Below are 228,378 nucleotides of genomic sequence, written 5' to 3' on the forward strand. Positions count from 1 at the left end.
CTGGCCGGTGCGCCGAACGACGAGGACGTGCTCGACCGAGGTGTCGGCGTGGTCGAGGGCAGCGTCGACGGCGGGCTTGAGCGCCGCCGGGGCGCCGCGACGGTAGCCGCCGTCGGCGGTGATGACGACCTTGGACTTGGCGTCGTTGATGCGCGTGTGCAGCGCTTCCGCGGAGAAGCCGCCGAAGACGACGGAGTGCGGGGCGCCGAGGCGGGCGCAGGCGAGCATCGCGACCGCGGCCTCGGGGATCATCGGCAGGTAGATCGCGACGGTGTCGCCCTTGGTGATGCCGAGGTCGGCGAGCGCGTTGGCGGCGCGCTGCACCTCCGCGTGCAGCTCGGCGTAGGTGATGTCGCGGGTGTCGCCCTCGGGCTCGCCGACGAAGTGGATCGCGACCTTGTCGCCGCGGCCCTCCTCGACATGCCGGTCGACGGCGTTGACGCACGCGTTGAGCTCACCGTCGGCGAACCACTTCGCGAAGGGCGGGTTGCTCCAGTCGAGCGACTGCGTGAAGGGCTTGCTCCACGTCAGGTAGGTCCGGGCCTGCTCGGCCCAGAAGCCCTCCGGATCCGCGGCCGCCTTGTCGTAGAGGTCGGCCGTGCCGTTCGCCTGTGCAGCGAACTCGGCGGGCGGGGGGAAGGTCTGTCCCTCGTGGACGAGGTTCTCGAGCGGCTTGTCGCTCACGTGTGTCACCCTTTCGCATCGACTCTGGTGCGGTCCCGCCGCCAGCGGGCGACGCGCCTCCTGCGGCACAACTCACGTTCAGGTTAGATCGCCGATCGCCCTGTGCGTGAGGTGGGTCCGTCGCTACCGACGAGTAGCCACCGCGCGCCATCCGAGAGGTCCGAATGCGCCGAAGATGGGGTGTGACCGATCGGACCTATCGCCTCGTCATCCGCGCCGCGCTCGGCCTCTTCGCCCTGCTCGGCCTGCGGATCGAGGTGCGCGGCGCGCAGCACCTGCCCCGGCATGGGGGAGCGGTCCTCGCCAGCAACCACACCGGCTTCCTCGACTTCCTCTTCGTGGGGCTCGTCGGGCGCCGGCGCGGCCGCTTCGTCCGCTTCCTCGCCAAGGAGGCGGTCTTCGACGCGCCCGTCGCCGGCGCCGCGATGCGGGCCATGCGGCACGTGCCCGTCGACCGGGGCCACGGCGAGATCGCCCTGCGCCACGCGGTCGCCGCGGCCCGCGCCGGTGAGGTCGTCGGTGTCTTCCCCGAGGCCACGATCTCCCGCTCCTGGGAGCTGCGGCCCTTCCGTCCCGGGGCGGCCGCCGTCGCGACGTGGTGCCAGGTGCCGCTGGTGCCGGTCGTCGTGTGGGGCGCCCAGCGCGTCTGGACGGTCGACGGCCGGTGGAGCCTGCGCCGTGGCGTGGCCATCAGTGTCGTCGTCGGGGAGCCGCTCCACCCGCTGTCCGACGCCGACCCGTATGCCGTCTCCGACGAGCTGCGCGACCGCATGGCCGCGCTGCTGGTGGAGGCCGTCGACGCGTACCCCGACCGGCCGCGCGACGACACCGACCGCTGGTGGGTCCCCGCCTCGCGGGGCGGCACGGCTCCCGGGATTGCCGAGGGGCTGCACCTCGACGAGGAGGGCATGCGACGGGCCGACGCCGCCGCGGCGGCGGCGCGGACGCTTCGCGCGTCCCAACGGCATACGCGAGGCGCCCGCCGCCAGAGTTCCCCGACGGCCGCTCAGTAGCTCATCCCCATCACCGCGCGGACGGTCGCGAGCGTCCGCTCGGCCACCTCGTTCGCGCGGGCGTTGCCCTCGTGCAGCACCGAGGTCAGGTATGCCGGGTCGCGGGCCAGGTCGGCCCGGCGCGCCCGGTGCCCGGCCAGGGAGTCGTTGACCGACTCTGTCACCACCTCCTTGAGCACCCGGGCGCCGCCGTCGCCGACCCGCTCCGCTACCGACTCGGGGGACTCGTCGAGGAAGAGCCCGGCGATGGTGAGGAGGTTCGCCACGGCGGGACGACCGTTGGGGTCGTAGGTGATCCGCCGCTCGGAGTCGGTGCGCGCGACGCGGATGCGGTCGGCCGTCTGGTCCGCGGTGTCGCGCAGGTTGATGACGTTGCCCTTGCTCTTGCTCATCTTCGTGCCGTCCGTGCCGAGCAGCAGCGGCACGTCGCTGAGCAGCGCCTCGGGCTCGGGGAACACGCTGTGCCCGGCGGCATACCTGCTGTTGAAGCGGCGCGCGATCGCCCGCGTCTGCTCCAGGTGCGGCAGCTGGTCGCGGCCGACCGGCACGATTCGGCTGTGGCAGAAGAGGATGTCGGCCGCCTGGTGCACCGGGTAGGTGAGTAGCAGGCCCGACAGCGGGCGCCCGGCCGAGAGAGCGAGCTCGTCCTTGACGGTGGGGTTGCGGCGCAGCTCCGAGTCGGTGACGAGCGACAGGAACGGCAGCATCAGCTGGTTGAGCGCCGGCACGGCACTGTGCGTGAAGATCGTCGTGCGGGCCGGGTCGAGACCGGCGGCGAGGTAGTCCAGGACGAGGCCCTGCACGTTGTCGCCCATCTCACCGACCGAGTCGCGGTCGGTGATGACCTGGTAGTCGGCGATGACGACGAACGTCTCGACTCCCTTGTCCTGCAGTCGGACCCGGTTGCGCAGGCTCGCCAGGTAGTGGCCGATGTGAAGCGGCCCCGTGGGTCGGTCGCCCGTCAGCATCCGGAAGCGGGCCGGGTCCTCGGCGGCGTGTCCGTCGATGAGCGCGTCGAGCACGGCGCTGCGGTCGCGCGCGGCGGCATACGTCCTGCTGTCGTCGGTCTCGACGGACGCATTTGAGGCGGTGGGCGCGGTGGGTGCGGTGGTGGTGGTCATGGTCTCTCCTTCTCGTGGTGCCCACGGGGAGAGGCCGGTGCCGGGAAGGTCCCGGACATGCGAAGAGCCGCCCGTGGGCGGCTCGGATCTCGGGTTGGTTCGATGGGCCGCCTCAGCTGGGCAGCCACCACGCGCGGGTCTGTGCGACGGTCGAACTCACGTCACTCAGGATACGCGAGGAGCACGCGCTCGGCGATCAGGGTGACCCAGCGGCTCGGCTGCCCCGCGGGATCGCCCAGCACGTGCGTCGCGCCGGGGTAGGCGCGGTTGACCACCCAGCGTCCGTCGACCCGGCGCCGGCTGTGCAGGACGCCCAATGCGTCGTCCATGCGCTCGTCGCGCGGAACTCCCGCTGCTGCAAGGGCATCCAGCCCGCGGAGGATGTCGAAGTGCCATCTTGCGGGGAAGTGCAGGCGCGTCAGCTCGGAGTCGATCGGCGCCCCGGTGCGCTCGCTGCGGAAGAGCCGATGGCGCAGGAGGAACTCCACCGCGGTGGACCGGGCCTGCTCGAGCTCGTCGCGGCGGTAGGCGAAGCCCGAGTGCAGGTAGGTGGTGATCCCCTCGATGACGCAGACGGTGGTGTGCACCGAGGAGTGGTGGACGGCGTCGTCGGGCTCGTGGTGCTTGCAGTTGAAGCCGCCGTCGGTCACGCGCTGGCGCAGCAGGTAGTCGACGACCGAGCGGAGGTCGTCGGCGTCGGCCCAGAACCAGCTCGCGTAGTTGAGGGCCATGCCGTTGACGCAGGCGTCGCTCGGCTCGTGCCGGGCCGACGGGTTCACCCCGCCGTCGTGGCCCTTCTCGGTGGCCAGGATGAGCTGCACGCTCTCGCGGACGGCGGGATGGGTGGGTGGGAAGGCGATCTCGCGCAGCTGCAGCAGCGTGTAGTGGCTCGAGGTCCACTTCGGCTGGTAGAAGCCGCGACCCCAGTGGCCGTCGGGGCCGCGCGCCGCAAGGAGGGTGGCGCCGAGGCCCTCGGTGGCGATGCGGCACTGTAGATCCCGGTCCTCGTGCCCCAGCAGGTCGCGCGTGGTGGAGTAGGCCACCGCGACGTCACCGCTCAGCAGCCAGTCGAGCACCTCCGACGTGGGCACGATCTCATCGTGGCAGGGCAGGAGCGGTTCTGGGGCGGACCTAGGCTGGACGCCGTGCCCGAACCGACGCCCTCCCGCGCCACCCCTGCCGCAGCCGATCCCCAGCCGGCGCGCGCCGAGCAGCCCGTCGTCACTGGGCGGCCGGCGGTCTCGGGGCAGTCGGGACCCCGGCAGGGTGGCACGCAGGCTGCCCTGGTCGAGCAGCTGGCCGCGCTCGTGGAGCTGCCCGGCGTGCGCGAGCGCGCCGACGCCGCCCGGGAGGCCTGCACCCGGCTGCGGTTCCACGAGGCGCTGCGGCGACGCATACCCGAGGCGTCGGCCGAGTCGCGGGTCCGCGGCGCCCAGGCCAGCGCGGCGCTCGACGGGGCGGAGTTCCCCGTCGACCTCGTGCGCGAGCTGATGAGCGGGGCCCGCGACTGGCCCGAGGACCTCGACCCGGGGCTGCGCACCCTCAAGGGCGCCGTCGCCGCGACGGCCGAGAGCGAGCGGGTCGCCTCACTCGTGCGCACCGCGCCGCTGCAGGCCCTGGCTCGCCTGCACGTCGCGGCCGCCGCCCCCTTCGTCGACGGGGAGGCGCTTGGGCGCCCGCGCGTCGGCGACGAGGGTTGCACCGAGCTCGTGGATCTCGGTCCGGCGCCCTCCCCGACGGTGGTGGCCGCGCGTCTCGCGTCCCTGTCCGACGTCGTCGTCGCGGCCGCGGGGAGCACCCGCGTGCCGGCGTCGGTGGTCGCCGCGCTCGTCCACGCCGAGATCGTCGCCCTCCGGCCCTTCGTGCACGGCAACGGGCTCGTGGCGCGCGCGATGGAGCGCGCCCTCGTCCAGGCCCTCGGCCTCGACCCCACCGGCGTGGCCGTCCCGGAAGCCGGCCACGTCGCGAGCGGTGGGCCGGCCTACCTGGGCGCGCTCACGGCATACGCGGAGGGTGGTTCCCGCGGGGTCGGGCTGTGGCTGACGCAGGCGGGCGACGCGCTGGTGCGCGGTGCCGTGGAGGGTGAGCGCATCAGCGACGCGGTGCGGGCCGGTCGGCTGCGGTGAGCGGGCGACGGCCGCGGCGGTTCTGAGGCGTGTCCACGTGGCTGGACAGTTTCTGGGCAGCGCGCCCCGCGGGGGGTGTCGCAAAACGGTCGCGAGGAGTAGACAGGAGCCAAGGAACCACATCGCCGAGAGGCGTAGGCCGGATCCCCTGCACGACGCAAGTCTGAGAAGACACCGAGTACCCACGCGAGAGCAGTTCACTTGGAACAGTCCACCTCCGGGCGCACAACCGGGGCGACACTACGAGAAATGCACGCCTGGTAGCACGGAGCTTCTCTGAAGGCCCCCGACCCACGGTCGGGGGCCTTCGCCTGCATTATTTCGGGTTCACAAATCGTTAAAAATCCGGTCTGGTGAGGACAAGTCGGTTTGCATTCGGAGGCCGCAAGCCTCACGATTGAAGAGGTGCTCCCCTTCGGGGTCGAGCATCGCGCGATCTGGCTCCTCCCCCCCCGGCGCCAGTCTCGTGAGGTGGCCTCCGTCTTCCCCCGGACGGGGGCCACCATTGCTTTCCCCGGCTCTCTCTTCGTGGGCCCAGGTGGCGGGCGGCCAGGTGTCCGGGTCGGGGTGTCGGCTCCCCGGTTGGTCTGGTTGTCCACACCCCCTCGGTGGGAGGGGCGGCTGTCCACCGGCCGCCGTATGCCGCTGGGCGGGCGCGGCCGGTCGCGCGAGCGTTGGCGCATGGGAGCAGTCATCGCGTTCGTGCCCGCCTCCGGGGGAGTCGGGTCCTCCACCCTCGCCGCCGCCGTCTCGGTCCGCGCGGCCGCCGCAGGCCGCTCGGTCGCGGCCGTCGACCTCGACCACTGGTCGGGCTGCCTCGACGTGATCTTCGGGCTCGAGCAGCAGCCCGGCTGGCGCTGGCCCGAGCTGGCGGAGGTCGCCGGCGTCGTCGACGGGCTCGGCCTGGCCGACGAGCTGCCGTACTCGTGCGGCGTGCCGGTGCTCTCGGGCGCCACCGGCGCCGGCTGGGCCTCCGCCGGGAAGGCCGCGGGGGAGGCGGCGGGGGAGGCCGGTGCAGGTCGGGCCTGGCTCGACACCGTCCCTGACGTCGTCGCAGGCCTGGCCGACGCCCACGCCGTGACCGTGCTCGACCTGCCCCGGGACCCGTCGGTCCTCGCCGCGGTCTCGTTGCTCGTCGACGCGGTGGTGGTCGTGATGGGCTCGCAGGTGCCGCAGCTGGCCTCGGCGTCGGCCGTCGTGTCCGGCATCCGTGGCCTGCTGCGCGGCGCCCGAGACAGTGACCGACCGTGGGACACCGAGCCGCTTCTGCCCATCGAGCCGTGGGTCGTGCTGCGCGGCAGCCGGGTGGAGCCGGACTTCCAGGACCTCGTCATCGACCAGCTCGACGTGCCGCTGGTCGCGACCGTGGCCGAGGACCGCCGCCTCATCGGCGAGGTGTCCGAAGGGCTGCCGCCAGGCGCGCGTGGCCGCGGTGACGTCGTCCGCGCTGCGGACGAGCTGCTCCTGCGCCTCACCGGGCAGGCGATCGCCGCATGAGCGCTTCGAGGAAGTGCCGGGGACAGGGCCGAGGCAACCGGCTGCACCGGATCGATGGGTGGCTGCGATGAGCCTGACACCCGCGATGTGGCAGCGAGTGCGCGAGGGCGTGGGTCCAGACGGGGACGCCGTCGCGGACGTCGCCAGCCAGGAGCGTGGCGCCCTCGGCGCCCACCGCGTCGCCGAGACCCGCTCGGCGCTCGCGGCCCGGGTGCTGGGCGCAGGGCCGCTCGACCCGTGGCTCGCCGAGCCGGGTGTCACCGACGTCGCGGTCAACGGCGACGGTCGCGTGTGGGTCGACCGCGGCCAGGGCATGGAGTGCGTCGACGAACGGCTGGACCTCGACGAGGCGCGCGGCCTCGCGGTGCGCCTCGCCGGGCTTGCCGGGCGCCGCCTCGACGAGGCGAGCCCGTGGGTCGACGGTCAGTTGCCCTCCGGCGCCCGGCTGCACGCGATGTTGCCGCCGCTCGTGGCCGGCGGCCCGCACATCACGATCCGGGTCCCGCCGAGCCGCCCGGTGTCCCTCGACGAGCTCTGCGTCAACAGCATGTTTCCGCCCGAGTGGGAGCCGGTGCTGCGCGCCGTCGTGGCCCAACGGCTCGCGTTCGTCGTCTCCGGCGGCACGGGAGCCGGCAAGACCACCCTGCTCTCGGCCCTGCTCGGCTGCATCGAGCCACTCGACCGGCTGCTGGTCGTCGAGGACGTCCGCGAGCTGAGCATCGACCACCCCCATGTGGTGCGCCTCGAGGCGCGTCCCGCCAACGTCGAGGGCGTCGGCGAGGTGACGCTGACCACCCTCGTCCGGCAGGCCCTGCGGATGCGCCCCGACCGCATCGTGGTCGGTGAGGTTCGCGGAGCCGAGGTCCGGGAGCTCCTGGCGGCCCTCAACACCGGCCATGAGGGCGGGTGCGGCACGGTCCATGCCAACGCACCGGACGACGTGCTGGCGCGCTTCGAGGCGCTCGGGGCGCTGGCCGGCATGGCGCCCGAGGCGGTGCGGGCGCAGGTGGCCGCCGCGGTGGACCTCGTGGTGCACGTGGCCCGCGGCGCGCGGGTGCGCCGGGTGGCCTCGGTGGCGGCAATCGTGCGCCGCGGTGGAGCGCCGCAGGTCGTCTGTGCCCTGCACTGGGAGGGGCCGGGGCACCTGCCGCAGGTGGGCCCGGGCTGGCCCGAGCTGTCCGCACGACTGGGTCTCGCCCCCGATCTCCTGGGCCGCCCGCGCGTGGTGGAGGCGTCATGAACATCCCCGGCTCCGCGGTGCTGGCGGCACTGCTGCTCGCCACCGCCGTCCTGCTCTGGCCGCGGCGACGCCCGGGGTCCTTCGCCTTCGCCGGCCCGGCACCGCACGCCACCGCCGGGCAGATGGCACGGTCGGGCGCCGACTCGGGGGACACCCGCAGTCTGTGGCAGGAGGATCCCGTCGAGCTCTTCCGACGATGGCGGCTGCGTCGCCGGCCGGGCGTGCTGGTGGATGACGTGCTCGAGCTGCTGCGCGGCATCGGGCCGGCGCTCGAGGCGGGCCTGACGCCCGCCCGCGCCATCGAGCTGTCGGCGACCTCCACCTTGGGAGCTGACCGCGTCGCACGCGGCCGCGAGGCGGTGGGCAGCTCCCGCGGGCGCAGGCGGGCACGTGGTGAGCGGCCCGCAGGGCCGCCGACGGCAGACATCGACCGACTCGTCGGGGCGCTCCTCGAGGGAAGCCACCGCGGCGAGCCGACGTCCCAGGTGTGGACCGAGTGGGCTCGGCGCAGCGCCTCGGCCGAGCTGGCCCTCGTCGCGGCCGCCTGGCGCCTCTCCGAGACGACGGGCGCTCCACTGGCCTCTGCGGTGCAACGCGCCGTGCGTGGACTCCTGGACGCGCGGGCCCGGCGGGGCAAGGTCGCCGTCGCGGTCGCCGGTCCCCGGGCCACCGTCACCGTGCTGACCCTGCTGCCCCTCTCCGGTCCGCTGTTCGGGCTCGCCTGCGGCGTGGGTCCTTCGCGGCTCTACCTCGGGTCACCCGTCGCCACCGCGTGCGCCGTCGGCGGCCTCGTCCTGGTGTGGACCGGGCGCGTGTGGTGCTCGCGCATGGTGCGTGGGGCGGTGACCCCGTGACCCGCGGCGGCGAGATGGTGCTGCTGGGCGAGGTCCACCTCCCCGAGGTCGTCGCTGCGCTGCTCGCCGCCGTGGCCGTCCTCGTGCTGCTGGGCGGGCCCGAGCGGTCCGGGGCAGGAGCAACCGGCGCTCGCAGACCTGAGGGCTGCCCTGACACCTCACCCCGAGCCACCCCTCGCTCCAAGCTCCGTCGCGTGTTCCGCCGCGGACGCACCGGCAAGCTCCCGGCCTCCGAGTCCGAGGTGTCGTCGGCGCTCGCACTGCTCGCCCTGGCCTACCGCTCCGGACTGCCCACCTGGGACGTCCTCGACGCGGTCGCTGACGGAGTCGGTGGTCCGGTGGCCGCCGACCTGCAGCAGGTCGCGAACGCCTTGCGGTGGGGTGCCGGCGAGGCCGAGGCCTGGGCGTCCGTAGGGCCTGCGTGGGCGCCTGCCTCTCGGGCGGTCGCGATCGCGCACCAGGCCGGCGTCCCACCCGGCTCGATGCTGTTGGCAGCCGCCGACGACCTGCGCACCGCCGAGCTCGAGCGGCTCGAGGTGTCCGCCGCGAAGGTCGGGGTGCGCCTCGTCGCGCCCCTCGGGCTCGTCCTGCTACCCGCGTTCTGCCTCACCACCGTCGCACCCCTCGTCATCGCCTTGGCCGGCGACCTGCTCCAGGGATGACCCGACGAGCCGTGTCGTGACTGTCCGGCGCTCGCGACGAGCTGCCGACACCACCAGACGTCCCGGGCACGCCGCCCGGACCGAGAGAAGGAGAATCCATGACCCACCGACTGAGCCGACGGCTCAACCGTCTTCGTGGCCGCCAGAGTGGGAGAAGACGACTCGCAGACGCTGGCATGACGACCGCCGAGTATGCCGTCGGCATCATGGCCGCCTGCACGTTCGCCCTCGTCCTGCTCGGCGTCGTGAAGTCCGATGCCGTGCGTGGGGCGCTGGGCGGCATCGTCCAGAGCGCACTGGGGCTCGCCGGGTGAGTCCCCGTCGAGGCTGGCTCCGCGCCCGTGGGGACCGCGGGATGGTGACGGCCGAGCTGGCCGTCGCCATCCCGTCCGTCGTCCTCGTCCTGGCCCTGTGCCTCGTCGGTGTGCGGGCCGGCATCGACCAGATCCGCTGTGTCGACGCAGCCTCGCTCGCGAGTCGCGCGGCCGCCCGCGGGGACGATCCGGCGAAGGTGGCCGCCCTGGCCCGTGAGGCGGCGCCCGACGGCGCGCGAGTGCAGGTGGGCGGCTCCGGCGGGCAGGTCCGGGTCACGGTCACGGCGCGGACCGGAGGATGGGGTGCTCTTCCGGGTTGGGACCTCACCGCGTCGGCCGTCACGCCGGTGGAGGCCGCTCCATGAATCTCCTTTCTCGCCAGAGGGCGAGGGGCCTAGAGGGGGGTGCGGCCACGGTCCTGGTCGTGTCGGTGGTCGGATTGGTGCTCGTGCTCACTCTCGCCGGCCTCGTGCTGGCATCGGTCGTCCTCGCCAGCCACCGTGCCCGACTGGCAGTCGACCTGGGGTCGCTGGCCGGTGCCGCCGCCATCCAGGACGGTCTTTCCCCCGCATCCGCCTGCGCCGTCGCCCAACGCGTCTCCGGTGCGAACGGTGCCGCGGCACAGGGTTGCTCGGTCAGCGGAGAGACTCTCGACCTCCGCGTCGCAGTGCGTGCAGCTCTGTGGCCGGAGCCCGCGTCTGCGCATGGCCGTGCGGGTCCGCAGCGATGACGCGGCGCGCACCGGTCAGCGGCTGTGCCAGGCGTCGGGTGCGGCTAGCAGCTGCCGCACTCGGTCCGGCAGGGTGCCGGTCCTGAGGTCGTCGAGCGACGTGTCGTCGAGCACCTCCCGGAGGCTAGCGCGTACCGCCACCCAGAGACTGGGCAGGTGGGCGGCGACACCCTGGTACTCCGTCTCGTGCGGGCGCAGGCCGCGGACCTCGGCCAGCGGGCCGTCCACGGCCCGGAAGACGTCGCCGACGCTGATCGCGGAGCTGGGCCGGCCGAGGACATAGCCGCCGCGTGACCCGCGCCGACTCATGACGAGCTCGGCGCGGCGCAGGTCGGCGAAGATCGCCTCGAGGAACTTGCGTGGCAGCTCCTGCCGCGTTGCGAGGGCATCGATGCTGACGGGCCCGGAGGCCTCGGCGTCCGCCTGCGCGAGGATGAGCATGGCGCGGACCGCGTAGTCGACCCGTGCCGAGATGTCCACTCCGGCAGTCTGCCGCACGGCGACGAAACCCATCGCATCACCTCCGCGCCGACGAGGAGCGACGTCGAGCCCGTCCCGAGTCGAGTGGGCACTTTCCGACGGAAAGTGCCCACTCGACTTTGGGGGAGGGGCTGGGCATGGACGTGGCCAGTCGGTGTCGGAAAGTGCCCACTCGACTTGGGGAGGCGGGGAGGGCCTGGTCGGTGTCGGAAAGTGCCCACTCGACTTGGGGGAGGGACGGGTCAGATGGCAAGGGCGGGGTCGATGTCGACGACGCTCGAGCGGCCGACCGCGCGCGCGTGGACCGTCTCGCCCTCGCGCAGGTGCAGCTGCGCGGCCTCCCGACGGGTGATCTGCGCGGCGAAGCGCTCTCCCGAGTCGGCGCGGAGGTCGACGCGCACCTCGAACCCCAGCGGAACCACCCGCTCGACGACGGCGGGCACCACGCCGGGGGAGTCGGTCACCTCGGCGTCCAGCGCCAGGGCGGTGGCGCGGTCGCGCTCGAGCGCGATGTCGTGCGGTCGCACCAGCTGGCCGCCCAGTCGGGCCACCGACCCGAGGAAGCCCATGACGAAGTCGTTGGCGGGCCGTTCGTAGAGCGTGACCGGGTCGCCGACCTGCTCGATGCGGCCCTTGGCGAGGACCGCGATCCGGTCGGCGACGTCGAGCGCCTCCTCCTGGTCGTGGGTGACGAGCACCGTGGTGACGTGGACCTCGTCGTGCAGCCGGCGCAGCCACTGCCGCAGGTCGGTCCGCACCTTCGCGTCCAGCGCACCGAAGGGCTCGTCGAGCAGCAGCACCTGCGGGTCGACCGCCAGCGCCCGGGCCAGCGCCATCCGCTGCCGCTGCCCACCGGAGAGCTGGGCGGGGTAGCGGCGGGCGAAGCCGTCGAGCCCGACGATCTCGAGGAGGTCGCTGACCTTGCGCTCGATCTCCTTCTTGGGCCGCTTGCGGATGGTCAGGCCGAACGCGACGTTGTCGCGCACTGTGAGGTGCTTGAACGCCGCGTAGTGCTGGAAGACGAAGCCGATGCCCCGCCGCTGCGGCGGTTCGCCCGTCACGTCACGCCCGTCGATCGTCACGCTCCCGGAGTCGAGGGTCTCGAGGCCGGCGATCGAGCGCAGCAGCGTGGACTTGCCCGAGCCGCTCGGCCCGAGCAGCGCCGTCAGGGAGCCGCGCGCGATGTCGATGCTGACGTCGTCGAGGGCGGCGAAGCTGCCGTAGCTCTTGCGGGCGTGCGTCACGGTGATCATCGGTGGCTCCTCTTGCGGTCGAGCACGGTCATGAGCAGCAGCACGACGAGGGCGATGCCCATGAGGAGGGTCGCGGCGGCATACGCGCCGTAGGTGTTGTGGTCGTCGATGTAGCGCGAGTGCACGAGCAGCGTCAGCGTCTGCGACACACCGGGGAAGCCGGAGCTGACCATGATCACGGCCCCGAACTCGCCGAGCGCCCGCGCCACGGTCAGCACGACGCCGTAGGTCAGCCCCCACCGGATCGCCGGCAGCGTGATGCGCCAGAAGGTCTGCCATCCGGTGGCGCCGAGCGTTGAGGCGGCCTGCTCCTGCTCGGTCCCGATCTCGTGGAGCACCGGCTCGACCTCGCGCACGACGAACGGCAGGGTGACGAAGATCGTCGCGAGCACCATGCCGGGCAGCCCGAAGATGACGTGGAAGCCGGACCGGTCGAGCGCGCCGAACCACCCGCCGGCGCCCCACAGGAGGATGAGGGCGACACCGACGACGATCGGCGAGACGGCGAACGGCAGGTCGACGACGGCCTGCAGCAGCCCACGCCCCCGGAACCGGCCGCGGACCAGCGCCAGGGCCGTCGCGACCCCGAAGACGACGTTCAGCGGCACGGTGATCGCCACGATGAGCAGCGAGAGGTTGATCGCCGAGCGCGCCGCAGGGGTCGAGACGGACTCGACGAACGCTGAGAGGCCGGGCTCGAAGGTCCGCCAGAGGATCACCGTGACGGGCACGGCCACGAGCACGAAGAGGTAGCCGAGGGCGACCGCCCGCAACGAGAGGCGGGTGGCCCGCGAGACCCTCACGCCGCACGCTCCTGGCGCCGCTGGGCGCGCCCCGAGACGACGCGCAGCGCGAAGAGCGTCACGAACGCGATCGCGAGCAGGGCCACCGACACCGCCGCCGCCGCCTGGGGGCTGTCGGTCTCGATCTGCTGCTGGATGTACTGCGATGCCACCTGCGTCTGGCGCGGGATGTTGCCGCCGATGAGCACGACGGAGCCGTACTCGCCGATGGCGCGGGCGAAGGACAGGCCCGCACCCCCGAGGACGGCCGGCGCCAGGGTCGGCAGCACGATGCGCCGGAACGTCGTCCAGCTCGAGGCACCGAGTGAGGCGGCGGCCTCCTCGACCTCTCTGTCCGCCTCGAGCAGTACCGGCTGGACCGAGCGCACGACGAACGGCAGCGTCACGAAGAGCAGCGCGACGATCAGCCCCCACCGGGTCGCGTTGAGCTCGATGCCGACGGGGCTCTCGGATCCGTAGAGCGAGAGCAGCACGATGCTCGCCACGATGGTCGGCAGGGCGAACGGCAGGTCGATGAGCGCGTTGACGACGCCTTTGCCCCGGAAGTCGTCGCGCACGAGCACCCAGGCGACGAGCGTCCCGAGGACCGCGTTCACCGCCGCTACCACCGCCGACACGAGCACGGTCACCCCCAGCGCCGCCAGGGCCGCCGGCTCCGTCACCGCCTCCCAAAGCCCGGACAGGCCGTCCCCGAACGCGGCCACGGTGAGCGCCGCGAGCGGCAGCAGCACGATGACGCTGAGCCACAGGGTGACCAGCCCGACGCCGAGCGGCCGCCGCGCCCGTCTCGCCGACCCCCACGCCTTCGACCTGTCGCCCGACCGATGGCGTATGCCGTCCGCCCCGGTCGCGCCGGTACGCGCCCCTCCCGTGTGGTCCGCACGCGTCGACGCCGGGGGGTGCTGGGTGCCGACGCGGCTCTGACGGGGGCCGGTCTCGACGGTGACGGCGTCCTCGACGGTCACTGGGTCGCCTGCTCGTAGATCTTGGCGATGTCGCCGACATCCTTCTTGAACAGCGTGCTGTCGACGCTCTTCCAGCCGCCGAGGTCCGCGATGGTCCACAGCTTGGCCGGGGCCGGGAACGTCGAGGCGAACTGCTTCGCGACGGCCTCGTCGACCGGGCGGAAACCCGCCCGGGCCAGCAGCGTCTGCGCCTCTGTGGAGTAGAGGAAGTCGTCGAACGCCGTGGCCGTCGCGAGGTTCTTGCTGCCCTTGAGCACGGCCGCTGGGTTCTCGATCTTGAAGGTCGCCGGTGGGGTGACGTGCTGGACCGGGTCGCCCTGGCGTTCGATGAACAGCGCCTCGTTCTCGTAGCTGAGCAGCGCGTCGCCGGTGCCCTGCAGGAAGGTCTCGGTCGCCTCGCGGCCCGACTTCGGCTGCACCTTGACGTGGTCCTTGACGAGCGCCGAGATGTACGAGAGGCCGGCCGCCTTGTCGGCGCCGCCGTCGCTCTTGGCGGCGTACGGCGCGAGGAGGTTCCACTTCGCCGAACCCGACGAGAAGGGGTTGGGCGTGACGACCTCGATGCCTGGCTTGAGCAGGTCGCCCCAGTCCTTGATGCCCTTCGGGTTGCCCTTGCGCACGACGATGGTCACGACCGAGCCGAACGGGATCCCCTTGTGCGCGTTGGCGTTCCAGCTCGGGTCGACGAGGCCGGCGTCGACCAGGCGCGTGACGTCGGGCTCGACCGAGAAGTTGACGAAGTCGGCCTGCGCGCCGGCGGCGACCTTGCGGCTCTGGTCGCCGGAGGCGCCGTAGCTCTGCCGGAACTGCACCCCCTTGCCCGCCGCCGTCCTCTGGAAGGCGGGGATGACGGCGTCGAAGCCGACCTTCGGGACGGCGTACGCGTAGAGGTTGATGGTGCTCGTCGCGGCACCTGCACCGCCGGCGGGGCCGTCGGCCGCCGCGACGGTGTCGCTGGCGCCACCGCCCGCGCAGGCCGTCAGGCCGAGGGCGGTGGCGACGGCGACAGCGGCGAGCGTGAGGCGGGGGTGACGCATGGTGGGCTCCTGGAAAGTGGAGGGCGCAAGCAGCGGGAGGGGGCAGTGACCGGGGTGACCGCATTCCCACTCGGGTGAGGGGAGTTTTGAATAGCATGTAGTTACCGGTCAAATAACGCGAGATTATGTCTCAGAGTGTGAGCGACCCAGCGCGCCGGAGCCGGAGGTTCAGTCGCCGCGAGACAGCGAGCGCACGCGGAGCACCGCACTCATCGCCGAGCCCGTCCCGGCCTCGTCGGCAGGGTCGCCGCTCACGGTGACCCGGGCGCCCGGCTCCGCATCGACCGACCAGCCCGGAGGCAGCAGCAGCTCCCACGTCGTGCCGTCGTCGGCGTCCAGGAACAGGGGCTGCGCCCCGGTGTCGCCCCGTCGCAGGGTGCCCCGCGCGACCACGGTGACGGGCGCGCGCTGGGCAGACAGCGCCGCCCGACGCAGCCGCTCGAGCCCGTCCGGCCCGGAGGGGGCGGCGCCCCCGCCGCGGCCACCGCCGGGGTGACCGTGCCGCTCCGGACCTGCGGGGCCGCGCCGGCCGGTCATGCCGGCGTCGCCTTCGCGGCGGGTGCGGCGGGAGCCGCACCCGCACACCGCAGCACGAGGTCGAGCAGGGCCACGGCGCCCGCCTTGTCGAGCGGCTCGTTGCCATTGCCGCACTTCGGCGACTGGATGCACGACGGGCAGCCGGTCGCGCACTCGCACGAGGCGATGGCGTCCCGCGTCGCGCCCAGCCAGGCGCGGACCCGGCGGTAGCCCCGCTCGGCGAAGCCCGCACCGCCCGGGTGGCCGTCGTAGATGAGGATCGTCGGCAGGCCGGTGTCAGGGTGCAGCGCGGTCGAGACCCCGCCGATGTCCCAGCGGTCCGCGGTGGCGAAGAGCGGCAGCATCCCGATCGCCGCGTGCTCGGCCGCGTGCGCAGCGCCGGGTATGCCGTCCTCCGCCACCCCGGCCGCCGCGAGCTCCTCGACGGGCATCGTCCACCAGACGGCCTTGGTGGCGAGCGAGCGCGGCGGCAGGTCGAGGGGGTGCTCGCCGAGCACCTCCCCGCCGGGAAGTCGCCGGAGGAAGGAGGTCACCTGGTTGCGCACGGTCACGTGGCCGAAGGAGCAGCGCAGCGGCCCCCAGTCCTCGTGCTCGACCTCGTGCACGATCTGGAAGTCGCTGACCGACTGCGCCTGCGTGGTCCAGCCGGGATCACCCCGGACCGCGAAGGCGGCGTGGTCGTCGAGGTCCAGCTCGGTCACAACCCACGTCTGGCCCTGGTGCAGGTGCACCGCGCCGGTGTGCACCTGCGAGTGGGCGGCGGCGTCGTCGACCGTGCCGACGACCCGCCCGGTGCGGGTCTCGATGATGCGCACCGGCTCGCCCGCGCCGCGCAGCGACAGGTGGTCGGCGGGCCGGTCCTCACGCCCCCAGAACCAGCCCCGGGGCCGCTTCTTGAGTATGCCGCGGGCCACCAGCGCGTCGAGCAGCACGCGGGTCTGCGCCCCGAAGATCGCCACGTCCGCCTCGGTGACGGGCAGCTCGGCGGCGGCCGCCGCGAGGTGCGGCGCGAGCACGTGCGGGTTCTCGGGGTCCACGACCGTCGCCTCGATGCCGCGGCCGAAGATCGCCTCGGGGTGGTGCACGACGAAGGTGTCGAGCGGGTCGTCGGCGGCGACCAACACCGCCAGCGACCGCGACCCCGACCGCCCGGCCCGGCCCGCCTGCTGCCACAGCGACGACAGCGTGCCAGGCCAGCCGGCCAGCAGCACCGCGTCGAGCCCGCTCACGTCCACTCCGAGCTCGAGCGCGTTGGTCGCCGCCAGTCCGAGCACCTCCTTGGCCCGCAGCGACTGCTCGAGCTCCCGCCGCTCCTCCGGCAGGTAGCCGCCGCGGTAGGCCGCGACCCGGCCCTCGTCGGTCACCGGCACCCGCTCCTTGGCGATGCGTGCGACCACCTCGACGCCGGCGCGCGACCGGGCGAAGGCGACCGTCTGCACCTGCTCGCGCACGCACCCGGCGAGCAGCTCGCCCGTCTCGGTGATGGTGCTGACGCGCTGCGGTTGCCCCGTCTCGTCGACGAGCAGCGGCGGCTCCCAGAGGGCGAAGGTCATCGACGCGCGAGGGGAGCCGTCCTGCGTCACCGGCGTCACCGGCATACCCAGGAGCCGTGAGGCGTGCTCCTCCGGCTCGGCGACGGTCGCGGACGCGAAGACGAAGGTCGGCTCCGAGCGGTAGCGGGCGGCGACCCGCCGCAGCCGCCGCAGCACCGCGGCCATGTGCGCCCCGAAGACGCCCTTGTAGACGTGGCACTCGTCGACGACGACGTAGCGCAGCGCCCGCAGGAACGAGCTCCACCGCTCGTGCCCGGGCAACAGGGAGTGGTGCAGCAGGTCCGGGTTGGTCAGCACGAGGTTGGCGTGGTCGCGGATCCAGCGCCGCTCGTCGGTCGGGGTGTCGCCGTCGTAGGTGGCCGGCCGCACCGAGGGCAGCGCCAGCCGGTCGATGCGGCTCAGCTGGTCGGCGGCCAGCGCCTTGGTGGGGGAGAGGTAGAGCGCCGTCGCGCCCCGGCCGTTGGGCGCGCCGGCGCCCGCGGCCAGGTCGGTGAGGATCGGCAGGTGGTAGCCGAGGCTCTTGCCCGACGCCGTGCCGGTGCTGACGACGACATGCCGCCCCGCGTGCGCGGCCTCGGCGACCTCCACCTGGTGCGACCACGGTGCCTCGATGCCCGAGGCGAGCAGGGCGCCGAGCAGCGTCGGGTCGACCCATCCGGGCCAGTCGGCGTGGACGGCCGCGCGGGCCGGGACCTCGTGGACGTGCACCAGGCGCTCGGGGCGGTCGCCGACGAGCGTGCGCAGCAGGTCCTCCGGCACGGTTCGCATGGGCGTGGGCTCCCCGTTCATGTGGAGCAACCGTATGTCGTCGGGGTACGGTTACCGACGAGCGGGGGCATGTTACTCCGCTGTCAGCCATGCAGGTGGAATCGTGGTTCGTGCAGTTCGCGGGGCACTGCCGGACCACAAATCGAAGCCACGTGCAGTCGTAACCATCTAGCCAGTGTGGGCACAGGAAGGGGCACAGGTGGATCTCTCGATCACCCGAGCCGACCATGGCGACCAGACCGTGGTGCACCTCGGCGGCGAGATCGACGTCTACACCGCGCCGGTCGTGCGCGAGAAGCTGGACGAGCAGATCCAGGCCGGTCGCACCCAGCTCGTCGTCGACCTCACCGACGTCACCTTCCTCGACTCCACCGGGCTCGGGGTGCTCGTGGGCCGGCTCAAGCTGACCCGCACCCGCGGCGGCTCCATGCGCCTCGTCGGCAAGGACGACCGGGTGCTCAAGGTCTTCTCCATCACCGGGCTCGACAAGGTCTTCGAGATCCACCCCGACCTCGAGTCGGCGCTCGCCGCCGGCCATGCGTCCGGCTCCAACGGCTCGGGCGAGGGGTTCTGAGCGACACGCCCGTCGTCGACGAGCGGCTCCTCGCGCTGCTGCGCGCGGACCTCACGGCGGCCGCGTTCACCGTCGACGGCGTCGCCGACCGGCTCGGCACCGTGGCCTCGGCCGCGCTGCACCGTGAGCAGCCGCTGCCGGCGCTTCTTGCCACCGACCCGTCAGGTGGCCCGTCGGCCGCCCGCCAGGACGCCTGTGGGGTGCTCATCCGGCTCTTCACGCTCGGCCGTCCCGTCGGCGCCGCAGCCCTCGCCGACGCCCTGCCCACGCTCGGCGTCGAGGGAGCGGTCGCGCTTGGTCTGGTGCGCCTCGAGGGCGGCCCGGCGGGCTTCGCCGCCGCCGGTGCGCCCCGCGACCGCACCGCGGTGGGCACCTGCGACCTGCGCCCCTACGGCGACGACGCCCACGACTGGTGGGTCGCCTCCGACCTGTCCGAGCTGGCGGTCGGCGGCCCGCTCCGCGCCGACCACGTGCTCGGCATCGGCGGGGCGTCGACCACCCTCGCGTCGTGGACCGTCCGTCGCAGCGTCGACCGGGCCCTCGACCTCGGCACCGGGTGCGGTGTGCAGGCCCTGCACCTGACCGGCCACGCGCGCTCCATCGTGGGCACCGACATCTCCCGGCGGGCGCTGGCGTATGCCGCCTTCAACCTCGCGCTGGCCGCCACCGACCAGCCGGGAGCGGTGCCGCCGGTCGACCTCCTCGCGGGGGACCTTCTCGATCCCGTGGCCGGGCAGCGCTTCTCGCTCGTCGTCAGCAACCCGCCCTTCGTCATCACGCCTCGCGACGACGACCTCACCCTCTACGAGTACCGCGACGGCGGCCGCTCCGGCGACACGCTCGTCCGGTCGCTCGTGCGGCAGGTCGGCTCGGTGCTCGAGCCCGGCGGCATCGCGCAGTTCCTCGGCAACTGGGAGGTCCCGGCCGGCCGCACCTGGCGCGAGGTCTGGTCCGAGTGGCTCGACGAGCAGGCCGCCGAGGGGGTGGCCCTCGACGCGTGGGTCGTGCAGCGCGAATCGCAGGACCCGGCCGAGTACGCCGAGCTGTGGGCCCGCGACGGCGGCGCCCAGCCCGGCAGCGAGGCCCACTCGAGGATGTATGCCGCGTGGCTGCGCGACTTCGCCGCGCGGGACGTCGAGCGTGTCGGCTTCGGCGTGGTGACCCTCCAGCGACCGGCGACCGACCGCGGCCCGTGGCGCTCGCTGGACGAGGTGTACGGCCCCGTCGCGGCGCCCATGGGGCCGACGATCGATGCATGCCTTCGCGCCCGCACGTGGCTGGCGGAGCACGACGACGACGAGGTCCTCCACGTCGCCTGGTCGTGCGCCGTCGACGTCACGGAGGAGCGCCACGGGCGTCCGGGCGCCGAGGATCCGAGCGTCATCCTCGTGCGGCAGGGCGGAGGGCTGGGACGGGTCGTGCGCGCCGGGACGCTGCTCGCCGCATACCTCGGCGTCGCCGACGGGGAGCTGACGGCGCGGGCCGCCCTCGACGCCATCGCGACCCTGCTGGACCTCGACCCCGCAGAGGTGCGCCGCGAGCTCGTGCCGCAGCTGCGCGACCTGGTTGCCGACGGCCTCCTCGTCTGAGAGTCGCCGCTCGAGCGAGCCGGCTGATAACGGCCGCCGCCCGGACGTCACAGCGTGCGCGGGAGCTGCCGTCTCGGCCGCTGGGCGTGGAGGTTGCCGCGCAGCCACCGCGTGCCGATACTGGCTTCGGCGCCGCCGGGCGCCCGTCTCGCGGGGGCAGGACGAAGAGCACGGGCGCGGCTGGGGATGGCAGGGGGGACAGGGGATGGTCGACGGGGTGCAACGCGGCCGTCGTGCCCACCTGCCCGAGGACGCCACGCCGTACGCCAGTTCCTACGTCGACGTCGGCGCCCGCGTCGCGTGGCTGCTGCGGATCAGCCGGCTGCTCTCCCCGCACCCGGGCACCTCGTCGCTGGCAGACTTCGCGCGCCGGCTCGCCGCGTTGGGGCTGCGGGCCGACCCGGCCCGCATCAGCCAGTGGGAGACCGCCGCGACCGCGCCGTCGGCCGAGGTCCTCACGGCGTACGAGGTGGCGCTCGGGCTGGCGCCGGGCCAGCTGCTCGCCGTCTGCGAAGGGCTCGGTCACTCGGTGCTGTCGAGCCACCGCCAATGGGTCACGCCGGGCACACCCGCCGGGGGTGGTCAGCGTCGGCTCGACGAGGCCTACGAGCGCATCGTCGACGGTGAGGGCAGCGGAGGCGACTGGCTCGGCTTCTCGGGGCTGCTGACCGCTCCGCAGCCGGCGCTCGTGCCCGGGCGGATCGTCCAGGACCTGACCAACCGGCTCGTCGACGAGATGACCCGGTCGGTGGGCATCGCCTACGTCACCCGTTTCGAGTCGCTGTGCCGGATGGCGGCGGCCCCGACCACCGCGGCCTCCGTCGTGCGCGGCGTGACGGCGTTCGTCCGGGCCGACGGCGCGCAGTCGATCCTCGACGCGATGACCGTCTACGGCGAGATCCCCCACGCGCAGGTGGTGGCGAGCCTGGTGAGGACCGCGAGCGCCGACGGCTCCCGGCTCCGGCTCGGAGCCGTCCACGCCCTGCTCAACATGGTGCTCCTCGGCACGCTGCCCGAACCGACGGTGCCGATGGTCGAGACCCTCGCCGTGCGCCTGCTCGACCCCAGGGGTGATGTGCCCGGGCAGCACCTCGGTCGCCTGCTGGCCGAGCGCCTCCGGGAGGACTCCCGACGGCGGGTGGGCCGCCGCAGCGGTGTGCCGGTCGGCACGCCCGCAGCCCCCTCCCGCCGCGGGCTGGGACTGCCGCCGGCGATGGGCATCTACGTGCAGGCGGCTGAGCGCGCGAGCGGCGTCGTCGCAGACCCGATGCTGGCCCGGCTGCTCCACGAACTGCTGGCCGGCGACTTCGTCGAGCGCCAGCACCAGGCAGCGCTCATGCTGCTGGCCAGCCCCTACCGGCAGGTGCTGGCCGACACGGCGCTGCTCGTCGCCGCCGACACCGATCGCGAGTCGGCGGCCGAGGCGGTGCACATGCTGACCTATCTCGCCTCCGCCGAGCACGTCCCCGCCCTGCGACGCCTGCTCCTGACGGTGGAGGTGCCGCTGCGCGGAGGAGTGCTGCGGGCCCTGGCCCACGCCGACGACGGGGCGCTGCACGGCATACGCCCCCTGCCGGCGGCAGGCGAGGACGGTGAGAACGCGGTCGGCGAAGGCGCGGTCGGCGAAGGCGCGCCCGACTCCGTCCCGCGCGCCTCCACCCTGCCCGTCCTCGCGGACCTCACCGCCGCGGGCATCGACGACGCCGCGGTCCTTTACGCGGCAGGGATGACGGGGCATGCGGGGCTGCGAGACCTCTTGGAGTCGCCCCTCGAGTCCAACGACCGCCGCCTGGCCGCCCGGTGGTGGCGCGACCACGGCCCCGCGGTGCGGTCCTGAGGGCGACGAACTGTCGAAAACCACTTGTGAGTGAGTGCTCACTCATTCACAATGAGCGGGTGCCCACCCCCCTGCAGGACTCGTCCGGCGCCCGCGCCACCGCACGGCGCGCGGCCCCGATGGATCCCGACGACCGGCGCGACGCCCTCATCGAGGTCTTCGTGCGGCTTGCCCACCGCGAGGGCCGCAAGCCCACGACGAGCGAGATCGCCCAGGAGGCCGGGGTGGCCGAGGGCACGATCTTCCGCGTCTTCCCGACCAAGGAGGTCCTCGAGAAGGAGGCCGTCCAGGCGGCCTTCTGCCCGGCGCCCGTGAGCCGGCGCATCGCCGCCATCGACCCGCAGGGCTCCCTGCGCGACCGGCTCGTCGACTTCGCCCGCATCATGCAACAGCGCTTCACCGAGGTGTTCGGCCTCATGGGGGCCCTCGGCCTGACCGAGCCGCCGCGGCGCGGCCCCCACCAGGCCTGCTACGAGGCCGGGCGCCACCTGCGCGGCCACGCCGACGAGGAGGAGGACGGCGCGGCCCACCAGCCGCTGCTCGACGCCATCCACGAGCTGCTCGTCCACGACGAGGGCCACCTCGTCGTGCCGGGGGCCGACGTCGTCCATCGCATCCGGCTGCTCACCTTCTCCGGCAGCCACCCCGGCATCGCCGACGGTCGCACACTCACTCCCGAGGAGATCGTCGACACCGTCCTATTCGGGGTGGTGTGCCGTCCGCGCGGCCAGGAGGTCAGCAGCGGGCTGTCGATCGCCGCGCTGCACGAGCGGCTCGGCGGCGACCCACGCCACCTCACCGACGCGTGGGACGGCCGGCCGTGACAAACCGGTTGACCCTCACCCGACGTCAGTCCCCAGCGTTCCCTCGGGACCCGCGCACCACCGCCACGACCACGCACCGAAAGGCACCCTCATGCTGATCCGACTGCTCCGCAGTCACCTGGCCCCCTATCGGGGCCAGATCGTGCTCATCGTGCTGGCGCAGCTGGTCAGCACGATGTCCTCGCTCTACCTGCCCAGCCTCAACGGCGAGATCATCGACCAGGGCGTGGCCAAGGGCGACACCGGCTTCATCCTCAGCCACGGCGCGCTCATGCTGGCGGTCAGCGTGGTCCAGATCGCCGCCGCCGTCAGCGCCACCTACCTCGCGGCCAAGGTCGCCATGGGCATGGGCCGCGACGTGCGCGGCAACGTCTTCGGCACCGTCGTCGGCTTCTCGGCCCAGGAGGTGACGCGCTTCGGCGCCCCCACCCTCATCTCCCGCAACACCAACGACGTCACGCAGGTGCAGATGGTCGTCTTCATGGCCTTCTCGCTGCTCGTGACGACCCCGATCATGATGGTCGGCGGCATCATCATGGCGCTGCGCGAGGACGTCGGCCTCTCGTGGCTGGTGGCGGTCGCCGTGCCGCTGCTCGGCCTCTTCGTCGGCCTCGTCATCTCGCGGATGCTCCCGTGGTTCGGTCGCATGCAGACCTCGCTCGACGGGGTCAACCGGGTGCTGCGTGAGCAGATCACCGGCATCCGCGTGGTGCGGGCCTTCGTGCGGGAGGAGCACGAGGAGGCGCGCTTCGCCGAGGCCAACGGCCTGCTCACCGACGCCGGCCTGCACGTCGGGCGCCTCATGGCGCTCGTCTTCCCGATCGTCATGTTCATCTTCAACGTCTCCACGGTCGCGGTCATGTGGTTCGGCGCGCACCGCATCGCCACCGGTGACATGCAGATCGGCGAGCTGACGGCGTTCCTGTCCTACCTCGTGCAGATCCTCATGGCGGTCATGATGGCGACCTTCATGGCCACGATGATCCCGCGTGCCTCGGTGTCGGCCACCCGCCTGCAGCAGGTGCTCGACACCGACTCGTCGGTCGTCGAGTCGGTGCAGCCGCTGACCCTGCCGACCGCCGCGGCCGGCGTCGAGATGGTCGGCGTCGACTTCCACTACCCGGGTGCCGAGGCCGCCGTCCTGCACGACGTCAGCTTCCGCGCCGAGCCGGGCCGCACCACAGCGATCATCGGCTCGACCGGGTCGGGCAAGACCACCCTGCTCGGGCTCGTGCCGCGGCTCTTCGACGCCTCGACGGGCAAGGTCCGCGTCGGTGGTGTCGACGTGCGCGACCTCGCGCTCGACGACCTCTGGAGCAAGATCGGTCTCGTCCCGCAGAAGCCGTACCTCTTCACCGGGACCGTCGCGAGCAACCTGCGCTACGGCAACCCGGAGGCCACCGACGACGAGCTGTGGGACGCCCTGCGCATCGCCCAGGCCCGCGACTTCGTCGAGGCCATGGGCGGCCTCGAGGCGCCGGTCGCCCAGGGCGGCACCAACGTCTCCGGCGGCCAGCGCCAGCGCCTCGCCATCGCCCGGGCGATCGTCAAGCGGCCCGACATCTACCTGTTCGACGACTCGTTCTCGGCCCTCGACCTGTCGACCGACGCGCGGCTGCGCCGGGCCCTGCGCCCGGCGACCGCCCGCAGCACGGTCGTCATCGTCGCCCAGCGTGTCTCGACGATCGTCGACGCCGACCTGATCATCGTCCTCGAGGACGGGCGCATCGTCGGCCAGGGCACCCACGACCAGCTCCTCGACTCCTGTGAGACCTACCGGGAGATCGTCGAGTCCCAGCGCAGCGCGGAGGAGGCGGCCTGATGGCCGAGGGAGTCAAGACGGCCGAGGAGAAGGCCGCAGAGAGCCGCCGGGGCCCGGCCCGCCGCGGTGGGCCGCCGCACATGGCGATGGGCCAGCCGGGCGAGAAGTCGCTCAACTTCGGCCCGTCGGCCAAGCGCCTCCTGGGACGGTTGCGCCCCCACCGGGTCAAGGTCACCGTCGTCCTGGCGCTTGCCGTCGTCAGCGTGGTGCTGAGCTCGGTCGGGCCCAAGATCCTCGGCCGGGCCACCGACATCATCTTCTCCGGTGTCGTCGGCCAGACCGTCAAGGCGCCGCCCGGCACCACCAAGGAGCAGGTGGTCGAGGCCATGCGGGCGCGAGGGATGTCGACCTACGCCGACCTGCTCTCCAACGTCGACTTCGTGCCGGGCCGGGGCATCGACTTCGACGCCCTCGCCCACGTGCTGCTGCTCGTCGTCGGGCTCTTCGTCTTCGCGTCGCTGTTCATGTGGATCCAGGGCTGGATCCTGCAGGGCGTCCTCCAGCGCACGATGTACGACCTGCGCCAGGAGGTCGAGGCCAAGCTCAACCGCCTCCCTCTGCCGTACTTCGACAAGCAGCCCCGAGGCGAGGTGCTGAGCAGGGTCACCAACGACATCGACAACGTCGGCCAGTCGCTGCAGCAGACCCTCTCGCAGCTGCTCAACTCGCTGTTGACGGTCGTTGCCGTGCTCATCCTGATGTTCTCGATCTCGTGGGTGCTGGCGCTCATCGCACTCGTGACGATCCCCGTCTCGGTGGTCGTCACCGGCCTGATCGCCAAGCGCTCGCAGAAGCTCTTCGTCCAGCAGTGGCGCAACACCGGCGAGCTCAACGGCATCGTCGAGGAGACCTTCACCGGCCACGGCCTCGTCAAGGTCTACGGCCGCCAGAAGGAGACCGAGGCGCACTTCAGGCGCAAGAACGACGAGCTGTTCGAGGCCTCGTTCGGCGCCCAGTTCATCAGCGGCATCATCATGCCGGTGATGATGTTCGTCGGGAACCTCAACTACGTCGTCATCGCCGTCGTCGGCGGCCTGCGGGTCGCCTCGGGCAGCATGAGCCTCGGTGACGTGCAGGCGTTCATCCAGTACTCCCGCCAGTTCACCCAGCCGCTGACGCAGGTCGCCTCCATGGCCAACGTGCTGCAGTCTGGCGTGGCCTCCGCCGAGCGCGTCTTCGAGGTGCTCGACGCCGAGGAGCAGCAGCCCGACGCCGCGTCGCCGGCGCGCATCGAGGACGCCCACGGCGCCGTCACGTTCGAGGACGTCGCGTTCTCGTACACGCCCGAGAAGCCGCTCATCGAGGACCTCGAACTGTCCGTGCAGCCGGGCCAGACGGTCGCGATCGTCGGGCCGACGGGCGCCGGCAAGACGACCCTCGTCAACCTCATCATGCGGTTCTACGAGCTCGACGGCGGCCGCATCACCCTCGACGGGGTCGACATCCGCGACCTGACGCGCCACGACTTGCGCTCGCGCATCGGCATGGTGCTGCAGGACACCTGGCTCTTCGGCGGCACGATCCGCGACAACATCGCCTACGGCCGGCCCGGCGCCACCGACGAGGAGGTCGTGGCAGCAGCCAGGGCCACGTTCGTCGACCGCTTCGTGCACTCGCTGCCCGACGGCTACGACACCGTGCTCGACGACGAGGCGTCCAACATCTCGGCCGGCGAGAAGCAGCTCGTCACGATCGCGCGCGCGTTCCTCTCCGACCCGTCGCTGCTCATCCTCGACGAGGCGACGAGCTCGGTCGACACGCGCACCGAGCTGCTCGTGCAGAAGGCCATGGCCGCGCTGCGGTCCGACCGCACGAGCTTCGTCATCGCGCACCGGCTCTCGACCATCCGTGACGCCGACCTCATCCTCGTCATGGAGGAGGGCCGCATCGTCGAGAAGGGCACCCACGCCGAGCTGCTCGCCGCCGGCGGCGCCTATGCGACCCTGTATGCCGCCCAGTTCGCAGGTGCCGCAGCCGACCTCGACGAGGGGGCGGGCGCTCCTGCCGCGGCGGACGGCATACCCGAGCTGGCGGGCGTGGGGGCGGCGACCCCCGGTCCCACCGGCGGCCCCGGCGTGCCGGCGCCCGACAACGCCGTCCCGTCGGACGTCACCGCCGACTGACACCCCGCCGCACCGGACCTTTCACAGGGGACGACCGGCCGGAACCAACCCGCAACTGAGCGCCTGAGGGCACGAAAGGCGGTTCGTTCCGGCCGGTCGACCCGTCCCGAGGCGTCGGAGGGGTCAGGGCTCGAGCAGGACGGCGCCCGGTCCGCGCTCCGCGAGCCGGTCGTCGGGGTTGTTGAGGGCGCAGGTGGTCAGGCTCAGGCAGCCGCACCCGATGCACGAGTCGAGCTGGTCGCGCAGCCGTTCCAGGCGGCCGATCTGCTCGTCGAGCCGGCCACGCCACGCGCGCGACAGCCGGGCCCAGTCACGCGCCGTCGGGGTGCGCTCCTCAGGCAGTCCGGCGAGGGCGGCGCCGATCTCCTCGAGCGTCAGCCCCACCCGCTGGGCCGCCCGGATGAAGGCGATGCGGCGGATCGTGGCCCGTTCGTAGCGGCGCTGGTTGCCGGCCGTGCGCACCGAGCGGATGAGCCCGAGCTCCTCCCAGTAGCGCAGCGCCGACGGTGCCGCGCCGGTGCGCGCGGCGACCTGCCCGATCGTCAGCGCGCTCATCTACGCGATCCTGGCCTCGGGCAGCCTCCGCGCGATCTCGTCGACCGTCTCGTCGGGGGTCTGCTGCGAGCTGTCGAGCCACAGCCCGATGTGGGGCGTCTCGGTGCGCACCTTGTGGTCGAAGTCGCGGATCGACCACAGGTCGCCGTAGCCGACCTTGGTGCGCTCGGCCTCGCGCTGCATGACGGTGCCGACGTCGGGCGCGAGCATGACGAGACTGAGCGGCCGGCTGCCCACCTGCTCGAGGAAGGGCGCCAGGGTGGCCCCGACGAAGAGGTCCTGCACGACGACGGTGAAGCCGGCCTGGGCGTAGGTGTCGGCGGTGCGGGCCGTGATGCGGTGGCGCAGGGCGAGCTGGCGCTCGGCCTCCGGGTCACCGTGCGGTGACATGTCCACCCGTCCGCGCACCACGACGCGGCGGAACTCGTCACCGCGCAGGTGCACGGCCCGGGTGAAGCGTTCGGCGAGCAGCTGCGAGACCGTCGACTTGCCCGCGGCCATGACCCCCGTCACGACGATGACCTGCGGCACGTCGAGCGGCGCGTCGGCGCCGCGGGGGAGGGGTCGCTCGCTCACGAGGCACACCCTAGGTGGCGGGTGGTGCAGCCGCCAGAGCTGACGTGTGCCGACAGCCCACCGGGCCGAGGGCGTATGCCGTGTGCCGCGGTCCCCGTGCACGGGCGCGGTGGGTGCCCACCCGGCGCCGGTGGAGGGGCCCGGGTCGGGTGGGCACGGGTGCCCCGCGGGGTCAGGCGTAGGCCTCGACCTCGTCGGGGGTGGCTCGCCGCACGACGACGCGCGTCCACGCGCCGACGTAGAGCCGGTCGTCGTCGCCCAGCTCGGTGCGCGGCCCGACCGCGATCGCCGTCTCGGGGAGCGGGCCCGAGGCCGGGCCGACGTAGGTGCCGTTCGAGCTGCCGAGGTCCTCGACGAACCAGCGGGTGCCGTCGGTCGTCAGCTGCGCGTGCCGGCGGCTCACCCCGGGGTCGGACGACAGGTCGATCTCGGGATGGGTGTTCCGGCTCGTCGACACGCGGCCGAGCAGGACGCTCCGGTGGCGCAGCGGCATGATCGTCGGCAGCCCGGGCGAGGGGCACGGATCCTCGGCCTCCTGGGTCTGGTACCAGTCCGGGTCGACCCACACCTCGGCGAGCCACTCGAAGGCGGCGGGCGACTCTCCGCCGGCCTCGCCCTCAGCCGCCCCGGCACCCGGCCCCGCCGCTGTCGCTGACGGGGCGCCGGCGCCCGCAGCGACAGAAGCGGCCGGGACCTCGCCGGAGTCGGCGAACTCGTGGGGCTCGGTGTCGACGAGCTCACCGGGCGTCACGGAGGGGTCGCGGGGCATGGCACCCGTCGTGAAGTCGTAGCCGCAGGCCTCGCAGAAGAGCGCGCCGTCGGGATTCTCGGTGTGGCAGTTGGGGCACTCGAGCGCAGCCGGCGCGCCCGTGGTCTGCGCGGCGCCCGTCGCCGTGCCCGTCTCCGTGCCCGTCGCCGTGCCGGTCGCGGCGCCCCGCTCGTCGGGCCCGAGGTCGAGCGACGACCCCGACGCCGCTGAGGAACCGGCCGGCGAGCCGGCAGCACCCTGACCGCCACCGGTGGCCGATGCGGCGGGGGCGGGCTGGGCGGCCAGGTCGATCGGCGAGCCGCAGGTGTCGCAGTAGTCCTCGGCCTCGGAGACGTGGCCGTTCGGACAGACGGCGCTCATCGGCGCACCCGGCTGGTCTTCGTCGAGGCCGTGTCGAGCGACATCTCGTCGATCTTCGAAGCACCCTTCTTGAGGCGGACGGTGCCGGTGTCGACGTCGTCGATGTCGACGACCTTGCGCAGGCGCGTGGTCATCTCCTCGTTGCCGGTCAGGCCCGCGAGCTGCACGGCCCGCCCGAGCTTGGCGGTGGCGATGTCGTCCTGGCCCGCGGCCTTGGCCGCGAGGCCCTCCTGGATGGTCGTGGCCAGCTCGGCCTGGCCCGTGTAGGCCGCGACGGCCGGGTCGATGCGGGTCGTCAGCGAGTCGTCGTTGCTCCACTTGGCCTTGACCAGGCCCTGGGCGACGGGGTCGCCGCCGAGGGAGAGCTGCACCCGGGCTGCGAGCTGTTCCTGGCCGAGCGTGCGCGCGGGCAGGCGCACGGCGACGTGGTAGTCGCGACTCTCGTCGGACCACGCACCCGTCGGGTAGGCGTTGGTCAGCGGGTTGATCGGCGTTCGCCGGGACGTGAGGTCCTCGAGGGTCGGGGAGACCTGCTTGACGAAGAGCAGCTCGGCGCCCTGCGGCACCCACACCCGAAGCTCGGAGCTCGCGACGCCACGCGACATGGACGCCCGCATCATGGCCTTGAACTCGGCGGCCATCTCCTCGGGGGCCGGGATGAGGTCGACGCTGCCGAGCAGCGTCGAGGCGATGCCGCGCACCTCGTCGACGCGCCACTGGTCACCGACGCCGCGGCAGTCGCACTGGAAGACCCCGACGCAGCTGCGCACCGCGGCCTGCAACGACTGCGGCGTCTCGCCCTCGTTGACGCCGTCGGTGAGCAGGATCGCGTGCCGCTTGGTGACGTGCGGCACCGTCTCGAAGATCTGTCGCGCGAGCGTCAGCCAGGTGCCCATCGCGGTGCCGCCGTTGGCCCGCAGCCCCTCGATGGCACGGTTGGCCTCGCCCCGCGTGTGCGACGACATCGGCACGAGCGCGCCCTGGTGGCTGTAGGGGTAGACGATCTGGGCCGTGCCGTTGCCGGCGACGATCGAGAAGAGGGTGCCGTCGACGATCTCCGCGAGGGCGGCCTTGGCGGCCTCGCCGGCGGCCGAGACGCCGCGGCGGCCCATCGACCCGGAGGTGTCGATGAGGATGACCTCGGCCGCGGAGCCCGGGTCGACGAGGGCGCCGGCCGCGCTCCCGGCGGAGGCGCCGCTCGAGGTGATGCGCACGATGGCGTGCACGTCGGTGCCCCCGTCGGGCAGGAACTCGTTCTGGAACACCTCGGCGGTGAAGTCAGCCATCGGCCCTGTCCCCTTCCACCGGCGCCGTCGTCGCGGCCGGCTCGCTCGTCGTGCTCGATCCTCGTCCAGCCAGTCTGGCGAGGGCAACCGTGATGTTGTCGCGTCCGCCCTGCTCGTTGGCGAAGTCGACGAGTGCCTGCGCCAGCGCGGAGGGGGTCGGGTCGCCGAGGCCGGCCGCGTGCTCGCGCAGCAGGGTGCGCAGCTCGTCGGCCTCCGAGCAGTAGTTCCAGAGACCGTCGGAGCACACGAGCAGCCAGCCGGCGCTCGCCGTCACCGTGGTCAGGTGGGGGGTGAGGTCGTCGGGCGCGTCGCGTCCGAGCCACCGGGTGATCGAGTGCGCGTGCGGGCCGTGCTCGGCCTCGAGCCGCGGGACACCGGCGGCCATCTGCTCCTGCGCGAACGAGTCGTCGCGCCCGAGCTGCAGCGCCGGCTCGTGGTCGGCGTCGGGCAGCCAGTAGATGCGGCTGTCGCCGACGTTGCCCGCGACGATGACGTCGTCCTCGACGACGGCGGCCGCGAAGGTGCACGACGGCGGGTTGGGCACGTCCTCGACCACCGCCGCCATGACGGCCTCGTTGGCGCGCGCGACCGCGGTGGTGAGCGCCCGACCGGCTGCGGCGGCCCAGGCGTCCGGCGTGCCGGCCCCGCGCGGGAACGGCTGGTCGAGCACGGCGCGTGCCTCGGTGGCGGCGGCGAGGGAGGCGATGTGCGAGTCGGAGGCCATCGAGACGCCGTCGCACACGACGAGCACGGCCCGCGAGCCCGGTGCCTCGGTCGCGCTGAGGGACATGGCGTCCTCGTTGCGCGAGTGGCGCCGACCGATGTCGCACACCCCGCCGACCCAGGGGGCCGGGGCCTGCACGAAGTGGTCGCGGGGGTCGGGCGGCGGCGTGCCGCAGTTGTCGCAGTAGCCGTCGACGATGTGGCCCTGGCCGCACGCGTGGCAGGTCGAGTCGTCCTCGGAGGCCGGTACAGCGGATGACGGCACCGCGCCGGTCCAGCCGACGTCGAGGGGCGACTCCTCGCCGGCGGGGGCCGTCTGCGGCGTCGCCGGGGCGACGACCGGCCCGTCGGCGGGGTCGTCAGGCGCCCCGGCGGCCGTCTGGCCCGGGAAGTCGGGGGAGGCGGCATACGCCCGGGTGGTGACGACGAGGTCGGCGCCGCACGCCTCGCAGAAGCTCGAGTCCGCCGGGTTGCCGGTGCCGCACACGGGACACTCCCGTGACGCGCCGTAGCCGCCGCCCGTGGCGGCGTCGTCGGCGTCCGGGGCGCCGGGAGCGTACGTGGAGACGGGAGCGACGGGCGGCTCTCCGGCTGTCGGGAAGTCGGTCACCAGAGGCTCCAGGGGCGGATGGCGTTCGCCTCGTCGACGAGGGGGACGCGGGCTGACAGGTCGGGGGTGCGCCGGGCCAGCTCCCGCAGGGCCTGCTCGAGACCGACGCGCAGGCCGTTGGGAGTGCCCTTGTGCTCGCCGATGCGGATGTCGGCCTTGTTGCCGCTCTTCTGCACCGTCGCGAGCGCCTCACGGTAGATCAGCGTGGTGAGCTCGGCCCTCCGCCGCGCCGACAGCGACGTGTCGTCGAGGGTGCGCAGCGCCTCGGCCAGGTCGGGCAGGCCGCGGTTCGCCCGGGCGAGCAGCTCGGCCAGTCCCGCTCGCGCGGTGCGGTAGGCGCTCGACTGCACCGGGACGAGGCGGTATGCCGCCACGGCGCCGTCGACGTCGGACCGTGCGGCCCGGATGCGGGCGAGTCCGAAGGCCGCCATCGGCACGTAGGTCGCGTCGGTGCGGGCGCACGCGACGTAGAGGTTCTCGGCGACCGCGTCGTCACCGGCCTGCTCGGAGGCGTGCGCGAGCGCCAGCTTGGGGGCCAGCTCGCCGGGGACCTGGCCGTAGACGGCGTTGAAGGCGGCCTGGGCGGCCCGGGCGTCGCCGCGCTCGAGGGCGATCAGGCCCTGGATCCACACGGCGCGCCACTCCCACGGGTCGGACGTCAGCAGGGCGCCCGCGGTCTTCTCGGCGACCTCGCGCCGTCCCGCGTCGAGCGCGGTGCGGGCCAGCTCGAGCAACACCTCGGTGGTGGGCACGGCCGAGCGCTCGAGCGTGGCCAGGCGCTCCTGCGGGGTGCCGGAGACCGTCGTGAGCCACCCGGTCTGCGGGTCGTGCGGGTCGCGGCGCAGCGAGGGCAGGTTGCGCCAGTCGTCCGGGGCAACCCCGGGGGTCGGCACGTCGAAGAGCAGCGAGCTGACCGTCGAGGTGGCCGCGCCGGTGCCGCGGTCGAGGGCCACGACCTCGCGCAGCACCCCGACCATCTGCGAGCGCAGCTCGTCCGCCGAGACGAACCGGTCGTCGCGGTTGGGCGCGCACGCCTTTGCCACGAGCCGGTAGAAGGAGTCGTAGCGCTGGAAGACCGGCACGGTGTCCTGCGCCGGCAGGGTGTTGAGGTAGGTGGTCTGGTAGCCGCGGAACTCCATCGTCAGCACGACGAGGCTGCGACCGATCGTGTAGATGTCGGAGGCGGGGGAGACACCGAGCTCGGCGACCTCGGGTGCCTGGTAGCCGACGGTGCCGAAGATCGCCGAGTCCTCGTCGTCGGCACGGCGCACGCCGCCGAGGTCGATGAGCTTGACCTCGTCGCCGACCTGGATGACGTTGTCGGGCTTGAAGTCACAGAAGACGAGCCCGAGGTCGTGGAGGTACTGGAAGGCCGGGAGGATCTCGAGGATGTAGGCGAGAGCCTGGTCGACGGGCAGCGGGTCGTACTTCCCGGCCGACTGCATGCGCTGTTTGAGGATCGACTTCAGCGACGTGCCGCCGACGTACTCCATGACGATGTAGCCGGCGTCCTCGTGCGTCACGAAGTTGTAGATCTCGACGATGCTCGGGTGCGAGACCTGGGCGAGGAAGCGCTGCTCGGCGATGGCTGCGGCCAGCGCGTCGGGGTCGGCGGAGTTGAGCAGGCCCTTGAGCACGACCCAGCGGTCGGAGACGTTCTTGTCGCGGGCGAGGTAGATCCAGCCCAAGCCGCCGTGGGCGAGGCAGCCGGCCACCTCGTACTGCCCGGCGACGAGGTCGCCCGCCTTGAGCTTGGGGTCGAACGAGAAGGGCTGGCGGCACTTCGGGCAGAAGCCGGTGGTGCGCCCCGGCCGGCCGTCGCGGCTGCGGCCGACCGGCTCGCCGCACTTCGGGCAGAAGCGCTTGCTCTCGGGCACCGTCGGGTTGGTCAGCAGCGCCTTCTCGGCGTCGATCTCCGGGGCGGGTCGCACGGTGGTGATGCCGCCGCCGAGCCGCGCCGCGCGCAGTCGCTGCGAACCCCCGGTGCGGCGCGTGGCGACCGATCCGGACTCGCGGGCCCGTTTGGAGCCCAAGGCCGCCGAGGCCACGTTGCTCGAGGCGGCGGAGCGGGTGGACATCTCGGGGCCGACCCCGGCCGGGGCGCTCGCGGCGCTGCCGTCGGGCGGGGCCTCGGAGGGTCCGGCTGCCTCGGCCGCAGCGGCGTAGGCGGCAGCGCTGAGCTGGTCGGCGGGGGTGCCGCACACGTTGCAGTAGCCGGCCTCGATCGTGCCCGTGCACCCGGGCTGCTGGCACGCGCCGCCCTCGGGGATCGAGGGGCCGGAGGGCGCCGCAGCCGACGGGGCGGCCGCCGAGCCGCCGCCGGCCGTCGCCATGGCCGGGGCCCGGGCCGGGGCCTGGGCCGTGGCCGGCACCGGGTTGGAGCCGGCGGCCATGCCGCACAGGTCGCAGTAGCCGTCGACGATGGTGCCGGTGCAGCCCGGCTGCGTGCAGTTCATGGACGGGGCCTCACGGGTCTGGTGGCGGGCGTGCGCGAGGCGCCGGGCTGGGGGCGCGTCGCGGTGTCGACGTAGGCGGAGAAGGCGGCCGCGAGCGCCCGGGCTCGCGCGATCGGCATCGGCCGGGCGCCCAGGGTCTCGTCGAGGCGGCGGCGCAGCTCGGCGAGGTCCGCCTCCGCCTCCGGGTCGAGCGTGGCCGACGCGGCCATCGCTCCGACGGCACCGACCAGCCCGACGACCTCGTCGCGCTCGGCCAGCCCTCCGGCATACGTCTCGTGGGCGAGGTCGAGCGCGCGGGAGACCCGCTCGAGCCGTGCGCGGTATGCCGTGAGCTCGGCTGCTGCCTGCGGCACCGGTCCCAGCGCCCGGACGTTGGGGATGGCCAGGTGCGGGGCGGGGGTGATGGCCTCGAGGCAGGCGCGCTCGAGGGCGCGGATCGCGGCGGCGCGGGCGTCGAGCTCCTCGACCTGCTGCTGGGTGCGCACCCGGCTGCGGGCGGCGGACGCCCGCTCGGCGGCGGCGACGATCAGGTCGCGCTCGAGCACGGCGACGTCGATCTCGAGGGGGCCGATGATGCCGCCGACGTCGGCGCCGCGGCGGGCGCGCTCGAGGAGGTCCTCCATGCGCCGGTCGAGCCGGGCCAGCTTCTCGGCGGCCTCGTCGCGCTGCGACCCCTCGGGGACCAGCGGCACCTGGTCGCGGGTGCGCTCGAGGCCGGCCCGCACCAGCGTGATGCGCTGGGTGGCCTCGGCCGCCCCCGGGGCGAGGGAGGCCCGGGCCTGGAGCGTGCGGGTCAGCGAGTCGAGCAGGCGGCAGGCCTCGGGCAGGCTGACCGCGAGCGAGCCGCTCGAGGGCAGCGACAGGTGCTCGGTCGTGTTGGAGTCGAGCCGGCCGTGGATGAGGGTGGAGAGGCGCTCGGCCTCCACGGGACCCACCCGGCCGCCGTCGAAGGTGGTCTCGAGCAGGGTGAGCCGGTCGCTGACCGCCTTCCAGAAGGTGAGCGCGACAGTCAGGTCGTTGGTGATCGCCACCTGCTCCGCGGGCGAGAGCTTGAGCACCGCGCGGTCGACCTCGCCGAGGTCCGCCCGGCGCTGCGCGACCCACTCGCGCAGCGCGAACAGGTAGGTCTGGGCCTCCGCCGCCTGGACCGGCACCCCGAGGCGGCCGGGGGCCGTCGGGGCGACGGTGCCCGGCTCGGGAAGGCCCTGGGCGACGGCGCTCATCGGCCGTAGACCGGGCTCGGCGGGGCCGGTGCCGGGCCCAGCTGGCCGGCCAGCCAGCGGTTGTAGATCGACTTCCACCCACCGCTGGACTCGAGGTCGGCGATGACCCGGTTGACGTAGCGGGCGAGGTAGACGTCGGCCTTGTTGAGGCCGAGCCCGTAGGGCTCCACGGTGATCGCCTTGGCGTTCGTCACCACGGTGTTGGGGTCCTGGGCGGCGAGGCCGGCCAGCACGGTGTCGTCGCCGGTGATGGCGTCGGCCTTGCCCTGCTGGAGCAGGACGAGGCAGGCGGTGTGCGTCGGCGCCGTGACGACGACCGGCCCCTTCACCTGCTCGAGCTTGGTCAGGGACGTGGTGGCGGTGGGCGCGCAGACGCGCTTGCCCTTGAGGTCGGCCAGCGTGAGGTTCGCGGCGTCGGGCAGGGCCTTGCTGACGAGGACCTTCTGGCCGGAGCGGTAGTACTCGGCCGAGAAGGCGATCTTCTGCCACCGGTCGCACGTCATCGACATGTTGCGGGCCACCATGTCGACGGCGCGCGACTCGAGCAGCGGCAGGCGGTCCTTGGCCGTGATGACCCGCAGCTGGACCTTGTTCGGGTCGCCGAAGATCGCCTTGGCCACGGCACGCGCCATGTCGATGTCGAAGCCGGTGATGCCGCCGGTGAAGGGGTCGCGGGCCCCGAAGAGGTAGGTGTCGGCCGAGACGCCGACGACGAGGTGGCCGCGCTTGATGATCTCGCGCATCGTCGGGTCGGTGATCTGGTCGCGGCTGGGCAGGCTCGACAGCGGCGTGTAGGACTGGGTGGCGTTGCTGCACGTCTCGGCCGGCGCCGGGGGCACGCTGGTGGACCCGGACGCCGACGAGCCGGAGGGCGTGGCTGGGAAGGGTGTCTCGGCATACGTCACGCCGGTGCACCCGGCCAGGGCAGCGAGGGCAGCCGCAGCGGCCAGGGCGCCCAGGCGCCGGCGCAGGGTTGCGGTGAGCGCGTTCATCGGTACTCCTCCAGGCGCTGGCCGATGCCCCGCACGATGAGCCAGGAGGCCACGAGCCCGGCCAGTCCGACCAGGACGGCCACGAGGGTGGCGCTGCCCCCGACGTCCTGCAGCGTCGTGACGGTGTCCTTGCGGGCGTCGTCACGGGCCTGCGTGACGGTGTCGTCGAAGGTGGTGAACGCCTCGGCGCCGCCGTCGGTGGTGCTGGTCGAGAGCTTGACCGCGTCGTCCCAGCGGCCGCTGTCGTCGAGCGAGCGCACCTTGACGTGCGCGTCGGTGTAGGCCTTCCACTGCTGCTGCAGGTCACTGGAGGCCCCGACACGGTCGAGGGCGTCGTCGACCGTGGCTCGGTCCGCGGACCACGCCTTCTCGTTGGCCGCGCCGGAACCGCGCTGGATCAGCGTCAGGCTCTCGTTGGCACGCGCGTCGTTGGCGGCCGTCGTGACGTCGGCGAGGGCGACCGCACGCTGGTAGGACCCCGACGACACCTGCGAGGTGGCCGACGCGATCCCGCTGATCTGGCTCGCGGCCACGAACAGCGCGACGAGCAGAAGCGCGATGGCGCCGGTCAGCGAGGCGTTGAGGTAGCGGTGCGTGCGCCGGGCCAGCCAGACCGCCAGGGCCACCAGGCCCGCGAGGCAGAGCACGCCGACGAGCAGCTGGAGCCTCGAGTTGCTGCGGTCGAACTCCGTGCTCGACCGCTCCTCGTTGGCCTGGACGATCTTCTCGACGATCGGGATGGCATCGGCGCGCAACCCTGCGCTGGCCTGGGTGAGGTACTGCGCGCCGACCGGCAGGCCGAGCCGGTTGTTGGCGCGGGCCTGCTCGACGAGGGCGGCATACGTCTGCACGCGGTCGGCGAGGGCCCCGAGTGCCTTGCCGTCGGCCGGCTGCGCGGCCGCGGCCTCGGCGATCCCCGACGCGACCCGGGCCATCGCGGCCTGGTAGCCGGCGCGCGACTCCGTGGTCTCGAGACCGCCCACGAGGAAGGCGTTGGTCGCGACCGCGTCGGCACGGAGCAGGTCGACGTGGATCGACTGCGCGCGGACGACCTGCTCGGTGTTGTTGGCGGCGCGCTCGACGGCGGCGTGCGAGGCCACGAGGGCGTTGGCGCTGATCGCGCCGAGCAGGACGGCGGCGATGACGCCGAGGAGGCCGAAGAGGCGCATCCGCCCCGGCGTGCCGTGCAGGAGCCGGTCCGCGACGCTGCGCACGGTGGGGATGCTGCCCGCGATGGTGCGCGGCGCCTGCCCCGCGGACTGGCCCGAGGCCTGACCGGACGGCTGGCCGGCCGGGCGCCCGGACGACCCGCGCGCCGGGACGGCGACCGGGATGTTGGTCGGTGCGCTCATGCGGGGTCCTCGGGCTCGGTCGGTCGGGTCTCGTGCTGCTCCTTCGAGACTCCCTCACCGGAGACCGCCCCACCATCGGGTTCGACCCTGACCGGTGCCGGATCTGCCCCGGTCAGGGCATCGGGGTCCGACTCGTCCCGGTGCCCCTGCTCGTCCTCCTGCGGTGAGTCGGGCTGCTCGACGAGGTCGTCTGCTGTCAGTAGACGCAGCTCGTCGCGGGTCGGCTCCTTCGCGTCGCGCAGGCGCCAGGCGTGACGGCCCACGGCCTGCTCGAAGAGGTTGCGCGCGAAGCGGCCGTTGCCGAACGACGGGCCCCGCGGCGTCGCCTCGAGCAGGTGGCCCACCCGCCGACGGGCGTCGTCGGTCAGCTCGTAGTCGCTGCCCTCGGCGATGGAGTCGAGGATGTGCAGCAGCTCCTCGTCGGAGTAGTCGTCGAACTCGATCGTGGTGGTGAACCGGCTCGCGAGGCCCGGGTTCTGCGCGATGAAGGCCACCATCGGCTCGGGGTAGCCGGCCACGATGACGACGAGGTCCTCGCGGTGGTCCTCCATCTCCTTGACGAGGGTGTTGACGGCCTCCTGGGCGTACTGGTCACCCATGAGCGCGTAGGCCTCGTCGATGAAGAGCACCCCGCCGGTCGCCTTGGCGCAGACCTCGGCCGTCTTCATCGCGGTCTGCCCGACGTAGCCGGCGACGAGCTCGCTCCGGTCGACCTCGACGAGCTGGCCCCGTGGCAGCAGCCCGAGCGCCCGGTAGATGCCGCCGACGAGACGGGCGACCGTGGTCTTGCCGGTGCCGGGGTTGCCGACGAAGATCAGGTGCCGGCTCATCTTGGGAGCCTTGAGCCCGGCCTCGGTGCGCAGCTTCTCGACGGTCAGCAGGGCCACCTGGCGGTGGATCTCCTTCTTGACCCGTTCGAGCCCGATCATCCCGTCGAGCTCGGCGAGCAGCTCCTCCACCGACCGCTCGGGCTCGGCCGGCGCCTCCGGCTGGGCCGGTGGCTGGGCAGCCGCGGCCGTGGCCGCAGCGCCACCGGCCGACCCGTCTGCCGGGGGGTGTTGCGGCGCAAAGTGATCCGCCGGGACGGGGGTCATCGGGCCGGGGATCGTGGGTCGCATCGTGTCGGGGGAGCCGAGCCCCAGGCCGGGTATGCCGGCGGGCGCGTCCCCGGGGTGGGCTGGGACGGCGCGCGACGGCATACGTGCTGCGGCGAGGTAGGCGCCCGAGGCGGCGGAGGCGTTCGCGATGACCCAGATCGGCGCCGTGCCGAGCATGACGGCGGAGGAAGCGACCTCGGTCAGGGCCTCGGCGTACTCGAGGGCCAGGGAGCTCTGCGCGTCGACGAGTGACTGCAGCAGGTCCGTCGGGGCGCCGCGCCACCGGCGGCCGCTGGAGGCGGCGTCGAAGAACGCCTCGTTGATGCGGCCGAGGTCGGTCAGCCCCGGGAGGGCGACCTCGGCCCACGCGGGTGCCGCTCCCGGCACCGCCTCGGCGAGCGCGGCCGCCACGCGCAGGCCTTCGTCACGGGCGGTGGCGGAGTCGAGGCCGGCCTCGGCGGCCACGTCGGTCAGCTGCTCGAGGCTCTCGGCGAGACGGGTCCCCACCGTGGTCATGCGTCTGCCTCCCAGCTCGTTCCGGCGCTCATTCCGGCGCTCATTCCGGCGGTGCCAGCGGTGCGGGCGAGGTGGAGCCGCCCGGGGCGGCACCCGTCGCGGGCGGCGGGGGCACGCGGACCGGGTCGGGGCCCAGGCCCAGCACCCCTCCGGCGGAGGCGGGCCCGAACTTCTCCTCGAGGAACGCGCCGTGCACGATGATCGCCTCGGCGTCGGCGCGGTTGACCGCGTCGTAGACCTTGTCCATCGTCGTGCCGAGCAGGTCGAGCTGGTCGACGAGGAGCATGACCGAGCTCTTGCCGGCCGCGATCGGGCGGGTGTCGGCCCAGTCGCGCGGCAGGCGCAGGTAGTTGCCGATCGCCACGGGCAGGTAGTCGGTCACGGTCGCCATGACGCTGTAGCCCTGGGTGCTGCCCAGGCCGAGGTTGGCCAGCCGCGGCAGGGTCTGACGCACGATCCGCGTCACCCGCAGCAGGCGCGAGAGGACGACGCCGGGCACCTTGCCGTCACGGGCCTGCTGCTCGATCGCGTCGAGCGCCCCCAGCAGCTGCTCGGTGGTGGGCGGTCCCGAGCGCACCGGCTCGGGTGCTTCGGGCCGGTCCAACCCGAACCACGACCGGATTCCCACTGCGTCTGTCCCCTTCGGTTCCTCGTGCTCCTCGTGCCTGCACCATCGCGAAGCGCTCCGCTCAGCGACCCGACCCGAGGTCGAGCAGGCCCGGCGCGACGTTGTCGGCGCGGCGCTCGTCCTGCTTGGCCACGCGGTCGAGGTAGGAGCGCGACTTCGCGACCTCGGTCTCGAGCGTGCCGATCGTCGCGGCCATGGTGTCCAGCGCCCGGACCTTGAACTGGTCGATCGCGTCCATCGTCTCGTAGATGTTGGCGAAGGCCTTCTGCAACGACTCGATCGAGAGGGTCGAGCTCGCCGACTGCTCCTGGATGCGGGCGGAGTTCTGCTTGAGGGCCTCGGAGGTGCGCTCGATGATGCCCGACGTCGTCGTGTTCAGGGCCGTGATCTGGTCGAGCACGAGCTGCTGGTTGTTCAGCGCCTGGGCGACGATGACGGCGGTGCGCAGGGCCGAGACCGTGGTGGTCGTCGCGCGGTCGACGCCCTTGATGAGCTCGATGTTGTTCTTGATGATGATGTCGATCGCGAGGTAGTTCTGGATCGACACGGCCAGCTGGGTCAGCAGGTCCTGGTGCTTCTGGCGCACGTAGAAGAGCACGTCCTCGCGCAGCGCCTTGGCCCGCTCCGGGTCGCTCACCTCGTACGTCGCGACCTGGGCGGCCAGACGCGCGTCGAGCCGCTCGGCGACGTAGACGTACTGGTTGAGCCGGCCCATCGACTGCCAGAGGTTCTTCTTCTCGAGGTTGAGCGCGACGTTGTCCTTGACGAGCTCGTCCTGGCCGGACTGCAGCGAGTGCAGGATGCCGTTGAGGTGGCTCTGGGCGGACTGGTACTTGCGGAAGTAGTCGGTGACGCGGTCGCCGAAGGGGATCATGCCGAGGAACTTCTTCGGCCCCTGGGCCTGGCCCGGGTCCAGGTCCTCGACGGTGCGGCGCAGGTCGAGGAGCGTCTGGCCGACCTTGGAGTTTCCCGACAGCCCGCCCTCGTTGAGCGCCTTGACGGGCATCTGGAGCATGCGGTTGGACGACTCGGCGGCGAAGCGCACCTCGTCGTTGCCCATGCTGCGCACGTCGGCGGCCTTGACCTCCCACTCGGGGGAGCGGGCGGCGACCTTGGTCAGCGAGTCGAGGTAGGTGTCGACCTTGGCGTCGAGGCCGGGCAGGGCGGCCTCGGGGACGGCCGGGGCCATCTTCGGGGCGGCCGTCTCGGCGACGGGGGACGTCGGCGCCGGCGCGGTGAGCACGAAGGCCTCGGCGGCCGGCGGCTCGAGGGGCGCGACCTGGGCCGGCGCGGCGGCCTGGGCGGCGGAGGTCGCCTGCTGGGCGGCGGGCTGGTCAGTCATGGTGGAGCGCGTCCTTCCCTCGCGTGCCGGCCGCGTCGGTGACGCGCCCGAAGTCCCTCGCCCGGCGGCGGGCCGAGGTGGTGGCGTGAGCGGAAGCCACCGCTGCACGACACGCACCGGCGGCGCGATCGTCGGGCGTACGGCCACTCTACGTGCCGCCCGCCTGCGACGGGTGGGCGTTGTCGGCGGTTCCGTCGTGCGGCCCGGGTGGGCCGGTGACCTCCTTCCGGACACCCGGTGGAAGGGGCGGCCGCGACTCGGAGTCAGGGGAGGATCCGAGCCGCGGCCGCGTTCGTGGGGCGCCCACACCCGGTCAACGGAGGGCGCCGCGGGCGGGTTCCCGCACCCGCTGGATTCTGGGCGGGCGTTCAGCCGAACTGCCAGGAACGCTTGCTCAGGCCGAACCAGAAGCCGTCGATGACGCTCTGGTTGTCGAGCCCGGCCGACTCGTAGGCGGCGCCGAGCGTGACGAACAGCGGGGCGAAGTGCTCGGTGCGCGGGTGCGCCTCGTGGGCGGCGGGGGCCTTGTCGAGGAAGTCGAGCAGGCTGTCGACGTCCTGGGCGCGCATCGCCTCCTGCGCCCAGTGGTCGAACTCGGCGCTCGCCCTCGGGGGCAGGGCGTCGGCGCCGGCGCGCGGGTTGAACCAGCGCAGGTTGTGCGTGGTGAAGCCCGAGCCGACGATCATCGTGCCCTGCTCGGGCAGCGGCGCGAGCTGCCGGCCGAGCTCGAAGAGGCCGCGCGGGTCGAGCGTCGGCATCGACATCTGCAGCACCGGCACGTCGGCCTCGGGGAACATCTCCTTGAGCGGCACGTAGGCGCCGTGGTCGAGCCCCCGGTTCTCGTCGCGGTGGACCGAGTGACCGGGCCGCGTGAGCAGCCGGGTCACCTCGTCGGCCAGAGCGGGCGCGGCGGGGGCGTCGTAGGTGACGTCGTAGTACTTCTGCGGGAAGCCCCAGAAGTCGTACGTCAGGGGCGCACCGGTCGTCGAGCCGAGCGTGGTGGGTGCGTCCTCCCAGTGGGCCGAGACGATGAGGACGTCCTTCGGCCGGGGCAGGGCGTCCGACCACTCGGCGAGCTGCGCCGTCCAGCGCTCGTCGTCCGCGAGGGGCGGGGCGCCGTGGCTGAGGTAGAGCACCGGGGCTGACATGACGGTTCCTTCCAATTTGTTGAACCTTAAACTATCAGAGGAACGTCGGCTTCACGTCGATCATTCCGGGAACGTATGCCTTCCGCTGCGTTTCGGGGTGCACCGGTCGGGGCGGCCGGGAGGGACCTCCGTCCCCCGCGCGGGCACGTGCGCGGGCCCTTCGGCCCTGTCCGCGCCTCGCCGACCGGACGGACGCTGGCCGGATGAAGGAGACGAACGAGATCCGCGTCGTCGAGGCCCAGGAGACGCCCACCGCCGTGCTGCACGCCGAGGTGCCGGTCACCGAGCTGCCCGCCTTCTTCCAGAAGGCCTTCACCGAGACGTGGAACGCCATGCGCACCCAGGGACTGACCCCGGTCGGGCCGCCCTTCGCCCTCTACCACGGCATGCCGGCGGCGACCGTCGACGTCGAGGTGGGCTTCCCCGTCACCTCGCCCGCCCACCCGGACGGCGAGGTCGAGCCGAGCACGCTGCCGGGGGGCCGCGCCGTCGAGGCCCTGCACGTCGGGCCCTACGACACCATGGGCGAGACCTACGGTCAGCTCGAGCAGTGGATGGTCGGGCAGCGCCTGCGCCCCGGGTCGGTGATGTGGGAGAGCTACCTCAGCGACCCGCAGCGCGAGCCCGACCCCGCCACCTGGCGCACCCTGATCCACTGGCCCGTCGGCTGAGCGGTCCGGGCGTCGGCACCTGCCGGGCGGGACGGCATACGGCCGCTCCGCGGGTGCCTGGCGAGCCCGGACGCCTCCTGCTGTTACGGTCGGTCCCGCGTCCACGTCGGGGCAGCGACGAATCCGCTGCACGTGAGATGCGGGAAGTTGAAGGTGCATCCATGGCCGCAGGCAAGGGCCGCAAGCTCGTCATCGTCGAGTCGCCCGCCAAGGCGAAGACCATCGCCGGCTACCTCGGCGGCGACTTCGAGGTCGAGGCCTCGGTCGGTCACATCCGTGACCTGCCCAACCCGTCGGAGCTGCCGGCGGACATGAAGAAGGGCCCGTACGGCAAGTTCGCCGTCGACGTCGAGAACGGCTTCGACCCCTACTACGTCGTCGACCCCGACAAGAAGAAGAAGGTCGCCGAGCTCAAGCGGCTGCTCAAGGACGCCAGCGAGCTCTACCTCGCCACCGATGAGGACCGCGAGGGCGAGGCCATCGCGTGGCACCTGCTCGAGGCGCTCAAGCCCCGGGTCCCGGTCAAGCGCATGGTGTTCCACGAGATCACCCGTGAGGCGATCCAGCGCGCTGTCAACGACACCCGCGAGATCGACACCGCGATGGTCGACGCGCAGGAGACCCGCCGCATCCTCGACCGCCTCTACGGCTACGAGGTCAGCCCCGTCCTGTGGCGCAAGGTCCGCCAGGGCCTCTCGGCCGGCCGCGTGCAGTCGGTCGCAACGCGCATGGTCGTCGAGCGCGAGCGCGAGCGCATGGCGTTCGTCCGCTCCTCGTACTGGGACGTCGAGGGCGAGTTCACCCCGGAGGGCGCCGCCCAGCAGTTCACCGCGCGGCTGTCCTCCGTCGACGGCGTGCGTGTGGCCTCGGGTCGCGACTTCGCCGATGACGGCCGCCTGACCGGCAAGGGCGTCGTGCACCTCGACGAGGCGCTCGCGACCCGCATCGCGTCGGCGTGCCTGCCGCTCACGGCGAGGGTCACCGACGTCCAGGAGAAGCCCTACACCCGTCGCCCGTCGGCGCCGTTCACCACCTCGACCCTCCAGCAGGAGGCCTCCCGCAAGCTGCGGATGTCGTCCAAGAACGCGATGCGCGTGGCACAGCGGCTCTACGAGAACGGCTACATCACCTATATGCGTACCGACAGCACGACGCTGTCGGACGCCGCGACGACCGCGGCCCGCAGCCAGGCGCGCGACATGTACGGCGCCGAGTACGTGCCGGACAGCCCGCGCCGCTACGAGAAGAAGGTCAAGAACGCGCAGGAGGCCCATGAGGCCATCCGCCCTGCCGGTGACCGCTTCCGCAGCCCGGCCCAGGTGGCCGGCGAGCTGCGCGGCGAGGAGTTCGCCCTCTACGAGCTGATCTGGAAGCGCACCGTCGCCTCGCAGATGGCCGACGCGCGCGGTTCGACGGCCACCGTCAAGCTCGCCGTCGACACGGCGATCGAGGGCGCGCAGTCGGTGGAGTTCAGCGCGAGCGGCACGGTCATCACCTTCAAGGGCTTCCTCGCGGCCTACGAGGAGGGCCGCGACGACGAGGCCACCGCTCGCGCCGACGCCGCCGCGGAGGAGCGCCGCCTGCCGAAGCTGTCCGCCGGGGTCGCGCTCGAAGTGGTGCGCGCCGAGGCCGACGGCCACGAGACGAGCCCGCCCGCCCGCTACACCGAGGCCACCCTCGTCAAGGCGATGGAGGAGCGCGGCATCGGCCGCCCGTCGACGTATGCCGCGACGATCGGCACGATCCAGGACCGCGGCTACGTGTTCAACAAGGGCCAGGCCCTCGTGCCGACATGGCTCGCCTTCGCCGTCACGCGGCTGCTCGAGGAGCACTTCGGCAACCTCGTCGACTACGAGTTCACCGCCTCGATGGAGGAGGACCTCGACCGCATCGCCAACGGCGACGAGCGGCGCATCGACTGGCTCAAGCGCTTCTACTTCGGCGAGGAGGCGACGACCGGCGAGGGCCTCAAGTCGCTCGTCGACGACCTCGGCGAGATCGACGCCAAGGAGATCTCGACCATTCCGATCGGCGACGGCATGGTCGTGCGCGTCGGCCGCTACGGCCCGTACGTCGAGGAGGTCGTGCCCGCGGGTGTGGACCTCGCGACCGGTGAGGTCGCCGACGGCGCCTCCGTGTCGGGCACGCCCCGGCGCGCGACGATCACCGACGACGTCGCCCCCGACGAGATGACCCCCGAGAAGGCGCGCGAGCTGCTCGAGGTCGCTGCCGACGACGGCAAGGTGCTCGGCCGCGACCCCGAGACAGGCCGCGAGATCGTTGCCAAGGCCGGGCGCTACGGGCCCTACGTCACCGAGGTCATCGAGGAGGACGAGGCGCCCGCGGCCGACAAGCCGAAGGCCCGCAAGGCCGCCAAGGCCAAGCCGCGCACCGCCTCGCTCTTCAAGGACATGGAGCTGTCGACCCTGACGCTCGACGACGCGCTCAAGCTGCTGTCGCTGCCGCGCGTCGTCGGCACCGACGCCGAGGGCGTCGAGATCACGGCGCAGAACGGCCGATACGGGCCCTACCTCAAGAAGGGCACCGACTCGCGCTCGCTCGCCTCCGAGTCGCAGCTGTTCGACATCACGCTCGACGAGGCGCTCGCGATCTATGCGCAGCCCAAGCAGCGCGGTCGCGCGGCCGCCGCGCCGCCGCTCAAGGAGCTCGGCGCCGACCCGGTCAGCGGCAAGCCCGTCGTCGTCAAGGACGGCCGGTTCGGTCCGTACGTCACCGACGGCGAGACGAACGCGACCCTGCGCAAGGACGACGACCCGGCCTCGATCACCCCGGAGCGCGGCTACGAGCTGCTCGCCGAGAAGCGCGCCAAGGGCCCGACGACCCGCAAGCGCGCCGTGAAGAAGACGGCCAAGAAGACCGCGAAGCGCACGACGAAGAAGACCGCCGCCAAGAAGGCCTGACCTCGCCCCCTCGAGTGCGCAGTTCGTCCCACGTCTCGTGTGGCGGAGTGCGCACTCGAGTGGAGCTACGTGCGCTCTCGAGTGGGGCTACGTGCGCTCTCGAGCGACGGGGGCGTATGCCGGGTCGTGGCCTCCCGGCATACGTGGCGGTCGCGCTAGCGTCGGCTCGTGATCGAGATCCGACGGCTCGAGCCCGCCGACCGTGAGCGGTGGGAGGAGCTCTTCAGGGCGTACATCCGGTTCTACGAGCGCGAGCTGGGCGACACGGCATACGACAGGGCCTGGCGCGAGCTCGCTTCCGACGCAAGGCTGCACGGGCGCGGTGCCTGGCTCGACGGCCGGCTGGTCGGGATCACGCACTTCCTCGTCCACCCCAGCACGAGCGAGCCGGACCTGTGCTACCTCGAGGATCTCTTCACCGATCCGGCCGTCCGGGGGCAAGGGGTGGCGACGGCGCTGGTGGAAGCCGTCCGCGACTGGGCTCGGGCGCAGGGCTGCGGCAGCGTCTACTGGCAGACGCACGAGTCGAATGCGGTGGCTCGGCGGCTCTACGACGAGCTGGCGACCTTCGAGGGCTTCGTCGTCTACACGCTGCCGGTCGGCGACGTGGCGTCGGACGTCGGTGGGCGGTGAGAGGCTGTACGCATGTCAACGCTCGTCTTCGTGCACGCCCATCCCGACGACGAGGCCTCGCAGTCGGCCGGCTCGATGGCGCGGGCCGTCAGTGAGGGCCACCGCGTCGTGCTCGTCGTGGCCACCAACGGCGACCACGGCGATGTGCCCCCCGACCTCGCAGAGGGCGAGACCGTCGTCGACCGGCGCCGCGCCGAGGCGGCGGCGTCCAACGCCCTGATCGGGACGCATCGGGTCGAGTTCCTCGGCTATGCCGACTCCGGCATGACGGGGTGGGCCCAGAACGACCACGAGGCCAGCTTCGCCCGCGCCGACACCGAGGAGGCGGCTGCCCGTCTCGCCGGGATCCTGCGGGAGGAGGCCGCCGACGTCGTCATCGGCTACGACTGGCACGGCGGCTACGGCCACCCCGACCACGTCAAGGTGCATGCGGTGACCAAGCGCGCCGCCGAGATCGCGGCGACGCCCCGCTACCTCGAGGGCTCGATGAACCGCGACGCCATGATCCGGTCGCACCAGGCGGCGCTCGCAGCCGGACTCGACGTGGGGGAGTGGGATCCGACGGTCCCGATGGACGACGGCAACCCCCTCGGCAGCCTCGAGAGCGAGCTGCACTGGGCCTGCGACGTCAGCGAGTTCCTCGAGGTCAAGCGGTCCGCGCTCAAGGCGCACGCCAGCCAGTCCGACGCCCAGGGCATGCTCCAGATGCCGATGGACATGTTCGCCGTCGCCTTCTCGTGGGAGCACTACATCGAGCCGGCCCGTCCCGCCGGGATGGTCACGGGCTGGTTCCTCGACGTGGAGTGAGGGCGCGGTGGGCGAGATCGACTTCCGGACCGCCACCCCTGAGCAGATCGCCGCTGTCGGGCCGGCGGAGTTCGTCCGCATCGTCGAGCGGATGTCCGACCGGCAGGTCGACGAGGTGATGGCGAGCGCGAACCGGGGCCTGATCATCGGCACCATCTTCCGGCGGATGCCGGGGCTGTTCCGCCCCGACCGGGCCGCCGGCGTGGAGGCCACGACCCACTGGAGCATCACCGGGCGACCCGACGGCGGGGCCGACGAGTGGACGGTGCGCTTCGCCGACGCGAGGTGCACCTGTCTCCCGGGTCACGAGGGGCAGGCGGCGCTGTCGCTCACGATGGCGCCGGTCGAGTTCACCAAGGTCGTCACGAAGCGCGGCAGGCCGGCGGTGATGTTCATGACCGGTCGGATCAAGGCCAAGGGCGACCTGCACCTGGCCAACCGCATTCCGAGCTTCTTCGACCTCCCCGAGGGCTGACTCTCGAATTCAACCGTCGAGAGGCCACGTCTGGCCCCTCCCCAACCGTCGAGAGGCCACGAGTGGCCCCTCCTGAACCGACGAGAGGCCACGAGTGGCCCCTCCTGAACCGACGAGGGGCCAGTTCTCGAACGAGAACTGACCCCTCGAGGCGTATGCCGTGTCGCGGGCTAGACGACGAGGTTCAGCAGCAGCACGAGGACGAGGCCGGTGACCGAGAGGACGGTCTCCATGAGCGACCAGGACTTGATGGTCTGGCCGACCTTGAGGCCGAAGAACTCCTTGACCAGCCAGAAGCCGGCGTCGTTGACGTGCGAGAAGAAGACCGAGCCGGCTCCGATGGCCAGGACCATGAGCGAGACCTCGTTGGTCGACATGCCCGCCGCCAGCGGGGCGAGGATCCCCGACGCGGTGACGGTGGCGACGGTGGCCGAGCCGGTGGCGAGGCGGATGAGCACCGCGACGAGCCAGGCGAGCAGGAGCACGGACAGCCCGCTGCCCGAGATCCAGTCGGCGACGAGCTGGCCGATGCCGGTGTCGACGAGGGTCTGCTTGAAGCCGCCGCCGGCGGCCACGATGAGGATGATGCCCGCGATCGGCCCCAGCGAGGACTCGAGCGAGGAGCTGACCTGCTTGATGCCCATCCCGGCACCGCGGCCCAGGGTGAACATGGCGAGCAGCACCGCGATGAGCAGGGCGATCAGGGGCGTGCCGACGAAGTCGAGGACGGTGCGGGCGGCCGTGCCCTTGCCGGCGAGGATGTCGGCCAGCGCCTTGCCCATCATCAGGACGACGGGCGTCAGCACGGTCAGCATCGTGACGCCGAACGACGGACGGGGGCCGTTGTCGTCGTCCGACTCGCGTCCCTCGAACAGGTCGGGGGCGGGGACGTCGACCCACCGGGCGGCGAAGCGGGCGAACCACGGACCGGCGAGGGCGATCGTCGGGATGGCCACGAGGATGCCGAAGCCGAGGGTCACGCCGAGGTTGGCCTTGAGGGCGTCGATGGCCACGAGCGGGCCCGGGTGCGGCGGCACGAGGCCGTGCATGGCCGACAAGCCGGCGAGGGCCGGGATGCCGACGCGGATCACCGACTGCTGCGAGCGCCGGGCGACCAAGAAGATCACTGGCATCAGCAGGACGAGGCCGATCTCGAAGAACATCGGCAGGCCGATGATCGCGCCGACGGCGGCCATCGCCCAGGGCAGCGAACGCGTACCGCTGCGGCCGATGATCGTGTCGACGATCTCGTCGGCACCGCCCGAGTCGGCGAGCAGCTTGCCGAACATCGCGCCGAGGGCGATGAGGATGCCGACGCTGGCGGCGGTGCTGCCGAAGCCCTTGGTGTAGCTGTCGAGCACGTCTGCCATCGAGACGCCCGCGACGGCGCCGACGGTGAGCGCGCCCAGTGTCAGCGAGAGGAACGGGTGCAGCTTGAAGCGCACGATGAGCACCACGAGCACGGCGATGCCGAGCAGGGCGGCGGGCACGAGGCGCCCGGCGGGGATGTCAGGTGCTGCGCCCGCGGCGAGTGCCGAGGTGGGCAGCAGGGAGAACAGGTCGGCGGTCATGGGCGGGTCGCCTCCGGGTCGTGGTGGTCGAGGGTGTGGTGGTCGAGGGTGTCGAGGGACTGGGTGACGATGTCGTCGACCGGCTGGTCGACGTCGAGGACGGCTCCGCGCTCGCCGGGCTCGAGCGGCTCGAGCGTCGCGAACTGCGACTCGACGAGGGCGGCGGGCATGAAGTGGCCGGGACGCCCGGCGACGCGCGCGGCGATGACGTCGGGGTCGCCGTGCAGGTGCACGAAGAAGACCTGGGGCGCGGCGGCCGCCAGCACGTCGCGGTAGGAGCGCTTCAGTGCCGAGCAGCTGGCGACACCGCCGCCGGCGGCGTTGTCCGTCAGCCAGGTGGCGATGGTCGCGAGCCACGGGCGGCGGTCGTCGTCGGTCAGCGGGATGCCCGCGGACATCTTGTCGATGTTGGCCCGGGGGTGGAAGTCGTCGGCGTCGGCGAAGGGCACCCGCAGCCGTTGGGCGAGCGCGGCGCCGACGGTGGTCTTGCCCGAGCCGGACACCCCCATGACGACGACGAGGGGAGGGGGGTGGTGATCCATGTCTTCCGTGACTCCTTCGTCCGGCTCGAACGACCTCTTCGTCGAGACGCCCGCCCAGAATGGTCCAACAAGGGCGTCTTATCAAGTCATCACGGGCTATAAAGCAGATTTGTTATCGGGATGCAGGGCACACGGCAGGCGTGTGCCACTCTTGACCCGTGTCCCTCGCCCCTCGTCCAGCCCTCCACGCGAGCGTCCTGGACGCCCTCGGGCGCCAGATCGTCGGCGGTGAGCTCCCGGCAGGCACCGTGCTGCGCATCGACCAGCTCGACGAGCGCTACGGCGTCTCACGCTCCGTCGTGCGCGAGGCCGTCCGGGTGCTCGACTCGATGGGGTTGGTCGAGGCGCGCAAGCGGCTCGGCGTGCGAGTCCTGCCCAGCGCTTCGTGGAACGTCTTCGACCCGCGCGTGATCCGGTGGCGCCTCGACGGTCCGGGACGCGACGAGCAGCTGCTCTCGCTCGGCGACCTGCGCCGGGGCATCGAGCCCGTCGCGGCCGAGCTCGCCGCCGCTCGGGCGACTCCCGAGCAGTGCGGAGCCCTCATGGGGGCCGTCATGCAGATGGCCGTGCACGCGAAGTCCGGCGATCTCGAGGCCTACCTCGAAGCCGACCAGCTCTTCCACGCGACGCTGCTGGCGGCGTCCGGCAACGAGATGCTCGCAGCCCTCTCCGGCGTCGTCGGCGAGGTCCTCGCCGGTCGCACGCACCACGACCTCATGCCGGCGACCCCCAACCCGGTCGCCGTACGCCTGCACGGCGACGTCGCGGAGGCGGTGCAGTCCGGCGACGGGGCCGCCGCTGCTGCCGCCATGGACGCGATCATCGCGGAGGCCAGGGACGCCCTGCGCGACGTCGAGGGCTAGCCAGCCCACCGCGTACGTATGCCGTCCGGCTCGCTCCCGGACGCGCGCGAAGGCGGTCTCCCGACGGTCGACAGGCGGTCGACGTGACCTCTCGTCGGTCAGGAGGGCGTGACGCGGTCAGGGGTGGACCAGCCGCAGCAGCTGCGCCGTGCCGCCGGCGCCCTCGTCCCGTGGCCCTCCCGCTGGTCGCTCGGCCACCAGCGCGTACGAGCCGCTGCGGATGAAGGGCTCGGCGGCGCCACCGCGGACCACCACCCACTCGGTGTGGTACTTCGCGAGCAGCTCGGCGCGGCGGGCCGAGGACGTCGCCGAGCGGAAGAACGTCTTGGTGTCGGCGATCCTGCGGTCCTCGGCCCGGCCCAGGAACGGGTCCGGCCAGGCCGGCTGGACGGTGAAGATCCCGTAGGCCGGCGCCATCGCCCGGGTGTCCCAGTCGGCGGTCATCACCGTCGATCCCGCCGGCACGTGCTCGGCCAGCCACTCGTAGTCGCCCTTGCTCAGCCGCGAGTGGAAGAGTCGGTCGAGCGTGGCGGGGTAGGAGCCCGGCGACAGCAGGTTCACGACCCCGCTCTGGAAGAGGCAGCCGGCGACGATCGCGAGGCTGGCCACTGCTGCGAACACCCGCTGGGGGCGCGTCTGCGTCTCCGCGACCGAGCGCCGCGGCCTGAGCCAGTCGGCGACGGCCACGCCCACAGCGACCTGGGACAGCAGGGCCACGGGCGGGAACACACGAGCCAGGGCCTCGTGTCCCGTCAGGCCACCCATCACGAAGACAGCCAGGCAGACCCCGACGGTCCATGCCAGCGGGTCGGCGCGGTCGCCCCTGAGGCGGTGCACCAGGACCGGCACGGCGACGAGGAGCAACAGGTAGCGGCCGGCCAGGTTCGTGTAGAGCACCTTGTGGACGGCGTCGAAGCCGTCGAGCCCGCCCGCGGCAGAGAAGACGCTGAAGAGCGGCCACGCCGCGAGGACGGCGAGGCCCAGCGCGGCGCCGACTCCCAGAGCCAGCCACACCCGGCGCGCGATCCGCCGGTGGTGACGCAGCACGAGCGCCACGGCGTAGATGCCGAACGCCAGGGCCGTGAACTGGTGCACGAGGACGGCGACGGCCGCCCCCACCGCAATGCCCAGGACGAGCGGGAAGAGGTGGCGCGACGGCGGATCGAGGACCACGCGCGTCAGCCCGGCGAGCAGCAGCAGCATGAGCCCGACGGCGAACGTCGACGGGTAGGCGATGCCGGCGACGAGCGTCGGCAGGGAGATGAAGCCGCTCCAGTAGAGCAGGTTGGTCCCCCAGAGGAAGCAGGCCGCGAGCAAGGAGGTGACCGGCGCCCAGGGGTTGCTGCTGACCGAGCGGACGAACGCGCGGAAGCCGACGAGGAGGAGCAGCAGGTTGACGACGCCCGAGAGCCGCAGCACGGCGAAGACGTCCCAGCCGGTGCCTCGCGCGACCAGGGCCCAGCCGACGGCCCACGGGGAGAAGTAGGGGTTGCCGAGGCCGTCGGTGCCGGTCATCGGGTCGCGCGGCGCGAGCAGGTGCAGTCGCAGCTGCTCGATCGTGCCGGCGTGGACGAAGAGGTCGCCCAGCGCCGGAAGGCGGACGAGCACCGGGACGAAGGCCAGCACGACGAGTGCGGAGAGCCACGTGTAGGGCTCCCGCACGAAGCTCGGCGTCGTCCGACGGGCTGGCACCGGGCAAGGATAGGAGAGCGAGGCGCGCTCAGGGCGTCACCACACGCGTACGTATGCCGTCCGGCTTGCTCGGGTGCGGGCCCACCCGTGGCCTCTCGACGGTTGGAGGGGTGACGCAAAGTGCCCACTCGACTTTCCCAAGTCGAGTGGGCACTTTGCGTCAGTGAGAGCCTCAGGCCAGGGCGTCGATGATCTCGTTGAAGGTCTTCGACGGGCGCATCACCGAGGCGACCTTCTCGGCGTCGGGGCGGTAGTAGCCGCCGATGTCGACCGGGTGGCCCTGGGCGTCGACGAGCTCCTGGGAGATCGTGTCGATGTTGTCGGCCAGGGCCTGGGCCACGGGGGCGAACGTCTCGGCCAGAGCGGCGTCCTCGGTCTGCTTCGCCAGCTCCTGCGCCCAGTAGAGCGCCAGCCACACGTGGCTGCCACGGTTGTCGATCTGGCCGACGCGGCGGGCCGGGCCCTTGTTCTCGTCGAGCAGCGTGCCGGTCGCGCGGTCGAGGGCCTCGCCGAGCACCTTGGCGCGCTCGTTGCCGGTGACACCCGCGAGGTGCTCGAAGCTGACGGCCAGGGCGAGGAACTCACCGAGGCTGTCCCAGCGCAGGTAGTTCTCCTGGACGAGCTGCTGCACGTGCTTCGGTGCGGAGCCACCGGCGCCGGTCTCGAAGAGGCCGCCGCCGTTGATGAGCGGCACGATCGAGAGCATCTTCGCCGAGGTGCCGAGCTCGAGGATCGGGAAGAGGTCGGTCAGGTAGTCGCGCAGCACGTTGCCGGTGACCGAGATCGTGTCCTCGCCCTTGCGGATGCGGCCCAGGGAGTAGGCGATCGCGTCGGTCGGCTTCATGATCTCGATCGTCAGGCCGTCGGTGTCGTGCTCGCCGAGGTACTCCTTGACCTTCGCGATGAGGTTCGCGTCGTGGGCGCGGTCCTCGTCGAGCCAGAAGACGGCCGGCGTGCCGGTGGCCCGGGCGCGGGTGACGGCCAGCTTGACCCAGTCGCGGATCGGCACGTCCTTGGTCTGGCAGGCGCGCCAGATGTCACCGGCCGAGACCGCGTGCTCGAGGACCGTGTTGCCCGAGCCGTCGACGACGCGCACGGTGCCGTCGGCCGGGATCTCGAAGGTCTTGTCGTGGCTGCCGTACTCCTCGGCCGCCTGGGCCATGAGCCCGACGTTGGAGACCGAGCCCATCGTCGCCGGGTCGTAGGCGCCGTTGGCGCGGCAGTCGTCGATGACGACCTGGTAGATGCCGGCATACGAGCTGTCGGGCAGCACGGCGAGCGTGTCCTGCTCGGCACCCTCGGCGTTCCACATGTGCCCGGAGGTGCGGATCATCGCCGGCATCGACGCGTCGACGATGACGTCGCTCGGGACGTGGAGGTTGGTGATGCCCTTGTCGGAGTTGACCATCGCGATGGCCGGGCCGTCCTCGAAGCCCTTGGCCACGGCGGCCTCGACCTCGGCACGCTCGTCGGCCGGCAGGCTCTCGACGGCCTTGAGCACGGCGCCGAGCCCGTCGTTGGGGGAGGCGCCGACGGAGGCCAGCGCGCCGGCATACGTCTCGAACACGTCGGGGAAGAAGGCGCGCACGACGTGGCCGAAGATGATCGGGTCGGAGACCTTCATCATCGTGGCCTTGAGGTGCACGGAGAAGAGGACGCCCTCCTCCTTGGCGCGCTTGACCTGCTCGGAGAGGAAGTCGCGCAGCTTCGCGACGTCCATGAAGGTGGCGTCGACGACCTCGCCGGCGAGGACGGGGATCGACTCCTTGAGCACCGTCGTGGAGCCGTCGTGGCCGACGAGCTCGATGCGCAGCGTGTCGTCGGCCGGCATGACGACGGACTTCTCGTTGTGCCGGAAGTCGCTCTCGCCCATCGTGGCGACGTTCGTCTTCGAGTCGGCGCTCCAGGCGCCCATCGAGTGCGGGTGCTTGCGCGCGTAGCTCTTGACCGACGCGGGAGCGCGGCGGTCCGAGTTGCCCTCGCGCAGAACGGGGTTGACGGCCGAGCCCTTGACCTTGTCGTATGCCGCCCGGGCCGCCTTCTCCTCGTCGGTGGACGGGTTGTCGGGGTAGTCGGGCAGGGCGTAGCCGGCCGCCTGCAGCTCGGCGATCGCGGCCTTGAGCTGCGGGATCGAGGCCGAGATGTTGGGCAGCTTGATGATGTTGGCCTCGGGCGTCTTGGCGAGGGCGCCGAGCTCGGCCAGCGCGTCGCCGATCTGCTGCTCGGGCCTCAGGGCCTCGGGGAAGCTGGCGATGATGCGCCCCGAGAGCGAGATGTCACGCGTCTCGACCTCGACGCCGGCCTGCTTGGCGAAGGCCGAGACGATCGGCAGCAGCGAGGCCGTCGCCAGGGCAGGTGCCTCGTCCGTGTGCGTGTAGATGATTCGCGAGTCCAACGCGGGTGCTCCGTTCGGGTTGCTGGTCGTGCCGAGATCCGAGAGGTGGGTCCCGAATAAATCTTGATGTCAAGATATCCGATGCGCCGCGGCCGTGGGAGGTCCGGCCGTCGCTCCATCCTGACGGGGTGGCCGCCCACCCCGCCACGGTCCTGCCTGCCTAGGCTGGCGCGGGTGATCAGCGATCCCCACACGCATACCCCCGTCGACGCGCCCACCGCGCGCCACCTGCACCACCTGCTGGCGACCGAGCAGCGGCGGGGCCGGCTGCCGTCGGTGACGGCGGCCATCGTCCGGGGCGGCGCTCTCGCGTGGTCCGATGCCATCGGCACCGTCGACGGCCGCGCCGACGGCCAGGCCGCCGACCCGGACACGCAGTACCGGATGGGGTCCATCACCAAGACGTTCGTGGCGGTGGCCGTGATGAGGCTGCGCGATGCCGGCCGCCTCGCCCTCGAGGACCGGTTCGAGGACCACGTGCCGGGCAGCCGCATCGGCGGCGCCACCATCGCCCAGCTGCTCTCGCACGGCGCAGGCGTGCAGGCCGAGACGAACGGTCCGTGGTGGGAGCGCACTCCAGGCGGGGACTGGGACGCCCTGGCCTCCTCACCGGTAACGCAGCGCTTCCGGGCCGGCCGGCGCTTCCACTACACCAACGTCGGCTTCGCGGCGCTCGGCGAGCTCGTGGCGCGGGCCCACGGCGCCGAGTGGTTCGAGGTCGTACGCCGGGGCCTGCTCGACCCGCTCGGCATGACCCGGACGACCACCCGACCGACCGGCAAGGCTGCCCAGGGCCTCGCCGTCCACCCCTTCGCCGACGTGCTGCTGCCCGAGCCGGAGCACGACGCCGGCGCCATGGCTCCTGCCGGCCAGCTCTGGACGACCGCCGAGGACCTGGCGCACTGGGCCGCCTTCGCCGGCGGCGACACCGGCGGGGTCCTCTCGCGCGACACGCTGGCCGAGATGTACGAGCCGCACACCCTCGTCGACGACCCGGGCCAGCCGTGGACGGCCGCCCACGGTCTGGGCTGGCAGCTCTGGAACGTCGACGGCAGGAGGTACGCCGGCCACGGCGGCTCGATGCCGGGCTTCCTCGCCGGCCTGCGGGTCGACGTCGAGACCGGCGACGGCGTTGTCGTGCTCACCAACACCACGAGCGGCCTGGGCCCGGTGGCCTCCGAGCTGCTCCGGGCCTTCGTCGAGCGCGAGCCGCTGGCGCCGGAGCCCTGGCACGCGGCAGGCGACCCGTCGGTCCTCGACCTCGTCGGGACCTGGCACTGGGGTCCGGCGGTCTCCACGGCGCGGGTCGTCGGCGAGCACCTCGTGCTCGGCGAGCCGGGCACGGCCCGCGGCTCGCGGTTCGCCCCAGCGGGCGCCGACGAGTGGGTCGGCCTGGACGGCTACTACACGGGTGAGCCGCTGCGCGTGCACCGCTCACCCGACGGCATACCGACCCACCTCGACCTCGCGTCGTTCCGCTTCACCCGCACGCCCTACGACCCGGCGGCGGACGTCCCCGGCGGTGTCGACGAGCAGGGGTGGCGCTAGTGGCGCAGCCCGACCTGTCTCGGCTCACGTGGCCACGCAGGACCGACCGGCTCGACCTGCGACCGGTGACCCTGGACGACCTCGACGCGGTGCTGGCCTACCGCAGCCGTCCCGAGGTCGTGGTGCACCTGAGCCACGACGAGCTCGACCGCGAGCAGGTGCGCGAGCGCATCACCTCGCGCATCGCGCGCGGCCGGCCGGGTGCCGCCGAGCCGTTGCTGGCGCTCGCCGTCGAGGAGCGCGCCGGCGGGCGGGTCGTCGGCGACGTCATGCTGCGCCTGGAGGTCAGCCACAGCATCGCGCGGACCCCGAGCGAGGAGTGGGAGGGCACCATCGGCTACGCCCTGCACCCCGACGTCCACGGCCGGGGCCTCGCCGCCGAGGCGGCCGCCGAGCTGCTCGTCCTGGGCTTCCGCGACCTCGGGTTGCGGCGGATCACCGCCGACGCCTACGCCGACAACATCGCCTCCAACCGGGTGCTGCGCCGGATCGGGATGCGGCACGAGGCGACGGTGCGCGCGAAGCCGCTCGGCAAGGACGGCACCTGGCTCGACGACAACACGTGGGCGTTGCTGCGCGAGGAGTGGCTCGACCTCGCTGCTCGGCGAAGCTGGCGCACCTGACGGCCCGTCGCCGGACCTCTGAGCGGGTCGCGGGCGCCCGGCGCGCCCTCACATCTGCGTCACGAGGTAGCGCTGCAGCCCTGCGACCGTGCGGGCGTTCCACGTCGTGGCGCCGTCGAGGTGGAGCCAGAGGTAGCGCTGGAGCGCCGCGACGGAGGCCGAGCCCCAGACGCCGGTGACGGGCGCACCGACCCGGGCCTGCAGGGCGCGGATCGTGGCGGTGTCGAAGACGCCGGTCTGGGCGATCCCGAGCCAGCGCTGCAGGGCCGTCTTCGTCTGGGTGCCGAAGTAGCCGGTCACCGGCAGCCGCGGTGCGAGCAGGCCGTACTGCGCCTTGACGGTCAGCACGCGCAGGACCGCCGCCTGCACCCGGCCGCGGAAGACGCTGTCCGACGCGGCGCGCGCGGTCACGGCGCTGACCATGGCAGGAATGACGGAGGGGTTGACGGTCAGCACGACGTCGCCGCCGGCGTCGACGAAGTCCACGGCGCGGGCGCCCGCCGACCAGGCGGCCACCTGCTTGGCGTTGCCGAGGTCGTCGCTGATGACGATGCCGCCGAAGCGGAGGTCGCCACGGATCATCCCCCGGATCACGGTGGGGGAGAAGGCTGCCGGGTGTGAGGCGTCGATGCGCGAGTAGTAGGCGGACGACACCATGAGCAGGTGCGCGCCGGCGCCGATGGCGGCCCGGAACGGCGTGATGTCGGCGGACGTGCGAGTCGTCACCGTGTCGGTGACCCGGGCGGTCGTGTCGGTGTTGCCGGCCACGCGCCCGAGGCCGGGGAAGTGCTTGCCCGTCATCGCGAGCCCGGAGGCCTGCATGCCCTTGAGGAAGGTCGTCCCCTTGTCGGCCACGACGGTCGGGGTGTAGCCGTACTCGCGCTGGTAGTAGCCGATGGGGGCGTTGTAGGGCGCGAAGCTCTTGGCGACGGTGTCCATCACCGGGGCGAGGTCGACGTCGACGCCCGAGCGCATCACCTGGGTGCCCCAGGTGCGGGCGTATGCGTTGAGCGTCGTGTCTGCCCACGTGCCCTGGGTCAGGGCGGTCGGCATGCGGGAGAAGCCGGGGCCCTGCAGGACCTGGACGTAGCCACCCTCCTGGTCGGCGGCGATGAACAGCGGGACGCCTGCAGTGGCCGCGGTGGTCGCCAGCGTGTCGGCGCGGCCGGCCAGGTAGCGCACGGGCGGGGCGCCGGCCGTCGTGCGGCCGGTGAGGATGAGGTTGCCCACGTGGTAGCTGCTGATCGCCGTCGTGGTGGCGGCGCCGAGGCCGGTCACGGGGCCTCCGACCATGAACAGCTGCCCGATCCGCTGCGCGGTCGTCATGCGGTTGTAGGTCGACTGGGCCAGCTGCGCCGGCGTCAGGGCGACGGCGGCCGGCGCTCCCATCGTGGTGGCCGCCGACGCGGGGGAGGGGCCGGATGCCTTGGCGCCGGCGGTGCCGGCGGCGGTCGCCGGTCCGGTGCCCTGCGCGGGCGTTGCCGTGGGGCTGCACCCGCAGACCGCGACGGCGACGAGCGCGGCGCCCAGGCCGGTGAGCGAGAGGTGATGGCGGCGCATGGGACCACCTGCGTTTCGAGGAGGCACGCGGCGACGTGCCCTCAGTCTAGGGCCGGGGCTGCGGCTGCGAGCGTGGTTCCCGGGCGGCCGCATCGCCGTCTCGCGCCGGCGGAGGAGGAGCCAACCGCAAGCCGCTCAGGGCGATTCCTCCGCGTCGCTCGGCCGCCCACAAAGGTGTGGGCCACACGCCGGAAGGGAGTCCGGCGCATGGCCCACGAGTGCCACGACCGGCAGGAGCGGGTCGGTCGGGCGTGGAGGGGTGAGAGGTGAGGTCCGGGGTGGAGGGAGGCCTCCGCACCATCCGCGAACGTGCCTTGCTCGAAAGGGTGCTGGATGGATTCAACGGCCGCACGGGAGCAGTGTCAAGGCTTTGTCCAACCCTGCGTGACCGGCTCCGGTCGGCGGGAGGCCCCGGGGGTCACCTCCGTGGACTCGAGAGCTGCCGGGTGGGGACGCCTCGGCCACCAGAAGCGGTCGCCGAGGGCGACGGCGATGGCAGGGACGAGCAGGGTGCGCACGACGAGCGTGTCGAGCAGGACGCCGACGCAGATGATGACGCCGATCTGGGCGAGCACGACGAGGGGCAGCACCCCGAGCACCGCGAAGACCGCGGCGAGCAGGATGCCGGCGCTCGTGATGACGCCGCCGGTGGCTGCGAGCCCGCGCAGCATGCCCGTGCGCGACCCGTGGGTGCGCGCCTCCTCGCGGGCCCGTGTCACCAGGAAGATGTTGTAGTCGACGCCCAGGGCCACGAGGAACACGAAGGCGAAGAGCGGGGCGCTGTCGTCCAGGGCCGAGAAGCCGAAGACCTTCGTGAAGATCCACCACGAGGCGCCGACGCTCGCGAGGTACGTGGCGACGACGGTGGCGACGAGGACGAGGGGCGCCACGACCGAGCGCAGCAGCAGCCCGAGGGCCAGGAGCACGAGGGCGAGCACGATGGGGAAGATCACGAGCCGGTCCCGTGACGACGCCTCCGCCTGGTCGAGCGCCACCGCCTCGGTGCCGCCGACGTGGGTCTCCGGGAAGCCGGCCAGGGCGGTGCGCAGCGCGCGGACGGTGCCGGCCGCGGCGTCGGAGCCGGGCGCTGCGTCGATGACGGCGTCGACCTCGGCGACCCCGCTGCCCTCCTTGACCGTCCGGGCTCCCACGATGCCCGGCACCTGCTGCGCGGCGGAGGCCACGGCGTCGGGGTCCGCGGTGGTGACGATGACGGCCGGATCGGCGCTGCCGGCAGGGAAGGAGCGGGCCAGCCGCTCGCTCGCCGCAATGGCCTCGGGCTTCTTGAGGAACTGGTCCGAGGACTTCAGGCCGGTCTCGATGGCCGCGAGTCCCGCTGCCATGACGGCCAGGACGACCAGGGTCACGCTGATGACGCGCCTCGGGTGGGCCGCCACGCGGTCGCCGACGCGCCGCCAGAGGCTGTGCCCGTCGGCCAGCGCCGCCTGGCCCTCGTGTGGGACGCGCGGCCAGAAGACCCACCGCCCGAAGGTCACGAGCAGGGCCGGCAGCACCAGCAGGACGAAGGCCGCGGCGACGACGACCCCCACCGCGCACGCCAGCCCGAGCCCGCGGGTGGCGGGGAAGAGCGAGAGCAGCAGGGTCAGCAGGCCGAGCACGACGGTCACCGCGCTGGAGAGGACCGCCTCTGCGGTGCGGCGCAGGGCGAGGGACATGGCCTCGCGCCGGTCCGCGTGCCGGCGCAGCTCGTCGCGGTAGCGGGAGATGAGCAGCAGGGCGTAGTCGGTGCCGGCGCCGAAGACGAGGACCGAGAGGATGCCGATGGTCGACTCGTCCCAGACGATGGAGAATGCCGCGAGCGTGTGGGTGGCGAGCACCGCGGCGAGTCGGTCGGCGACGCCGACGACGAGCAGCGGCAGGATCCACAGCAGGGGGCTGCGGTAGGTGAGCACGAGCAGGAGCGCGACGACGGAGGCGGTGGCGATGAGCAGGCGCGTGTTGGCGCCCTCGAAGACGGCGGCGAGGTCGGCCTGCACGGCGGCTGGCCCGGTCACCTGCGCGGAGACGCCGTCCGGCAGCTCGGCCTTGACCGCCGAGCGGATGTCGGCCACCTGCTTCGCCGTGTCGCCGGCGTCGGTGGCGTCGACGGGAACGACCGCGAGGGCCGCGGTGCCGTCCTCGCTGCGCTGCAGCGGTGCCTTGCCGGCCTCGGGCAGTGTGGCGACGCGCGCCTCGATCGCGGACACGTCGGCGGGCGAGAGGCTGCCGGACTCCTTGCTGAAGACGACGACGGCCGTCGAGCCCTCGCCCTGCGGCAGCCGGTCCCGCAGCGCCGTCGCCGCGGCGCTGTCGGAGCCGACGGGCAGGGCGTCGGTCGAGGCGGCCGTCCGCGAGGCCTCGCCTACCGCACCGACGACGCCGAGTGCCCCCGCGAGGGCCAGCACCACGATCGCCACGGCCCACCACTTGCGTGTGATCCTGTCGGTCAGAGCGTGCACGGGACACCTCCGGATACGATGAGTAAGTGGCTTACTCAGTAGATTGCTAAGTTGGTGAGTGACATTATCAGGAACAAGAGCGCGGGCAAACAGCCGGCACCCGGGGGCGTGCCCGGGGTGCCGCAGTGGCGTACGACCGGCACGCTGTCGGCCCTGCAGGAGCTCGTCGAGGTCTCCGAGAGCGTGCCCGCCGTCGTCGCACGCCGGGCCGGGCTCAGCACCTCCGAGCTGCACTCCCTGCGCCACCTCATGCGTGGCCCGCTCGGCCCCGTCGACCTGGCGCGCCTGCTCGGGGTGACCTCGGCCGCGTCCTCGGGTGTGGTCGACCGGCTGGTGGGCCACGGTCACGCCGAGCGGCGCTCGCACCCCGACGACGGGCGGCGCACCGAGGTCGTCATCACCGACAGCGGCCGCGCCGAGGTGCTCGCCCGGATGACGCCGATGTTCGAGAGCCTCGCTGCGCTCGACGCCACCCTGAGCGACAGCGAGCGTGAGGTGGTCGAGCGCTATCTGCGCGGCGCGACGGCGGCCATGCGGGATCTCCTGCGCTAGGCCGCCTGCCGGGTCAGAGTTGTGCGTGGACCGCCTCGGCGGCGCGCTGCCCGGAGACCAGTGCGCCCTGGATCGAGGCCGTGTCGCGGTGGTCGCCGCACACGAAGACGCCGTCACCGAGGGAGACCGGTGAGCGGGGGTCGAGCGGCGGCGGCGTCGCCGGGAGCGCCGCCGTGATGCGGTGTCGGGTGACCGTCCGCCAGCCAGAGGTGTCGGCGCCGTAGATGTCGCCGACGTGGCGCAGCACCACGGACTCAGGGGCGTCGCCGTCGGGTCGGTCGAGCAGGCAGGTGGCCTCCACGAGGTGACGCGTCGGCGGGGCGTAGCTCGGCGCGGCGGCGGTCATCACCGCCGTGTTCCACACCGGCCCCGGCGGCGTGGTGCCCTCCCGGCGCCCGTCGACCGCCACGAGGGGCAGGCGCGTCGGCGGCTCGGGCGCCTCGAACCACCAGGTGACCAGGCCCCTCGTCACCGGCTCGGGCAGCATTGTGAGGCCCGAGGCCCCCGCCGGGTCGGTGGCCACGACGACGCTGCGGGCGCGCACCCGCGCCCCGTTGACGCGTACGTCCACTCCACCGGGCGACGGCGTCACCGCCTCGACCCGGCTGCCGAGGCGTACCCGGTCACCGAGCGGGGCCGCGAGCTGCTCGGGCAGCGCCTGCATGCCCGTGGCGGGAACGGCAGGGCGTCCCAGCGCGAACATCCGCACGAGCAGCTTCGTGAAGTTCGCGGAGGTGCGGCCGTGGCTGTCGACGAGCACCCCGGCGAGGAAGGGCTCGAGCACCTCCCGGCGCAGCCGCCCGGTGACGCCCGCGGCGTCGAACGACTCGGCGAGCGTCGAGTCCGCCTGCCGCATCACGCCCTTCGGGTCGACGAGTACGCGTGCCGCCCAGCGCGCGAGCGCCGCGAGCTCACGGGGGGCGAGGTAGCCGCTGCGCAGGGTGCGGCCGAGCAGCGCCGGCTCACGCACCGGGTCGGCCACGACGCGCAGCCCCTCGGGGCGCCGCACGAGCACCCCGGCGCCGAACGGCTTGAGGTCCAGGGCGGCCACGTCCACCCACCGCCTCACCGCCGGGTAGGCGGGGCCCAGCACCTGGAAGCCGCGGTCGCAGCGGAAGCCGTCGACGACGTCGGTGCGCACCCGACCGCCGACCGAGTCGCCCTCCTCGAGGACGACCACCTCGTGGCCGAGCTCGGTCAGCCGCGCGGCGCACCGCAGCCCGGCAAGGCCCGCTCCGACGACGACGACGTCAGTGTCCATGCAGCTCCTGCCTCCGGTGGCGGCGCTGCGCCGCGACGAGGACCACCACGGCTGCCACCGCGGCGGCGATGCCCGTCGCGACCGAGCGCGGCTCGTCGCCCAGGCGGCCGATCGCGATCCAGGCCAGCCCCCAGGCCATGGCCGCAGTGACGGCCCAGCGGCCACCGAGCCGCGGGACCAGCACGCCGAGGGTCAGGGCGAGCGCGACGATGACCACGACGCTGGCCCAGATCGAGCCTTGCTGGGTGACGAGCAGCCACAGGGCGTTGAGCACCATCGACGCGGCGGCGAGCCAGCCTGTCGACCGGGCCCGGTCGCGGACGGCGTGGGCGGGCAGGAGCTGCCACACGGCATACCCGAGCAGTCCGAGGTAGATCGGCGTCCAGATGGAGAAGGCCGGGCCGGCGGGCGCGACGAGGGTGGCGGTCGCGGCGAGGGCGCCGCCCGAGGACTCCTCGACGCGGGTGCCGAGCACCCCGACGCCGACGAGCGTCCCGACGACGCAGAAGACCTCGGCGGCCACGACGACGAGCCGTCGCACCTGGTCGCCGGTCGTCAGCGGGCTCGGGGGACGGGTGGGGCGGGCGGTGGTCGCTGTCACGTCGGTCTCCTCGAGGGCGAGGTCGGTCGGACGATTGCTCACTCAGTTAGCGACCTTAACAGCCGGCCCGAGGGGGCACTAGCCGCGCAGGCGCACCGAGAGGCAGGTGACGCAGCCCTCGAGCTTCTCGAACTCGGAGATGTCGACGGTGACGACGTCGTGGCCGTGCTCGGCCAGCAGCTGCGCCGTGCGGGGTGCGGAGGCGGACATCAGCACCGACATGCCGCCGAGCAGCACGACGTGGGCGCCGGCCTCCTCGGGGACCGCGAGGAACCGCGGCCACACCGCCGGGTCGTCGACGAGCGGCGGGTAGCCGATCACCCTGCCGTCCGGGAGCGCGGTGACGGCCGACTTGAGGTGCAGCACCTTCGACACCGGCACCGGCACGACCTCGACGCGGTGTCCTGCGAGCGCTGCCCGCAGCTGCTCCACCCCGGCGAGGTTGGTCCTGCCACCGACCCCGACCCAGACCCGGTGGCCGTGCTTGAGCACGTCGCCGCCGTCCAGGGTCGCCGGTTCCTCGACCTGCACAACGTGGTAGCCGTACGTCTGTACGGCCTCCCGCACGCCGGCTCGCTCGCCCCGTCGCTCCGGTGCTCCCGAACGGCACAGCACCGCGAGGTCGCCGTGCACGACCACCTGGTCCTCGATGAAGACGCCGTCGGGGCAGTCGTCGACCGGCGGCGCCTCGACGACCGTCCAGTCGCGACGCCGCAGCACGTCGCAGTACTCCTGCCACTGGCGCAGCGCCAGGTCCGGGTCCACGGAGCCCGACCGCTCGATGTGCGTCACGAGCCCGTCCGCGAGGCGGGGCGACGGACGGCGGACGAGCGCGAGGCGACGGTGCACGCGATCACTCTAGGGGCGGCATACCGTGGGCCTGTCGGCGCCCGTGTCGCCCTGTGCCGCAACAGGCTTGACCCTCACGCGACGTGAGGCGCCACGCTCGTTCCATGACCGGAAGGACGCAGCAGATGACCACCTGGACGGTGGGGCAGGTCGCCGAGCTCTTCGGGGTGACGGTGCGCACCCTGCACCACTACGACGAGATCGGCCTGCTCGTCCCGAGCGAGCGCTCGCGGGCGGGCTACCGGCTCTACACGGACCGGGACCTCGAGCGGCTGCAGCAGGTCGTGGTCTACCGGCGGCTCGAGCTGCCGCTCGAGGAGATCGCCACCCTGCTCGACCGCGGCGAGAGCGCAGCGTCGCACCTGCGGCGTCAGCGTGACGCGGTCATGTCCCGGCTCGACGAGCTCACCGGCATCGTCGCGGCCATCGACCGAGCACTGGAACGAGCACTGGAGAGAGAGATGAGCAACCAGCCCGCCACCCCCGAGGACCTCAAGGAGCTCTTCGGCGACGGCTTCGAGGACGAGTACCAGCAGGAGGCCCAGGAGCGCTGGGGCGAGACCGACGCGTGGAAGCAGTCGGCCTCGCGCACCAAGGGCTACACAAAGGACGACTGGGCGCAGGTCAAGGCCGAGATGGACGCCGTCAACGCGGCCTTCGTCGCGGCGCTGACCACCGGCGAACCGGCGACGAGCGAGGCCGCCATGGACGCCGCCGAGGCGCACCGCCGGCACATCCACGACCGCTTCTACGACCTCGACCACGACTTCCACCGCGGCCTGGCCGACATGTACGTCGCCGACCCGCGCTTCACGAAGACGTACGACGACCTCGCACCGGGCCTCGCGGCATACGTCCACGACGCGATCCACGCCAACGCCGACCGCCACGGGGCGCACGGCTGCGCGGGGCGCCACGCCTGACCGAAAGGTGAACGCGGCGAGGGAGGGGCACCTCCCTCGCCGTAGCCTTGCTCCATGCGAGTCGGAGTCTTCGGTGCAACCGGTCAGGTCGGCGGCGTCATGCGCGCCCTTCTCGAGGAGCGCGACTTCCCGGTGACGCAGGTGCGCTTCTTCGCCTCGGAGCGCTCGGCCGGCACGACGCTGCCGTTCAAGGGCGAGGACGTCGTCGTCGAGGACTCCGCCACCGCGGACTTCGCCGGCCTCGACATCGCGCTGTTCTCCAACGGCGGCGCCGCCTCCAAGTTGCTGGCCCCGAAGGTCGCCGCCGCCGGCGCGACCGTCATCGACAACTCGAGCGCGTGGCGCAAGGACCCCGAGGTGCCGCTCGTCGTCTCCGAGGTCAACGCCGACGACCTCGACGACATCCCCAAGGGCATCGTCGCCAACCCCAACTGCACCACCATGGCCGCCATGCCGGCGCTGAAGCCGCTGCACGACAAGGCCGGCCTCGTGCGCCTGCACGTCAGCAGCTACCAGGCCGTCAGCGGGTCGGGCGGCAAGGGCGTGCAGGAGCTCGACGGCCAGCTGCGCGGGGCGTACGCCGCCGGTGACCCCGCCGGGCTCGCCCTCGACGGGCGCGCGGTCGCCATCCCCGAGCCGACTGTGTATGCCGTCCCCGTCGCCTTCAACGTCGTGCCCCTCGCGGGGTCGATCGTCGACGACGGCTCGCTCGAGACCGACGAGGAGCAGAAGCTGCGCAACGAGTCGCGCAAGATCCTCCACGCGCCCGACCTGCGGGTCTCGGGCACCTGCGTGCGCGTCCCGGTCTTCACCGGTCACAGCCTCGCCATCCACGCCGAGTTCGAGCGCGACATCACCCCCGACGAGGCCCTGGACCTGCTCAAGAACGCCCCGGGTGTCATCGTCACCGACGTGCCCAACCCGCTCGAGGCCGCGGGCCGCGACGAGGTCTTCGTCGGGCGGGTGCGCGCCGACCAGGCCGCCCCCGAGGGCAAGGGCCTCGTGCTCTTCGTCGTCGGCGACAACCTGCGCAAGGGTGCGGCCCTCAACGCCGTCCAGATCGCCGAAGCGCTCCTCGCCCGCCGCTGACCGCCGCGCAGCCATCCAGCGCTGACCACCCAGCCGCCCACCCCCCTGCCCAACACACCGAGTAGGTCACAACCGACCGCGATCCGATCCCGGTGGGTTGTGACCTACTCGGCGTGTTGCGTAGCGGGGGCGGAGAGGCGCGGGGACCGGGGCGGGGAGGCCGCGGCGGGGAGGCGCTGACGGTGGGGTCGCATAGGCTCGGGGCGTGACGGAGAACCTCGCGGCAGCGACCCATCGAGCCGACACCGCCCCGGGGCTCTTCGTGTGCTTCGAGGGCGGCGACGGCGCCGGCAAGACCACGCAGGTGCGCCTGCTCACCGAGGTGCTCCAGCAGCGTGGTCGCGAGGTGGTCGTGACCCGGCAGCCCGGCGGCACGCCGCTCGGCGAGCAGATCCGCGAGCTCCTGCTCCACGGCGACCACGTGTCGCCGCGGGCCGAGGCGCTGCTCTTCGCGGCCGACAAGGCCCACCACGTCGACGAGCTGATCAAACCGGCCCTGGTCGAGGGCAAGGTCGTCATCACCGACCGCTACGTCGACAGCTCCATCACCTACCAGGGTGCCGGCCGGGCGCTGGGCCGCGACGAGATCATGGCCCTGCAGCACTGGGCCGTCGGCGGGCTGCTGCCCGACCTGACGATCGTCCTCGACGTGACCCCGCAGGTCGGCCGCGAGCGGCGGGGCGACGCCCCGGACCGCCTCGAGTCCGAGGCCGACGCCTTCCACGGCGCCGTGCGCCGCGGCTACCTTGAGCTCGCCTCGACCGACCCCGAGCGCTACCTCGTGCTCGATGCCAGCCAGTCCGTGGAGCGCGTCCACGCCGCCGTGCTCGACGGGATCGACCGCGTCCTCACCGTCCGCCGATGAGCGTCTGGGACGACCTCGTCGGACAGGAGCCCACGATCGAGACCTTGTCGCGGGCGGTGGCCGACGAGTCCGCGATGACGCATGCGTGGCTCTTCACCGGCCCTCCGGGGTCGGGGCGCTCCACGGCGGCCCGGGCCTTCGCGGCCGCGCTGCAGTGTCCGCAGGGCGGCTGCGGGCAATGCCGCGAGTGCCGCACCGCGCTCGACGGCAGCCACGCCGACGTCAAGGTCGTGGCCACCGAGGGCCTGTCGATCAAGGTCGCCGAGGCCCGCGCGCTCGTGCAGGAGGCTGCCCTGCGCCCCTCGGTCGGGCGCTGGCGCATCATCATCATCGAGGACGCCGACCGCCTCACCGCCTACACCGACGCCCCCGCCGACGCGCTGCTCAAGGCCCTCGAGGAGCCGACACCGCGCACCGTCTGGATGCTCTGCGCCCCGAGCCTCGAGGACGTCATCGTCACCATCCGCTCGCGCTCGCGCCACGTGCGCCTGCGCACCCCGCCCGTCGAGGCCGTCGCCGACCTGCTCCAGCGCCGCGACGGCGTCGACCCCGCGATGGCGTTGTATGCCGCCCGCGCCGCCCAGTCGCACATCGGCCTCGCGCGCCGGCTGGCCCGCGACGAGCAGGCCCGGATCCGCCGCCGCGACGTCATCGCGATGGCCACGAAGATCATGGGTGTGGGCGATGCCATCGGCGCCGCTGCCGACCTCGCGCAGATCGCCGACGAGGAGTCGTCGGCCTCGAGCGCCGAGCGCGACGCCGCCGAGCGGTCCCGGCTGATGGAGACCCTCGGGGCCGACCCGACCGCGCGCACCCAGCCGCCGCACATCCGGTCGCAGCTCGCGGCGCTCGAGCGCGAGCAGAAGACCCGCGCCACCCGCTACGCCCGCGACGTCGTCGACCGCGCCCTGATCGACCTGACCTCGATCTACCGCGACGCGCTCGTGCTGCGGCTGGGCTCCGACGTCGACCTCGTCAACCCGGACGCCGTGGACAAGGTGCGGGCGCTCGCCGGTGTCTTCGGACCCGAGCAGCTGCTCGCGGCGATGGACGCCATCCACGAGGCCCGCGACCGCATCAACGCGAACGTGTCGCCGCTGCTGGCGCTCGAGGCGATGGCGCTGCAGCTGCGCGTGCCCCGCGAGCTCGGCCTCTGAGCCGGCCGGACGGCATACGGCCTCGATGCGGTCACGACCCTTGGTCGCGAGAGGCCGCACGCAGGTCGACCCGTTACGGTTTCGGGCATGACGAGACGTCCGGCCGAGTCCACCCGCGCCCGCTCCGCCGCCGTGCCGGCGCTCGCGCCGGTGCTGGTGTCGGTGCTCGCCCTGGTGCTTGCCCTCGCGGGCTGCACGAGCACCTCGGAGCCGCCGGTCGCCGCGACTGCCGGTGCCGGCCTGCCAGCTGCCACGGCCGCGCCCAGCCCTGCGCTGGCGCGCTACTACACGCAGCAGCTCGCCTGGCAGAAGTGCGGCAACCTCGAGTGCGCCGACATGCGGGTCCCGCTCGACTACGCCGCGCCCGACCCGGCGAAGGACCTCACGATCAAGGTCGCGCGCGTCAAGGCCAATGACCAGGCCCACCGCCTCGGCTCGCTCGTGGTCAACCCCGGCGGCCCGGGCGCCTCCGGCATCGAGTACGTCCGCAACGGTGCCGAGACGATCGGCGGCCCCGAGGTGCGCCGCTACTACGACCTCGTCGGCTTCGACCCCCGTGGCGTGGCCGGGTCCGACCCCATCAACTGCCTCAGTGACAAGGCGCTCGACCGCTTCCTGTCCGTCGACCCGACCCCGGACACGCCGGCCGAGGAGCAGACGTGGCTGACGGAGGCCAAGGCCATGGCGGCCGGCTGCCAGGCCGCCGCTCCAGAGCTCGTCAAGCACCTCTCCACCGCCGACGCCGCCCGTGACATGGACGTGCTGCGCGCGGCCGTCGGCGACCGGCAGCTGAACTACCTCGGCAAGTCCTACGGCACCTTCCTCGGCTCGACCTACGCCGACCTCTTCCCCAAGCGCGTCGGCCGGATGGTCCTCGACGGCGTCGTCCCGCCCGACCTCACCAGCGCCGAGCTCGGCGAGGGTCAGGCCCGCGGCTTCCAGATCGCGACCCAGGCCTACGTCGAGGACTGCGTCAAGTCCGACTGCCCGCTCGGCAGCACGCCGCAGGCGGCGCTCAAGGGCCTCGACGACTTCTTCTCCCAGGTCGACCGGCAGCCGCTGCCCACCGGAGACCCGAGCGCCCCGCAGCTGACCGAGGGCTGGGCCCGCCTCGGTGTCGCCGTCGCCCTCTACGACCAGGGCTCGTGGGGCATCCTCACCGACGCCCTGCGCGAGGCCAAGGCCGGCAACGGCCAGAGCCTGATGCAGCTCGCCGACGCCTACGCCGGACGGCGCCCCGGCGGCGGCTATGACGGCAACCTCATGGAGTCCATCTACGCCGTCAACTGCCTCGACCGGCCCGACAGCCCGAAGCTGTCGGCCTACGAGAAGTACGCCAAGGACTTCTCGGCCAAGGCGCCCACGTGGGGCGCGAACCTCGCCTGGGGCGCCCTGCCCTGCGGTGTGTGGCCGGTGAAGTCGACCGACCTGCCGCACAAGATCAGCGCTCCCGGCAGCAACACCATCGTCGTCGTCGGCACCACGCGCGACCCGGCGACGATCTACGAGTGGTCCAAGCGCCTGCGCGACCAGCTCGACAACGCAGTTCTCGTCTCCTTCGACGGTGACGGCCACACCGCCTACGGTCGGAGCAACACGTGTGTCGACAGCGCCATCGACGCCTTCTACGTGCAGGGGCGCGTGCCCAAGGACGGACTCCGATGCTGAACGACGCGCCCGGCCCCAGCGACCTGCCGGACGGGCCGAGTGGGTATGCCGCCCTCCCGCCCGACTACCCGCCACCCCCGCCGGGTGCCTCGTCCGGTGCCGCGCCGGGTGCAGGCGGTCCGCCGGGGCACGGGCGGGGCGCGGCCGGCTCGCCGCTGCGGCTCGTGCTCGCCGCCGTGGCCGTCGTCGCGGTTCTCGCGGTCGTCGTGCTGACGGTCTGGCGGGTCGGCAACCCGCCGCCCGTGTCCCAGGCGCGTCCGCCGGCTCCTGTCCCGAGCGCCGCACCGGGGTCGCCCGGCTCACCGTCGCCCTCGACGCCCTCGCCCGGCGGCACTGCGCCGCAGGACTATCCGGCCGCCCTCAGCAGCTACTACACCCAGCGCCTGAGGTGGTCGCCCTGCTCCGACAACCGCCAACAGCAGTGCACCACGATGCAGGTGCCCGTCGACTACTCCCAGCCCGGCGGCGACCGGTTCACCCTCGCCCTGCGCAAGGCCCCGGCCACCGACCCCGCCAAGCGCGTCGGCTCGCTCGTCATCAACCCCGGCGGCCCGGGCGGGTCGGGGGTGGAGTACGCCCAGTACTCCTCGTTCGTCTTCTCGCCGGCGGTGCGAGCGGCATACGACATCGTGGGCTTCGACCCGCGGGGCATCGGCGCCTCGAGCCCCGTGCGGTGCCTGACGAACTCCGACATGGACCTGCTGTTCAGTGCCGACCCGACGCCGGACTCGCCGGCCGAGCGCGCCCAGCTGCTCGCCGACGTCGACGGGGTGACGGCGCGCTGCGCCGCCCGCGGGGGCACGCGTGCCCGGCACATGAGCACCGCCGAGGTCGCGCACGACATGGACGTCATGCGCGTGCTCCTCGGCGACGCGAAGCTCAACTTCTTCGGTGGCTCCTACGGCACCTTCCTCGGCGCGATGTACGCCGACGCCTTCCCGAAGAAGGTCGGCCGGATGGTGCTCGACTCGGCGATGTCGCCGAACCAGACCGACCAGCAGGAGATGACCTACGACATCCAGGGCTTCGAGTCCTCGATCGACGCGTTCATCGGCTGGTGCGTGGCCCGTACGGACTGCGCGCTCGGGCGCGACAAGGGCGCGGCCCGGCAGAAGATCGTCGACCTGCTCGACACGGTCGAGCGCAAGGGCCTGACCACCGGCACACCGGGGCTCACCAGGATCGGCGAGGGCTGGGTCGGCTTCGCCATCTTCATGTGCCTCTACTCCGACACCTCGTGGCCGACCCTCAACCAGGGGCTGGCGCAGGCCTTCACCGGCAGGGGCGACATCCTGCTCTCCAAGGGCATGTCCGTCGTCGAGCGGAGCCGCAACGGCAGCTACGCGCCGAGCACCTACCTGCAGGCGATGATCCCGGTGCGCTGCGCCGACTGGCCCCGCTCGAAGACGGACCCCGCCGAGCTGGCCGCCCAGCGCAAGGCCCAGGCCGCGCACCCGCTGTGGGCGCGCATGACCGGCGAGATCTACGACAACTGCCGCACCTGGCCCACCCCGGGACGTACCGAGAAGGGGACCACCCTCGCCGTCGGCGCCGACCCGATCCTCGTCATCGGCAACCAGCGCGACCCGGCGACGCCGATCGGCGGCACCAAGCAGCTCGCAAAGGACCTCGACTCGGGCGTTCTGCTCACTTCCGACCATGACGGGCACGGCACCTACTACGCTGGCAACCCGTGCGTGGACTCCGCCGTCGACGGGTACCTGCTCAGGGGAACGGTGCCGGCCGACGGCACGACCTGCTGAGCCGGCTGCTCGCGCCCCTCGTCTCCGTCGCGATCCTCGCGACCCTCCTGCTGCTGGCCGCCGCCCCCGCGCGGGTGCCGGCCGATGCCGGCTCCCACACCGGGGGCAGCGGGCCCGCGGTCGCCGTTGGGGCCGGCCCCTCGGCTGCGCCGGGGGACCGGGCGGCCGCGATCGGGGACCGGCCGTCCACGACGCCGTTCACCTTCACCGGCCCGGTCCAGCCCAACCCCGCCGGTCTCGGTGCCTTCTACGGCAAGCGGGTCACCTGGGCCACCTGCGCCGACGACGAGCGCTTCGACTGCGGGACCGTGGTCGTGCCGGTGGACTACGAGCGGCCCCGTGGCGCGCGGACGTCCGTCGCGCTGCGGCGGCTCCCGGCCTCCGGGCCGGCCCACCGGATCGGCTCGCTGCTCATCAACCCCGGCGGGCCCGGCGGCTCGGGCATCGAGTTCGTCGGGGAGGCGCCCGACTTCTTCGGCGACGCGGTGCGGCAGCGCTACGACATCGTCGGCTTCGACCCGCGCGGGATGGGCCAGTCCGACCCTGTCCGCTGCCTGCGGGACTCCGACCTCGACGCGATGTATGCCGCCGACCCGACTCCCGACACGCCGGGCGAGCGCGCCGCCGCCCGCAAGGCACCCGCGGAGCGCAACCGCGCCTGCCTGACCCGAGGCGGTCCGCTGGCCGCGCGGATGGGCAGCGAGTTCGTCGCCCGGGACCTCGACGTCCTGCGCTCGGCCGTCGGCGACGAGCGCCTCAACTACTACGGCGTCAGCTACGGCACGATGATCGGAGCGCTCTACGCGCAGTTCTTCCCCAGCCGGGTGGGGCACGTGGTGCTCGACTCCGCCGTGCTGCCCGACGCCCGCGAGGAGGCCACCCCCAGCCAGCAGGACGTCGACGCCTCCGCGCGCGGCTGGGCCGACGAGTTCGACGACGTCGTCGACGACTTCGCGACCGACTGCGGGTCGAGCGTCGAGTGTCCCCTCGGCAAGGACCGGGCCGCGGTGTCCGCGACGCTCGTCACCTTCCTCGACCGGCTCGACCGGCACCCGCTCGAGACCGGCTACGCGAGCCTGCCGCGCCTGACCGAGGGCTGGGCCACCACGGCCATCGGCTGGGGCCTGACCCGCCCGGAGACCTGGCCCGACCTCGTGGACGCCCTCGACACGGCCGTCAGCGGAGACGACGGCTCCGACCTCGCGGCGTTCGCCATGGAGATGGTCGACCGCAACGAGGACGGGACGTATGCCGCCGACGCGACGGAGCGCGGGCACCTGCCCGTGACGTGTGCCGACTGGCCGCCCTCGCCGTGGGACTCGGCGGTTCCCAGCCGTGACGTGCTCGAGAACCACCCGCTGTGGGCCCGCGTGGAGGCCCCGACGACCGCCGAGTGCGACGGCTGGACGGGGGTGCGGCGCCGCACGCTGACCGTGCGGCCCGACGTCTCGACCCCCGTGCTCGTCATCGGCAACGACGATGACAAGACGACGCCGATCGAGGACACGCGGGCGCTCGCCGGCGAGATCAGCAGGTCGCGCCTCGTCACCGTGTCCGCGGACGGCCACGGCGCATACGGCAGCGACAACGACTGCGCCGACGAGGTCGTCGACGACTACCTGGCGAGGGCGAAGGCGCCCGAGGACGGCTTCCACTGCGGAGCCTGAACCCGGGCGCCGTCGGTCGGGTGCCGCGTGCCCCCGAGCGGGCTCAGTCGCCCGAGACCCGCAGGACGATCTTGCCGGCGGCGTGGCCCTCCATGCTCACGCGGAAGGCCTCGGCGAGCTGCTCGAGGGGGAAGGTCCGCGCCACGGGCACCGACAGCGCGACCTCCTCGACGAGCCGCGTCAGGTGCGTGAGCGCGGCGCCGTCCGGGCGCACCCAGACGTAGTGTCCGCCGGCCTGCGTGACGGAGGCGTCGGCGATGGAGCCGTGGCGACCGCCGTCGGCCAGCACGGCCGTCGTGACGTCGAGCACGCCGCCGACGAAGTCGGCCACCGCGTCGACGCCCTCGGGCGCCAGAGCTCGCACCCGCTCGACCACCCCGTCGCCGTATGCCACCGGCTCGGCCCCGAGGTCACGCAGCCGGTCGTGGTTGCGCTCGGAGGCGGTCCCGATGACCCGGGCTCCCAGCGAGCGCGCGATCTGCACGGCCAGCGACCCGACACCACCGGCGGCGGCGTGGACCAGGACGGTGTCACCCTCGCCGACCTCGAGCCGCTCGAGGAGGCGCAGCGCGGTGAGGCCGGCGAGCGGCAGCCCTGCGGCCTCGTCCCACGACATCAACGCGGGCTTGCGGGCCAGGGCGCGCACCGGCACCGTGACGAGGTCGGCGAAGGTGCCGCCGTGGACGTAGTCCTTGCGGGCGTAGGCCAGCACCTCGTCGCCCACGGCGAACTCCGGGGTGTCGAAGCCGACCGCCTCCACGACGCCCGAGACGTCCCAGCCCGGGACCACCGGGAAGCGCACGTCCATGACGGCGTCGAGGCCACGGCCCATCAGCTTCCAGTCGACCGGGTTGACCGATGCCGAGCGGACGCGCACGAGCACCTCGCCCGGGCCGACCTTCGGTCGCGGCTGCTGCGTCAGGGCCAGCACCTCGGGTCCGCCGTAGGTGTCGTACGTCATGGCGCGCATGCTGTCGCTGGTGCTCTCGGGCATGTTCACTCCTTCTTCGTCGACGAGCCGGTGTCGGCTACCGCCCTCGGGTCAAGGCGCCGGGAGGTGACGGACATTCCCGGCCACAGGAGGCCCTCGCGACGTCTCGGGAAGGGGTGCAACGGCCTTGCGCTGCTGGATTTTTCTCAGGTGCGGCTCGTGCGTATACTCAACGTCCGTGTCCGGTTGCGCCTGTCGCAGCCTGCGCGACCAGCCGCTTTAGCTCAGTCGGCCAGAGCGATTCACTCGTAATGAATAGGTCGTCGGTTCGATTCCGACAAGCGGCTCCACGCATCACCACAGGTCAGGCCCCCTTCTCGCCAGAGTTGGGGGCCTTCTCCTTGCCCCTGACGGCATCAGATGCCCCCGTGGTGCCCCCGACTTTCTGCGCCGCTTCCCACAGGTTGCGGTCGATCAAGTGGCCGTAGAGGTCCATCGTCATGGCCGCCGAGGCGTGCCCCAGGATGCGCTGGACTACCTTCGGGTCGGCGCCCGCACCGAGCCAGATCGACGCCGCTGTATGCCGTAGGTCGTGAGCCCGCAGGGTCGGCCTGCCGATGGCCGCGCAGGCCTCACGCCACCCGACGGAGCGTTTCCAGTTGGACTCTGAGAGCGGTCCGCCGCCGGGTGCGCTGAACATCCATGCCGAGGGCGACTTGCCGGCCGACCAGAGGTCGAGGATGGGCACCACTGCAGCCGGCAGCGCCACGGTGCGCGAGCGGCGACCCTTCAAGGTGTCGAGGTAGAGGCCGCCTTTGGAGCTGCTGGCGAGAACGGTTCGCTGCAGGCGCAGGCCCTCGCCCGGCACCTTGACGCGGTCCCCGACCTGGAGGCCGGCCAGCTCGCCCCACCTCAGTCCGCACAGGCCGAGGACCCTGATGACGTCGGCATACGGGCCGTTGCATGCGAGGGCCAGCGCCTCGAGCTCCTCCAAGGAGAGGAACTGGCCCTCGCGACGGGCGCGCCCTGCCTTGGGCGGTTTGACCAAGGCCGCGACGTTCCTGGACACGCGACCGTCAGCGACCGCGAACGCCAGCATCGAGCGCAGCGTGGACAGGTATCGGCTGGCCGTCGATCCGGACAGACCGGCCGCCACGAGCCCACCTGCCCACGCCGAGACCTGGGCCTCGGTGATCGAGGCAATCGGCAGGTGGCCGAACTTGGGGGCCACATGGTTCGCCCACGCCGAGAGGTCCGCCTCCTGCGTCTTCCTCTTGAGGCTCTGGCGCGAGGCGACCCAGTCAGGAAAGAGCGAGGCCAGCGGTACCCTTCCCCGACGCGGGTCGAACCACTCGCCAGAGCGCAGCCGGCGAGCCTGCTCCTGCTCCCACGCGACCGCGTCAGACTTACGGTCGAAAACACGGGTCGCCACCTCGCGCCCATGGGACTTCACGCGCGCCCGGTAGCGGACGCGATCGCCACGAACCAGTCGCTGGATGCTCACGCTGCCGGTGTCCCTTCACGTTGAGCCTCCAGCCAGGCGTCGATGTCCTTGACGTCCCAGACGAGGCGGCGGCCCACCTTGATCGCGGGTGCGAACCGGCCCTCCTGTCGCAACCAGCGGATGGTCAGGACGGGGACGCGCAACCGTTCGGCGACCTCGTCGATGGTCATCAGCTCCATCTCTCAACTCCAATCTCCTAGCGTTGCGGCTGCTTATGTTTGTCTTTCGCTCTCTCCTGGGCGTACTCCCGGGCGCGGGCGGCGGCGGCCTTGGCGAGCTCGGCGTCGCCGTCGGTGTCCCAGCCGGTCCCGGCGTAGGCCCACTGGCCGATGACGAGGGTGGTCTCTTCGGTGTCCGCCTCGAGGAGGTCGTCGAGGTCGCGGACATCCAGGGTGCGGCCCTCGCGGTGGGCGGCGGCCAGGGCCCGTTCGTAGCGGACCCGGCGGCGGCGCAGCTGCCCGAGCGTCACGGAGTAACGGCGGGACTTGGTGGAGAAGTGGCCGCGGAAGCCGAGCATGTGCCGCCACTTGAACAGCAGCCCGTACGGGTGCTCCCGAACCAGGGTGACGTCACGTGTCGGATCGTCGGCGCGCGCGTCGGCGTGGATTCGGCCGGCGATGGCGGCGGTTGTCGCGCGCAGCTGCCGGGCGTGGGGGCTGTCGGTGTTCGTGGAGTCGGTGGCCGACTTCGTCGCGTACTTCGCGAGGTAGCCGGCGACCTGTTCCGGGGTCAGCGCCCGGTCCGGGTCGTCGGTGCGGCGGCCAGCGGCGATGGGTCGGGCGTCGAGCTGGGTGCCGAACCGGAGCCGGCGCGCCACGTCCTGCTCGTGAAGTGGTGGCGCGTGGAAGGACACGCTGGCGGCGGCCTGCTCGACGAGCCGGGCCAGGAGGGCTGCGGTCAGTTCGGCTGGCGCGGGCGTGAACCCGTCGTCTGTTTTGGGGCCGTCGAGGCGGATCAGGGCGTGGAAGTGGACGATGCCGCGGTGCTGGTACTCGGCGACCTTCGCGTACTGCACCCTCACGTGCTCGGCGAGCCGCGACTCCGGGACGCCGAGGTGCTTCGCGAGGGCGCGGCGCAGGTCGATGGTGAACCGGCGCCACAGCTCCGGGGCCCACCACTGCCACACCAGGTGGCTTTCGTAGTCGTAGCAGTCCCGGCAGAGCGGCTGCCCCAGCTGCTCGTCCCCGTCGGTATGCCTCCTGTGGCATACCGTCGACCGGCGGTGCTCGCACACGGAGCCGTAGCCCTTGAGCGTGAAGGGGCGGCAGGCGCGGCCGCCGCGGGTGCCGTGCACGAGCCCGAACGAGGGCGCGGTCAGCGTCGCGAACACCAGCGGGTTCTCCCCGATTTTCTCGGGGACGCCCTTGCCGCCGGTGACGCCGGCCCGGATCAGGTGGAAGGTGTCCGCCGCGTACAGCCTCGAGCAAGACGGGCACTCCGCAGCCCGGCGGTTCCCGCACCGCACGTGCAGGACCCCGAGTGGGCTCTCAGTCGACGAGAAGCTCGAGAGCACTTCGCCGGTCCCGGCATCGACGGTCTGCGAGGAGCCGTGGAGGCGGACCGGTCTCGTGCAGTGCCCGACCCGGGCGGCGGCCTCGGACCAGGCGTCGAAGTCCCGCGACAGCAGCCGAGCGATCACCTGCGGCTGCATGGCCGCGTCTAAGTGGTCCAGGTCCAGCAGAGCGCCGTGCGCGGGGGCATGCTCACCCGGACGCTCGAGCGAGTGCTCGGCGGCACGGAGGGGGACGGCGTCCCAGATGCGGTCGCGTGTTGCCCGGGTCATGACGGCCACCCCCTTCCCTGGTCCGGGTGGGTGTGCCGTGCAGCTACTGCGGCTCCCGCTGCACGACACACCCGGTCCGAAAGGGCGGCCCGAAGAAACGAAGTCCCAGAAGAGGGAGATGCCGGCGCTACGGGGAGTCGCGCACACGCCGACCGCGTCAAAGGTCACGAAGGAGATGGCGGACCAGAAGATGTGTGTTGTGTGACGGCAATTCATGTGGATGGCCTCTGCCCGGGGTGGGAGCTGACCCCAGGGCATCAAGCCCGATGTTCCGTCAGTTCAGGTTATTTGTGTGGGTATGTCCGCACTCCCACCATCCACAGCCCTGGCCCCTCGGGACGAAGAAACACGCCGAGTATCGGCGGACGAAGTTTCACCCACATGCCGAATAGCGGACGTTGCGGTGGGCTGCCCCGCCGGGGTCATGGGCGGTGCTGCTTAGGGTCTGACAGCATCTGTGCATGGCAGCCCGAGCATCAGGAGCGACAGGCGATGCGAGTCGCCCATGGCAGACGCTTTCGGCAGGTTTCGAGCGGGCTCGCGCCCGTGAGGACTCCCTCGACCGGCTTGTGGAGTGGCCGGCGCAGCGCGAGCTGTTGGGCGATGTGACCGGTCTTGCGGTCTTGGACGCCGGATGCGGGAACGGGGCCAAGGTTGCTCAACTGGCCAGCGAGGGTGCGTCGGTCGCGGTCGGGGTCGATATCAGCGGGAACTTCATCGAGACGCCCCCTGGCGTGGAGCTCATCCAGGCCGACCTGTCGGATCTCGCGGCGGTGCCGGGTCTGGCCGGTCGCCGCTTCGACCGGATCCTGTTCCTGCAGTCCTTCGGTTACGCCAAGGACCCCGTCCGGGCGCTCCAGGTCGCCCGGAGCATGCTGACCGACGACGGTTACATACTGCTCACTCGGACGCAGCCGATTCGGTACGCCCTGGAACGGGCCGAGCAGAACGGCACCACGGTGGGCGAGGAGTACTTCTCCACGGCACGGTTCTCGTACAAGCACCGCAACTGGGATGACCAGGTGACGCTCACCAAGCGGCCGTACACGATGTCCGACCTGCTCAACACCTTCAGCACCGCAGGACTCTGGATCGAGAAGGCCGTCGAGCCTCAGATGTCACCCGAAGCGGCCGAGCGCTACCCCGAGAAGTACGCGTCAATGAACAAGCGCCTGGTCGGCATCCTGATGTTCAAGCTGCGGCCGATTCCTGGGCTCGACGCCGACCACTGAACACCAGGTCCATCGCTCAGCGCGGCAGGGCCCGCCACCGACGCGCCACGCTGCTTGAGCCCATCGGTGGCGCGCTGGCTGTGTCCTACCCGCCGGCTCTCGACTTACTGCGTACGGACGCGGATCCGTCCATCGGGCGGGCGGAGATGCCTCTCCCTGCCCTCGAGTCGCGAAAGGCACACCGCTTCCGCCCGCTGGCACGATGGGGCTCGTGCCCACTGACATTCGCGAACTCGCTGCCGTCATCGACTCCACGTGTCGCCTGCGTGGCCAGTTCACGCTCCGCAGCGGGCTCGTGACCAACGAGTACTTCGACAAGTACCGCTTCGAAGCAGACCCACACCTGCTGCGGCTGGTCGCCGAACATATGGTGCCCCTGCTGCCCGCGGACACCCAGGTCCTCGGGGGCCTCGAGCTCGGCGGCGTTCCCATCGCGACGATGGTCAGCTCCCTGACCGGGCTTCCCGCGATCTTCGTGCGCAAGGAGGCCAAGGCGTACGGTACCTGCCGGCTGGCCGAAGGAGGCGACTTCACCGGCCGCACGGTCACGCTCATCGAGGACATCATCACCACCGGCGGTGCCGTGAGGAACGCCGCGGTCGCGCTGCGCGCCCTCGATGCAACCGTCCACTCCGTGGTCTGTGCGATCGACCGCTCCGAGCCGGGAGCCAACACCCTGCACGAAGTGGGCCTGACGACCCGCTCGGTGATGTCGAAGGCCGACTTGGACGACGCCCGCCGCTGACCACAGCCCCGCGTCTTCAGGGCGCATGGGTGGGCGTTCGCCCCGGGTGTGCCCCCAAGGGTCGTTCGGTGGTTCGGCCTAACTCTTGAAGGTGGCGTTGGCCCGCATCCAGCGCGCCGCGATCTGCTCGTCAAGGTCTCCGATGAGGTGTCCTGTCGGTAGCACCTCGTGGTGCACGTCTGCTCCCGCCTGCCGGAGGGTCTCGGCGAGGAGCTGGCCGTCGCCAGGGTTCCGGCGTTTGTCGTGAGCACCATCGACGAGCAAGACCGGGAGCGCGTTCAGCGGCTGCTCAGGGCCGACCGCGAACGGCGAGAGAGGCCGGAGCAGGATCGCGCTGGAGAACATCTCATGCTCGGTTCGCAGCATCGCCGCCGCCATGATGGCGCCATTGGAGAATCCGACGACGACTGGGCGCCGGACCAACCCGTGCTCGGACAGGGCAGTTCTGATGACCTCGCTGAGCGGTGAAACCCGCGCCGCCAAATCCTGCTCGTCGATGCGCCGGTCAGCGAAGCGCTGGAAGAACGCGAAACCGCCAGGCGTCGCCACGGCCCCACGGATGCTGATCTTGGCCGCCGAAGGCATGAGCCGTTCCCCGAACGGGATCATGTCTGTTTCTCGCCCATCGGAACCGTGTAGGAGCACGAGAGGAGCCGCACGGGATTCTTTGGCCGGGATGAACAGGTACTCGTGCACGACGTCACGCTCTCACGCATGAACCAGGGTTGAGCCCCTGCGCGAACAGATCTGAACTCCGCTCGTCGGACGACGCCCGACCGTGCCGCGGTCGGGTAGTGCCGAGGTGGGCCTGACCCGGGCCTACGCGGTCCACAGGCAGGTCCGGCGACGTGGAGGCGGTGGCTTCTAAGATCAAATCACTCACCCCATGTCGACAGGGAGAGGCCGACATCCCTATGCAACCCGTCCGAGCCGTCCTCTGGGACGCCGACGGTGTACTCCAGGACACGCCAGCTGGCACCTGGGACCTCGCCATCTCGGTCGTGTCTCAAATCCCTGCCGCGATCACCGGCGCAGCGATCGATGAGGATCGCATTCGAGCCGTCGCCGCTGACATGGGTTTGGGCGGTCACGTTGACGAGGTGCTCTCCGTCTGGTGGACCTTCGACGTCCTGCAGCCAACGCTGGAGATCGTCGCGAGCGTGCGAGCCGCCGGGGTCTCCTGCTATCTGGCGACCAACCAGGATTCCTACCGCGCGGCCTGCATGCGTGACCGCGCGCCGTACGACGAGATCCTCGACGGCGCCTACTACTCGTGCGACATCCGCTCGGCCAAGCCGTCGGCGCAGTTCTTCGAGCACATCGCCGCCGATCTTGGGCTTGCACCCGAGCAGCTGCTCTTCATCGACGACCAGCTGGCGAACGTTTTAGGAGCTCGGTCCGCGGGATTGAACGCGGAAGGTTGGACACACGGTGACGGGATCGAGAGCCTCCTCAAGCTCATCGACGCGTACGGCATCCATCTGGCCTGACTCTAGGAACACCCTCATCTGCCACTGAGCGCGATCGTGCCGAGTTGAGGACGTTCAGTCGTGGCTCCCCTCTGTGTCAAGACGCGGCGGGAAGCCCGGTTCTAGGGTGGGTTCTGGCGGGTCCGGGAAGTGGCTTGTCCGAAGAGTTGGTGTGGGGTTGTGAGCCGGCCGCGCTGGAGTCAGAGTCGTCACCCTGGTGCCCTCCCGGGCCCGTCGTCATCTGCCGTGCCGCGTCGGCCAGCATGGTCCGGAACACGATGTCGGACAGCCGCCGTTTGAGCAGGCGCATGGCCTCGTTCGGGGTCTTGCCCCGGGCCTTGGTGCGGTCGAAGAAGGCACGTCCTTCGGTCGGGTTGCGCAGCTGCACGGTGGCCATGATGTGCAGCACCCGGTTGATCTGACGGTTCCCGCCGCGGGACAGCCGGTGGCGCACGTGGTCCCCGGAGGAGGCGTCGATCGGGGCGGTGCCGGTCCAGGACGCAAAGTGGTTGTTGTCCGGGAAGCGAGTGATGTCCCCGACCTCCACAAGCAGCCGCGCAGCGCCGGAGGGGCCGATACCGTTCAGCCCGGTCAAGGTCGTGCCGGTCGCGGCGAGCAGCTGTGACAGCTCCTTGTTCGCTGCCTTCTTCCGCGCATAGATCCGCTCCAGGTCGGCGACCAGTTCGGCCGCGACCCGACGGCGGGCCTTGCCGGCGACATCCCGCGGGCGCACCGTCGCGAGCAGCTTCTTGGCCTGGGCCGCCGACAGGTCCTTCTTCGCGCCTCCCGGAATCAGCTCCAGCAGAAGGTGATGCAGCTGAGAGACCATCCGCGTGTGGTCCTCACCCAGGGCCCGGCGGCGGTCGACCAGCACCCGTAGGACGGCCAGCTGCTCGTCGTCGACGACGGGGCGCAGCCCGGCCATCCGTACCCCGACAAGCGCGATGGAATGCGCGTCCGTGGCGTCGGTCTTGCGGCCCTGCCCGGTGGCGAACATCCGCACCCGCGCCGACAGTCGCGGCGGCACGTCGATGACCTGCTCACCGTCCGCGAGCAGCCGCAAAGCGACGTGACGGCCGATCCCGTTGCAGCCCTCGACCGCCCACACCCGCTCCGGCCAGGCCCGCGCCACCTCGAGCATGGCGTCGTATCCGGCCCGGTCGGTGCCGAAGCGGCCGCCGGCGGCGACCGACTCATCGGGCGCCATCACCTCGATCGTGACCGAGCGTTTGTGCGGGTCCATCCCGACCACCACGCGACTGGCTGGTTGCTCCTTCATCGGTGCTCTCCTCTGCTCGAACCGGACTGGTCATCGAGCTGGGAGGGCAACGCTGCTTTGAGCTTGGGCACACCCCTCTCGAGCCTCTCCCGGCCCTGGCGACGTCCGGGACTGCGCAGGCCAAAAGAGAGCCACACCCGAAGGTGAGCAGCCGATGTGAGAGCGACAGCCCGGACGCCTGGAACCGAGCCTTGCCAGGCACCGATCCTGCGTCGATGAAACAAGCAGCCGATGAGCGGGCCGTCAGGCAGCGCTCGAAAGAGCGTGCCAGGCTTGCATGCATGGACGGTGAAGCGCTGCCGGCCGAGGTCCTGGACGACGTGGCCAGCGTGGTCGGGGCGGAGGTCACTCGTCTCGGTCGCCTACCCGGAGGCGTCAATGCGGGTGCCACGCGTGTCCAGTTGGCAGGGAGGGCGAGCGCGGTGCTCAAAGCAGAGCTCCGGACACACCCCAACCACCTCGACGAGACGCTGCGAGCTCAGAGAGTCGTCGAGCACATGCGTGGGCGCGGATATCCCACCCCGGCCTGGCTCGGGGTGGGGGCCACCGCCACCCACGTATGGCATCTGATGGATTTCGTTGACGCGGCTCCAGCGCCAGCGCTGACCCCGTCCCTCGTGGAACAGTTGATGGCGATCGTCGAGCTCCAGGCTGGCCAAGCCTCCGAGCCCTACGACCACTGGTCCTACGCCTGGCGGGTCGCTACCGGTCAGGGACCGGCTGTCGCAGGGATGGATCTAGTCGAGACACCGGAGCAGTCGCTTCTCCGGCTCTCTGTGGCCAAGCTCTCGGGCTACTCCTCCGTGGTGTCGGCCTTGGTCGAGCGTCTGCGGCTCGTGTGTGCCGACGCCCCACCACCGCGAGGGGCGCCTGACATGGTCCATGCCGATCTCAACCCGAGCAATGTTTTGGTTCGTGACGGAGCCGTGGTGGCGGTCGTGGATATCGGGAACGCAGGTAGCGGCACGCGGGCGACTGATCTCATCAACCTCGTGTGGCTGACCTTCCAGGATCCGCTAGACGGTGTTCGAAGGCGGTTGTGGACGAGAACCCTCGACATGGTCGGCTGGGAGTCGGTGGCGGTGCTCGCAGCGACACAGATCCTCCTTCAGCTCGAGTGGCCCATCCGTCTCGGCCGCCGCGATGTCGTGCCAGGGGTGGTTGAGCGCGGCCATCGCGCCCTCGATGAACTGAACGGGCTTCGCTAGCTGACGGTCATCAATGGAGCACGTAGACCTGGTCGGCCTAACGACCGGTCATGCCGCGAGCGGTGTCATGCCATCGAGGAGGACGTCGGCTGTGGCCGCCGGTCTTGTTGGTGGTGCGGCTGGTCAGGGCAGCAAGGACAGGAGATGGGTTGCTTGCATCTCCGTCGTGCCGGCTGGGTTTCGGTGGGAGCCGGAGTTCTCGGGGAGCAACCTCGCGAGCCAGAAGGCGGCAAACAGCGGGCGGTAGGCCTGCATTCGTTCGCGCTCCTCGTGTGACAGGCCGACCGCGGCGATGAGAGCCTCACCGTCGATGACACCTGAGAGACGGCCCGCGATGTGCTCGATGTGGTCCGCCATCTCGTAGGCGGGGTCGCTGAGACCGCCGTCCTCGAAGTCGAGGAGTCGACACGTTGTCCCGTCCCACATGAGGTTCGCCGGGTTCAGGTCGGCCATGCCGAGCGCCGTCAGTCGCGGCTCTGGCAGCGCGTCCGGACGCGCCAACCACGACAGGGCAGCGTCGATGGCAACCGACACGTGCCGCTCATCCCGGCAGGCCCGCACATCCCTCGGCTCGGCGAGCCATTCCGACACGTTCTTTCGCCATCGTCGACGGCCCAAGGATCCGCTCCCCGAGGCCGGCCGCGCGGACTGCCGTGGCAGGCACCGCGAACAACCTGCAAAGGGTGCGACCGAGCTCTGCCATCTGCACCTCCGAAAGGGGAGCACCACCCAGCGGATGGCCCGGCAAGCGCTCCATGACAACGAAGGGCCGGCCACCGTCCCAGCCACGGCGCAGCGGTCGCGGGGCCAGCCCGGGAGCGTGTTCAGCCAGTACTGTCAAGCAGGCCCACTCCCGATCGGGTTCACTGCGGCCCCAAGACACAAACTGCTTCCGCACCTGGTCGGCCGCGAACGTCACGTCGTGGGTGGAGGTCTGCACGGTCATCAACGTAGACGTGGCTCGCCTGAAGGCCGGCATGGCGCACTGTGCGTGCCGATGAAGGAGGCCATCGGGCGACGTCCGACCATCAGCGTGAGAGGTTTACCGCTCATGCCGCGCTGAGGATGTTCTCCGGCCCGTTTCGCGGCGGACGTGATGCCGGCGTGGCATTGCAAAAAGACGTCGTCGCGTTGTGTCACATTTGAGGCGCTGGCGGACAGTGCATGAGCATCAGGCTTCGACAGGAGGAGGCGCCATGCTCGTGGACGACACAGATGAAATCGACACGCTGTTACGCGCGACCGCTGCACCGGTGACCGTGGCGGACGCGGCCGAGCAGTCCGCCCGGATCGCCGCTCAGGTGGTTTCGGTGAGCCTGCTGGCCAAGGTGGCCCAGCGCCAGAACCGGCGCCGCCGCCGAGTGGTGGGCTTGGCGGCCGTGTCGATCCTGGTCCCAGGTATCGCGGTCGCGGGACAGCAGTTCGTGGCCCGCAGCGGGGTGTTCGGGCAACCCGGACTCACCGAGTCGGACACCAGTGAGTGGATCAACGTGTGCGCCCGGGACTTCCCGCGGTACATGCGCACCGTGCCGCTGCCGTCGGACGCGCTGCCAGCGGGTAGCTCGTGGTCCTCGGTCGTCGCCGAGGTCACGGCCATGAACGTGGACGGCGTCGGACAGGGCTGCACAGCAGGGCCGAGCTTCGTGCAGGCGAGCGGGCTGCGATCAGGCTTGCTTCTGGCCGCGCAGCGGCGGTGGACGTGCACCGCGCTGCGCGAACACACGAACGGGAACGCGCCGCTCGCGCGCGCCGCGGCAGAACAGGTCGCGACCCTGTACGACCGGCTCGCTTCGACCGGACGCCTCGGAGACCGGAACTGGACCGCCCAGCAGGCAGCCGCTGCGCGGGGCGACTTCGCGGCGTTGAAGGACGCCGCCGCGGTCAACTTCCCCACCGGCTACTGCTCGACATGGGGGCAGCCGCGATGACGCCCAACGAGAAGCGCCTGGATCACCTGGCCCGCACCTGTGGGCCCAGAGTGCTCACCTACCTGGCCCGGCGCGCCACCCCCGCCGGCGACGCCGCGGACGTGTACCAGCAGGTCCTGGTCACCACGTGGACGAAAATCGCCCGCGTGCCGGGCGACGAGGAGGCGGCGCTGTGCTGGATGCTGGCCGTCGCCCGACGGCACCTGGCCAACCACTCCCGCGGACGCCTCCGGCGCCTTGAGAGCACAGCCCGGCTCGCGGAGTCGCTGCGGACCGGGCCGGGTCAGGCCCCAGCCGAAGCGGACCACGGCAGCAATCGTGTGCTCAAGGCGCTGCAGGCGCTCTCCGATGACGACCGCGAACTGGTGCAGCTCGTCTACTGGGACGACCTGAGCACGGAACAGGCTGCCACGGTGCTCAACATCCGCCCCGCCACCGCCCGCAAACGCCTCGAACGCTGCCGCACCCAACTCAAGGCGACGCTCGAAACCCCCGGGCCGGCACCCAGCGAGCCGCTCGAACCGACCACCCGTGTGGCCGACGACCACGCGCCCGCAACGGCACACTGACACGCACTCTCATGCCGCAGGTCGTGCCGATGTCCCCGCCGTCAGGCGACAGACTGGCGCAGCGAACGCGCATTCTGCCCCTCGCGCGCCTGGTCCGCGAGCTACTTCTGAAGCGCCTTTCTCCTGGTTCGGATCATGCGAGGATCGGGTGGGACTCCGGGTCGGACGTTGTCCGCCCCGCGGGACGTCGTCAAGGGCAGTGGAGGCGTCATGGAGGAGCCGGTTGGTTCGTTCGACGGGCTGGACGGCGCGAGCTTGGTAGCGCTCCTGGACTGCCTTCCCGAGCCGGTCGCGTTCTGGGATCGTGGCGAACGGTGCGTCTTCGCCAACGCGGCTGCCGCGGCCGCGCTCGGCCGTTCGGCCGAAGGGCTGCGGGGAGCTCCGCTCGTGGACGTTCTCGGGACCCATGCCGCGAGGCTGGTTCGCCCCCGGTTCCTAAACGCCCTGGAAGACGTCGGCTCTGAGCAGGAACGGGCGATGTTTGACGACGAGGGTCGGCTGCGGCACTACCGCACCATCTGCGTCCCAGTCCGCATCGACGAGGTCGTCGTCGGCGTCGCGGTCGTGCTGATCGACATCACCGAGGAGCTGAACGCGCAAGCGGAGGTCGCCCGCGACAGCCTCCGGGCCGCCCGGCTCACCGAGCGGCACCGGCTCATGACGGTCGCCGGCAGCGAAGTGACGGGCCGGCTCCGCCAGACCTTGGACCAGCTGCAGACGCCCTGCCCTCGTGACGACCTGGAAGCCAACCTCCACCAGCTGGCTGAGGAGCTGCGCAGCTGCACCCGCCGCCTCCGGGAGGGCACCCGGGCCTCGCCCCCGGCCTCGGAGGACGGCACGGTCTCGAACACGGTGTCGACCACAGCGCCGAGCACGGTCTCGACCTCTCCCTTGCCCGTCGACCGGCAAGACTCGGACGGGAGGAGGCTGTTGTCCGCCTCGGCGTCGCAGACGTGCCCTCAACCGGGCGCCGCTCACCGTGCAGCGGGTCTCGAGGCCGAAGTCTCCGCGCTGCTGGATCAGCTGCCGGTCGTCATCACGGTATGGGACCGAACACGATCACTTCGCTACGCCAACCGGGCCGCGCAGGCGCTCCTAGCCAAGCGGGGCATCACGAAAGCGACCGGCCGGCGCCTGGAGCAGATAGTCAGCGAGGACTTCCTCAGGGAGCACGAGGCGTACGCTGCGGACGTCCTGCGCGGCAGGACCCAGTCGTTCCACCGGCGCCAGATCAGCCCGGACGGGCAGGAGCACCACTTCCACGTCCGCTACGTGCCGCGAATCGTCGACGGCGAGGTGGTCGGCGCCTTCGCGTACGCCTGCGACATCACAGACGCCATGAAGGCCGGCGAGGAGCTCATCGCAGCCCGGTCGGCATACGCAGCCCTGCAGGAGCGGCAGGCCATCGAGGACCGCCTTCACGCGTCCATCCTCCAGGAACTCTTTGCCGCAGCGATGCTTCTGGACGCAGCTGCACGTTCCGGGGGCGACATGCAGGCTCCCGTCGAAGAGTCCAAGAAGTACCTACAGACGGCCCTGGACGGGCTGAGTCAGCTCTCCTAGCGCCCCACGCGAGGCGTGCCACCGTAGCTCTCACGGCACGGGGGTCCTCGCCGGAGCTTCAGATCCTGGATGCTCCTCGGCTGCGTCGGGTGCGGTATGGAGGTGCTGCCGTCGCCAGAAGTGGGAGGGCGACGGCAGCACCTGGCATTCGGTAGTTGGGCGGCGAAAGCGGCAGCCCGAATAGGTGTCCCGAATGCGGTCTTTCGCATTTAGACCGAGCTTCGTTACTGCTTCTTCTCGAGCGTGCCGATTGTGGACTGCAGGTTGCTCAGCGCCGACACACACGTCGCCTTGGTCGGCGGGGTGGCCCGCAGGGCGGTGAGGGCGCCGTCGATGGCCGAGTCCATCGTGTGCCAGTCGTCCGGGGAGGCCGGCTTCATCGCCGCCTCGCCGTTGTCCCAGGCGACCTCGAGGTCCTTGACCCGTGCCGTCGCCGCCGCGAGGTCGCCCTTCTTCGCCTTGGTCGTCACGTCGTCGACGATGACGGCGAACGGGCGCAGGTCACCGATCGGTGAGGTCGGGTCGGCCTCCAGCGGGTTGACGTGCGCGGTCTTGCCCTTGGCAGTGGTCGCGGCCGGGGCGGCCACGGCCGGCGTCGGCGCGGGCGCCAGAGCCACAGCCGCAGCCACCACGGCGACGGCCCCGGCAGCCGCCCAGGCGTAGTCCCGGCGCGGGCTCACGGCGGGCGCCTCGCCCTTGGCCCGGATGCCGTGACGGGTCGCGTTGACCTGTTCCCGCGCCACCAGGGTGACGATGACGGCGAGGAACACCAGGCTCGTCAGGCTCGCCCCGAGACCCAGGCCGCCGAAGGAGCGGTCCTGGGTCAGCAGGTCACCGAGCGAGGCACCGAGCGGACGGGTCAGCACGTAGGCGATCCAGAACGCCAGCACGCCGTTCAGGCCGAGGCGCCGGGCGGCCCAGACGGCAAGGATGAGACCGCCGAAGATCAGCGCGCCGTTGCGGAACCCCAGCGAGAGCGCCTCGGTGGCCAGGTCGCCTCCCGCGGTGCCCAGGGCGAAGGTCGTCAGGATCGCGCCCCAGTAGTACCGCTCGCGGCGCGGGGTGTCGATGGCCGTGATGGCCAGGGTGCGCTCCTGACGCCACCACACCGTGAACACCACGGCGAGCACGACCGTGAAGACCGCGGTGCTGACATAGAGGCTGACACCCAGCGTGTCGGTGAAGAAGTCGGTGATCTGGGTGCCGACGATGCTTACCAGGACGACGGTGAGCCAGTACAGCCAAGGGATCAGTCGTCGGGCCCGGAGCTGGGCGACGAGCGCGATGGCCAGCAGGGTCATCATCGCCCCATCGGTCACGGCCGTGCCGAGCCCGACCTGCACGGCCAGATAGTCGGCGAAGGTCTCACCGATCGTCGTCGACAGGATCTTGATGAGCCAGAAAGTCGCCGTGATGGCTGGCACCTTGTTGAGCCACGAAGGGCTCGACAGGCCACTCCTCCCGCGGTCGAGGACGGAGGTGACGGTGTCAGGCATGGGGATTCCTTCTGGTCGGGTCGGACTGAGCCCTCGACCCTTCACAACCGCGCTGAGGCCAAACTGGGAAACCCGACAAAGCCGCCTCACCGGGGTGGCTGAGAGGTCGCCCAGCGGAAATCCGTAACCTCGACCGTTCGAGCGTCGTTGGAGGGATTGGCCGGGCGCCGTTGCCCGGCCATTGGACGTGGCCGTTTCGCGGTCGCCTTCTCCCAGGAGCCAGCATGCGTGTTCGGTCCCGTCGCCTTCTCGTCCTTTCTACGGTGGCCACGCTGGCCTTCGGCGGCGCGCTGGCGGTCCATCTCGTGCAGGACAGCCCGGCCGCTGTGGCGGCCGACTGCGCTCCCGGCTTTCTGCCGGTCGACTCCGTCCTCAAGGAGGTCCAGAGCGAGGTCAAGGCCGAGGAGGCCGGCAAGACCGACGGTGGTGGCTGGGTCGGTGAGGCGTACCGGGAGCTGACGGGTGCCGACCAGAACGAGCTGGCCCGGGAGGCCATGCGCGAGGTACCGGCCCTTTCCACCATCAAGCAGAGTCAGTGGTCGTCCTACTGCCTGCGCAGCAAGCACCCCGAGTCGTTGAAGGAGCTGCTCGCGCTGTTCGGTGCTCGGGCGATCCCGCGGATGGCCCCGTACGGCAGCTGGGCAGACGGCGCGGCCGCCGGTGCGGTGCAGCAGCGTCAGGCCCTTCAGCCGGGGTCGGTGGCCGGCAGCGATGGCACCGGCGCTCCCTACGGCAAGGGCCCACTGATCGTGAACGATGCCCGCTACCCGGAGGTGAACGGGCTCGGGCTCGTGCACAACTCCGGCAGGGTCGACTCGTTCGCCTGGGACCCCGCCGGCAAGCGGTTGTTCGCCGCGGTGGGCAACGGTGGCATCTGGCGTTCCGACGACCTGGCTCACACCTGGACCAGTGCCAACGGCAACCTGCCCACGTCCATCACGGGCGCGGTCGCGTGGTCCGCCGCCAACAACGGCACCCTCATCGCCCTCACCGGTGAGCCGACCTTCGGATCCTCGGCCTACACCGGTCTGGGCGCCTACTACTCCACCAACCTCGGCGCCACCTGGACCAAGGCCACCGGCGTGCCCGACGGAGCACTCGGCTTCGCGCTGGCCGTCGACCCGGGAAACCCGCTCAAGGTGTATGCCGCCACGCAGCTCGGACTGTTCGCCTCCACCGACGGCGGCAAGTCCTTCGTCGACACCAACCTGCCCACCGGTGAGTGCTCCGGCGTGGTCGACACCAAGGCCCGGCCCGAGTGCGCCTTGGCCAACGTCGTCACCGACGTCGTCGTGGCCAAGGGCGGCGGCGTCGGCACCACCACTCCCGCAGGCACGGTCGTGGCCACCGTCGGCTGGCGAGGCGGGCAGCGCGCCAACCCCGACGGTTCGATCCAGTCGCCGAACAACGGGGTCTACCGCTCGTCCTCCGGTCGAGCCAACACGTTCACCAAGCTCGCGACCAGCGGGTTCGCGCCGCAAGCCCGGATCGGGCGGATCAAGCTGGGCAACGCGGTGGGCGCGGCGCAGAACCACGACGTGCTCTACGCCCTGGTCCAGGACGCCACCCTCCTCAACAACGGCGGAGTCGCCGGCATCGACGCCCCGGCGGGGCAGAAGTCGCCCATCGGCACCACCGTCCTCAACGGGCTCTACGTCTCCCGCGACTTCGGCCTCACCTGGACCGAGCTGGCCACCGGAACGCAGCTGGCCACCGACCCCACGACCAGCTCCGCCCTGGTCGGCGTCGGCACCGCGACCGGCTACCAGCCCGGCGTCCAGAGCTGGTACAACCTCTGGGTCCAGCCCGACCCCACCCGCCAGACGGCCACTGGCGCGCCGACCCGGCTGGCCTTCGGGCTGGAGGAGATCTGGTCCAACGAGCTGGCCAACACCGGCGCCATCCCGCTGGACGGCACCGTGCCGGTGAAGTTCCGGGTCGTGGCCAAGTACTTCTCCGGCTCCTCGTGCCAGCTCCTCTCGGCTGGGCTCCCCGCCTGCCCGACGAACCGAGAGCCCTTGAGCGACAACCTGACCACCCACCCGGACCAGCACGCCGGCATCTGGATCACCGATCCCGGCGTCAAGGGCGGCGTCCAGCTCGTGGTCGGCAACGACGGCGGTGCCTACCGATACGGCTTCGACACCGACCCCGACGGCGAGCTCGACAACGCCCACTGGGGCCCAGGCGACAACGACGGATTCCACACCCTGATGCCGTACTACGCCGCGATGGCCAAGGACGGCACGGTCTGGGCCGGCCTGCAGGACAACGGCAACCTCAAGATCGACCCGGTGGACCAGAAGCAGTACGAGACGTTCGGCGGCGACGGCTTCTACGCCGCGGTCGACCCGAACACCTCCTCCACCGCGTACGAGGAGTACACCAACGGCGCCATCTCGGTCACCACCGATGGCGGCACCTCGTGGAAGAGCATCGACCCGGGTCTGACCGCCTCGAAGTTCTCCAACCCGTTCACCATGGACCCCACCGACCCCGCACACCTGATCACCGCGGGCCGCGAGGTCGTCCAGACCCTCAAGGGCCCCGACACCACCAGCGGCCAGACAGCCGCCGACGCCGCGACCGACACCACCACCACCTGGCGCACCGTCTACAACCTGGGCACCCGCTCCCACCCGGGCGACGCCTCGGCCACCTCGAGCCCAAGCGACCCGGACAACTCGATGTCGGCGGTCGCCGTCCGCGGCGCTGCGGCATACGTGGGCTTCTGCGGGCAGTGCGACACCCTGAACAAGCTCGGTCCCACCCCGAACCTGTTCCAGAACGGCCTCGCCACCAACGTCGGCGGCCCCGTCGCGCCGCAGAAGGGCACGACGAACGGCTGGCACATCGTTGCCGCCAAGGGCCTGCCCAACCGCTACATCACCTCAGTCGCGGTGGATCCGCGCAACGTGAAGAACGTGTTCGTGACCCTCGGTGGCTACACGCGCCGCTGGCTGCCGCCAGGCGCCGTCGGGGACGCCAACACGCAGATCGGCACCGGGCACGTCTTCCGGTCCACCGATGGCGGGCAAACCTTCACCGACGTGACCGGCAACCTGCCTGACTCCCCGGCCAGCTGGGTCGAGCTGCGCGGCGACCAGCTGCTCGTGGCCACCGACGTCGGCGCCTTCGCCTCGCAGACCGGCGGGGCGTACGCCACCCCGACCTTCGCGCCGCTGAAGGACCTCCCAGCCACCGCCGTCTCGAGCATCGCGCTCAAGCCTGGCGACCCGAACACCGCCGTCGTCGCCATCTTCGGACGGGGCGTGTGGACGTACTCCTTCAAGAACAAGCTCCCCGTGCCGGTGACACCGCCCCCGACCCCGGCCCCCAGCGTCGGCACGGCCTACGGGGCGTGGGACTTCGAGTCGGGAACGCAGGCGTGGACCACCGGCGGCACGCCGACCTGGACCCGCGGGACCCCGGGACACGGCGCGGGCACCGCCGAGAACGCGTCAGGTCAGGCCTTCTCGATCAGCGGCCCGACCGGCTACCTGGACAACATGGACGCCACCCTGGTCTCACCGTCCGTCACCGCTCCCGCCGGCAACACCGTCCTGCAGTGGTGGATGCGCCTGGACACCGAGAACGGGTTCGACACCGTCTCGGCGGACTGGAGCACCGACGGCACCACCTGGCACACCCTCGGCACCTACACAGGGAAGAACAGCGGCAACCCCGAATGGACCCGATACGCCGTCCCGTTCACCTCTCCCGGTGGCGCGGTGAAGGTGAGGTTCCACTTCGTGTCGGACTCACTGTGCTCCGGACTGGGCGGCCCCATCTGCTCCTCCACCAGCGGCTGGGACGGAGTCCACGTCGACGACGTCGCGGTGGGCGCCCCGGCACTCTGACCCGCTGGCCGGAATGTCCGCGGAAACTCGCCCCATCTGCTCCGGTCCCGTGACCTCCGGCGCGTGCGCTCGTTAGCACTGCAGATGGAGCCAACGGGCCCGTCTCGTCTGAACCTCACATCCCCCGGTCCGCCGGGAAGGGTAGCCCCGCCTCGTCCCCCCACCAGGCGGGGCTACCAACCCGCCGGCGAGTCCGCCGGCTTGGGGTTTCATCAGCCGTGGACCGTTCGGTCCTCCGGGCCCGTGATGGTGTGCGGACTACCGGACGCGGAGGGAGTCGCGGATCTCCGTGAGCAGCAGAACCTCCTCGGATGGCGCCTCCGGCTCTGGCTCGACACCCGTCTTGCGTCGCTCGGCGAGCCGGTTCATCGGAACGACGACCATGAAGTAGACCGCCGCCGCGACGATGAGGAAGCTGACCAGCGCCGTGAGGAAGGCGCCGACGGCGACCCCGCCGGGCTGGAAGGAGGAGAAGTTCGGCTTGCCACCGAGCTTGCCGATCAGGTCCATGATGACCGTGACGAAGGCGTCCACGACTTTCGCGAATGCCGTGCCGATGACGACCGCGACCGCGAGGTCGACGACGTTGCCGCGCATGAGGAAGTCTTTGAATCCCTTGAGCATGACAGTCCTCTCAGAAATGATGAGCGTGCCTTGCCAGCCAGTGGGCGGTGGGTGGGCATGGGCGGCGTACTAATGAGTGCTCATGCCAGATTCCAGCGCTCGTGCGCCATTGAAGCTTGCCGCCGTTTGCTTGAGCGGACGGTCAGTCGGCCAGCTTGGCGATGGCCTGGGCCCACAGGAAGTGCTTGTTGGTGCCCAGGTCACGGATGCTCTCGATGTTGAAGGCTGCCTTGAGGTGCTCGGCGTCGCTGGCGCTCACGCCCTGCAGCGCGTCCACTGGCGCGTCTGCCAGCTCCGCGATGCTCTTGGACTCGTATGCCTTGTCGACCTTGCTAGCGATGTCACCCATGCTCACTCCTGAGAGTCGGCCCGCCCTCTTGGCGGGAGTATCTCGATGCTTACCACCTCACAATGGTCTCCGCGACAGCAACGAATGACGCGGCCGACCGCATGCCTGCAGTACCGCCGCCGACAGAAGTCCGTCGTTCGGAGCAACGCATCACGGCGGGTGGCTTACGGGCCCTTGCGGCTGGGGCGAGATCGGTCAATGATTCGACGAGGCGGTCCGGCGAAGCTGGGGGGCCGGGTCGGTCGGCCACCGTGGGACGGGTCCACGTTAGACGTGGCTACGACGAGGTCTGCGAACGAAACGAGGTGGCGCATTCGTGTCTTCCGCCGACCTGGCCGCGTTCCTGGTCAGGGCCGCGGCCACCCTGGTGCGGCTTGACAAGACTCTCGGACCCGACGACGAAGTATTTCGCCAAGTAGCTATCGGCGACATGGTCGACGGCGTGCCGCTACTAGATTCGTGGGAGCTGCTGCGCAAACGGCTGCACATCTGCGCCGATCCAGTGGACGCGGTGTCCGAGGTGCTGTCCGAGCAGGCCACCGCCTACTGCGAGGCCGCCGCACGGGCAACCTATTCGGTCGTTGAGCGAGCGGTCAGCCACCTGCATACGGCCGGCGGCGAAGAGGCTGCTGCTGCGTTCCTTGACGCCTTGCTCTCAGAGGAGATCGCGCCCAGCTGCCCACAGGCGCGGGACCGGGTATCGCGGGACGATGACCGCCGCAGGTGACAGGGATCGACAGGCCACCGTCCCGCTTGACTCAAGCATCAGGGCAACAGATACGCGCCCGCACGGTGATCGGTCGGAAAAAGGACACGGAACCGCAGCACCTCTGGTGAGAAGTTTCTGTACTGGCTCAAGCTGCGCCTTCGGCGCAGAAAAGCGCGGGGACCCGCGGCAGGGACCCCGCGCTGCGGGCGGCGCTGGCGCGCCGTCCTCGCGCACCCCGCCGCCCCCACGCTTACTCACGAGTTCACGGCGGAGCCCGACCCGCTGACGACACTCGCAGCCGCCGCCCCGTCGACCTGGGGCCCGGACTCAGGCGCTTGGACGAGGGAGGCCCCAGCCGTCGCCGCTCGGGCTCGCTTCCACGGAGGACCACTGCCCACCTCGACAGCCACCTGGCGACAACGGCCGGCCCGGCTGGGTCGGTCAAGCGCCTTCTGCGCGGCGCCTTCTCGAGAGGCCGGGTGACGGTCGATGCGCAAACCCGCGGTGCCCCCATCTGCCCCGCGCGTGCCCCCGACGTGCCCCCGACCCCCCTCAGCAGCCATGCCAACCAGCACCAGATGGCAGATGATCTCAGCGTGGGCTCGGCTCGAAATCGGGTCGAGGACGAACTCGTAATGAATAGGTCGTCGGTTCGATTCCGACAAGCGGCTCCAGCAGCACGACAGATCAGCCCCCGACTCTGAGGAGTCGGGGGCTGATCTGCGCTCGGGGCCTGTCAGCCGTGGTCGACGTCTCGCCTCCTGCGGCGCAGAAGCGTCAGAGCGGCCGCTGCACAGACGGCGGCGACGACCACGACGAGGGCCACGACCACCCCGCCGGGCAGGCCCGACCCGGATGGCGAGGTGCTCTCGCTGCCGGCCGCCGGGGCCGTGGCCTCGGGGGAGGCCGCGCTCGAGGCGGTGGTGGGGGAGCCGGTCGTCGGGGTGGCGCCGCCTGGTGCGACCGCCCCGGCGGCACGCGAGGTGAACGCAACCTCACCGGAGACCGGGTGCCCGTCGGCCGACGTCACGCGCCACAGGACCGTGTAGCGACCGGCGGGGGAGGATGCAGGCAGGTCCTGCACGACGGTGTTGTCGACGAGCCGCGGCTTCGGCACGGCCACCGGTCCGCTCGGGCCGGTCACCACCATCTGGGTGCCGATCGGCAGGGCCGGGTCGGTGAAGGTGAGCACGATCCGGCTCGGGGTCTGCGCGACCGTGGCGCCGTTCGCCGGGGAGGTGGAGATGAGGACGTCGTGGGCCGCCGCCGGTCCGGCGGCCACCACCGAGGTGACCGCCGAGCCGAGCAGGACCAGCAGCGCGGACGCCAGCGCCTGCGCCATGCGGCGAGGGGCTCGTGGCTGCCGGGTGGGCGCGTACGAGCGGATCATGACCGCCGCCCCGTCCCCGTGCGGCGCCGACCGAGCACGGCGACGGCGACGGCCACGAGCCCCAGGACGACGGCGACGCCGCCCAGCGTCCGGGCGAGCGGATCGGCGCTCGCCGGGCTGGTGCCTGCTGCAGCGTCGGTCGACATCGCCTGGCCGCCGTCGTGCCCGGAGCCCGCTGCCGCCGCCGTCACGGTGAAGGAGGGCGCCGGGTGCTCCGGCTCGACGCCGGACGCCGGCGTCGGCTGGTCCCAGCGCACGACCGATCCGTCGGACATCGTCTGCGTGGCGGGCAGCACGACGAGCCCGGGCGAGGGGAGCGGACCGACGGAGAGGTCGAACTGCTGGTACTCGTCGGGACCGATACGGGTGCCGGGGCGTGCGGTCCAGGTGACGGAACGCACCGCCTTGGTGATGGTCGTCCCGTCGACGGTCACCGGCTTCGGCAGTGGTCCCCTGGTCAGGGAGACGTCCCAGCCTGGGAGCGGCTTGGTCGAGACCGACAGGAACGGCTTGTCGGCCGGCAGCTCGACCGACACCTTGACCGTGCCTGCCGTCGGGGACTCGTTGGGGACGCGGAGGGCGAGCTCGCTGAAGGAGCCCGAGGTGGTGGTGTCCGCGTCGACGTGCACGTGGGCGGAGGCTGCCGCCGCGGAGCCGGCGACGAGTGCGGCCGCCAGGCCGAGGGACGCGACGATGCGGCGCCTCGAGCGGCGGGCCGGGGGACGAAGGGTGAAGCGTGCGGGGGAGCTCATGATGTCCTCGTATGCGTGGGGTGGGCACCGCTGCTCTCAGCGGGCCCGAGGTGGTGGACAGGTGCCAGGTTGGCCGGGCACCGCAGCCGACCACCCTCGTCACGAGGCGCAGGGGTCAGGCGAGGCCCGGCACGAGGGGCGCGGGTGGACCGCGCGGGGAGGTGCCGTCGACGCGGCAGGACACGATCGGCCGGAACATCGCGGCGCCCGGTCCGGTGGTCGGGTCACCGATGGCCAGCGGCGCGACGGACGGCAGCGGCTGCGGCACGATCCGGTCGGCCAGCGCCCAGAGGGCGGCCTCGCCCCGGGACAGCACGACCGCGGTCAGCAGGGTCGCGACGACGTGAGCCGCCAGCATCGGCCACGAGCTCATCGAGTGCGTCATCGAGTGGCTCATCGCCCCCGTCGTGACCGCCGCGCCCGCCACCGCGTCAGCTGCGCCCGGACCGGCTCCGGCAGCGCGGCCCGAGGGGCACGACGAGTGGACGACGGCGACCGCGTGGTGGCCCACGTCGACCAGCCTGCCGCCGCACGCGGCTGCGCCCGAGGTCACCGAGAGTGCGGCGTGCAGCAGCACCTGCTCGATGCCGAGCGCGGTCAGCAGGCGAGGGAGCCGGCAGCGTCGATCGGTGACCACCAGGACGAACGGGGCGAACAGGACCGCGAGGAGCGCGAGGACGGGAAGGCCTGGCAGCTCGCCGCCGCCGCCGCGGTGTGCACCGGCCGCGAGCAGGAGCGAGATGGCACCGAGCATCGCGGCGCGGACCAACCGCACCGGACCTCGACTCGGCGCCTGCACGCCTCGACCCTAGCGCCAGCAGTCGTGACGTCCCGACGGGGACGAAGCACCCTGACCCACCCAGAAGCAGCACGTCGGGAGGCGGAGATGGGCGGTGAAAAGGCGAAGGAGCCCACCTGCGCGCGCAGGACGGGCTCCTTCGAGGCTGGTGCGGATGGGGGGGTGCGTGCCAGCCGTGGGGGTGTTACAGGTGTGACAGTAATGAAGGTGTAGGCCGTTGTAAGCGTTTTCGCGGAAATATCCGCAGATTCTCGTTTTTGCCCCGAACCCCGGCTCAGGACTCGGCAACGACCTCGGTGCCGGGTGGGAGGACCTGCGGTCGCTCCGCGCGGCCGAGGACCCGCCTGCAGGACCACGACAGGAGCACCGCGGCGGCGCCGGCGCCGACCGTGACGGCATACGCCGGCGTGTGTCCACCCCAGTCGGCGAGCCGGCCGGCGAGCGCGGCGCCCACGGCGTAGCCGAGCCCGGTCGCGGCGGCGAGGGCGGTCATCGCGGCACCGGTCCGCGCCGGTGGGGTCACGCGCTCTGCGAGCGTGAAGGTGGTGATCATGTAGGGCGCGACGGTGCAGCCGAGCACGAGCAGCACCGGGACGAGCGCCGGCAGAGAGCCGACGAGCAGCAGCGGCGAGGCGAGGACGAGCAGACCCGCGGCGAACCAGCGCAGCCGCGCGGGCAGCGCCCACCGCGCAGGCAGCCCGGCGACGGCGAGGCCGGCGATGACGCTGCCGACGCCGAGCAGGGCGTGGAAGTAGCCGGTCAGTCCGGGCGACCCGGCGGCCGTCGCGAGCACGGAGGTGCCGGTCTGGACCGAGCCGAAGACCGTGCCGACGAGCAGCTGCGCGACGCACAGCACCACGAGCGCCGGCCCGAGCAGCCGGCCGGCCGGGCCCACCGACTGCGACGTCGCGGCGTGCGTGACGGCAGCCGTTTCATGCAGGGCGAACCACGTGCCGAAGACGGCGAGCGCCGCAGCGGCGAGCCCGAGAGCCGCCGAGGGACTGGCGACGGAGACGCCGAGCCCGACGAGGGCCGGCCCGAGCACGAACGAGGCCTCGTCCGCCGCGCCCTCGTAGGAGAAGGCCGTATCGACGAGGCGGTGCTGGCGAGAGCCCGTGCCGGCCGTGATCGGCCGCCAGCGCACGCGGGCCAGCGGCCCGATCTGCGGCAGCAGCAGGCCTGCCACGGCGCTCGTCACGGCCGCCACGCCCCAGGGCAGGCCGGCGCCCACGACGACGAGGATCGCGACGAGCCCCGCGGCGCCTGACAGAGATTGGAAGGTGACGACGCGGCGCTGGCCGAGACGGTCCGCGCGGGCGCCCCAGAAGGGTGCGCCGACCGCGTTGGCCACGGCGAGGGCCCCGGCGCAGACGCCGCCGGCCCCGTAGCTGCCGGTGGCCTCGGACACGAGCAGGAGGGTGCCGAGCTGGCTCATCGCGAGCGGCATACGGGCCAGGAACGCGACGACGATGTAGGTGCGGCCGGTCAGGCGGAAGAGGTGGCGGTAGGAGTCCGTGGGTGACACGAGGGGCAGCTCCGGGTCTGGTCGCGGGGTCGCGACGGCGGGTGCGCGCCTACCCGCCCAACAGGCCACGCCGGATCCCTGTGCGAGGCACAGTCTAGGCGATCCCGGCGCTCGGGGGGACGGCGACGGGCGGCACCCCGTGGGGTGCCGCCCGTCGGTCGTGCAGGTCGGCCGCGCCTCAGCGCACGCGTGCCTGGTGCACCCACGTGCGCAGGGCCCCGGCGGTCGCAGAGCTGTCGGGTGTGACGGCGCGAGCGGCGGCCGGGGCGCCGACCGGCGTCGTGGCCGTGGTGTCCGTCGGAGCAGGCGTCGAGGTCGTCGGAACCGGCGTCGAGGTCGTCGGAACCGGCGTCGTCGGCGTCCCCGTCGGGGTCGTGGTCGTGGTCGTCGGCGTGGGCGTCGGGGTCGGTTCGGGAGCCACCTCGAATCGGCCGGCGACGTCGACCACCACGTCGATCCGGCCCGAGTGGTTGTAGATGTCGAACTTGGTGGTGCCCTGCTGGAGGCCCACCATCGCCATGTTGGACACGATCTGACCGGTGACGGCGTTGACGTTGCTGGAGTCCGGGCGGGCCCCGCCGTTCTCCCACAGGCTGAGGTAGGTGCTTGCCGTCGGCTTGATCGCCGTCGTGTTGGTCACCAGCGCCACCGTGTTGGCATCGGCCACGGCGGCCGGGGGCGTGACGATGCGGGTCGTGTACGCGCCGAGGGGGGTCGTGCCGGTCTTGGTGCGCGTGTCGACGATGCGCCGTGGCGACCCGATGCTGTGGAAGCGGGTGCCGCTGATGCCACCCGCGTAGAAGCCGACGATGTCGATGACGACGTCGGTCGCGCCGCTGCTGTGGTTGCGCAGGGCGAAGTCGGCGTAGTTGGTGCCGTTCTCGGCGCTGTGGCCCACCGGCACGATCGCCATCGTGGCGGTGTTCTGCTTGGGCAGGAAGTTGACGTTGGAGACACCGGGCATCGACCCGGTGCCGTCCCAGACGGTGAGGTAGCCGGAGGCCTGGGGCTTGACCGCCGTCAGGTTCACGGCGAGTGCCGTGATGTCCGGCGTGATGTCGTCGCCCGTCTCCGGGTCCTTGTAGCTGACGGACAGCGGGACGGTCTCGCCCGGGTCGAGGGCCGGCCCGTCGCTGCTGGTCCGGGTGTCCATCAGGCGCCACGGCACGTCGGGGAAGTAGTCGACGGCGCTGGCCGGGACCGTCTTAGCGGTGGGGCCGACGTAGTAGCCCTGGACGTCGACGACGACGTTGGTCTTGCCCCAGGCGTTGCGGATGCTGACCCAGCCGTCGCTGCTCACGGGGACCGTGACGAGGTTGGACCGGGTGTCACGGGCGACGAAGTTGATGCTCGAGGCGTTCGGCAGCGACGCGCCCTTGGGGTAGGCCGTGAGGAAGCCGGCGGTCGTCGGCCCGGTGACGGTGAGGTTGAGCACCACGGCCGACACGCCCGACGCCGGGACACCGGCCCGGCCGCCCACCTGCAGGTTGTAGGTCTCACCCTGGTTGAAGGGTCGCTTGAGCGGGCTGATGCGGCTGTCGAGCAGCCGGCTCGGCTTGAGCGACACATAGGTGCCGTCGGCCGGCGACACGGTGGAGGTGGAGGCGGCCGCCGAGGTGGTCGACGCTGCGGTGAGGGCGACGCAGCCGACGGCTGCCGTGCTGAGGACGAGGGCCGTGGAGAGGCCCGAGATGACTGACCGACGCACGGCGAGTCCCCCTGTTTTCCGACGAGGTGCTGCCCCGTCGGCAGCGTGCTCGCGGAACGTACCACCGGGGTGGGACCGGGGTGGGCGAAATGTCCGGTGGGTTTGCTGTGGGTTCAGTCCGGCAGGAGGTGGGCGGCGTGCACCGAGGGGGACGTGCGGTAGACGACCTCGACGACCGCGGCCCCGACGATCCCGATGGCCAGTGACTGCCAGACGAGCGGCAGCGGGGCGTCGAGGTCGAAGAACGCGGCCGCTGCCGGCACGAGGAAAGCCCCGACGGCGAGGGCGACCATCGCCGCGAGCAGTGCCGCCTTCCACGGCCGGAACGGCCGGGCGAGGACGGCGAGGATCCAGAAGAAGACCGTGAGCAGGGTGATCGTGGCGCCGCTGCCCGGGCGCGAGCAGGCGACGCCGGACACGGTGTGCACGCCGGCCTCGACCGCGCACCGGGTGGCGAACTCGTCGACCGGCACGCCGTAGCGGCTCCCGGCGAGCAGGTAGGACACGATGACGGCCACGCCGGCGACGGCCCCCGCGGGCACGGCGAAGCGCAGGATCCGGCGCAGGAAGCCGGGCAGGTAGCGGCGCCGGTTGGGGCCCAGGGCGAGGAAGAAGGCCGGGATGCCGATCGTGACCGCCGAGACGAGGGTCAGGTGGCGCGGCAGGAACGGGAAGGGCACGGCCGTCAATGCGGCGGCGAGGATCGCCACGAGGCTCATCGCGTTCTTGGCGACGAAGAGGTTGGCGACGCGCTCGACGTTGCCGATGACCCGTCGTCCCTCGGCGAGCACGTCGGGCAGGTGCGCGAAGCTGTCGTCGAGCAGGACGAGCTCGGCGACGGCCCTCGTCGCCTGCGCCCCGCTGCCCATGGCGACCCCGATGTCGGCGTCCTTGAGGGCGAGCGCGTCGTTGACGCCGTCTCCCGTCATGGCGACGACGTGCCCGTCCGCCTGCAGGGCGCGGACGAAGGCGCGCTTCTGCTCGGGGGTGACCCGGCCGAAGACCGTGTGCGCGCGCAGCGCGTCCCGGACCGCGGCGTCGTCGTCGGGCAACGACCGGGCATCGAGCGGCTCGGCCGCCTCGAGGCCGACGGCCCGGGCGACTGCGGCCACGGTGACCGGGTTGTCGCCGGAGAAGACCTTGACCGCGACTCCCTGCTCCCGGAAGTAGTCGAGTGTCCGGCGGGCGTCGGGGCGGACCTGCTCGGTGAGGGTGACGAGGGCGGCCGGCGCGAGGTCGCTCGGCAGTGTCGGTGCCTCGAGGGGCTCCTCGCTGCGGGCCAGCAGCACCACCCGGCGCCCGGCCTCGGCGAGCTCGCCGACCCGGGCCCGCAGCGCCGTGCTCTCCGTCGTGGGTTGCCCCGCCCCGAGCAGCACCTCCGGGGCCCCGAGGACCCACGTCGCACCGCCGGCGAACGAGGCCGCGCTCCACTTGCGCGCCGAGCTGAACGGGACGGCGTGCACGCGCGTCCAGCCGGGCGACTCGACAGCCGACCGGATGGCGGCCAGGGTGCCGTTGGCGTCGGGGTCGTCGGCGAGCGCGCCCAGAGCGCAACGGGTCTCGTCGGCCGCGTGACCCGGCAGGACGCATACGTCCTCGAAGGCGATGTCGCCGGCGGTGAGCGTCCCCGTCTTGTCGAGGCAGACGACGTCGACCCGGGCGAGACCCTCCACGGCGGGCAGCTGCTGCACGAGCACCCGGCGTCGGGTCAGCTGGACGGCGGAGAGCAGGAACGCCACCGACGTGAGCAGCACGAGGCCCTCGGGAACGAGTCCCACGACGCCCGCGGCCGAGCGGATGACGACCTGCCGCCAGCCCTGGTCGCCGACGGTGCGCCACTGCGACCAGATCGCGAGCGGGAGGGCGGCGACGATGACCCACGTGATGTAGCGCAGCAGCGTGTCGATCGACGCCTGGATCTCCGACCGGGTCCGCGTGAACCTTCGGGCATCCGCCGCGACCCGGTTGACGTAGGCGTCGGCGCCTACCAGGCGGGCGTGCAGGCGACCCGAGCCCGCGACGACCGTTGTGCCCGAGAGGATCTCGTCGCCCTCGCCGTGGGCGACCGCGTCGGACTCACCGGTCAGGTTCGCCTCGTGCAGCTCCAGGCCGGCGCTCGTCACGAGCGCGCCGTCGGCGGGGACCTGGTCGCCCGTGCGCAGCTCGACGAGGTCGTCCTGCACGACGTCGGTCGTCGCGACCACCTGCACCTGCCCGTCCCGCACCACCCGGGTCGTCGGCGCGTGGAGCAGGGCCAGCCGGTCGAGCTTGCGTTTGGCGAGGTACTCCTGCGCGATGCCGATCGCCGAGTTGACGACGAGGACGATGCCGAAGAGCCCGTCGGCGAGTGACCCGGTAACGAGGACGAGGACGAACAGCGCCCCGAGGATCGCGTTGAACCGGGTGAGCACGTTGGCGCGCACGATCTGGCCGAGCGAGCGAGACGTCCGCTCGGAGAGCCGGTTGACGGCGCCGCGCGAGACGCGCTCGGCCACCTCGGCGCTCGTCAGCCCGTCGGTGCGGGTGACCGTCGTCTCCCCGGGCGTCGTCATGCCCCCAGTGTCGTATGCCGTGTGCCCGGCCCCCGACGAACCGTCACGCGCGTCGGGGTGGGGACCGCCGGCAGGGGGACGAATGTTACTGATCGGTCTTCGGACCGCGTCCGGGGCGCCTCTCGGATCGTGGGACAATCTGGCGCGTGACTGAGTCGATCCAACGTGCCCGCGCCACCACCGCCTCCTACTCGATCACGATGCGGATCCACGCCGGCACCGACCCGGCAGTCATCGGCGCCCTCGCCGTCAAGGTGGCCGAGAGCGGTGGCATCACGACGGCACTCGACATCGTCGACTCGCACCCGGACCGGCTCGTCATCGACCTCACGTGCTCGGCCAGCAACGCCGAGCACTCCGGCGAGATCGTCGAGGCCGTCGAGACGCTCGAGGGCGTGCGCGTGCACAAGGTCTCCGACCGCGTCTTCCTGCTCCATCTCGGCGGCAAGATCAGCGTCGAGTCCAAGGTCAACCTGCGCAACCGCCAGGACCTCGCGATGGCCTACACCCCGGGCGTGGGCCGGGTCAGCCAGGCGCTTGCCGACCACCCGGAGGACGTGCCGAAGCTGACGATCAAGGGCAACTCGGTGGCGGTCGTCACCGACGGCTCGGCGGTCCTCGGCCTCGGCAACATCGGCCCGATGGCGGCGCTGCCGGTCATGGAGGGCAAGGCGGCCCTCTTCAAGCGCTTCGCCGACATCGACGCGTGGCCGATCTGCATCGACACGACCGACGTCGACGAGATCGTGCGCACCGTGGAGCTCATCGCACCGGGCTTCGGCGGCATCAACCTCGAGGACATCGCGGCCCCCCGCTGCTTCGAGGTCGAGGCCAAGCTGCGCGAGCGCCTGTCGATCCCGGTCTTCCACGACGACCAGCACGGCACCGCCATCGTCGTGCTCGCCGCGCTCAAGAACGCGCTGCGCATCATCGACAAGAAGCTCGCCGACGCGCGGATCGTCGTGTCCGGCGGCGGCGCCGCCGGCTCGGCCATCGTGCAGTTGCTCCTCGCCGCGGGCGCCATCGACGTCACCGTCTCCGACCGGCCGGGCCTGCTCAACAGGAACGACGAGTCCCTGACCCCGGCCTGGCGCGAGCTCGCCGAGAAGACGAACCCCCGTGGCCTCACCGGCACGCTGCGCGACGGGCTGCAGGGCGCCGACGTCTTCATCGGCGTCAGCGCCCCACGCATCCTGGACCCCGAGTGGATCAACGAGATGGCCGAGCACCGGATCGTCTTCGCCCTGGCCAACCCGGACCCCGAGGTCGACATCTACGAGGCGACCCAGCGCGCCACCGTCGTCGCCTCCGGCCGCAGCGACTACCCGAACCAGATCAACAACGTCCTGGCCTTCCCCGGCGTCTTCCGCGGCCTGCTCGACGCGCGCGCCACCGACGTGACCACCGAGATGCTCATCAAGGCGGCCGACGCCATCGCCTCCGTCGTCACCGACGAGCAGCTCAACCCGAACTACATCATCCCGAGCGTCTTCCAGCCCGACATGAGCAAGACCGTCGCCAAGGCGATCGTCGACTGCGTGCCCAAGGCGCCCGCGAAGAGCATCCCGATGACCGGCGCGAACTGAGGAGCACGACCCACCGGATGAGCAGCACCAAGTCGGGCCAACGGTTCCCGCTCGACGGCCGACGTGCGTGGGCGGTGTGGGCGGCCGCCATCGCCGTCTACGTGCTCGCGGTCTTCCACCGCACCTCGCTCGGCGTGGCCGGCCTCGACGCCGCCCAGCGCTTCGGCATCAGCAGCTCCCAGCTGTCGACGTTCACGATCCTGCAGCTGCTCGTCTACGCCGCCATGCAGCTGCCCGTCGGGGCGCTGCTCGACCGCTACGGGTCCAAGAGGCTGCTCGGCGTCGGGCTCACCTTCCTGACCGTCGCTCAGCTCGGCTTCGCCTTCGTCCACTCCTTCCCGGCGGCACTCGCCTGTCGCGTGCTGCTCGGCATCGGCGATGCCATGGTCTTCATCTCGGTGCTGCGCATCGTCGCCCTGTGGTTCTCGCCGCGCCGCACGCCGATGGTCACGCAGCTGACCGGCGTGCTCGGCCAGCTGGGGGCGCTGGCTGCGGCCGGCCCCCTCGCCGCGGCGCTAGCCCACTTCGGCTGGACCCCGTCGTATGCCGTCGCGGCGTCGGTCGGCGTGCTCAGCGGGATCGCGCTCGTGCTCGTCGTCAAGGACAGCCCGTACACGGACCACCACCGGGACGAGCTGCGCCTGCGCGCCATCGCCCGCACCCTGCGGGCGGCCTGGCTCGTGCCCGGGACGCGCCTCGGGCTGTGGTCGCACTTCACCTCGCAGTTCGCCGCCAACATGTTCACGCTCCTCTGGGGCTTCCCGTTCCTCGTCTCCGGGGAGGGCCTGTCGTCCTCGACGGCGAGCATCCTGCTCATGCTCATGGTCGTGACGACGGTCGTCACCAGCCCGGTCATCGGCACGCTGACCATGCGCTACCCGTTCTCGCGCAGCACCCTCGTGCTCGGGATCGTCGCGGCGGCGATCGCCGCCTGGACGGTCGTGCTGCTGTGGCCCGGTCGGGCGCCGCTCTGGCTCCTCGTCGTCCTCGTCGTGCTCATCGCCGTGGGCGGCCCGGGCTCGATGATCGGCTTCGACCTGGCTCGCACCTTCAACCCGCCGACCCGCATCGGCAGCGCCTCGGGCATCGTCAACACCGGCGGCTTCATCGCGACCCTGACCGCGGTGGCGCTCGTCGGGGTGGTGCTCGACCGCGTCTCGCCGGCCGGGCCGTCGACCTGGGACGTCGGCTCCTTCCGGGCCGCGATGGCGGTTCAGTATCCCGTCTGGGCGCTCGGTGTCCTGCAGATCCTGCGCTACCGCCGCCGGGCGCGCCGGGCGGCCCGCGAGGCCGACCCCGAGGCCTACGCCGCCATGCAGGCAGGCCAGTCCGTCACCTTCCACTGACGCCCCCACCCCTTAACCGTCGAGAGGCCACGTCTGGCCCCTCCTCACCCGTCGAGAGGCCACGAATGGCCCTTGCGACCCGGTCGAGAGGCCACGAACAGCCCTGTCGGGTCTAGCCTCCTGCCGAGGAGGGGCCGTGGCGACGTGGGCTGACGTGGAGCAGATGGCCGAGCGCCTGCCGGGTGCCGAGCCGACGGTCGCTCTCGACGGGCGGCCGGCGTGGCGAGCCGGACGGCATATGTTCGCCCGTCTGCGACTCGACGACGGCGGCGGCGAGCTCCTGCAGGTGTGGACCGACGCGATGGACACCGAGCAGGCGCTCGCCGGTCGGCGCGACACCTTCGTGCACATCGACACGTTCCGCTTCCGGGTCACCGTGTGGGCTCGCCTCGACCTGCTGGACCGGCGGGAGCTCGCCGAGCTGCTCCTCGAGTCCTACGACGTGCGCGGCGGTCCCCGCCGTCGGGGCGGTGTCGGCCTGACGGACCTGCTCTCCTGACGCGCCAATCGTCGCAGCGAGGCGCCGCAGATTCACAGGTTCTTTTAAGGTCCACGGGTATGCCCCCGTGCGGGCACGACGGAGTCCCCGCCGGCCCTGACCACAGGGAGGCACGGATGGCCGCACCAGCGCCGACACGCACCAAGCTCACGTCCGACCAGCGCAACTCGTTCCTGGCCGCCTACCTCGGGTGGGCGATGGACGCGTTCGACTACTTCCTCGTCGTCCTCATCTACGCCGACATCGCCAAGGACTTCCACAAGTCCCTGCCGGAGATGGCATTCATCACGACGATGACCCTGATCATGCGCCCGGTCGGCGCCTTCATCTTCGGGTTCTGGGCCGACCGGCGCGGGCGGCGCATCCCGCTCATGACCTGCGTCGCCTTCTACAGCGTCGTCGGGTTCGTCTGCGCATTCGCGCCGAACTTCGCCGTCCTCATGGTGCTGCGGATGCTCTACGGCATCGGGATGGGCGGCGAGTGGGGCCTTGGGGCGGCGCTCGCCATGGAGAAGTTGCCGACGGAGCGCCGCGGGTTCTTCTCCGGGATCCTGCAGGGTGGCTACTCGATGGGCTACCTGCTCGCCTCGCTCGCCTTCCTCGTCGTCAACTCGTGGCTCGGCCTGTCGTGGCGCTGGATGTTCGCGCTGTCCATCGTCCCGGCGGTCATCACCTTCGTCATCCGCTCCCGCGTCTCCGAGTCCGAGGTCTGGAAGGAGGCGGACAAGCGGGTGCGGCAGACGAGCACCACCGTGCGCCAGCTGCTCGCCAACCGGGCCATCTGGCGCCGGTTCATCTTCCTCGTGCTGCTCATGACGGCGTTCAACTGGATGAGCCACGGCACGCAGGACGTCTACCCGACCTTCCTCAAGGCCACCGACGACGGTGGCGCCGGGCTCGCCAAGAGCACCGCCACGTGGATCGCCGTGATCTACAACGTCGGCGCGATCGCCGGTGGCGCGGTCGCCGGCGCGCTGTCCGAGCGCTACGGCCGCAAGGTCATGATCATCCTCTGCGCGGTCCTCGGTCTGCCGATCGTGCCCCTGTTCGCCTACTCGCACACCGCGGGCATGCTCGCCCTCGGGTCGTTCCTCATGCAGGTCATGGTCCAGGGCGCGTGGGGTGTCATCCCGGCGCACCTGACCGAGCTGAGCCCCGACGAGATCCGCGGCTTCTACCCGGGTGTCACCTACCAGCTCGGCAACTGCCTGGCCGCCTTCAACCTGCCGATCCAGGAGGCGATCGCCAGCACGCACGGCTACCCGTTCGCACTGACGGTGACGATCGTGCCGGTGTTCCTCGCCGTCATCGTGCTGACCGCGGTCGGGAAGGAACGCCGCGGCATACGCTTCGGCACCGCCGAGACGAGCCTCGTCGAGTCGGGAATGGGCAGCCTGGCCTCCACGCGTCGGGGTGCCGGCGCGACGACGCGCTGAGGCGCTGAGCCCGCCGACGGCATACGCGAACGCCGCGCCCCACGAGAGGGCGCGGCGTTCGTGTGTGCGGGGAGCGTCGGTCAGGCGTCGCCGACCGTGAGCGCCTCGGCCTCGGTCCGCGAGGTGACGGGCTCGGCGCCGTGGCCGGGTGCCTCGTCGAGCGCGGTGATGATCTTGCGGGCGGTCAGCAGCACGAGCACGCCGAGCACGACGGCCCCGGAGCCGACCCAGAACGGCAGGTGGATCGAGCGCTCGCCGAGGTTGCCGGCCAGCCACGGGGCGACGGCGCCGCCGCCGAAGCGGACGAAGGAGTATGCCGCCGAGGCGACCCCTCGCTCGACGGGGGCGACCTTCATGACCGTCTCGGTGATGAGGGTGTTGTTGACGCCGAGGAAGGCCCCGGCCAGCACGACGCCGACGATGAGGACGGCCTTGTTCTCGGCCCCCAGGGCCATCGCCGCGAGGATCACGGCGAAGCCGATCAGGGCGCCGACGATGCCGGCCAGCGTGCCGAACCGGCGCTGGACGACGGGGGCCACGAACACCGACGTGATGGCGAGCAGCACTCCCCAGCCGAAGAAGACGAACCCGGTCTGGTGGGCGCTGAGCGCGAGGGGGAACGGCGTGAAGGCCAGCAGGGTGAAGAAGCCGAAGTTGTAGAGCAGGGCGGTGATGCCGACGGTCAGCAGGCCCCGGTGGCCGAGGGCGCGCAGCGGCGCGCCGAGCGACGTCGGCTTGGCAGCCGGGGGAGTCGCGGGCAGGGTCGTGATGGTCGCGATGAACGCGACGGCCATGAGGATCGCGACGCCGAAGAACGGCCAGCGCCACGAGATGCCGCCGAGCCAGCCGCCGACCAGCGGACCGGTGGCGATGCCGACGCCGAGCGCGGCCTCGTAGAGGATGATCGCCTGCTTCACCGAGCCGGACGCGGCGTTGACGATGGTGGCGAGGGCGGTCGCGATGAAGAGTGCGTTGCCGAGGCCCCAGAGGGCGCGGAAGGCGACGATGCCGTTCACCGTGTCCTGGCGCCCGGCGAGGGCCGCGCCCACGATGATGAGCGCGAGGCCGAGGAGCAGGGTCCGCTTGGCGCCCATGCGGCTGCTGACCCAGCCGGTGCCGAGCATGGCCACGCCCATGACGGCGAGGTAGCTGGTGAAGAGCAGGGAGACCTGCGAGGGACCGGCACCGAGCTCGTCGGCGATCGGCTTGAGGATCGGGTCGACGAGGCCGATGCCCATGAAGGAGATCACGCAGGCGAAGGCGATCGACCAGACGGTCTTGGGTTGACGCCACATGAGAGTGGTCATCCGTCCTTTCGGGTGGGGTGGTGGACTGGGGTGTCCGCCGCGGCGGCGAGCAGCTCGTTGATGACCTCGACCGCGATGCGCACGCGGTCGAGCCCGGTCTCGTCGAGCTGCTCGAGGGCGGGGGACAGGACGGCCAGGCGGGCCCGGCGCACGTTCTCGAGTGCGGCCCGGCCCTCGTCGCTGAGGGAGACCACCGTGGCGCGCGCGTCGTCCGGGTCGGAGGCGCGGCGCACCCAGCCCGACGCCGCGAGGCGCTGGAGCTGGGCGGTGGTCGTCGGCTGGCTGCTGTTGTCGGCGGCCGCGAGGACGCTGACCCGCGAGGGCCCGAGCTCGTCCAGCAGGGCGAGCAGTCGCGCCTGGGCGAATGGCACGTCGAACGACGCGTGACGGCTGGCCCAGCGCGAGAGCCGTGCTGCCGAGCGCAGCAGGTCGTTGCCGAGCGTGGAGGAGGCGGTCGCGGTCACTCGCTCCAATTTACATAGATTCTCTATGCATATCAAGCCGCGGCTGTGGACAGGCGTCGCAAAGTGCCCACTCGACGTGGAAGGGGTCACGTCGAGTGGGCACGGGGTTGCAGGGACTTCGGGCCTCCGGGGGCTCCGGGGCGCCGTGGTCTGGCGGCGTCGGGCTGGTGGGCTCAGGCGAGCTGGGGGAGGACGCCCTCCGCGATGTCGGCGAGGTGGTCGAGGTCCGACAGGTCGAGGACCTGCAGGTAGACCCGCTCGGTGCCGGCCTCGGCGAAGGTCGCGAGCTTCTCGACCACCTCGTCGGCCGAGCCGGCCAGCCCGTTCTCGCGCAGCTCGTCGACGTCGCGACCGATGGCCTCGGCGCGCCGTCGCAGGGTCGCCTCGTCGTTGCCGACGCACACCACCTGGGCCGCCGAGTAGGTCAGCGTGGCGGGGTCGCGGCCCGCCTCCTTGGCCACGGTGCGGACCCGCTCGAAGAGCCGGCCCGAGTCGGCGGCCGAGACGAAGGCGGCGTTGAACTCGGCGGCATACTGCACCGCCAGTGCGGGCGTGCGGTGCTTGCCCCCACCGCCGATGATGATCGGCACCCCACCGTCCTGGACGGGCTTGGCGAGTGCGGGGGAGTCCGCGACGGGGTAGTGCCGGCCCTCGAAGGAGAAGGTGGCGCCCCGGGGGGTCGCCCACAGGCCGGAGATGACGGCGAGCTGCTCCTCGAGCCGGTCGAAGCGCTCGCCGAGCGGCGGGAAGGGGATGCCGTATGCCGTGTGCTCGGCCTCGAACCAGCCGGCGCCGAGTCCCAGCTCGACCCGTCCACCGCTCATCTGGTCCACGCCGGCGACCTGGACGGCGAGCGGGCCGGGGAGGCGGAAGGTTGCCGAGGTGACGAGGGTGCCGAGGCGGATCGTGGAGGTCTCGCGCGCCAGTCCCGCGAGGGTGGTCCAGGCGTCGGTCGGCCCGGCGCCGCCGTCGCCGCCCATGTGCAGGTAGTGGTCGGAGCGGAAGAAGCCGCTGAAGCCGAGCTCCTCCGTGGCGCGGGCGACCCGGAGCAGGTCGTCGTAGGTGGCGCCCTGCTGGGGCTCGGTGAAGATGCGCAGGTCGAGAGTCATGTCACCTGCAACGACGGGTCAGTCCCGGACAATCCCGTCCACGACGACCTCGAGCATGGGGCGCACGTCCAGTGCGGTGTGGCTCGTGTCGGCGACGCTCGCAACCCCGCTGACGAGCCGCATGACGTTGGCCGCGTCGACGCCTTGGCGCAGGTCGCCGTCGGCCTGGAGGTGGTCGATGACGCGGGCGTTGGCGTCGCTCATGACGCGGCACTTGCGGTACATCGGCGAGGCGGGGTCGTCCATGGCGGCGCAGATCTTGCTCGCGGCGCCGCGGTGCAGGGTGATGTGGTCGACGAAGTGCTCGAACCAGCCGAGCAGCATCTCCCGGGCGGGCAGGCCGGTGGCGATGGCCGCGTCGGCGTCGGCGGCGACCCGGTCGGTCCAGTCCTGCATGAGGGCATCGACCAGGGCCTCCCGGGTGGGGAAGTGGCGGTAGAGGGTGCCCGGGCCCACGCCGGCGCGCTTGGCGATCTCGTCGAGGGAGGAGTCGGTGCCGCGCTCGGTGAAGACGATCCGGGCTGTGGCGAGGATCTTGTCGTAGTTCCGCTTCGCGTCGGCCCGCATCGGCCGCTTTGGCTGCGAATCTCCCTGTGCAGCAACGGATCCGGGTGACGACTCGAGCGTCACCTTCCCGGCGTCGGCAGGGGTCACGACACAACTCCTTGCTAAGTGGAGACAGTCTCCGTATTGTTGGTCAGGCAGAACCGGAGTGGCTCTCCGCTAATCGTATAGCCGATCGACCCATCTCGAGGAGTTGGCACTCATGTCCACCACGCTCCGACCCACCCGCCAGGCCCAGCGCCTGCACCTCTCGCACCTCGCGACGACCCACCGCGCGCCCCTCGTGCCGCGCGACGCGGACCGCCACGGCGCCCACCCACACACGTTCATCCCCATGGCCCGCGAGGCCCGCAGCGCCCAGGCGCCGCGCCGCGCCACCCCGTCAGACGAAGCCTGAGGTCCCCATGTCGACCACCACCAACCCCTCCCGTCCCGGGCAGCAGTCCGGGCTCCAAGCCGGAGCACACGTCGGCGCACACGCCGGACGCGCGTCCGGGGACTCGCCCCGGCCTGCCGCCGCCCGCCGTGGCGCCATCGGCCTGGGCATCGTGCTCGTCGCCCAGCTCATGCTCGTGCTCGACGCCACCGTCGTGAACGTCGCGCTGCCGCACATCCGCGCCGACCTCGGGTTCACGCCCGCGGGCCTGTCGTGGGTGCTCAACGCGTACACGCTCGCCTTCGGCGGCCTGCTGCTCCTCGGCGGGCGCCTCGGCGACGTGCTCGGCCGGCTGCGCAGCTTCGAGATCGGCCTGGCCGTCTTCACCGTCGCGAGCCTCCTCGGCGGCCTCGCCACGTCGCCCACCTGGCTCGTCGCAGCCCGGACGCTCCAGGGCGTCGGGGCCGCCCTCGCCGCCCCGAGCGTCCTCGCGCTGGTCACGACCAGCGCCCCGAACGAGGCCGCACGCAACCGGGGACTCGCCCTCTTCACCGCGGTCTCGTCGGCCGGCGCCTCCATCGGACTGCTCCTCGGCGGCGTCCTGACCAACTACGTGAGCTGGCACTGGACGCTCTTCGTCAACGTGCCGATCGGCGCCGTCGTCCTGGTGCTGGCGCGCCGCTTCGTCACGGAGACCCCGCGTGTGCCGGGCCGCTTCGACGTCGTCGGTGCCGTCACCGCGACGCTCGGGTCGGTCGGCATCGTCTACGGCTTCATCAGCGCGCCGGACTACGGCTGGACCGCGCCGGTGACCCTGGCCTCGTTCGCCGCGGGCGTGCTCCTGCTCGCGCTCTTCGTCCGGACCGAGTCGCGTGTCGCCTCACCGCTGCTGCCGCTGGCGCTCGTGCGCAACCGGAGCCGAGCCGGCGCGCTCGTGCTCATGGCGCTGGTCGTCGGTGCGCAGTTCTCGACGTTCTTCCTCGTGACGCAGTACCTCCAGCTCGTCCTCGGTTTCAGCCCCGTGGCGACCGGCGCGGCCTTCCTGCCCCTCAGCCTCGCGATCTTCGCGACCTCCAGGGTCAGCGCCCGCCTCGTCGCGGCCGTCGGGCCCCGGGTCCTGCTGATCGTCGGCGCCATCGGCCTGACGGCGAGCTTCGTGTGGCTGAGCGGGATCTCCACGACGACGACGTATGCCGGTCACCTGCTCGGTGCCCTCGTGCTCAACGGGGTGTCGGCGGCGCTCGTCTTCATGCCGGTCACCGTCATCGTCCTCGGCGGCGTCGACCGCGCCCAGGCGGGGACGGTCTCGGGCCTGCTGCAGACGGCACAGCAGCTCGGCGGCGCGGTCGGGCTGGCCGCGATCGTCAGCGTGTACGCGTCGAAGGCGGTTCCCGGCCGGTTCGTGCCGGGCGTCGAGCCGGCCTTCCGGACGTCGGCCACCTTCACCGTCGTCGCGCTGCTCGTGGCCGCCCTCGTCCTGCGGCCGCGCCCGGCACCAGGCGCGACGCCGCAGCCCGAGCCGCCGCGTGAGGCCGTGGCGGTCGCCGCCACGGAGGCTGCCGAGGCCGGCTGACCCCTAGCGCGGCAACCCCGGCCCCCCCGACAAAAGCCGAACGCAGCGTTCGGTCTCGAAAACACTGTTACAACACGGTGTTCGAGACCGAACGCTGCGTTCGGTTGGAGAAATCGCGGTGCGGTGAGCGGTCCGGCTCAGTGGCCCTCGGGCATCGCCCAGCGGGCGGTCGAGGTGCCCTGCTCCTTGGCGCGGTCGAAGGCCTCGCCGATGATCTTCTCGGCGGCCGCGCGGTTGCCCCAGTCGGAGCCGTCGACGTGCTTGCCCGGCTCGAGGTCCTTGTAGCGCTCGAAGAAGTGCTGGATCTCCTTGAGCGTGAACTCGTTCACGTCGGTGATGTCCTGCACGTCGGCGGTGCGCGGGTCGACCGGCACGCACAGCACCTTGTCGTCGCCGCCGGCCTCGTCGGTCATGTGGAACACGCCGATCGGGCGGGCCTCGACGACGACGCCGGGGAAGACCGGCTCGGGCAGCAGCACGAGCGCGTCCAGGGGGTCGCCGTCCTCGCCGAGCGAGTTCTCGATGTAGCCGTAGTCGGCGGGGTAGGCCATCGGCGTGAAGAGGTAGCGGTCGAGGCGGATCCGGCCCGTCTCGTGGTCGACCTCGTACTTGTTGCGCTGTCCGCGCGGGATCTCGATGGTGACGTCGAACTCCACGTCTTCCCCTTCTCGGGCTCGTCGGGCGCGCTCGGGTGCAGGGGCATCCGGCGGCGGCTGACAGAATCGTCCGCGACAGTGTGTCAGCAAGGCCGGTCCCTGCGCGAAACAGGGCGGACACCGACGACGGGAGCACGTGATGGCGCAGCGGGGGCCGCAGCGTCGTCGCGGCTACGGGGCAGCCGTCGCCTGGTCGCTCGTGGCCGTCGTGCTCGGGTATGCCGTCCTCGACGTCGCCGACGCCGCGCCCGGGGTGCTGACGATGCGTCCACTGCCGCCACCACCGCCCACCGAGACGGTCGCGACGCGGACCCTGCCGCTCGTGCCGCAGCCGAGCCTGCCCACCTCTGCCGGTCCGCTGCTGCCGTCCCTGGCGGGCGATGCCGAGGCGCCCTCGATCGAGGGCGTCACCAAGGCGCTCGCAGCGGTGCGTTCGCTCGCCGCGCTGCGGGACTCGGCCCTCGTCGTGCGCGACGGGCAGACCGGTCAGGTCCTGTTCGACCAGCGCGGCAGCGAGCCGCGCATCCCGGCCTCGACGACGAAGCTCCTGTCGGCCACGGCCATCGGCCAGGTGTTCGCGCCCGACGAGACGCTGCGCACGGTGGTGCGCGAGGGGGACCGGCCCGACCAGGTCGTGCTCGTCGCCGGGGGCGACTCGCTCCTCAACCCCGGCAAGGGCGACCCGGAGGCCGTGGCGGGGCGGGCCGGCCTGCGCGACCTCGCCGAGCAGGTCGCCGAGAGGCTGAAGGCGCAGGGCACCCGCCGCGTCACGCTCTACGTCGACGAGACGTACGCCGACGGGCCGACGACCGCGCCCACCTGGGCACCGACGTTCCGCGGCTCCGGCATCACGGGGGCCGTGGCCATGCTCGGCCTGTCCACGCAGCGGGCCCGAGGAGGAGCGCCCGGCCCGGCCGACCCGGTCGCCGCGGTGAGGGACGCCTTCGCCCGCCAGCTCGGGTCGCTCGGCGTCACCGTCGTGCTGGCACCACGGGGCCGGGCCCCGGGCGTGCCCGGCTCGCCGCTGCCCACGCCCGGCCCGTCGGTGACGACCGCGCCCACTCCCCAGACCAGCACGGCCACGCCCACCGCGCCTGCCGGCGGCCCCGGGGCAGTCCTCGGCAGCGTCGAGTCGGCCCCGGTCCGCGAGCAGCTCGCCCTGGCCCTCACCGACAGCGACAACGCGCTCACCGAGATCCTCAGCCGCCAGGCGGCCTACCGCTCGGGGGCCGGCACGGCCTTCGCGCAGGTCGGGGCCTGGGTGGTGTCGCAGGTCGGCGCCCTCGGGCTCGACACGCGCGGGGTCTCCCTCTCCGACGCGAGCGGACTCTCCCGCGAGAACCGCATCCGGGCCGACCTGCTCTCCGACGTGCTGGTCCTCGGCTACGACGGGCAGCACCCGGTGCTGCGGCAGGCCCTCGACGGCCTCCCGATCGGCGGCCTGACCGGCACCATGGCCGACCGTCTGGCCGGCGCCGACCACGACGCTGCGGGCCGCGCGCGGGCCAAGACGGGCACCCTGACGGGCGCGAACGCGCTGGCCGGGAGCGTGGTCGACGACAGCGGTCGACTGCTCGTCTTCGTGGGTATGGTCGCTGGGGCAGGAACCAACGAGGCGCGGGCGGCGTTGGACCGGTTCGTAGCGGCGATCGCCTCGTGCGGCTGTCGCTGACGGTCCGGTGAGCCGCTCGGGTCGCATCGTCACTGCACGGAAAGGCCTGGCATGACAGACAGCACCACCCCGTTGCCGGAGGGCGTCGGTCGCCCGGACCGCTCGGGAGGGGGTGCGCCGGCCGCCTCGGTGGACTACGAGTTCGCCAAGCGCACCGGCCGTGCCATCGTCAACCCCGGCCCGCAGGTGTCGAGCGACGAGGCCGCCGCCATCGTGGCCGACCTGCGCGACGCCGCCGCCTCCGCCGTGGCCCCGGTCGCCGAGACGAGCGACCTCCGCGCGCCGGCCGACGCCCCGGCCCCGCTCGTCGTGGACCGGGCGGGCTGGATCAGCGCCAACGTCGACTCCTTCAAGTCCATGCTCGACCCGGTCGTGGACAAGCTGAACGCGTCCAAGAAGTCGCAGACCAACGCGGCGGCCGCCGCGATCGGCGGCAAGGTGACCGGAGCCGAGATGGGGGCCCTGCTCGCCTTCCTCTCCTCCAAGGTCCTCGGCCAGTACGACCTCGCGCCGAACGGCACCCCGCGCCTGCTGCTGGTCGCGCCCAACATCGTCGCCACCGAGCGCAAGCTGCAGGTCGACCCCACCGACTTCCGACGCTGGGTGGCGATGCACGAGGAGACCCACCGCGTCCAGTTCACCGCCGTGCCCTGGCTGCGCGAGCACATGGTGACCCGCACGCAGGCCCTCGCCGTCGACCTCGCACCCACCCCCGAGGACCTCTCGCGCCGCTTCGAGCAGCTGACCCGCAACCTCCCCGAGGTGCTCACCTCCGGAGAGGGCCTGGCGCAGCTGTTCGCCACGCCCGAGCAGAAGGCGCAGATCGCCGAGCTCACCGCGGTCATGTCGCTGCTCGAGGGCCACGCCGACGTCGTCATGGACGACGTGGGCCCGCGCGTCATCCCGAGCGTCGGCGAGATCCGCCGCCGGTTCGACCAGCGCCGCAACAGTGCCGTCGGCGTCGACCGGCTGCTCCGCAAGCTGCTCGGTCTCGAGGCCAAGATGCGGCAGTACCGCGACGGTGCCGTCTTCGTGCGCGCTGTGACCGACCGGGTCGGGCGCGACGGCTTCAACGCCGTCTGGTCCTCACCCGAGACCCTGCCCCGGGCCGCCGAGATCCTCGACCCCGACGCCTGGGTGCGCCGGGTCCACGGCTGATGCGGGGCCCCGCGGAGATGCCCGGACCCGATCCCGCCGTGGCCGCCACCCGGCTGGCCGTGCGCGAGCACCTCGCCGACGTCCCGGAGGGCGGCCTCGTCCTCGTCGCCTGCTCGGGCGGCCCCGACTCTGTGGCGCTCGCTGCCGCCCTCGCCTTCGAGGCCCCCCGGTCCGGCGTGCGCGCCGGCGCCGTCGTCGTCGACCACGGCCTGCAGGACGGCTCCGCCCAGGTCGCCCGGGAGGCGGCGACGCTCTGCCGCGAGCTGAGGCTGGACCCTGTCGAGGTCGTCCAGGCGCAGGTGCGCACGACAGGCGCCGGCGCGGAGGCCGATGCCCGCACCGCGCGCTACGCCGCCCTCGCGTCCGTGGGCGACCGGCTCGGCGCGTTCCTCATGCTCATCGGCCACACCCGCGACGACCAGGCCGAGCAGGTGCTCCTCGGCCTCTCCCGTGGCTCCGGGGCGCGCTCGCTCAGCGGTATGCCGGTGCGCCGCGACCGCTTCGTGCGCCCGCTCCTCGCCCTCCCGCGCGCCACGACGCTCGCCGCCTGCGCGGCATACGGCATCGAGCCCTGGGTCGACCCGCACAACAGCGACGACTCCTTCCGGCGGGTGCGCGCCCGGCGGCTGCTCGCGGCGCTCGAGTCCGAGCTCGGCCCGGGCTTCGCGGCCGCGCTGGCCCGCAGCGCGGACCTGCTGCGCGAGGACGCCGACTACCTCGAGAGCCTTGCCATCGAGGCCCGGGCCGGCCTGCCCGCCGGGCCGGACGGCGACGGGGTCGACCTCGAGGCGCTCTCGCGGCTGCCGCGGGCGATCCGCACCCGCGTGTGGCGGCTGCTCTCCGCCGAGGCCGGGGCGCCGCTCGCCGACGTCAGCGCCGCGCACGTGGAGTCGCTCGACGCCCTGCTCACCTCCTGGCACGGCCAGGGCCCGCTGCACGTCCCGGGCGGCATCGCGGTCGCCCGCACCGGCGGCGCGATCGTGTTCAGCCCGCTGCGCCAGACCGCCCACGCCTGACGAGCCGCCGGACGGGTGCGGTTGAATGGTGCCGCCCGCACGACCCTCACCCGCACCACCGCACAGCAAGGAGCCTTCGTGGACCACGAGCACATGGGAGAAGACCTGGCCGAGGTCCTGCTCACCGAGCAGCAGATCCAGGCCCGGCTCGCCGAGCTCGCCGAGGAGATCTGGAAAGACTACGAGGGCAGGGACTTCCTGCTCGTCGGGGTCCTCAAGGGCGCCGTCGTCGTCATGGCCGACCTCATGCGCGCCCTGCCCGGCACCGCCCCGATGGACTGGATGGCGGTCTCCTCCTACGGCTCCGGCACCAAGAGCTCCGGCGTCGTGCGCATCCTCAAGGACCTCGACACCGACATCAGCGGCCGCCACGTCCTCATCGTCGAGGACATCATCGACTCCGGCCTGACGCTGTCGTGGATCAAGTCCAACCTCGAGTCGCGCAACCCGGCCTCCGTCGAGATCTGCACGCTGCTGCGCAAGCCCGACGTCGTCAAGGTCGACATCCCGGTCAAGTACGTCGGCTTCGACATCCCCAACGAGTTCGTCGTCGGCTACGGCCTCGACTACGCCGAGAAGTACCGCAACCTGCGCTGCGTCGGCACCCTGGCCCCGCACGTCTACGCCTGACCCGGGAGAGCGCATGACCTTCTCGATCGTCGCGCGGCAGGGTGATGCCTACGGCGTCGCCGTCGCGAGCAAGTTCCTCGCCGTCGGGGCGGTCGTGCCCGACGCCCGCACCGGCGTCGGCGCCGTCGCCACGCAGTCCTTCGCCCGGTTCGCCTACCGCGAGGAGCTCCTCGGGCGCCTCGCGGCGGGGGAGCAGGCCGAGGAGGCGCTGGCCGCGGCCACCGCGCTCGACGAGGGCCGCGAGACCCGCCAGGTCGGGGTCGTGGGCATCGACTCGGCGGCCACCTTCACCGGTGCCGAGTGCAACCCCTGGGCCGGCGGCGTCGCGCGCGAGGACGGCGACACGGCATACGCCATCCAGGGCAACATCCTCACCGGCCCCGAGGTGGTCCAGGAGATGGAACGCGCCTGGCACGAGTCGGCCGGCCGGCCGCTCGCCCAGCGGCTGCACGCCGCCCTCGTCGCCGGTGACGCCGCCGGTGGCGACTCACGCGGGCGCCAGAGCGCGGCGCTGTATGCCGTCGAGCCGGGTTCGGGCTATGACGGCTGCGGGGTGCTGGCCGACCTGCGCGTCGACGACCACGCAGACCCGGTCACCGAGCTGGGGCGCCTGCTCGCGGAGTGGGAGATGTACTTCGGCAAGCCCGAGGGGGTCCAGCCGCTCGACGGCGAGCTGGCGGACGAGGTCCGGGGCCGCCTGGCGCGCCTGGGCTTCGACGGCGACGACGTGGCCACGGCACTGGCCGACTGGGCCGGCAACGCCAACTACGAGGCACGCCTGAGCCCCGACGGCATCGACCGTCGCGTCCTCGAGGCCCTGCGCGCCGCCACCGACTGACCGAGCCCGCGGCGTACGGCCCGAGCCGCGGCGGGTACGCAACCCTGGACGGACGGGTTGGTCAGCAGCCTGCCGCATGCGGAACACTGGAAGTCCGCCGGACGTTGTGCCGGTGGACCAACTCACCGGACGAGCAGGAGGACCGGGGCCGACGGCCTCGCACGTACATGGACGCTAAGCGGATTCTGCGCACCCCACTGTTGTGGATCTTGGTCCTCATCAGCGCGCTCGTCTTCGGCATGATGTTCTCGCAGTCCGGCCCTCCCCGGATCGACACGTCCGAGGCGATGAAGCTCATCAGCTCCGGCCAGGTGGAGTCGGCGACGCTGCTCAACAACGAGCAGATGACCCTCCAGCTCAAGTCGCCGTACACCTCGCCCGACGGCTCGGTCAAGGACGCCCAGAGCGTCTACGCCTACTACGTCGACGCGCGCGGGGGCCAGGTCGTCGACGCCCTCGAGAAGGCCAACCCGCCCAAGGGCTACACCGACCAGATCGACCAGCCGAGCTGGTTCAGCTCGTTCCTCTTCTCGGTGCTTCCGGTCATCCTCATCCTCGGCCTCTTCTGGTTCCTGATGGGGCAGATGCAGGGCGGCGGCAACCGCGTCATGCAGTTCGGCAAGTCCCGCGCCAAGCTCGCCACCAAGGACACCCCGAAGGTGACGTTCGCCGACGTCGCCGGCTGCGACGAGGCCATCGAGGAGCTGCAGGAGATCAAGGAGTTCCTCCAGGAGCCCTCGAAGTTCCTCGCCGTCGGCGCCAAGATCCCCAAGGGCGTGCTGCTCTACGGCCAGCCCGGCACCGGCAAGACCCTCCTGGCCCGTGCCGTCGCCGGTGAGGCGGGCGTGCCGTTCTACTCGATCTCCGGCTCGGACTTCGTCGAGATGTTCGTCGGTGTCGGCGCCAGCCGCGTCCGCGACCTCTTCGAGCAGGCCAAGGCCAACGCCCCCGCCATCGTCTTCGTCGACGAGATCGACGCCGTCGGTCGCCACCGCGGTGCCGGCATGGGCGGCGGCCACGACGAGCGCGAGCAGACGCTCAACCAGCTGCTCGTCGAGATGGACGGCTTCGACGTCAAGACCAACGTCATCCTCATCGCGGCGACCAACCGCCCCGACATCCTCGACCCCGCGCTGCTGCGCCCGGGCCGCTTCGACCGCCAGATCGCCGTCGACGCGCCCGACATGATCGGTCGCCACCGCATCCTCGAGGTGCACGCCCAGGGCAAGCCGATGGCCCCCGACGTCGACCTGCTCGCCGTCGCCCGCCGCACCCCGGGCTTCACCGGCGCCGACCTCGCCAACGTGCTCAACGAGGCCGCGCTGCTGACCGCCCGCAGCGACAAGAAGGTCATCGACAACCCGGCGCTCGACGAGGCCATCGACCGCGTCATCGCCGGTCCGCAGAAGCGCACCCGCATCATGTCGGCCAAGGAGCGCAAGATCACGGCCTACCACGAGGGCGGTCACGCCCTCGTCGCCGCGGCGCTCAACCACACCGACCCCGTCACCAAGGTGACGATCCTGCCGCGCGGTCGCGCCCTCGGCTACACGATGGTCATGCCGATCGACGACAAGTACTCCACGACGCGCAACGAGATCCTCGACCAGCTCGCGTACGCCCTCGGTGGCCGCGTCGCCGAGGAGATCGTCTTCCACGAGCCGACCACCGGTGCCAGCAACGACATCGAGAAGGCCACCGGCATGGCTCGCAAGATGGTCACCGAGTACGGCATGTCCTCGCGGGTCGGGGCCATCAAGCTCGGCCAGAGCAACGGCGAGGTCTTCCTCGGCCGCGACATGGGCCACCAGCGCGACTACTCCGAGGAGATCGCCCGCGTCGTCGACGAGGAGGTCCGCAGCCTCATCGACGCCGCGCACGACGAGGCCTACCACGCGCTCAACGCCAACCGCGACCTGCTCGACAAGCTCGTCCTCGAGCTGCTCGAGAAGGAGACGCTGAACGCCCACGAGCTCGCCCAGCTCTTCTCGCCGGTCGTCAAGCAGCCGGAGCGCCCCACCTGGCTCTCCTCGCAGACGCGTCAGCTCAGCGACCGGCCGCCGGTGCTGACGCCGGCCGAGATCGCCGCCCTCAACGGGTCCAACGGGCAGAACGGCCACCTGCCGCCGCCCGTGCCTGCGGACAAGGCGCTCGAGGGCAAGATCGACGAGGCCGCGTCCGTCGGCGCCCACCCGCTCGCCGAGGAGCACCCGGCCGAGCAGGTCATCGAGGTGCCCGAGGACGGACGCGTCAACCCCGACGAGAAGAGCTGACGTGGCGATCGACCAGGCGCGCGCCGAGAAGGCAGTGCGCGAGCTGCTGCTGGCCATCGGCGAGGACCCCGACCGCGAGGGGCTGCTCGACACCCCGGCCCGGGTCGCCCGCTCCTTCAGCGAGATCTACGCCGGTCTCGACATGTCGGCCGCCGATGTCCTCGGCACGACGTTCGAGATCGACCACCAGGAGCTCGTCATCGTGCGCGACATCGAGCTCTACAGCACGTGCGAGCACCACCTGGTGCCCTTCCACGGCGTCGCCCACGTCGGCTACATCCCGAGCAAGGACGGCCGCGTCACCGGGCTGTCCAAGCTCGCCCGGCTGGTCGAGGTCTTCGCCCGTCGGCCCCAGGTGCAGGAGCGGCTCACCACCCAGATCGCCGACGCCCTCGTCGAGCACCTCGACGTGCAGGGCGTGATCGTCGTGGTCCAGGCCGAGCACCTGTGCATGTCGATGCGCGGCATCCGCAAGCCGGGCGCGAGCACCATCACGTCCGCCGTGCGTGGCCAGCTGCGCGACCCGGCCACTCGAGCGGAGGCCATGGCGCTGATGCTCGAGGGCAACAAGTGACGGCGGGCGGCCCCTCCACCGCAGCACGCCCGTCACCGGCGACGACACAATGGCGCCCATGAACGCGCCAGCAGCCCCCGACCGCCGTCGACCCCGAGGGCGCGCGGACGCCGCGAGCCTGCTCGAGGTCCAGGACCGCACGCTCGTCATGGGCGTCGTCAACGTCACGCCGGACTCCTTCTCCGACGGCGGCGAGTGGTTCGAGCACGAGGCCGCCGTCGCCCATGGCCTCGAGGTGCTCGACGCCGGCGCCGACATCGTCGACGTGGGCGGCGAGTCGACCCGCCCCGGCGCCGGACGCCCCTCCGTCGAGGAGGAGCTGCGCCGGGTCGTGCCGGTCGTCGAAGCCCTCGCCGCGGAGGGGGCCGTCGTGTCGATCGACACGATGCGCGCCTCGGTCGCCCGGGCCGCGGTCGATGCCGGCGCGCAGATCGTCAACGACGTCTCCGGCGGCCTGGCCGATCCCGAGATGGTGCCGTGGGTGGCAGCCGACCGTCTTCCCTTCATCGCGATGCACTGGCGCGGCCACAGCACCTCGATGCAGTCCCGCGCCGTCTACGACGACGTCGTCGCGGACGTGCTGGACGAGCTGGGGCGCCGCCGCGACGAGCTGCTCGAAGCGGGCATCGAGCCCGAGGCGCTCGTGCTCGACCCGGGCCTGGGCTTCGCCAAGAACGCCGACCACAACTGGGCCCTCCTGGCGGCACTGCCGGTGCTGCACGACCTCGGCCAGCCCGTGCTGCTCGGGGCCTCCCGCAAGACCTTCCTCGGCCGGCTCGGTCGCGGCGAGGGCGAGGCGCCCCGACCGGCCGCGGACCGGGACCTCGAGACCACCGCGACCTCCGTCATGGCTGCGATGGCCGGCCTGTGGTGCGTGCGCGTCCACGACGTCGCCTCCACGGTGCGGGCCCTGTCCGTCGTGCAGGCCGCCCTCGAGCACGCGCCCGACGCCGACGATCCCGACCTCGCCCCCGACCGGCAGGAGGACCACGGCTGATGGCCGCCGACCGCATCGTCCTGCAGGGCGTCTCGGCCCGCGGGCACCACGGCGTGCTCGACTTCGAGAAGCGCGACGGGCAGACCTTCCTCGTCGACGTCACGATGCACTGCGACCTCGAGCGGGCCGGGCGCTCCGACGGCCTGGCCGCCACGGTCAACTACGCCGAGGTCGCCGACGCCGTGGTAGCGCGCATCACCGGCCCCTCGTTCGACCTCATCGAGCGCCTCGCCGAGGTCATCGCCGACGACGTGCTGCGCCACGACCTCGTCGACGCCGTCGACGTCGTCGTGCACAAGCCGGAGGCACCCGTCGGCCAGCCCTTCACCGACGTGCAGGTACGCGTGCACCGGGCGAACGCCGCCCACGTGGCCGTCGCGCTCGGCTCCAACCTCGGCGACCGCGGGCAGACCCTCGCCGCCGCCGTCCAGTCCCTGCGGGAGCTGCCAGGGCTGACCGTCACTGCCGTCTCGTCGCTGGTCGAGACCGACCCGGTCGGTGGCCCCGAGCAGCCGCCCTACCTCAACGCCGTCGCCGTCGGCCGGGCCACGCTGGCCCCGGCCGACCTCCTCGCCGCCCTCCACCGCATCGAGGCCGAGCACGGCCGCACCCGGGAGGTCCGCTGGGGCGCACGCACCCTGGACCTCGACCTGCTGCAGTACGGCACGCCCGGCGGCAGGCGCGAGGTCGTCAGCGACGAGCCGGAACTGCTCCTGCCCCACCCGCGCGCCCACGAGCGCGCCTTCGTGCTCGTGCCGTGGACCGACGCCGACCCGCAGGCCACGCTGCGGGTGACAGACGGGGACGGCGGCATACGTCCTGTGGCGGACCTCCTCGCCGACCTCGACCGATCGGGTGTGCGGCCCGGTCCGGGATGGGAGCAGCAGTGAGACCCCACGCCGGCATCCGCGTGACGACGCTCGTGCTCGCCGCCGTCGCCGCGACGGTCGTGGCGTGGCTGCTGCTGCGCTGGCTGGCCTCCGGCGGCAACCTCGTGCCCGACCCGGGCTGGGTGGGGGGAGTCGCCATGGTGTTCCTCGGCGCCGCCCTGCTCGTCGGCGGCTGGCAGGTGCGCCAGGTCCGGGACGGCCACCCCAACCCGACCATCACGCCGCTGCGTGCCGCCCGCACCCTCGTGCTCGGCCAGGCCGGTGCCCTGACGGGCTCGGTGCTCGTCGGCTGGTACGTCGCGAACGTGCTGGTGCTGCTGCCGGACGCCGACATCGAGTCCCAGCGGGCGCGCATCTGGGCGTTCGCGGTGCACGCGGTCATCGCGCTGCTGCTGGCGGCGGCGGGCATGGTGGTGCAGGCCTGGTGCCGGCTGCGCCCGCGCGACGACGAGGACGAGAACGACTCAGACCGCAGCTGACGGTCCACCTCGGGTGGCGATTTGTGCCACCGGTCCGGCGCGGGCCCCGGGCGGCCGCAACGAAGGGCCTTCGCGTGGTGTCATCAGTCGTATGCAGACACACCAGGCGCGGGGCGACGCGCCGCCGGCCTCGCCGGGGAGGCCGCGCCGGCGGCGACCGCGCGGGCACTCGAGCCGTGCCGCCAGCGTCGCCGCGGGGCTCCTGCTCGCGGCCACGGGCGCGCTCGCGGCATGCGGCACCTCGACGTCGTCGCCCGGACTTCCTGCCGACCCCGGCATGCCGGGGTCGGCAGCCACCACCGCGCCCGTCGCTCCGGCACCCCCCGACTTCGCCGGCCGGGCAGCGGTCGTGGCGGAGGCCGTCCGCCGCGCCGGGGTGCCCACCCCACCCTCCGTTCCGGTGCTGCTCTCGGGATGGGCGTTGGACCTCGGATTCGACACCAGCGAGCAGAAGATCGCCTGGAACGCGCGCAACGTCGAGGTGGCCCCCGGGGTCCCGGCCCACGCGACCGGGTCGGGCACCATGACGTCAGGACGGACCACCCGGCCCGTCCGCGTCATCGGCCCCCGTGATTCCCTCGACCGGGCCCTGCGTGCGGACTCCGAGGCTCCCGGCAGCTGCGACGGCGTCCCGGCCGCCTCCTGCCGGCTCGTGGTGACCCGGGCGGAGCGCGCCGACGCGGTGGTCCGGACCAACACGGGTGGTGTACGAGTCCCCGTCTGGCGGCTGACGATCGACGGCCTCTCGCACCCGATCTCGGTCGTCGCCGTCGGGGACGGGGTCCTGCAGTGGGAGCTGCCCGGGTCGGTCCGGCCGCTGCCGGGGCTGCCCGAGGCGCCGCTCCTCGTCCACCCGGCCGACCGGCTGATCGCCGTGAACGGCGCGACGGTCGACGTGGGGATCGGCGGCGGCCCCTGTGACGTCGGCCTGGCCGCCCATGTCGTCGAGCTCGACGACATGGTCGTCGTCGGCGGCACCTCGCAGCCGAACCCGCGGGACACGGCGTGCCCGGCCAGCTACATCTCCCGCTCCGCCCGGCTGCAGCTGGTGCGGCGGCTGGGCTCCCGGCCGGTGATCGACGCCGTCTCGGGACGGCTTCGGATCCTGGGCGTCCCGGCGTACTGACCCGCTCAGGTGGTGCCGGAGACGGTGGCCGTCGGCGTGGGTGGCCTGGTCGTCGTCGACGTGGTGGTGGGCGGTTTCGGCGGCCCGTCGGGGCTCGTGGTCTGCGTCGGCCACGGCGGCGGGACCGTGTTGACGGTGTCCTCGTCGGAGCAGGCCGCCGCGAGCGTGATCGCCGCGGTGATGGCGGCGACGGCGGCCCCGCGGAGGACGTTCTCGCGCGAGACCCGGCGCGACGGCATACGGCCCCTCACTTGTCCACGTCCCCGACGACGAAGAACATCGACCCGAGGATCGCGACCATGTCTGCGATCAGCTGCCCGGGCAGCATCTCGGACAGGACGCTGATGTTGTTGAACGACGCCGACCGCAGCTTCAGGCGCCACGGCGTCTTGTCCCCGCGCGAGACGAGGTAGTAGCCGTTGAAGCCGAGCGGGTTCTCGGTGGCGCAGTAGATCTCGCCCTCGGGCACCTTGAGCACCTTGGGCAGCTTGACGTTGACCGGGCCCTGAGGCAGCTGCACGAGCCGGTCGAGGCAGGCCTCGGCGAGGTCGAGCGAGACGTGCACCTGCTCGAGCAGGACCTCGAGGCGCGCCAGGCAGTCGCCGGCCGTGCGGGTGACGACGCGTCCCGGCCCCTTGGGACCGAACAGCTCGCCGTAGGCGAGGTAGGGGGCGTCGCGGCGCAGGTCGACGTCGAGCCCACTCGCCCGGGCGATGGGTCCCGAGACGCCGTACGCCTCGACCGTCTCGCGGGTCAGTACCCCGACCCCGCGGGTGCGTGCCTCGAGGATCTCGTTGCCGACGACGAGGCGCTCGAGGTCGGGCAGGCGCCCCCGCACGTTGGCGATCGCCTTGTCGACGCGACCCATCCAGCCGGCCGGGAGGTCCTCCTTGAGGCCTCCGACCCGGTTGAACATGTAGTGCATCCGGCCGCCGGAGACCTCCTCCATGACGGCCTGCAGCTCCTCGCGCTCGCGGAAGGCGTGGAAGACCGGGGTGATCGCGCCGAGCTCGAGGGGGTAGCTGCCGAGGAACATCAGGTGGTTGAGCACCCGGTTGAGCTCGGCCAGAGCGGTGCGCGCCCACACGGCCCGCTCGGGCACCTCCATGCCGAGCATGTGCTCCACGCCGAGGACCACGCCGAGCTCGTTTGAGAAGGCGCTGAGCCAGTCGTGCCGGTTGGCGAGCACGATGATCTGGCGGTAGTCGCGCACCTCGAAGAGCTTCTCGGCGCCGCGGTGCATGTAGCCGATGATCGGCTCGGCGCTGACGATCCGCTCGCCGTCGACGACGATCCGCAGCCGCAGCACGCCGTGCGTGGCCGGGTGCTGCGGGCCGATGTTGAGCACCATGTCGGCGGTCGCGAGGCCACCGGCGCCGACGCCGACCGTCAGGGCCTGCCGCGCGTGCGGTGACGAGGCGGTGGTCTCCGTCATGCGCCCGAGCCTACGACCCCCACGGCGTGCGTATGCCGTGTGCCTCCTGCGCGGGTCCGCCCGGCGGACCCTCCTCCCGCCCCCGCCATGCGGTGCGGCACAGTTGGAGCGTGAGCTCGACGACCACCCCGCGCGCGACCTTCGACCTCGACGATCCGGCCTTCGTCGCCGACCCCTATGCGGCGCTGGCCCGCGCCCGCGAGGAGGGCCCCGTCCTGTGGCACGACGGGCTCGGCCTGTGGGTCACGACGACACACGCGGCAGCCAACGACACGCTGCGCGACCGGCGCCTCGGGCGCATCTTCCGGTCGCGCGCAGCGTCCGACGACGACCCGTGGACCGTGTTCGACTGGCTGCACGCCGACTCGATCCTCGACTCGGAGCCGCCGAAGCACACCCGGCTGCGCCGCCTCGTCGCCGGCGCCTTCAACCGCGGCCACATCGAGCGGCTGCGCCCGCGCGTCGAGCAGATCGCCGGTGAGCTGCTCGACGCGGCCGCCGAGCAGGTCGACGGAGGCCGGTTCGACGTCATCGAGGCCTACGCGGAGGCGCTGCCGGTGCTCGTCATCTGCGAGCTGCTGGGGGCGCCCGCGTCCGACTGGAAGCGCCTGCGCGACTGGTCGCAGGCGATCGTGCGGATGTACGAGGTGGCGCCGTCCGCCGAGGCCCAGCGCGAGGCGCAGCGGGCCTGTGACGAGTTCGCCGCGTACGTCGAGGCGCTCGCCGCCGAGCGCGTCGCGCACCCGGGCGACGACCTGCTCACGGCGCTCGTCGAGGAGCGCGACGGCGGTGACCGGCTCTCGCGCCGCGAGCTCGTCGCCACGGTGGTGCTGCTGCTCAACGCGGGCCACGAGGCCAGCGTCAACGGCTTCGGCAACGGCCTCGCCTCGTTGCTGGCCGACCCCGCCCAGCAGGAGGCGGTCCTCGCCGGCCTCGACGACGACGCGGCGGTCGCGCGGCTCGTCGAGGAGATGCTGCGCCACGGCTCACCGCTGCACCTCTTCGAGCGCACCGCCACCACCGACGTCGAGCTGCAGGGGGTGACCGTCCGCGAGGGCCAGAAGGTCGCTGCGCTGCTCGGTGCCGCCAACCGCGACCCGGCGCTCTTCGCCGACCCCGACCGCTTCGACGCCGCGCGCGAGCCCAACCCGCACCTGGCCTTCGGCGCCGGCATCCACTTCTGCCTCGGCGCGCCGCTCGCGCGCATGGAGCTGCAGATCTCGGTGCGCGCCCTGCTGCGGCGCCTCGGGGCGCTTCGTGTCGTCGAGGCCGAGCGGCGCCCGACGTTTGTGCTGCGCGGCTACGAGCGACTCGTCGTCGAGCGCGTGCCGCAGGCCTGAGGCCCCGTCAGGCCCGGGGGTTGCCCGGGCTGTTGCCCCGGTGGTTGCGGTCGGCCTCGCGGCTGCGCAGTAGCAGGTAGCCGCCGACGGCCACGAGCATGACCGTGGTGACGACCGTGAGCAGCACCGGCACGAAGAGCGAGTCCTGGGAGTCCTCGCTGTTCGCCAGCGGTCGCACGTGCACGGTGGCGGCCGCCGTGGCCGTCGAGCCGTCCAGGCCGATGGTGGCGTGGAAGGAGAAGGACCCGGTCACGGGGTGGCCGTCGTCGGAGGTCACGCGGTACGAGACCGTGTAGTCGCCGCCCGGAGCCGACGGCGAGAGGGCCTGCGTCACGTCGCGGTCGCGCACGGTGGGCGCGCCGGACGACACGGGACCGGACGGTCCGGTCACGACGACCTGCGCCCCGATCTGCAGGGGCGGCTCCGCGAACGTCAGCGTCACCTGCGGGGGCAGGTGCGTGATGCTCGTCCCCTCGGCCGGGTCGGTCCGCTCGAGCACGTCGTGTGCGACGGCGGCCGCGGGCAGCCCCAGGGCGAGCAGCCCCAGGGCGAGCAGGACGGAGGCCAGACGACGCATACGACTCAGGCTACGGCTGACCGCCCACACGCTTGACCGCCCACCAGAAACCGCCGAAACCTGTCCGGTCGAGCAGCCGGGCGGCCGCGCCGGCCCGCTCGAGAGCGGCGAGGTAGGCGAGGGGCTCACGCGTGGCCAGGGCGTGGGCCGGGGTGGTGCCGGTCACCCCGAGCGCCCGGAGCGTCTCGCGCTGGGGCCGCACCTCGTCGGCGTCGAGGCTGTCCATCGCGACGTGCGCCGTGACGTCGCACGAGCCGTCGGGCACGGGCGCCGTCTGCTGCCCGAGGGCGTATGCCGTGAGCGTCCCCCCGCTCGGACGCGCCGCCGCGGTGTGGCCGTAGTCCACGGCGAGCAGCGTGCCGGAGTCGACGCGGGAGACGAGGTCGGCCCAGGCCCGGTCGCGTTCCAGGCCGACCTCGATGCGGTCGCCGGGACCTGACCCGGTCCAGTGGCGGGCGGCCCACGCCTGCTCGGCGCCCGACAGGGGTGCGCCGAGTGTCTCGGTGCCGGTCTCGGGGTCGACGAGCACGGTGCGTGCGGTGCCGTCGGTGTCGACCTGCGCCACGGTGCACGGCACGACGTCGAGCCACTCGTGGGCGACGACGAGGGCGTCGCGCAGGTGGTCCAGCTGCGGCGGCAGGGCAGCACCGCCGGGGGAGCGCAGCCACTCGACGCGCTCGTCCAGCCCCTCGGGCCGCTCGACGACGTCCACCGCCACCACGCGCGTCGCCACCTCCCCACGTCGAGTGGGCACTTCGCCACGTCGAGTGGGCACTTCGCGACGCTCGAAGCCGTCGGAAAGTGCCCACTCGACTGGATCGGGGTCCCCGGGTCGAGGTGGTTCCTCGCGGTCGGACGCGACGGCATACCTCAACTCGGCGAGGGCATGGACGAGGTGGGTGGCGAGCTCGCCGCGGCCGGCGCCGACGTCGACGACGACGGCCGGCGGCTCGTCGTGGTCACGCAGCCACAGCCGCAGCAGGGCCCGGGCCAGCGCGGCGCCGGTCGGGCCGTGCGCCGCGGTGGTGAAGTGGGCCGCGGGCCCTCCGCGCGCCACGTAGAAGCCCCGCCCGGCGGCATACAGCGCCTCGTGCCACGCCTCGCGCCAGGGAAGGGGGTCCACGCCTTGCGACTGTAGGCGATAGCGTGCCGTGCGTGAGCAGCCCCTCCGAGCGTCCGGCCCGCTTCGACGTCGGCATCGTGGGCGCCGGGAGGGTCGGTGCCGTCCTCGGCGCCGCCCTCGTGCGGGCCGGCCACGTCGTGACGGGCGTCTCGGCGGTCAGCGAGGAGAGCCTCGAGCGGGCTGCCACGCTGCTGCCCGGTGTCCCCGTCGAGCCTGTGCCGGAGGTCGTGGCCGGGGCGCACCTGGTCCTGCTCGCGGTGCCGGACGACGCGCTCGCCGACCTCGTCGCGGGTCTCAGCGCGACAGGCACGTTCACCCCGGGGCAGCTCGTCGTGCACACCTCGGGCGCCCACGGTATCGACGTCTTCGAGGCCGCCGCCGACAGCGACATCGTGCCGCTCGCGCTGCACCCGGCGATGACCTTCACCGGCACGGCCCTCGATCTCGACCGCCTGGTCGACTGCTGCTTCGGCGTCACGACGACCGACCTCGCGCGCCCGCTGGGGGAGGCGCTCGTCATCGAGATGGGCGGCGACCCGGTGTGGGTGGCCGAGGAGGACCGGGTCACCTACCACGCGGCCCTCACCCACGGCGCCAACCACCTCACCACCCTCGTCGCCCAGGCCATGCAGCTGCTCGGCGAGGCCGGGGTGGACGATCCGGCGCGGGTCCTCGAGCCGCTCCTGACCGCGGCGCTCGCCAACACGCTCCAGCGAGGTGATGCCGCCCTCACCGGCCCGGTGGCCCGCGGCGATGCCGGTACCGTTGCCGAGCACGTCGCGATGCTGCGCACGGTGGCGCCGGACATCCGCCCGACCTACCTGGCGCTGGCCCGCGCGACGGCGCAGCGGGCGCTGCTCAGCGGCCGCCTCCGGGCGGACGTCGCGGACCCGCTGCTCCAGCTGCTCGCGCACGAGGAGGACCAACCGTGACCGCCCAGACAGGCTCGGGGACAGGCGTGCCCGCCCGAGTGACCGCCCCGGTCGTCGCCCGCACCCGCGACGAGCTGAGCGAGGCCCGGGCCCGCCTCGACGACGGCGACGTCGCCGTGGTCATGACGATGGGCGCCCTGCACCAGGGGCACGCGACGCTGATCCGACAGGCCCGGGCGGCGCACCGGCACGTCGTCGTCACGATCTTCCTCAACCCGCTGCAGTTCGGGCCCAAGGAGGACCTCTCGCGCTACCCGCGCACCTTCGACGCGGACCTGCAGATCTGCACCGATGCCGGCGTCGACCTCGTCTTCGCGCCGACGCCCGACGTGGTCTACCCCGAGGGCGACCCGGGGGTCCGCATCTCGGCCGGCCCGCTCGGCGACGTGCTCGAGGGGCAGTCGCGGCCCGGGCACTTCGACGGGATGCTCACCGTCGTCGCCAAGCTGATGCACCTGACCCGGTGCAGCGCGGCCTACTTCGGCCAGAAGGACGCCCAGCAGCTGCTCCTCATCCGCCGGATGTGCCGCGACCTCGACTTCCCGGTGCGGGTCGTCTCGGTGCCGACGGTGCGCGAGCCCGACGGCCTGGCGATGTCGAGCCGCAACACCTACCTCACGCCGTCGGACCGCGAGACGGCCCTGTGCCTGTCGGCGGCCCTGCGCGCGGGCGCGGCCGCGGCCGTCGAGGGTCCCTCGGCGGTGCGCCGGGCCGCCCGCGCGGTCCTCGTGCAGGAGCCGCTCGCGCTCGTCGACTACCTCGTCCTGGTCCACCCGGACACCCTCGAGGACGTGCCGGAGTGGTACCGCGGCGAGGCCCTGCTCGCCGTCGCCGGCCGGGTGGGCACCACCCGCCTCATCGACAACCTGCCGGTGCTGGTGGGCCCCGGGGGCGGCGCCCTCGAGACCTTCAGCCAGCCGTGACGGTCGGCGGGCGCCCACGCGGCGGCCGGCATACGGCATCGGGCGCAACCACACGCCCCCGGTAGGGCACGATGTGACGTGCCCGGCGGACGTCGGCGTGCAGCCTCCGCCGTCCACGTCACCGCACCCCGCACCCCGCACCACCACGAGACCGAAAGGCCAGGCGTATGCCGCAGAGCGGGCTCCCCGACGTGAGCATCCCCCGCCGCCTGAGCGCGCCCGCGCCCGGCTGGACCACCACGGCCGACGTCATCGTCGTGGGCTCCGGCATCGCCGGGCTCACCACCGCCCTGCGGCTGCGGCGCCGTGTCGACCGGGTCCTGCTCGTGACGAAGACGGTGCTCGACGAGGGGTCCACGGCCTGGGCGCAGGGTGGGATCGCCGCGGTCATGTCACCCGAGGACAGCCCGGCCGAGCACATCCACGACACGCTGGTGGCGGGCGTCGGACTCTGCGACGTCGACGCGGTGCGCACGCTTGTCACCGAGGGCACCGACGCCGTGTGGGACCTCATCGCGCTCGGCGCCGACTTCGACCGCGGCGACACCGGCAAGATCTCGCTGACCCGCGAGGGCGGCCACCACCGCGACCGCATCCTCCACGCCGGCGGTGACGCGACGGGCCGCGAGATCAGCCGCGCCCTCATCGCCGCGCTCGACCGGGTGCGTGACGACCCGGGCATCGAGGTCATCGAGCACGCCCTGGTCCTCGACCTGCTCACCGACGCCGAGCAGCGCGTCTGCGGCGTCACGCTGCACGTCATCGGCGAGGGGCAGGTCGACGGGGTCGGCGCCGCGCACGCCCGCGCGGTCGTGCTGGCCACCGGCGGGCTCGGCCAGGTCTACGCGTCGACGACGAACCCGTCCGTCGCCACCGGCGACGGCATGGCGGCCGCGCTGCGGGCCGGCGCGGTGCTGTCCGACCTCGAGTTCGTGCAGTTCCACCCCACGGTGCTGTGGCTCGGCGAGGGCTCGCGCGGTCAGCAGCCGCTCATCTCCGAGGCGGTCCGCGGTGAGGGCGCCTTCCTCGTCGACGAGGCGGGGGAGCGGTTCATGCTGGGCCAGCACCCCCTCGCCGACCTCGCCCCGCGCGACGTCGTGGCCCGGGCCATCATCGCCCGGATGCGCGAGACCGGCACCGACCACGTCTACCTCGACTGCCGCCATCTCGGCGCCGACTTCCTCGAGCACCGGTTCCCCTCGATCGTCTCCCGCTGCCGCGAGCTCGGCTTCGACCCCGCGACCGAGCTGCTGCCCGTCGCGCCAGCGCAGCACTACGCGAGCGGCGGCGTGCGCACCGACCTGCACGGGCGCGCCTCTCTCGAGGGGCTGTACGCGTGTGGCGAGACCTCGTGCACCGGCGTGCACGGCGCCAACCGTCTCGCCTCCAACTCCCTGCTCGAGGGGCTCGTCTTCGCCCGTCGGATCGCCGACGACCTGACCTCCCGGCTCGGCGCGGGCGAGCTGCCCGAGACTACGCCCGTGACGGCCGACGGCGCCCCCGAGCTGGTCCGCAGCAAGCGCCGGCTCGACATCCAGCGCTCCATGACGGCCGGCGCCGGTACGGTGCGCTCCGCGACCTCCCTCGCCGCCACCGAGCAGGCGCTCGGCGACCTCGCCGCACGCGCCGTCACCGAGGCCGCCGACCGACAGGGCGGTCCCCAGAGCTGGGAGACGACGAACCTGCTCCACGTCGGCCGCGCGCTGACGTATGCCGCCGCGTTGCGTGAGGAGACGCGTGGCGGTCATGTGCGCGAGGACTTCCCGGGGCGGGACGACGACCACTTCCTGCACCACGTGCACCTGCGGCGGTCGGACGCCGGCCTGCTGACCGCCGAGGTCGTGCCGGTGCCGCGCTCCAACCTCGAGGGCCTCGACCTCGACGGCTCGGTGCCTCTGGACGTCCTTGACGAGGACCGGGCGGACGGGGCGGGGAGCGCGAAACCGGCTGGGCGGCATACGAACTCGGAGAACGGACCGGAGGAGACGGCGTGAGTGGCGACGGGCTGAGCGGGTTCCCGCTCGAGTGGGCGCACGAGCTGGTGGCCGTGGCGCTGCGCGAGGACCTCGGGCCGCAGGGCCTCGACGTCACCACGCTGGCGACGATCCCCGCCGACCAGGTGCGGACCGCCGAGATCGTCGCCCGGGCGCCGGGAGTGGTGGCAGGCGTGCCGGTCATCGGGCTCGTGCTGGCGGCCGTGGCGGAGAAGATCGGCGCTGACGTGCCGGCGGTCGAGGTCGTCAACGACGATGGGGCGCGGCTCGAGCGTGGCGACGTCATCGCGAGCCTGAGCGGCCCGACGCAGGTCGTGCTCGTCGCCGAGCGGACGATCCTCAACCTCCTCAGCCGGCTCTCCGGCGTCGCGACGCACACGCGACGGTGGGCCGACGCGCTCGAGGGGACCGGCGCGATGGTCCTCGACACCCGCAAGACGACGCCCGGGATGCGCTGGCTCGAGAAGTACGCCGTGCGCTGCGGCGGCGGCACCAACAAGCGGATGGGCCTCTACGACGTCGCGATGATCAAGGACAACCACAAGCTCGCGGCCGGCTCGGTCGCCGCTGCCTACGCCCTGGTGCGCGAGCGGTTCCCCGACGTCGACGTGCAGGTCGAGGTGACGACGCCGGCCGAGGCGCAGGAGGCCTACGACGCCGGGGCCCGCTTCGTCATGTGCGACAACATGTCGGTCGAGGTGTTGCGCGAGACCGTCGAGCTGCTGCGTTCAGCCGGCGAGCCGGTCGAGATCGAGGCCACCGGGGGCATGACGCTCGAGGTGGCCCGTGACTACGCCGAGACGGGCGTCGACTTCATCTCCGTCGGCGGGCTGACCCACTCCTCGCCGATCGTCGACATCGCCCTCGACCTCGTCGACTGACCGCGGGTCCCAACCGTCGAGAGGCCACGTGTGGCCCCCTCCGACTCGTCGAGGGGCCACGTGGGGCTCGCTCAGGAGTCGGCGCGGTCGCCGGCGCGGACCAGCCCGGTCTCGTAGGCGGCGACGACGGCCTGCACCCGGTCACGGAGGCCGAGCTTGGCCAGGATGCTCGAGACGTGGGTCTTGACCGTGGCCTCACCCAGGTAGAGCTCGGCGGCCACCTCGGCGTTCGAGAGGCCGCGAGCGACGAGGCTGAGCACGTCGCGCTCGCGCAGCGTCAGCACCTCGAGGTCGCGCGACCGGGCCGTCCGCGGACCCGGCGCGGCGGCGAAGGACTCGATGACGCGCAGGGTCACCGCGGGGTCGAGCAGCCCGCCGCCGGCGGCGACGGTGCGCACCGCTGCCACGAGCTGCTCGGGCGTCGACACCTTGAGCAGGAACCCGCTGACACCGGCGCGCAGCGCACCCTCGACGTACTCGTCCTCGCCGAAGGTGGTCAGCACGACGACCCTTGACGACGGACTCGCCTCCAGGACCCGGCGGGCCCCCTCGATGCCGTCGACCCGCGGCATGCGCACGTCCATGAGCACCACGTCCGGTCGCAGCTGCGCCGCCATGGTCCCGGCCAGGTCGCCGTCGGACGCCTCACCGACGACCTCCACGTCGGGCTCGGCCGTCAGCACCATCCGCAGGCCCACCCGGACCATGGCCTCGTCGTCGACGAGCAACACCCGGATCGTCATTGCCAGCCCCTCCCGATCGGGAAGCGGGCACGCACCTCGAACCCGCCGCCGGTGACCGGGCCGGCGGACAGGGTGCCGCCGAACATCCCGGTGCGTTCACGCATCCCGACGAGGCCGTGGCCGCCGTTGGCTGCGCGCATGGCCCCGTGCGTGGCCCCGTCGCGGACCGACTCGTCCGCCTGTCCCGAGCGGGTGCCGTCGTCGCGCACGACCACCTCGACGGCGTCGTTCTCGTGGCAGACCCGCAGCAGGGCCCGGGCGCCGGGCGCGTGCCGGAGCACGTTGGACAGCGCCTCCTGCGCCACGCGGTATGCCGCCACGTCCACTGCACGCGGCACCGTCGTGAGGTCCCCCTGGGTCTCGAGAGCGAGGTCGAGCCCGGCCGCACGTACGTCTGCGGCGAGGTGCTCCGCCCGGGCCAGCGACACGGGGCTGGCGAGGTCGGCCTCACCGTCGCGTGGCGTGCGCAGGATCCCCACGGTCGCCCGCAGCTCCTCGACCGACTCGCGTCCGAGACGCTCGAGGCCCAGCCAGACGTCTCGCTCGGCGGGTCGCTCGTCGAGCAGCGGTCCGAGCTGCCGGCGCAGGCCGCCGAGCTGGAGCGTCATGACGCTCAGCGAGTGGGCGACCGAGTCGTGGACCTCTCGGGCGATCCGTGCCCGCTCCTCGACCACCGCCGCGTGCGCAGTGGCCTCACGCTGAGCATCGAGCTGCGCTGCGAGAGAGGCGATCTCGCGGGTGCGGTCCTGCTCGCGGCGCACGAGGCTGCCGACCCACCAGGCCGGAACGAAGATGGCGGGGAAGAAGATCGAGTCCCAGCTGACGCCGGCCCGGACGATGTCGGTCAGCACGAAGACCGCGACACAGGCGGCCGTGGCGACGCGCGAGGCACGCGGCCGGCCCGCATACCCCGCGTAGGCGACCGCGACGAGCGCGGCAATGAGGCCGGCTCCTCCGGGGCCCGGTGCACCCAGCAGCTCGCCCAGCGGGTACGACGCGGCGACTGCCACGGCACCCGCGGCGGGCCAGCGCAGCTGCGCGGCCAGGCCGCACGCGATCCAGAGCGCCACCCACACGAGCGAGCCGAAGGACTGCCGGAACGAGGGGTCCGTCCACGCCTCGACGACTGCGAGACCGCCGAGCAGCACGGCTGCGACGACAGGGACGAGCCGTGGCCGTCGCAGGAGCCGGAAGGGTGGCATGGCCGCAAGGCTAGGGCGGTGGGGGTGCCGGCGTATCCCTCTTGAGACGGAGCCGCGGGGCCGGCGTCTCCGCCCGACGACGGACCACGGGCCGGTACCTCTCGGGCGAGGTGTGGGGAGGCCGCCGGGCGGGACGGTTGGGCTGTCGCCGAGAGCGGCGCTCCGGGATCGTCCCGGGCAAGACCGAAAGGAAAGCCATGTCGCACCTCCCGTCCCACGTCTCCGCCGAGCCGGTCGGTTCGCTCGTCGGCGCGCCCGTTGCCGCCGCGGGCGAGAGGGAGGAGTCGAGGCGTCGCACCACCCACCCCATGCGGATCGCGGCCGGCGCGGCCCTCGTCGCCGGGCCGGTGCTGTGGGCGCTCGGCCTGGTGACGTCGCCGCCGCAGGACTCGATGGCCGACGCGGACTACATCGCCTCCCTGACCCGGGACACGACCATGACGCAGGTGTCGGCGCTGTTCCTGCACTACGGCAACCTCGTCATCGCCCTGGGCATCCTCGCCGCACCGTCGCTCGTGCGGGGCGCTCGCGGACGCGTGGTCACCGTCGTGGGCGCGCTGCTCGCGGCGCTGGGCTTCGCCAACATGTCCGGCATGGTCCTGTCGGACTGGTGGAACGCCTCGGCCGGCACCCTGCTCAGCTCCGACCAGGCCGTCGCCGTGTTCCAGGGCTTCAAGCAGGGTTCGCTGCTGGGCTTCTGGGACGGCACCGAGCCGCTCAACCTCCTCGGGCCGGTGCTCGTGCTGGTGGGCCTGGCCAGGGCCGGCGTGCTCGGCTGGTGGTCCCTGCTGCTCCTCGTGGGCGGAGTGGCCGGCTTGATGGTGTTCGGCGCGACGACGCCGCTGGTCGCGGCCGCGACCGTCCTCGTCGGCTTCTCGCCCTTCGCCCTCATCGGCCGGCGCCTCCTCCAGCGCCGCCACCTCGCCGCCTGACCCAGCGGGAGCCGCCGGGCGTGTGGGCGGGTCAGCAGGCCGCGTCCGGCCCTTCTCGCGATCGTCGAGAGGTGGGCCGGACGTGGCCGCTCGACGGCGCGGCAGGGGCCACACGTGGCCTCTCGACGGTCGAAGTGGGGCCACTCGTGGCCTCTCGACGGTTGAAGAGGGGCCGGACGTGGCCTCTCGACGGTCGGTCAGTAGCGGCGGTGCCAGAGGTTGACGGCGTAGTCCACCCCGGTGGCCTCCGGATGCTCGGCGAGGATCAGGTCCGCGTGCTCGGGCGCGAACTCGATCGCGACGACGGCCTCGAAGTCCTCCCGCGAGTCGAAGTCCCACCGGATGTCGAGGCGCTCGCGCGACCAGCCCTGCCGCTCCCAGAACCGCTCGACCGCGCGAGGGTCGTAGGACGGCAGCGCGCGCCGGAACCACTGCCCGAACGTCGACCGTGTCGCGTCGTTGTCGATGACGAAGGCGGCACCGCCGGGGCGCATCACCCGCTCGAGCTCGGCCAGCCCGGGCTCGCAGCCGGGCCCGAAGAAGTACGCCCACCGGGCGTGCGCAACGTCGAACGAGCGGTCGGGTACCCCGATCGCGGCCGCGCCCTCCTCGCGGACGGAGACGGACGGCATACCCGAGATGCGTTCTGCCGCAAGGGAAGCCAATGGTGGGTGCGGCTCGACCCCGACGACCGACCGCGCGTCGCGGGCGAAGTACGGCAGGTGGAAGCCGGTGCCGCACCCGATGTCGACGACGTCGAGGCCGGACCAGTCGAGCACCGAGCGCATGGCGTCCTCGATGACATGGTCCCGATCGACACCACGGTTCTCGACCTCGTAGACGTCGGGCGTCTCCCAGATGTTGGGGGAGGGGATCGTCTCGCTCATTCGGCGCGCCTCGGTGGTGCTGCGGGACGCGTCGACCCGGCCTGGGCCTCGAGGGTCGCGGGGTGCACGAGGAGCGGCAGCAGCTTGCGCACGCCGCGCGCCCGGACCGCCTTGACCTGGGCGAGGTGCGCCTCGGCGCGGATGGCCAGCTCGGCGTACGCCTCAGGCCCCATCAGCTCGATCAGCTCCGGCGCGTTGGACCGGTAGACGGGCTCGCGCCCGACGTGCGCCTCGGGGTTCCCCGAGCAGTACCAGTCGAGGTCGTGGCCACCTGGCCCCCAGCCGCGCCGGTCGTACTCGGTGATCGTCACCTCGAGGTAGCTCGTGTCGTCGGGCAGCTCGACGGTGCGGAAGGTGCGCCGGATCGGCAGCTGCCAGCACACGTCGGGCTTGAGGGTGTGCGGCTCGACGCCGGTCAGGATGGCGTGCTGGTGCAGGGCGCACCCGGCACCGGCGGGGAAGCCGGGGCGGTTGAGGAAGATGCACGCCCCGTCGACGACGCGGGTCTTGCGCGCGCCGTCCTCCTTCTCGGTCCAGTCCTCCTTCGTGCCGGTGGCGGTGCCGGCGGCGTGGTACTCCCACTCGTCCTCGCCCAGCTCGCGGACGGCCTTCTCGACGCGCTTCCAGTCGTCCTTCTCGGTGAAGTGCGCCCCCAGCGTGCAGCAGCCGTCGTCGGGCCGGTCGGCGTAGATGCCCTGGCAGCCGTTGCCGAAGATGCACGTCCAGCTGCTCGTGAGCCACGTCAGGTCGCAGCGGTAGCGCTGTCCCGCGTCGGCGGGGTCGGTGAACTCGACCCACACGCGGGGGAGGTCCAGGGGTGCTTCAGCCACCCGAGCACCCTACGTCGCCGACCTCGTGGGTGGCCCGGCGCTGCCCGCTCCGTGGGCGCCGACCCGGCCGATGTCGGGGGTGTATGCCGTGTGCCCCCTCCGGATGCCACCCGCGGTTCGCCCCGCGACCCTCTCAGGCATCCGTGCCGGCCCCTGGTCGGCAGGGCTAGCGTTTGGGCATGACGTCGGGGACGAGCAGCGAGGTGGCGCCGAGGGGTCGGGGCCGCCGTCCGGGCGGCGCGGACACCCGCGCCGCGATCCTCGAGGCGGCGCGGAAGTCGTTCGCGGCCAAGGGATACGACAAGGCGAGCATGCGAGGCATCGCGCGGGAGGCGGGGGTGGACCCGGCCCTCGTGCACCACTACTTCGAGGGCGGCAAGGCGGCCCTCTTCGTCGAGACCCTCGAGGTGCCGGTCAACCCGACCGAGCTCATCGACGGCATCCTGGACGGTGACGTCGACCGGCTCGGCTGGCGCATCGTCGAGACCTTCCTGACGGTGTGGGAGCCGCCGGAGCGCCGAGACGCGCTCGTGGCCCTCGTGCGCTCCAGCATCACCAGTGACGAGGCGGCGCGGATGCTGCGCGAGTTCCTCGGCCGCGAGGTCTTCGGGCGGGTGGCGGCATCCACCGGTGTCGCCGACCCGCAGTTGCGAGGGGCGCTCGCGGCCTCGCAGATGCTCGGCCTGATCGTCGGCCGCTACGTCGTGCGGCTGCCCGCCCTCGTCGCGGCGACGCGGGAGGAGCTCGTCGAGGGGCTGGGCCCCGTCCTCCAGTCGCATCTCGTGGACAGGGCCGCCACCCCGGAGTAGATTTCATCACATGATGAATAACTCCGATCCGGCAGTGGCCATCCGCGGCCTGCAGGTCGTGCGGGGGAGGCGGCGGGTCATCCCCGGCCTCGACCTCGAGATCCCTGGCGGCCAGGTCGTCGGACTGCTCGGCCCCTCCGGCTCCGGCAAGTCGACGCTCATGCGCTGCATCGTCGGCGTGCAGGTCATCGAGGCCGGGACCGTCACCGTGCTCGGCCATCCCGCCGGCTCGCCCGAGCTGCGAGACCGCGTCGGCTACGTCACGCAGACCCCCAGCATCTACGCCGACCTCGGGGTGCGCGACAACGTCACCTACTTCGGCCGGGCCATCGGCCTGCGCGGCAACGAGCTGCGCGATGCCGTCGACCGCACGCTCGAGGAGGTCGACCTCCAGTCGCACGCCGACCAGCTCGTGCAGGACCTCTCCGGTGGGCAGGAGTCGCGGGTGTCGCTGGCCGCGGCCCTCGTCGGACGGCCCACCCTTCTGGTCCTCGACGAGCCGACGGTGGGCCTCGACCCCGTCCTCCGGCGCGACCTGTGGGACCTCTTCCGGCACCTCGCCGAGCGTGGCCACTCGCTCATCGTCTCGAGCCACGTCATGGACGAGGCGACCCGCTGCGACCGGCTCGTCCTGCTGCGGGAGGGGCGCGTGCTGGCCGACCTGACCCCGGCAGAGCTCCTGCAGCGGACCGGGACCGACGACGCCGACGCCGCCTTCCTTGCCCTCATCGACGCCGAGACCGCACGGTCCGGGGAGAGGAGCTCGTCGTGAACGCCGCGCTCACCGTCACCACGTCGGGCCGTGTGCTGCGCCAGGTGCGCACCGACCGCCGCACCATCGCCCTGATCGTCGTCGTGCCGTGCGTCCTGCTCGGGCTGCTCGCCTGGATCTACAACGGCACCCTCGTCTTCGACTCGATCGGCCCGGCCCTGCTGGGCGTCTTCCCCATGGTCGTGATGTTCATCGTGACGTCCGTGGCGACCCTGCGCGAGCGCCAGTCGGGCACCCTCGAGCGGCTGCTCACCACGCCCATGGGCAAGGCCGACTTCATGATCGGGTATGCCCTCGCATTCGGTGCGCTCGCTGCCGCGCAGGCCCTGATCGCAACGGGATTCGCGGTCTGGGTGTGCGGCCTCGACGTCGCCGGACCGCTGTGGCTGCTCGTGGTCGTCGCCATCTTCGACGCCGTGCTCGGCACCGCGATGGGGCTGCTTGCGAGCGGCTTCGCCCGCACGGAGTTCCAGGCGGTCCAGTTCATGCCGGCGTTCCTGCTGCCGCAGTTCCTGCTCTGCGGGCTGCTCGTGCCGCGCGACCAGCTGCCCACCGTCCTCGAGTGGGTCAGCGACGTCCTGCCGCTGTCGTATGCCGTCGACGCCATGAAGGAGATCGCGACCAACCCCGACCCGGCCGCCCAGGTGCTGGGCGACCTCGGCATCGTCGCGGCCTTCATCGCCGCCTCGCTCGCCCTCGCGTCCCTCACCCTGAGCCGCCGCTCCGCCTGACCGCCCGTCCCGCCACACGGCATACGGCAGATGGCGCCCCCGCTCCCGACTGAACGCAGCGTTCGCTCGCGAACTGCGTGTTCCGACGCGGCGTTCGTCACCGAACGCGGCGTTCGGTGAGCAGGGGGCGTCGATGGGCGGGCACTAGGGTGAGCGCATGCGCCTTGGCGTCATCGACATCGGGTCGAACACGGTCCACCTCCTCGTCGTCGACGCCCACCTCGGCGCGCAGCCGCTGCCGGCCTTCTCGCACAAGACCGAGCTGCGGCTCTCGGAGAGCCTCGAGCACGACGGCCGGGTGAGCGACGCGACCGCCGACCGGCTCGTGGCCTTCCTGCGCGAGTGCCTCGTGGTCGCCGAGGACCAGGGCGTCGGTGACCTCTTCGCCTTCGCCACCTCGGCCCTGCGGGAGTCGCCCAACGGCGACGAGGTCATCGCCCGGGTCCGCGACGAGACGGGGATCGACCTCGAGGCCCTCAGCGGCTCGGACGAGGCGCGCATGACCTTCCTCGCCGTGCGCCGGTGGTTCGGCTGGTCGGCCGGGCGCCTGCTCGTCGTCGACATCGGCGGCGGTTCCCTCGAGCTGGCCTGCGGGCTCGACGAGGAGCCCGACGTGGCGATCAGCCTGCCGCTCGGCGCCGGACGGCTGACGCGGGAGCGACTCGAGGGCGACCCGCCGAGCGAGGCCTCCGCGCGCGAGCTGCGGTCGCACGTGCGCACCTCGCTCGCCGAACGCGTACGCCCCCTGCTGACGTCCGGGACTCCCGACCGCGCCGTAGGCACCTCCAAGACGATGCGCTCGCTCGCGCGGATCGCCGGCGCCGCCCCGCGCGCCGAGGGGCCGCTCGTGCGGCGCACGCTCTCCCGCGATGACCTGCGACGCATCGTCGCCGCGGTGGGCCCCATGGACAGCGCCGCGCGGTCGCAGCTGCCAGGCGTCTCCGCGGGCCGCGCGCGCCAGCTGTATGCCGGGGCGCTCGTCGCCGAGGCGGCGCTCGACCTGCTGCAGGTCGAGCAGCTCGAGATCTGCCCGTGGGCGCTGCGCGAGGGACTCATCCTGCGCCGGCTCGACCACCTCACCTCGTGAGCGGCTCCGGCGTGGGGTGCGGCCCCCGGCCCACCGTCGTGCGCGGACCGTGGCGCAAAATGGGCGCATGACGATCCGAGTCGGCCTCTCGACCGCCTCGCTCTACCCCGACAACGCGGCCACCGCCTTCGCGACCGCGGACCGCCTCGGCTACGACGCCGTGGAAATCATGGTCTGGACCGACCCGGTGACGCAGGAGGCGGGCGCCCTGCGGGCGCTGTCCGAGCTGCACGAGCTGCCGATCGCCTCGGTGCACGCGCCCACGCTGCTGCTCACCCAGCGCGTGTGGGGCACCGACCCGTGGGGCAAGGTCGACCGCTCGATCGAGCTGGCGCGCGAGGTCGGCGCCGGCACCGTCGTGCTGCACCCGCCGTTCCGCTGGCAGCGGGAGTATGCCGCCGGGTTCGTCGAGGGCGTCGCCCGGCGTGAGCGTGAGTCGGGTCTACGGCTCGCCGTCGAGAACATGTACCCCTGGCGCACGGCCCGGCGCGAGGTCATGGCCTACCTGCCGCACTGGGATCCCGTCGGCCAGCCGTACGAGCACGTCACCCTCGACCTGTCGCACACCGCCACGGCCGGCGCCGACGCGCTCGCCATGGCCCGGGAGCTGGGGTCGCGGCTCGCGCACCTGCACCTGACGGACGGGCTGGGGTCCTTCCTCGACGAGCACCTCGTGCCCGGGCGGGGCACGCAGCCGTGCGCAGCGATGCTCGAGCACCTGGCCGACTCCGGCTGGGACGGCGACGTCGTCGTGGAGGTGTCGACGCGCAAGGCGGGTAAGGACCAGCGCGAGGTCGACCTCGCCGAGGCCCTGGCCTTCGCCCGGCTCGGGCTCGTGCCCACGCGCGGCGCCAGCCGCATCTGAGACGCTGTCGTCAGTCCCCGGCGGGGCGCCACCCGCGCGGACGGACCGAGACCAGGTCGACGCTCGCGTCGGGCCCGGCGTCGATGGCCAGGCGCGCGGCCCGGACCACCGAGGCGACGTCGAGGTAGGCGCCGGCGTCGTACTCCGCCCCCTCGAACTCGACGAGCTCGCGCTGCATGTCGGTGTCGACGCGGCCCGGGTGCAGCGAGGTGACCCGCACACCGTGCCCGCGCTCCTCCTGCCGCAGCGAGTCGCTGAAGGCGCGCAGGGCGAACTTCGAGGCGCAGTACGCCCCGGACGCCGGGGTGGCGGTGAAGCCCGATCCGGAGTTGACCGTGATGACCAGGCCGTGGGCCGCGCGGAGGGCCGGCAGCAGGGCACGGGTGATGGCGGCCACCGCGACCACGTTGACAGTCATGGAGTCGACCCAGTCCTGGACCGGCGAGTCCGCGACGGTGCCGTTGCGCAGCACTCCTGCCGAGTGCACCAGCACGTCGACACGCTCGAGCCGTGGCACGAGCGCGTCGAGGGCGCTCTCGAGCGAACCGCCCGGTGCGCAGTCGGCCAGGTCGGCGACGAAGCCCTGCGCCGACGGCAGCGAGGCCGCGACCTCGTCCACCGACCCGCTGCTGCGCCCGCCGATGACGAGATGGTGGGTCGCGGCCAGGTCCCGGGCGAGCGCGAGCCCGATGCCCCGGGTACCGCCCGTGATCACCGCGACCGGCCGGTCCTGGCACGAGGTGGATGACGGGGTGGGCGAGGCGGAGGTCATGCGGTCACCCTACGAGCCCGGCGGCATACGCCCTCGGTCGGGAGAGTCGGTCACGCCAGTCGGTCAGGCGAGGCCGAGAGCATGCGCCTCCTCCCAGAGGTCGTCGCGGACGCGCGGGTGCGCGCACTGCTCGATGATGTCGCGGCACTGGTCCTTCTCGCTGCGACCCCAGAGCGGGGCCATCCCGTGCTCGGTCACGATGGCGCTCTGCTGGAAGCTCGTGACCGGCTCGTCGAGCAGCGGCACGATCGTCGACACGTCGGCCTTGGGGTGCCAGGAGCGCAGGGCGATGAACGACTGCCCGCCGGGGGAGTGCAGCGCCCCGACGATGAAGTCGGTCTGGCCGCCGAAGCCGGAGTGGATCCGGGCGTTGATGCGCGAGGCGTTGGCCTGGCCGAAGAGATCCACCTCCAGCGCCGTGTTGACCGAGGTCATCTGCCGCTGCTGGGCGATGAGGCCCGGGTCGTTCGTCTTCTCGGTGCGCATCATCCGCACGCGCGGGTTGCCGTCGAGCCACCGGTAGAGCTCCTGCGATCCGAAGCAGAACGACGTGACCAGCGGGTGGTCGGGGTCGAGCGCCCCGGCCTCGTCGAGGGCGAGCACGCCGTCGGAGAACATCTCGGTCCACATCCGGATGCCGCGCCGCGTCGTGAGCCCCGCGAGGGTGGCGTCGGGCACGGCGCCGATGCCGAGCTGCATGGTGGCACCGTCGGCGACCATGGCCGCCACCCGCTCTCCGATCGCCTCGCTCTCCGGGTCCGGGTGGCTGTGGCCGTTCGAGGCCATCGGGGCATCCACCTCGACGACGAGGTCGACGTGCTCGAGCGGCACCTGCGCGTCGCCGAAGGTGTAGGGCATCTTCGGGTTGACCACCGCCACCACGAGACCGCCGCGGGCCCGGCACGCCTCCACGGCAGCCGGTAGGACGTTGACCTCGAGCCCCATGCTGACCTGCCCGTGGCGCGGCGGAGCGCAGTGCAGCAGCACGGCGTCGGGCGGCAGCGCCCGGCCGTAGAGCAGCGGCACGAGGGACAGGCGCGAGGGCACGTAGCGCAGCCGCGGGTGTCGACGCATACCCGGGCCGACGAAGCACGTCTCGACGGTGACGCCGTCGCGGTCGGGCAGGCCCGCCGGCGCGTTGAGCGCGTGGAGCGTGTACGTCTCCAGGGCCGCGTCGAGGGCCCGGACCGCCTCCCACGGCACCGCCATGTTGCCGCTGACGACGACCCGGGGGTTCTCGGGAAGGGTCCGCAGTCGCTGGGTCAGCTCGTCGATCGTCGCCGTTCGCACGCTCCCATCCTCGCGCAGCGCGGAGCCGCAAAGAGGGCGTATGCCGTCAGAGGTGACCTACGTCCCTCGGCGCGCCAAGCCCATGCCCGGCCGGCGCTCCGGCCGGTCAGCTCGCCTTCTTGGTGGCCGCCTTCTTGGTCGTGGACTTCTTGGCCGTCGTCTTGGCGGCGGCCTTCTTCGTGGTGCTCTTCTTGGCAGCGGTCTTCTTCGCCGTCGACTTGGACGCGGTCTTCTTCGCCGCGCTGTCGTCGTCGCTCGCGGGTGCGGGCGCGGCGGACGAGGAGCCGCCGGTCTTGGCCGCCTTGGCCTTGTCGACGCTGCGCTGCAGGGCCGCCAGCAGGTCGACGACCTCGCTCTCCTCGCCCTTGGCCTCGGGCGTCTCGGTGATGTCGCCGCCCTCGATCTTCGTCTCGACGAGCTTGGCCACGGCCTCGGCGTAGTCGTCCTCGAACTCCTCCGGCTCGTAGTCGCCGGAGAGCGAGTCGACGAGCGAGGAGGCCATCGCGAGCTCCTTCTGCGTCGCGTGCGTCTCCTCCGAGAGCGACTCGAACTCGGGCTTGCGCACCTCGTCGGCCCACAACAGCGTCTGCAGCACGATGACGCCGTCACGCACACGCAGCACGGCCAGGGTCATGCGACTGCGCACCGAGACGGTCACGAGTGCCATTCGGTCTGCCTTTTCGAGGGCGTCGCGCAAAAGCACATAGGGCTTGAGACCGGTCTTGTCCGGTTCGAGGTAGTAGCTCTTGTCGAACAGCAGCGGATCGATCTGCTCGGAAGGGACGAACTTCTCGATCGAGATCTCTTTCGTCGTCCGCGTCGGAAGGCTCTTGAGGTCCTCGTCGCTGAGGATCACCATCTGCCCGTCGGCCGCCTCATATCCCTTGGCGATGTCGGAGTAGGGCACCTCCTCGCCGTCGATCGAGCAGATCCGTTGGTACTTGATGCGGCCCCCGTCCTTCTCGTGAACCTGCCGGAACTGCACGTCGTGGTTCTCCGTCGCCGAAAAGAGTCGGACCGGCACATTGACGAGGCCGAACGACACGGCGCCTTTCCAGATGGCTCGCATGGGAACAAGAATGCACCCATGCGCCCCATGCTCGCGACGCCGGCGACGACCGTTCCGGTCGGCGACCGCTGGATCCACGAGGTCAAATGGGACGGAATGCGTGTTCTGGCGGACGTCACGGACGGGGAGCTGCGCCTCTTCTCCCGGACGGAACGCGACGTCACCGTCGCCTTTCCCGAGCTGCGCGGCCTGGCGGGGGAGTATGCCGACATGCTCCTCGACGGCGAGATCGTCTCGTTGCGGGGCGGCGTGCCCTCCTTCGGGGCGATGGCCGAGCGCTTCCACGTGACCGATGTGCGCCGCGCCGCGATGCTCGCGGAGCAGGCGCCGGTGACGCTGATGACCTTCGACCTGCTGCGGCTCTACGGGGTCGAGCTGCTCTCACGGACGTGGACCGACCGGCGCGCGACGCTCGAGCGGCTCGAGCTCGGCGGCCCCCGCTGGCAGACGCCGCCGACCTTCACTGACGGCGCGACGTTGCATGCCGCGACGAAGGAGCAGGGCCTCGAGGGCATCGTCTCCAAGCGGGTCGACTCGATCTACGTGCCCGGGCTGCGCTCGCCCTACTGGCTCAAGCTGCCCCACCGTGGCACCGTCTCCGTGGTCATCGGCGGCTGGCGGCCCGAGTCCACCGGCACCGTCAGGCGCCGCCTCGGCTCGGTGCTGGTCGGCGTGCCCGGACCGGACGGCCTGGAGTTCCTCGGCAAGGTGGGGTCGGGGCTCGCGGGCAAGACGGGACAGGCGCTCCTGCGGGACCTCGAGACCCTCACGTCGGCCGAGTCGCCCTTCGCCACGGTGCTGCCGCCGGAGGACTCGGTCGGTGCGACGTGGGTGCAGCCGGTGCTCGTCGCCGACGTGGAGTCGCTGGGACTCAGCAGCCAGGGCAGACTGCGCCAGCCGGCATACAAGGGGCTGCGCACCGACCTCGCCCCGGGCGACATCGACGGCAGTGGGGACGAGGGCTGATGCCTCTCGAAGCGCCCAAGGTCACGGTGGAGGTCGACGGCCGGCGGATGCGCCTGTCGAGCCTCGAGAAGGTGATGTACCCCCGCACCGGCACGACCAAGGCGCAGGTCATCGACTACTACGCACGGATCGCACCGGTGATCCTGCCGCACCTGCGCGACCGCGCGGTGACGCGAATCCGCTTCCCGCACGGCGTCGGTGACATGCAGTTCTTCGAGAAGAACCTGCCCGCCGGCACTCCGGCGTGGGTGCGTCGAGCCGGACGCGACCCCGTCTTCCCGCTTCTCGACGACCTGGCGGGGCTGACGTACTTCGCCAACCTCAACTCCCTCGAGCTGCACGTGCCGCAGTGGCGTTTCGAGGGGCAGGGGCGCGACGCCGTGCCGTGCAACCCCGACCGGCTCGTCATCGACCTCGACCCGGGGCCCGGCTCCGGGCTGCACGAGTGCGCCCGCGTCGCGCTCATCGTGCGCGAGCGCCTCGGCGGCATCGGGCTCGACACGCTGCCGGTGACCAGCGGCAGCAAGGGACTCCAGCTGTATGCCGTCCTGCCCGGACTGCACACGAGCGACGAGATCCGCGACACCGTCCAGCAGCTCGCGCAGGAGCTGACCAAGGCCCACCCCGACCTCGTCGTGTGGAAGATGGCCAAGGAGCTGCGACCGGGCAAGGTCTTCCTCGACTGGAGCCAGAACGTCGCCGCCAAGACGACCGTCTGCCCGTACTCGCTGCGCGGCCGGGAGCGCCCGACCGTGGCCGCGCCCCGCTCCTGGGACGAGATCGAGTCGGGCGCGCAGGGCGGTGAGCTCGTGCAGCTGACCGCCGACGAGGTGCTCGAGCGCGTCGAACGCGACGGCGACCTGGCCGAGGCGATCACGGCCTGAGCGTCGGGCGCGGAGGGGGCGGACGGCATACGTGCTCGGAAAGCCCTCGGGGGCGTGCTCAGGGCATGCTCGGGGCGTGCTCAGGGCACGCGAAAGGGCCCGGCTCGTGGAGTGCCGGGCCCTTTCGCGGGTGACAGGACGCGACCGGTCAGTGCGCCTTGTCGTAGGCGGCCTGGATCTCGGCGGAGATGCGGCCGCGGTCGGACACGTTGTGCCCGTTGGCACGCGCCCACTCCCGGACTGCGCCGAGGTCGGCCCGCTTGCCACCGCTCGAACGACGGCGCGGGGCGGCCTTTGCCGTGCCTGCACGACGGGCGTGACCGGTCCACGTCGCGAAGTCGTCGCGAAGCTTGCGGGCATTGTCGTCGGACAGGTCGATTTCATACGTGACACCGTCGACGGCGAACGTCACCGTCTCGTCGGCGTTTCCGCCGTCGATGTCGTCGATCAGCACCACTTCGACACGCTGGGCCATGTTTCTCCATCTGAAGTTGTCGATTCCGGAGGGGTGGTCGTGAATGCGAGACCCACGAGCAGGAATCAATTTACAGTGCTCGGCCGAGAAATGCATTTCCATCAAAACAATGGCGAGGCGAAACGGAATCGGCCCTCATCGGACACAGAGGTTTCGGGCAGAAAGATCACATACTGCCGGGCATTTCTGGGCGCGCTGTCAGGCCTGTCCCGAGCTGGACCGAGGTGTCGAGTCCCCGGAATCCGTGCCCGTGCGCGAGGCATTCGTGGCCTCGGTGTCGGCACGGTGCTCTGCATCCCACCGCGCCTGCGCGAGGCGCTCGCGACGGTCGCCCTCGAGGATGCTCTTGATGACGAAGTAGAAGAGCGTGGCGACCCCGATGGTCGGGACCAGCGCGAGCACGTAGGGCATGACCGAGTCCAGCATGCGTTCATTTTCTCACGGGTCGGGCAGCAAGCCGGTGCGGCACTGTCGGCCCCCACCCGTACGGTCATCCCATGGCTACAAGGACCTCGACCCGACGCGCCCCCGGCTTCCGTTGCGCCGAGTGCGGCTGGACCACCGCGAAGTGGGTGGGTCGGTGCGGCGAGTGCCAGGCGTGGGGCACGGTGGCGGAGGTCGGTGGCGCGACCGCCACGCGCACCACGGCCGCCTCGGTGGTGACTCCGGCCCAGCGCATCGCCGAGGTCGACGTCTCGCGTGCCGCGGCCCGTGCCACGGGGGTCCCGGAGTTCGACCGGGTGCTGGGCGGCGGGCTGGTCCCCGGCGCGGTGGTGCTCGTCGCCGGCGAGCCGGGCGTCGGCAAGTCGACCCTGCTGCTCGACGTGGCTGCACGCACGGCCCGCGAGGGTGCCGAGGTGCTCTACGTCAGCGGGGAGGAGTCCGCCGCGCAGGTCCGCACCCGCGCCGAGCGCATCGGGGCCATGGCCGACACCCTCTACCTCGCCGCCGAGACCGACCTGGCCACCGTCCTCGGGCACGTCGAGGCACGGTCTCCCGGGCTGCTCGTCGTCGACTCGGTCCAGACCATCGCGAGCGCCGACGTCGAGGGGCAGGCGGGCAACGTCTCGCAGGTGCGCGAGGTGGCGGGCAGCCTCATCGCGGCTGCCAAGGCCCGCGGCGTCGCGGTGCTCCTCGTCGGCCACGTCACCAAGGACGGCTCCATCGCGGGGCCGCGGGTGCTCGAGCACCTCGTCGACGTCGTCGTCCAGTTCGAGGGCGACCGCCACTCGCGACTGCGGCTCGTGCGCGCCGTCAAGAACCGTTTCGGGCCCACCGACGAGGTGGGCTGCTTCGACCTGTCCGACGTCGGCATCACCGGCCTCGCCGACCCGAGCGGGCTGTTCCTCTCGAGCCGCGACCACGCCGTGCCGGGCACCTGTGTGACCGTCACCCTCGAGGGCCGCCGACCGCTGGTCGCCGAGGTCCAGGCCCTCGTCGCGACGTCCACGCTGCCCTCGCCCCGGCGCACCTCGAGCGGCCTGGACGCCTCCCGCCTCGCCATGATCATCGCCGTCCTCGACAAGCGTGCCGGGGCCCCCGTGGGCTCCCGCGACATCTTCGCGGCCACCGTCGGCGGCGTGCGCATCACCGAGCCGGCGGCCGATCTCGCCATCGTCTGCGCCGTCGCGTCCTCGGTCGTGGACAAGCCGCTCGCCACCGACGTCGTCGCCTTCGGCGAGGTGGGGCTGGCCGGCGAGGTGCGCCGGGTCACCGGCCTCGACCGGCGTCTGGCGGAGGCGGCCCGCCTCGGTTTCCGGCACGCGCTCGTGCCGCCGGGGACGCTTGCCGACTGCTCGGTGCCCGACGGCATACGCGTCGTCGAGGTCGCCGACGTGCCGCGTGCCATCCACGCCATGGGCCGCCTCGCCGGAGGGCAGGCACAGAGCGCGCCCGCCGTCGCCACCGTCTAGACTGCGACCGACCCGGGGTGGACCCCTCAGCGCCCCCATTGCGAACAGGGAAGTGATGGAGCGTAACGACGAGCTGCTGCTGCGAGCAGCCCTCGCCGCGGTGGCGCCGGGCACCGAGCTGCGCGACAGCCTCGAGCGCATCCTCCGGGGACGCACCGGCGCGCTCATAGTGCTCGGCTTCGACCGCGTCGTCGACTCGATCTGCACCGGTGGCTTCGTCCTCGACGTCGAGTTCTCGGCGACCCGCGTGCGCGAGCTGTGCAAGATGGACGGCGCCGTCGTGCTCGACCGCGACGGCACCCGCATCCTGCGCGCCGCCACCCAGCTCGTCCCCGACTCCCGCATCGAGACCACCGAGTCCGGCACGCGCCACCGCACCGCCGAGCGGGTCGCCAAGCAGACCGGCTTCCCCGTCATCTCGGTGAGCCAGTCGATGGGCGTCGTCGCCCTCTATGTCGGCGATCTCCGGCACGTCATCGAGGGCTCACCCACCACGCTGTCACGCGCCGACCAGGCCCTGCAGACCCTCGAGCGCTACAAGGCCCGCCTCGACGAGGTCACCGGCACCCTCTCGGCGCTGGAGATCGAGGACCTCGTCACGATCCGCGACGTCACCGCAGTGCTCCAGCGCCTCGAGATGGTCGGACGCATCTCCGCCGAGATCAAGGACTACGTCGTCGAGCTCGGCACCGACGGGCGCCTGCTCAGCCTCCAGCTCGAGGAGCTCGTGGGCGGCCTGGGCAACGACCGCGAGCTCGTCATCCGCGACTACCTCCCCGCGACGAAGTCCGGGCTCACCGTCGAGGAGGCCCTGGCCAACCTCGAGGCCCTCAACTCTGTCGAGCTGCTCGACCTCGCGGCCGGCGCACGGGCGGTCGGCTTCTCCGTGGTCGGCGACAGCCTGGACGCACCTGTCTCGCCCCAGGGCTACCGGCTGCTCACCAAGGTCCCGCGCCTGCCCGCCGCGATCGTCGACCGCCTCGTCAACCACTTCGAGTCGCTCCAGCGCCTGCTCGCTGCCGGCATCGAGGACCTCATGCTCGTCGAGGGCGTCGGCGAGGGCCGCGCTCGCGCCGTGCGCGAGGGCCTCTCGCGCCTGGCCGAGTCGAGCATCCTCGAGCGCTACGTCTGACCATCCTCCCGCTGACCCTGCCTGCGTATGCCGTCCCGCCCGGTCGCCCGCCCGTCCTCGGTGCCGTCCGGCGTGCCGATCGCCGTGCTTCACGAGCGGGTCAACCAGTGGTACGCCGACGAGGGCCGCAAGCACCTGCCATGGCGTGAGCCCGACTGCAGCCCGTGGGGCGTGTTCCTCTCCGAGGTGATGTCGCAGCAGACGCCCCTGGCCCGGGTCGAGCCGATCTGGCGTGAGTGGATGGCTCGGTGGCCCACGCCCGCGGCCCTCGCGGCCGCCCCGCCCGGTGAGGCGGTGCGGGCCTGGGGGCGGCTGGGCTACCCGCGCCGGGCGCTGCGGCTGCACGAGGCGGCGACCGTCATGGTCGAGCGCCACGACGGGCAGGTGCCGGCGACGCCGGAGGAGCTGCTCGCGCTTCCCGGGGTCGGTGCCTACACGGCGGCAGCCGTCTCGTGCTTCGCGTTCGGGATCCCCGAGGTGGTCGTCGACACCAACGTGCGACGCGTGCTGGCACGCACGCTGGAGGGCAAGGCCTTCCCGCACCTCACGCTCAACCGGGCGGAGGCGCAGCTCGCTGCTGACTCGATGCCGGCCGACCGGGAGAGCGCCAACACCTGGAACGTCGCCGTCATGGAGCTCGGCGCCCTCGTGTGCGTTGCGCGCGGGCCGCGGTGCGACGACTGCCCCGTCGCGGACCTGTGCGCCTGGAACCTCGCCGGCCGTCCGGCATACGACGGGCCGCCACGGCGCGGTCAGTCCTGGCACGGCACCGACCGGCAGGTCCGCGGCGAGCTGCTGCGCCGGCTGCGGGAGGCCCACGCCGAGGTGCCGCTCGGGCGCCTCGAGGACGCGGCCGACGACCGGCTGCAGGTGATGCGCTGCCTCGACTCACTCGTCGCGGACGGGCTCGTCGAGCCGCTGTCCGGCAGCCGCTACCGCCTCCCCGTCTGACGACGCGCCGCCGACCCCGGCTCCTCCCGTCGAAAGCGCGCTGAGTCCCACTCGAAAGCGCACTCATTCCCACTTGAAAGCGCAACTGGTCACGCGCGTCGAGGGACTCCTGGTGCGGGGCGCGCTCTCGAGTGGTGCGGGGTGCGCTCTCGAGTGGTGCGGGGTGCGCTCTCGAGTGGTGCGGGGTGCGCTCTCGAGTGGTGCGGGGTGCGCTCTCGAGTGGGTCAGAGGTTGCCGAGGACGGAGGTGACGTCGACCGCGATGACGACGCGCTCGGGGTTGGGGCGGGGCTGGCGGTAGCGGGCGGCATACCGCTCCACGGCGTCGGCGACCTCTTCGGCGTCGTCGAGCACCCGGGCTGTGCCCTGCAGCGAGAGCCAGTGCCGGCCCTCGACCTGGCACAGCACGGCCGCGCAGCCGGCCGCGGCGTTGCGCGCCTTGCGGCTCGCCCCGCTGGTGATGACGCGCGCGATCGAGCACTCGGCGTCCCACGTGAACCCGACGGGGACGACGTGCGGGGAGCCGTCGGGGCGCAGCGTCGTCAGGGTGGCCAGATGGCGCACCGTCAGGAACTCGAGGGCCTCGGGGGACAGGTCGCGGGGAAGGGTCGCCACGAGCGCCAGAGTAGGTGCCCAGAGGACGCAGCGACATTTCGTTGTACAACCTCTGCTCCGCAGGTAGCGTGCCCCCTTGTGCCTGCCTCCGCCCTACCGTCGTGAGGACCTTCTGGCTGCTCGTTCAAGCGGGCTTCAGGAGGCACTCGACGTACCGCTTGGCGCTGCTGGCGGGCATGACGACCAACTCGGTCTTCGGCCTCATCCGGGCCTCGATCGTCCTGGCCGCCGTCGCGTCGGCCGGCACGGCCATCGGCGGGTACGACGCGCCCACCGCCGTGGCCTTCGTCTGGTGGGGACAGGCCCTGCTCGGCGCCGTCAACCTGTGGGGCTTCCAGGAGATCGGCGAGCGGGTGCGCACCGGCGACATCGCCATCGACTTCCTGCGGCCGCTCGACCCCCAGCTCGCCTACCTCGCAGCGGATCTCGGCCGCGCAGGGATCAACCTCGTGGCCCGTGGCGCGCCCGCCCTGCTCGTCGGGGCGCTGCTGTTCGACATGGCGTGGCCGCCGGGCGCGGCGAGCTGGGTCGCGGGGCTTGTCTCGGTCCTGCTGGCTGTCGTGGTGGCCTTCGCGGGCAGCTTCGTCGTCAACCTCCTCGCGTTCTGGCTCGTAGAGGTGCGTGGCATCCGGATGCTCTACATGATCACCGGCGGCCTGTTGTGCGGGCTCTACCTGCCGGTGCCGTGGTTCCCGGACTGGCTGCGCACCATCGCGCAGTGGTCGCCGTTCCCGTCGATGCTGCAGAACCCCATCGACATCCTCGCTGGACGCGTCGTGGGCGCCGACATCGTGCCGACGCTGGCCGTCCAGGCCTTCTGGGCGGTCGCGCTCGTGGCCCTGGGGCAGGTCGTCATGGGCGCCGGTCGCCGCAAGCTGGAGGTGCAGGGTGGGTGAGTCGCTGACCCTGGCGGAGCGGATGCGCCCCTACCGCGTCCTGCTCGCCTCGCGCGCCCGCGCCCAGACGCGCTACCGCACCTCCTTCGTCACCGACGTGCTCGGCACGCTGGGTGCGGGTCTGGCCGAGCTGGCGGAGGTGTGGGTCATCTTCCACAACGTCAAGGTGCTCGGTGGCCTGGACTTCCCGGCTGCGCTGCTCGTCTTCGCGCTGTCCAACCTCGCCTTCGCCCTCGCCGACATGGTCGTCGGGCACCTCGACCAGCTGCCCAGCTACATCCGGGCCGGGCAGGTCGATGCGTTCTACGTGCGGCCGCTGCCGCTGCTGGCCCAGCTGGCCACGAGCGACCTGTCGCTGCGACGCGTGGGCCGGATGTCGGTGGCTGTCGTGGCGCTCGTCGTGGCGCTGAACACGGCGCCGGTGTCGTGGTCGTGGTCGACCGTCCTGCTGCTCGTGGTCACCGTCATCAGTGGCACCGCGATCTTCGCGGCTCTCTTCACGGCGGCGGGCGGCCTGCAGTTCTTCCTCGTCGACGGCTCGGAGTTCACCAACGCGTTCACCTACGGCGGCTCCTACGCGGCGCAGCAGAGCCAGCAGGTGTTCCCGAACCTGCTGCGGATCTTCTGGATGTTCGTCGTGCCCACGGCGTTCGTCGCCTACCTGCCCACGGTCGCGATCCTCGACCTGCCGGGCGACCATCTCGCGCCGTCGTGGCTGGCGTGGTGCACGCCGGTGGCGGCCCTCTTCGCCTGGTGCCTCGCCGGCCTGTGCTGGCGGCTCGGCACCCGGCACTACCAAGGAGCAGGCGGATGAGCATCATCGAGACGCACGACCTGGTGCGCGACTTCAAGCGGATCCGCGCCGTCGACCGAATGACCTTCTCGGTCGAGCCGGGGGAGGCGGTCGGCTACATCGGCGCCAACGGGGCCGGCAAGTCGACGACGATCAAGATGCTGACCGGCATTCTCAAGCCGACCTCCGGCCACGTGCGCACCTGTGGTTTCGACCCGATGCGCCAGCGGGTCCATGTGGCCCGACGCGTCGGGGTCGTCTTCGGACAGCGCTCTCAGCTGTGGTGGGACCTGCCGTTGCGCGACTCCTTCGAGATCCTCGGGGCGATCCACCGGCTCGACGAGGCCGTCACCCGGGCGCGCACCGACCTGCTCGTCGACCAGCTCGAGATGGGCCCGCAGCTCGGCACCCCGGTGCGCTCGCTGTCGCTGGGCCAGCGCATGCGCGCCGAGATCGCGGCCGCCCTGCTGCACTCGCCCGAGCTGCTCATCCTCGACGAGCCGACCATCGGCCTCGACGTGCTCTCGAAGCAGCGGCTGCGCGAGTTCCTCGTCACCGAGCGGCGCGAACGTGGGACGACCCTGCTCCTCACGACGCACGACATGGGCGACATCGAGCGGCTCTGCGACCGCGTGCTCGTCGTGGACCACGGGCGCCTCGCGTTCGACGGCACGCTGGCGGGCCTGGCGGGGACGGTGGGGGCCCAGCGCGTGCTCGTCCTCGACCTCGCGGGGCCGACGCCCGGCCTGCTCGACGTGCCGGGCGCGAGCCTCTTGGAGAGCGAGTCGGGTGGGCTGCGCCAGCGCCTGGTGTTCGATGCCGAGACGACGACCGTCGCCGCCGTGCTCGCCCACGTCTCCGCCCGTCACCAGGTGCGCGACCTCACCATCGAGGAGCCCGACATCGAGGACGTCGTCCGCCGCATCTACGCAGCCTCCGGCCGCACCTGACGGCGCCACCGTCGAGCCCCGTCGGGTGGACCGAGGCCGTATGCCGTCCCGTGCCTCGCTGCCTCCGTGATGGTCAGCCCTCGGCCGAGGAGCGGGCGAGCAGGCGAGTCGTCGAGATGAGGACCGCCACGAGGACGATGCCGGCGAAGACGACGAGCACGGAGGGCGCCGAGAAGAAGGTGACCGCCACGCCTGCGGCCACGACGGGGACGGTGATGCCGGCGTAGGCGGCCAGGAACATCCCGGCGAGCGTCTCGCCTCGGTGCTCGGGCGACGAGACGGTCGCTGCGGTCGTGATCGCCACGTTGAAGACGAGACCGACACCGGCGCCGGCGATGACACCGGCGGCCGCGAAGACCGGGAGCGAGGTCGTCCACGCCCCGACGGCGACGAGGACGAGCCCCACCGACATGGCGGCCATCCCGGCCCGTAGCCGCTGCGGGACGTCGCGTGAGCCGAGCACCACCTGCGACAGCGTGGAGGCGCCGATGACGCCGAAGACGATCGAGCCGGTCAGCAGCCGCGAGTGCAGGTGCAGCGTGCCGCCGACGAAGCTCGCCGTCAGTGAGGTGAAGACGCCGAGGACCGAGAAGGCAGCAGCCGCTGCCACTGCGGCGGCCGAGAAGTGCGGCCGGGCCTCCGGCTCCACGCTCACCCGCTGCGGACGGTAGGTCGGCCGGGAGGCGGGCCGCTCGACGGTCTCGGGGGCGAGCAGCAGGGCCCCGAAGGCGACGACGAGCAGGACGACCCACACGGCATACGGCACGGTGAGAGGGTGGGGCAGGAACTGCGTCAGGAGCCCGGCGACGAGGGGCCCGAGCGCCAGCCCGCCGGTGTTGACGGCGCCGGCCACGACGGAGGCGAACCGGCCGTCCGAGTCGGGGCGCCCCACCGCGTGCAGCTCGGCCAGGTGGGCCGTGGCGGTCGCCGTCACGGCCCCGATGCCGAGGCCGCAGAGGAAGCGCGCGACGAGCAGGCTGGCGGTGTCCTGGAGCAGGACGAACATGACGGCGCTGACGAGCTCGACGGCCGTGGCGGCGAGCAGCACCGGGCGACGGCCGAGGTAGTCGCTGACGTGGCCGGCGAGGTAGAGGCCCGCCATGACGCCGATGCCGTAGGCGGCGAAGATCAGCGTGATGACGAAGGTGGGGAAGCCGTCGCGCTGCTGGTAGAGCGGGTAGAGCGGCGTGGGCAGCGTCGTGAACGCCATCAGCACGGCGAACGCCCCGACGACGACCCAGAAGCCGCGGCGGTGGCGGCCGCGCGAGGCGGTGTCGTGGGCCGTTCGGGTGGCGGCTCGGCTCGGTGCGGTCATGTTCCCAGCGTGCGCCCGAAACATTGACCATGTCCAACGAGGACTGTCAGTCGCATTCATCGATCCTGCTGATGGATCATGGCGTGGTGGACACCCGACACCTCGAGTACTTCGTCGCCGTCGCCGAGGAGCTCAGCTTCACGCGGGCGGCCGAGCGGCTGCAGGCCGTGCAGTCGACCGTCTCCTCCGGCGTCGCCGTGCTCGAGCGCGAGGTGGGCACGGCCCTGTTCATCCGCTCCACCCGGCACGTGGCTCTGACCCGCGCCGGCAGCGAGCTGTTGCCGCAGGCGCGCACGGTGCTCGAGGTGGTCGACCGGATGCGCTCCGCCGGCGCCCGTGCCACCGGCCGGGTGACCGGGTCCCTGCGGGTCGGCCTGCTGACCAATCTCGAGTCGCTCGGGCTGCCGGCCGTCTTCGGCGCCTTCCACCGGCAGCACCCCGGCGTGGAGCTGTCGATGCGCACCTCGCCCCGCGGCTCGACGGGACTCGTCGACGACGTGCGGCGCTCGCGGGTCGACGTCGCCTTCTGCGGGCTCGCGAGTGAGGAGCTCTCCGGCCTGCACTCGCGGGTCCTCAGGCGTCAGCCGTTCGTCGCCCTCCTGCCCCCGGGCCACCCACTGGTCGGCCAGGAGTCGCTGCGGCTGGCCGACCTGGTCGGCGACGACTTCGTGGACATGCCGGCCGGCTTCGGCAACCGCAAGATCCTGGACGACTGGCTGCGGGACTCGTCGCTGCGCCGTCGGGTGACGCTCGAGGTGCCGGACCTCTCGGCGGTGCCTGCCTACGTCGCAGCAGGCCTCGGCGTCGCCGTGGTGCCCGAGCAGACGGCCGCCTCGGTGCCGGCTGCCGGCACCCCGAGCGTCGGGGACGGGGCAGGCGCCGTCGTGGTGCCGCTCGCCGACCGGCTCGTCTGGGACCTGTCGGTCATCGCCCGCAGCGAGGGACGGTCCCCGGCGGTCGACGCGCTGCTGGCCCATCTGGCGCGCCACCTGCCGACGGCCGCCTGAGAGCAGGGCGCGCCGCCGCGTCAGAGCGTGCGGAGCATCCGTGTGTTGCCGAGGGTGTTGGGCTTGACCCGCTCGAGGTCCAGGAACTCCGCCACGCCCTCGTCGTAGGACCGAAGCAGCTCGGCATAGACGTCGGTGGGCACGGCCTGGCCCTCGATGGCCTCGAAGCCGTGCCGCGTGAAGAAACGGGTCTCGAAGGTGAGGCAGAAGAGGCGTTGGACGCCGAGCTCGCGGGCGTCCTGGACCAGCTCCTCGAGGAGGCGGCCGCCGAGGCCCGTGCCGACCTGATCGGCGGCGACCGCGAGGGTGCGGATCTCGGCGAGGTCCTCCCACATCACGTGCAGGGCGCCGCAGCCGACGATCCGCCCGTCGAGCTCGGCGACCCGGAACTCCTGCAGGCTCTCGAAGTACGTCACGGCGTCCTTGCTGACGAGCACCCGGCGCTCGGCGAGGGGCGCGACGAGGGCCCGGATGCCGCGTACGTCTGCGGTGCGGGCGCGGCGGATGACGGGCGCCGACGTGCTCACGAGAGGTTCCCGTCGCGGAACTGCGCGAAGAGCCGTCGGGCCTCGGCGCCCAGGACGACGATCGACTGCTGCCCGGCCCAGCCGAACGCACCCTTGGCCACGCCGCGCCCGACCTTGAGCGGGCTCAGCTGGTGCAGGCCGGCGGTGAAGGTGAGGATCTGCTCGGCCGAGAGGTTGCTCTTGCCGACCCGGCTGAAGCTCGTCAGCGCAGCCGGGATGGCGATCGGCCCGGCGAGCTTGGCCTTGACGGCGGCGGCGAGGATGACCTCGCCCTGGTGGCGCGAGCGCCCGAAGTCCCCGTCGGGCAGCGTCTTGCGCTCGCGTGCGTAGGCCAGCGCCTGGGCGCCGCTCAGCGTCTGCGGGCCGGCCTTGATGACCATGTTCTTCGCGTGCGAGGCCACGACCGTCTTCGGGATGACGATGGGGATGCCGCCCTGGTCGTCGACGATCTTCTTGAACCCGGTGAAGCCGAGCACGACGTAACCCTCGACCGGCAGCCCGGTCACGTCGCGGACGGTGCGCAGCTGCGCCTGCGGGCCGCCGAAGACCATGGCGGAGTTGATCTTGCCCTTGCCGCCGGTCGACAGCGGCACCCAGAGGTCGCGAGCCATCCCCATGACGCCGCCGCCACCGGCGCCGTCGGTGCCGATCACCTGCAGGACGTCGGCGCGAGTGCGCTCGAGAGGCTGTCCGGGGCGCGCGTCGGAGCCGATCGCGAGCACCCACCGGGGTCCGGTGCCGAGGCTCGGCTTCGCCACGCCGAGCGAGGGCCACCAGCCGCCGACGACCTTCCACCTCGGCCCGACGGCGAGGGTCACGTCGTCGCCGGCCGTGACGACCGCGACCGGGGTGCCCATCCAGTCGCCCACCTTCGCGATCGCCTGTACCCCGCCGGTCGCGGGCTTGCGCGCCTGGAGCGCCTTCGCCGCCGTGGGAGAGGCCGTATGCGTGAGGTCGCCTCCCGCGTACACGGTGGACACGAGCGCGGCCAGCGGCGCCGGCGCCCCGCTCACCCGGACGCCGGAGGCCGCGGTTGTGGCGCCGCTCCCGGTCGGGTCGGAGGTGGAGCCCGTCGTCGAACCGGACCGGCCCGCGGGGGCCGAGGGCTCCGAGGTGCAGGCCGCGAGGGCGACGCTCACTGCCACGCCCACGGCCAGGGCGCGGCCTGCCGTGCCGGCGTGCGGCAGCCGTGGCAGTCGCACGCGTCCGGGCTGGGGGGTGGGCGCGTGCACGGGATCGACGGGGCGGCGCGGGGAGGTCACCGGGACACGGTAGACGACGGGCACCGAGGCGGCAGGACCATCCCGCGCGCCCGTCCGCACACCTGGCTCAGCCACCCGGCATACGGCGTACAGCATCCCGATGCGACGCGCGGCCTTGCCAGGGGACACCGCAGTCGCCGCAAGCCTCCCCGGCACGCCGAAGGGGCCGGGGACGGTGGTCCCCGACCCCTTCGGTCGGTCAGTGAGGCGGTGACGGAAGGCTGCCTCGGGTCAGCGCTCGGAGCCGAGCCCCGACTCCGGGAAGACCTGGTCATCCGGGACGGCCGGGCCGGCGGTCACGTTGACCCCGAGTGCCTCGTCGAGGGCAGGGCCCTCGGGAAGCTCGGCGAGGTCGTCGGCCGGGCGGTGGCTGTCGGGCCGGGCCATGTTGGAGAAGGTGAACTTCTCCTCCTTGCCCTCGCCCTCGGTGCCGACCTTGATGTACTGGCCGGACGTGAACTCGGCGAAGAGGATCTTCTCCGACAGGGCGTCCTCGATCTCGCGCTGGATGGTGCGGCGCAGCGGACGCGCACCGAGGACGGGGTCGTAGCCCTTCTTGGCGAGCAGGTCCTTGGCCGCGGGCGTGAGCTCGATGCCCATGTCCTTGTCCTTGAGCCGCTTGTCGAGCTTGGCGATCTCGAGGTCGACGATCTGCGTGATCTCCTCACGGTTGAGGTGCGGGAACACGATCGTGTCGTCGACGCGGTTGAGGAACTCGGGCCGGAAGTGCTGCTTGAGCTCGTCGGTGACCTTCGCCTTCATCCGCTCGTAGTCCGAGCGGCTGTCGGGTCCGGCCGAGAAGCCCATGTTGGCCTTGGAGATGTCCCGCGTGCCGAGGTTGGTCGTCATGATGATAACGGTGTTCTTGAAGTCGACCATCCGACCCTGGGAGTCGGTGAGGCGGCCGTCCTCGAGCACCTGCAGCAGGGAGTTGAAGATCTCCGGGTGGGCCTTCTCGACCTCGTCGAAGAGCACGACGGAGAACGGCTTGCGGCGCACCTTCTCGGTGAGCTGGCCGCCCTCCTCGTAGCCGACGTAGCCGGGAGGCGAGCCGAAGAGGCGGCTGACCGTGTGCTTCTCGGAGTACTCGGACATGTCGAGCTGGATCAGGGCGTCCTCGCTGCCGAAGAGGAACTCGGCGAGCGTCTTGGCCAGCTCGGTCTTACCGACACCGGTGGGGCCGGCGAAGATGAACGAGCCACCGGGACGGCGCGGGTCCTTCAGGCCGGCACGGGTGCGGCGGATCGCCTGCGACAGCGCCTTGACGGCGTCGTCCATGCCGACGATGCGCTTGTGCAGCTCGTCCTCCATGTTGAGCAGCCGGCTGGACTCCTCCTCGGTCAGCTTGAACACCGGGATGCCGGTGCTGGCCGCCAGGACCTCGGCGATGAGCTCCTCGTCGACCTCCGCCACGACGTCCATGTCGCCCGACTTCCACTGGGCCTCACGGGCGGCCTTCTCCTGGCGCAGGCGCTTCTCATCGTCGCGGACACGCGCCGCGCGCTCGAAGTCCTGGCCGTCGATGGCCGACTCCTTCTCGCGCACGAGCGCGGCGATCTTGTCGTCGAACTCGCGCAGGTCCGGCGGAGCGGTCATGCGGCGGATGCGCAGTCGGGCGCCGGCCTCGTCGATCAGGTCGATGGCCTTGTCGGGCAGGAAGCGGTCGTTGACGTAGCGGTCGGCCATGTTGGCGGCCGCCACGAGCGCGCCGTCGGTGATCGTCACGCGGTGGTGTGCCTCGTAGCGGTCACGCAGACCCTTGAGGATCTCGATGGCGTGCGGCAGCGTCGGCTCCTGCACCTGGATCGGCTGGAAGCGCCGCTCGAGGGCCGAGTCCTTCTCGATGTGCTTGCGGTACTCGTCGAGCGTCGTCGCGCCGATGGTCTGCAGCTCGCCGCGGGCGAGCATCGGCTTGAGGATGCTCGCGGCGTCGATGGCGCCCTCGGCGGCACCCGCACCGACGAGTGTGTGGATCTCGTCGATGAAGATGATGATGTCGCCCCGGGTGCGGATCTCCTTGAGGACCTTCTTCAGCCGCTCCTCGAAGTCACCGCGGTAGCGGCTGCCGGCCACGAGCGAGCCGAGGTCGAGGGTGTAGAGCTGCTTGTCCTTGAGCGTCTCGGGCACCTCGCCCTTGACGATGTCCTGGGCCAGGCCCTCGACGACGGCGGTCTTGCCGACGCCGGGCTCGCCGATGAGGACGGGGTTGTTCTTCGTGCGGCGCGAGAGCACCTGCATGACTCGCTCGATCTCTTTCGCGCGCCCGATCACCGGGTCGAGCTTGCCCTCGCGGGCCGCCTGCGTGAGGTTGCGACCGAACTGGTCGAGCACGAGGGAGCCCGCCGGGGTGCCCTCGGCCTGGCCCGGGCCGACGCCCGCGCCGGCCTTCTCGCCGCTCTGCCCGCCCTGGTAGCCGGAGAGCAGCTGGATGACCTGCTGGCGGACCTTGTTCAGCTCCGCGCCGAGCTTGACGAGGACCTGGGCGGCGACGCCCTCGCCCTCGCGGATCAGGCCGAGCAGGATGTGCTCGGTGCCGATGTAGCTGTGGCCGAGCTGGAGAGCCTCACGCAGGGAGTACTCGAGGACCTTCTTCGCGCGCGGCGTGAAAGGTATGTGGCCGGTCGGGGCCTGCTGCCCCTGGCCGATGATCTCCTGGACCTGGGCCCGGACCGCTTCGAGCGAGATGTCGAGCGATTCGAGGGCCTTCGCGGCGACGCCTTCGCCTTCGTGGATCAGACCCAGGAGGATGTGCTCGGTCCCGATGTAGTTGTGGTTGAGCAGGCGCGCTTCCTCCTGAGCGAGGACAACCACCCTTCGGGCCCTGTCGGTGAACCGTTCGAACATGTTCTTCTCCTGACTGATCGAGAGACATCTCGATGCTATCCGTGCCCGCTGTCAGCGAGCACACCCCGACCAACGTGGGCTGTCGCGTTCCTGTTCCCGATCCTGAGTCCGATCGACTCAGGTTCTGCCCGTGTTCGCCGTGGGCGGACACGTGCGCCTGCGGCGCGTCGTCCTCTTTGTCGTGTGCGGGTTGCGTACCCGGCGTCTCCGGTGCCCATGCGGGCGCGTCCCACAAGGGTGGACAAGGGCGGCGTGACGAGCGCTGCTGAAGCGGGTCGGGCGTGGGTCCTGAGGCGCTGTCACGCCCGGGGTCGTATGCCGTGTGGCCGGCTCAGGGGTGGCCGTGGGCGAAGCGGCGGTGGAGCTCGCGAACCTCGTCCTCGAGCTCGGGGGCCGGGCCGTCGACAAGCACTCCCGGCACGATCTCGCGGATCGGCAGTGGGGCGACCGGGCTCGGGGGGACGCCCCACGACGAGTGCCACGCGGTCAGCTGTGCCGAGCTCGCGGCATACGCGATCCGGCCCAACCCCACCCACCCATGGGCGGCCGCGCACATGGGGCAGTGCTCGCCCGAGGTGTACACGGTGGCGGCCGCACGCTCGTCCGCCGTGAGGTTGGCGCCCGCCCAGCGGGCGATGGCGAACTCGGGGTGCTGCGTCGCCTCGAGCGCGACGACGTGGTTGTGGTCCTCGAAGAGCACCACCCCCTCACCCGAGACGAGGACCGAGCCGAACGGCTCGTCACCGTGTTCCAGGGCCCGGCGCGCGAGCTCGACGGCGCGGCGCAGGTGCTCGAGGTCGGTGGCGTCGAGGCTCATGCGACCCTCCCTGTGACGAGGGCGAAGGTGACGAAGGCGCCGCCGTCGGCCTCGAGCATGCCTTGGACCGGGGAGGATGCCTGGCCCTTGAGCTCCATGACGGCACGCTCCCACAGCAGCCAGTTGGCGCACCCGTCCGGTTGGCTCCGCGCGGTGACCTTGGCGAAGGCGCGGCTGAACTCCCACTGGCTGCGCAGCCACTCCGTCGTGTGCCAGGCGGCCGACTCCGCGCCCACGACGCGGTCGATGTGCTCGGGGATCTCGCCGAGCTCGCGCACCTCGGTGGTGAGGGCAGGCGTCGCGACGCCGAGCTGCCCACCGGGCCGCAGGAAGGTGGCGAGGTAGGGCGGGTAGTGGTCGCCCGTGCCGAAGTACTCCCACGCGTCGATGCTGACGATGGCGTCGAACGAGGCGCGGCCGAAGGGCAGGGCGTGGGCGTCGACGCGCATGGCGAGCACCCGGTCGTCGACCTCCTCCTTGCGGAAGACGGCGGCAGCCGCAGTGGGGTCGACCCACAGGTCCGCGGCGACGACGTGCACGCCGTACTCCTTGGCGAGGAACACCGAGGTGGCGCCGAGGCCGGAGCCGAGGTCGAGCACGCGCATGCCGGGGCGCAGGTCGAGGTCGGCGGCGAGGTCCTCGAGCAGCCACAGCGGGTGCGGCCCCATGTCGAGGTCGACGAGCCACCGCGCGTCGTACTTCGACGACTTCGGGTAGCCGTCGCGGGCCAGGTGGTCGAGCGCAGGCATGTCTCGATCCTGCGGGACGCGCAGGCGTGCCGTCGACCCGTCCCACGTGTCGGGAGGGCCACTCGTGGCCTCTCGACCGCTCGGCAGGGGCCGTTCGTGCCCTCTCGACCGCTCGGCAGGGGCCGTTCGTGGCCTCTCGACGGTTGAGGAGCGGGTGGGTCAGGGGGTGGGGGCGGGGACGAGGCGGTCGGGCGTGAGGTCGGCGAGGGACGTGCAGCCGGTCAGCGCCAGCTGCAGGTCGAGCTCGGCGCGCAGGTTGCGCAGCACCTCCGAGACGCCCTCGGCACCCGCGAGCGCGAGGCCGTAGACGTGTGGGCGGCCGATGCCGACGGCGGTGGCGCCCAGGCACAGCGCGACGAACGCGTCTGCCCCGCAGCGGATCCCGCTGTCGAAGAGGACCGGCACCTGCGACCCGGCTCCGCGCACCGCGTCGACGACGCCGGGCAGGGCGTCGAGGGCGGCGACCGACCGGTCGACCTGCCGCCCGCCGTGGTTCGACACGTAGATGCCGTCCACCCCGGCGTCCACGGCTCGGCGCGCGTCGTCGGGGTGCAGGATCCCCTTGAGCACGATCGGCAGCCGGGTCATCTCGCGCAGCCGGGGCAGGTCGGCCCAGGTGAGCGAGGGCCGGCTGAACACGTCGAGGAACGTCTCGACGGCCGCGCGCGGCTCCGGCGCCCGCAGGTTGTGCCGCAGGTCGCCGGGGTGGTTCCGACTCATCGACAGCAGCGTCGACACCGCCGCCGGCGTCGGACGAGGAGATGCGGCATCGCCCGGGCCGGCGGCCACCCGCTCGGCGACGAGCCGCCGGAACACCGGGTCGGAGGTGTACTGCGCGATGCCCTCCCCGCGGGCGAACGGCAGGTGCCCCAGGTCGAGGTCGCGGGGCCGCCAGCCGAGGTATGCCGTGTCGAGCGTGACGACGACCGCCTCGCTCCCGCACGCCTCGGCCCGCGAGACGAGGCTCTCGACGAGGTCGTCGTCGCTGCTCCAGTAGAGCTGGTACCAGTGCCCCGCCCCGGCGAGGGCGCGGGCGACCTCCTCCATCGGGACGGAGGCCTGGGTGCTGAGGATCGGGGTCACCCCCTGCTCTCTGGCGGCTCGCGCGACGGCGAGGTCGGCCTCGTCGTGAGCCATCGACAGCACCCCGATCGGGGCGACGAGGAAGGGGCTGTCGTGGCGGCGCCCGAAGAGCTCGACGGAGGTGTCCCGCTCGGTCGTGTCGACGAGCAGCCGCGGCACGACGCGCCACCGGGCGAAGGCCGCCGTGTTGGCGTCCGCACCGGCCTCGGACCCTGCCGCGCCGGCCACGTAGGCGAAGCCGCGCCTCGACATCACCTTGCGGGCAGCGGCCTCGAGGCGGGTGCCGTCGGTGGGCACTTCCGGCCGGCGGCCGAACGCTCCTGCGCGGTAGATCGCCGACTGCGCGATCCGGCCGAAGCCGCCCCACGGCATACGTCCTCCTCCGGTTTTCACGTCGGCTACCACGTCACCGACACCGACCTCCGCCACCAGGCCTCGAGGTCGCCGGCGGGCTCGGCTGCGGCGCGGTTCCACAGTCGCAGGTAGAGCTCGACCGCGGACCCTGCGAGCACGTGGTCGAGGTCCTCGTTCAGGTCGGCTGTCGTACGCGTGGTCGTCGCCCGGCCGTCGGCCTCGATGGAGACGAGCCAGGCCACTGCGGCACCGTCCGGTCGCACGAGCACCCGTGCGGCGCCGCCCGGGGGAGGGGTGAGCGGGCGGCGCGGCACGAAGCCCACGAGCAGCTCGTCGATGCCGTCGAGCGCGATGGCCGGTCGGATCCACGTCTCCTCGGGCCGGGCCGTCCGGTGCAGGCGGGCACCCAGCGCGTCGACCGCATGAACCGTCGTCTCGTGGCACTGCCGCCTGGTCCAGAAGCGCCGCGGCGCGGGTGCGTCGCGCAGGAACACGAGCGCCTCGAGGTCGTCGGGGGCATCGACGATGGCCTGCAGAAGGCCGGTGGCGCCCACGTCGAACCAGTCGAGCAGGTCCGGCGCCTCGTGTCCCTCGCGCTCGAAGGCCTCGGGCGGCGCCGGAGCGCCGCGCAGGTGGCCGGCCGCCCAGCGGTGAACCATCCCGAGGTGCACCACGAGGTCGCGCACGCCCCACTCGGGGCAGGTCGGGACCCGCGCGTCCAGGCCAGAGGCCATCGCGTTGGCGCGCAACACGGTCGACGCGGCGCCGAGCGCCTCGCCGAGCTCGTCCAGGGTGGGCTGGTCCATGGCAGCGAGTGTGCCGTATGCGCGCCGGCTGCGACCCGCGCGGCGCTGGCACGGAGTGCGCGGCGGTAGATTTGCCCGGCGGGCGCCCGACCACCGTCGGCCGCCCCCTCCCAGACCCCTACCGCGCACCCCCGGAGGCCCCCGTGGACGCCAGCGACCTGCTGCGCAACTCCCTCCTGCAGCTGTCCAAGCAGGAGCGGATCCGAGACGTCATCGAGAAGGCGCCGGTGTCCCGCTCCGTCGTGCGCCGGTTCGTCCCCGGGGCCGAGCGCGCCGACGTCGTCTCCGCCGCGACCGAGATCGCCGCGTCCGGGCGCCTGTCGACGATCGACTACCTCGGCGAGGACACCACCGACCTCGCGCAGGCGCAGCACACGCGCGACGCGTACGTCTCCCTGCTGACCGCCCTGCGCGACCAGGGGCTCACCGAGGGCGGCACCGTCGAGGTCTCCCTCAAGCTGAGTGCGCTGGGACAGGCGCTGCCCGGCGACGGCAACAAGATCGCTCTCGACCACGCCCGCGAGATCTGCGACCTCGCGCAGCAGGCCGGCACCACCGTGACCCTCGACATGGAGGACCACACGACGACCGACCTCACGCTGGAGGCCCTGCGCGAGCTGCGCGCCGACTTCCCCTTCGTCGGGGCGGTGCTGCAGGCCTACCTCTACCGCACCGAAGCGGACTGCCGCGACCTCGCCTACGCCGGCTCCCGCGTGCGCCTGTGCAAGGGCGCCTACAAGGAGCCGGAGTCGGTCGCCTTCCAGAACGGCGCCGAGGTCGACAAGTCCTACGTGCGCTGCCTCAAGGTCCTCATGCAGGGCGAGGGCTACCCGATGGTCGCCTCGCACGACCCGCGACTGATCGAGATCGCCGGGGCGCTCGCAGGCCAGGCCGGGCGCGACCCGAAGTCGTTCGAGTACCAGATGCTCTACGGCATCCGGCCCGAGGAGCAGAAGCGCATCGCCGACCGCGGCGACCAGATGCGCGTCTACATCCCCTACGGGCAGGAGTGGTACGGCTACCTCATGCGCCGCATGGCGGAGAAGCCGGCCAACGTCATGTTCTTCCTGCGCGGCGTCGCGACCAAGAGCTGACACCCGAGGGACACCACCAGGCGATGGGAGCCACCCGATGACGACGACGGCCATCTTCGGTGCAGGGGTGATGGGCGAGACGCTCGTCTCCGGGCTGATCCGGGCCGGGCGCGCCCCGGGTGACCTCGTCGTCACCGGGCGCACCCCCGACAAGGTCAACGCCCTGGCGGAGCGCTACGGCGTGCGCGCGCTGCCCAACACCGAGGCCGCCGACGTGGCCGACACCCTCGTGCTCTGCGTCAAGCCACAGGACATGGGCGCCCTGCTCGAGGAGATCCACCACCACGTGGCGCAGGGCAATGCCGTGGTCTCGCTCGCGGCCGGCATCACGACCGAGTTCATCGAGTCACGCCTGCCCGGCGGCACGTCGGTCATCCGCGTCATGCCCAACACCCCCGCGCTGGTCGATCAGGGCATGGCCGGCATCTCGCCCGGCACCCACTGCACCGACGAGCACCTCGCCGAGGCCGAGGCGCTGCTCAGCTCCTGCGGCAAGGTCGTGCGGCTGCCCGAGAAGCACCTCGACGCCGTCACCGCGATCTCCGGCAGCGGCCCCGCCTACATCTTCTACGTCGTCGAGGCGATGATCGAGGCCGGCGTCGTGCTCGGCCTGCCCCGGGCCACCTCCACCGAGCTCGTAGTCCAGACCCTCTACGGCGCGGCGACCATGCTCAAGGAGACCAGGGAGCACCCGACGGTGCTGCGCGAGCAGGTGAGCTCGCCCGGCGGCACGACCGTGGCCGCCCTGCGGCAGCTCGACGATCACAAGGTCCGCGCCGCGTTCGTCACCGCAATGGAGGCCGCCGCGGCCCGGTCCAAGGAACTGGCTTCCGGGCAGGCCTGACTCCCAGGGGCTCTCGTCCCCGATGTTCACCCGCCTGCGGATGCAGTTCCGGCGCCGGTCGTGCGATGGTGTCCCCATGAGCGAGATCACCGTGCGTCCCCTCGGCGAGGACGACTGGGCGGACTACCGTTCCGTCCGGCTCGCCGCACTGCGTGAGTCGCCCGAGGCGTTTGCGGCCACGGCCGAGCAGGAGGAGGCCTATGACGAGGCCTTCTGGCGGGCGCGCATGCAGCGCTCCGCCCGGCTCGTCGCCGAGCGCGGGGGTGAGGCCGTCGGCGTCGTGAGCGTCGGCACCGCCAAGAACAGCGACGTGCCGGCGGGCGAGCTCTTCGGCCTGTGGGTGCGTCCCGAGGCACGCGGCTCCGGCGTCGCGACCCGCCTCGTCGAGAACGGCGCGTCCCTGGCCGCCAAGCGCGGGCAGACCCACCTCGTCTACTGGGTCGGCACCGAGAACGGCCGGGCCGTCGCCTTCGCGAGCGGCATGGGCTTCCGGCCCACCGACTACCGCCGCCCGATGGGCGTGGTCAGCGAGGAGGACGGCGAGGAGGAGGTCGCGATGGTCCTGCCGCTCGGCAGCGACGCCGACCTCTCACTGCGCCTCTGAGCCGCTCCCACCGGGACGGATGACTCACCTTCCCGCTGTGGCCACCTGCGGCTGAGCACGGCAGCGGCGTCCGTGACCGCGAAGGTGGGTCATCAGTCCCGCACGACCCGAGGACGTATGCCGTCCCGCGGGCCTCGCGAGACGGCATACGCACGCCTGTGGCTGGGTCAGGGTCGGGCGGCAAAGCGCTCGATGAGCGCGACCGGACCGCTCACGATGAGCATGTGGTGCGCCGAGATCTTCGTCTGCGGGACGGCATACGTGAAGTCCTCGCCGGGGGCCTTGACGCCGACGACGGTGACGCCGTATTTCCGCCGGATCTGGCTCTGCTCGAGCGTGAAGCCGATCGTCTCGGCCGGTGGCCGCAGCTTGACGATCGCGAAGCCGTCGTCGAACTCGATGTAGTCGAGCAGCCGGCCGTTGACCAGGTGCGCGACACGGCGCCCCGAGTCGGCCTCCGGGGAGATGACGTGGTGGACGCCGATGCGCTCGAGGATGCGCTTGTGCTCGGGGGAGAGGGCCTTGGCCCAGATCGACGGCACCTCCGCGTCGACGAGGTTGGCGGCCGCCAACACCGAGGACTCGACCGACGAGCCGATGCCGACGACGGCGATCTTGGGTCCCGCCTGCCGGATCATCTCGAGCGCGGACGACTGCGCCATGTCGGCGTGCACGACCTTCGAGACCTTGTTGACGTAGCCCTCGGCGATGGCGTTGTCGCGCTCGGCCGCAACGACCCGGTGGCCGAGCCTCGTCAGCTCGAGCGCGACGGCAGAGCCGAAACGCCCCAGCCCGATGACGAGCACGTCGTCGCCGAAGAGCCGGTTGCGGCCCATGGGTTGTACCTCCGTCATCCGTGGCGCGTTTCCGCGATAGCGTCTCAATCATGCCAACTCAGGCCCGGGTCGTCTGGGACGCCTCCTTCACGAGCTACGACTTCGGGCCCACCCACCCGATGGCTCCGGTGCGTCTCGACCTCACCGCACGCCTCTGCGAGTCGCTGGGTGTCTTCGACTCCGACGGCATCCAGGTCGTCGGCGCGCAGGTCGCTCCGGACGAGCTGCTGCGCACCGTCCACGACGCCGACTACGTGGCGGCCGTGAAGACCGCCTCGGCCGACCCGAGCCGGGCCGACGAGGCGTACGGGCTCGGCACCGAGGACGACCCCGCCTTCGTCGGCATGCACGACGCGAGCGCCCGGATCGTGTCGGGCACGGTCGACAGCGTGCGCGCCGTCTGGGAGGGCGAGGCGGAGCACGCCGTGAACTTCACCGGCGGCCTGCACCACGCCATGCGCGACCGCGCGAGCGGCTTCTGCGTCTACAACGACATCGCCGTCGGCATCCAGTGGCTGCTCGACCACGGCGCCCAGCGGGTGGCCTACGTCGACGTGGACGTGCACCACGGCGACGGGGTCGAGCGGATCTTCTGGGACGACCCGCGCGTCCTCACCATCTCGGTCCACGAGACCGGTCGGGCGCTCTTCCCCGGCACCGGCTGGCCGACCGACGTCGGCGGACCTCACGCCGAGGGCAGCGCCGTCAACGTGGCGCTCCCGCCCGGCCTGGGCGACGCCGGCTGGCTGCGCGCGGTGCACGCGGTCGCGATGCCCCTCGTCCGTGCCTTCAAGCCCGACGTGCTCGTCACCCAGCACGGCTGCGACACCCACACCGAGGACCCGCTCGCGCACTTCGCCGTCTCCGTCGACGCCCAGCGCGCCGTCGCCGATGCGCTGCACCGGCTGGCTCACGACGTCTGCGGCGGCCGGTGGGTCGCCCTCGGTGGCGGCGGCTACGAGGTCGTCGACGTCGTGCCCCGCACCTGGACGCACCTGACCGCCATCGCGGCGCACGCGCCGATCAAGACCTCGGTCGAGGTGCCCGAGGACTGGCGCGCCCATGTCGAGCAGGTGTTCGGCCGACCCGGCCCGCGCCGCATGGGCGACCTCACGGCGGAGGACGGCCCACTCTGGTGGCGCTCCTGGGAGATGGGCTACGACCCCGGCAGCGACGTCGACCGCGCCATCATGGCGACGCGCACCGCCGTCTTCCCCCTGCACGGCCTCGACGTCCACTTCGACTGAGTCTTTGGCGCCTCGCTTCGCTCCGGCGCGTGCCGCGGCGCCCTGAAGGCGTCGCCTTCCTCCGCTTCGCTCGCTCGTTCCTCGCTCGTCTTCGCTGCGTCCAGGCGACGCCGGCGCCGCGGCGTCCCGGCTGAGATCCCGAAACCCCGTCGCCCTGCGGACGCGCTCCGGCGTAGCTTGCTGTGCACGGCGACGACGGGCCTGACGATCCTGAGCCGAGCTCGACCAAGAGGCCGACCGCGATCCGCGGCGGCGAAGGTGTGGTGGCACAGCGACATTCCCCATCGCCCACACCTCCGGGGCACGAAACCCACCGGAGGTGAACGGAATGCAACCAACCCCATCAACCACCACGGCACCGCGCGTGCTGGCTCGCGACCTCGCGTCCGTGACGCCCGGCGAGAGCGCCACGCTCGCCGGCTGGATCCACCGACGCCGCGTCCTCGCGAGCGTCACCTTCCTCGTCCTGCGCGACCGCTCGGGACTCGCGCAGGTCGTCGTGAAGGACCCCGAGACGGTCGAGCAGCTGACGGCGCTCCCCGAGGAGACGGTCGTCGAGGTGACCGGCACGGTCACCGCCAACGCGTCCGCTCCCGGCGGGGTCGAGCTCGTCGACCCCTCGGTCACGCCGCTGACCGAGCCCGCGGTCGCGCCGCCCACCGAGCTGTGGCGCCCGACCTTCGGGGCAGGGCTGCCCACCCACCTCGACCACGCGGCGGTGACGCTGCGACACCCGCGCCACCGTGCCGCCTGGCAGCTGGCCAGCGCGTCGATGCGCGGATTCCGTTCTGCGCTGGGCGCGCTCGACTTCACCGAGATCGCCACGCCCAAGCTCGTCGGCACTGCCACCGAGTCCGGTGCCAACGTCTTCACCGTCGACTACTTCGGCCGCACCGCCTACCTCGCGCAGAGCCCACAGCTGTACAAGCAGATGCTCGTCGGGGTCTTCGAGCGTGTCTTCGAGGTCGGTCCGGTGTTCCGCGCCGAGCCGCACGACACCGTGCGTCACCTCGCGCAGTACACCTCGCTCGACGCCGAGCTCGGCTTCGTCCGCGACCACCGGGACGTGCTGGCGGTGCTGCGCCAGGCCGTCGCCGGGATGGTCGCAGAAATCGGGGAGTATGCCGCCGACGCCGCTGCGCTCCTGGGCGTGCAGCTGCCGACGGTGCCTGAGGAGTTCCCCGTCATCCACTTCCGCGACGCCCTCGCCCGGGTCGGCGCGGACCCGGACGAGCCGGACCTCAGCCCCGCGCACGAGCGCGCGCTCAGCGAGTGGGCCAAGACGGCATACGGCTCGGACTTCCTTGCGGTGGAGGGCTATCCGATGACCAAGCGTCCCTTCTACACGCATCCGCAGCCCGGCGACGAGCGGTGGAGCAACAGCTTCGACCTGCTCTTCCGGGGGCTCGAGCTGACGACCGGCAGCCAGCGCCTGCACCGTCCCTCGGACTATGCGGCAGCGATGGCGCGCACGGGCACCGACCCCTCGCTTCTCGCTGGCTACCTGGACGCCTTCGCCCACGGCATGCCGCCGCACGGGGGTTTCGCCATCGGCCTGGAACGGTGGGTGGGACGCCTCACCGGCGCCGAGAACATCCGCGAGGTCACGCTCTTCCCGCGTGACCTGCACCGGCTGGCACCCTGACGACAGGAAGTGATCGGCGGATCCACAGCCAGTGAGTCGGCGTGTCGAGTTGCATGTGGCGGATTCGTTGATCCGTTCGCTTCCCCTCCAGTCACAACTGCCCCTAGTGTTGCTTCTTGCACCTGCGTGCAGTTTCGCCGGAGGGGAAGCCGTCGACGCGCGGGTGCAACCCACCGAAGATCGGGGTCAATACATGTCGAACGAGCGTCAGCTGGGTGAGGTGCGTTTCCTCACCGTCGCCGAAGTCGCCTCGATCATGCGGGTGTCGAAGATGACCGTCTACCGGCTCGTCCACGGCGGGGACCTTCCCGCAGTGCGGGTCGGGCGGTCGTTCCGGGTTCCGGAGGACGCAGTGCACAAGTACCTCCAGACCTCCTACATCGACACCGCGTGACGGCAGCGTCACCACGCACCGAGGGGGCGGCCACGACCGAGAGGTCCGGCCGCCCCCTCGGTGTGACGTGACGGACCGGTCGCCGCCTGTGGGGGCCGGTGGGCGAACCGTCGCGCTTTTGGGGTAGGGGCCCGGCACGCGCTAGGGTGTGGAGCCTGTTCGGCTCGTGAAGTTCGACCTACCCTTCTCCGAGGTGTGTCGACGCAGGTCGGCACCAGCTCAGTTCAAGGACACGTCTCACGACAAGGACAACCATGGGTTCTGTCATCAAGAAGCGCCGCAAGCGGATGGCGAAGAAGAAGCACCGCAAGCTGCTGCGCAAGACGCGCCACCAGCGTCGCAACAAGAAGTGACCTGACCAGCTCAGGAACCAGCGGCACCAGCCCGCACGCTCTCGACCCTCACCACGGTGGGGGTCGTTCGCGTTCCCGGGCACCTGTCCCGGCGAGAGGCTCGCCACATCCCCGCTCGGTGCAGTGCGCGCCCCCGCGGATCCCCAGGTCGCTCTGTAGGCTGCGACGTGCGGGGGTGAGACCTCTCCTCCGCCGCTGACCGGCACGACGGGCGAGCAGCGGAAGCGAGTCCCCGCTTCCCTCGACGCCCACCGACCGACGACAGGAGGATCCGATGGCCAAGGTCGTCCTCGTCACTGGTGTGTCCCGGTATCTCGGAGGTCTCTTCGCGCGCCGGCTGTCCAGCGACCCCTCCGTCGAACGGATCCTCGGCGTCGACGTCGTGCCGCCCCGCCACTCCATCGGCCGGGCCGAGTTCGTGCGCGCGGACATCCGGAACCCGATGATCGGTCGCATCATGGCGCAGGCCGCCGTCGACACCGTGGTGCACATGAACGTCATCGCCACCCCGCGCGACACCGGCGGCCGGGTGACGCAGAAGGAGATCAACGTCATCGGCACGATGCAGCTGCTCGCTGCGTGCCAGAAGTCCGAGTCGGTCAGCCGACTCGTCGTCAAGTCCTCCGCCGCCGTCTACGGCTCCTCGCCGCGCGACCCGGCGATGTTCAGCGAGGACATGAACCCCAAGACCCTCCCGCGCACCGGCTTCGGCAAGGACTCCGTCGAGGTCGAGGGTTACGTACGCGGCTTCTCCCGTCGCCGTCCCGACGTCGAGATCACCATGCTGCGCCTGGCCAACGTCGTCGGCCCCGAGGTCCGCACGGCCCTCACCGACTACTTCGCCCTGCCCGTCGTCCCCGTCCCGCTGGGCTACGACGCGCGGTTCCAGCTCGTCCACGAGGACGATGCGACGGCCGCGATGATCCGCGCGACCACCGGTCCCGCCGCCGGCATCGTCAACGTCGCCGGCGACGGCTTCGTCACGGTCACCCAGTGCACGGCGATCGCCCGCCGCCCCGTGGTGCCCGTCCCGCTGCCGGCAGCCGGGGTGCTCGGCACCGTGGTGCGCCGCAGCGGCCTGGCCGACTTCTCCTCCGACCAGCTGACCTTCCTCGCGTTCGGTCGCGGGCTCGACACCGGCCGTATGCGCACCGTCCTCGGCTTCGAGCCCCGCTTCACCACCCGGGCGGCCTTCGAGGACTACGCCCACCACCTCGCTCCCGTCCTCCCCGGTGTCGGTGGGGTCGACGGTGTCACCGAGGTGGCCGGCGGCACCGCTTCAGCCCTCTCCCGCGTCTTCGACAGGATCCAGCCGTGACCGCCGAGACCCACGACGCCCGGAACGCCACGGACCACCAGCCCGGCGATGCCCCGTCCACCGGAGCCACGGCGCCCGGGAGCGACGGCTCGTCGACTCGCGAGGCGGCCGCGAAGAAGACAGCAGCCAAGAAGGCGACGGCCAAGAGGACGACTCCGAAGAAGTCGACGGTCAAGAAGTCGACTGCGAAGGCGTCGAAGTCGGCGGCGAAGAAGGCGAGCACGACGGTCGCCACGGCGGCGGAGACGCCGGCGAAGAGCACCGCGGCCAAGACGGCGTCCGCCTCGTCGAAGCCGGCCGGCGGTGCCTTCGCCGCGGGGGCGGCTCGCGCCTCGGGGGAGCGGCGCCGGCGCAGCGGAACGCCCCTGCTGCCGCCCTCACCCGTCGAGGTCAGTGCCGCCCGGCGCGACCTCACCGGCTCGGCCCCGGATTCCCGAGGGGACGGCCTCGTCGAGACCGACGAGATCATCGAGTCCGCTGCGATGACGGAGGGACCCACCGAGCCGGAGTCGACTGTGCGCCCCGGTCGCCCGGTCCGCCCGAGCCGCCAGGAACCAGCGGCCACCGGGACACCCGCAGACCTGCCGGCAGACCTGCCCGCCGAGCCGACCCCGGCCAGGACCCGACCCACCCGCGCCTCCGTCCGCTCGACCCGGCGCTCGGCGACCGGAGCCCCGACCCGGCTACGAGCCGTCCCGCCGGTCGAGGAGGGCGCGGCGAGCGCCACGACGCGGCGCGAGGCAGCCACCCGGCATACGGCCTCGGAGGGCGAAGCCGGCTGGGAGCAGGCGCTCGCCGCCCTGCAGTCCCGAGCGGCCAAGCTGGTCGGATCCGCGCTCGAGGGAACCGAGCTGTCCCAGGAGGCTCGCCCGGGCCCGGCCGAGCTCGTCGACCTCGCGGTCAACGTGCTGCGCGCCGCCGCAGGCTCCGCCGGGGTGCCGGCCGAGGACGTCGAACGCCAGGTGGCCGAGACCCTCGCCTACCTGAGGCGCCGGCTGAGCGGTGACTACGTCGTCGACGAGTTCGGCTTCGACGAGGACTACACCGTCAACGTGCACCTGCCGCTGCTGCGGCCGCTCTACCGGAGCTGGTTCCGGGTCGAGGTGCGCGGCATCGAGAACATCCCCGACGTCGGCGGCGCCCTCGTGGTCGGCAACCACTCCGGCACCATCGCGCTCGACTCGCTGATGACCCAGGTGGCCGTCTACGACGAGCACCCGAAGCACCGACACCTGCGGATGCTCGGGGCCGACCTCGTCTTCCAGACGCCGTTCATCGGGACCATGGCGCGGCGGTCGGGCACCACCCTGGCGGCCAACACGGACGCCGAGCGGCTGCTCGACAGTGGGGCGCTCGTCGGGGTCTGGCCCGAGGGGTTCAAGGGAGTCGGCAAGCCGTTCAGCGAGCGCTACAAGCTGCAGCGCTTCGGCCGCGGCGGCTTCGTGTCGGCGGCGCTGCGGGCCGGGGTCCCGATCGTCCCGGTGTCGATCGTGGGCGCCGAGGAGATCTACCCGATCCTCGGCAACATGCCGGCGGTCGCACGCCTGCTCGGGCTGCCCTACGCCCCCATCACCCCGACCTTCCCCCTGCTCGGACCCCTCGGCCTCGTGCCGCTGCCGAGCAAGTGGCTCATCGAGTTCGGGCCGCCCATCGACACCTCGAGCTTCGGGCCGGAGGCGGCGGACGACCCCATGCTCGTCTTCGACCTGACCGACCAGGTGCGCGAGACCATCCAGCAGACGCTCTACAGCCTGCTGATGCAGCGCAGGTCCGTCTTCCTCTGACGCCACCGCCCCCACTGCCCCACTGACCTCGCCACGTGGCGGCAGCGTGAGCCCGCGTCAGCCCATCACCGTGGCCGGCGCGGGTGCACTCAGGGCAGCAGCTGGGTGGGCAGCAGTGTGGTCGGAAGCGTCGTGGGGAGCAGGCCCGTCGGGAGCTTGGGCACGCTCAAGGTCACCGAGGGGACCGGGATCGTCGCACCGGGCAACGTGACACCGCCACCACCCACTCCGATGGTCGAGGACGTCACGCCGACCCCCGGCAGGCTCACGGTCGCGCCCGGCACGGTCAAGCCGCCCCCGCCGACGCCCACCGAGGAGGTGCCGACCCCGACGGTGGGCAGGTTGACGGCACCGCCCGGTACGGGAACCGCGCCCGCGCCTGATCCGCCGGGGACCGGCAGCCCGTCGGGTGCGGTCGTCGTGGCTGCGGGCGGGCGGGCGGAGGTGGCGGCCGGTGCGGAGCTGCCCGGGCTCGCCGGGCCGGCGCCGGCGCCTGCCGTCGTCGGCGGTGCCGGCGTGCCGCTCGTCCGGGTGCCGGGACGCGCGCTTCCTCGGAGGCCGGCCAGGGCGTCGCGCGCCTGCGCGGCGCGGTCGCCGCACGTGGCACAGGAGGCCAGCTCGTGCAGTGTCGCGGCGTCACCGGAGCCGAGGGCGTCACGCAGGCGCTGCCAGGCCGGAAGCGAGCCGGTCGGGACGCGCGGACGCATCGCATCCACCTGCGGGATGGCGCGGGCGTAGAAGTCGGCCAGCTGGGACAGGGCCTCGGGGCGGCTCTCGGTGCGGTAGACCTCGACGAGGATGGTCTGCGCGCGCCCGACGGCGTCGGTGGCCGAGTCGTATGCCGTGTCGAGGTCGTGGGCGGACGGGCTGCCCTGGTCGAGCAGGTCGCGGGCGTCGCTGATGTGCTCCTGCGCCTGGGCGAGGTAGGTCAGGCCCTCGTCGTAGCGGGAGCCGGCCAGCTGCACGGCGGCCCGGTCGAGCAGCTGCTTGACGCCGTAGAGCGCGTCGCCCGGCACGGCCGAGCGCGACGCCGCGCCGAGTGCCCCACCGACCACGAGGATGCCGGCGGCCACCGCGGCGAGGAGCTTGAGCGGGCGGGCCGCGACGCGCAGCACCGACACGGTGCCTCCGCGGCTCTCGTCCCCGGCCTTGGGGTCGGCCTCGGTGCCATGGTGGGAGTCCGGCGTCGCAGGAGGAAGCGTGAGCACGGCAGCCGTCGGCCCGTCGGCGGCGGGGTCGTCGGCGAGCAGGCGGGCCCGCAGGTCGGAGACGAACTCGGCTCGCGGGGCGAGGCCGGCCTGGTCGACTGCCTGCACGGCGTGCAGCACGGCGACGAGCTCGAGGATGCCCGGCTCGCTGACGTCGCCGCCCTCGAGGGCGCGCTGCAGCAGCTGGCCGTCGGCGTTGGCACCGAGGTCCATCTCGTCCTCCCCTCTCGTTCCGTCGGGATGTCGTGTCGTTCGTCGCTGCTGGCTCTCGGGGCCCTCGTCACCGCCTTCGCGGCTTCGGCACCCCGGTCTGCGAGCGGCACGGGTGCTGGGGAACACCCGGGACGACACGGCATACGGCGAGGGGTTCCGCGGTCGCGCCGTTCGGCACGCCGTGGCGGGGACCGGTCCCACTCGTGTCGGTCCCACGCCATGAGAACGACGAGGGTGCGGGCCGGGTTACGGGGGTCACAGCTCGACCCCATCGAGCAGCTTGCGCAGTGCCCGGGTGGCGCGCAGCTGGAGCTGCTTCACGGCGCCCTCGGACTTGCCGAGCACCCGGGCGGTGTCGGCGAGACTGAGGCCCTGGAGGAAGCGCAACGTGATGCACTCCGCCTGGTCGGGGCCGAGCTGCTTGATCGCGGCGACGAGCCGTTCGTCACGCAACCGGGTCAGCACCTCGGTGTCGGGTGCGTCGACGCGCTCGTCGGCGTCGCGCATGTCGGCGGTGGCGACCTCGAAGCGGAAGCGCGCCGACTTCACGTGGTCGGCGATGAGGTTGCGGGCGATGGTCACGAACCACGCGGCGATGTCCTTGCCCTGCCACGTGAAGGAGTCGATGCGGCGCATCGCCCGGATGAACGTCTCCGACGTGAGGTCCTCGGCCAGGGCGCGGTTGGCCACCCGGACGAGCACGTAGCGGAAGATCGTGTCGACGTAGAGGTCGTAGAGCTGGGCGAAGGCCTCCTTGTCGCCCTGCTGCGCCAGGTGCACGAGCGCCGCGACGCGCCGCTGCGCGTCGGACTCCTGCTCGAGCGGCCGCGGTCCCGGACCGCCGGCCCCGGTCCGGGCGAGCTCCACGCCGCCGAAGCCCTCGTCGGCGAGCGAGGCCCACAGCGCGTCCAGGGCCGAGCGCCAGGTCGGGGGGCCGGGCAGGACCGGGCCGTATGCCGGCACGCCGCCGCCCGCAGCCACGTGGGCGGTCGCGGTCGCCGGGACCAGAGCGGGAAGGTGGAGCGCGGCGCGCGCGAGTCGTCCCCGCGCCGGGGCCTTTCCCGGGGCGGGAACCGGTCGGGGCCTCGAGGCCGGCGTCCTGTTCGCGCGCATTGTGGACAGTGTGACTGAACGGCGCCCTCGATGGGACCCCTGCAAGGTTTTGTGGCGCAGTCGACGTCACCCTGCGCGGCGCGGGCACCCGTGCCTACAGTGGTCGGTATGACGACTGAGCACCTGTCGCAGGCCGCGAGCCCGCGGGTCGTGCTGCTCGGCAGGCCCGGCTGCCACCTCTGCGAGGAGGCGCGGGCCGTCGTCGAGCGGGTCACCGCCGAGCTCGGGGTGGCCTGGGAGGAGCGCTCGGTCGACGAGAACCCGGAGCTGCTCAAGCGCTACGCGGAGCAGATCCCCGTCACCTTCGTCGACGGGCGCCGACACGACTTCTGGCGGGTCGACGAGGGGCGTCTGCGGGCGGCGTTGGGACCACCTGCCTGATCGCCGTCCGCTATGCCGTGGTAGGCGGCCGAAGTCAACTTTGTGCATGGCTTCACAAACGTCTAGCCTGAACGGGTCCAAACGTGCTCCGCGTTCGGCAGAACGCCTCTTCGAGAGGAGCCGGTGAGCAAGAGTGTCCGCCGACCCTGCACTGCGTCGAGAGATCCCCGACGCAACCGTCGCGCGGCTTCCCGAGTACCTCCGGACGCTCTCCCGCCTCGCTGAGGACGGCGTCCTGTCGGTGTCGTCCGAGGAGCTCGCGGCAGAGGTCGGAGTGCGATCGGCGCAGCTGCGCAAGGACCTCAGCCACCTCGGCTCCTACGGCGTGCGCGGTGTCGGCTACGACGTCGAGACGCTGGCCCTCGAGATCTCCCGCGCCCTGGGCCTGACCGAGGACTGGCCGGTCGCCATCGTCGGGATGGGCAACCTCGGCCACGCGCTCGCCTCCTACTCCGGCTTCGTCACGAAGGGCTTCCGCATCGTCGGCCTCTATGACGACGACCCGGCCCTGACCGGCGAGCGGATCGTCGGCGTGCCGATCCGGCCGCTGGCCGAGCTCGACGCCGACCACGCCGTCGACCCGATCGCCATCGGCGTCATCGCGACGCCCGCGCCCGCCGCCCAGGCCGTCTGCGACGCGCTGGTCGGCGCCGGCATCAGCTCGATCCTCAACTTCGCACCGGCAGTCCTGACGGTGCCCGACGGCGTCGACGTACGCCGCGTCGACCTCTCCACGGAGCTGCAGATCCTCGCCTTCCACGCCCAGCGCAAGTCCCTCGCCGCCGGCGACCTCAGTGCGGTGGCCGCACCGTGAGCCTGCTCGTGATCGGACTGTCCCACCACACGGCACCGCTCGCGGTCCTCGAGGCGCTCTCGGAGCATCCCGACCGGGCCGAGGCCATCGCCTCCTCCGTCCTCGGGTCGGCCACGGCCACCGAGACCGTGGTGCTCTCCACGTGCAACCGGCTCGAGGTCTACGCCGCGGTCCCGGCCTTCCACCCCGCCGTCGCCGCCATCGGTGAGGCGCTCGCCATCGCCGCCGGCATCGAGGCCCCGGCATCCGCCCGGCCCCCGGCCGAGCTGCCGCCCAGCGACCCGCGGTCGGCGCTCGCCGCACGCGCCGAGGCGCTGGCCGACCACCTCTACGTGCGGTACGACGACGCGGCGGTCGCCCACGCCTTCACCGTCGCGTGCGGGCTCGACTCCATGGCCGTCGGCGAGGCGCAGATCCTCGGCCAGATGCGCGACGCCCTGTCCGGCGCGCAGGGCCGCGGCCAGGTCGGCGAGTCGCTCAACGCGCTCTTCCAGGGCGCGCTCCGCGTGGGCAAGCGCGCGCACACCGAGACCGAGATCGACCAGCACAGCGTCTCGCTCGTGCAGATCGCGCTCGAGGAGGCCGCGTCGGTGCTCGGCCCGCTCCACGGCGCCTCAGCCGCCATCGTCGGCGCGGGCGGCATGAGCGGCCTCGCCGCCGCCACCACCCGCCGCCAGGGGATCGACGCCCTGACGATCGTCAACCGCACCCCCGAGCGCGCCGAGCGGCTGGCCGCGGCGACGTCCGGGGCCGCCCGCCCGTGGAGCGAGCTCGCCGACGTCGTCGCCGAGAGCGACCTCGTCATCTCGTGCACGGGTGCGGTCGGACACGTCATCACCGCCGACCTGCTCGCCGAGAGCGCCGCCCGCCGCGGTGGCCGCCCGCAGTTCGTCGTCGACCTGGCGCTCCCGCGCGACGTGGAGCCCGCCGACTCGTGGCAGCGCGCGATCCCCGGAGTCACCCTCGTGGACCTGCAGGCCCTCGGCCTGCTCCTCGAAGGACGCGCGGACACCACCGAGGTCGTCCGCGTCCGCGAGCTCGTGACCGGTGAGGTGGCCGACTACCTGACCCGGCGCATGGAGAAGTCCGTGGCGCCCACCGTCGCGGCCCTGCGCGCCCGCGCAGCCGACCTCGTGGCGACCGAGATGGACCGCCTGGACCAGCGGCTGCCCGGCCTGGACGAGACCACGCGCGCCGAGGTGGCCCTGGCCGTGCACCGCATCGTCGAGAAGCTGCTGCACACCCCGACCATGCGGGTCAAGGAGTTCGCGATGGAGGGCACCGGCGACGACTACGCCGCGGCCCTGCGCGAGCTGTTCGACCTCGAGCCGAAGGACGTCGCCAACGTGTCCGCCCCGCCGAAGCGAGCCCAGCCGTGACCGCCCTGCGCCTCGGCACCCGCCGCTCCGCTCTCGCCACCACCCAGTCCGGGTGGGTGGCCGACCAGCTGCGCGCCGCGGGCCACGAGGTCGAGCTCGTCGAGATCACCACCGAGGGCGACGTCTCCGGTGAGCTGCTGACGGCCATCGGCGGCACGGGCGTGTTCGCCGCGGCCATCCGCCATGCCCTGCTCGACGGACGCATCGATGTCGCCGTGCACTCGCTCAAGGACCTCCCGACGACGCCCGAGCCCGGGCTCGTCGTGGCCGCGGTGCCCGTGCGCGAGGACAGCCGCGACGTCCTCGTCGCGCGAGACGGGCTGACCCTGGGCGAGCTGCCCGCCGGGTCGGTCGTCGGCACCGGCTCCCCGCGCCGCACCGCCCAGCTGGCGGCGCTCGGTCTCGGCATCGAGATCCGCCCGATCCGCGGCAACGTCGACACCCGGATCGGCCTCGTCACCTCGGGTGCGGTCGACGCCGTGGTGCTGGCCCGCGCCGGCCTGGCGCGCCTCGGCCGCCTCGACGAGGCCACCGAGGTGATCGACCCGATCCAGGTCCTGCCCGCCCCCGGACAGGGCGCGCTCGCGGTCGAGTGCCGCTCCGACCGACACGAAGTGGTCGCCGCCGTCTCCGTCCTCGACGACCCGGACACCCGCGCCTGCGTCCTGGCCGAGCGCGCCCTGCTCGCGGCCCTCGAGGCCGGCTGCACCGCCCCGATCGGAGCCCTGGCCGAGGTCGTCGAGGGCGACGACGGCCTCGAGCTGTCGCTCCGCGGCTTCGTCGGCAGCGAGGACGGCTCCCTCGAGCTGCGCCGGTCGCTGGTCGGGCCGCACGCCGAGCCCGAGGCGCTCGGCCGGCGCCTGGCCCAGGTCCTGCTCGAGGACGGCGCCGCCGGCCTGGACCTCACCGACCATCCGACGAGCGGCACCGAGCCGGCCGTCGTCGCCCCAGCACACGCCCCACGCCAAGCCCCACACCGACCGGAGCAAGTTTCGTGACTCCTACCTCGCAGCCGTCGGACGAGACGGCCTCCGCCCCCACCACCGCGACGACGCCGGCCCGGGTGGCCTTCGTCGGCTCGGGCCCGGGTGACCCGGGCCTGATGACGCTGCGCGGCCGTGACCTGCTGGCCGCCGCCGACGTGGTGGTCCTCGACCGCATCGCCCGCGACGACGTGGTGCTGCAGCACGCCCGCCCGGACGTCGAGATCATCGACGCCGGACACGGTGAGCAGGGCCAGGAGCTCACCCAGGCCATGCGCGCCAAGATCGTTGTCAAGGCCGCGAAGTCCGTCGCCCCCGGCGGCCTCGTGGTGCGGCTCATGGACGGCGACCCCGCCACTTTCAACGGGCTCGTCGAGGAGGTGCGCGCCTGTCGCAAGGCCGGCATCACCTACGACGTCGTCCCCGGGGTGTCCGCGCTCACTGCCGGCCCGACGTATGCCGGTGTGCCGCTGACCTCGAAGTCCACCGGCGCCGTGCACGTCGTCGGGGTCGACCACGCGGGCGCCGACTACGCGGCGTACGCCGCCGACTCCGACACGCTCGTGCTGCTCGGCGGCAGCGAGGGCATCCGCTCCGCCCTCGAGGCGCTGCGCGAGGCCGGCCGTCCCGGCGAGTCCCTCGTCGCGCTGAGCGCCGCCTGCACCACCGTGAAGCAGTCCTCCGTCGCCACCACGCTCGCCGAGGTGGATGCCGTCTTCACCGGCAAGGAGCCGCTCGAGGTCACGCTCGCCGTCGTCTCGCCCAACGTCGAGCTGCGGGACGAGTTCTCCTGGTTCGAGTCCAAGCCGCTCTTCGGCTGGCGCGTCCTGGTGCCCCGCACCCAGGCGCAGGCCGGTTCGATGGTCGAGCGCCTCGCCGCCTACGGCGCGACCGCCGACGTCGTGCCCACCATCTCCGTCGAGCCGCCGCGCACGCCGCAGCAGATGGAGAAGGCCGTCAAGGGCCTGGTCACCGGCCGCTACGAGTGGATCGGCTTCACTTCGGTCAACGCCGTGCGCGCCGTGCGCGAGCGCTTCGAGCAGTTCGGCCTGGACGCCCGCGCCTTCGCCGGGCTCAAGGTGGCGGCCGTCGGCGGCACCACCGCCGCGGCGCTGCGCGAGTGGGGCATCAACCCCGACCTCGTCCCCGCGGGCGAGCAGTCCGCTGCCGGCCTGCTCGAGTCGTGGCCCGAGTTCGACGAGGTGCTCGACCCGATCAACCGGGTCCTGCTGCCGCGGGCCGACATCGCCACCGAGACGCTCGTCGCCGGGCTGCGCGACATGGGCTGGGAGGTCGACGACGTCACCGCCTACCGCACCGTGCGTGCGGCCCCGCCGGCTGCGCACATCCGCGACGCCATCAAGGGCGGCGACTACGACGCCGTGCTCTTCACGTCGAGCTCGACGGTGCGCAACCTCGTCGGCATCGCCGGAAAGCCGCACGCCGCAACGGTCGTCGCGTGCATCGGCCCCGCCACGGCCAAGACCGCACAGGAGCACGGCCTGCGCGTCGACGTCCTGGCACCGGAGGCCTCCGCCCTCAGCCTCGTCGACGCGCTCGCCGGCCACGGTGTCGGGCTCGCGGTCGCGGCCGTCGAGGCCGGGCAGCCCGTCCAGCGACCCAGCGACAAGCGCCCGGCATCGCGCCGCCGCGCCCGCTGAGGAGGTCTGCGGTGATCGAGCGCCCCCGTCGCCTGCGCCAGAACCCCGTCCTGCGATCCCTCGTCGCGGAGACTCGGCTGCACCCGCGTGACCTGGTGCTGCCCGTCTTCGTCGGCGAGGGCCTCACCGAGCCGCGGCCGATCGCCAGCATGCCCGGCGTGGTCCAGCACACGCTCGAGAGCCTCGTCGAGGAGGCCCACCGCTGCGTGGCCGCCGGCCTCGGCGGGATCATGCTCTTCGGCGTCCCCCAGCACAAGGACGCGACGGGCACGGGCGCGGTCGATGCGGACGGCATACTCAATGTCGCGCTGCGCACGGTCCGCGAGGCCGTCGGCGACGACCTCGTCGTCATGGCCGACACCTGCCTCGACGAGTTCACCGACCACGGCCACTGCGGCGTCATCGACGAGCGCGGGCGGGTCGACAACGACGCCACCAACCTGATCTACGCCGAGATGGCGGTCGCCCAGGCCCGCGCCGGCGCCCACGTCGTCGCACCCTCGGGGATGATGGACGGCCAGGTCGCCGTCATCCGGGAGGCGCTCGACGCCGAGGGGTTCACCGACACCGTCATCCTCGCCTACTCGGCCAAGTACGCCTCGGCCTTCTTCGGCCCGTTCCGCGAGGCGGTGCAGTCGAGCCTGCAGGGCGACCGGCGCACCTACCAGCAGGACGCCGCCAACATCGTCGAGTCGCTGCGCGAGATCGACCTCGACATCGCCGAGGGCGCCGACATGGTGATGGTCAAGCCGGCCATGTCCTACCTCGACGTCGTCGCGGCGGCGGCGGAGCGCTCGTCGGTGCCGGTGGCTGCCTACCAGGTGTCGGGGGAGTACTCCATGATCCACGCGGCCGCCGCGAACGGCTGGATCGACCTGCGCACCGCGGCCCTGGAGTCGCTGGTGTCGATCCGGCGTGCGGGCGCCCAGGTCGTGCTCACGTACTTCGCCCTCGATGTTCCCGAGTGGCTTGCCTGACAGCAACTACCATCTGTGACGTCACAGGAGGTTGACATGTCAGGTTCAGGGGAAGACTGCCGGGACGGCGTGCGCTGGCTCAGCGACGCCGAGCAGGCGTCGTGGCGCGCGATCCTGCGCGGCACGAGGCTGCTCGAGCAGGCGCTCGACGACGCGCTCGGCGACGCCGGGCTCCAGCTGAGCGAGTACGAGATCATCTCCATGCTCTCGGAGAGCCCGAACCACCGGCTGCGGATGTCCGAGCTCGCCGCCATGGTGGTGCAGTCCCGCAGTCGCCTGACGCACACGGCCAAGCGCCTCGAGGACCGCGGCTGGGTGATCCGCGAGCAGTGTGCCGACGACCGGCGCGGCGTCGAGCTCGTGCTGACCGACGGTGGTCTCGAGGCCGTGCGCACGATCGCGCAGGTGCACGTGCAGAGCGTGCGCGACAACCTCGTCGACATCATGACGCCCGAGCAGTTCACCGCCATCGGCGACGCGATGGGGATCGTGCGCGACCACCTCGACCCGCAGGCCATCAGCGGCCGCTGACCGTCGAGAGGCCACGTCTGGCCCCAGTCCACCGCGTCGAGAGGCCGCGCGCGGACCCCGGGGGAGCGGTAGACCGTCACGCCTTGAGAGACTGTGGGGATGAGCTCGCAGCCCGTCCCCGTCCAGACCGACACCGACGCCCCCGCGTCCGCGGCGCTCCTCGCCCGCGCCAGCGAGGTCATCCCAGGGGGCGTGAACTCCCCGGTGCGCGCCTTCCGCGCCGTCGGCGGCACGCCGCGCTTCATGGCGAGCGGGTCGGGGCCGTGGCTGACCGACGCCGACGGCAAGCGCTACGTCGACCTGATCTGCTCGTGGGGACCGATGATCCTCGGCCATGCCCACCCCGACGTGGTGGCTGCGGTGACCGAGGCCGCTGCCCGGGGCTTCTCGTTCGGCACGCCCAGCGAGAACGAGGTGCGGCTCGCCGAGGAGATCGTGCACCGTGTCGAGCCGGTCGAGCAGGTGCGCCTGGTCAACTCGGGCACCGAGGCCACGATGTCGGCCATCCGCCTGGCGCGCGGCTTCACCGGCCGCGACGTCATCGTGAAGTTCGCAGGCTGCTACCACGGGCACGTCGACGCGCTCCTCGCCTCCGCGGGGTCGGGCGTGGCCACCTTCGCCCTGCCCGACTCGGCCGGCGTGCCGCGCTCCAGTGCTGGCGAGACGATCGTCCTGCCCTTCAACGACCTCGCCGCCGTCGAGGCGGCGTTCGCCGAGCGTGGCCACGAGATCGCCGCCGTCATCACCGAGGCGGCTGCGGGCAACATGGGCGTCGTCCCGCCCGCGCCGGGATTCACCGAGGGGCTGCTGCGCATCACCAAGGAGCACGGGGCCCTTCTCGTGTCCGACGAGGTCATGACCGGCTTCCGCTGCAGCGCGTCGGGCTTCTACGGGCTCGAGGGGTCGTATGCGGCGGGCGCGCCCGACCTGTTCACGTTCGGGAAGGTGATGGGTGGCGGTTTCCCGACGGCCGCCTTCGGTGGCCGGGCCGACGTCATGGCCCTGCTCGCGCCCCAAGGGCCCGTCTACCAGGCCGGCACGCTCTCCGGTAACCCCGTCGCCTCGGCCGCCGGCCTCGCGACGCTGCAGGGCTGCACGCCCGAGGTCTACGCCCGCCTCGACGTCGTCGCGCACGCCATCGCCGACGCCGTCTCGAACGAGCTGTCCGCGGCGTCGGTGCCCCACACGGTCCAGTGGGCCGGCTCGATGTTCTCGGTCTTCTTCCGCGACGGCGCCGTCTCGAACTACTCCGAGGCCAAGGACCAGGACAGCGCCGCGTTCCGCCGCTTCTTCCACTCGATGCTCAGCCAGGGCGTGCACCTGCCGCCGAGCGCCTTCGAGTCGTGGTTCGTCTCGGCCTCGCACGACGACGAGGCGGTCGACCATGTCATCGCGGCCCTGCCCGCGGCAGCGCGAGCAGCCGCCACGCCGGACTGAGCCCTCGGGTCAGTGGACGCTGGCGAGCAGGACGCCGACGCCGACGAACAGGCCCCCGAAGACCCGGTTCACGGTGCGCTGCCCCGACTCGCGCTGCGTGAGGCGTCCGAGCCCGCGAGCTGCCGCTGCGAAGAAGAACCACATCACGATGACGTCGATCGCCATGATCGTGGCCCCCAGCACGACGTACTGCGGCAGCAGCGGCTGCTCCGGCCGGATGAACTGAGGCGTGAAGGCGAGGAAGAAGACCACCGCCTTGGGGTTGGTGAGGTTGACGAGCAGGCCGCGGCGGAACATCGACCACGCCGGCTCCCGGTGCACCTCACCGACCCGCGCCGCCGCCGCCCGCGACCGGAACTGACGCACCCCGAGGAACACGAGGTAGGCGGCGCCGACGTAGCGGATGACGTTGAACAACAGGGGAGAGCCCGCGACGAGCACCCCGAGGCCAGCTGCGACGACGGCGATGTGGACGAGCAGCGCGACCTGCTGGCCGAGGATGCCCCAGATCGACCGGGTCCAGCCGGAGCCCAGCGAGTTGGCCATCGTGTTGACGGCGCCGGCACCCGGCGTGAGGGAGATGAGCGTCCCCGCCGCGACGAGGGTGAGCCAGATCGACCACGACACGGGTGGAGTGTAGGGCCGTCGCGCCGCTGTGCGGCGAGGTGTCCCGCGCCCACCCGGACGACGGCGTCACGGCTGCCACGACGGCCACCGGACGGCATACGGCCTCGGCGACGTCGTCGCACGTCACAGGGGGTGCACAGGCCCGGAGGCCGATTCGGTCCTGCGCCCGTCGTTTGAGAGACTGGCGACCATGGGTCACAGCACGGGAGGGACGGCGCCGGCCGCCGGCGACCTCACGGTCGTGCACCTCATGCGCCACGGCGAGGTCCACAACCCCGAGGGCGTGCTCTACGGCCGGCTCGAGGGCTACCACCTCTCCGAGCTCGGCCAGGAGATGGCGCGGCTCGTCGCGGCCCACCTCGAGACCAACGACATCACCCACGTCGTCGCCTCGCCCCTCGAGCGCGCGCAGGAGACGGCCGCACCCATCGCGACCGACCACGGCGTCGAGATCACCACCGACGCGCGGGTCATCGAGTCGGAGAACCGCTTCGAGGGCCGCACCGTCGAGGTCAAGGACCTGCTGCACCCCCGCAACTGGCACCTGTTCGGCAACGTCACCAAGCCCTCGTGGGGCGAGCCCTACGAGCAGATCGCCGCCCGGATGCTCGCCGCCATCGCCGACGCACGCGACGCGGCGCGCGGCCACGAGGCCGTCGTCGTCAGCCACCAGCTGCCCGTGTGGACGGTGCGCAACAAGCTCGAGGGCCGCCGCCTCTGGCACGACCCCCGCAAGCGCGAGTGCACCCTCGCGTCCCTGACCTCCCTGACCTACCGCGGTGACGAGCTCGTCTCCATCACGTACTCCGAACCGGCCGCCCGCCTGCTGGCACGCGCGAGCAGGAGCGTGGGCGCCTGATGCACCACCTCGACCGACGCACCGCCCTGCGGTGGGGTGCCACGGCCCTGGCCGGCGGCCTCGTGACCTTCACCGCCGCCTGCTCCTCCGACCCGAACTCCGTTGCGGACCAGGCGCGTTCGGGTGACCGCAAGGGCTACGTCGCCGGCGACGGATCCATCGAGCAGCTCGCGGTCGACCAGCGCAGCCAGCCCGTGAAGCTCGAGGGCACGACGCTCGAGGGCAAGCCGTGGAGCAGCGCCGACCGTGCCGGCACGGTGCTCGTCGTCAACGTCTGGGGCTCGTGGTGCCCGCCGTGCATCGAGGAGACGCCCGCCCTGCAGAAGGCGTGGGAGACCGTCCAGGCCAAGGGCAAGAAGGTCGAGTTCATCGGGCTCGACAAGCTCGAGAGCCCCGACACCGGCCTGGCCTTCCTCAAGGCCAACAAGGTGACCATCCCGTCGCTCGCCTACGACGGCGGCGTGCCGATCCTGGCCCTGCAGGGCAAGGCGTCGGCCACGCCGACGACGCTGGTGCTCGACGGGCAGGCCCGCATCGCGGCGCGCGTCTCCGGGCCCGTCAACACGACCACGCTGCTCGGCCTGATCGACGACGTCCTCGCCGAGAAGGCCTGAGGCCGCCATGGGTTCGCAGCTCGCGACCGGATCGCTGCTCGTGGCCGGGCTCGTCGCCCTGGTGGCCGGCTTCGTCTCGTTCGCCTCGCCCTGCGTCCTCCCGCTCGTCCCGGGGTTCCTCGGCTACGTCACCGGGCTGTCGGACGTGTCGCTCGAGAGGCGGTCGCGCGGGCGGCTCGTGCTGGGGGCCCTGCTCTTCGTCCTCGGCTTCACCGCCGTCTTCCTCGTCGCCGCGGCGGCCGTCTCCGCCGTCGGGCTGGCCTTCCGCGAGCACCAGAGCCTGCTGCTGCGCATCGGGGGCGCGGTCGTGCTCGTCATGGGGGTGCTCTTCCTCGGCGTCGGGCGGTCGTATGCCGTCCCGGTCAGCTGGCGACCGCGTGCCGGCCTCGCGGGGGCCCCGCTGCTCGGCGCCGCGTTCGCGATCGGCTGGTCGCCGTGCATGGGCCCGACCCTCGGCGCGATCCAGGCGATGGCCGCGCCGATCTCCGCGGCGTCCGGCTCCATCGGCCGCGGGCTGGCGCTCGCCGCCGTCTACTCGATCGGCCTCGGCCTGCCCTTCGTGCTCATGGCCGCCCTGTGGGAGCGCGCCGGCACCGCGAGTGCCTGGCTGCGACGGCACCGCCGCGCCCTGCAGACCGTCGGCGGCGTGCTCCTGGTCGCGGTGGGCCTGCTCATGCTCACCGGCGTCTGGGAGAACGTGATCGTCTGGATGCAGGTGCGCCTCGTCAACGGCTTCCAGGTGGCGATCTGACATGAGCACCGAGACCGACCCGACCACCCAGCCGCCCCAGCCCACCCAGCCCACCGGGCAGGGCACGTCCGCACCCGAGGCCGGTGACCGCGTACGCAAGGGCATGCGACCCGACCGGCAGGAGCCGACGCTGCCCACGCTCGGCACGATCGGCATGCTGCGGTGGGGCTGGCGCCAGCTGACGAGCATGCGCACGGCCCTGTTCCTGCTCCTGCTGCTGTCGATCGCGGCCGTCCCGGGCTCGATCTTCCCGCAGCGCAACATCGACTCCGGCCGCGTCGCCGACTACATCGCGCAGCACCAGTCCAGCGCGCCGTGGCTCGACCGGTTCGGCTTCTTCGACGTCTACTCCTCGCCGTGGTTCTCGGCGATCTACCTGCTGCTGTTCATCTCGCTGGTGGGGTGCATCGTGCCCCGCACCAAGGTGCACCTGTCGGCGCTGCGCTCGAGGCCGCCGCGCGCTCCTGCACGCCTGGGCCGCCTCGACGAGCACGCCGAGGTCACCACGAGCCTCTCGCCCGACGAGGCGCTCGCTGCGGCACGGGAGGTGCTGAAGCGCAAGCGGTTCCGCATGCACTCGCACGACACCACCACCGTCAGCGCCGAGTCCGGCTACCTGCGCGAGACCGGCAACCTGCTCTTCCATCTGGCCCTGACCGGGATCATCGTCGGCATGGCCGTCGGGCACCTGCTGGGCTGGCGCGGCGACATCATCCTCCCCGAGGGTGACAAGTTCGCCTCCTCCGCCGGGGCCTACAACACCATCTCGCCGGGCCCGTGGGTCGACAGCGAGACCCTGCCGCCCTTCGTCCTGTCCCTCGACAAGCTGCACGTGGAGTTCGACGACACCCCGGGCAAGAACTTCGGCAAGCCCAAGTTCTTCGACGCCCAGACGACGGTGCGCAGCTCGCCCGACGCCCCGGCGAGCGAGCAGAGCGTGTCGGTGAACCACCCGATCAACGTCGACGGCGCCGACGTCTTCCTGCTCGGCAACGGCTACACGCCCGTCATCACCGTCCGCGACGCCAAGGGTGCCGTCCTCTACCGCGAGGCGACGCCGTTCCTGCCGCAGGACCCGAACTACCGCTCCCTGGGCGTGATCAAGGTCCCCTCGGCCTCTCCGAAGCAGCTCGGCTTCACGGGCTTCTTCCTGCCAACGGCCGAGCCGACGTTCAGCAACGGGCCGATGTCGCTCTTCCCCGACGCCAACAACCCCGAGGTGGCGCTGTCCGTCTGGGAGGGCAACCTGTTCCCCGGCGGCGCCCCGCAGTCGGTCTACACGCTCAACACCGAGCAGATGAAGCAGGTGCTGAAGTCGGATGGCTCGCCGCTGCTCATCCGGCTCAAGCCCGGTGAGACCAAGCAGCTGCCGGGCGGTCGCGGGTCCATCACCTTCGACTCCGTCAAGCGCTTCGCCGGCCTGTCGGTGCGCACCGACCCCGGTGCCCCGATCAGCCTCGTCAGCGCCCTCCTCGCCACGCTCGGGCTCATCCTGGGCCTGACCATCAAGCGGCGCCGCGTCTTCGTGCGCGTGCGACCCGCCACCGCCGCCGGCCCCGCCGACGGCACCCGCGACAGCAGCCTCGACAGCACTGCCGGCTCCCCGGAGCGACCGGCTACCGTGGTCACCATCGGTGGCCTCTCGAAGGACTCCGACCCCGGGCTCGCCGCGATCGTCTCCGCGATCTCCACCGGCGTGCACGACCGCCATGCAGAACGGACCGACCGATCGTGAACCTCGCAGCCAACGCCAACGCGGCGCTCTACGCCTCGATGATCGTCTACACCCTGGCCATGCTCGCCTTCACGTGGCACCTCGCCGCGCGGGCGCCCAAGGTCGTCGACTCCAAGGTGGTGGCCGAGGCCCCGGCGCAGGAGCGCGAGCTCGTCGGGGCCGGTGGGCCGTCGTCGACGGAGCGCCGCGCTGCCACGCCGTATGCAGCCGGGCCCGGGTTCGAGGAGAGCCTGAAGAGCCGCCAGCGGGGCAACATCGCGCTGATGCTGACCTACCTGGCGTCGGCGCTCCTCGTGGCGTCGGTGCTCATGCGCGGGCTCGCGGTCGGGCGTCCGCCGTGGGGCAACATGTTCGAGTTCGCGACCGCTGCCTCCGCTGCGGTCGGCGCCGCCTACAGCGTCCTGGCCAAGCGCAACAGCTGGCAGTGGCTGGGCGTCTTCATCGTCACGCCGATCCTGCTGGTGCTCGGCCTCGCCCTCACGGTGCTCTACACCGAGGCGGGCGAGCTCATGCCGGCCCTGAAGTCCTACTGGCTCGCGATCCACGTGTCGGTGGCCTTCATCGCCGTCGCGTTCTTCACCCTGGCCTGTGCGGTCGGGCTGCTCTACCTCGTGCGGCTGCGCCGGGAGGAGAAGCCACCGGCGAAGCCGAACTTCATCGAGTCGCTGCCGGGCTCTGCGTCGCTGGAGCGCACGGCCTACAGCCTCAACATGGTGGCCTTCATCCTGTGGACCTTCACCCTGATCGCCGGGGCCATCTGGGCCAAGCAGGCCTGGGGCGCGTACTGGCAGTGGGACCCCAAGGAGGTCTGGACGTTCGTCATCTGGACCGTCTACGCCGCCTACATGCACGGGCGCGCGACGGCCGGGGTGGACCACCGCAAGTCGATGTACATCGCGCTCGTCGGCTACGTCGCCGTGATCATCAACTTCACGCTGGTCAACCTCGTGTCGACCTTCGTGGGCATGCACAACTACTCGGGCATGTGACGGTGGTCTGAGATGGTGCGCTACTCCCTGCTCCGGATCCTGATCTTCTTCGGGTTCCTGCTGCTCTTCTGGCTCATCGGGCTGCGAGACAACCCCGTGCTGCTCCTCGGGGCATCCGCCATCGCGTCGGCCGCGGCCTCCTTCATCCTCCTCCGCGGCATGCGCGACGAGGTGACGGCCAAGCTCATGGCGCGGCACGAGGCCAAGCTCGAGGCCAAGCAGCAGGTCGACCCGACGAGCGACGAGTTCGCCGAGGACGCCGAGGACGAGGACGTCGCCTCCCCCGCGCAGGAGCATCGCACCACCGACCGCTGAGCCCCTGCACTCGAGCGAGGGGGCTCAGGCCCCACTCGGCTGCGCGCTGCGCCCCACTCGATTGCGCGCTGCCACGAATGGGCGGAACGCGGCGACACGGTGTGACGGCGCGCGCACTCGAGTGTGACGGCGCGCGCACTCGAGTGTGACGGCGCGCGCACTCGAGTGTGACGGCGCGCGCACTCGAGTGTGACGGCGCGCGCACTCGAGTCGCTGGACGGTGAGAAGTGCGGGCGCGCCCAGACGTCAGGGGCGACCGAGACCGAGGCCGATCGCGAGCAGCAGCGACCACGCGAGCAGGAACTGCCCCGTGCCGGCCAGGGCGGGGATCAGGCCGCGACCGGTGGCGCGCCCGACCACCGCCTGCACGGGCCGCACGATGAGCGGCGCGGCCAGCACGGCCAGGAGCGCCCACGGCGAGGTGAACGACGCCAGGCCCGTCATGACGAACGCGACGGCCACCAGCACGACGTAGAAGACCCGGGTGGCCGGCTCACCCATCCGCACCGCGAGGGTGCGCTTGCCGTGCTCACGGTCGGTCGGGACGTCGCGCAGGTTGTTGGCGACGAGGATGGCCGAGGACAGCGAGCCGACCCCGATGGCGCCCCACCAGCCGGCGGCCGTCAGCGGGGTCATGGTCGCCATGGTGCCCAGCGTCGCGACGAGCCCGAAGAAGACGAAGACGAAGAGCTCACCGAGGCCGAGGTAGCCGTAGGGCCGGGAGCCACCGGTGTAGTACCACGCGGCCACGATGGCGGCCGCGCCGATCGGGATCATGATCCACACGCCGGAGAGCCCGACGAGCGCCAGACCCATGAGCCCGGCGAAGAAGAAGCAGGCGAAGGCCGCGATCTTCACCGAGCGCGGGTCGGCGAGCCGCTGGCCCACGAGGCGGACGGGACCCACCCGGACCTCGTCGGTGCCGCGCACGCCGTCGGAGTAGTCGTTGGCGTAGTTCACCCCGACCTGGAGGGCGAGGGCCACGACGAGGGCGAGGACGGCATACGCCCAGACGATGTGACCCGTCTGGTAGGCGGCGCCGGTGCCGACGAGGATGGGGGAGACGGCGGCGGGCAGCGTGCGGGGGCGGGCGCCCTCGATCCACTGGGACAGGGTGGCCATTGGGTTTCGGGGCGTCCTTCTACAGCTTGCGGAGGAAGTCGGGGTCGTCGTCGGGACCGCGGGGTCCGGGCGGCGGCTGGCGCCCCGGCCCCCGCTTCGGCCCGCGCGGCGCACGTCCGGGACCGCCCCGGGCGTCGGTGCGCCCGGCCACGAGCCAGAAGACGGGACCGACGACGGGCACGAGGGCCGCGAGCAGCCACACCGCCTTGGGCATGACGCGCACGAGTCGCCGGTCGGTCTGCAGGCAGTCGACGATCGCATAGATCGACGCGAAGACCACGAGGGCGACGAACACGACGCGCAGCACGGTGATCTCCTTCAGCAGGTGGGGCACCTACATCTTGCCACCGCTCAGGCCCGCTCTCCGACGCTGCGTCGGATGGCGGTGCGGTCGGGCTTGCCCGGCCCTCGCTGCGGGATGGCGTCGAGGACGACCACCCGTCGGGGGAGTGCCGGATCGGGGAGTATGCCGCGCAGCCGCTCGCGCACGTCGCGAGTGGTGAGCGTCCGGGCGGGGTCGGCGAGCGTCACGGCGGCGCACACCGCCTCTCCCCACTCGGGGTCGGGGAGACCGACGACGACGACATCGAGGATCTCGTCGAGGTGGCGGCTGATGGCGTCCTCGACGACACCGGGGTTGACCTTGAGGCCGCCGGTGTTGATGACGTCGTCGGCGCGTCCGTCGATGACGAGCAGGCCGTCGTCGTCGAAGTGGCCGAGGTCGTCGGTGCGGAACCAGCGCACCTGGTCGGGGTCGGTCGTGAACGCGTCGCGGCTGAGCTCCGGCTCGCCGAGGTAGCCGTGGGCGACGGTGTCGCCACCGAGGACGACGTGGCGGTCGTTGTCGACGTGGACCCGGCTCACGGGCAGCGGCACCCCGTCGTAGACGCACCCGCCGGCCGTCTCGCTCATGCCGTAGGTGAGGCTGAGGACCACCCCGAGGGCCTGGGCCCGCTCGACGAGTGCCCGTGGGGTGGCCGCGCCCCCGACGAGCACGCCGTCGAAGCTGCGCAGGGCCGCGACGCCCAACGGGTCGTCCACGAGACGTGAGAGCTGGGTGGGCACCAGCGCCGTGTAGCGGCGGGGAGCCGCGCGGGTCGGGCGGACGCGACCGGCGGCGGCAGTGAAGGCCTCGACCGAGAACCCGCCGCGCAGGTCGAGCACCGTCGGCATGACACCCGAGGCGACGGAGCGCAGCAGCACCTGCAGGCCCGCGATGTGGTGGGCGGGCATGGCGAGCAGCCACGCGCCGCTGCCGCCGAGCACCTGGTGGGTGGCCCAGGCCGACCGCTCCAGCGCGTCGGCGGTCAGCAGGGCGCGCTTGGGCCGTCCGGTGGAGCCGGAGGTGCCGATGGCGACCGCGAGGCCCTCGGGGAGTGTCGCCGGGTCGTGGGACGGCACGGTCGGCGGCGGGTCGGCGGCGGCATACGGCAGCACGGGGGCACGGCCGGCGAGGGCGGTCTCGAGCGCCGGCATGACGTCGAGGACCTCGGGCCCGGCCGGGATCGCGAGCGGGCGGGGGGACGGCGCGGCCATCAGGCGGGTCTCGCTCTCGGGGAGGTGGTGGGTCGACCGTGCCGGCGCTGTCGGACGGCCATGGCGACGGTCCACACGAGCACTGCAGCGCAGACGGGGAACCCGACGTAGGGGTTGAGGGGCAGCACGATGCCGAGGGCGCCACCGAGCACCCAGAGCATCTGCAGCATCGTCTCGGACCACGCGAAGACCGACGTGCGGACGTTCTCGGGGACGTCCCGCTGCACGAGTGCGTCGAAGCACAGCTTGGACAGCTGGGCGGACAGGCCCTGCACGAAGCCGAGCAGGGCGAGGGTCCACACGCCGTACCAGACACCGGCCGCGACGCAGCAGGCGGTGGCGGCCAGCACCGAGGCCAGGGCGACGCGCTCGGGTCGCTGGTCGTGCACGACGTTGCCGACGACGCTGCCGAGGCCGTTGCCGACGCCGATCGTGACCGCGACGATCCCGAGGACCACCTCGCCGCGGATGCCGTCGATGGCATGTTCCTTGGCGAGGAACGCCAGGAACATGATGACGAAGCCGGTGAGCACGCGGGTGCCCCCGGTCGACCACAGGGCGTGCTTGACGGGCCAGGGCAGGGCCTGCTTGCGACGGCGGAAGCGCCCGATCGGACCGAGCGAGTCCACCGTCAGGGCGTCGGAGCCCGCGGCCACGCGGATGGGGACGGTGTCGTCGAGGGAGAGCTCCCCGGCCGAGGAGTCGACGCGGGCGGGCAGCCGGATCGCCTGCACGGTGGCGAGCACGAACACGACGAAGGCCAGGCGCAGCGCCCAGGCCGGCCCGGCAAGCATCGCGAGGCCGCCGAGCGCACCGCCCAGCACGGCCCCGACCACGCCGGCCATCGAGACGCGTGAGTTGGCCAGCACCAGGGTGGTCCCGGCCGGGAGGAGGCGGGGCACCGCCGCGGCGCGCGTGATGGTGTAGGCGCGGGAGGCCACGAGGCAGCCGAGCGCCGCCGGGAAGAGCCAGGCGCTGTCGGACGTGATGGCGTCGGCGAGCACCCAGCACAGGAACGCCCGCAGGGCGAGCGTCGTGCCGATCGCCCAGCGCCGCCCGTGCGAGAAGCGGTCGAGCAGCGGCCCGATGAGCGGCGCCACGAGGACGAACGGCACCATCGTCAGCAGCAGGAAGGTGGCGACGTCGCTGCGGGCCTGCGCTGTCTGGGGGTTGAAGAAGAGCGTGCCCGCGAGGGCCAGCGTCATGATCGTGTCGCCGGCGGTGTGGCTGCCGTGCAGCTCGGTCAGCCGCGCGAGGCCGCTCTCGCCGGCGCCGCCGGCGTGGGTGTACGCGTGGGCCTTGGCCGCCGCGAACCGGCCGGTCCGCGCCGTGGCCCTGGCCGTTCCCGCGGCTGCTCGGCGCACTCCTCGTCCGGCGGCGCGCATCCCGTTCGTCGCCGGGCGTCGACGAGCGCCGGCGCGGCGGCCGTCGGCGCGGCGTTCGTCGCTGGGAGGCACGGCAACATCCTGCCCTGTCCCGGTGTCACCGCGGCCGTCGACGCAGCGCGACCGAATCGCGCGCGCCCCGGGGACGCGGCGGGACGGCATACGCGATCGGTGCTCAGAAGTACCAGGGGAAGGGCGACCAGTCCGGCTCGCGCTTCTCGAGGAACTGGTCGCGGCCCTCGATGGCCTCGTCGGTCATGTAGGCCAGGCGCGTCGCCTCGCCGGCGAAGACCTGCTGGCCCATGAGGCCGTCGTCGGTGAGGTTGAAGGCGAACTTGAGCATCCGCTGCGCCTGCGGGCTCTTGCCCATGATCTCGGTGGCGACCTGCAACGCCTCCTTCTCGAGGTCGGCGTGGTCGGCGACGATGTTCACCGCGCCCATCCGCTGCATGTCCTCGGCGGAGTAGGTGCGCCCCAGGAAGAAGATCTCGCGGGCGAACTTCTGGCCGACCATCTTGGCGAGGTAGGCGCTGCCGTAGCCGGCGTCGAAGCTGCCGACGTCGGCGTCGGTCTGCTTGAACCGGGCGTGCTCGCGGCTGGCGATGGTGAGGTCGCAGACGACGTGGAGGGAGTGCCCGCCACCGGCCGCCCACCCGCCCACGACGGCGATGACGACCTTGGGCATCGTGCGGATGAGGCGCTGCACCTCGAGGATGTGCAGTCGGCCACCCTGGGCCTTGACCCGCGCCTGGTCGACGGTGTCGGCCGTCTCGCCCTCGGCGTACTGGTAGCCCGACCGTCCGCGGATGCGCTGGTCACCACCCGAGCAGAACGCCCACTTGCCGTCCTTGGGTGAGGGACCGTTGCCGGTGAGGAGCACGACCCCGACATCGGGCGTCATGCGGGCGTGGTCGAGGGCGCGGTAGAGCTCGTCGACGGTGTGTGGGCGGAACGCGTTGAGCACCTCGGGCCGGTTGAAGGCGATGCGCACGACGCCCGACTCGGCGTGCGGCCGGCCGGCCACGGGACGCCGCCGGTGGTAGGTGATGTCGGTGAGGTCGAAGCCCTCGACGGGCGCCCACTCGCTCGGGTCGAAGATCTCGGAAACGGCGCTCTGGCTCGGCTCGCTGCTCACGGAGCGACCCTATCCGCGGGCGTTCTCGGGGTTAGGGTCGCCCGTATGCCGATCCCTCCCTACGTCGTCCACCTGCGCTCCATGGTCGGCCGCGAGCTGCTGTGGATGCCGGGAGTGACGGCGGTCGTGCTGCGTGAGAGTCGTGACGGTGCCGACGAGGTGCTGCTCGTGCGGCGCAGCGACAACGGCCAGTGGACCCCCGTGACCGGCATCGTCGACCCGGGCGAGGAGCCGCACGTCACCGCGACCCGCGAGGTCGAGGAGGAGGCCTGCGTCGTCGCCGAGGTCGAGCGACTGGTGTGGGTGTCCACGAGCGACGTCGTGACGCACCAGAACGGTGACCTCGCGCAGTACCTCGACCACACGTTCCGCTGCCGCTGGGTCTCGGGAGACCCGCGCCCCGGTGACGACGAGTCCACCGACGCGCGCTGGTTCCCGCTCGACGCCCTGCCGGACATGCGCCAGCTCTTCCGTGACCGCATCGCCGTCGCCGTCGACAACCCCGCCGACGTCGTCCTCGGCCCGCTCACCTCGGGGGCGAGCCGGGCGTGACATCTGTCAGGGGGAGGTCCTGACAGAGGGGCCGGGTCGCCTGCCCTCCCGGTGCCTATCGTCGAAGGACCGCGGGACCGACCGGTCCCGTCGACGGCATCGACGGAGGAGACCGACGTGTTCGCACCACGCAACCTGATCATCGCCGGGATCGTGCTCATTGCGATCGCGCTCGGCCCGTCGGGGCACGGGCTCTGGTGGCTCGTCGGCCTCCTGTGGTGGCTGCCGTACGCCGGCCGCCACCTCCACGGCCACGGCCACGGGTGCGGCCGGGCCTCGCGGCACCGCCGTGACCCGCTGCAGAACCCGTCCACCGGCACCTCCGAGCCCGACCCGACCCGCGACCGCCACGAGGCCTTCCCCACCCGCTGACGCCCCCGACGTGCGCCGGTGACGGTCGGTGATGATGGGGGCATGACGACGCTGCCGCCGGTCGACGACCTCCTCTCGGGTGCCCACGTCGTGGCCCTGCCGATGAGGGTTCGCTTCCGGGGAGTCGACGTCCGGGAGGCGCTCCTGCTCGAAGGTTCCTCCGGCTGGGGGGAGTTCAGCCCCTTCGTCGAGTACGCCGACGCCGAGTCCGCGCGCTGGCTCGCCGCCGCGATCGAGAGTGCGTATGCCGGGTGGCCGGCTCCCGTGCGCGAGGCCGTGCCCGTCAACGCCACCGTTCCGGCCATCGGTCCCGACCGCGTGCCCGAGGTGCTCGCCCGCTTCGACGGGTGCACCACGGCGAAGGTCAAGGTCGCCGAGCGCGGCCAGAGGCTGGACGACGACATCGACCGGGTGGCCGCGGTCAGGTCGGCGATGGGGGCCTCGGCGCGGATCAGGGTCGATGCCAACGGCGGGTGGGACGTGGCGACGGCGACGGAGGCGCTGAGGAGGCTCACGGCATACGACCTCGAGTACGCAGAGCAGCCCTGCGCCTCGGTCGAGGAGCTCGTCGAGCTGCGAACCGCACTGGCCCGCAACGGGATCGACGTGCCCATCGCGGCCGACGAGTCCATCCGCAAGGCGGAGGACCCGATCCGGGTGGCCCGGCTCGGCGCGGCCGACGTCGTCATCGTGAAGGTGGCGCCCCTGGGAGGGGTGGCGCCCGCGCTCGAGGTCGTGCACGCGTGCGGCCTGCCCGCAGTCGTGTCGTCGGCCCTCGACACGAGTGTCGGCATCGCCGCCGGTGTGGCCCTGGCGGCGGCGCTTCCCAGCCTGGAGCACGCCTGCGGGCTGGGCACGGTCGGGTTGTTCGAGCGCGACGTGGCGGCGGTCCCGTGGCGGCCGGCGGGCGGGTTGCTGGGCGTCGGCCGCGCGGTTCCCGAACCCGAGGCCCTCGCGGCGCTCGCGGCGCCGCCGGACCGGCGGCAGTGGTGGCGCGATCGCCTCGTCCGCTGCCACGCGGTGCTGGCCGGCCGCGGCCAGGGCGGCTGAGGCAGGCTGCGCTACGGCACGGCCTGCCGGGCCAGCCGGCGCAGCCACGCCGCCTCGGCCCGCCGGTCGGATCTCGAGACGGGGACCTCGAGAACCCTGATGCCAGAGGGCGACTCGGCCAGGGCGTGGGCCAGGCGAGCGAGGTCGTCGACGCGTTCGTATGCCGTGTGGTGCGCCGCGCACAGCGCCGCGAGATCGGTGCCGTGCGGGGTCGCGAAGACGCGCTCGAAGGCGTCGGCGTAGTCCGGGCCGCCCTGCTCGAGGGTGCTGAAGATGGCGCCCCCGTCGTCGCTCAGCACCACGAGCGTCAGGTCGGGGCGCGGCTCTCGGGGGCCGATGAGCAGGCCGTTGGTGTCGTGCAGGAACGTCAGGTCGCCGAGGTAGGCGATGGTGCGGGCCGCACGTGGGCGGCCGAGCGCGATGCCCACCGCGCTGGACACCATGCCGTCGATGCCTGCGAGGCCACGGTTGCCGACCACGAAGCGGTGCTGGAGCGGGGGCCACGGGGTGGCCATGACGTCGAGGTCGCGGACCGCGTTGGACGAGCCCACCACGAGCGTCGTCTCGGCCCCGACGGCGGCCCCGACGACCGCTGCCACTGCCAGTGGCGAAGCGTTGCCGGCGGTGCCAGTCTCGCGTGACGGGCTCTGGCGCGCAGCCAGTTCCGAGTCGATCAGGTCGGACAGGCGCTGGTCCGCGGACTGCCACCGCTGGAACCAGGCGGCGTCGTCGGGCCGGTCGACGCGGGGCACGAGGTCGAGGACGCGGGCCACGCGGCCCGGGTCGGTCGCGACGCCGCTGCGCCCGCGCACCGAGAGCACCTCGAGCGCCGGGTCGCTGATGAGGCTCGTGACCGGGCGCGACAGGGTCGGGTGACCGACGACCACGACGCGCTCGACCTCGTCGCGCAGGGCGGTGGTGAGCAGCAGCCGGCCCGTGCGCAGGGCCTGGCCGCCGATGCGCGCCCCGGAGGTCGGCTCGGCGACGAGCGGCCAGCCGGCCGACTCTGCGAGCAGCCGCGCTGCAGGGCCCGCGTCGTCCCCGGCCACCACGACCGTGCGCGGGCCGAGGGGGAGCAGCTCACCGTCGGTTGGCACCGACACGGACGGCTCCACGCCGGGCCCGACCGAGCCCCCGGACTGCAACTGCGCCGTGGCGCGGTTTCCGGCGGCCTGCGGGTCGGAATCCGCCTGCAACTGCGCCATGGCGTGGGTTTCGGGGCGCTGCCACCACGAGTCCGGATGCGCGGGTGGTGGCAGGAGGTCGCCGTCCAGCTGCACGTTGAGCTGCGTCGGACCGGGCCGCGAACAGGCCTGTGCCGCAATGCGACTGAGATCCGCGGAGGCGACCTCGGACGACAGGTCGTGGCACGGCGCGAAGGTGCCGAAGATGCCGGCCTGCTCGGTGGTCTGGTTGGCGCCCGTGCCGCGCAGCCGGTCCGGACGGTCGGCGCTGACGACGACGAGCCGCCGTCCGGTGTGGTGCGCCTCCATCACGGCCGGCAGCAGGTTGCCGACGGCCGTGCCCGACGTCGTGACCACGGCCACCGGGCGCCGTGAGCCGGTCGCGAGCCCGAGGGCGAGGAAGCCGGCGGAGCGCTCGTCGACGCGCACGTGCAGGCGCAGGTCACCGGCCCGGTCAGCAGCGTCGAGAGCCAGGGCGAAGGGGGCCGACCGCGAGCCGGGGGAGAGCACGACGTCGCGCACGCCCCCGAGCCACAGCTGCTGCAGCACCTCGAGCGCGAGGGCGCTCGCCGCACGGTCGCTCGCCACGGCGCGGCCTCAGTCGCTCGCCAGGGCGTCGCGCATCGGCACGAGCTTGGCGTCGGACTCGGCCACCTCGGAGTCGGGGTCCGACCCGGCGACGATGCCGCACCCGGCATACAGCGTGATCTGCGAGGAGTCCCGCGGGTCGAGCGCGCCGCTGCGCAGCGCGATGCCCCAGGCGCCGTCGCCGTGGGCGTCCATCCAGCCGACGGGGCCGGCGTAGCGGCCGCGGTCCATGTGCTCGAGCTCGCCGATCAGCGCGACGGCCCGGTCGGTCGGCGTGCCGCCCACCGCGGCCGACGGGTGCAGCGCGGCCGCGAGCGTCAGCGACGAGGCGCCGTCGACGCCGACCGCCGCGACGTCGGTGGCCAGGTGCATGACGTTCGGCAGGTGCAGCACGAACGGGGCCTCGGGCACGTTCATGGAGGAGGAGTGGGGCGCCAGGGCCTCCGCGACCGAGCGGACGGCGTACTCGTGCTCCTCGAGGTCCTTCGACGAGCGCGCGAGCGAGGCGGCGAGGGCGAGGTCCTTGGCGTCGTCTCCGGTGCGGCGGATGGTGCCTGCGAGGACGCGCGAGGTGATCAGGCCCTTGTCGCGGCGCACGAGCAGCTCGGGTGTGGCGCCCACGAGCCCGGCGACGGAGAAGACCCATGTGTTCTCGTAGCGGTCGGCGAGCCGGCGCAGCAGCCAGCGTGGGTCGATCGGCGCCGACGAGGTCGCCACGAGGTCCCTGGCGAGGACGACCTTGTCGACGTCGCCGGCCGCGATGCGCTGCACCGCCTGCGCGACGGCGTGGGCGTAGTCGGCCGGGGACACGGCCCCGTCGGCAAAAGCAACGTCGAGCGGGGGCTCGGGATCTTCTGCGACAGAGGGCGTCTCGAGCGAAGGCAGCTGCGGGCCGAGCGAGACATCGGTGAGCCAGGTGCGTCCGTCGCGGCGGCCCACGATGGTCGACGGCACGACGAGACGGGCCTGCTGGGCCGAGTCGGCGGCGAACGGGAAGGAGCCGAAGCAGACCAGCCCGCTGCCGGCCAGCTGCACGTCGTCGCGCACCACCGCGCGGCCGCACACCTCGCGCCACCACTGCTCGGCCTCGCGGAACCGGTCGGCGCCGGACGCCTCGAAGGTCAGGGCCGCTCCCCAGCCGACCAGCCCCTCGCCGCGGCGCACCCACGAGAGCAGCTCGTCGTGCGCTAGGCCCGAGGGCAGGTACGCGAGGAGCGGGGCGTCGGCCGGGATCGGCACCGTGCGGACGACGACCGAGGGTGTCGCGGCAAGGGACGGCTCGTCGGGGGCTGGGAGCGTGGACATCGACTGCAACTCTACGGCGGGGCCGCGCCCGCACCGGGCGTGGTCGCCCGTGGTGCGAGGATGAGCGCATGACCCGTGCGCAGCTGGACAAGAAGCCGGTCGACGTCGCGTCGATGTTCGACACCGTCGCCGAGAAGTACGACGTGACCAACGACGTGCTCTCGCTCGGCCAGGACCGCCTGTGGCGCCGGGCCGTCGTCAAGGCCGTCGACGCGCAGCCGGGGGAGCGGATCCTCGACATCGCCGCCGGCACCGGCACCTCCAGCGAGCCGTGGGCCGACCAGGAGATCGAGGTCGTCCCGGCCGACTTCTCGCTCGGCATGCTGCGCGTGGGCCACCGCCGACGCCCCGACATGGCGTTCACCGCCGCCGACGCGATGAGCCTGCCGTTCGCCGACGAGAGCTTCGACGTCGTGACGATGAGCTTCGGGCTGCGCAACGTCGCCGACCCGGCCACTGCGCTGCGCGAGTTCCTCCGGGTCACCAAGCCCAGAGGGCGCCTGCTCGTCTGCGAGTTCAGCCAGCCGGTCAACCCAGTCTTCCGCACCGTCTACACGAACTACCTGATGCGGGCGCTGCCGCCGGTGGCGCGGCGCACGTCGAGCAACCCGGAGTCCTACGTCTACCTCGCCGAGTCGATCCGGGCCTGGCCGCCGCAGGGCGAGCTCGCCGGCATCGTCGAGGCCGCCGGCTGGCAGCAGGTCGGGTGGACCAACCTGACCGGCGGGATCGTCGCGCTGCACCACGGCACGAAGCGCTGAGCGAGCTCCACCGAGGGCGTATGCCGACCGCCCGCCCGGGCCACACGTGGCCTCTCGACGTGGTGAGAGGGGCCAGACGTGGCCTCTCGACGGTGGGAAAGGGGCCGTTCGTGGCCTCTCGACGGGTGGGGTGTCGAGACTTAGGTATGCCTTATCTGACATGGACAATCTGCGGGAATACACTTCCCGGAGAGTTCGTGAAGATCTTCACAAGCGGTTCGGAAGCGTGCAGGGAGACATGTCCAGTTCGAGCGTCGCGCCCAGCCCCTCACGGGGTGGCGATGCACCCGTCGAGCGGGCCGACGTCATCGTCGTCGGTGCCGGTCCCGGTGGCAGCGCGACAGCCGCGTACCTCGCCGACCACGGCCTCGATGTCGTCCTCCTCGAGAAGTCGGCCTTCCCGCGCGACAAGATCTGCGGCGACGGCCTGACCCCGCGCGCCACCAAAGAGCTCATCTCCCTCGGCGTCGACACGACGGGCTGGCAGCGCACCAAGGGCCTGCGCATCAAGGGCGGCGGACACACGCTGCAGCTCGACTGGCCCGAGTCCGACGCCTTCCCCGGCTACGGCATGGTCCGCACCCGCGCCCAGCTCGACGAGACCCTCGCCCGCCACGCGGAGCGGAAGGGGGCGCTGCTCCACGAGCGCACCAGTGTCACCGCACCGGTGCGCGACGCCTCGGGCCGCGTCTCCGGCGTCACGGCCAAGCGCCTCGACGACGCCGGCCGGGCCACGGGCGAGACCGTCACCTACCGCGCGCCCGTCGTCGTCGCCAGCGACGGCGTCTCGAGCCGCGTCGCCACCGCTGTGGGCCGGCCCAAGCGCGAGGACCGCGTCATGGGCGTGGCCGTCCGCGCGTACTACACGACTCCCAAGCGTGACGACTACCTCGAGAGCCACCTCGAGCTGTGGACCCACGACGACGACGGCAACCGCATCCTCATGCCCGGCTACGGCTGGCTCTTCCCGCTCGAGGACGGCCGCACCAACGTCGGTCTCGGCACCCTCGACACCACCTCGGCCTTCCAGAAGACCGACTACAAGGACGTCATGCGTCGGTGGGTCGAGGACATCTTCCCGGAGTGGGAGCTGGAGCACGACGAGAGCGCCGGGCCGATCCGCGGGGCCGCCCTGCCCATGGGCTTCAACCGCACCCCGCTCTACGCCGACGGGCTGCTCCTCGTCGGGGACTCCGGCGGCATGGTCAACCCGTTCAACGGTGAGGGCATCGACTACGCCCTCGAGGCCGCCCGCCTCGGGGCGGAGCTCATCGCCCAGGCGATGGCCCGCCCGGGCGACGCCGAGCGCGAGCGGGTGCTGGCGGCATACCCCAAGGTCATGAAGGACGAGCTCGGCGGCTACTTCACGCTCGGCCGCTGGTTCGCCCACGCCATCGGCAACCCCGAGGTGATGCGCCTCGCGACGAAGTACGGCCTGCCCCGCACGAGGCTCATGCCGTTGCTGCTCAAGATCATGGCCAACCTCGCCGACCCGATGGGCAAGGGCGCGGCCGACCGGCTCATCACCACCCTCTCGCGTCTGGCGCCGAGCGCATGAGCACCCCGGGTGCCGACCGGCTTGTGACGCCGAGCACAATCATTCACTGCGCCCATAGGATGGGTGCGCTGCGCACCTGCGCCCCTGCTTCGCACGTCAAGCACGACCGAAAGGCACGCGACCTCGGATGAACTCCTACGTCCCGATCCTGTTCATGCTGGGTCTCGGCTTCGCGTTCGCCGCGCTGTCGGTCTTCACCTCGCTCGTCGTCGGGCCCAAGCGCTACAACCGCGCCAAGCTCGAGGCCTACGAGTGCGGCATCCAGCCGTCGCCCCAGGCGGCCGGCGGAGGGCGCGTGCCGATCAAGTACTACCTGACGGCGATGCTCTTCATCATCTTCGACATCGAGTCGGTCTTCCTCTATCCGTTCGCGGTGGCCTTCAACAAGCTCGGCCTCTTCGCGCTGGTCGAGATGGTCCTGTTCATCCTCACGGTCTTCGTCGCGTACGCCTACGTGTGGCGCCGCGGCGGCCTGGAGTGGGACTGACCCTGCGGTCCGCACCGCGTGAAGCGGTACGCGTCCACCGGGTTCGTCAGGAAAGTTAAGGAGTAAGCAATGGGTCTCGAAGAGAAGCTCCCGTCCGGGTTCCTGCTCTCGACCGTCGAGGGCCTGGCCGGCTACATGCGCAAGGCCTCGATCTGGCCCGCGACCTTCGGCCTCGCGTGCTGCGCCATCGAGATGATGGCCGTCGGCACCCCCGACTACGACATCGCCCGCTTCGGCATGGAGCGCTTCTCGGCGACGCCGCGCCAGGCCGACCTGATGATCGTGGCCGGCCGCGTCAGCCAGAAGATGGCCCCGGTCGTGCGCCAGGTCTACGACCAGATGCCCAACCCCAAGTGGGTCATCGCGATGGGCGTCTGCGCGAGCTCGGGCGGCATGTTCAACAACTACGCGATCGTGCAGGGCGTCGACCACATCGTCCCGGTCGACATCTACCTGCCCGGCTGCCCGCCACGGCCGCAGATGCTGCTCAACGCGATCATCGAGCTGCACCACCAGATCGAGACCTCGCCCCTCGGCGTCAACCGCGAGGAGGCCGCCAAGGCGGCCGAGGCCGCCGCGCTCTCCGCGACGCCGACGCACCAGATGAAGGGCCTGCTGGCATGAGCGACGCCGCCGAGCCCGGCGAGGGCACCGAGAAGGGCAACGAGAAGAAGGACGCCGCGCCCGCGGTGACCGCCGACACCACCAAGACGCAGAGCTCGGGCCTCACGCCGCACGAGGTCGAGGTCCGCCAGGACGCCGCAGCGGGCTTCGAGCCCGAGGTCGTCGGCGTGCGCCACGGCATGTTCGGCGTCACGCAGGGTGGCGACACCACCGGCTACTCCCGCCTGCAGCGCCCGATCCTCATCGCCGGAGCGGCCTCGCGCCCCTACGGCGGCTACTTCGACGAGATCGCCGACAACCTCGAGCGAGGCCTCGTCGGCGGCAGCGCCTCCTACGCGGAGGCCGTCGAGCGTGTCGTCATCGACCGCGGGGAGATGACGATCCGCGTGCGCCGCCAGCACCTGCCGGCCGTGGCCCGGGTGCTGCGCGACGACCCGTCGCTGCGCTTCGAGATCTGCACCGGTGTGTCCGGGGTGCACTACCCCGAGCGCACCGGCGAGGAGCTGCACGCGGTCTACCACCTCCTGTCGATCACCCACGGTGGCAGGCGGGTCCGGCTCGAGGTCACCTGCCCCGACGACGACCGCCACATCCCCTCGATCGTCTCGATCTACCCGGCCAACGACTGGCACGAGCGCGAGACGTGGGACATGTTCGGCATCGAGTTCGACGGCCACCCGGCCCTCACCCGAATCCTCATGCCCGACGACTGGCCGGGCCACCCGCAGCGGAAGGACTACCCCCTCGGCGGCATCCCCGTCGAGTACAAGGGGGCCACGGTCCCGCCGCCGGACCAGCGGAGGTCGTACAACTGATGAGCACCCACACCGAGTTCACCCAGACCGAGGTGCCCGAGCACGGCGCCAACGACATCTACGCCACGTCGACCGCCGACGAGCAGGCCAGCGAGGGCGCCCACGTCTTCAACGCCTCCGGTGGCGACTGGAACGACCTCGTCGACGAGGCGACCTCGCTCGGCGAGGAGCGCATCGTGGTCAACATGGGTCCCCAGCACCCGTCGACGCACGGCGTGCTGCGCCTGATCCTCGAGATCGACGGTGAGACGGTGACCGAGGCCCGCGCGGGCATCGGCTACCTCCACACCGGCATCGAGAAGAACATGGAGTACCGCAGCTGGGTGCAGGGCGTCACGTTCTGCACGCGCATGGACTACCTCACGCCCATGTTCCAGGAGGCGGCCTACTGCCTCGCCATCGAGAAGCTGCTCGGCGTCACCGAGCAGATCCCCGAGCGCGCCAGCGTCATCCGCGTGCTCATGATGGAGATGACGCGCATCAGCAGCCATCTGATCGCCCTCGGCACCGGTGGCATGGAGATGGGCGCGACGACCGTCATGACCGTCGCCTTCCGTGAGCGCGAGCGCCTGCTGCGCGTCATCGAGATGATCACCGGCCTGCGCATGAACAACGCCTACATCCGCCCCGGCGGTGTGGCCCAGGACCTGCCGCCCGGCTCGATCGACGCGCTGCGCGAGATGGTCCCGCAGGTCCGCCGCGGCCTCGGTGAGCTCGAGGCGCTGCTCAACGAGAACCCGATCCTCAAGGGCCGCACCGTCGACGTCGGCGTGCTCGACCTCGCCGGCTGCATGGCCCTGGGCATCACCGGCCCGGTGCTGCGCTCGACCGGCCTGCCGCACGACCTTCGCAAGCTCGACCCCTACTGCGGCTACGAGACGTACGACTTCGACGTCATCACGCGCACGAGCCAGGACGCCTACGGCCGCCTGCGCATCCGCATCGACGAGATGTACGAGTCGCTGAAGATCATCGAGCAGGCCACCGACCGCCTCCAGGACAACCCCGGTCCGGTCATGGTCGAGGACAAGAAGATCGCCTGGCCGGCGCAGCTCGCGCTCGGCAGCGACGGCCTCGGCAACAGCCTCGACCACATCCGCGAGATCATGGGCAGCTCGATGGAGTCGCTCATCCACCACTTCAAGCTCGTCACCGAGGGCTTCCGCGTCCCGCCGGGCCAGGTCTACCAGGCCGTCGAGTCCGCCAAGGGCGAGCTCGGCTGCCACCTGGTCTCCGACGGCGGCACCCGCCCCTACCGGGCGCACTTCCGCGACCCGAGCTTCAACAACCTGCAGGCCGTGGCCGCCATGTGCGAAGGCAGCCAGATCGCCGACGTCATCGTCGCCGTGGCCTCGATCGACCCCGTCATGGGAGGTGTGGACCGATGAGTGCTGGCCACGACGCCTCGGGCTTCCTGCACGTGAGCCCCGAGTCGAAGGCGCCGTATGCCGCCGACGTCCTCGAGCGCCTGCACGCGGATGCCGCCGAGGTCATCGCCCGCTACCCACAGAAGCGCTCGGCGCTGCTGCCGTTGCTGCACCTCGTGCAGTCCGTGGACGGCTACGTCACGGGCCGCGGCGTGGCGTTCTGCGCTGAGGTCCTCGACCTCACCGAGGCCGAGGTCAGCGGCGTCGCGACCTTCTACACCCAGTACAAGCGCCACCCCAACGGCGACTACACCGTCGGGGTCTGCACCAACACGCTGTGCGCGATCATGGGCGGCGACCTGATCTTCGACCGCGTCTCCGAGCACCTCGGCATCGGTCACGACGAGACCACCGAGGACGGCAAGATCACCCTCGAGCGCCTCGAGTGCAACGCCGCGTGCGACTACGCGCCGGTGGTCATGGCCAACTGGGAGTTCTTCGACAACCAGACCCCCGAGAGCACGATCGGCCTCGTCGACGACCTGCGCGCCGGCAAGGACGTGACGCCGACCCGCGGCGCCGCGAAGGTCTGCACCTTCAAGGAGGTCTCGCGGGTGCTCGCCGGCTTCGAGGACGGCCGCGCCGACGAGGGCGTGGGCGCCGGACCGGCGTCGCTGCTCGGCCTCAAGATCGCCAACGAGCGCGGCTGGGCCGCGCCGGGTGCACAGCGGGCACAGAGTGCCCCGAGTGCGAAGGCAGACGGGAAGGACGCGAAGTGACCGACACCCTGACCCCCATCCTCACGAAGTTCTGGGACGACCCGCAGTCCTGGACCCTCGCGACCTACGAGCGCCACGACGGCTACAAGGCCCTCACCAAGGCGCTCGAGATGGAGCCGCAGGCGATCATCGACGCCGTCAAGGACTCCAGCATCCGCGGTCGTGGTGGCGCCGGCTTCCCGACCGGCATGAAGTGGTCGTTCATGAGCCCGCCCGACGGCGGCCCGCGCTACCTCGTCGTCAACGCCGACGAGTCCGAGCCGGGCACGTGCAAGGACGTCCCGCTCATGATGGCCAACCCGCACGCGCTCATCGAGGGCGTCATCATCTCCTCGTACGCCATCGGCTGCGAGCACGCCTTCATCTACCTCCGTGGTGAGGTCGTCCACGTCTACCGCCGTCTGCTGCGCGCGGTCGAGGAGGCCCGCGCCGCGGGCTACCTCGGCACGAACGTCGGCGGCAAGGGCGTCAAGGTCGACATCACGGTGCACGCCGGCGCCGGCGCGTACATCTGCGGTGAGGAGACGGCGCTGCTCGACTCGCTCGAGGGCCGCCGCGGCCAGCCGCGCCTCAAGCCGCCGTTCCCCGGTGCGGCCGGCCTCTACGCCCGCCCCACATCGGTGAACAACGTCGAGTCCATCGCCTCGGTTCCCGGGATCATCCTCGAGGGCTCCGACTGGTTCAAGGGCATGGGCACCGAGAAGTCCACGGGCTTCGGCATCTTCAGCCTCTCGGGCCACGTGGCCAACCCCGGCCAGTTCGAGGCGCCGCTCGGCATCACGATGCGTGAGCTCATCGACCTCGCCGGCGGCATGCGTGACGGCCGCAAGCTGAAGTTCTGGACGCCCGGTGGCTCCTCCACCCCGATCTTCACCGACGAGCACCTCGACGTCCCGCTCGACTTCGACTCGGTCGCCGCGGCCGGCTCGATGCTCGGCACCCGTGCGCTGCAGGTCTTCGACGAGACGGTCTCGGTCGTGCGCGCCGTCGCGCGATGGACCGACTTCTACGCCCACGAGTCGTGCGGCAAGTGCACCCCGTGCCGTGAGGGCACGTGGTGGCTGCGCCAGATCATGAACCGCATCGAGAACGGCCAGGGCACGCAGGACGACATCGACAAGCTGGTCGACATCTGCGACAACATCCTCGGCCGCAGCTTCTGCGCCCTCGGTGACGCCGCGACCAGCCCGATCACCTCGGCCGTGCAGTACTTCCGCGAGGAGTTCGAGGCCGGCATGCACACGCCCGCCCACGAGCTGTTCCCGCCGGAGAAGTCGGTCCTCTTCCCCGTCCAGGCACAGGCCCAGTCCAAGGAGTCCAGCGGGATGGTGTCCGCATGACCGTCACGAGCTCCCCGTCCGCGGGCGGCAACGCCGTCGACAAGGGCGGCAACGCCCAGATCCCGGCGAACCCCGACCACGTCAGCCTGACGATCGACGGCGTGCCCGTCAGCGTGCCCAAGGGCACGCTCGTGATCCGGGCGGCCGAGGAGGTCGGGATCGAGATCCCGCGCTTCTGCGACCACCCGCTGCTCGACCCGGTCGGCGCGTGCCGCCAGTGCCTCGTCGACGTCGCCATGCCCGACCGCGAGGGCAACGTCCGCCCGATGCCCAAGCCGCAGGCCTCGTGCACGATGACGGTGTCCGAGGGCATGGTCGTCAACACCCAAAACACGTCCAAGGTCGCCGACAAGGCGCAGCAGGGCGTCATGGAACTGCTGCTCATCAACCACCCGCTCGACTGCCCGGTCTGCGACAAGGGCGGCGAGTGCCCCCTGCAGAACCAGGCGATGAGCGCCGGCCGCCCGGTGTCGCGCTTCGAGGACGTCAAGCGCACCTACCCCAAGCCGATCAACATCTCCTCGCAGGTGCTGCTCGACCGTGAGCGCTGCGTGCTCTGTGCCCGCTGCACGCGCTTCTCCGACCAGGTGGCCGGTGACCCGTTCATCGCGCTCGTCGAGCGCGGTGCGCTGCAGCAGATCGGCATCTACGAGGACAAGCCGTTCGAGAGCTACTTCTCGGGCAACACCGTCCAGATCTGCCCGGTCGGCGCCCTCACCGGTGCCGCCTACCGCTTCCGCAGCCGCCCGTTCGACCTCGTGTCGACGCCGTCGGTGTGCGAGCACTGCGCGAGCGGCTGCGCCATGCGCACCGACCACCGCCGCGGTGTCGTGCTGCGACGCCTCGCGGACGAGGACCCGCAGGTCAACGAGGAGTGGAACTGCGACAAGGGCCGCTGGGCGTTCACCTACGCCACGCAGCCCGACCGAATCGACCTGCCGATGGTCCGCGACGAGAGCGGTGAGCTCCGCGTCGTCGGCTGGCCCGAGGCCCTCGCCGCCGCCGCTGCCGGACTCTCCCGTGCCAAGGCGGCCGGCGTGCTCGTCGGTGGGCGCGTGTCGGCGGAGGACGCGTACGCGTACGGCAAGTTCGCGCGCGTCGTCCTCGGCACCAACGACGTCGACTTCCGCGCCCGTCCGCACTCGGCGGAGGAGGTCGCCTTCCTCGCCGAGCACGTGGCTGCCACGGGTCCCGAGGGCGGCGCCGTCACCTACGCCGACCTCGAGAAGGCGCCCGCGGTCGTGCTCGTCGGCTTCGAGCCCGAGGACGAGAGCCCCATCGTCTTCCTGCGCCTGCGCAAGGCGTTCCGCAGGAACAAGACGCGGGTGTATGCCGTCGCGTCCCACGTGACGCGCGGCCTCGAGAAGATGGGCGGCACGCTCATCCCGACGGTTCCGGGTCACGAGGGGGCTGCCCTGACCGACCTGGCCGGCACGCCGGTCGGCGCCGCGGCCCGCGAGGCCCTGGGCGCCGGCGGCATCGTGCTCGTCGGCGAGCGCCTCGCCACCTCGCCGGGGGCCCTCGCCGCCGCGGCCGAGCTGGCCACGACGACCGGTGCCCGCCTCGCGTGGGTGCCGCGCCGTGCGGGGGAGCGGGGTGCCCTGGAGACCGGTGCGCTCGGCGCCCTCCTGCCCGGTGGCCGTCCCGTCTCCGACGCGTCCGCGCGGGCTGAGGTCGCCCGACTGTGGGACGTCGACCAGGTCCCGGCCACGCCGGCCCGCGACACGGCCGGCATCCTCGCGGCCGCCGCCTCCGGTGACATCGAGGCGCTGCTCGTCGGCGGCGTCGACCCGTCCGACCTCGGCGACCCGGCCGCTGCCGCCGCGCTCGAGAAGGCGTTCGTCGTCTCGCTCGAGCTGCGCGAGTCGCCGGTCACCGCCGTCGCCGACGTCGTGCTGCCGGTGGCCTCGCAGGCCGAGAAGACCGGCACCTACGTCAACTGGGAGGGCCGCGTCCGCGCCTTCGACGAGGCGCTCGACACCAACAAGGTCAGCGACCACCGCGCCCTCGACATGCTCGCGAGCGAGATGGGCGTCTTCCTCGAGACCCGCACCCAGCGTGAGATCCACGCCCAGTTCGAGGCTCTCGGCCCGTGGGGCGGGGCCCGTGCCACCGGCTCCCCGGCCGGCCAGCGCGCGGCCGCGGCCCCCGCCGGTGAGGGCGACTTCGTCCTCGCGTCGTGGTCCACGCTGCTCGACGCCGGTCGGATGCAGGACGGCGAGCCGTTCCTCGCCGGCACCGCGCCGCTGCCGGTCGCCCGCCTGTCGGCCTCCTCGGCCGCCGAGCTCGGCCTCGTCGAGGGCGACGAGGTGACCGTCACCGGCCCGGCCGGGCACGTCACGCTGCCGGCCCTCGTCACCGAGGGAATGGTCGACGGCGTCGTCTGGCTCCCGACCAACTCGCGACTCTGCTCCGTCCGCACCGGCCTCGGCACCGACGCCGGCGGCCGCGTCCACGTCACGAAGGGTGGTGCGGCATGAGCCTCGCCGCGACCGCATACGGGCTGGCGGCTGCGCTGCCCACGGCCCTGCCCACGACCGAGAACCCCGCGGCCGACTTCAGCGACACCCCGTGGTGGATCGCGCTGATCAAGGCCGTCGGCATCTTCGTCTACCTGCTCATCTCGACGCTGCTCGTCATCTGGTTCGAGCGCCGCGTCATCGGCCGCATGCAGCAGCGCCCCGGGCCCAACCGCAACGGCCCCTTCGGCCTGCTGCAGACCCTGGCCGACGGCATGAAGTCGATGCTCAAGGAAGACATCACGCCGGCCAACGCCGAGAAGCTCATCTACACCGCCGCGCCGCTCATCGCCGCGACGATGGCGTTCGTGTCGTTCGCGATCATCCCGCTCGGCGGCACCGTCTGGATGTTCGGCCACCACACGCCGCTGCAGGTCACCGATGTGCCCGTGGCCGTGCTGCTCGTGCTCGCCGTCGCCTCCGTCGGCGTCTACGGCATCATCCTCGCGGGCTGGAGCTCCGGCTCGACCTACCCGCTGCTCGGTGGCCTGCGCTCGACCGCCCAAGTCATCAGCTACGAGATCGCCATGGGCCTCTCGCTCGTCGCGATCTTCCTCTACAGCGGGTCGATGTCGACCTCGGCGATCGTCTCGGCGCAGAGCTCGCTCTGGTACATCCTCCCGGCGTTCTTCAGCTTCGCCGTCTACCTCATCACGATGGTCGGCGAGACCAACCGCCTGCCGTTCGACCTCGCCGAGGGCGAGGGCGAGCTCACCGGTGGCTTCCACACCGAGTACTCCTCGATGCGCTTCGCGATGTTCTTCCTCGGCGAGTACGTCAACATGTTCACCGTCTCGGCCCTGGCCACCACCCTGTTCCTCGGTGGCTGGCAGGCCCCGCCGATCATCTCGGCGATCAACGACAACATGTTCGGCGGCGGCTGGTGGGGCCTGCTGTGGTTCACCGCCAAGCTGTGGCTCTTCATGTTCGTCTTCGTCTGGCTCCGCGGCTCGCTGCCGCGCGTGCGCTACGACCAGTTCATGCGCTTCGGCTGGAAGTTCCTCATCCCGATCACCCTCGCGTGGGTCGTCGCGGTCACCTTCATCCGCGGCGCGCAGCTCGGCTTCCTCGGTGACAGCAAGCTGACCATCGCCGGGCGTGAGCTGTCGGTGGCGACCGTCGTCATCGTCAGCATCGTCGCGGTGATCGCCCTGGCGGCAGCCTGGATCTGGGACGACCGCCGCGCCGCCCGCGCCGCCACCGAGGAGGAGGCGCCGCCGGAGGAGATCGACCCGTTCGCGGGTGGCTACCCGGTGCCGCCGCTGCCCGGCCAGCGCCTGGCCGAGCCCACCCCGCGCCTGGCCGCGACCCGCCAGCCGGTCCTGACCGGCAGCACGACCAGCTCGACCAGCTCGAGCACCGCCAAGGAGGAGGACCATGGCTGACGACACCGTCGGCAAGGACGTGTCGCCCCAGAGCCCGGCCGGCCGGCCGGGCTCCGAGGTGGGCACGCCGCGCGAGCAGCGATCCGCCAAGGACGAGCGCAGCAAGGGCTTCCTGTCCGAGCTCTTCGCCCCGGTCGCCGGCTTCGGGGTGTCGTTCGGCACGATGTTCCGCAAGGTCGCGACCGAGGAGTACCCCGAGAAGCCCCGGCCCACCGCGCCGCGCTTCCACGGGCGCCACCAGCTCAACCGTCACCCCGACGGCCTCGAGAAGTGCGTCGGGTGCGAGCTGTGCGCGTGGGCGTGCCCGGCCGACGCGATCCTCGTCGAGGGCGCCGACAACGACGACACCCCGCTCGACCAGGGTGGCAAGGGCCGGTTCAGCCCCGGCGAGCGCTACGGCCGCGTCTACCAGATCAACTACCTGCGCTGCATCTTCTGCGGCCTGTGCATCGAGGCCTGCCCGACGCGCGCCCTGACGATGACCAACTTCTACGAGCTGGCCGACAACGACCGCGGCAAGCTGATCTTCACCAAGGACCAGCTCCTGGCGCCGCTGCAGGGCGGGATGCTGCCGCCGCCGTTCCCGATGGCCGACGGCATGGAGGAGCGCGACTACTACCAGGGCAAGGTCACGGGCCACACCGACGCGCAGCAGGCGTACGTCGACGCCCGCGACGCCCGCACCGACGACGAGGACTTCGAGGCCTCCGACGCCGACGAGGTCCCCTCGGTGACCGGTGACGCGGGCCGCCCCGGCAACGCCGGGGCCGCGGTGCCAGGGGCCCACGACCTCGTGCACTCGGCGAACCCCACCGCAGCACAGACCAGGGAAGGGGCCAACCCGTGACCTCCACCGCCGAAGCCGTCGGCTTCTGGCTGCTCGCCCCGCTCGCCGTCATCGCGGCCCTGGGCCTGCTCTTCGCCAGGAAGGCCGTCCACGCAGCCCTTGGCATGGCCGTCGTCATGGTCATCCTCGGGGTCTTCTACATCATGCAGAAGGCCGACTTCCTCGGCATCGTGCAGGTGTTCGTCTACACCGGCGCCGTGATGATGCTCTTCCTCTTCGTCCTCATGCTCGTCGGCGTCGACTCGTCCGACTCGGTCGTCGAGACGATCAAGGGCCAGCGCTGGGCCTCGTTCCTGCTCGTCATCGGCCTCGCCGGGGTGCTGATCTTCTCGATCGGCCAGGTCGTCGTCGACCAGTCGAGCGTGCAGGCCGGCATGGACAAGCTCGAGGCGAGCAACGCCGACACCGGCAACATCACCGGCGTGGCCGAGCTGATCTTCGGCCAGTACGTCTGGATCTTCGAGGTCACCTCCGCGCTGCTCATCACGGCCGCCCTCGGCGCCATGGTCCTCGCGCACCGCGAGCGGCTGTCGCCGAAGGTCACGCAGGCCGAGTGGGCCGCCCGCCGCGTCCGCGAGAACAAGAACGTCGCGGGCCTGCCGGCCCCCGGTGTCTACGCCCGCCACAACGCGGTCGACACCCCGGCGCTGCTGCCCGACGGCACGCCGAGCGACCTGTCCGTCTCGCGCGTTCTCGTCGCGCGCGACCAGGTCGCCACCGCCGACGGCTTCAAGGACGTCGAGCGCCACATCGAGCGAGAGATCGAGGAGGGTCGGTCCAAGTGAGCCCGATGCACTACGTCTACCTCGCGGTGCTGCTCTTCGCGATCGGCGCGGCCGCCGTGCTGACGCGACGCAACGCGATCATCGTCTTCATGGGCGTGGAGCTCATGCTCAACGCGACGAACCTCGCCCTCGTCACCTTCTCCCGGATGCACGGCGCCCTCGACGGGCAGGTCATGGCCCTGTTCGTCATGGTCGTCGCAGCCGCGGAGGTCGTCGTGGGCCTCGCCATCATCATGGCGATCTTCCGCGCCCGCCGCTCGGCCTCGGTCGACGACGCCAACCTGCTGAAGCTGTAAGGAGCGCCGCCCAGAATGGGAACTCTCGTCCAGACGCTCGCGAGCTCGCCGAGCACGCTGAGCACGTATGCCGCGGGGCTCGCCGCGCACGAAGGTGAGGCGCACGCCGCGACCGGGGTGACGGCATACGCGTGGCTCCTCGTCGCGCTGCCGCTGCTCGGCGCCGCGGTCCTGCTCCTCGGCGGCCGTCGCACCGACAAGTTCGGGCCCATCCTCGCGACCGCCCTCTCCTGGGGCGCCTTCGTCGTCGGCGCGATCGTCTTCTTCGCGATGCTGGGGCGCAGCTCCGACGCGCGGCCGGTCAACGTGAACCTCTACCAGTGGATCACCGACGGCTCGTTCAAGCTGAGCGCGGGCCTGCTCGTCGACCAGCTCTCGATCGTCTTCGTGCTGCTCATCACCTTCGTCGGGTCGCTCATCCACGTCTACTCCATCGGCTACATGGAGCACGACCCCGACAAGCGGCGCTTCTTCGCCTACCTCAACCTCTTCGTCGCGGCGATGCTGCTGCTCGTCCTGGCCAACTCCTACCTGCTGCTCTACGTCGGCTGGGAGGGCGTGGGCCTCGCGAGCTACCTGCTCATCGGCTTCTGGAACTACAACCCGGCCTACGCGACGGCGGCCAACAAGGCCTTCATCGCCAACCGCGTCGGTGACTTCGGCCTGTCCATCGCGATCATGATCATGTTCTTCCACTTCGGCGCCGTGGACTTCCAGACGGTGCTCGGTGCGGCCGGCAGCAGCGCCAACCAGGGCTTCATGACCGCCATGGGCCTGATGCTGCTGCTCGGCGCCTGCGGCAAGTCGGCGCAGTTCCCGCTGCAGAGCTGGCTCGGTGACGCCATGGCCGGCCCGACGCCCGTCTCGGCGCTCATCCACGCCGCGACCATGGTCACCGCCGGTGTCTACCTCGTCGTGCGCTCCGCGCCGATCTTCGAGGCCGCCCCGAACGCTCAGCTGGTCGTGGTCATCGTCGGCGCGATCACGCTTCTCTTCGGTGCGATCGTCGGCTGTGCCAAGGACGACATCAAGAAGGCCCTGGCGGCCTCGACGATGAGCCAGATCGGCTACATGATGCTCGCCGCGGGTCTCGGCCCGGTCGGCTACGCGTTCGCGATCTTCCACCTGCTGACGCACGGCTTCTTCAAGGCCGGGATGTTCCTCGGCGCCGGCTCGGTCATGCACGGCATGAACGACCAGGTCGACATGCGCCGCTTCGGTGGGCTCTCCGGTGCCATGAAGATCACCTGGGTCACCTTCGGCCTCGGCTGGCTCGCGATCCTCGGCGTCCCGCCCTTCTCCGGCTACTGGTCCAAGGACAAGATCATCGAGGCGGCCTTCATCGGTGACGGCTGGCGGCCCTGGGTCTTCGGCCTGGCCGCCCTCATCGGCGCCGGCATCACCGCCTTCTACATGTCGCGCCTGTTCTTCATGACCTTCCACGGCAAGAAGCGCTGGACCGACGACGTGCACCCGCACGAGTCGGGCCTGCTGATGACGGTCCCGATGATGGTCCTCGCGGTGGGCTCCGGCCTGCTCGGCCTGATCCTCGGCTTCAACAACGGCATCGTCCACTGGCTCGAGCCGGTGACCGGGGCCGAGCCCGACAACGTCGAGCCGGTGCTGTCCGCCCCGATCCTCGTCGTGGTCACCCTGCTGCTCGTCGCCGCCGGCATCGCGCTCGCCTGGATGCGCTACTGGCGCGACGACGTGCCCGAGCGGGCCCCGGCAGGTCGCCTCGCCACCCGCGCCGCCCGCCAGGACCTCTACCAGGACCAGGTCAACGAGGCCCTCCTCATGCGACCCGGTCTCCACCTCACGCGTTCGCTCGTCTTCGCCGACAGCAAGGGCGTCGACGGCGCGGCCGGTGGCCTCGCGGCCCTCGTCGGCGGGACCAGCTCGCGCCTGCGCAGGCTGCAGAACGGCTTCGCGCGCTCCTATGCCCTGACGATGCTCGCGGGCGTCGTCGCCATCCTCGGTGCACTCTGGGTGATCTCCTGATGACGACTGTGTCGACCACCATGTCCGCCACCCCGTGGCTGACGATCCTCATGCTCGTGCCGCTCGTCGGCGCGCTGCTCGTGGCGTTCCTCCCCGGCACCGTGGAGAACGCCAAGCGGATCGCGCTCGGCTTCTCCGTCGTGACGCTGGTCATCGGGATCGTCGCGGCCACCACGTTCGACCGCTCCTCGAGTGCGCAGTTCCAGCTCGGTGAGCAGCACGCGTGGATCCCGCAGTTCGGGGTCAGCTACGCGCTCGGCGTCGACGGCATCGCGCTCGTGCTCATCCTCATGGCGCTCGTGCTCACGCCCGTCTGCCTGCTGGCGGCGTGGCACGACGTGCCCGTCGTCGAGGGGCCCCGCGGCACGCAGCGGGTCAAGACGTACTTCGCGCTGCTGCTCGTGCTCGAGACGTTCATGGTCGGCGTCTTCGCCGCCACCGACGTGTTCCTCTTCTACGTCTTCTTCGAGGCCATGCTCATCCCGGTCTACTTCCTCATCGGGCGCTTCGGCGGCCCGCGCAGGCAGTACGCCGCGATGAAGTTCCTGCTCTTCTCCCTGGCGGGCGGCCTCATCATGCTCGTCGCCGTCATCGCCCTCTACTTCCAGGGCCCCGGTGGCAGCGAGGGCTTCCTCATCTCGCGCCTCACCGGCCTGTCCATGGACGCGACCACCGAGCGGCTGCTCTTCGTCGGCTTCTTCCTCGCCTTCGCGGTCAAGGCGCCGATGGTGCCGTTCCACACCTGGCTGCCGGACGCCGCCACCGAGTCCTCGCCCGCGACGGCCACGCTGCTCGTCGGCGTGCTCGACAAGGTCGGCACCTTCGGGATGATCCGCTTCTGCCTCCAGCTCTTCCCGGAGGCGAGCCACTGGGCGACGCCCGTCGTCGTGGCCCTCGCGGTCCTCTCGGTGATCTACGGCGCGCTGCTCGCGATCGGCCAGACCGACATGATGCGCCTGGTCTCCTACACCTCGGTCAGCCACTTCGGCTTCATCGTGCTGGGGATCTTCGCCTTCACCAACGTCGGCCAGGGCGGCTCGACCCTCTACATGGTCAACCACGGCTTCTCCACCGCGGCGCTCTTCCTCTTCGCGGCGATGCTCGTGCGTCGCCGGGGGAGCAAGCGCATCCCCGACTTCGGTGGGTGGCAGCGCATCACCCCGGCCCTCGCCGGCATCTTCCTCATCGCGGGCCTCTCGGGCCTGGCGCTGCCCGGCCTGTCGAGCTTCGTCTCCGAGTTCCTCGTGCTCGTCGGCAGCTTCTCGTCGCAGCCGGTCGGCACCGTCATCGCGACGGCGGGGATCATCCTGGCGGCGCTCTACATCCTGTTGATGTACAAGAAGGTCGCCACCGGGCCGCGTCCCGAGGGCCTCGTGAGCGCCCGCGAGCACGACCGCCTCGACGAGCCGGGCCGCCGCGGCCTGACCGCCGTCCGCGACCTGACCTCGCGCGAGAAGCTCGTCGCCGTCCCGCTGATCGCCGCGTTCCTGGTCCTCGGCTTCGTGCCGAACCTCGCGCTCGACGTCATCAACCCGGCCGTCGACAGGACCCTGTCGTACGTCCAGCACGCCGTCCCCACCATCAACCCGGCCGGCACCATGGCCGAAGGGAGCTCGAAGTGACCGCCGTCGCTCCGCTGGCGCTGCCCGCGCTTCCCGCAGCGTTCCAGCAGTCGAACGTCGAGTACCTCGCGGTCCTGCCGCTGCTCATCGTCTTCGTCGTCGCCCTGATCGGCGTGCTCGTCGAGGCCTTCGCGCCCCGCGGGCGCCGCCACGTCATCCAGGTGACGCTGGCGGTCGTGGGCCTGCTCGCCGCCGCCGCCTCCATCTTCCTGGCGGCCGACCACCAGGGCCTGACGATGGGCCTGACCGACGGCGCGACCGGGCACCAGCTCTTCGCCCTGGCGATCGACGGTCCGGCGCTGTTCATGCAGGGCACGATCCTGCTGCTCGGTGTGCTCGGGGTCCTGACGATGTCCGAGCGCTTCGGCGGCGTCGGTCCCGACGCGTTCACCCCGAGCGGCGCCTCCACGCCCGGCTCGGCGACCGAGACCGCGGCGGCTCGCGCGGGCGCGCTGACCTCCGAGGTCTTCCCGCTGACGATGTTCGCGATCTTCGGCATGATGCTCTTCCCGACCACGAACGACCTCATCGGCATGTTCGTGGCCCTCGAGGTGCTCTCACTGCCGCTCTACATCCTCTCGGGCCTCGCCCGTCGCCGCCGCCTGCTCTCGCAGGAGGCCTCGCTCAAGTACTTCCTGCTCGGCGCGTTCAGCTCGGCCTTCTTCCTCTTCGGCACGGCCCTGCTCTACGGCTACGCCGGCTCGGTGTACTTCGGCGACCTGTCCCGGGCCATCTCGAGCGGCCCGCTGGCCATGAACGGGCTGCTGCTGCCGGGCGCGTTCCTCGTCTTCGTCGGCCTGCTCTTCAAGGTCGGTGCGGTGCCGTTCCACGCGTGGACCCCTGACGTGTACCAGGGCGCCCCCACGCCGGTCACCGGCTTCATGGCCGCCTGCACGAAGGCCGCGGCGTTCGGCGCGATCCTGCGCCTCGCCTACGTCGGCCTCGACACCGCCCGCTGGGAGTGGACCAACGCGCTGGTCATCGTCGCGCTGCTGACGATGGTCGTCGGGTCCGTGCTGTCCGTCACGCAGACCGACATGAAGCGCCTGCTGGCGTACTCCTCGATCGCGCACGCCGGGTTCATCCTCGTCGGCGTGCTGGCCTTCGACCGCAAGGCCGTCGGCGGGGTGCTCTTCTACGTCGTCGCCTACGGCTTCGCGACGATCGCGGCCTTCGCCATCGTCTCGCTGGTGCGCCAGAACGGCGCCGAGGCCACGCACCTGTCGCAGTGGGCCGGCCTCGGTCGGCGCCACCCCGTCGTGGCGAGCGCCTTCGCCTTCCTCATGCTCGCCTTCGCCGGCATCCCGCTCACGTCGGGCTTCGTCTCGAAGTTCGCCGTCTTCGCGGCGGCGGTCGGGACGGGCGGCGCGACGGGCACGGTCCTGGCCGTCGTCGGTGTGGTCTGCAGCGCCATCACGGTCTTCGTCTACGCCCGGGTCATCGTCCTGATGTTCTTCAGCGAGGCACCCGACGACGGGGTCGAGGTCGTGACGCCGTCGGTGTCGACGACCTTCTCCATCGCCATCGGCACGCTCGTCACCCTGGCGCTCGGTATCGTGCCGTCGGCGCTGCTCGACCTCGCCGACCGCGCGTCGCAGTTCGTGCGATGACCACGATGACGACGGCGACGACGGTGACCCCGCACGTGGCGCTGCCGGACGGTCGACGGGTTCGATGACGACGCACACGACCCCGCCGGTGCTCGGCGTCCCGGGCGTCTCCGACGCCCTGTCCGAGCGCCTGCGCGACGGTCTCGAGCGGGTCGACGCCCTGCTGCGGCAGGTCGTCGACCACGACGACCCCTTCATCGCCCGGGCCTCCGGTCACCTCGTCGAGGCGGGCGGCAAGCGGTTCCGGCCGTTGCTGACCCTGCTCGCGGCCGAGCTCGGCGAAGGCATCAACGACGACGTCGTCAGCGCCGCCGCCGGTGTGGAACTGACCCACCTGGCCTCGCTCTACCACGACGACGTCATGGACGAGGCCACCGTGCGGCGCGGCGTCGCGTCGGTCAACGCGGCCTACGACAACTCGACGGCCATCCTCGTCGGCGACCTGCTCTTCGGGAAGGCGTCCGAGCTCGTTGCCGGGCTTGGTGCCGAGGCCGTGCTCATCCAGGCGCAGACGTTCGTGCGCCTGTGCTCCGGCCAGATCCGTGACGACCGCGGGTGCCCCGAGGGGGAGGACCCGGTCGCCTACTACCTGCAGGTGCTGGCCGACAAGACGGGCGTGCTCATCGCCACGGCCGGGCGCTACGGCGTGATGTTCAGCGGCGGCTCGCCCGAGACGGTCGAGATCCTGCGCGCGTACGGCGAGAAGGTCGGCATCGCCTTCCAGCTCGCCGACGACCTCATCGACATCGCCTCCGACGCGGGTGACAGCGGCAAGCTGCCCGGGACCGACCTGCGCGAGGGGGTCGACACGCTCGCCGTGCTCCGCTTCCGCGCCATGGCCGACCCTGCCGATCCGGCCGACGCCCGGCTCCTCGAGCTGCTGGACGGCGACCTGGACGACGACGCCGCCCTCGCGGAGGCGCTGGGGCTGCTGCGGGCCCACCCGGCCCTCACGCAGGCTCGCGAGGAGACGTATGCCGTCGCCCGCGAGGCGCAGGCCCTGCTCGACCCGCTGCCCGACAGCGACGCGAAGGCGGCCCTGCAGGCGCTGGCCCTCAGCGTCGTCGACCGCGTCGGCTGACCCCCAAACCCCCAGTCGAGTGGGCACTTCGCGACACCCAACCCGTCGCAAAGTGCCCACTCGACTTTGAGGACGGGCAGTTCGCCACGTCGAGTGGGCAGTTTGCGACACCAAACCCGTCGCAAAGTGCCCACTCGACTCTTCTCCTGGGGTGGGGCGGTGACGGTCGGTAGGGTGCGAGCATGTCCCGTCGCCTGTCGCAGCCGGTCGCGGCGCGCCTCTCGGCGGTCACCGCGGGCCTGACGGCGCCGCTCGCCGTGGTCGACCTAGACGCCTTCGACGCGAACGCCGCCACCCTCACCTCGCTCGCCGGCGGCCTGCCGATCCGCGTGGCCACCAAGTCGCTGCGCAGTCGTGCGCTGATCGAGCGGGCGCTGGCGCACGACGGTTTCGCGGGACTCATGTGCTACGCCGTGCGCGAGGCCCTCTGGTGGGCGGGTGCCGGTCACACGAACGTCATGGTCGCCTATCCCAGCGTCGACGTCCCCGCCCTGACGCGGCTGGCCACCGATCCCGCCCTGACCCCCGCGGTGACCGTCATGGTCGACAGCGTCGAGCACGTCGACTTCATCGCCCGCGAGGTCCCGGGTCATCGCGGGCTGCGTGTGGCCGTCGACGTCGACGCCTCGCTGCGCGTCGGCCCGGCGCACCTCGGCGTGCGCCGGTCGCCCACCCGGACGCCCGGCGACGTCGAGGCCGTCATCCGGCGAGCGCAGGAGCGCGGCCTCGTCGTTACCGGGCTGATGTTCTACGACGCGCAGATCGCCGGCCTGCCCGACTCCTCGCTCGTCGTGCGCCGGATGAAGCGCGCCTCCGACTCCGAGCTGCGTGAGCGGCGTGGGGCGGTCGTCTCCGCAGCCCGGGCCCTGGCCGACCTCGAGTTCGTCAACGCAGGGGGCACCGGCAGTCTGCACGTCACCCACCTCGACTCCTCGCTGACCGAGCTCGCCGCGGGCTCCGGGCTCTACGCGCCCACCCTCTTCGACGGCTACGACGACCTCGCGCTGCGGCCGGCCGCCTACTTCGCGGCGCCCGTGGTCAGGCGGCCCGGGGAGGGGCTCGTGACGGCATACGGCGGCGGTTACATCGCGTCCGGACCGCCGGGCTGGTCGAGGGTGCCCAGCCCCCTGCCGGAGCAGGACCTCGAGCTGCTGCGCCGAGAGGGCGCGGGCGAGGTGCAGACCCCGCTCCGAGGGTCGGGCGCCGACCGTCTCTCACTGGGTGATCGGATATGGTTCCGGCACGCCAAGGCGGGGGAGCTGGCCGAGCGCTTCACGGAGTTCGTGCTCGTCAGCAGCGACGGAGGCGACCGGGTCGTCGGGCGGGCCGCGACCTATCGTGGGGAAGGGCAGTGTTTTGGCTGACCGTGTCAGCGGCGTCACCAGCACCATCAAACGCATCGTCGAGTGGAGCAACTGGGCAGGGACCGAGACCGCGAGGCTGGCTCGCGTGGCCACGCCTCGCACCGAGACCGAGGTCTCCGACGAGATCCGACGAGCCGGGCGAAAGGGCTTGCGCGTCAAGGCGATCGGCGCAGGCCACTCGTTCACCGGGGTGGCCGTGACCGACGGGGTGCAGCTGCGACTCGGCGCCCTCACCGGAATCACCTCCATCGACTCCACCCGCGGCGAGGCGACCGTCCGCGCCGGCACGCCCCTGCACGTGCTGAGCGAGGAGCTCGCCGTCTTCGGCCACGCCCTGCCCAACCTCGGCGACATCGACCGGCAGAGCCTGGCCGGGGCCACCGCGACGGGCACGCACGGCACGGGGCTGCGCCTTCCCGGCCTGTCGGCGAACATCCGCGCGCTCCGCATCGTGCTCGCCGACGGCTCGGTCGTCGACTGCTCGCCGACGCGCGAGCCCGACCTCTTCCAGGCGGCACGGCTGGGGCTCGGGGCGCTCGGCATCGTCACCGAGATCACGGTGGCCGTCGTGCCGGCCTTCCTGCTGCACGCCGTGGAACGTCCCGAGCGCCTGGGCGACGTGCTCGCGCACGTGCAGGCCGAGGCCGAGGCCAACGACCACTTCGAGTTCTACTGGTTCCCGCACACCGACCGGGCGCTGACCAAGCGCAACAACCGGGTCCCGGAGGGCACCGCGCGGCGCCCGCTGCGGGCCTGGCGCGAGCGGCTCGACGACGACCTGCTGAGCAACCGCGTCTTCGAGCTGACCAACCGCGTCGCGACCCGCCTGCCGCGCTCGACGAGGGGCATCAACGCCGTCGCGTCCCGCGCCCTGAGCAGCCGCCAGTACACCGACAGCTCGCACCGGGTCTTCACGACGGCGCGCGAGGTGCGCTTCGCGGAGTCGGAGTGGGCCTTTCCGCGGGCCGCGCTGGGAGAGGTGCTGCAGGAGCTCCGCGAGTGGATCGACACCCACGACGAGCACATCTCCTTCCCCGTCGAGTGCCGTGTCGCGGCGCCCGACGACGTGTGGCTCTCGACGGCCCACGAGCAGGAGAGCTGCTACGTCGCCGTCCACCGCTACCACCGGCAGCAGCGGGGGGCCTACTTCGACGCTTTCGAGGCGATCGCGGTCAACCACCGAGGCCGCCCGCACTGGGGCAAGCTGCACACCCGCGACGCCGACTACCTGCGCAGCGTCTACCCGCGCTTCGACGACTTCGTCGCCGTGCGCGACCGGGTCGACCCGCAGCGCCGCTTCGCCAACCCCTACCTCGACCGGGTCCTCGGCGCCTGACCCGGGCCACGGGTCCCTGCCGTATGCCGTGTCGTGCGGTCAGGTGCGCGCCGCGCGCTGGCGCTCCCACGCCAGGCGCAGGGCGAGCCGGATGGCCTCCTCGTCGCCGTCGAGATCGGCCTGCACCTTGGCGTGGGCCTCCCACCGCGGCGGCACCCCGAACGTCTCGGGGTGGGCGCTGACGAGGCGGTCGCGATCGGCCCCACCGAGACGCACCAGCACGGTGCCGGGGGCGTCGGCACGGGCAACGAGGAGACCACCGACGTACCACGCCGGTCGGCCCCGGGCCCGACGGCACCGCATGCCGTCGAGCGTCGAGAGGTAGGCGCCCACCCCGCCGAGGTCCACGGCCGGGCCGGTCAGCCGTCCTGACCCGGCCGGGTCATCGACAGCACGTCGAGGGCGTCGTCGAGCTGCTCCTCGGTCAGCCGGCCCTGCGCCACGTGCCCCTGGTCGATGACGACCTCGCGGATCGTGCGGCGCTCCTTGACGGCCTGCTTGACGACCGCAGCCGCGGCCTCGTAGCCGATGTAGCGGTTGAGCGGGGTGACGATCGAGGGCGAGCCCTCGGCGAGGGCCCGCGCGTGCTCGACCTCGGCGGTGATGCCGGCGATGCACCGGTCGGCGAGCAGCCGGCTCGTCGCGGCGAGCAGGCCGATCGACTCGAGGACGTTCTTGGCGAGGACCGGGAGCATGACGTTGAGCTCGAAGTTGCCGGCGGCGCCCGCGGTCGTGATGACGACGTCGTTGCCGATCACCTGGGCGCACGCCATCAGGGTCGCCTCCGGCACGACGGGGTTGACCTTGCCGGGCATGATGCTCGAGCCAGGCTGGAGGTCGGGCAGGTGGATCTCGCCGAGGCCGGTGCGCGGACCGGAGCTCATCCAGCGCAGGTCGTTGCAGATCTTGGTGAGGCTGACGGCGACCACCTTGAGGGCGCCGGAGAGCTCGACGACGGCGTCCTGCGCCGACTGCGCCTCGAAGTGGTCGGCGGCCTCCCGGAACTCGATGCCGCTGTCACGGGCCACCCGCTCGATGACGGCGGCGGCGAACCCCGGTGCGGCGTTGAGCCCGGTCCCCGCCGCGGTGCCGCCGAGGGGGAGCTCGCTCGTGCCCTCCGCGGCCCTCCGGACCCGCCCCGCGCCGAGCTGGACCTGCCGCCGGTAGCCGCCGAACTCCTGTCCGAGCGTCACGGGCACCGCATCCATGAGGTGGGTGCGGCCGGCCTTGACGACGTCGGCGAACTCGCCCTCCTTGCGTCCCAGGGCGTCGGCGAGGTGCTCGAGGGCCGGCACGAGCTCGTCGACCGCTGCGGTGGTGGCGGCGATGCGCAGGGCGCTGGGGAAGGTGTCGTTGCTCGACTGGCCGGCGTTGACGTGGTCGTTGGGGTGCACGTCGAGACCGGTCGCGAGGTGAGCGAGCCGCGCGACGACCTCGTTGACGTTCATGTTCGTCGAGGTCCCCGAACCGGTCTGGAAGACGTCGATGGGGAACTGGTCGTCGTGCTCCCCGTCCGCGACCTCGCGCGCAGCCGCGGCGACGGCTCGCGCGCGGTCCTCGTCGAGCACCCCGAGCTCGGCGTTGACCTCGGCGGCC

At 72.2% G+C, this 228,378-nt stretch carries 211 protein-coding genes and 1 tRNA gene (2 of these 212 cut by a window edge); 123 read left to right on the forward strand and 89 right to left on the reverse strand.

The genetic code is table 11. The annotated features are described in order from the left end of the window. A protein-coding gene (gene acs, locus AB0316_RS13310) for an acetate--CoA ligase (protein ID WP_366273495.1) crosses the window boundary here: on the reverse strand, nt 1-684 show its 5' end (the start). Its footprint begins 1,308 nt before the window's first position; only the first 684 of its 1,992 coding nucleotides appear in the window; it begins with the start codon at nt 682-684; its stop codon lies off the left edge, out of view. Nucleotides 685-866: 182 nt separating this feature from the next. Between acs and AB0316_RS13315 the strand changes: the two genes are divergently transcribed. After that, nucleotides 867-1,697: a lysophospholipid acyltransferase family protein gene (locus AB0316_RS13315; protein ID WP_366273496.1), complete on the forward strand. Its 831-nt coding sequence runs from the start codon at nt 867-869 to the stop codon at nt 1,695-1,697. Here the strand turns inward: AB0316_RS13315 and trpS are convergent. Then, the gene (gene trpS, locus AB0316_RS13320) at nt 1,691-2,818 is read right to left on the reverse strand and encodes a tryptophan--tRNA ligase (RefSeq protein WP_366273497.1); all 1,128 of its coding nucleotides are present in this window, start codon (nt 2,816-2,818) and stop codon (nt 1,691-1,693) included. The genes AB0316_RS13315 and trpS overlap by 7 nt on opposite strands. Before the next feature lie 161 nt (nt 2,819-2,979). After that, the gene (locus AB0316_RS13325; RefSeq protein ID WP_366273498.1) at nt 2,980-3,909 is read right to left on the reverse strand and encodes a hypothetical protein; all 930 of its coding nucleotides are present in this window, start codon (nt 3,907-3,909) and stop codon (nt 2,980-2,982) included. Between the two features lie 54 nt (nt 3,910-3,963). On the opposite strand from AB0316_RS13325, the gene AB0316_RS13330 reads away from it, so the two are divergent. The 8 genes from AB0316_RS13330 (at nt 3,964) to AB0316_RS13365 (ending at nt 10,241) form a co-directional block, all read left to right on the forward strand. Then, nucleotides 3,964-4,944, forward strand: a complete 981-nt coding sequence (locus AB0316_RS13330; RefSeq protein ID WP_366273499.1) for a hypothetical protein — start codon at nt 3,964-3,966, stop codon at nt 4,942-4,944. A gap of 681 nt (nt 4,945-5,625) precedes the next feature. Further along, nucleotides 5,626-6,441, forward strand: a complete 816-nt coding sequence (locus AB0316_RS13335; protein ID WP_366273500.1) for a hypothetical protein — start codon at nt 5,626-5,628, stop codon at nt 6,439-6,441. Between the two features lie 67 nt (nt 6,442-6,508). Beyond that, a complete protein-coding gene (locus tag AB0316_RS13340) occupies nt 6,509-7,681 on the forward strand; it encodes a TadA family conjugal transfer-associated ATPase (RefSeq protein WP_366273501.1) in 1,173 nt (390 codons plus the stop codon). Beyond that, nucleotides 7,678-8,535: a hypothetical protein gene (locus AB0316_RS13345; protein WP_366273502.1), complete on the forward strand. Its 858-nt coding sequence runs from the start codon at nt 7,678-7,680 to the stop codon at nt 8,533-8,535. The genes AB0316_RS13340 and AB0316_RS13345 overlap by 4 nt, the downstream gene beginning before the upstream one ends. Beyond that, nucleotides 8,532-9,197 carry a type II secretion system F family protein gene (locus AB0316_RS13350; RefSeq protein WP_366273503.1) on the forward strand — a complete coding sequence of 222 codons (666 nt, stop codon included), beginning with the start codon at nt 8,532-8,534 and terminating at the stop codon, nt 9,195-9,197. Before AB0316_RS13345 ends, AB0316_RS13350 begins: the two co-directional genes overlap by 4 nt. 98 nt (nt 9,198-9,295) lie before the next feature. Then, nucleotides 9,296-9,511: a DUF4244 domain-containing protein gene (locus AB0316_RS13355; protein WP_366273504.1), complete on the forward strand. Its 216-nt coding sequence runs from the start codon at nt 9,296-9,298 to the stop codon at nt 9,509-9,511. Beyond that, the gene (locus AB0316_RS13360) at nt 9,508-9,876 is read left to right on the forward strand and encodes a TadE family type IV pilus minor pilin (protein ID WP_366273505.1); all 369 of its coding nucleotides are present in this window, start codon (nt 9,508-9,510) and stop codon (nt 9,874-9,876) included. Before AB0316_RS13355 ends, AB0316_RS13360 begins: the two co-directional genes overlap by 4 nt. After that, nucleotides 9,873-10,241, forward strand: a complete 369-nt coding sequence (locus AB0316_RS13365; RefSeq protein WP_366273506.1) for an Rv3654c family TadE-like protein — start codon at nt 9,873-9,875, stop codon at nt 10,239-10,241. Before AB0316_RS13360 ends, AB0316_RS13365 begins: the two co-directional genes overlap by 4 nt. A 15-nt stretch (nt 10,242-10,256) precedes the next feature. On the opposite strand, the gene AB0316_RS13370 is transcribed toward AB0316_RS13365, so the two are convergent. From AB0316_RS13370 to AB0316_RS13400, 7 genes are all read right to left on the reverse strand, one after another. Beyond that, nucleotides 10,257-10,721, reverse strand: coding sequence for an Rrf2 family transcriptional regulator (locus AB0316_RS13370; protein ID WP_366273507.1), 465 nt, complete (start codon nt 10,719-10,721; stop codon nt 10,257-10,259). 242 nt (nt 10,722-10,963) lie between these two features. Next, on the reverse strand, nt 10,964-11,974 hold the full coding sequence (locus tag AB0316_RS13375; RefSeq protein ID WP_366273508.1) for a TOBE-like domain-containing protein: 1,011 nt from the start codon (nt 11,972-11,974) through the stop codon (nt 10,964-10,966). Next, the gene (gene cysW / locus AB0316_RS13380) at nt 11,971-12,777 is read right to left on the reverse strand and encodes a sulfate ABC transporter permease subunit CysW (RefSeq protein WP_366273509.1); all 807 of its coding nucleotides are present in this window, start codon (nt 12,775-12,777) and stop codon (nt 11,971-11,973) included. The genes AB0316_RS13375 and cysW overlap by 4 nt, the downstream gene beginning before the upstream one ends. Next, on the reverse strand, nt 12,774-13,742 hold the full coding sequence (gene cysT, locus AB0316_RS13385; protein WP_366273510.1) for a sulfate ABC transporter permease subunit CysT: 969 nt from the start codon (nt 13,740-13,742) through the stop codon (nt 12,774-12,776). The genes cysW and cysT overlap by 4 nt, the downstream gene beginning before the upstream one ends. Then, nucleotides 13,739-14,779, reverse strand: coding sequence for a sulfate ABC transporter substrate-binding protein (locus AB0316_RS13390; RefSeq protein WP_366273511.1), 1,041 nt, complete (start codon nt 14,777-14,779; stop codon nt 13,739-13,741). Before AB0316_RS13390 ends, cysT begins: the two co-directional genes overlap by 4 nt. Before the next feature lie 168 nt (nt 14,780-14,947). Beyond that, the gene (locus tag AB0316_RS13395; protein WP_366273512.1) at nt 14,948-15,316 is read right to left on the reverse strand and encodes a hypothetical protein; all 369 of its coding nucleotides are present in this window, start codon (nt 15,314-15,316) and stop codon (nt 14,948-14,950) included. Next, on the reverse strand, nt 15,313-17,658 hold the full coding sequence (locus AB0316_RS13400) for a DEAD/DEAH box helicase (protein ID WP_366273513.1): 2,346 nt from the start codon (nt 17,656-17,658) through the stop codon (nt 15,313-15,315). The genes AB0316_RS13395 and AB0316_RS13400 overlap by 4 nt, the downstream gene beginning before the upstream one ends. Before the next feature lie 178 nt (nt 17,659-17,836). On the opposite strand from AB0316_RS13400, the gene AB0316_RS13405 reads away from it, so the two are divergent. From AB0316_RS13405 to AB0316_RS13430, 6 genes are all read left to right on the forward strand, one after another. Further along, on the forward strand, nt 17,837-18,211 hold the full coding sequence (locus AB0316_RS13405; protein WP_366273759.1) for an anti-sigma factor antagonist: 375 nt from the start codon (nt 17,837-17,839) through the stop codon (nt 18,209-18,211). Beyond that, complete coding sequence (locus tag AB0316_RS13410) at nt 18,208-19,800, forward strand: methyltransferase (protein ID WP_366273760.1); 1,593 nt, start codon at nt 18,208-18,210, stop codon at nt 19,798-19,800. The genes AB0316_RS13405 and AB0316_RS13410 overlap by 4 nt, the downstream gene beginning before the upstream one ends. A gap of 217 nt (nt 19,801-20,017) precedes the next feature. Continuing rightward, nucleotides 20,018-21,637: a hypothetical protein gene (locus AB0316_RS13415; protein WP_366273514.1), complete on the forward strand. Its 1,620-nt coding sequence runs from the start codon at nt 20,018-20,020 to the stop codon at nt 21,635-21,637. Between the two features lie 59 nt (nt 21,638-21,696). After that, nucleotides 21,697-22,461, forward strand: a complete 765-nt coding sequence (locus AB0316_RS13420) for a TetR/AcrR family transcriptional regulator (RefSeq protein WP_366273515.1) — start codon at nt 21,697-21,699, stop codon at nt 22,459-22,461. A gap of 91 nt (nt 22,462-22,552) precedes the next feature. Beyond that, nucleotides 22,553-24,283: an ABC transporter ATP-binding protein gene (locus AB0316_RS13425; protein WP_366273516.1), complete on the forward strand. Its 1,731-nt coding sequence runs from the start codon at nt 22,553-22,555 to the stop codon at nt 24,281-24,283. Then, on the forward strand, nt 24,283-26,406 hold the full coding sequence (locus tag AB0316_RS13430; protein ID WP_366273517.1) for an ABC transporter ATP-binding protein: 2,124 nt from the start codon (nt 24,283-24,285) through the stop codon (nt 26,404-26,406). The genes AB0316_RS13425 and AB0316_RS13430 overlap by 1 nt, the downstream gene beginning before the upstream one ends. Nucleotides 26,407-26,529: 123 nt before the next feature. On the opposite strand, the gene soxR is transcribed toward AB0316_RS13430, so the two are convergent. From soxR to AB0316_RS13495, 13 genes are all read right to left on the reverse strand, one after another. Then, nucleotides 26,530-26,961, reverse strand: coding sequence for a redox-sensitive transcriptional activator SoxR (gene soxR / locus AB0316_RS13435; protein ID WP_366273518.1), 432 nt, complete (start codon nt 26,959-26,961; stop codon nt 26,530-26,532). Next, nucleotides 26,962-27,537: an AAA family ATPase gene (locus AB0316_RS13440; protein WP_366273519.1), complete on the reverse strand. Its 576-nt coding sequence runs from the start codon at nt 27,535-27,537 to the stop codon at nt 26,962-26,964. 172 nt (nt 27,538-27,709) lie between these two features. After that, nucleotides 27,710-28,666 carry an FHA domain-containing protein gene (locus AB0316_RS13445; protein ID WP_366273520.1) on the reverse strand — a complete coding sequence of 319 codons (957 nt, stop codon included), beginning with the start codon at nt 28,664-28,666 and terminating at the stop codon, nt 27,710-27,712. Then, nucleotides 28,663-29,952 carry a VWA domain-containing protein gene (locus tag AB0316_RS13450; RefSeq protein WP_366273521.1) on the reverse strand — a complete coding sequence of 430 codons (1,290 nt, stop codon included), beginning with the start codon at nt 29,950-29,952 and terminating at the stop codon, nt 28,663-28,665. The genes AB0316_RS13445 and AB0316_RS13450 overlap by 4 nt, the downstream gene beginning before the upstream one ends. Further along, complete coding sequence (locus tag AB0316_RS13455; protein WP_366273522.1) at nt 29,945-31,285, reverse strand: protein phosphatase 2C domain-containing protein; 1,341 nt, start codon at nt 31,283-31,285, stop codon at nt 29,945-29,947. The genes AB0316_RS13450 and AB0316_RS13455 overlap by 8 nt, the downstream gene beginning before the upstream one ends. After that, nucleotides 31,282-33,741 (reverse strand): tetratricopeptide repeat protein, encoded by a 2,460-nt coding sequence (locus tag AB0316_RS13460; protein ID WP_366273523.1) that lies wholly within the window; start codon nt 33,739-33,741, stop codon nt 31,282-31,284. The genes AB0316_RS13455 and AB0316_RS13460 overlap by 4 nt, the downstream gene beginning before the upstream one ends. Continuing rightward, nucleotides 33,738-34,964: a hypothetical protein gene (locus tag AB0316_RS13465; RefSeq protein ID WP_366273524.1), complete on the reverse strand. Its 1,227-nt coding sequence runs from the start codon at nt 34,962-34,964 to the stop codon at nt 33,738-33,740. Before AB0316_RS13465 ends, AB0316_RS13460 begins: the two co-directional genes overlap by 4 nt. After that, nucleotides 34,961-35,956 carry a glutamate ABC transporter substrate-binding protein gene (locus AB0316_RS13470; protein WP_366273525.1) on the reverse strand — a complete coding sequence of 332 codons (996 nt, stop codon included), beginning with the start codon at nt 35,954-35,956 and terminating at the stop codon, nt 34,961-34,963. Before AB0316_RS13470 ends, AB0316_RS13465 begins: the two co-directional genes overlap by 4 nt. Next, entirely contained in the window at nt 35,953-37,308 is a 1,356-nt protein-coding gene (locus tag AB0316_RS13475; protein WP_366273526.1) for a hypothetical protein, read from the reverse strand. The genes AB0316_RS13470 and AB0316_RS13475 overlap by 4 nt, the downstream gene beginning before the upstream one ends. Then, complete coding sequence (locus AB0316_RS13480) at nt 37,305-38,921, reverse strand: AAA family ATPase (RefSeq protein ID WP_366273527.1); 1,617 nt, start codon at nt 38,919-38,921, stop codon at nt 37,305-37,307. Before AB0316_RS13480 ends, AB0316_RS13475 begins: the two co-directional genes overlap by 4 nt. A 40-nt stretch (nt 38,922-38,961) precedes the next feature. After that, the gene (locus tag AB0316_RS13485; RefSeq protein ID WP_366273528.1) at nt 38,962-39,549 is read right to left on the reverse strand and encodes a hypothetical protein; all 588 of its coding nucleotides are present in this window, start codon (nt 39,547-39,549) and stop codon (nt 38,962-38,964) included. A gap of 61 nt (nt 39,550-39,610) precedes the next feature. Continuing rightward, nucleotides 39,611-40,891 carry a toxic anion resistance protein gene (locus AB0316_RS13490; RefSeq protein ID WP_366273529.1) on the reverse strand — a complete coding sequence of 427 codons (1,281 nt, stop codon included), beginning with the start codon at nt 40,889-40,891 and terminating at the stop codon, nt 39,611-39,613. Nucleotides 40,892-41,259: 368 nt separating this feature from the next. Further along, nucleotides 41,260-42,039, reverse strand: a complete 780-nt coding sequence (locus AB0316_RS13495) for a class III extradiol ring-cleavage dioxygenase (protein ID WP_366273530.1) — start codon at nt 42,037-42,039, stop codon at nt 41,260-41,262. Between the two features lie 203 nt (nt 42,040-42,242). Here AB0316_RS13495 and AB0316_RS13500 point away from each other — a divergent pair, with 203 nt between their 5' ends. From AB0316_RS13500 to AB0316_RS13520, 5 genes are all read left to right on the forward strand, one after another. Further along, nucleotides 42,243-42,710: a GyrI-like domain-containing protein gene (locus AB0316_RS13500; RefSeq protein WP_366273531.1), complete on the forward strand. Its 468-nt coding sequence runs from the start codon at nt 42,243-42,245 to the stop codon at nt 42,708-42,710. A gap of 161 nt (nt 42,711-42,871) precedes the next feature. Further along, nucleotides 42,872-45,631: a type I DNA topoisomerase gene (gene topA / locus AB0316_RS13505; protein WP_366273532.1), complete on the forward strand. Its 2,760-nt coding sequence runs from the start codon at nt 42,872-42,874 to the stop codon at nt 45,629-45,631. 168 nt (nt 45,632-45,799) lie between these two features. Further along, nucleotides 45,800-46,264 (forward strand): GNAT family N-acetyltransferase, encoded by a 465-nt coding sequence (locus tag AB0316_RS13510; RefSeq protein WP_366273533.1) that lies wholly within the window; start codon nt 45,800-45,802, stop codon nt 46,262-46,264. Between the two features lie 12 nt (nt 46,265-46,276). Next, nucleotides 46,277-47,071 carry a PIG-L family deacetylase gene (locus tag AB0316_RS13515; protein ID WP_366273534.1) on the forward strand — a complete coding sequence of 265 codons (795 nt, stop codon included), beginning with the start codon at nt 46,277-46,279 and terminating at the stop codon, nt 47,069-47,071. 7 nt (nt 47,072-47,078) lie between these two features. Continuing rightward, the gene (locus AB0316_RS13520; RefSeq protein ID WP_366273535.1) at nt 47,079-47,546 is read left to right on the forward strand and encodes an SCP2 sterol-binding domain-containing protein; all 468 of its coding nucleotides are present in this window, start codon (nt 47,079-47,081) and stop codon (nt 47,544-47,546) included. Nucleotides 47,547-47,716: 170 nt separating this feature from the next. Here AB0316_RS13520 and AB0316_RS13525 read toward each other — a convergent pair whose 3' ends face one another. After that, complete coding sequence (locus AB0316_RS13525; RefSeq protein WP_366273536.1) at nt 47,717-49,117, reverse strand: gluconate:H+ symporter; 1,401 nt, start codon at nt 49,115-49,117, stop codon at nt 47,717-47,719. Beyond that, a complete protein-coding gene (locus tag AB0316_RS13530) occupies nt 49,114-49,659 on the reverse strand; it encodes a gluconokinase (protein ID WP_366273537.1) in 546 nt (181 codons plus the stop codon). The genes AB0316_RS13525 and AB0316_RS13530 overlap by 4 nt, the downstream gene beginning before the upstream one ends. A 158-nt stretch (nt 49,660-49,817) precedes the next feature. Here AB0316_RS13530 and AB0316_RS13535 point away from each other — a divergent pair, with 158 nt between their 5' ends. Then, nucleotides 49,818-50,522, forward strand: a complete 705-nt coding sequence (locus AB0316_RS13535; RefSeq protein WP_366273538.1) for an FCD domain-containing protein — start codon at nt 49,818-49,820, stop codon at nt 50,520-50,522. A 117-nt stretch (nt 50,523-50,639) separates the two neighbouring features. Here the strand turns inward: AB0316_RS13535 and AB0316_RS13540 are convergent, their stop codons facing one another. Both AB0316_RS13540 and AB0316_RS13545 read right to left on the reverse strand, forming a co-directional pair. Continuing rightward, nucleotides 50,640-52,214 (reverse strand): hypothetical protein, encoded by a 1,575-nt coding sequence (locus tag AB0316_RS13540; RefSeq protein ID WP_366273539.1) that lies wholly within the window; start codon nt 52,212-52,214, stop codon nt 50,640-50,642. 172 nt (nt 52,215-52,386) lie between these two features. Beyond that, the gene (locus AB0316_RS13545) at nt 52,387-54,609 is read right to left on the reverse strand and encodes an NADP-dependent isocitrate dehydrogenase (RefSeq protein WP_366273540.1); all 2,223 of its coding nucleotides are present in this window, start codon (nt 54,607-54,609) and stop codon (nt 52,387-52,389) included. A 174-nt stretch (nt 54,610-54,783) separates the two neighbouring features. Here AB0316_RS13545 and AB0316_RS13550 point away from each other — a divergent pair, with 174 nt between their 5' ends. Then, nucleotides 54,784-56,157, forward strand: a complete 1,374-nt coding sequence (locus AB0316_RS13550; protein ID WP_366273541.1) for a serine hydrolase domain-containing protein — start codon at nt 54,784-54,786, stop codon at nt 56,155-56,157. Beyond that, entirely contained in the window at nt 56,148-56,780 is a 633-nt protein-coding gene (locus tag AB0316_RS13555; RefSeq protein WP_366273542.1) for a GNAT family protein, read from the forward strand. Before AB0316_RS13550 ends, AB0316_RS13555 begins: the two co-directional genes overlap by 10 nt. A 48-nt stretch (nt 56,781-56,828) precedes the next feature. Here the strand turns inward: AB0316_RS13555 and AB0316_RS13560 are convergent, their stop codons facing one another. Further along, nucleotides 56,829-58,340 (reverse strand): glycoside hydrolase family 3 N-terminal domain-containing protein, encoded by a 1,512-nt coding sequence (locus AB0316_RS13560; protein WP_366273543.1) that lies wholly within the window; start codon nt 58,338-58,340, stop codon nt 56,829-56,831. Between the two features lie 362 nt (nt 58,341-58,702). Then, nucleotides 58,703-60,799, reverse strand: coding sequence for an MMPL family transporter (locus tag AB0316_RS13565; protein WP_366273544.1), 2,097 nt, complete (start codon nt 60,797-60,799; stop codon nt 58,703-58,705). A 54-nt stretch (nt 60,800-60,853) separates the two neighbouring features. Between AB0316_RS13565 and AB0316_RS13570 the strand changes: the two genes are divergently transcribed. Further along, nucleotides 60,854-61,351 (forward strand): MarR family transcriptional regulator, encoded by a 498-nt coding sequence (locus AB0316_RS13570; RefSeq protein WP_366273545.1) that lies wholly within the window; start codon nt 60,854-60,856, stop codon nt 61,349-61,351. A gap of 13 nt (nt 61,352-61,364) precedes the next feature. Here the strand turns inward: AB0316_RS13570 and AB0316_RS13575 are convergent, their stop codons facing one another. The 3 genes from AB0316_RS13575 to ddaH are packed head-to-tail and all read right to left on the reverse strand — an operon-like array spanning nt 61,365 to nt 64,062. After that, nucleotides 61,365-62,612: an NAD(P)/FAD-dependent oxidoreductase gene (locus tag AB0316_RS13575; RefSeq protein ID WP_366273546.1), complete on the reverse strand. Its 1,248-nt coding sequence runs from the start codon at nt 62,610-62,612 to the stop codon at nt 61,365-61,367. Next, nucleotides 62,602-63,255, reverse strand: a complete 654-nt coding sequence (locus AB0316_RS13580) for a TspO/MBR family protein (RefSeq protein ID WP_366273547.1) — start codon at nt 63,253-63,255, stop codon at nt 62,602-62,604. The genes AB0316_RS13575 and AB0316_RS13580 overlap by 11 nt, the downstream gene beginning before the upstream one ends. Before the next feature lie 36 nt (nt 63,256-63,291). Next, nucleotides 63,292-64,062, reverse strand: a complete 771-nt coding sequence (gene ddaH / locus AB0316_RS13585) for a dimethylargininase (protein WP_366273548.1) — start codon at nt 64,060-64,062, stop codon at nt 63,292-63,294. Between the two features lie 104 nt (nt 64,063-64,166). Here ddaH and AB0316_RS13590 point away from each other — a divergent pair, with 104 nt between their 5' ends. The 7 genes from AB0316_RS13590 (at nt 64,167) to AB0316_RS13620 (ending at nt 73,194) form a co-directional block, all read left to right on the forward strand. Further along, nucleotides 64,167-64,985 carry a MerR family transcriptional regulator gene (locus AB0316_RS13590; protein WP_366273549.1) on the forward strand — a complete coding sequence of 273 codons (819 nt, stop codon included), beginning with the start codon at nt 64,167-64,169 and terminating at the stop codon, nt 64,983-64,985. Nucleotides 64,986-65,039: 54 nt separating this feature from the next. Further along, entirely contained in the window at nt 65,040-66,074 is a 1,035-nt protein-coding gene (locus tag AB0316_RS13595) for an aspartate-semialdehyde dehydrogenase (protein WP_366273550.1), read from the forward strand. Nucleotides 66,075-66,279: 205 nt separating this feature from the next. Next, a complete protein-coding gene (tmk, locus tag AB0316_RS13600) occupies nt 66,280-66,939 on the forward strand; it encodes a dTMP kinase (RefSeq protein WP_366273551.1) in 660 nt (219 codons plus the stop codon). Continuing rightward, complete coding sequence (locus AB0316_RS13605) at nt 66,936-68,096, forward strand: DNA polymerase III subunit delta' (RefSeq protein WP_366273552.1); 1,161 nt, start codon at nt 66,936-66,938, stop codon at nt 68,094-68,096. Before tmk ends, AB0316_RS13605 begins: the two co-directional genes overlap by 4 nt. An 87-nt stretch (nt 68,097-68,183) precedes the next feature. Further along, nucleotides 68,184-69,764 carry an alpha/beta hydrolase gene (locus tag AB0316_RS13610; protein ID WP_366273553.1) on the forward strand — a complete coding sequence of 527 codons (1,581 nt, stop codon included), beginning with the start codon at nt 68,184-68,186 and terminating at the stop codon, nt 69,762-69,764. After that, nucleotides 69,758-71,527, forward strand: a complete 1,770-nt coding sequence (locus tag AB0316_RS13615; protein ID WP_366273554.1) for an alpha/beta hydrolase — start codon at nt 69,758-69,760, stop codon at nt 71,525-71,527. The genes AB0316_RS13610 and AB0316_RS13615 overlap by 7 nt, the downstream gene beginning before the upstream one ends. Continuing rightward, entirely contained in the window at nt 71,458-73,194 is a 1,737-nt protein-coding gene (locus tag AB0316_RS13620) for an alpha/beta hydrolase (RefSeq protein ID WP_366273555.1), read from the forward strand. The genes AB0316_RS13615 and AB0316_RS13620 overlap by 70 nt, the downstream gene beginning before the upstream one ends. A gap of 43 nt (nt 73,195-73,237) precedes the next feature. Here AB0316_RS13620 and AB0316_RS13625 read toward each other — a convergent pair whose 3' ends face one another. After that, on the reverse strand, nt 73,238-74,164 hold the full coding sequence (locus AB0316_RS13625) for an NADP-dependent oxidoreductase (RefSeq protein WP_366273761.1): 927 nt from the start codon (nt 74,162-74,164) through the stop codon (nt 73,238-73,240). 234 nt (nt 74,165-74,398) lie between these two features. On the opposite strand from AB0316_RS13625, the gene AB0316_RS13630 reads away from it, so the two are divergent. Further along, nucleotides 74,399-74,475: transfer RNA gene (locus AB0316_RS13630), tRNA-Thr, on the forward strand. A 14-nt stretch (nt 74,476-74,489) separates the two neighbouring features. Here the strand turns inward: AB0316_RS13630 and AB0316_RS13635 are convergent. The 3 genes from AB0316_RS13635 to AB0316_RS13645 form a co-directional block, all read right to left on the reverse strand. Beyond that, entirely contained in the window at nt 74,490-75,557 is a 1,068-nt protein-coding gene (locus tag AB0316_RS13635; RefSeq protein WP_366273556.1) for a site-specific integrase, read from the reverse strand. 68 nt (nt 75,558-75,625) lie between these two features. After that, on the reverse strand, nt 75,626-75,808 hold the full coding sequence (locus AB0316_RS13640; RefSeq protein ID WP_366273557.1) for a helix-turn-helix domain-containing protein: 183 nt from the start codon (nt 75,806-75,808) through the stop codon (nt 75,626-75,628). Between the two features lie 17 nt (nt 75,809-75,825). Beyond that, a complete protein-coding gene (locus tag AB0316_RS13645) occupies nt 75,826-77,412 on the reverse strand; it encodes a replication initiator (protein ID WP_366273558.1) in 1,587 nt (528 codons plus the stop codon). A 461-nt stretch (nt 77,413-77,873) separates the two neighbouring features. On the opposite strand from AB0316_RS13645, the gene AB0316_RS13650 reads away from it, so the two are divergent. Both AB0316_RS13650 and AB0316_RS13655 read left to right on the forward strand, forming a co-directional pair. Further along, nucleotides 77,874-78,644 (forward strand): class I SAM-dependent methyltransferase, encoded by a 771-nt coding sequence (locus AB0316_RS13650; protein ID WP_366273559.1) that lies wholly within the window; start codon nt 77,874-77,876, stop codon nt 78,642-78,644. 202 nt (nt 78,645-78,846) lie between these two features. Next, the gene (locus AB0316_RS13655; RefSeq protein ID WP_366273560.1) at nt 78,847-79,389 is read left to right on the forward strand and encodes an orotate phosphoribosyltransferase; all 543 of its coding nucleotides are present in this window, start codon (nt 78,847-78,849) and stop codon (nt 79,387-79,389) included. A gap of 78 nt (nt 79,390-79,467) precedes the next feature. On the opposite strand, the gene AB0316_RS13660 is transcribed toward AB0316_RS13655, so the two are convergent. Next, nucleotides 79,468-80,085, reverse strand: a complete 618-nt coding sequence (locus AB0316_RS13660; RefSeq protein ID WP_366273561.1) for a hypothetical protein — start codon at nt 80,083-80,085, stop codon at nt 79,468-79,470. Nucleotides 80,086-80,246: 161 nt separating this feature from the next. On the opposite strand from AB0316_RS13660, the gene AB0316_RS13665 reads away from it, so the two are divergent. Next, entirely contained in the window at nt 80,247-80,879 is a 633-nt protein-coding gene (locus AB0316_RS13665; protein ID WP_366273562.1) for an HAD-IA family hydrolase, read from the forward strand. A gap of 76 nt (nt 80,880-80,955) precedes the next feature. Here the strand turns inward: AB0316_RS13665 and AB0316_RS13670 are convergent, their stop codons facing one another. Continuing rightward, nucleotides 80,956-82,137 carry an IS110 family transposase gene (locus tag AB0316_RS13670; RefSeq protein WP_366273563.1) on the reverse strand — a complete coding sequence of 394 codons (1,182 nt, stop codon included), beginning with the start codon at nt 82,135-82,137 and terminating at the stop codon, nt 80,956-80,958. Between the two features lie 281 nt (nt 82,138-82,418). Here AB0316_RS13670 and AB0316_RS13675 point away from each other — a divergent pair, with 281 nt between their 5' ends. Next, the gene (locus AB0316_RS13675) at nt 82,419-83,345 is read left to right on the forward strand and encodes a phosphotransferase (protein ID WP_366273564.1); all 927 of its coding nucleotides are present in this window, start codon (nt 82,419-82,421) and stop codon (nt 83,343-83,345) included. Nucleotides 83,346-83,468: 123 nt separating this feature from the next. Here AB0316_RS13675 and AB0316_RS13680 read toward each other — a convergent pair whose 3' ends face one another. Beyond that, nucleotides 83,469-83,936: a phosphotransferase gene (locus tag AB0316_RS13680; protein ID WP_366273762.1), complete on the reverse strand. Its 468-nt coding sequence runs from the start codon at nt 83,934-83,936 to the stop codon at nt 83,469-83,471. Next, entirely contained in the window at nt 83,887-84,324 is a 438-nt protein-coding gene (locus AB0316_RS13685) for a phosphotransferase (protein ID WP_366273565.1), read from the reverse strand. Before AB0316_RS13685 ends, AB0316_RS13680 begins: the two co-directional genes overlap by 50 nt. Before the next feature lie 217 nt (nt 84,325-84,541). Between AB0316_RS13685 and AB0316_RS13690 the strand changes: the two genes are divergently transcribed. The 3 genes from AB0316_RS13690 (at nt 84,542) to AB0316_RS13700 (ending at nt 87,405) form a co-directional block, all read left to right on the forward strand. Further along, nucleotides 84,542-85,273, forward strand: coding sequence for a hypothetical protein (locus AB0316_RS13690; protein WP_366273566.1), 732 nt, complete (start codon nt 84,542-84,544; stop codon nt 85,271-85,273). After that, nucleotides 85,270-85,842 carry a sigma-70 family RNA polymerase sigma factor gene (locus AB0316_RS13695; protein ID WP_366273567.1) on the forward strand — a complete coding sequence of 191 codons (573 nt, stop codon included), beginning with the start codon at nt 85,270-85,272 and terminating at the stop codon, nt 85,840-85,842. The genes AB0316_RS13690 and AB0316_RS13695 overlap by 4 nt, the downstream gene beginning before the upstream one ends. Before the next feature lie 210 nt (nt 85,843-86,052). Further along, nucleotides 86,053-87,405 (forward strand): PAS domain-containing protein, encoded by a 1,353-nt coding sequence (locus AB0316_RS13700; RefSeq protein WP_366273568.1) that lies wholly within the window; start codon nt 86,053-86,055, stop codon nt 87,403-87,405. A 224-nt stretch (nt 87,406-87,629) separates the two neighbouring features. Here the strand turns inward: AB0316_RS13700 and AB0316_RS13705 are convergent, their stop codons facing one another. Continuing rightward, entirely contained in the window at nt 87,630-88,901 is a 1,272-nt protein-coding gene (locus tag AB0316_RS13705) for a hypothetical protein (RefSeq protein ID WP_366273569.1), read from the reverse strand. A gap of 224 nt (nt 88,902-89,125) precedes the next feature. Between AB0316_RS13705 and AB0316_RS13710 the strand changes: the two genes are divergently transcribed. Then, nucleotides 89,126-92,761, forward strand: a complete 3,636-nt coding sequence (locus tag AB0316_RS13710) for a hypothetical protein (protein WP_366273570.1) — start codon at nt 89,126-89,128, stop codon at nt 92,759-92,761. Between the two features lie 258 nt (nt 92,762-93,019). Here the strand turns inward: AB0316_RS13710 and mscL are convergent, their stop codons facing one another. Together mscL and AB0316_RS13720 are read right to left on the reverse strand one after the other, a co-directional pair. Continuing rightward, nucleotides 93,020-93,385, reverse strand: coding sequence for a large conductance mechanosensitive channel protein MscL (mscL, locus tag AB0316_RS13715; RefSeq protein WP_366273571.1), 366 nt, complete (start codon nt 93,383-93,385; stop codon nt 93,020-93,022). Nucleotides 93,386-93,527: 142 nt separating this feature from the next. Then, a complete protein-coding gene (locus AB0316_RS13720; RefSeq protein ID WP_366273572.1) occupies nt 93,528-93,734 on the reverse strand; it encodes a hypothetical protein in 207 nt (68 codons plus the stop codon). Between the two features lie 316 nt (nt 93,735-94,050). Here AB0316_RS13720 and AB0316_RS13725 point away from each other — a divergent pair, with 316 nt between their 5' ends. Continuing rightward, nucleotides 94,051-94,461, forward strand: coding sequence for a hypothetical protein (locus tag AB0316_RS13725; RefSeq protein WP_366273573.1), 411 nt, complete (start codon nt 94,051-94,053; stop codon nt 94,459-94,461). A 718-nt stretch (nt 94,462-95,179) separates the two neighbouring features. On the opposite strand, the gene AB0316_RS13730 is transcribed toward AB0316_RS13725, so the two are convergent. The 6 genes from AB0316_RS13730 to AB0316_RS13755 form a co-directional block, all read right to left on the reverse strand. Further along, on the reverse strand, nt 95,180-95,785 hold the full coding sequence (locus AB0316_RS13730) for a copper resistance CopC family protein (RefSeq protein ID WP_366273574.1): 606 nt from the start codon (nt 95,783-95,785) through the stop codon (nt 95,180-95,182). Nucleotides 95,786-95,829: 44 nt separating this feature from the next. After that, nucleotides 95,830-96,585 (reverse strand): YcnI family protein, encoded by a 756-nt coding sequence (locus tag AB0316_RS13735; protein WP_366273575.1) that lies wholly within the window; start codon nt 96,583-96,585, stop codon nt 95,830-95,832. A gap of 115 nt (nt 96,586-96,700) precedes the next feature. Continuing rightward, the gene (locus AB0316_RS13740) at nt 96,701-97,384 is read right to left on the reverse strand and encodes a hypothetical protein (protein WP_366273576.1); all 684 of its coding nucleotides are present in this window, start codon (nt 97,382-97,384) and stop codon (nt 96,701-96,703) included. Nucleotides 97,385-97,658: 274 nt separating this feature from the next. Further along, nucleotides 97,659-98,909, reverse strand: a complete 1,251-nt coding sequence (locus AB0316_RS13745) for an MFS transporter (protein ID WP_366273577.1) — start codon at nt 98,907-98,909, stop codon at nt 97,659-97,661. Between the two features lie 178 nt (nt 98,910-99,087). Continuing rightward, the gene (locus AB0316_RS13750; protein ID WP_366273578.1) at nt 99,088-100,617 is read right to left on the reverse strand and encodes a hypothetical protein; all 1,530 of its coding nucleotides are present in this window, start codon (nt 100,615-100,617) and stop codon (nt 99,088-99,090) included. Nucleotides 100,618-100,730: 113 nt separating this feature from the next. Continuing rightward, complete coding sequence (locus AB0316_RS13755; RefSeq protein WP_366273579.1) at nt 100,731-103,169, reverse strand: HAD-IC family P-type ATPase; 2,439 nt, start codon at nt 103,167-103,169, stop codon at nt 100,731-100,733. A 146-nt stretch (nt 103,170-103,315) separates the two neighbouring features. On the opposite strand from AB0316_RS13755, the gene AB0316_RS13760 reads away from it, so the two are divergent. The 4 genes from AB0316_RS13760 (at nt 103,316) to AB0316_RS13775 (ending at nt 108,036) form a co-directional block, all read left to right on the forward strand. Then, nucleotides 103,316-104,755, forward strand: coding sequence for an NAD-dependent malic enzyme (locus AB0316_RS13760; RefSeq protein WP_366273580.1), 1,440 nt, complete (start codon nt 103,316-103,318; stop codon nt 104,753-104,755). 17 nt (nt 104,756-104,772) lie between these two features. Then, complete coding sequence (locus AB0316_RS13765; RefSeq protein WP_366273581.1) at nt 104,773-106,101, forward strand: MFS transporter; 1,329 nt, start codon at nt 104,773-104,775, stop codon at nt 106,099-106,101. Nucleotides 106,102-106,237: 136 nt separating this feature from the next. Then, a complete protein-coding gene (locus AB0316_RS13770) occupies nt 106,238-106,600 on the forward strand; it encodes an MmcQ/YjbR family DNA-binding protein (protein WP_366273582.1) in 363 nt (120 codons plus the stop codon). A gap of 116 nt (nt 106,601-106,716) precedes the next feature. After that, the gene (locus tag AB0316_RS13775) at nt 106,717-108,036 is read left to right on the forward strand and encodes an MFS transporter (RefSeq protein WP_366273583.1); all 1,320 of its coding nucleotides are present in this window, start codon (nt 106,717-106,719) and stop codon (nt 108,034-108,036) included. 80 nt (nt 108,037-108,116) lie between these two features. Here AB0316_RS13775 and AB0316_RS13780 read toward each other — a convergent pair whose 3' ends face one another. The 4 genes from AB0316_RS13780 to AB0316_RS13795 form a co-directional block, all read right to left on the reverse strand. Beyond that, complete coding sequence (locus tag AB0316_RS13780) at nt 108,117-109,331, reverse strand: MFS transporter (protein ID WP_366273584.1); 1,215 nt, start codon at nt 109,329-109,331, stop codon at nt 108,117-108,119. Between the two features lie 8 nt (nt 109,332-109,339). Then, nucleotides 109,340-109,807 (reverse strand): MarR family transcriptional regulator, encoded by a 468-nt coding sequence (locus tag AB0316_RS13785; RefSeq protein WP_366273585.1) that lies wholly within the window; start codon nt 109,805-109,807, stop codon nt 109,340-109,342. Between the two features lie 173 nt (nt 109,808-109,980). Next, nucleotides 109,981-110,916 carry an LLM class F420-dependent oxidoreductase gene (locus tag AB0316_RS13790; RefSeq protein ID WP_366273586.1) on the reverse strand — a complete coding sequence of 312 codons (936 nt, stop codon included), beginning with the start codon at nt 110,914-110,916 and terminating at the stop codon, nt 109,981-109,983. Nucleotides 110,917-110,934: 18 nt separating this feature from the next. Next, nucleotides 110,935-111,570: a TetR/AcrR family transcriptional regulator gene (locus tag AB0316_RS13795; protein WP_366273587.1), complete on the reverse strand. Its 636-nt coding sequence runs from the start codon at nt 111,568-111,570 to the stop codon at nt 110,935-110,937. Between the two features lie 112 nt (nt 111,571-111,682). Between AB0316_RS13795 and AB0316_RS13800 the strand changes: the two genes are divergently transcribed. Beyond that, complete coding sequence (locus AB0316_RS13800; RefSeq protein ID WP_366273588.1) at nt 111,683-111,877, forward strand: hypothetical protein; 195 nt, start codon at nt 111,683-111,685, stop codon at nt 111,875-111,877. Nucleotides 111,878-111,884: 7 nt separating this feature from the next. Continuing rightward, nucleotides 111,885-113,429, forward strand: a complete 1,545-nt coding sequence (locus AB0316_RS13805) for an MFS transporter (protein ID WP_366273589.1) — start codon at nt 111,885-111,887, stop codon at nt 113,427-113,429. 137 nt (nt 113,430-113,566) lie between these two features. Here AB0316_RS13805 and AB0316_RS13810 read toward each other — a convergent pair whose 3' ends face one another. Further along, entirely contained in the window at nt 113,567-114,085 is a 519-nt protein-coding gene (locus AB0316_RS13810; RefSeq protein ID WP_366273590.1) for an inorganic diphosphatase, read from the reverse strand. Nucleotides 114,086-114,224: 139 nt separating this feature from the next. Between AB0316_RS13810 and AB0316_RS13815 the strand changes: the two genes are divergently transcribed. The 11 genes from AB0316_RS13815 (at nt 114,225) to AB0316_RS13865 (ending at nt 125,738) form a co-directional block, all read left to right on the forward strand. Next, nucleotides 114,225-115,757, forward strand: a complete 1,533-nt coding sequence (locus AB0316_RS13815) for a D-alanyl-D-alanine carboxypeptidase (RefSeq protein WP_366273591.1) — start codon at nt 114,225-114,227, stop codon at nt 115,755-115,757. A 51-nt stretch (nt 115,758-115,808) separates the two neighbouring features. Continuing rightward, entirely contained in the window at nt 115,809-116,915 is a 1,107-nt protein-coding gene (locus AB0316_RS13820) for a zinc-dependent metalloprotease (protein ID WP_366273592.1), read from the forward strand. 38 nt (nt 116,916-116,953) lie between these two features. Next, a complete protein-coding gene (tilS, locus tag AB0316_RS13825; protein ID WP_366273593.1) occupies nt 116,954-117,931 on the forward strand; it encodes a tRNA lysidine(34) synthetase TilS in 978 nt (325 codons plus the stop codon). 78 nt (nt 117,932-118,009) lie between these two features. Continuing rightward, nucleotides 118,010-118,561: a hypoxanthine phosphoribosyltransferase gene (gene hpt, locus AB0316_RS13830; RefSeq protein WP_366273595.1), complete on the forward strand. Its 552-nt coding sequence runs from the start codon at nt 118,010-118,012 to the stop codon at nt 118,559-118,561. A gap of 13 nt (nt 118,562-118,574) precedes the next feature. Continuing rightward, nucleotides 118,575-119,399 carry a DUF1028 domain-containing protein gene (locus AB0316_RS13835; RefSeq protein WP_366273596.1) on the forward strand — a complete coding sequence of 275 codons (825 nt, stop codon included), beginning with the start codon at nt 118,575-118,577 and terminating at the stop codon, nt 119,397-119,399. Between the two features lie 167 nt (nt 119,400-119,566). Beyond that, complete coding sequence (gene ftsH, locus AB0316_RS13840) at nt 119,567-121,672, forward strand: ATP-dependent zinc metalloprotease FtsH (RefSeq protein WP_366273597.1); 2,106 nt, start codon at nt 119,567-119,569, stop codon at nt 121,670-121,672. A 1-nt stretch (nt 121,673) separates the two neighbouring features. Then, nucleotides 121,674-122,246, forward strand: coding sequence for a GTP cyclohydrolase I FolE (gene folE / locus AB0316_RS13845; RefSeq protein WP_366273598.1), 573 nt, complete (start codon nt 121,674-121,676; stop codon nt 122,244-122,246). Nucleotides 122,247-122,394: 148 nt separating this feature from the next. Beyond that, entirely contained in the window at nt 122,395-123,243 is an 849-nt protein-coding gene (gene folP / locus AB0316_RS13850; protein ID WP_366273763.1) for a dihydropteroate synthase, read from the forward strand. Continuing rightward, a complete protein-coding gene (folK, locus tag AB0316_RS13855) occupies nt 123,243-124,133 on the forward strand; it encodes a 2-amino-4-hydroxy-6-hydroxymethyldihydropteridine diphosphokinase (protein ID WP_366273599.1) in 891 nt (296 codons plus the stop codon). Before folP ends, folK begins: the two co-directional genes overlap by 1 nt. Further along, nucleotides 124,130-124,612, forward strand: a complete 483-nt coding sequence (locus AB0316_RS13860) for a DUF3180 domain-containing protein (protein WP_366273600.1) — start codon at nt 124,130-124,132, stop codon at nt 124,610-124,612. The genes folK and AB0316_RS13860 overlap by 4 nt, the downstream gene beginning before the upstream one ends. 91 nt (nt 124,613-124,703) lie before the next feature. Beyond that, a complete protein-coding gene (locus tag AB0316_RS13865; protein WP_366273601.1) occupies nt 124,704-125,738 on the forward strand; it encodes a hypothetical protein in 1,035 nt (344 codons plus the stop codon). A gap of 5 nt (nt 125,739-125,743) precedes the next feature. On the opposite strand, the gene AB0316_RS13870 is transcribed toward AB0316_RS13865, so the two are convergent. Then, nucleotides 125,744-125,977, reverse strand: coding sequence for a hypothetical protein (locus AB0316_RS13870; protein WP_366273602.1), 234 nt, complete (start codon nt 125,975-125,977; stop codon nt 125,744-125,746). Between the two features lie 8 nt (nt 125,978-125,985). Then, nucleotides 125,986-127,173, reverse strand: coding sequence for an NADH-quinone oxidoreductase subunit D (locus tag AB0316_RS13875; protein WP_366273603.1), 1,188 nt, complete (start codon nt 127,171-127,173; stop codon nt 125,986-125,988). A gap of 110 nt (nt 127,174-127,283) precedes the next feature. Between AB0316_RS13875 and AB0316_RS13880 the strand changes: the two genes are divergently transcribed. After that, the gene (locus tag AB0316_RS13880; protein WP_366273604.1) at nt 127,284-128,513 is read left to right on the forward strand and encodes a cytochrome P450; all 1,230 of its coding nucleotides are present in this window, start codon (nt 127,284-127,286) and stop codon (nt 128,511-128,513) included. A 7-nt stretch (nt 128,514-128,520) separates the two neighbouring features. Here the strand turns inward: AB0316_RS13880 and AB0316_RS13885 are convergent, their stop codons facing one another. After that, entirely contained in the window at nt 128,521-129,090 is a 570-nt protein-coding gene (locus AB0316_RS13885) for a copper resistance CopC family protein (RefSeq protein ID WP_366273605.1), read from the reverse strand. A 10-nt stretch (nt 129,091-129,100) separates the two neighbouring features. After that, nucleotides 129,101-130,213, reverse strand: a complete 1,113-nt coding sequence (locus AB0316_RS13890; protein ID WP_366273606.1) for an SAM-dependent methyltransferase — start codon at nt 130,211-130,213, stop codon at nt 129,101-129,103. Nucleotides 130,214-130,236: 23 nt separating this feature from the next. Between AB0316_RS13890 and AB0316_RS13895 the strand changes: the two genes are divergently transcribed. From AB0316_RS13895 to nadC, 4 genes are all read left to right on the forward strand, one after another. Then, complete coding sequence (locus AB0316_RS13895) at nt 130,237-131,145, forward strand: DUF2520 domain-containing protein (protein ID WP_366273607.1); 909 nt, start codon at nt 130,237-130,239, stop codon at nt 131,143-131,145. Then, complete coding sequence (panC, locus tag AB0316_RS13900) at nt 131,142-132,068, forward strand: pantoate--beta-alanine ligase (protein ID WP_366273608.1); 927 nt, start codon at nt 131,142-131,144, stop codon at nt 132,066-132,068. The genes AB0316_RS13895 and panC overlap by 4 nt, the downstream gene beginning before the upstream one ends. A gap of 167 nt (nt 132,069-132,235) precedes the next feature. Next, nucleotides 132,236-134,062, forward strand: coding sequence for an L-aspartate oxidase (locus AB0316_RS13905; protein ID WP_366273609.1), 1,827 nt, complete (start codon nt 132,236-132,238; stop codon nt 134,060-134,062). Beyond that, nucleotides 134,059-134,943 (forward strand): carboxylating nicotinate-nucleotide diphosphorylase, encoded by an 885-nt coding sequence (nadC, locus tag AB0316_RS13910; RefSeq protein ID WP_366273610.1) that lies wholly within the window; start codon nt 134,059-134,061, stop codon nt 134,941-134,943. The genes AB0316_RS13905 and nadC overlap by 4 nt, the downstream gene beginning before the upstream one ends. Before the next feature lie 71 nt (nt 134,944-135,014). Here nadC and AB0316_RS13915 read toward each other — a convergent pair whose 3' ends face one another. Together AB0316_RS13915 and AB0316_RS13920 are read right to left on the reverse strand one after the other, a co-directional pair. Further along, nucleotides 135,015-135,686, reverse strand: coding sequence for a response regulator transcription factor (locus AB0316_RS13915; protein WP_366273611.1), 672 nt, complete (start codon nt 135,684-135,686; stop codon nt 135,015-135,017). Continuing rightward, nucleotides 135,683-136,888: a histidine kinase gene (locus AB0316_RS13920; protein ID WP_366273612.1), complete on the reverse strand. Its 1,206-nt coding sequence runs from the start codon at nt 136,886-136,888 to the stop codon at nt 135,683-135,685. The genes AB0316_RS13915 and AB0316_RS13920 overlap by 4 nt, the downstream gene beginning before the upstream one ends. A 197-nt stretch (nt 136,889-137,085) precedes the next feature. Between AB0316_RS13920 and AB0316_RS13925 the strand changes: the two genes are divergently transcribed. Continuing rightward, a complete protein-coding gene (locus tag AB0316_RS13925) occupies nt 137,086-137,820 on the forward strand; it encodes a hypothetical protein (protein WP_366273613.1) in 735 nt (244 codons plus the stop codon). 197 nt (nt 137,821-138,017) lie between these two features. On the opposite strand, the gene AB0316_RS13930 is transcribed toward AB0316_RS13925, so the two are convergent. Together AB0316_RS13930 and AB0316_RS13935 are read right to left on the reverse strand one after the other, a co-directional pair. Further along, nucleotides 138,018-138,707, reverse strand: coding sequence for a class I SAM-dependent methyltransferase (locus tag AB0316_RS13930; RefSeq protein WP_366273614.1), 690 nt, complete (start codon nt 138,705-138,707; stop codon nt 138,018-138,020). Then, nucleotides 138,704-139,537, reverse strand: a complete 834-nt coding sequence (locus tag AB0316_RS13935; RefSeq protein ID WP_366273615.1) for a hypothetical protein — start codon at nt 139,535-139,537, stop codon at nt 138,704-138,706. Before AB0316_RS13935 ends, AB0316_RS13930 begins: the two co-directional genes overlap by 4 nt. A gap of 179 nt (nt 139,538-139,716) precedes the next feature. Here AB0316_RS13935 and AB0316_RS13940 point away from each other — a divergent pair, with 179 nt between their 5' ends. From AB0316_RS13940 to AB0316_RS13960, 5 genes are all read left to right on the forward strand, one after another. Then, nucleotides 139,717-140,346 (forward strand): TetR family transcriptional regulator, encoded by a 630-nt coding sequence (locus AB0316_RS13940; protein ID WP_366273616.1) that lies wholly within the window; start codon nt 139,717-139,719, stop codon nt 140,344-140,346. Between the two features lie 13 nt (nt 140,347-140,359). Beyond that, a complete protein-coding gene (locus tag AB0316_RS13945) occupies nt 140,360-141,118 on the forward strand; it encodes an ABC transporter ATP-binding protein (protein ID WP_366273764.1) in 759 nt (252 codons plus the stop codon). Next, nucleotides 141,115-141,849: an ABC transporter permease gene (locus tag AB0316_RS13950; RefSeq protein WP_366273617.1), complete on the forward strand. Its 735-nt coding sequence runs from the start codon at nt 141,115-141,117 to the stop codon at nt 141,847-141,849. Before AB0316_RS13945 ends, AB0316_RS13950 begins: the two co-directional genes overlap by 4 nt. 157 nt (nt 141,850-142,006) lie before the next feature. Further along, nucleotides 142,007-142,936 (forward strand): Ppx/GppA phosphatase family protein, encoded by a 930-nt coding sequence (locus tag AB0316_RS13955; RefSeq protein ID WP_366273618.1) that lies wholly within the window; start codon nt 142,007-142,009, stop codon nt 142,934-142,936. Between the two features lie 67 nt (nt 142,937-143,003). After that, nucleotides 143,004-143,801 carry a sugar phosphate isomerase/epimerase gene (locus tag AB0316_RS13960; protein ID WP_366273619.1) on the forward strand — a complete coding sequence of 266 codons (798 nt, stop codon included), beginning with the start codon at nt 143,004-143,006 and terminating at the stop codon, nt 143,799-143,801. A 10-nt stretch (nt 143,802-143,811) separates the two neighbouring features. On the opposite strand, the gene AB0316_RS13965 is transcribed toward AB0316_RS13960, so the two are convergent. From AB0316_RS13965 to AB0316_RS13975, 3 genes are all read right to left on the reverse strand, one after another. Next, nucleotides 143,812-144,573, reverse strand: a complete 762-nt coding sequence (locus AB0316_RS13965; RefSeq protein WP_366273620.1) for an SDR family oxidoreductase — start codon at nt 144,571-144,573, stop codon at nt 143,812-143,814. 63 nt (nt 144,574-144,636) lie between these two features. Then, on the reverse strand, nt 144,637-145,863 hold the full coding sequence (locus AB0316_RS13970; RefSeq protein WP_366273621.1) for an acetyl-CoA hydrolase/transferase C-terminal domain-containing protein: 1,227 nt from the start codon (nt 145,861-145,863) through the stop codon (nt 144,637-144,639). A 106-nt stretch (nt 145,864-145,969) separates the two neighbouring features. Further along, a complete protein-coding gene (locus AB0316_RS13975; RefSeq protein ID WP_366273622.1) occupies nt 145,970-146,932 on the reverse strand; it encodes a Ku protein in 963 nt (320 codons plus the stop codon). Nucleotides 146,933-146,950: 18 nt separating this feature from the next. On the opposite strand from AB0316_RS13975, the gene ligD (AB0316_RS13980) reads away from it, so the two are divergent. Together ligD (AB0316_RS13980) and ligD (AB0316_RS13985) are read left to right on the forward strand one after the other, a co-directional pair. Then, entirely contained in the window at nt 146,951-147,898 is a 948-nt protein-coding gene (ligD, locus tag AB0316_RS13980; RefSeq protein ID WP_366273623.1) for a non-homologous end-joining DNA ligase, read from the forward strand. Continuing rightward, entirely contained in the window at nt 147,898-148,782 is an 885-nt protein-coding gene (gene ligD, locus AB0316_RS13985; RefSeq protein ID WP_366273624.1) for a non-homologous end-joining DNA ligase, read from the forward strand. The genes ligD (AB0316_RS13980) and ligD (AB0316_RS13985) overlap by 1 nt, the downstream gene beginning before the upstream one ends. 148 nt (nt 148,783-148,930) lie before the next feature. Here ligD (AB0316_RS13985) and AB0316_RS13990 read toward each other — a convergent pair whose 3' ends face one another. Further along, nucleotides 148,931-149,257 carry an Lsr2 family protein gene (locus AB0316_RS13990; RefSeq protein ID WP_366273625.1) on the reverse strand — a complete coding sequence of 109 codons (327 nt, stop codon included), beginning with the start codon at nt 149,255-149,257 and terminating at the stop codon, nt 148,931-148,933. Between the two features lie 198 nt (nt 149,258-149,455). Further along, the gene (locus AB0316_RS13995; protein WP_366273626.1) at nt 149,456-149,683 is read right to left on the reverse strand and encodes a hypothetical protein; all 228 of its coding nucleotides are present in this window, start codon (nt 149,681-149,683) and stop codon (nt 149,456-149,458) included. A gap of 71 nt (nt 149,684-149,754) precedes the next feature. Here AB0316_RS13995 and radA point away from each other — a divergent pair, with 71 nt between their 5' ends. From radA to AB0316_RS14010, 3 genes are read left to right on the forward strand one after another with little or no spacing between them, the layout of a single operon-like run. Continuing rightward, complete coding sequence (radA, locus tag AB0316_RS14000) at nt 149,755-151,170, forward strand: DNA repair protein RadA (protein ID WP_366273627.1); 1,416 nt, start codon at nt 149,755-149,757, stop codon at nt 151,168-151,170. Nucleotides 151,171-151,225: 55 nt separating this feature from the next. Beyond that, on the forward strand, nt 151,226-152,302 hold the full coding sequence (gene disA, locus AB0316_RS14005; RefSeq protein ID WP_366273628.1) for a DNA integrity scanning diadenylate cyclase DisA: 1,077 nt from the start codon (nt 151,226-151,228) through the stop codon (nt 152,300-152,302). A gap of 27 nt (nt 152,303-152,329) precedes the next feature. After that, nucleotides 152,330-153,253, forward strand: a complete 924-nt coding sequence (locus AB0316_RS14010; protein ID WP_366273629.1) for an A/G-specific adenine glycosylase — start codon at nt 152,330-152,332, stop codon at nt 153,251-153,253. A 224-nt stretch (nt 153,254-153,477) separates the two neighbouring features. Here AB0316_RS14010 and AB0316_RS14015 read toward each other — a convergent pair whose 3' ends face one another. Continuing rightward, nucleotides 153,478-153,867: a TIGR03618 family F420-dependent PPOX class oxidoreductase gene (locus AB0316_RS14015; RefSeq protein WP_366273630.1), complete on the reverse strand. Its 390-nt coding sequence runs from the start codon at nt 153,865-153,867 to the stop codon at nt 153,478-153,480. 176 nt (nt 153,868-154,043) lie between these two features. On the opposite strand from AB0316_RS14015, the gene AB0316_RS14020 reads away from it, so the two are divergent. The 3 genes from AB0316_RS14020 to AB0316_RS14030 are packed head-to-tail and all read left to right on the forward strand — an operon-like array spanning nt 154,044 to nt 156,506. Continuing rightward, the gene (locus tag AB0316_RS14020) at nt 154,044-154,763 is read left to right on the forward strand and encodes an ABC-2 family transporter protein (protein WP_366273631.1); all 720 of its coding nucleotides are present in this window, start codon (nt 154,044-154,046) and stop codon (nt 154,761-154,763) included. Beyond that, the gene (locus AB0316_RS14025; protein ID WP_366273632.1) at nt 154,756-155,577 is read left to right on the forward strand and encodes an ABC-2 family transporter protein; all 822 of its coding nucleotides are present in this window, start codon (nt 154,756-154,758) and stop codon (nt 155,575-155,577) included. The genes AB0316_RS14020 and AB0316_RS14025 overlap by 8 nt, the downstream gene beginning before the upstream one ends. Then, nucleotides 155,574-156,506, forward strand: a complete 933-nt coding sequence (locus AB0316_RS14030; protein ID WP_366273633.1) for an ATP-binding cassette domain-containing protein — start codon at nt 155,574-155,576, stop codon at nt 156,504-156,506. Before AB0316_RS14025 ends, AB0316_RS14030 begins: the two co-directional genes overlap by 4 nt. A 73-nt stretch (nt 156,507-156,579) precedes the next feature. Here the strand turns inward: AB0316_RS14030 and AB0316_RS14035 are convergent, their stop codons facing one another. Next, nucleotides 156,580-157,821: an MFS transporter gene (locus AB0316_RS14035; protein WP_366273634.1), complete on the reverse strand. Its 1,242-nt coding sequence runs from the start codon at nt 157,819-157,821 to the stop codon at nt 156,580-156,582. Between the two features lie 86 nt (nt 157,822-157,907). On the opposite strand from AB0316_RS14035, the gene AB0316_RS14040 reads away from it, so the two are divergent. Then, the gene (locus AB0316_RS14040) at nt 157,908-158,828 is read left to right on the forward strand and encodes a LysR family transcriptional regulator (protein WP_366273635.1); all 921 of its coding nucleotides are present in this window, start codon (nt 157,908-157,910) and stop codon (nt 158,826-158,828) included. Nucleotides 158,829-158,848: 20 nt separating this feature from the next. Here the strand turns inward: AB0316_RS14040 and AB0316_RS14045 are convergent, their stop codons facing one another. From AB0316_RS14045 to AB0316_RS14075, 7 genes are all read right to left on the reverse strand, one after another. Beyond that, complete coding sequence (locus tag AB0316_RS14045; RefSeq protein ID WP_366273636.1) at nt 158,849-159,355, reverse strand: amino-acid N-acetyltransferase; 507 nt, start codon at nt 159,353-159,355, stop codon at nt 158,849-158,851. Further along, the gene (locus AB0316_RS14050; RefSeq protein ID WP_366273637.1) at nt 159,352-160,617 is read right to left on the reverse strand and encodes an LCP family protein; all 1,266 of its coding nucleotides are present in this window, start codon (nt 160,615-160,617) and stop codon (nt 159,352-159,354) included. The genes AB0316_RS14045 and AB0316_RS14050 overlap by 4 nt, the downstream gene beginning before the upstream one ends. A 231-nt stretch (nt 160,618-160,848) precedes the next feature. Continuing rightward, the gene (locus tag AB0316_RS14055; RefSeq protein ID WP_366273638.1) at nt 160,849-163,461 is read right to left on the reverse strand and encodes an ATP-dependent Clp protease ATP-binding subunit; all 2,613 of its coding nucleotides are present in this window, start codon (nt 163,459-163,461) and stop codon (nt 160,849-160,851) included. A 331-nt stretch (nt 163,462-163,792) separates the two neighbouring features. Next, on the reverse strand, nt 163,793-164,278 hold the full coding sequence (locus tag AB0316_RS14060) for a nucleoside deaminase (protein ID WP_366273639.1): 486 nt from the start codon (nt 164,276-164,278) through the stop codon (nt 163,793-163,795). Continuing rightward, complete coding sequence (locus AB0316_RS14065; protein ID WP_366273640.1) at nt 164,275-165,027, reverse strand: class I SAM-dependent methyltransferase; 753 nt, start codon at nt 165,025-165,027, stop codon at nt 164,275-164,277. Before AB0316_RS14065 ends, AB0316_RS14060 begins: the two co-directional genes overlap by 4 nt. Before the next feature lie 159 nt (nt 165,028-165,186). Then, a complete protein-coding gene (locus tag AB0316_RS14070) occupies nt 165,187-166,482 on the reverse strand; it encodes an alpha-hydroxy-acid oxidizing protein (protein ID WP_366273641.1) in 1,296 nt (431 codons plus the stop codon). Nucleotides 166,483-166,508: 26 nt separating this feature from the next. After that, entirely contained in the window at nt 166,509-167,270 is a 762-nt protein-coding gene (locus tag AB0316_RS14075) for a maleylpyruvate isomerase family mycothiol-dependent enzyme (protein ID WP_366273642.1), read from the reverse strand. 143 nt (nt 167,271-167,413) lie between these two features. Between AB0316_RS14075 and AB0316_RS14080 the strand changes: the two genes are divergently transcribed. The 3 genes from AB0316_RS14080 (at nt 167,414) to AB0316_RS14090 (ending at nt 169,812) form a co-directional block, all read left to right on the forward strand. Beyond that, nucleotides 167,414-168,364 carry a proline dehydrogenase family protein gene (locus AB0316_RS14080; RefSeq protein ID WP_366273643.1) on the forward strand — a complete coding sequence of 317 codons (951 nt, stop codon included), beginning with the start codon at nt 167,414-167,416 and terminating at the stop codon, nt 168,362-168,364. A 37-nt stretch (nt 168,365-168,401) separates the two neighbouring features. After that, nucleotides 168,402-169,208, forward strand: coding sequence for a pyrroline-5-carboxylate reductase (gene proC / locus AB0316_RS14085; RefSeq protein ID WP_366273644.1), 807 nt, complete (start codon nt 168,402-168,404; stop codon nt 169,206-169,208). Between the two features lie 76 nt (nt 169,209-169,284). Then, nucleotides 169,285-169,812: a GNAT family N-acetyltransferase gene (locus AB0316_RS14090; RefSeq protein ID WP_366273645.1), complete on the forward strand. Its 528-nt coding sequence runs from the start codon at nt 169,285-169,287 to the stop codon at nt 169,810-169,812. Between the two features lie 167 nt (nt 169,813-169,979). Here the strand turns inward: AB0316_RS14090 and AB0316_RS14095 are convergent, their stop codons facing one another. Further along, nucleotides 169,980-170,648, reverse strand: coding sequence for a TrkA family potassium uptake protein (locus AB0316_RS14095; protein ID WP_366273646.1), 669 nt, complete (start codon nt 170,646-170,648; stop codon nt 169,980-169,982). 50 nt (nt 170,649-170,698) lie between these two features. Here AB0316_RS14095 and AB0316_RS14100 point away from each other — a divergent pair, with 50 nt between their 5' ends. The 6 genes from AB0316_RS14100 (at nt 170,699) to AB0316_RS14125 (ending at nt 177,389) form a co-directional block, all read left to right on the forward strand. Continuing rightward, nucleotides 170,699-171,895: an acetoin utilization protein AcuC gene (locus tag AB0316_RS14100; protein ID WP_366273647.1), complete on the forward strand. Its 1,197-nt coding sequence runs from the start codon at nt 170,699-170,701 to the stop codon at nt 171,893-171,895. Nucleotides 171,896-172,223: 328 nt separating this feature from the next. After that, complete coding sequence (gene aspS, locus AB0316_RS14105; protein WP_366273648.1) at nt 172,224-173,540, forward strand: aspartate--tRNA(Asn) ligase; 1,317 nt, start codon at nt 172,224-172,226, stop codon at nt 173,538-173,540. A gap of 193 nt (nt 173,541-173,733) precedes the next feature. After that, nucleotides 173,734-173,934 carry a helix-turn-helix domain-containing protein gene (locus AB0316_RS14110; protein ID WP_366273649.1) on the forward strand — a complete coding sequence of 67 codons (201 nt, stop codon included), beginning with the start codon at nt 173,734-173,736 and terminating at the stop codon, nt 173,932-173,934. A gap of 254 nt (nt 173,935-174,188) precedes the next feature. Next, complete coding sequence (locus AB0316_RS14115; RefSeq protein ID WP_003792170.1) at nt 174,189-174,287, forward strand: AURKAIP1/COX24 domain-containing protein; 99 nt, start codon at nt 174,189-174,191, stop codon at nt 174,285-174,287. 274 nt (nt 174,288-174,561) lie between these two features. Next, nucleotides 174,562-175,605, forward strand: coding sequence for an NAD-dependent epimerase/dehydratase family protein (locus AB0316_RS14120; RefSeq protein ID WP_366273650.1), 1,044 nt, complete (start codon nt 174,562-174,564; stop codon nt 175,603-175,605). Then, entirely contained in the window at nt 175,602-177,389 is a 1,788-nt protein-coding gene (locus AB0316_RS14125; RefSeq protein ID WP_366273651.1) for a 1-acyl-sn-glycerol-3-phosphate acyltransferase, read from the forward strand. Before AB0316_RS14120 ends, AB0316_RS14125 begins: the two co-directional genes overlap by 4 nt. 89 nt (nt 177,390-177,478) lie before the next feature. On the opposite strand, the gene AB0316_RS14130 is transcribed toward AB0316_RS14125, so the two are convergent. Together AB0316_RS14130 and AB0316_RS14135 are read right to left on the reverse strand one after the other, a co-directional pair. Beyond that, nucleotides 177,479-178,810, reverse strand: coding sequence for a DUF5667 domain-containing protein (locus tag AB0316_RS14130; protein WP_366273652.1), 1,332 nt, complete (start codon nt 178,808-178,810; stop codon nt 177,479-177,481). A gap of 255 nt (nt 178,811-179,065) precedes the next feature. Continuing rightward, entirely contained in the window at nt 179,066-179,923 is an 858-nt protein-coding gene (locus AB0316_RS14135; protein ID WP_366273653.1) for a sigma-70 family RNA polymerase sigma factor, read from the reverse strand. 108 nt (nt 179,924-180,031) lie between these two features. On the opposite strand from AB0316_RS14135, the gene AB0316_RS14140 reads away from it, so the two are divergent. The 8 genes from AB0316_RS14140 (at nt 180,032) to hemL (ending at nt 188,086) form a co-directional block, all read left to right on the forward strand. Next, nucleotides 180,032-180,304, forward strand: a complete 273-nt coding sequence (locus AB0316_RS14140; RefSeq protein WP_366273654.1) for a glutaredoxin family protein — start codon at nt 180,032-180,034, stop codon at nt 180,302-180,304. 133 nt (nt 180,305-180,437) lie between these two features. Further along, nucleotides 180,438-181,118 carry a redox-sensing transcriptional repressor Rex gene (locus AB0316_RS14145; RefSeq protein ID WP_366273655.1) on the forward strand — a complete coding sequence of 227 codons (681 nt, stop codon included), beginning with the start codon at nt 180,438-180,440 and terminating at the stop codon, nt 181,116-181,118. Then, nucleotides 181,115-182,497 (forward strand): glutamyl-tRNA reductase, encoded by a 1,383-nt coding sequence (gene hemA, locus AB0316_RS14150; RefSeq protein ID WP_366273656.1) that lies wholly within the window; start codon nt 181,115-181,117, stop codon nt 182,495-182,497. The genes AB0316_RS14145 and hemA overlap by 4 nt, the downstream gene beginning before the upstream one ends. Continuing rightward, a complete protein-coding gene (gene hemC, locus AB0316_RS14155; RefSeq protein ID WP_366273657.1) occupies nt 182,494-183,495 on the forward strand; it encodes a hydroxymethylbilane synthase in 1,002 nt (333 codons plus the stop codon). The genes hemA and hemC overlap by 4 nt, the downstream gene beginning before the upstream one ends. After that, on the forward strand, nt 183,492-185,141 hold the full coding sequence (locus AB0316_RS14160) for a bifunctional uroporphyrinogen-III C-methyltransferase/uroporphyrinogen-III synthase (protein ID WP_366273658.1): 1,650 nt from the start codon (nt 183,492-183,494) through the stop codon (nt 185,139-185,141). Before hemC ends, AB0316_RS14160 begins: the two co-directional genes overlap by 4 nt. Nucleotides 185,142-185,152: 11 nt before the next feature. Continuing rightward, the gene (gene hemB / locus AB0316_RS14165) at nt 185,153-186,118 is read left to right on the forward strand and encodes a porphobilinogen synthase (RefSeq protein ID WP_366273659.1); all 966 of its coding nucleotides are present in this window, start codon (nt 185,153-185,155) and stop codon (nt 186,116-186,118) included. A gap of 36 nt (nt 186,119-186,154) precedes the next feature. After that, nucleotides 186,155-186,649 carry a MarR family transcriptional regulator gene (locus AB0316_RS14170; RefSeq protein ID WP_366273660.1) on the forward strand — a complete coding sequence of 165 codons (495 nt, stop codon included), beginning with the start codon at nt 186,155-186,157 and terminating at the stop codon, nt 186,647-186,649. A 99-nt stretch (nt 186,650-186,748) separates the two neighbouring features. Further along, on the forward strand, nt 186,749-188,086 hold the full coding sequence (gene hemL, locus AB0316_RS14175) for a glutamate-1-semialdehyde 2,1-aminomutase (protein ID WP_366273661.1): 1,338 nt from the start codon (nt 186,749-186,751) through the stop codon (nt 188,084-188,086). A 9-nt stretch (nt 188,087-188,095) separates the two neighbouring features. On the opposite strand, the gene AB0316_RS14180 is transcribed toward hemL, so the two are convergent. After that, nucleotides 188,096-188,713, reverse strand: a complete 618-nt coding sequence (locus AB0316_RS14180; RefSeq protein WP_366273662.1) for a LysE family transporter — start codon at nt 188,711-188,713, stop codon at nt 188,096-188,098. A gap of 190 nt (nt 188,714-188,903) precedes the next feature. Between AB0316_RS14180 and AB0316_RS14185 the strand changes: the two genes are divergently transcribed. Genes AB0316_RS14185 through AB0316_RS14210 form a run of 6 tightly spaced genes read left to right on the forward strand, consistent with a single transcriptional unit; the run spans nt 188,904 to nt 193,976 of the window. Then, on the forward strand, nt 188,904-189,572 hold the full coding sequence (locus tag AB0316_RS14185) for a histidine phosphatase family protein (protein WP_366273663.1): 669 nt from the start codon (nt 188,904-188,906) through the stop codon (nt 189,570-189,572). After that, the gene (locus AB0316_RS14190; RefSeq protein WP_366273664.1) at nt 189,572-190,186 is read left to right on the forward strand and encodes a TlpA disulfide reductase family protein; all 615 of its coding nucleotides are present in this window, start codon (nt 189,572-189,574) and stop codon (nt 190,184-190,186) included. Before AB0316_RS14185 ends, AB0316_RS14190 begins: the two co-directional genes overlap by 1 nt. A 7-nt stretch (nt 190,187-190,193) precedes the next feature. After that, nucleotides 190,194-190,937: a cytochrome c biogenesis protein CcdA gene (locus AB0316_RS14195; protein ID WP_366273665.1), complete on the forward strand. Its 744-nt coding sequence runs from the start codon at nt 190,194-190,196 to the stop codon at nt 190,935-190,937. Nucleotide 190,938: 1 nt separating this feature from the next. Beyond that, nucleotides 190,939-192,672: a cytochrome c biogenesis protein ResB gene (locus AB0316_RS14200; protein WP_366273666.1), complete on the forward strand. Its 1,734-nt coding sequence runs from the start codon at nt 190,939-190,941 to the stop codon at nt 192,670-192,672. Continuing rightward, nucleotides 192,669-193,661 (forward strand): c-type cytochrome biogenesis protein CcsB, encoded by a 993-nt coding sequence (ccsB, locus tag AB0316_RS14205; protein WP_366273667.1) that lies wholly within the window; start codon nt 192,669-192,671, stop codon nt 193,659-193,661. The genes AB0316_RS14200 and ccsB overlap by 4 nt, the downstream gene beginning before the upstream one ends. Nucleotides 193,662-193,673: 12 nt before the next feature. Further along, nucleotides 193,674-193,976, forward strand: a complete 303-nt coding sequence (locus tag AB0316_RS14210) for a DUF4229 domain-containing protein (RefSeq protein ID WP_366273668.1) — start codon at nt 193,674-193,676, stop codon at nt 193,974-193,976. 246 nt (nt 193,977-194,222) lie between these two features. On the opposite strand, the gene AB0316_RS14215 is transcribed toward AB0316_RS14210, so the two are convergent. The 5 genes from AB0316_RS14215 to AB0316_RS14235 form a co-directional block, all read right to left on the reverse strand. Beyond that, nucleotides 194,223-195,098, reverse strand: coding sequence for a 1,4-dihydroxy-2-naphthoate polyprenyltransferase (locus AB0316_RS14215; protein ID WP_366273669.1), 876 nt, complete (start codon nt 195,096-195,098; stop codon nt 194,223-194,225). Nucleotides 195,099-195,117: 19 nt separating this feature from the next. Then, nucleotides 195,118-195,432 (reverse strand): PLD nuclease N-terminal domain-containing protein, encoded by a 315-nt coding sequence (locus tag AB0316_RS14220; protein WP_366273670.1) that lies wholly within the window; start codon nt 195,430-195,432, stop codon nt 195,118-195,120. Nucleotides 195,433-195,449: 17 nt separating this feature from the next. After that, a complete protein-coding gene (gene menE, locus AB0316_RS14225) occupies nt 195,450-196,634 on the reverse strand; it encodes an o-succinylbenzoate--CoA ligase (protein WP_366273671.1) in 1,185 nt (394 codons plus the stop codon). Next, nucleotides 196,634-198,091 carry an MFS transporter gene (locus tag AB0316_RS14230; protein WP_366273672.1) on the reverse strand — a complete coding sequence of 486 codons (1,458 nt, stop codon included), beginning with the start codon at nt 198,089-198,091 and terminating at the stop codon, nt 196,634-196,636. The genes menE and AB0316_RS14230 overlap by 1 nt, the downstream gene beginning before the upstream one ends. 103 nt (nt 198,092-198,194) lie before the next feature. Continuing rightward, nucleotides 198,195-199,154 carry a 1,4-dihydroxy-2-naphthoyl-CoA synthase gene (locus AB0316_RS14235; RefSeq protein ID WP_366273673.1) on the reverse strand — a complete coding sequence of 320 codons (960 nt, stop codon included), beginning with the start codon at nt 199,152-199,154 and terminating at the stop codon, nt 198,195-198,197. A 45-nt stretch (nt 199,155-199,199) separates the two neighbouring features. Between AB0316_RS14235 and AB0316_RS14240 the strand changes: the two genes are divergently transcribed. The 3 genes from AB0316_RS14240 (at nt 199,200) to AB0316_RS14250 (ending at nt 201,128) form a co-directional block, all read left to right on the forward strand. Further along, nucleotides 199,200-199,706, forward strand: coding sequence for an NUDIX domain-containing protein (locus tag AB0316_RS14240; RefSeq protein ID WP_366273674.1), 507 nt, complete (start codon nt 199,200-199,202; stop codon nt 199,704-199,706). Between the two features lie 117 nt (nt 199,707-199,823). Then, nucleotides 199,824-200,078, forward strand: a complete 255-nt coding sequence (locus AB0316_RS14245; protein WP_366273675.1) for a hypothetical protein — start codon at nt 199,824-199,826, stop codon at nt 200,076-200,078. Between the two features lie 42 nt (nt 200,079-200,120). Next, nucleotides 200,121-201,128, forward strand: a complete 1,008-nt coding sequence (locus AB0316_RS14250; RefSeq protein ID WP_366273676.1) for an o-succinylbenzoate synthase — start codon at nt 200,121-200,123, stop codon at nt 201,126-201,128. Between the two features lie 11 nt (nt 201,129-201,139). Here the strand turns inward: AB0316_RS14250 and menD are convergent, their stop codons facing one another. After that, the gene (gene menD / locus AB0316_RS14255; protein ID WP_366273677.1) at nt 201,140-202,900 is read right to left on the reverse strand and encodes a 2-succinyl-5-enolpyruvyl-6-hydroxy-3-cyclohexene-1-carboxylic-acid synthase; all 1,761 of its coding nucleotides are present in this window, start codon (nt 202,898-202,900) and stop codon (nt 201,140-201,142) included. Nucleotides 202,901-202,909: 9 nt separating this feature from the next. Beyond that, nucleotides 202,910-204,205, reverse strand: a complete 1,296-nt coding sequence (locus AB0316_RS14260; protein WP_366273678.1) for an isochorismate synthase — start codon at nt 204,203-204,205, stop codon at nt 202,910-202,912. Between the two features lie 68 nt (nt 204,206-204,273). Here AB0316_RS14260 and AB0316_RS14265 point away from each other — a divergent pair, with 68 nt between their 5' ends. The 19 genes from AB0316_RS14265 (at nt 204,274) to AB0316_RS14355 (ending at nt 226,782) form a co-directional block, all read left to right on the forward strand. Then, the gene (locus AB0316_RS14265; RefSeq protein ID WP_366273679.1) at nt 204,274-204,966 is read left to right on the forward strand and encodes a demethylmenaquinone methyltransferase; all 693 of its coding nucleotides are present in this window, start codon (nt 204,274-204,276) and stop codon (nt 204,964-204,966) included. Nucleotides 204,967-205,204: 238 nt separating this feature from the next. After that, nucleotides 205,205-206,524 carry a geranylgeranyl reductase family protein gene (locus AB0316_RS14270; protein ID WP_366273680.1) on the forward strand — a complete coding sequence of 440 codons (1,320 nt, stop codon included), beginning with the start codon at nt 205,205-205,207 and terminating at the stop codon, nt 206,522-206,524. Nucleotides 206,525-206,651: 127 nt separating this feature from the next. Beyond that, nucleotides 206,652-207,011: an NADH-quinone oxidoreductase subunit A gene (locus AB0316_RS14275; protein WP_366273681.1), complete on the forward strand. Its 360-nt coding sequence runs from the start codon at nt 206,652-206,654 to the stop codon at nt 207,009-207,011. A 69-nt stretch (nt 207,012-207,080) separates the two neighbouring features. Beyond that, entirely contained in the window at nt 207,081-207,635 is a 555-nt protein-coding gene (locus AB0316_RS14280) for an NADH-quinone oxidoreductase subunit B family protein (protein ID WP_366273682.1), read from the forward strand. Further along, entirely contained in the window at nt 207,632-208,450 is an 819-nt protein-coding gene (locus tag AB0316_RS14285; protein WP_366273683.1) for an NADH-quinone oxidoreductase subunit C, read from the forward strand. The genes AB0316_RS14280 and AB0316_RS14285 overlap by 4 nt, the downstream gene beginning before the upstream one ends. After that, nucleotides 208,450-209,838: an NADH-quinone oxidoreductase subunit D gene (locus AB0316_RS14290; RefSeq protein WP_366273684.1), complete on the forward strand. Its 1,389-nt coding sequence runs from the start codon at nt 208,450-208,452 to the stop codon at nt 209,836-209,838. The genes AB0316_RS14285 and AB0316_RS14290 overlap by 1 nt, the downstream gene beginning before the upstream one ends. After that, on the forward strand, nt 209,835-210,596 hold the full coding sequence (nuoE, locus tag AB0316_RS14295) for an NADH-quinone oxidoreductase subunit NuoE (RefSeq protein ID WP_366273686.1): 762 nt from the start codon (nt 209,835-209,837) through the stop codon (nt 210,594-210,596). Before AB0316_RS14290 ends, nuoE begins: the two co-directional genes overlap by 4 nt. Next, a complete protein-coding gene (gene nuoF, locus AB0316_RS14300) occupies nt 210,593-211,936 on the forward strand; it encodes an NADH-quinone oxidoreductase subunit NuoF (protein ID WP_366273687.1) in 1,344 nt (447 codons plus the stop codon). Before nuoE ends, nuoF begins: the two co-directional genes overlap by 4 nt. After that, nucleotides 211,933-214,416 carry an NADH-quinone oxidoreductase subunit G gene (locus AB0316_RS14305; protein WP_366273688.1) on the forward strand — a complete coding sequence of 828 codons (2,484 nt, stop codon included), beginning with the start codon at nt 211,933-211,935 and terminating at the stop codon, nt 214,414-214,416. The genes nuoF and AB0316_RS14305 overlap by 4 nt, the downstream gene beginning before the upstream one ends. Beyond that, complete coding sequence (gene nuoH, locus AB0316_RS14310) at nt 214,413-215,840, forward strand: NADH-quinone oxidoreductase subunit NuoH (protein WP_366273689.1); 1,428 nt, start codon at nt 214,413-214,415, stop codon at nt 215,838-215,840. The genes AB0316_RS14305 and nuoH overlap by 4 nt, the downstream gene beginning before the upstream one ends. Continuing rightward, a complete protein-coding gene (gene nuoI, locus AB0316_RS14315; RefSeq protein ID WP_366273690.1) occupies nt 215,833-216,687 on the forward strand; it encodes an NADH-quinone oxidoreductase subunit NuoI in 855 nt (284 codons plus the stop codon). Before nuoH ends, nuoI begins: the two co-directional genes overlap by 8 nt. Continuing rightward, nucleotides 216,684-217,472, forward strand: coding sequence for an NADH-quinone oxidoreductase subunit J (locus AB0316_RS14320; protein ID WP_366273691.1), 789 nt, complete (start codon nt 216,684-216,686; stop codon nt 217,470-217,472). The genes nuoI and AB0316_RS14320 overlap by 4 nt, the downstream gene beginning before the upstream one ends. Next, entirely contained in the window at nt 217,469-217,768 is a 300-nt protein-coding gene (nuoK, locus tag AB0316_RS14325) for an NADH-quinone oxidoreductase subunit NuoK (RefSeq protein ID WP_045186985.1), read from the forward strand. The genes AB0316_RS14320 and nuoK overlap by 4 nt, the downstream gene beginning before the upstream one ends. Nucleotides 217,769-217,783: 15 nt before the next feature. Next, nucleotides 217,784-219,769 carry an NADH-quinone oxidoreductase subunit L gene (gene nuoL, locus AB0316_RS14330; protein ID WP_366273692.1) on the forward strand — a complete coding sequence of 662 codons (1,986 nt, stop codon included), beginning with the start codon at nt 217,784-217,786 and terminating at the stop codon, nt 219,767-219,769. A gap of 20 nt (nt 219,770-219,789) precedes the next feature. Further along, entirely contained in the window at nt 219,790-221,391 is a 1,602-nt protein-coding gene (locus AB0316_RS14335) for an NADH-quinone oxidoreductase subunit M (protein WP_366273765.1), read from the forward strand. After that, nucleotides 221,388-223,001: an NADH-quinone oxidoreductase subunit NuoN gene (gene nuoN, locus AB0316_RS14340; protein ID WP_366273693.1), complete on the forward strand. Its 1,614-nt coding sequence runs from the start codon at nt 221,388-221,390 to the stop codon at nt 222,999-223,001. The genes AB0316_RS14335 and nuoN overlap by 4 nt, the downstream gene beginning before the upstream one ends. Before the next feature lie 64 nt (nt 223,002-223,065). Then, on the forward strand, nt 223,066-224,082 hold the full coding sequence (locus AB0316_RS14345) for a polyprenyl synthetase family protein (RefSeq protein WP_366273694.1): 1,017 nt from the start codon (nt 223,066-223,068) through the stop codon (nt 224,080-224,082). A gap of 182 nt (nt 224,083-224,264) precedes the next feature. Then, nucleotides 224,265-225,446 carry an alanine racemase gene (locus tag AB0316_RS14350; protein WP_366273695.1) on the forward strand — a complete coding sequence of 394 codons (1,182 nt, stop codon included), beginning with the start codon at nt 224,265-224,267 and terminating at the stop codon, nt 225,444-225,446. Beyond that, complete coding sequence (locus AB0316_RS14355) at nt 225,439-226,782, forward strand: D-arabinono-1,4-lactone oxidase (protein ID WP_366273696.1); 1,344 nt, start codon at nt 225,439-225,441, stop codon at nt 226,780-226,782. The genes AB0316_RS14350 and AB0316_RS14355 overlap by 8 nt, the downstream gene beginning before the upstream one ends. Nucleotides 226,783-226,821: 39 nt before the next feature. Here the strand turns inward: AB0316_RS14355 and AB0316_RS14360 are convergent, their stop codons facing one another. Both AB0316_RS14360 and AB0316_RS14365 read right to left on the reverse strand, forming a co-directional pair. Beyond that, on the reverse strand, nt 226,822-227,130 hold the full coding sequence (locus AB0316_RS14360; protein WP_366273697.1) for a hypothetical protein: 309 nt from the start codon (nt 227,128-227,130) through the stop codon (nt 226,822-226,824). A gap of 11 nt (nt 227,131-227,141) precedes the next feature. Continuing rightward, a protein-coding gene (locus AB0316_RS14365) for a class II fumarate hydratase (protein ID WP_366273698.1) crosses the window boundary here: on the reverse strand, nt 227,142-228,378 show its 3' portion. It continues 176 nt past the right edge of the window; the window shows 1,237 of its 1,413 coding nt (coding positions 177-1,413); its start codon lies off the right edge, out of view — the gene reads right to left on this strand; the stop codon is at nt 227,142-227,144.

Origin of the sequence: Terrabacter sp. NPDC080008 (assembly GCF_040702505.1) — a bacterium.
Lineage (GTDB): Bacteria > Actinomycetota > Actinomycetes > Actinomycetales > Dermatophilaceae > Terrabacter.

Bases quoted from the DNA above. Each gene is read 5' to 3' on its own strand.
- trpS (WP_366273497.1), bottom strand. From the start codon at position 2,818: ATGACCACCACCACCGCACCCACCGCGCCCACCGCCTCAAATGCGTCC.
- AB0316_RS13335 (WP_366273500.1), top strand. From the start codon at position 5,626: ATGGGAGCAGTCATCGCGTTCGTGCCCGCCTCCGGGGGAGTCGGGTCC.
- AB0316_RS13340 (WP_366273501.1), top strand. From the start codon at position 6,509: ATGAGCCTGACACCCGCGATGTGGCAGCGAGTGCGCGAGGGCGTGGGT.
- AB0316_RS13345 (WP_366273502.1), top strand. From the start codon at position 7,678: ATGAACATCCCCGGCTCCGCGGTGCTGGCGGCACTGCTGCTCGCCACC.
- AB0316_RS13355 (WP_366273504.1), top strand. From the start codon at position 9,296: ATGACCCACCGACTGAGCCGACGGCTCAACCGTCTTCGTGGCCGCCAG.
- AB0316_RS13365 (WP_366273506.1), top strand. From the start codon at position 9,873: ATGAATCTCCTTTCTCGCCAGAGGGCGAGGGGCCTAGAGGGGGGTGCG.
- AB0316_RS13375 (WP_366273508.1), bottom strand. From the start codon at position 11,974: ATGATCACCGTGACGCACGCCCGCAAGAGCTACGGCAGCTTCGCCGCC.
- AB0316_RS13390 (WP_366273511.1), bottom strand. From the start codon at position 14,779: ATGCGTCACCCCCGCCTCACGCTCGCCGCTGTCGCCGTCGCCACCGCC.
- AB0316_RS13395 (WP_366273512.1), bottom strand. From the start codon at position 15,316: ATGACCGGCCGGCGCGGCCCCGCAGGTCCGGAGCGGCACGGTCACCCC.
- AB0316_RS13400 (WP_366273513.1), bottom strand. From the start codon at position 17,658: ATGAACGGGGAGCCCACGCCCATGCGAACCGTGCCGGAGGACCTGCTG.
- AB0316_RS13425 (WP_366273516.1), top strand. From the start codon at position 22,553: ATGCTGATCCGACTGCTCCGCAGTCACCTGGCCCCCTATCGGGGCCAG.
- AB0316_RS13430 (WP_366273517.1), top strand. From the start codon at position 24,283: ATGGCCGAGGGAGTCAAGACGGCCGAGGAGAAGGCCGCAGAGAGCCGC.
- soxR (WP_366273518.1), bottom strand. From the start codon at position 26,961: ATGAGCGCGCTGACGATCGGGCAGGTCGCCGCGCGCACCGGCGCGGCA.
- AB0316_RS13445 (WP_366273520.1), bottom strand. From the start codon at position 28,666: ATGAGCGCCGTCTGTCCGAACGGCCACGTCTCCGAGGCCGAGGACTAC.
- AB0316_RS13450 (WP_366273521.1), bottom strand. From the start codon at position 29,952: ATGGCTGACTTCACCGCCGAGGTGTTCCAGAACGAGTTCCTGCCCGAC.
- AB0316_RS13460 (WP_366273523.1), bottom strand. From the start codon at position 33,741: ATGAACTGCACGCAGCCGGGCTGCACCGGCACCATCGTCGACGGCTAC.
- AB0316_RS13465 (WP_366273524.1), bottom strand. From the start codon at position 34,964: ATGAGCGCCGTCGCCCAGGGCCTTCCCGAGCCGGGCACCGTCGCCCCG.
- AB0316_RS13470 (WP_366273525.1), bottom strand. From the start codon at position 35,956: ATGAACGCGCTCACCGCAACCCTGCGCCGGCGCCTGGGCGCCCTGGCC.
- AB0316_RS13475 (WP_366273526.1), bottom strand. From the start codon at position 37,308: ATGAGCGCACCGACCAACATCCCGGTCGCCGTCCCGGCGCGCGGGTCG.
- AB0316_RS13480 (WP_366273527.1), bottom strand. From the start codon at position 38,921: ATGACCACGGTGGGGACCCGTCTCGCCGAGAGCCTCGAGCAGCTGACC.
- AB0316_RS13490 (WP_366273529.1), bottom strand. From the start codon at position 40,891: ATGACTGACCAGCCCGCCGCCCAGCAGGCGACCTCCGCCGCCCAGGCC.
- AB0316_RS13495 (WP_366273530.1), bottom strand. From the start codon at position 42,039: ATGTCAGCCCCGGTGCTCTACCTCAGCCACGGCGCCCCGCCCCTCGCG.
- AB0316_RS13500 (WP_366273531.1), top strand. From the start codon at position 42,243: ATGAAGGAGACGAACGAGATCCGCGTCGTCGAGGCCCAGGAGACGCCC.
- topA (WP_366273532.1), top strand. From the start codon at position 42,872: ATGGCCGCAGGCAAGGGCCGCAAGCTCGTCATCGTCGAGTCGCCCGCC.
- AB0316_RS13515 (WP_366273534.1), top strand. From the start codon at position 46,277: ATGTCAACGCTCGTCTTCGTGCACGCCCATCCCGACGACGAGGCCTCG.
- AB0316_RS13525 (WP_366273536.1), bottom strand. From the start codon at position 49,117: ATGACCGCCGACCTGTTCTCCCTGCTGCCCACCTCGGCACTCGCCGCG.
- AB0316_RS13530 (WP_366273537.1), bottom strand. From the start codon at position 49,659: ATGGATCACCACCCCCCTCCCCTCGTCGTCGTCATGGGGGTGTCCGGC.
- AB0316_RS13560 (WP_366273543.1), bottom strand. From the start codon at position 58,340: ATGCGCCGCCATCACCTCTCGCTCACCGGCCTGGGCGCCGCGCTCGTC.
- AB0316_RS13575 (WP_366273546.1), bottom strand. From the start codon at position 62,612: ATGGACACTGACGTCGTCGTCGTCGGAGCGGGCCTTGCCGGGCTGCGG.
- AB0316_RS13590 (WP_366273549.1), top strand. From the start codon at position 64,167: ATGACCGGAAGGACGCAGCAGATGACCACCTGGACGGTGGGGCAGGTC.
- AB0316_RS13595 (WP_366273550.1), top strand. From the start codon at position 65,040: ATGCGAGTCGGAGTCTTCGGTGCAACCGGTCAGGTCGGCGGCGTCATG.
- AB0316_RS13605 (WP_366273552.1), top strand. From the start codon at position 66,936: ATGAGCGTCTGGGACGACCTCGTCGGACAGGAGCCCACGATCGAGACC.
- AB0316_RS13610 (WP_366273553.1), top strand. From the start codon at position 68,184: ATGACGAGACGTCCGGCCGAGTCCACCCGCGCCCGCTCCGCCGCCGTG.
- AB0316_RS13615 (WP_366273554.1), top strand. From the start codon at position 69,758: ATGCTGAACGACGCGCCCGGCCCCAGCGACCTGCCGGACGGGCCGAGT.
- AB0316_RS13625 (WP_366273761.1), bottom strand. From the start codon at position 74,164: ATGCGCGCCATGACGTACGACACCTACGGCGGACCCGAGGTGCTGGCC.
- AB0316_RS13640 (WP_366273557.1), bottom strand. From the start codon at position 75,808: ATGGAGCTGATGACCATCGACGAGGTCGCCGAACGGTTGCGCGTCCCC.
- AB0316_RS13645 (WP_366273558.1), bottom strand. From the start codon at position 77,412: ATGACCCGGGCAACACGCGACCGCATCTGGGACGCCGTCCCCCTCCGT.
- AB0316_RS13650 (WP_366273559.1), top strand. From the start codon at position 77,874: ATGGCAGCCCGAGCATCAGGAGCGACAGGCGATGCGAGTCGCCCATGG.
- AB0316_RS13655 (WP_366273560.1), top strand. From the start codon at position 78,847: ATGGGGCTCGTGCCCACTGACATTCGCGAACTCGCTGCCGTCATCGAC.
- AB0316_RS13670 (WP_366273563.1), bottom strand. From the start codon at position 82,137: ATGAAGGAGCAACCAGCCAGTCGCGTGGTGGTCGGGATGGACCCGCAC.
- AB0316_RS13675 (WP_366273564.1), top strand. From the start codon at position 82,419: ATGGACGGTGAAGCGCTGCCGGCCGAGGTCCTGGACGACGTGGCCAGC.
- AB0316_RS13685 (WP_366273565.1), bottom strand. From the start codon at position 84,324: ATGCCGGCCTTCAGGCGAGCCACGTCTACGTTGATGACCGTGCAGACC.
- AB0316_RS13690 (WP_366273566.1), top strand. From the start codon at position 84,542: ATGCTCGTGGACGACACAGATGAAATCGACACGCTGTTACGCGCGACC.
- AB0316_RS13695 (WP_366273567.1), top strand. From the start codon at position 85,270: ATGACGCCCAACGAGAAGCGCCTGGATCACCTGGCCCGCACCTGTGGG.
- AB0316_RS13700 (WP_366273568.1), top strand. From the start codon at position 86,053: ATGGAGGAGCCGGTTGGTTCGTTCGACGGGCTGGACGGCGCGAGCTTG.
- AB0316_RS13705 (WP_366273569.1), bottom strand. From the start codon at position 88,901: ATGCCTGACACCGTCACCTCCGTCCTCGACCGCGGGAGGAGTGGCCTG.
- AB0316_RS13710 (WP_366273570.1), top strand. From the start codon at position 89,126: ATGCGTGTTCGGTCCCGTCGCCTTCTCGTCCTTTCTACGGTGGCCACG.
- mscL (WP_366273571.1), bottom strand. From the start codon at position 93,385: ATGCTCAAGGGATTCAAAGACTTCCTCATGCGCGGCAACGTCGTCGAC.
- AB0316_RS13720 (WP_366273572.1), bottom strand. From the start codon at position 93,734: ATGGGTGACATCGCTAGCAAGGTCGACAAGGCATACGAGTCCAAGAGC.
- AB0316_RS13730 (WP_366273574.1), bottom strand. From the start codon at position 95,785: ATGGCGCAGGCGCTGGCGTCCGCGCTGCTGGTCCTGCTCGGCTCGGCG.
- AB0316_RS13735 (WP_366273575.1), bottom strand. From the start codon at position 96,585: ATGAGCTCCCCCGCACGCTTCACCCTTCGTCCCCCGGCCCGCCGCTCG.
- AB0316_RS13755 (WP_366273579.1), bottom strand. From the start codon at position 103,169: ATGACGACGCCCGGGGAGACGACGGTCACCCGCACCGACGGGCTGACG.
- AB0316_RS13765 (WP_366273581.1), top strand. From the start codon at position 104,773: ATGAGCAGCACCAAGTCGGGCCAACGGTTCCCGCTCGACGGCCGACGT.
- AB0316_RS13775 (WP_366273583.1), top strand. From the start codon at position 106,717: ATGGCCGCACCAGCGCCGACACGCACCAAGCTCACGTCCGACCAGCGC.
- AB0316_RS13780 (WP_366273584.1), bottom strand. From the start codon at position 109,331: ATGTGGCGTCAACCCAAGACCGTCTGGTCGATCGCCTTCGCCTGCGTG.
- AB0316_RS13790 (WP_366273586.1), bottom strand. From the start codon at position 110,916: ATGACTCTCGACCTGCGCATCTTCACCGAGCCCCAGCAGGGCGCCACC.
- AB0316_RS13800 (WP_366273588.1), top strand. From the start codon at position 111,683: ATGTCCACCACGCTCCGACCCACCCGCCAGGCCCAGCGCCTGCACCTC.
- AB0316_RS13805 (WP_366273589.1), top strand. From the start codon at position 111,885: ATGTCGACCACCACCAACCCCTCCCGTCCCGGGCAGCAGTCCGGGCTC.
- AB0316_RS13815 (WP_366273591.1), top strand. From the start codon at position 114,225: ATGGCGCAGCGGGGGCCGCAGCGTCGTCGCGGCTACGGGGCAGCCGTC.
- AB0316_RS13820 (WP_366273592.1), top strand. From the start codon at position 115,809: ATGACAGACAGCACCACCCCGTTGCCGGAGGGCGTCGGTCGCCCGGAC.
- AB0316_RS13835 (WP_366273596.1), top strand. From the start codon at position 118,575: ATGACCTTCTCGATCGTCGCGCGGCAGGGTGATGCCTACGGCGTCGCC.
- ftsH (WP_366273597.1), top strand. From the start codon at position 119,567: ATGGACGCTAAGCGGATTCTGCGCACCCCACTGTTGTGGATCTTGGTC.
- folP (WP_366273763.1), top strand. From the start codon at position 122,395: ATGGGCGTCGTCAACGTCACGCCGGACTCCTTCTCCGACGGCGGCGAG.
- folK (WP_366273599.1), top strand. From the start codon at position 123,243: ATGGCCGCCGACCGCATCGTCCTGCAGGGCGTCTCGGCCCGCGGGCAC.
- AB0316_RS13865 (WP_366273601.1), top strand. From the start codon at position 124,704: ATGCAGACACACCAGGCGCGGGGCGACGCGCCGCCGGCCTCGCCGGGG.
- AB0316_RS13870 (WP_366273602.1), bottom strand. From the start codon at position 125,977: ATGCCGTCGCGCCGGGTCTCGCGCGAGAACGTCCTCCGCGGGGCCGCC.
- AB0316_RS13875 (WP_366273603.1), bottom strand. From the start codon at position 127,173: ATGACGGAGACCACCGCCTCGTCACCGCACGCGCGGCAGGCCCTGACG.
- AB0316_RS13885 (WP_366273605.1), bottom strand. From the start codon at position 129,090: ATGCGTCGTCTGGCCTCCGTCCTGCTCGCCCTGGGGCTGCTCGCCCTG.
- AB0316_RS13905 (WP_366273609.1), top strand. From the start codon at position 132,236: ATGCCGCAGAGCGGGCTCCCCGACGTGAGCATCCCCCGCCGCCTGAGC.
- AB0316_RS13915 (WP_366273611.1), bottom strand. From the start codon at position 135,686: ATGACGATCCGGGTGTTGCTCGTCGACGACGAGGCCATGGTCCGGGTG.
- AB0316_RS13920 (WP_366273612.1), bottom strand. From the start codon at position 136,888: ATGCCACCCTTCCGGCTCCTGCGACGGCCACGGCTCGTCCCTGTCGTC.
- AB0316_RS13925 (WP_366273613.1), top strand. From the start codon at position 137,086: ATGTCGCACCTCCCGTCCCACGTCTCCGCCGAGCCGGTCGGTTCGCTC.
- AB0316_RS13930 (WP_366273614.1), bottom strand. From the start codon at position 138,707: ATGAGCGAGACGATCCCCTCCCCCAACATCTGGGAGACGCCCGACGTC.
- AB0316_RS13940 (WP_366273616.1), top strand. From the start codon at position 139,717: ATGACGTCGGGGACGAGCAGCGAGGTGGCGCCGAGGGGTCGGGGCCGC.
- AB0316_RS13945 (WP_366273764.1), top strand. From the start codon at position 140,360: ATGAATAACTCCGATCCGGCAGTGGCCATCCGCGGCCTGCAGGTCGTG.
- AB0316_RS13955 (WP_366273618.1), top strand. From the start codon at position 142,007: ATGCGCCTTGGCGTCATCGACATCGGGTCGAACACGGTCCACCTCCTC.
- AB0316_RS13960 (WP_366273619.1), top strand. From the start codon at position 143,004: ATGACGATCCGAGTCGGCCTCTCGACCGCCTCGCTCTACCCCGACAAC.
- AB0316_RS13965 (WP_366273620.1), bottom strand. From the start codon at position 144,573: ATGACCTCCGCCTCGCCCACCCCGTCATCCACCTCGTGCCAGGACCGG.
- AB0316_RS13975 (WP_366273622.1), bottom strand. From the start codon at position 146,932: ATGCGAGCCATCTGGAAAGGCGCCGTGTCGTTCGGCCTCGTCAATGTG.
- ligD (WP_366273623.1), top strand. From the start codon at position 146,951: ATGCGCCCCATGCTCGCGACGCCGGCGACGACCGTTCCGGTCGGCGAC.
- ligD (WP_366273624.1), top strand. From the start codon at position 147,898: ATGCCTCTCGAAGCGCCCAAGGTCACGGTGGAGGTCGACGGCCGGCGG.
- AB0316_RS13990 (WP_366273625.1), bottom strand. From the start codon at position 149,257: ATGGCCCAGCGTGTCGAAGTGGTGCTGATCGACGACATCGACGGCGGA.
- AB0316_RS13995 (WP_366273626.1), bottom strand. From the start codon at position 149,683: ATGCTGGACTCGGTCATGCCCTACGTGCTCGCGCTGGTCCCGACCATC.
- radA (WP_366273627.1), top strand. From the start codon at position 149,755: ATGGCTACAAGGACCTCGACCCGACGCGCCCCCGGCTTCCGTTGCGCC.
- disA (WP_366273628.1), top strand. From the start codon at position 151,226: ATGGAGCGTAACGACGAGCTGCTGCTGCGAGCAGCCCTCGCCGCGGTG.
- AB0316_RS14010 (WP_366273629.1), top strand. From the start codon at position 152,330: ATGCCGTCCCGCCCGGTCGCCCGCCCGTCCTCGGTGCCGTCCGGCGTG.
- AB0316_RS14020 (WP_366273631.1), top strand. From the start codon at position 154,044: ATGACGACCAACTCGGTCTTCGGCCTCATCCGGGCCTCGATCGTCCTG.
- AB0316_RS14030 (WP_366273633.1), top strand. From the start codon at position 155,574: ATGAGCATCATCGAGACGCACGACCTGGTGCGCGACTTCAAGCGGATC.
- AB0316_RS14035 (WP_366273634.1), bottom strand. From the start codon at position 157,821: ATGACCGCACCGAGCCGAGCCGCCACCCGAACGGCCCACGACACCGCC.
- AB0316_RS14055 (WP_366273638.1), bottom strand. From the start codon at position 163,461: ATGTTCGAACGGTTCACCGACAGGGCCCGAAGGGTGGTTGTCCTCGCT.
- AB0316_RS14060 (WP_366273639.1), bottom strand. From the start codon at position 164,278: ATGAGCCTCGACGCCACCGACCTCGAGCACCTGCGCCGCGCCGTCGAG.
- AB0316_RS14065 (WP_366273640.1), bottom strand. From the start codon at position 165,027: ATGCCTGCGCTCGACCACCTGGCCCGCGACGGCTACCCGAAGTCGTCG.
- AB0316_RS14070 (WP_366273641.1), bottom strand. From the start codon at position 166,482: ATGCCGTGGGGCGGCTTCGGCCGGATCGCGCAGTCGGCGATCTACCGC.
- AB0316_RS14075 (WP_366273642.1), bottom strand. From the start codon at position 167,270: ATGGACCAGCCCACCCTGGACGAGCTCGGCGAGGCGCTCGGCGCCGCG.
- proC (WP_366273644.1), top strand. From the start codon at position 168,402: ATGACGACGACGGCCATCTTCGGTGCAGGGGTGATGGGCGAGACGCTC.
- AB0316_RS14090 (WP_366273645.1), top strand. From the start codon at position 169,285: ATGAGCGAGATCACCGTGCGTCCCCTCGGCGAGGACGACTGGGCGGAC.
- AB0316_RS14095 (WP_366273646.1), bottom strand. From the start codon at position 170,648: ATGGGCCGCAACCGGCTCTTCGGCGACGACGTGCTCGTCATCGGGCTG.
- AB0316_RS14100 (WP_366273647.1), top strand. From the start codon at position 170,699: ATGCCAACTCAGGCCCGGGTCGTCTGGGACGCCTCCTTCACGAGCTAC.
- aspS (WP_366273648.1), top strand. From the start codon at position 172,224: ATGCAACCAACCCCATCAACCACCACGGCACCGCGCGTGCTGGCTCGC.
- AB0316_RS14110 (WP_366273649.1), top strand. From the start codon at position 173,734: ATGTCGAACGAGCGTCAGCTGGGTGAGGTGCGTTTCCTCACCGTCGCC.
- AB0316_RS14115 (WP_003792170.1), top strand. From the start codon at position 174,189: ATGGGTTCTGTCATCAAGAAGCGCCGCAAGCGGATGGCGAAGAAGAAG.
- AB0316_RS14120 (WP_366273650.1), top strand. From the start codon at position 174,562: ATGGCCAAGGTCGTCCTCGTCACTGGTGTGTCCCGGTATCTCGGAGGT.
- AB0316_RS14130 (WP_366273652.1), bottom strand. From the start codon at position 178,810: ATGGACCTCGGTGCCAACGCCGACGGCCAGCTGCTGCAGCGCGCCCTC.
- AB0316_RS14135 (WP_366273653.1), bottom strand. From the start codon at position 179,923: ATGCGCGCGAACAGGACGCCGGCCTCGAGGCCCCGACCGGTTCCCGCC.
- AB0316_RS14140 (WP_366273654.1), top strand. From the start codon at position 180,032: ATGACGACTGAGCACCTGTCGCAGGCCGCGAGCCCGCGGGTCGTGCTG.
- AB0316_RS14170 (WP_366273660.1), top strand. From the start codon at position 186,155: ATGTCAGGTTCAGGGGAAGACTGCCGGGACGGCGTGCGCTGGCTCAGC.
- hemL (WP_366273661.1), top strand. From the start codon at position 186,749: ATGAGCTCGCAGCCCGTCCCCGTCCAGACCGACACCGACGCCCCCGCG.
- AB0316_RS14185 (WP_366273663.1), top strand. From the start codon at position 188,904: ATGGGTCACAGCACGGGAGGGACGGCGCCGGCCGCCGGCGACCTCACG.
- AB0316_RS14190 (WP_366273664.1), top strand. From the start codon at position 189,572: ATGCACCACCTCGACCGACGCACCGCCCTGCGGTGGGGTGCCACGGCC.
- AB0316_RS14195 (WP_366273665.1), top strand. From the start codon at position 190,194: ATGGGTTCGCAGCTCGCGACCGGATCGCTGCTCGTGGCCGGGCTCGTC.
- AB0316_RS14200 (WP_366273666.1), top strand. From the start codon at position 190,939: ATGAGCACCGAGACCGACCCGACCACCCAGCCGCCCCAGCCCACCCAG.
- AB0316_RS14210 (WP_366273668.1), top strand. From the start codon at position 193,674: ATGGTGCGCTACTCCCTGCTCCGGATCCTGATCTTCTTCGGGTTCCTG.
- AB0316_RS14215 (WP_366273669.1), bottom strand. From the start codon at position 195,098: ATGGCCACCCTGTCCCAGTGGATCGAGGGCGCCCGCCCCCGCACGCTG.
- menE (WP_366273671.1), bottom strand. From the start codon at position 196,634: ATGGCCGCGCCGTCCCCCCGCCCGCTCGCGATCCCGGCCGGGCCCGAG.
- AB0316_RS14240 (WP_366273674.1), top strand. From the start codon at position 199,200: ATGCCGATCCCTCCCTACGTCGTCCACCTGCGCTCCATGGTCGGCCGC.
- AB0316_RS14250 (WP_366273676.1), top strand. From the start codon at position 200,121: ATGACGACGCTGCCGCCGGTCGACGACCTCCTCTCGGGTGCCCACGTC.
- AB0316_RS14260 (WP_366273678.1), bottom strand. From the start codon at position 204,205: ATGTCCACGCTCCCAGCCCCCGACGAGCCGTCCCTTGCCGCGACACCC.
- AB0316_RS14265 (WP_366273679.1), top strand. From the start codon at position 204,274: ATGACCCGTGCGCAGCTGGACAAGAAGCCGGTCGACGTCGCGTCGATG.
- AB0316_RS14270 (WP_366273680.1), top strand. From the start codon at position 205,205: ATGTCCAGTTCGAGCGTCGCGCCCAGCCCCTCACGGGGTGGCGATGCA.
- AB0316_RS14275 (WP_366273681.1), top strand. From the start codon at position 206,652: ATGAACTCCTACGTCCCGATCCTGTTCATGCTGGGTCTCGGCTTCGCG.
- AB0316_RS14280 (WP_366273682.1), top strand. From the start codon at position 207,081: ATGGGTCTCGAAGAGAAGCTCCCGTCCGGGTTCCTGCTCTCGACCGTC.
- AB0316_RS14285 (WP_366273683.1), top strand. From the start codon at position 207,632: ATGAGCGACGCCGCCGAGCCCGGCGAGGGCACCGAGAAGGGCAACGAG.
- AB0316_RS14290 (WP_366273684.1), top strand. From the start codon at position 208,450: ATGAGCACCCACACCGAGTTCACCCAGACCGAGGTGCCCGAGCACGGC.
- nuoE (WP_366273686.1), top strand. From the start codon at position 209,835: ATGAGTGCTGGCCACGACGCCTCGGGCTTCCTGCACGTGAGCCCCGAG.
- AB0316_RS14305 (WP_366273688.1), top strand. From the start codon at position 211,933: ATGACCGTCACGAGCTCCCCGTCCGCGGGCGGCAACGCCGTCGACAAG.
- nuoH (WP_366273689.1), top strand. From the start codon at position 214,413: ATGAGCCTCGCCGCGACCGCATACGGGCTGGCGGCTGCGCTGCCCACG.
- nuoI (WP_366273690.1), top strand. From the start codon at position 215,833: ATGGCTGACGACACCGTCGGCAAGGACGTGTCGCCCCAGAGCCCGGCC.
- nuoL (WP_366273692.1), top strand. From the start codon at position 217,784: ATGGGAACTCTCGTCCAGACGCTCGCGAGCTCGCCGAGCACGCTGAGC.
- AB0316_RS14335 (WP_366273765.1), top strand. From the start codon at position 219,790: ATGTCCGCCACCCCGTGGCTGACGATCCTCATGCTCGTGCCGCTCGTC.
- AB0316_RS14345 (WP_366273694.1), top strand. From the start codon at position 223,066: ATGACGACGCACACGACCCCGCCGGTGCTCGGCGTCCCGGGCGTCTCC.
- AB0316_RS14350 (WP_366273695.1), top strand. From the start codon at position 224,265: ATGTCCCGTCGCCTGTCGCAGCCGGTCGCGGCGCGCCTCTCGGCGGTC.